Below are 230,686 nucleotides of genomic sequence, written 5' to 3' on the forward strand. Positions count from 1 at the left end.
AACAGGGCGGTCATTTGCGATTGCGATTTTAAATATTGTTCTTCTGAGTACAATTTCGGGCGGTTCGGATCCGCCAAAACATACGAGCCAGCAATACAAACGCGGGCTTCATGAGCATCAAAGTCATCTTGAGTTAAAAATCGAACGTCATTATGAGCAACGATTGGGATTTGATGGCGAGCGCCAAAATGAATCGCTGCGTGAATAAAAGCATCTTCGCCGGCGCGATTGGTTCGCTTAATTGCCAAATATAGCCGGTCGCCAAAAGCCTTTTGCCAATCAACAATCAACTCATCCGCTTTTTCAGGTGTTGCGCCAACAAGCGCTTGACCGATTTCTGATTTTTCGGTGAATAGCGCAATGACGCCCTCGCTATGCTCAAGCACCTGATCGCGCGTGACAATGGGTGTCCCACGATTGTCCGGATTAGCGCGACCGTGGGTGAAGCCAAAGGACACAATCCGCGTTAAATTTTGATAGCCGGTATTGTCCATCGCAAGCAGCATCAATCGCGAGTCTTCATGATCAAGGATGATTTCACTGCCGATAATGGGCTTAATTCCTGCCCCAAGGCAGGCGCGATAAAACTTCACCGTCGCATAAAGGTTGGATAAATCAGTCAATGCCAACGCGCGCTGATTGTCCGCTGCCGCCGCCTTTACCAGCGCCTTAATACGGATGATGGAGTCGGTGATGGAGTATTCGCTGTGAATGCCTAAATGAACAAATGCCATAAATCGCTCTTTTGCTAACTTGCGCTCGTATTAATAATAACTCAATATTATCAAGAAGATAAAGCTTATAAAAAACAAAAATAAGGTAAATTTCACCTTATTTATTGATCAAAAACCTGACCGACTATCATAGCATTTTTTCAAAAAATCCGCCACGTTATCGCCAAGCTAAAACAAAGAGAATCAGCCAAAAGAAGCTCATCAAATGGCTGAAGGTAGAATACCCTTAAGGCAAGGTCAGCCCTTAAATTAGCATAATGTAAAGCTAGGCTAGAATAAGGCAAGAAGTGATTGAACCTTTGTCTTAATTTGCTTAAATAAAATCGGGTTTGATGCTATTATTCACGCAGGATAATTGATGAGTGTGGTAAAACGATGAGCAACATTACCAAGCTACCAGCTTTTGGAGAGTTGTTGAATGCAGCGATTCAAACTATAAAAAACTTAAGCAGTAAAAACACCATTGGACGAACGGTTTTTTTTCGTGAATTTGAAAAATTAAGTGGTGTGGAAGCTGAACATAAAAAAATCCATTTTTTAAGTCGCTATGATATCCGTCATGAGTGTCACCAAGGCTCGCCTTGTTATGATGAGATCATCAATTTGATTTTGCTGTGCTTGTCGGCATTGGGAATTGTCAAAGAAAATACCTTTAGCTTGGTTCCTAATCTCAATCAAAATTTTGCCAATTTTATTGCCTTTGATGAAAAAGTTACGCCCAAAAATTTGAGCAAACTAGACCCGTTTGGCAAAGTATTTTTTTGGCTTGCAGGCAGCAATTTTAGCCAATACCTCAACGATGGCGTGCTAAATCACGATTATATTGCCAATCTTAAACGCTTTGATGATAAGGCGTTTGTCGATTTAAAAAGAGCCAATTTGGCAGCTTATGGCAAAAATGGCGACCCGCTGATTAACTTTTTAATTGAAGAGGTTCAGCGGCGAACGTCACTATTTATGAACAATTATGCCGATGCTGCTGTGGGAAGCGAGTTTGTGAAAGTAACGCCGGACTTGATCATGGCGCAGTTAGAGAGTTTATCCCCACTTCAGTTTGAGTGGTTTTGTTTAAAGCTTGTTGAGCGTTCGCTTGAAATTGAAAGCCCTGAAAGCAACTTAACCTCGCGCCATACCGGTCGCAGCAATGACAATGGCATTGATGGCTTAATCATCCAAGACTTCCCAAACGGGGATGTTCATAATTACTATTTACAAGCCAAATTGTACAGCGCAGGAAATAATATCTCAAACGGTGATCTAAGAAACTTTATTGGCGCTTTTCCACCTGAAAAAACCCATCACCATGGTTTGTTTATTACCACCACAAGCTTTACGAAACCTGCCCAAGACTTTGCCAATGCCATTGAATCACACAGTTTGATTTTAATTGATCAGCTCAACTTAATTGATTTAATGATGCAGCATAAAGTGGGGCTAAAAGAGGTGAATGCTCAGCCAAAGCTATTATTAGACAATGAGTTTTTTAGCAAAATTAAGTTGTATTAAAAGTAATTATTTATTTAATTTTGTATCCTAACCTTACTTAGAAATTGCCAAATTGTAACTAAACATGATATAACTAAGTTCTGATTTGTAGCAAGCGATTGTTTAGCAATCAAAAGTTCTATTATTGGCAACGACTAAGGATGGTTATGAGACGATTGAATCGAAAGCGCAAGCCGCGCACCAGCAACCTTTTGACGTTGCCACCGTATGTTGTGATAAGCAAGCCTTTGTTTGGCAAGTTGAGCCTTGCAGCTAGCATAAGCGCTATGCTTTTATTAACAGCAGGTTGTCAATCAATGCCAACTGCAACCAATCAGCAAAGCCGACCAACTATTGATTTTAGCCGCGCTGATAGTGCTACCATGAGCGCGCAAAGCCGCGCGTTTCAAGAAGCCCTTCCTGCAAATACTGCGGAGTATCAAGCCCTTTTTGCGCAATCCGGCGCAGTTAATAGCGAGCAGCAAGCCAAGCTTCAGCTGCTTGCCGCCATGAGCCAGCATCTCACAAGTCCACATTGGTCAAGCTCTCAAGTGCGTTATCATGGCGCGCCATTTGTTGATAAGGGCAGCATAGATCAAGGCGCAGACAGTATATTTAAAACCTTGTTTGACGTGTATCTCTATCAAGCTCGCCAAAGCTTAAGCTCAGAGGATGGCGATACAACAGATGATGCTGAGCAAGTGGTTAATGAGATTGCAGAAGCGCCTGCGCAACTTGGCGAGACTGATGAAGCTGCTGCTGACTATCCTTTAGAAGATGACTATGGCGATGATTATGAAAGCGTTGGCGACAATGACGTGGACGATAACCACAATATCTTTGGGATGACCAATTTAAATCCTTTTCAGATTTTGCAGGATTATGCCGAAATGCGTAATCAAGAAACAGTAGAGGATAGCGCTAATAGCATGGGCGTCCTTCCTAATTTCTTAAGTTTACTACAGCGCACTCCTGAACAAATCGCTGCTAAAAATGAATATCAAAATCAATATTTAACAGTCAACACCCTCAGCCGCTTTGATCCTCAACAAAAACAAATCCAAAGCATTTTAAGCTACGATTATCTTGCGCCAACGCTCAGCTCATCGATTCAGCTGCCGATTGCGATGGATTTTGCTCACAATCGCTTGCGTGTTGATCCGGCAGCTATGATGCCGCTTGTGGCATTAACTCGTCCTGATGAGACCATGTTGCCAAATGATTTGGCAGGAAAAACGATCGATTTTCATTTAACTGATAAAATGCGCGCCAATGTTCCAACTGGCGTCATTTATGATGCGGTGATTCAGGCATTTTTAGCCAGTTTGGGTGAGATTGAGGCGTCAAGTTTTACCCCGATTGACATTAGTGAAGATGACTTTGCCAAAGACATTCGCGCCGCCCGAGCGATCAAAATTGACTTTGATGCCAAACAAAGCGGCGCAACCCTCGGGCGGATGTTTAAGCATTTAACCAAATCGCTCAACGATTATGTCAAAGCAAATCCTCAAAATACGGATGAAAACCTTGCTCTGCAAGAAATCTTAGCCAAAATTCAATTTTATAATCAAGGCTATCAAAGTGCGGACGTTGGCTCATTGTTTCAGTTAATCGAAGCCATCGCGCCGGTCGATTTTAACAACAGCAACTATTACTATTTGGATGCGAGCAATCGGCTGATTGGTAAGCAGCAGCGCGTTGATGTGGCAAGCGGCTTGATAGAAGCACGCAATCAAATCGTCAGTCAGTCACGCTATGAGTCAGATTTAAGCCGTCATCCGCTGGCAGCAAAATTATCACAAACCTTTAATGCCTCAAGCTCTGGTATTGACGGCAATGCTTGGCTAAGCACGATCCGTCAAAATGAATACCGCAGTCAGCAAGCGGCGCAAATTCGCCAAGATTACGGTCTTGATGAGGAAAGCTTGGAAGAGGACGTGCTGATAGATGGTTATTCAAGCAATATCGTCATTGACGATGTGTCTGATGCCCATAACTAACGGACTACTAACGAAAATGGAAGTCAAGCTTAGGCTTGATAAGGATAATATCATGAAGCATCACCCCAGTTTTCGCGTACCGTTATTGGCAGTATCATTGACAGGCAGCGTGTTGCTAAGCGGCTGTCAGTCGCTGCCATCAAGCAATACGGCAACCAAAGCCGCTGTATCAAATGTCAACCCCAAAGCAATGGTGGTGCAAGCCCTAAAGTCGCAGCGGAAGCAGTCATTTAGTTATCATAGCAATATCGAAATTGCTGCTCCTATAGCCAGCAATCGCCCGCTTGCGGTTGCCTCAAGCGCTGATACGCATTGCCAAACCGTTCATGATAATGCTTATGTTAACCTGATCAAGCAAGCAGAAGCTACGAAAACTGACCTTTATGATGAGCGCTTTGAGGCGCGGCGCAGTCAGATTAAAGCCAATTATGTGACCTGTTTTGAAGCTTATCAAGCTTGGCTTAGACAGCAGGACGGCGAGCTGCAAGCGGCGGACAAAAAATACGCGTCATTAATCAAAATGTTTGATAACTATCCGCTCAAGCAAAGCCAAAGCGATCTTAAAAAGCGCCAACTGCTTAATGAATATGGGTTAAAGCCGCTGTCAATCAATGCTCAAGGCAACTATCAGCCGCTAGCTGGCAAGATGACTTTGCTTGCCTCTGTTCAATATCACGCCAAAAACCATCAAAGCCAAGTCAATCAGCCCATTTACATCGATTTAAAATCGGGGCAATTGTACCTTTGGGCGGATCATGCCGCTTACATCACCTCGCAATTGTTTGATGATAAGCTTGGAACGGCTTGGAAAAATAAATGGCTAAGAATCGATTTAGCCGATGGCAGTTTGCCCAAAGGCTTTGGTAAAGCTTTGATTCAAAATCATTTTGCGGCGCTTGATACGATGTTTGATGTGATGCCGGCAACAGAGTTTAGTTATATTGCACCCAACGAGTTGAGCAAGTTGAATTTTACCTTACCAAGCCATCAATTGTCAGTGATGCAATCGGGCGCTGTTATCGTGCGTCAGCAGCAAAGTGTGAACACCCAAATCCAAAATTATCAAACGTATATTAATACCTTTTATGACAAAATGAGTCAGCAGTTTCCAGAATTGGTTAGTGATGACAGCGATGGCATGACGCAGCAGCCAAGCCTTTCGGAGGCATCATTCGATAGCAAAATGCTGGCGAAACTTATGCTAAGCGGTATAAAAGCGATGGCATCAAGTGAAAATATTATTGCAAAGTCTGGTGATATTGAGGAGCGTTTTTACGGCTTTGACAATCGTAAGCGCTTGGTTTGGCAACAAGCCCACAGCTTTGGCGGAACGCAAACGTCAACTGTCGGTGATCAAGCGGACAATTTAATGGCAATTGATGTGTTCAGCCAGTTTCTACCGCTTAGCCGCGAGACAAACTTTGTGAATTTACCAAAAGACAGCCAAGTGCCAACGGCAGCAAACAGCATTGATGTCAAAGAATATAGCAAAGAGCTGCTTTCGCGTTATAAAGAAGGCGGCGGGGCAACCTTTGGCAAGATCATTTTTGGGACGGTAAGCGGTCGATTAGCGATGTTTTCTGATACCGCGCCATCAGACAGCGACAGTTTAGAAGAAGCGCCTTTAGAATAACTATCAGGCAAACCAAAAAAGCGCTCAATGATGGGCGCTTTTTTTACGTTTACGTTTGCTAATTAATACTGCGGCGCTGGTTTTGGGGCAAATCGTGGGTGGTCTTTACCAGAATTTTTTGCGCGATTTTGGAAATGGTCAGCGCGTTTGTTTTGGCGATCAGCTTTCATAGCTGCCAGTTTTTGGCGCTGCTCTGGGGTTAAGACTTGGGCGATCTCGCGCTCTGATTGGACGCGATTGATAAAGCGCTGGCGGGTTTTTTCTGCCTCAAGGTTGGCTAAACGGTTGAGCTCAGCGTTATTAAGCGTTGGGCTGTTGGCAAGGCTTTGAACTTGGCTTTGCATAGCTTGACGCTCGTTTTTCATCGCCTCAAAGTTTTGATTGCGACCGTCATGGTTTTTTTGCATGATGGCTTTGATTTTGGCTTCTTGGTCAGCGGTTAAATTCAGCTCAGCAAACGGTTTTTTATTAGGATTGCCGCGACCTACGCGGTCGTGATGACGGGCTTCGCCTTTTTGAACAACGGGCGCTTTGGCGTTTGGCTTGGTATCGGTGGCAGCGTTAACGCTTGAGCACGCGGTGACGCCCATAGCGCTTGAAACAATAAGAGCGGTGCCAATCAATAAATTTTTCATTATTCAACCTTAACAATGGATTTTAGATTTATCGCGACTCGATAGCCCTTATTATAAAAAAAGTAAGGGTTACAATCTTTTATGAAAGATTAAGAAAGGTAAAGATGGCGGCGAAAGGCAGGAGATAATTTAAAAAAAAGTTATAATAAACCGAAATTTTTAAGAAAAATAATAAGGGGGCATCAGTGCCAAATATTTTATTGGGTGATGACGATGAGGAGCTGATCCAACTGCTGCAAGAATATTTGCAAAATCATGACATTAGCTGCGACTGCGCTTTTGACGGCGCGGCGGTCATTGACAAGTTGAATGCCAATAATTATGACTTGTTGGTTCTTGATATCATGATGCCAAAGCTTGATGGCTTAAGCGTGTTGCGGCGTTTGCCAAGCATCAGCCAAGTTCCGGTGATTATGTTGACGGCAAAAGGCGAGGAGATTGACCGCATCATTGGTCTTGAGCTTGGGGCGGATGACTATATCACCAAGCCTTGCAATCCGCGTGAGCTGCTGGCGCGAATTAACGCGGTAATTAAGCGAACGCAAGCGCTGCCGCCAACGCCGGATGCGCTTCCTGAGAGCCGATTGAGCTTAGATCAGGTGACCCGCTGCTGCCAAGTGGATGGCACGCCGCTGCAAGTTACAGGGACAGAATTTGATTTGTTATGGGCGCTATTGATGCAAAAAGGCGAGGTGGTCAGCAAAGCTTGGCTGTCCGAGCATGTGCTTCAGCGCGAGCTTCAACCGTTTGATCGTAGCCTTGATGTTCATGTGTCACGCCTTCGCAAAAAAATGCAGCCTTTTCATGATGAACCGATTAAAGCCATTCGCGGTAAAGGCTATCAGTTGGTAATCTAAATGTCAGAACGATTTTCAATACAAAAATGGCTGATTAGTCCAAAGCTAAGTTTATTTTGGCGGCTGTTTTTAAGCTTGCTTTTAATAATTTTGTTGACCTCTATGCTGTCGGTGGCGGCAGAGCGCAAGCTCAATCAGCGCGCCCTTGCGGCAAAAATGGAAGAGCAAATTGATAAATTGGTCATTAAGCGCGAGGTATTAACCCAAGCTTTACTTGCGCAAAATGATGAGGAGCTTCGGCGGCTTTATCGCGATGATCGGCGTTTAATGAGTCAAATTCGCGTTTTTGATGACCAAGGTGAGATGCTGTTTCCGCGTTATCGCTTTCGTGAAGGCAGGCAAGAGGGGCGCTTAGAGCGTTTGGAGGGCAGACCGCCGCGCAGCGATGAGCGATCGCCTGAGCTGCGACCGCCGCCCATAGAGGATCATGCCTTTATGGAAAAGCCGTTTCAGCTTTCCGATATTTGGCAACCGCTACCGCCTTACAATGCCATCTCCAACATGGATCGCCGCCCTGAGCTTGCAGACAAAACGATCACCCTTCCGAACGGTCAAATACGCATCATTCAGCTGCGACCGCATTTATTATTTAAAGATGTGCTTGAGCTTCAGCGCGGCAATATGCCAATTCGACTGGTGATGGTGGTGTTTTTTGGCGGTTTGGTTTGCTTTTGGCTCAGCCAAACCATGACTCGCCGAATTCGCCGCGTTCAAAATAGTGTCCATCGCTTATTGGTCGGTGATTATGCAACCAATCCAAGCCTTGAAAAGCTGGGCGATGATGAATTGGGTCAGCTTGCAAAGGATGTCGCGCAATTGAGCACGCGGCTTAGTGAAAGCGAGCGCGCCCGCAAGCAGATGCTTAGCGACATCTCGCATGAGCTGCGATCGCCGCTTGCCCGACTTGAAGTTGCCACCGAGTTGACCCGCGACTTTGCACCAAATGCGGGGCGCTATTTGGATAGGATTGATAAAGAATCGGCGCGGATGAATGAGCTGATTGAGCAGATTATCCGTATTCAATCGCTACAAATGCAGCAATATAGCCTTGATGATAGCGAGCGCGAACCGGTTGATTTGGCGCAAATTATCAGCGATATCGGTCAAGACGTTTGCTTTGAGTTTCAGCATAAACAAATCGCTTGGCAGTGGCAACCGCCACCTTTTGAGTGCATCGTGATGGGCAACTTTGATCAACTGCGCAGCGCCCTTGAAAATATCATCCGTAATGCCTTTATGCACACGCCGCAAGCGCTGACAATCGCGGTTGATTTAACTAAAGTCACCCATGACAAAGGTCGATTGCAGTGGCAAATGACCGTGACTGACTCAGGATCGGGCATTGATGAGGCAGATTTGGCGCGGATTTTTCAGCCGTTTGTGCGTCTTGATTCAGCAAGGCATCGGCAAACTGGGGGTTATGGTTTAGGGCTTGCCATCACTCATGCCGTGGTGGTCGCGCATGGCGGTCACGTTCGCGTTTACAATCGGCAAGATGGTCAATCTGGACTTGTGGTTGAGGTGATGCTGCCAGCAAGTTAAAAATAATGATTGTTGATTTTTATTCTAAGATAGGATGACAACTTACGACCAAAGGATTATGAGTCCTTTAATAACGCAAAACGGCTTAGCGGTTATTAATATAAAATAAGCGTAACTCATAGCCGCAAGTTATGCTTGTCATTCGTAACTTTTGCCATTGTGATGCGCAAATAAACGTCTTATAATTTGCCATCTTGCTCATCTCGACCAAAGTTATGATAAGCCAACTGTTTCCAACCGCTCGCCGTGCGATTTTGCGACCTAAGATGATGTATTTTGGGATGCTGCTGGCGTGTTTTGCTTGGCTATTGCAGTTATCACCGCTGCTTGCGCCGTTATGGCTGAGCGACTTATCTGTAGGTCATGGCATTTGTATTGAGCTTGCCCCCGTAATTGCCGCGCAAGAGTATTCTAAACATCATCACCAAAGTCAACACCATCAAGATAAAGACCCTCATTTAAAAACCACAAATTTGGTTGCAAAAGCGCCATCTACAAGCGATTTATTACCGCAACATGCTCACCATATCGGCAATATGTCGAAAATATCACCAAAAGAGCCGAATTTAGCCATCCAAACGCAGTCTTCGGATACTAAAAAATCACCCACTCACAACCACGATTGCAGCATTTGCTTGGCAATGATGGCGTTTAGTTTGCCTACAAGCGGCGTTGATTTGATTGTGCTGTTGGTGTTAACATTTGCAATTTTAACCGCCGTTCTTTATCGCTCACTTTGCCTACGCCTGATTGTCTTTTTACGACCGCCAAGCCGAGCTTCCCCAACTCTGAACTATTGCCATAATTTTTAATCTTAGGGTTTTGCAATCGACTTTTTTGGTGAATCGCCAAAAAGGCAGTCGGTTGTCTATAAAAATTAGTAAATAGTGAAGGTTATGAAAAAACAAATGTCAAAATTTTACGCCTGCGTTTGGCGATGGCACTTTTACGCCGGAATTTTTGTCGCGCCATTTTTGGTGATTCTTGCAGTTACAGGGCTTGCCATGGTGCTACTTGCCAATACTACCGGTCGCGACCTTGATCAAACAAAAGTCACACCACAAGATACCACGACGGCAGTTTCCATTCAGGCTCAGCATGCATTAAGCACCATACCAAACGCCGAAGTGCTGCAATATATCGCCCCGCGTCGTCCCGATACTGTGGCGGTATTTCGGGTTAAATCCTTTAATGACCAAGCCCCTGCTGACAATATGGTGCTCGTTAATCCCTATACAGGAGAGGTGGTCGACAGCTTTGCCCGCGAAAGCAATTGGTATCATAAATTTGATCAATTTCATGGCGATTTAATGCTGGGTAAAACGGGTGATTATTTACAAGAAACGGCTGCCTCATTGACTATTTTATTGATTATCACCGGCATTTATTTATGGTGGCAAAAAAATCAGTCGCTAAAAACCATGCTCATTCCTAACGCGCAACAGCTCAGTCAAAAACGCTCAGCTTTTCGTACCATTCATGCCACACTTGGCAGTTGGGTGGCGATTGTGCTTTTATTTTTTTGTATTTCAGGGTTGGCGTGGTCAGGGATTTGGGGCGAGAAAATGGTTCAAGCTTGGAGTCAGTTTCCCGCTGGCAAATGGGGCGTTGAGCCAACCCCTAGTTCGGGATTGCCTTTAGGTGTTTCAGCTACTACTGCGCAACCTGCCAAACCACATGTTCATGGCGCAGATGCTATGCCTATTCCATCGCATGGGGATGTTCTCAATGATGGCAAAACCAAAGAAGTGCCGTGGATATTGGAGCAAACGCCCATGCCAATGAGCGGCACTAGTTTGGGTGCACAAGGTCTTGATCCAAAGATGACCCTCACGATCGATCGAGTGGATGACTTTGCAAGGCAGCTTGGCTTTATAGGGCGCTATCAGCTGAACTTACCGCAAGGCGATAACGGGGTTTGGACGCTTAGCCAAGACTCTATGAGCTATGATATGGCAAGCCCATTTGCAGATCGAACGGTTCATATTGACCGCTATTCAGGCAAGATATTGGCAGATATTCGCTTTAGCAATTATAACGCGTTTGGCAAATTTATGGCGGCAGGGCTTGCGCTACATATGGGAACGCTTGGGGTTTGGAGTATTTTAGCCAATGTATTGTTTTGCTTAGCGGTCATTGCGATTTGTTTGACTGGACTTGTGATGTGGTGGCAGCGCCGACCTGAAAAGTCATCGGGATTGCAGCCGCCTGCGTCAAAAAGGGAGCGTGATATCCCTTGGCCGTTTGCCCTAACTTTACTGGTCGTGGCTTATATTTTTCCTACCGCCCTCATTGCTATTGTGGTAATTGCGCTGTTGGATCTTTTGATTGTTCGCCATGTGCCGATGTTGAGAAAATGGTTGAAGTAGGTGGTATTGATTTTTTAAGAAAATGCTAACATTGGTATGATTGTTAATCATGTTGATGTTAGCTATAACTTATAAATTAAAGAAAAATAATTTCAAAATATATAATATTGTTTTCTTAGTTGAAAATAAAAGGCTTGTTTATGAAAATAGTAAGTTACATGGATTTTAGATTGGATGTTCTTGACGATTTTTATTTATGTCTTGTACAAAATAAAAATAGTCTGAGCTATGAAGAAGTGCTTTATCAGGTATCGTATAATTTTGAATCAGGGTTTTCTGATATTGAAGTGTTTTTGGTTGATTTTATTTTATACATACTTTGCAATGGTTTAAAAAGCACTCATAATTTTGCTGAAAAGCTTGAAAAAAATCTCTTTAAAACGGTTAATTCAGAATTTTTTGGGTCGTTGCTACGACAGATTATTGAAAAAGACAGAGAAAACTTATTGCACGACTTGTATCTTGCGAAGCTTATTACTAAAGAAAAATGGGATAATGTCTTAAAAAATTAATAGTGATGATATTTAGCCTGTATCAAGGCTTAGCAGAATTTTTCTTAGCCACTTTGGCAATCTTTACCGCCAATTGCAAAAACTCGTCATGACTCAACCCTTCTGAGCTGATTGAAAAAGCTCTCTTATTGATATTAAAATCTAAATCAAAAATATCTTTATCATCCGCACTTGTTAAATGCTGAAACGTCGCAGGATGACCGAGCAAATTAAAGTTTATGCTTTCAATATAAATACTTAGCCTGACGTTATTATCAGGGTTTAAATACATCTCGTTGATTTCAACTTTTTTACCGCTGCGGCTTTTATAAGATCTAAAAATGGAGTTGAATTTACCCTTATTAAATGCCCCTGAGTAATCCGCGCCAATCAGCTTAAAGTCCTCACCAAGCAGCGCGCCAATATCAATAGGCGTGAAATTTAACTTTGCTAAAATATGGTTTAAACCGCCATTTTTTAGCAGCGCCCATCTAAAATAAGTGGTTTGCGCAAACTCATGCGTCATCTTGCCGCCGCTATAGCTGCCAAGTCTTTTTAAATTGTCAAAATCGCGTTTTAAAGTGTTGATTTCATCTATAGGTAAGCCGCTGTTATCAATACTGATGTAGTCGGCGCCATTGTTTGGATTTTCGGTTTGGACTAAGTTTTTAGCTTCGGATGTGGTGATAGGGAAGGCATGTTCGGAAATATTTAACGGTGATTTGGCATCATGAGTTAAACTGCTCTCGATTGCTGTTGGCTCAGATTTTGGCAAGGTGTCATGATTTTTTAACCATAAAAGGATAGTAAGTACGATTATAAAAGTGCTTAAAATAACGATAAAAAAGAAATGGCGGCTCATTTTAAAATTTGTCATAACGCCTTTAACCTTTAAAACGGCACACTAAATTGAACATAAGGGATAATTAAATAATGCGTCGTCTCATTTCCCAAATAGCCCGCCCTCGCATACCAAGTCAAATCTTGCTGATAATATAGCATGGTGGTAAATCCGGTCATTGACAAGCGTGAATTACCTTGACCATTTGTAGCGTATTTTTGGGCAAAATTACCAGAAAATTGAGCAATCAGTTGACCTTTTTTTGAGTAAAAACCGTAATTTTTAACCTTATCTTTGCAGCGTTGAACCTGAAATACGCCTATTATATGAGTGCGGTTTTGCGCCCAATTATTGCTACAAAATACCTTTTCGACAAATGCTCTGCCGTCATCACTAACCAAGTCACGCGGCGTTAATATAAGTTCATCTAAATGCAAAAAGCGATGAAAGCTAAGAGTGTCCAGTTTGGGAACGGCAGGCAAGTCAATTTTCTCGCTATGATTGGTCGCAATTTTGGCGAGAACCGGATGATGGTTTTTATAATGCTGAAATAGCGTTAAGCTTTGCTTGGCGCGGGTCAGTGCCACATAAAGCGCTCGGGCGTGGCTATGATCATTTGGATCGTTTGGATTTTGCTCGTCAATGACATAAACATGGTCAAATTCCATGCCTTTGGCGCTGTGATAAGTGATTAAAATAACTTGGGTTTTGTCGTCATAAAGTAGGCTATCAAGAGTTTGCAGCAATTGCTCATACGTGGCGTCTTGCAAGGTTTGCGTCCGATGAAGTAGCGCCTCCCAAGCTTTGTCTAAATGGGTAAAGCCGTTTTCAATGCGCCAATTTTCCAAAAAGTCGCAAACCTTACCTTCAATAACCGTTAAGCGATTTTGGCTTAAATGTTTAAAAAGCGCCTGACCGATAAAGCTATTAATGGGGATAACTTGCTCGCTTTCATTAAAGCGCTGACTGCTGATGTTTTGGGCTTCCAAATAGTGCTGAATGGCATCAAACTGTGACCATTTTGGCGCAAGAATAGCGATGGTTTCTCCATCCTTAGCCGAATTTTCTAGCCGATTTTTAATATCTGAGGCAATAAACGCTGCCATATCGATGCCGTAAGCTTGCCGATAAATGCCGTAGCGGATGGCTTGGTTTGGGTGCGCTTGGGTGACCTTAATGCTATGATCAGCTTGCTTTAGGCGCTCGTGACTTGGCAGCGCCTGTGCAATAAAGTCATTGGCAATGCTGACAATATTATTTGCGCTCCTGTAATTATCAAGCAGATAATATTTTTGCTGAGAGTTGATGTGATAGTTGTTTTCAAATTGCTGAATATATTTGATACTTGCGCCGCGAAAGGCGTATAAATTTTGGTCATCGTCGCCCACGACCATCAAATAGCCGCGTTGATCAAAATTATCCGTATCTTTATCATTGATAGTCCGCTCAAAATTTTGCTCGTTAGCTTCTGTTTCCTCTTTTTGCAAATCGGCAAGTAGCCCAATCATTTCATATTGGTATTCATCAATGTCTTGAAATTCATCGACCATAATGTATTGAAAATGCTGCGGTCGCTCTTGTAATTGCACGATGGCTTCTTCAATCAGCCACTGATAGCGGGCATTGTCGCGGCGTTTTTGTGTGTTTTCTTCTTGGTTTAAATGCGGAATTCGCGCGGCAATCTCATCAAGGGCGGTATCTGTGGCATCTTTTTCGCTCATTCCGGTGATTTGCCGCGCAAGCCCGTGAAAGGTTTGAATGGTAACGCCAATGGCATGATGACCGATAAGGGCATGAAGCCTTGATTTTAGCTCGCTAACTGCTAAGCGGTTATATGCCAAAATGAGGATTTTTTCAGGTTTGATTTCCTCAATCATCAATAAATAAGCAACGCGGTGAACGACGACGGTAGTTTTGCCTGAACCGGGACCTGCAAGCACCATTGCCGCGCGACTGGTTTCTTTGACGATTTTTGTTTGAGTATCACTAAAAAATTCGGGCAAAATTTGTTTAGCGTAATCTTTAATATACGGCTTATTGACATCCAGATCTTTTGGAAGATAGCAGTCGATAACCTCGGCGAGCGGCTTGCTAAAATAATCCTCAATCAACGCCTTTTGGGTTGGGCTGTCGGCATGAAGCCAAAAGTTGAGCATATGAATTCGGGCGCAGCGGTCTTGATAATGCGCTTGCAAATACTGATATGCGGTTTCGTGATATTTTGAAATGGGCTTATGATGCCGACCGACAAAAAATATCGCATCTTGAGCATCATCTAAGCGGCTAAGCTCAATCAGCTCTAAGCGCTGCAAGGTTTCAAGCTGTGATAATAGCGTGTCAGGGTCGCGCTTTAGCTGATAAGACAGTTTTTCTAAATTAAAATCGCGGCTGTAGCCATCTTTTTGGTCGGGAAGGGCGGGCAGGAGCTCATTTTCAAATAACGGCGTTAACTCATCGACCATGATTTTGGCAAAATCAAGCCAGCTTTGCCAGTTATCCGTCCGGTTTTCATTAGTTTGCCACATTTGGACATTTTTAGTTGAGGAAACAAACACTTGGGTTTTGCTGTGGTTGCGGATTTTTAAAATACCAAGGGCGCGAAACATCGGCAAAATATGCTGACGGCAAGTTAAATTGTGGCGCTGCTGAGTGAGCCAATTATCTAGCGCTTTGGTGTTCAGCTGAACGGTTTGGCTGGTGCTGATATCGTCCGCCGAATTTAGCGTGCCGTAATTGCTTGCCAAACAGTCCTCAAGGGCGCTGATAATCCGGCGGCAACGGTTAAATTCGCTTTTTAAATAGCGGTGGGTGAATTTAAGCCGAACTCGAACGATAACTTGCCACTGGGCATAACCTTGATTGACCAATTCGCGAAGCAGGTTAAGCAGTTCTTTAACCGAATAACCAAGGGCAACAGCAAGCTCAGGCAAATGATAATGGGTCAGACCGTCGTTACTTTTTTTATTACAATTGCTATTATTAAAATCGTTATTAAAACTGTTATTAAAATCATCACCTTCTGCTATTGGGTTGTCAGAAAGCTGCTTGAGCTGAGCATAAGGCCTTGCAATTTTAGTTTGGCTACTGGCAGGCGCGGTGTTAGCAAGTTTAATGCTGACCCAAGCCGGTTGCTGCTCTTTTTCAGTCAGCAGCCCATAGCGCTCAAGCGCCAATAGCGCCACTCTAATTTGGGTATTTAACTGCTCGGTGTCGCTATCAGGTGCTAGGATTGAGGTTAAAGCGCTGCTTGGAAACCACTGATCTTGGGAAGGCTTGTTTAGCACCGGTCGGATTGCCGTCCAGCAGTCTTTTAGCGTATTGGTATTTGGAATCCGCGATTTGCGCTCATGCAAAAACAACTGAGCAATGTCAGCTTCTGACCACAGCAAATACGCGGCGCCCGTTTCAAAGTCTTTGCGAGCAGCACGCCCAATTTCTTGAATGTACGATTCAAGATTGTTAGGAGGACCGCTATGGATGACGGTATGAATGCCTTGTTTGTCGATTCCCATACCAAAAGCGTTGGTGCAAACCACCACGTCAAGCTCATCGTTTTTAAACTTTTCAAGGACGCTCTTTTTTTGCGAATCGCTCAATTTTGAATGATAAGACGCCGCCTTTAAGCCTTGTTTGGCAAAATCCTCGGCAAATTGGTCACAGCCATCGCGGTTACGAAGGTAAACGAGCGCCACGCCTTTTTCGGGGGTCTCAGGATATTCATTTTCAAACCAAGCTTTACGCTCAAGCAAAATTTGATAAATCACTGCTTCACGGTCATCTTTGGCAACTTCTTGAAAATGTGCCATGATGTCCTCACGCCAAATTTTGAGCTTATCAAGGGGCGTTCCGTATTGAGTTAAGGCTTTGTCATCGGTGAGCGCCGCAAGTTTGTCAACCAGCTCGCTTTCCAAATCCTGTTTGACGCGAGCGGAAGCGGTTGCCGTGACAAGGCTAATGGTTGGCGGGATAAAGTCAGGCGTTTTTTGAGTTGAATTATCGCCTAACATATTGAATTGGGCGTTATTTTGATTGCTTTTGCGGTTGTCTAATTGCTGTTGAAAATGCAATTTTAGCTCATCGCTATAGCATGCCATCATGTGGTCAGCAATCCGCAAAAAATCTGGTCGAAAATCGGTGCCCCATTGGCTCAGCGTGTGCGCCTCATCAAGCACCCAAAACGCCGGTGGTCGATTTTTCAGCAGCTGCCGGATGCCATGCGTTCTCAGGCGCTCAGGGCTTAAAAAAATAATATCAATATCGCCATGCCAAATGCCATCAAGAATATCCTTTTGCGCTTGCGGCGACTGCCCCGAGGTCAAATACGCCACGCGGCTTGCATAATTGGGGACGCTGGCGTGCAAATTGACCACTTGGTCTTCGATGAGCGCTTTAAGCGGTGAGATAACGACGGTCAATTTGCGCTGATATTTGCTTAAAATCAGCGCGGGCAATTGAAAGGTTAAACTTTTGCCGCCGCCCGTTGGCAGGATACCTAGCGGAATGTCTTCGTTAGCAAGAACGGCTTTAACAATCGACATCTGACCGCCGCGAAGCGCTTGAAAGCCAAAAAAGTAATCCGCTTGAGTATTAATCCAAGCTTCACTTGGCGAATCAAGTTGCCAAAAGGCGCTTTCTACCTTACCAAAATAGCCGCGATGATGGGGATGCTTACCAAGCCAAACGGGTCTGCGCGCTTGTGGCTTATCAAAATACCGAAGCCAATTGATAAACGCAGCCACCCCAAGATATTGCCAAAGCTGCGCCGGAAAATTGCTTTCTATTTTGCCATCATCAAAGGCTTGGTTTGTCGTTTGAGTTAGATAGTGGGTTAATAATTGATTTAGCGCTTGATTATTTCCTAAAGGCAATTCATCAAATATCGCATCAATATCAAAAATATTGTCTTTATCAATGGCAAAATAATCGTGATGGCTGCGCTCATTCAGCGCGGCTAACTGCGGCAGTAGTTTATGCAATAAAATTTGCAAATTGCTTGAAAGCTGCTGCCACGATAGCGCGCAAAGCTGAAAAACGCAGCGGCTTTCAATGCAATCAAGCACCGGATGGTTATAATCACTTTTGGCTTTATAAAGCTTGGCTAAAGCATGACTTGGCTGATGCGGAATCAAAAGGCAGCTTAACACTAGCGTGTCCCAAGCTTTAGCCTGCCAGTTGTTTAAGGTTTCAGGCAAGCTTAGCTTTTGGGTAAGTGTTTGTTGTTCATTGCCAAAATCGGTCAACGCTTGGCTTAAAAGGCGAATTAACTGTGGTAAATCAAACTCAAGAATATGATGACCGCCCAAATAGGTCGCTTTATCAAGCAAATGATAAATAATGACCGCTTGCTTGGAAAATTGCTTGGCATCAAATTGCCAGTAGCAATTATCTACTAAAAATGCGCCGTCAATTAAGGTTTGCGATTTTGGGTCAATTTCTAAATCCAGCCAAAGTGTTTTTTGGTCTTGGTTTAACAATGCTAATAGCTCAGACGGTTGATTGGCAGCGGTCAAGTGACTTAAATCTTGCAGCGCGTTGATGTGTAAGAATTCTGCCAAGCTGCTTGGCGTTTTTGAAGTGGTTGAGGTCAGGGCGGAAGCTTCAACATGGTTTGGAGCGGTGTCTTGGTGGAAATCATTAAGCGGTTGGATAAAAATTGGCAATGAGGTCATGCGTCTGCTTCCGGCTTTTATAGTAACTTCTAAATTAAAATCAAGCAAAATACTGCACTATTGTATATGACAAGGGTTTATTGCGGCAACATAATGAAATTTGGCTTTGTTATTATAAAAATAAACAGCCTTCACTCATGACAAGAGCTGTCCGCATAAACTGTAGCCACTCGATATACGCCGCGTTATAAAGCTGATAATTGCCCTCACTGTGAATCGTCATTGTCATTGGTAACAGGTGTTCTTTTTCATAATAGCCAATGGTTTCAACCGTTGTTTCGGTAAGCTTTGCTAGTTTTCCTATTTTAATTAACATGATGATGTCCTGTTGCGCCTTATTATTAACCATAAAGCTAGCTGTGATGCGCTTGGACTTATTGCCCTTCCTGATGAGCTGCGCGAGGACGCAAAACTTGGCATTGATGCGCTAGCGATTACCGCTGCTGACGTTGGCATTGCAATGGGCGGCAGCACAGACATTGCTGAAAAGCCAAATCAACGATGTCGCGCATTTGGTCATGCTCTCACAATCAACCATGAGCAACATTCATCAAAACGACGTCATCGCGCTTGGGTTAAAAGGCATTTTTTAATGACGACTATTTTAGGAATAACCGGACTTTGGATTGCTGTACTTGCCGACACGGGAGCCTCGGTACTGATCACGCTAAATGTTTTGAAGCTATTGCGATTTAAAGGTCATTGACTTAACAATCAATAAAAAGTGAGGCGCCTAGCCTCTTGCCAAAATGCCTATAATAAATCTATCTGTATAAATCTCTTTATAAGAATAAAAGGCTATCAATGAGTTATAGCCTTTTTTAATATTGCTTATAAAAATTTTAATTGTTAGCGAAAATTTTCTAAAATTCTCATAAGCTGCTTTTCCCGATTGTCATATCTAAAGCAGAAAGGAGTGCCGTCATAGGATTCAGACATTTTATAGGCATCAATATTTCCTGAAAAACAAAACCGATTGGAGCTTTTATTAAAATCATAATGCATAGTGTCGCCTTTCTTGTTTACGGCAACGTTTTTACTTCCGTCGGTAGCGTCTGACAAAGCATAGCCAAAAGGTGAAACGGTTTTTTTAGCAGGATCTATGACGACTAAGCGGTCAGGTCTTTTGCCCACGTAACCTGTCGCATTGGTCTGGAAAATATAGATAATTTTATTGCCATCGAAGTTTGCTTTACGATCTTTCATTGCTTTGGCGTAACTTTTTAAGCGGCTGTCTGTGCAAAATTTCTCGTCTTCATAGTCAAAATTGCATTCTGTCACGGTAACGCCGAACTTCGTTTTTGGTGCGGCGTTTGATACAGAACTCACCGCCAACCCTGAAACGGATAAGGTGAGTAGCAACGCGATTTTTTTTAGCATGATTGATTTCCTGTTCAGATTTTTATGATTTAGCGAACAATAGTATATAAGTTTTATTAGTTTTTTAAACCGAAAATAAAACGCTCATCTTCGTAAATCAACCACGCAGCCCTTAAGGTTATAAACTAAAAACAAATTTTCAGCGTTTATTAAAATAAGAAGCCAGCATTAGCTGACTTCTTATTTTATGGGTATATTTAATCTGTTATCGATAAAAAAGAGCATCTCTAACTTATCAAAATTATTAAGTCAACATCGAGTCTTTTATCAAGATAGGATCATTGACGACTTTTTTACCTTCAACAGCCGCAGTTAAGTTCACTAAGAATATCGCAATGGCAGCAATCAAACCTGGAACGGCGATAAATAAAAAGTTGGTTTGGTGCGGTAAATGAAGGGTCAGTAAAGCCCCCGTTAAGATAGGTCCTACAATCGCGCCGATTCGACCAACCCCTGATGCCCAGCCCATCGCCGTGGTGCGAACCGCCGTTGGGTAGTACTGAGCAACGAAGGTATAAAGTAAGATTTGCGCACCAATGGTGGTCGCGCCTGCCACAAAAATCAGCGAATAAAGCACCAACTGCGGGCTATTATAGCCAAGTAAAATTAAGGCAACCGCGCCAAGCGTAAACATGGTGGTCAAAACGGGCTTGATATGGAATTTATCCGCCAAAACGCCGCCACCAATGGCGCCGACCATACCGCCGATATTTAGCGCAAATAAAAACAGCATACTGGCGCCAAGCGAGTAGCCGGCTTGAATCATCAGCTTTGGCAGCCAGCTTGCGAGCGCATAAACCATCAATAAGCACATAAAAAACGCTGTCCAAAACATCACGGTGCTGATACCGCGATTTTTTTGAAATAAGGCTCTAATTGGCGCATCATCGCCTTTGGTTGGCTCATCAAGCACCAATTGCGTTTGGCTATCGATAGGCTGCTTTGGCGCAAGCTTTTGGACGATTCGATTGGCTTTGTGATGGTCTTGAGCTTTGACCAAAAACATTAACGATTCAGGAAGCATTTTCCAAATGATGGGCAGCAATAATGTTGGGATTCCAGCGATATAAAACATAATCTGCCAGCCAAAATCTGCCACCAGCCAAGCGCCAAGCAGTGCTGAGGTCATGCCACCGATCGCATAGCCACTAAACATAATCGCCACAAGCGTACTGCGAATCCGCTTTGGCGCGTACTCAGAGGTGAGTGCCACGCAAATAGGCATAACCCCGCCAATGCCAAGCCCTGCCACAAACCGCAGCAGCGCAAACTGGGTTGGGTTTTGGGCAAACGCGCCAAAAAAGGTAAAGCTGCTAAATAGCGCCACACAAATCATGATGGTTTTTTTGCGACCAAGCTTGTCAGATAACGTGCCAAAAACCATCGCGCCAATCATCATCCCAAATAGGGCAGCGCTTGCCAAAAATCCGGCTTGAACGGCAGTTAATGACCACTCTTGCATCAGTAGCGGCAAGGCGACGCCATAAATCACCAAGTCGTAGCCATCAAAAATGATGATGAGCAAACACCAAAATAATACCGTCCAATGGAATGAGGAAAATTTTGCCTCATCAATGATGTTATTGATATTTAAAGCGTTAGATTCCATCTGCTCTCTCCATGAGTCAAATTTTGATCAGTTATCCTCACGGTAGGGCTTTTTTAAGATCAAGTCAAAAACCAAGTTAGTATCACTTCATACCAAAAGGGTATCGTGTGAAATTATAAAAAAAGCGCAATTATCAAGACGATAGTTGCGCTTTAAGTTTTATGACAATAAACAACTTTGATGACAATAAAAATGAAAAAAGACACCTTTATATATTTTAGTAATAAAGGTGTCTTTTAACGGCAAAAACGGTCTTTTAGAACTAAGGTTGTAAAACCTTATGCTTTGAGAGATAAGTTATTTTTTCATCGCTAGATAGTCAAGGGTCAATTGGCTAAGCGCTTTCGTTCCGATTTTTAAAGAGGACTCATCGATCGAAAAGTAGGGGGAATGATTGTACGCGGCTTGATCAGGATCTTGTCCGACAGGCGTGCCGCCTAAGAATATAAACAATCCTGGTACTTCTTGAGCATAAAACGAGAAATCCTCAGCTGCCGTGACTTTTGGGACTTCAATCAGATTGGCTTTACCGACGATATTGCTTAAAGTTGGTAGCATCTGAGCGGTAAGGGCGGGGTTGTTAATCGTGACCGGATAGCCTTTATTGATTTTAACGTTAGATTTAGCGCCTGATGCCAGCGCGATTTGGGTCGCGGTGGTTTCTATTTTTTTAAATACTTGCTCGCGGATATCCATATCAAAGTTGCGAATCGTCCCAATCATATTGACACTGTCGGGGATGATATTGTCGCGAACGCCGCCCGATATTTTACCAAAGGAGACAATAGCAGGCTCTTTGGTGATGTTAATTTGACGGCTAACGATCTGATTCACGCCAGTCACGATTTGCGCGGCTGTTGCGATGGGATCCACGCCGTTCCAAGGCGCTGAACCATGCGTTTGTTTCCCGTTTACAGTGATGTCAAAGGTATCAGCGCTTGCCATAATAGGACCGCTGCGATAGCCGATTTGACCGCTATTTAAGCTTGACATGATGTGCAGTCCAAACGCGACATCGGGTTTGTATTTTTTAAAGATGCCTTGTTTTAGCATCAGCTCAGCGCCGCCTTCTTCGCCCTCAGGCGCGCCTTCTTCTGCAGGCTGAAACACGAACATAACGTTGCCTCGCAGCTGATTTTTTACACTAGCCAAAACTTCGGCGGTTCCCATGAGCATTGCCACATGGGTATCATGACCGCAAGCGTGCATCACCCCAACGTCTTCTCCCATATATTTGGTCACGATGGTGGATTTGAAGGGCAGGTTTGTTTTTTCGGTGACAGGAAGGGCATCCATATCTGCGCGTAACATCACCGTAGGACCAGGCTTGGCGCCTTTTAAAAACCCGACCACACCAGTATGGGCAATGTTGGTGTCAACCTGAATTCCTAAAGATTTTAAATGCTTGGCAACGAGCGCTGCGGTACGCGTTTCTCTATTACTCAGCTCGGGATGCTGGTGAATATCGCGGCGCCAATCGATCACTTTTTTCTCAACGCTTTTGACAGGCTTGTCAATATTAATGGTGCTTGGATTATTAGAAGCAAAGTTTATAGGAGTCGGCGCAGCGAAGGCACTACAGGCGGCAACGCTGATAGCTAAGGTTAAAAAAGATCGTTGAATACTTTGCTTTTTGCTCATGTCACATCCTTGTGTTGGCAGTTTTTTATAAAAAAATTACGGTAAGTTGTGGTTAACGTTCATGTTTAAATCAACTTTAAATGATTTTAACATTTTAAGTGCTGCAAAATAAATTGATTAAACGCCTCTGGCTGCTCAATGTTTGAAATATGCGAGGCATCGATGGTAACAAGCGTGCTATTGGTAATGCGATCGGTCATAAACTTGCCATCATCTACCGTAGTGACAGGGTCGGCACTTCCTGCCACCACTGTTAACGGAATGCTAATTTGGCTCAACTGCTCGCGCAAATCGGCGCTGGCGAGCGCTTCACAGCAGCTGGCATAACCTTCAGCGCTGCCTTTGGCTAAGGTATTGCTCAGCTTTTGAACCATATCAGGATGGGTAGCAATAAAGTCAGGCGTAAACCAGCGCTCGCTTGCGGTTTCGGCAATAGGCGCTAATCCGTCTTTTCGAACCAAATCAGCGCGGGATTGCCAAGCGTCCTTTTGACCGATTTTGGCGGCGGTATTGCAAAGCATCATATGATAAAAACGCTTGGGATGATGAATCGCAAGCCACTGACCCGTAAGACCGCCCATCGAGATGCCACAAAATAAGGCTTTTTTAATATGTAACGCATCTAAAATGGCAATCACATCGCCGCCAAGATCGGCAAGGGTATAAGCCCCGTTTGGCGCTGAGGACTGACCATGACCACGAGTGTCATAAGTGATAATAAAGTAGTCGTTTTGCAGCGCGTCAATCTGCGGTTGCCACATCTGATGGGTTGTGCCAAGCGAATTGGAAAAGATCAGCGCAGGGTTGTCTTGACTGCCAAAGGTTTGTACATAAAGCGAAACATCGTTATGTTGAAATTGCATGGTTGACTCCTTTTAAGCTTAAGCGTCTTTTTGGGCGGTATCAGTGGCGGTCGCTTTGTTATCAGAGCAGCGTTCAATAATCATGGCGATGCCTTGACCCACGCCAATGCACATCGAGCATAAGGCAAAGCGTTTTTGTGACTGCTCAAGCTGATTGAGCGCAGTGATCACAAGCCTTGCACCCGACGCGCCAAGCGGATGACCAAGGGCGATCGCGCCGCCATTGGGGTTGACGCGTGTGCTGTCATCCTCAAGTCCCAAATCACGAGTACAAGCCAGCGCTTGGGCGGCAAAGGCTTCATTAAGCTCGATCACATCCATATCATCAATTGACAGTCCAGTTTGTTTAAGCAGCTTTTTGATGGCAGGGGCAGGGGCAAAGCCCATGATTCGCGGCTCAACGCCGACCATGGTTGCGGCAATAATTCGCGCTCGTGGGGTTAATCCAAACTCTTTCACCGCTGATTCTGAGGCAACCAGTAGCGCTGCTGCACCATCGTTAATGCCTGAGGCGTTGCCTGCGGTGACCGTGCCGTCTGCTTTGACGATGGGTTTAAGCTTGCTCAGTTTGTCAAGGGTCGTATCCGCTCGCGGGTGCTCATCGGTATCAACGATAATGGCATCGCCTTTGCGCTGCGGGATGCTCACGGCGATAATTTCATGCTGAAAAAATTCAGCATCTTGAGCGGCTTTGGTTCGAGCTTGGCTGCGATAAGCAAAAGCATCTTGGTCTGCGCGGTTAACGCCAAAATCTTCAGCGACGTTTTCTGCCGTTTTTGGCATAGTTTCTGTGCCATACATCGCATCAAGCTTTGGGTTAATAAAGCGCCAACCCATCGTGGTGTCTTCGATTTTTTGAGAGCGATCAAAGGGTTTTTCGGCTTTTCCCATCACAAAGGGCGCGCGGCTCATGCTCTCAACGCCGCCTGCGATGATTAAATTCGCTTCACCGGATTTAATGGCACGCGCGGCAATGGCTAGAGCGTCCATGGCTGAACCGCAAAGGCGATTGACGGTGGTTGCCGGAACTTGATAGGGCAGCCCTGCAAGAAGCGCTGACATTCGACCAACGTTACGGTTGTCCTCACCGCTTTGATTGGCGCAGCCCATGATGACATCGTCAATGCGTTGCCAATCAATGCTTGGGTTTCGCGCCATTAATGCTTTGATGGGAACTGCGCCCAAATCGTCCGCGCGGATGGTCGATAAACCGCCGCCATAGCGCCCAAACGGTGTCCGAACTCCATCGATGATATAAGCGTTGGTCAAGTCGTTATTGTTATGTGGTTGCGTCATAACGTTATCCTTTTTTTATAAATTTGATTTTATTTCGTGGCGTCAATAAGTGGCGCTCCGGTTAAGCGTTGTAGCTCATCAAAGCTTAGTCCGGCTACTTTTTCAGTCACCTTTAAGCCATCTTTGGTCACATCAATCACGCACAAATCGGTATAAACGCGATCAACGCAGTGCTTTCCGGTAACCGGATAAGTCAGCGTATCAACGATTTTGGGTTCGCCCTCTTTGGTGGTGTGGTTGGTCATCACAAACACCTTTTTGGCACCAACGGCTAAGTCCATCGCACCGCCCACCGCCGGAATCGCATCAAGAGCGCCCGTACTCCAGTTTGCCAAATCGCCATTGGCTGCCACTTGAAATGCGCCCAACACGCAAATGTCCAAATGACCGCCGCGCATCATGGCAAAGGAGTCGCCGTGATGAAAAAAGCTGCCGCCATCCAACATGGTGACAAATTCTTTGCCCGCGTTAATCAGCTCAGGGTCTTCAAATCCTGCCTCAGGCGGCGCACCAAAGGCAAGCAGCCCGTTTTCAGAGTGCAAAAATACCTCTTTATCTTTTGGTAAATATTTAGCAATTTTGGTGGGAAGTCCAATACCAAGGTTGACATAAGCGCCATCGGGAATGTCTTTTGCGGCGCGTTTGGCAATCTCATCACGGGATAAGGGGGAATAACTCATAGCAATCTCCTAAGCTTGTGCCGACGATACAATGGCAGGAACCTGAACCACATGCTGAACAAAAATGCCGGGGGTGATGATGTGTTCAGGATCAAGACCACCAAGCGGCACAATGTCTGCCACTTGAGCGATTGTCACCTCAGCCGCCATTGCCATAATTGGACCAAAGTTTCGCGCCGATTTGCGGTAAATCAAGTTGCCCCAACGATCCGCCACCGCCGCTTTAATCAAAGCAAAATCTGCCTTTAACGGATACTCTAAAACGTAATCTTTGCCATCAATGTTTCGCGTTTCTTTGCCCTCAGCTAGCAGCGTTCCAAATCCAGTTGGGGTAAATACTGCCCCAAGCCCCATTCCAGCAGCTTGGATTCGGCAAGCCAAATTACCTTGAGGCACAAGTTCTAACTCAATTTTGCCCGCGCGGTACAATTCATCAAATACCCATGAGTCCGATTGTCTTGGAAATGAGCAAATGATTTTGCGAACCGCGCCGGATTTGAGCAATTTGGCTAAGCCAAAATCACCATTGCCGGCATTATTGTTAATGATCACCAAATCTTTTACTTTTAAATCAATCAAGCCATCGATCAGCTCAGCCGGTTGTCCTGCCGTTCCAAAGCCGCCGATCATAATGGTGGCGCCATCTTTGATTTGACTGAGCACCTCTTGCATGGATTTTTGAGTTTTATCAATCATTATCTTGTCCTTTTATCAGTAACATTCGTTATAAGATTAGCTTGTCAAAAAAGTTTAGGTAGCGTTTACCCGCGAAAATAGACGGGTTCGAGTCAATACAACATGCGCAATCATGCCAATCAAAATGCCCCAAAACACTGAGCTTAACCCTAAAAAGTGCATTCCTGATGCCGTTGCTAAAAACGTAATTAACGCCGAATCGCGAGCGCCATCCTCTTTCATTGCCATCGTAATATTGGCTGAAATGGCGCCAATTAACGCAAGCCCTGCTAAGGCTGCCACCAACTCTTTTGGTAATAAGCTAAATAGCATGACGATACTTCCGGCAAATAAACCGCCAATCAAATACACAATGCCATTGGCAACGCCTGCAATGTAGCGTTTTTCTGGCAATTCATGAGCGTCATGACCTGTGCATAACGCGGCGGTGATGGCAGCAAGAACAATGGTAATGCCGCCTGTAAAGGCAACGGCAAGGGAAGATAGGCTTGAGAGGGTTACAATCGGTTTGGCAGGCGTGTCATAACCGCTGATTTTTAAAATTGCCATTCCGGGTAAAAACTGTCCAGTTAAGCTCACCAAAATCAACGGCAGCGCAAGATTCATTGCCGCATTCAAAGAAAATTCCGGCGCGATAAATTTAGGAATGGTAAGCGCAAAGCTCATCGCAACCGGATTCATTTTGCCAAGAATAACGCTTAAAATAATGCCGCAAGCCAGCACCCAAATCATGGTATATCGCGGCGAGAAGCGCTTAGCAAGCAAGTAACACGCCAGCATACTAAAGACGATCAAAGGCATGGTGTCAGTGGCGCGAAACAAATCCACGCCAAACTGAAATAAAATCCCCGCCATCATTCCGGCAGCAATACCATCAGGGATCCATGTTAAAAACTTATCAAAATAACCGGTCGCGCCCACGATATAAATCACAATGGCGGCGATAACGTATCCGGCAACCGCCTCATTGATGCTCATTTGCGGAAATAAAGTGACGAGCAGCGCCGTTCCGGGGGCTGACCATGCGGTAATCACCGGCGCTTTATATTTAATCGATAAATAAATTCCTGGAATCGCTGCCCCAATGGAAACGCCCCAAATCCAAGACGCCATCATGCCATCGGAAACGTTTGCCGCTTGCGCCGCCTGAAAAAAGATAATCAAAGGTCCCGCGTACGAGATAAGAACCGCTAAAAATCCGGCAACGCTTGCTGACACCGACCAGTCTTGTTTTAGGGTTTGGATGACACTTGCCATATTGCCTCCTTGCAACTCGGCAAAACATAACAGCTTCGCACCGCTTATTGTCGCCACTTAATTTATTTGGCTTAACTATCATGATGATTAACGCCCGTTAACCAAAATAGCTTAAATGATTTAAACTAACCTTTATCGCCGCCGCCCACGGCAATCGTAGAGCCTGTGATATAAGACGCTTCGGGTGATGCCAAAAAGACAATGGCGTTGACCTGCTCCTCAATCGTGCCATAGCGCTTCATAAAGGTGCGATCGATGGTTTGCTGAACCACCTCATCCATCCACATTTTTTCGTTATCCGTCATTGGGGCGCTATTTCGCGGGATTTTGCGCGGCGGTGCTTCGGTGCCTCCGGTAGCCACGGCATTAACGCGGATATTTTGCTCGGCAAACTCAAACGCTAACGAGGCGGTCAGCGCGTTAATGCCGCCTTTTGCTGTGGAATAGGGGATTCGGTTAATTCCGCAAGTGGCGATGGAGGACACATTAACAATCGCGCCGCTTTGTTGTGCCACCATTTGCGGCAATACTGCTCGGCAGCACCAAAGCGAGGGGAATAAGGAGCGGCTAATTTCTTTGTCGATTTCCTCAGGGCTAAATTCGGTAAATGGCTTCATCCAAATCGCGCCGCCGACATTGTTGATAAGCACGTCAATCCGGTTAAATTCTTTGAGCGCTTTGTCCATCACTGATTTAGCGCCTGCAAACTCTTCAAGGTTGGCGTGAACACTGATGGCAGTCGCGCCCAAGTCTTGAACTTCAGCCAATACCTCATCAACCAATGGTGATAAATCTGCCAGCACCAACGCTGCGTCCTCACGAGCCAATCGTAGCGCCACCCCGCGACCAATGCCTTGTGCTGCGCCTGTCACCACGCAAACCTTGTCAACAAAGCGTTTTGCAATCGTGCTGTTGTCGTTGTTGCTCATTTTCCGCTCCTTGTTACCTTCTTTTGCCCTTACCACTTACTGCTCGCTTGGGGTAAATTTTTCATAATAAAAGTTGCTTGGCTGAATGTTGTTGCTCTCAAGCCAGTTTTGAACGGCATCCACCATAGCAAGCGGACCACAAAGATAAATGTCCACCTCACCATTATTGAGCCAATCGTCCTTAATATGGTGGGTCACATAGCCTTTTTTGTCATGGCTGCTGTCTTCACTTGCCACGCAAGAATGGTAGTTAAACCACGGATGGTTTTGTTTGACTTCATCAAGCTTTTGCGTTTCCACCAAATCAAAATCATGGGTGACGCCATAGACCATATTGATCGGGTGGTGCGCTCCTGACACCTCTAGGCTTTTGAGCATCGATAAAAACGGCGCAATCCCTGTTCCCCCTGCCAAAAATAGCGTGGGTCGAACCACAGGTCGCAAATAAAAGCTGCCAAAAGGTCCTTCAAATTCAATATCTTGACCAATGGTGGCGTTTTGAGATAAAAAGCTGCTCATTTTGCCATTTGGAATATTGCGAACGACAAATTCCGCTTGATGGGCACTTGGAATGGAGCTGAACGAATAAGAGCGCGTCTCGTCAGTATTTGGGATGGTGACATTGACGTATTGCCCCGGTAAAAACACCAAAGCGTCAGGGTTTTCAACATCAATGCCAAAATGGATGGTCGATTCAGACAACGTAGTTACCGCCGCCAGTTTACCTTTAAATGTAGCTTTGCCAACTTTGCAAGCCTCAGAGGAGCTAGGAACTTTAATGACGCAATCGCTCGTTGGCATCATCTGACAGGTCAGCACAAAGCCTTCTTCGGCTTCATCTTCGCTCAACGCGTCTTCAATATAAAGGTCAGCGTCCATGTCATAGCTGCCCGATTCGCAGTGGCAGCGGCAGGTTCCGCAAGCGCCATCTAAGCAGTCCACCGGAATGTTAAACTTTTGGCGGTAGGCGGCTTCAGCAACGGTTTCGCCGTCATCACATTTGATAAATCCGGTGACGCCATCTTCAAACTGTAAGGCGATATTGTATTCCATGAAAAGCTCCTTTTTTCAATAGCGGCTTGGGCTTATTAAAAAATGCTTTCAATAAGCCGATTTGACTAAATATGATAAATATCAATTAATTGGTGAACGTAGTCGTCTTTTAAGACCACGTATTTATCAATGATTTTTGGCGCATCACCGTTAAAGTTAATTTTGTATTGAGAATAGCCCCAATACGTGGTAGTTTTATGATAGCGGCAGGATTTATTAATCCAGTTAAAGCGCACGGTGACAATGCCCTCGCTGTCATCAAGCAGCTCAATATTGGATAGATTGTGCGTGGTTCTGGTATCAGGCAAAGTTGCCGATGAGCGCTCCGTTTCGATCCGAAACACCCGATCTTCAAGACCTCGGCGGTCGGGATAATAAATCAGTGAAATCTCAGTTTCAGGGTTGTCCACCAAGCTGCCATCGTCATCCCAGCTTGGCATCCAAAATGGGCAGTCTTCATCGTAGCAGGCAAGCCAGTCTTTCCAGTTTTTTTCATCCAAAAAGCGCGCTTCGCGGTACAAAAACTGGCGAATGGTCTCAATGTCGGTTTTTACAGTCGTGGTCATGATCAAATCCTTGTAGTGTGGTCAGCTCTTAGCGACATCCGTGCCGATTATTCTGACTCTTTAGCCAGCGCCTTTTTCATCTCATCGAGCCAATACTCATGCTGAACGGTGTATAAGCCTTCATCTTCGGTTTTCACGCCACTCATGATGGGCTTTAAGTTGATGGCTTCAGCGCCTGCGTCTGCGCCATTGATCCAATGCGTTGCCCCGCGGCACATGTCGTTCCATTCAAGCTTGATGCCACCAAAGCCTTCTTGACATGAGCGAAACTCTTCTAAATCGTCAGGCGTTGCCATGCCGCTTACGTTAAAAAAGTCTTCATACTGGCGGATTCGGCGGGCGCGAGATTCCGCGCTTTCATTTTTGGGCGCAATACACCAGATGCTTACCTCGGTTTTATCTACCGATAAGGGTCGTAGCATTCGGATTTGTGAGCCAAACTGATCCATTAAATAAACGTTTGGATACAAGCACAGGTTGCGCGAGCGCTCGATCATCCAGTTCGCCATGCCCTCGCCATAGTTGGCAATATAGTCCTCGCGGTAAGCGTAGTTTGGGCGATCTTGCGGGTTTTCCCACTGCGTCCAAAGCAGCATATGACCGTTTTCAAAAGCATAAAACCCGCCGCCTTGACGACCCCATTTGCCTGCGTTCATGGCTTTAATGTTGTCCTCTTTAACCGCCGCTTGCTCTTTTCGGCGACCAGTGGTTGCCGCATAGTTCCAGTGAACGGCAGAAACGTGATAGCCATCGGCGCCATTTTCTGCTTGCAATTTCCAGTTGCCATCAAAAGTATACGTCGATGAGCCGCGAAGCACTTCAAGACCGTCTTTGGACTGGTTGACGATCATGTCGATGATTTTGGTGGATTCGCCAAGCCACGCTTCAATCGGCTGAACGTCATCGTTTAAGCTGCCAAACAAAAAGCCTTTATAATTGGCAAATTTAACCTGAACCAAATCATGAGAGCCGTCTTTGTTAAAGCACTCAGGGTAGCCTGCGTCTTTTGGGTCTTTAACCTTTAATAGCTTTCCTGAATTGTTAAACGTCCAACCGTGAAAGGGGCAAGTGTAGCTTGATTTGTTGCCTTTTTTGCGACGGCAAAGTTGAGCGCCGCGGTGGGTGCAAGCATTGATCATGCAGTGCAGCTCGCCGTTTTTATTTCGAGCCAAAATCACCGGCTGGCGACCGATATAGGTGGTGTAATAATCGTTGTTATTAGGGATTTGGCTTTCATGAGCCAAATAAATCCAATTGTTTTCAAAGATGTATTTCATCTCAAGTTCAAACAATGCTTCATTGGTAAAGGCGCTGCGGTGGAGCCGAAAAATACCGTTGTCATGATTTTCTTCTAAAAAATCATCAATCGCAATGTCTGATCCTTCAGGCACTAATTTAATTCGATCGCTCATGGCTGTCTTCCTTGCAATTATAATTTTGGCAATTTGGCAATTTAGCGTAGTGGTTAGTCATGGCTAACATGATTGGGTTGAGCTTGATACCACAAGGGCTGTCGTATCAAGCTTAAAATAGCAATTAGCCTTGGGCGCGGCGGCGTTCAACATCACTGCCTTGAACCGGATTTGGCACGTCACCTAGCAACTGAAAGTCAAAGTCGATTGAGGCAAACGGCTCATCCAAGCCTTTTTCTTTTAACGCGGCTTCATCATCAATCATGGTGATTTCAGGAACCAATCCTTCGCGGCTGGCAAAGGCAAAGTCGTCCCAAAGGTACTCATCGCCATCGATGTTGATCTGAGTGGTCAATTTACGTTTGCCATCCGCGCTGACAAAAAAGTGAATGTGAGCGGGGCGGTTGCCATGGCGACCAAGCGCGTCAAGCAGTTTTTTGACCATACCATTTGGCGGAACCGAGTAGCCAAGCGGAACCACGCTTCTAAAGGCGTACTGACCGTTTTCATCGGTTAAAATGCTGCGGCGAAGGTTAAATTCTGATTGCGTGGTGTCAAAAAAGGAGTAGTTGCCAAGCGTGTTTGCTTGCCAAACTTCAACTTTTGCGTTCGGAATTGGTGTGCCATTTTCATCGCGAACCGTACCTTGCATAAATAACACCGTGCCTTTGCCATCTTCGCTGCCATCATCAAGACGGGCAAAGCCAGTTGATTCCGGAGCGCCTGCCACATAAAGTGGACCTTCGATGGTTCGCGGTGTTCCGCCTTCAAGACCTGCTTTTTTCATGTCCTCTTCGATTTTTAAATCGACAAAGTGATCAAAGCCAAGTCCGGGTGATAACAGTCCGGCTTCTTTGCCCAAATCTGAAATATACTCCACGCCTGCCCAATACTCGTCAGCGGTGATGTTCAGATCGTTGATGGTTTGCATCAGATCGGTGACAATGCGCAGGGTAATTTCTTGGATGCGTGGATTGACCGTTTCAGGATAGTCAATTTTGCCTGTGATAAACTGCTTGGCAAGGGCTTCAACTTGGGTACGTTCCATGATACTCTCCTTGGATTTGGGGCTTTGTTGGGTTCTGCTGTTCGGGTAGGTCAGCAGTGACCTAAAAATTAATCGTGTTTAAAATCAGACGACAATCATTAGCTGTCGTCATCGCGAATTGATGAAGGGTGACGCAATATTGGGGTTACCTCAACTTTCATATAAGGATAAAGCGGTAGTGACATCAAAAGCTCATGAAGCGCTTCATTACTCTCAACATCAAAGATGCTAAAGTTTGAATACTCACCCGCCAAGCGCCAAATATGTCGCCATTTGCCGTCCTCTTGAAGCTGTTGTGACAGCGCTTTTTCGGTAGCTTTAAGCTTGGCAGCTTTTTGCTCATCCATATCGGGTGGAAGCATGACATCCATTCGAACGTGATATAACATGATGATTTTCCTTTTTTTCTTTAAAATAAACGTTTGGCTTTAAGCCAATTTAAGCGTTTTTGTATCTACTAAATTAAGCGCCTTATTAGCGTAGTAATACACTTTTTCGCAATCCACCTCGATGCCAAGACCTGCTTTTGTAGGAACGATTAAGCCAAAATCTTGATAATTAAGCGGCGTTGCCAAAACATCGTCGGTCAGCAGCAAAGGTCCAAACAGTTCGGTATCAAAGGCAAGGCTTGGAAAAGTGGCAAATACGTGAGCCGAAGCTGCTGTTCCGATAGGACCTTCAAGCATTGTTCCGCCATAAAGCTCAATGCCGTTTAAATGTGCCAATTGACCGATTAATGCAGCGGCTTTTAGTCCGCCTGCTTGGTTAATCTTGACGGCAAATACGTCTGCGCTGTGGTCAGCGGCAAGACCAAAGGCATTTTGTGGATCTTGAACGATTTCATCCGCCATGATTGCCACATCAAAGCGCTGACTTAAGCGTTTAAGTCCGGCTTGGTTGCGCATGCTGATAGGCTGCTCAATTAAATCAATACCGCCGTTTTCTAGCGCTTTGATACCGCTCATTGCCTCAAGCTCAGACCACGCTTGGTTGACATCAACGGTAATTCGGCAATTCGGAAGCGCATCTTTAATCGCAAGCACGTGATCGACATCGTCTTTGATAGCGCGACCGCCGATTTTTAACTTAAAAATGCGGTGACGTTTTTGCTCAACCATCGCTTTGGCTTCAGCAATGTCCGTTTCGGTATTGCCGCTGGCAAGCGTCCAAGCCACTTCAAGGCGATCGCGAACGCGGCCGCCAATCAGCTCACTCACTGGAACGCCCAAGCGCTTTCCTTCAATGTCAAGTAGCGCAGTTTCAATCGCGCATTTGGCAAAGCGGTTGCCACTGATTTGGCGGTTAATCAGCTGCATGGCTTTCGCGCTTGAGGTGGGCTGATCTTGCAATAATAGTGGGGTAATATAAGTGTCAATATTGGTTTTGATACTGTGCGGGCTTTCTTCTGCGTAGCTCAAGCCGCCAATGGTCGTCGCTTCGCCCCAGCCTTCAAAGCCATCTTCAGTTTGGATATGAACCAAAACCAGCGTTTGCGCATTCATCACGGTGCAAGCCAACTTGTGAGCGCGAATGGTAGGAATGGGTACCAATAAGGTATTAATGGCGCGAATCATAATCATCCTTAAAGCGAATTGAGTGTTTCTTATGCTTAATAAGTACTATAATTTGCTAAATTCATGTTGTATAAGACCGAATAGAGCATAATTTAATACCTTTTGAGTATTTATAGATGTAATTCCAGTTGTGTTATATTTTTTAGGTATGGCAAGAAATGAAATGCTACGCGCAAAGATTGCATAAAGAGTACTTATTAGAGCTAAGCATTTTTTATGGCAAAAGATAGGGAATGTGATAATAAAAAAAGGATAAAAGATGGAGCTTAGGCATTTGCGCTACTTTATCGCGGTGGCTGAAGAAAAAAGCTTTAATAAAGCCGCTGAGCGCTTATTTATCTCCCAGCCGCCGCTGAGCCGTCAGATTAAACAGTTAGAAGATGAAGTGGGCGCCGTGTTGATTGATCGCGAGCATCGACCGTTAAAGTTGACAGAGGCAGGCGAGTTTTTTTATGAGCACGCCCTGCAAATTTTAACGAAATCTGACAACTTAAGATCGATGACGCAGCGAAAAGGCAGCTTAAACCGCTCGTTTTCTATCGGTTTTGTGCCGTCTATTTTGTACGGTATTTTGCCCAAGATTATCGCGCGCTTTCGTGAGGTTTATCCTAATATCCATATCAAGCTTTTGGAGCTGAACTCTTGGGAGCAGACGCAGGCGCTAACGAGCGGCAAGATTGATGTGGGGTTTGGGCGGTTGCAGTTTGAGGATGCCTCCGTTCGCAGGATTTTGCTGCGCCAAGAAAGTTTGGTGGTCGCTGCGCCTAAAAGTCATCCACTGGTTGCTAATCTGCCAAAATCAGTAGAGCTTGTAGATTTGGTTAATGAAAACTTGCTGCTTTATCCTAATAAGCCCAGACCCAGCTTTATTGATTATATTTTAGAGCTGTTTGAGTCACGAAATTTAAAGGCAAATTATTTCACGGAAGTTCGCGAGCTGCATATTGCGCTTGGGCTGGTGGCAGCAGGCGAGGGCTTAACCATCGTTCCAAAGACCCTTGAGCACCTGCGAAGTCAAGAAATCAGCTACGTGGCGCTTGAAGATGATTTTTTGACCTCGCCTGTGATTATGAACATTCGCCATTTTGATAAGTCTGAGGTGCTTAAGACCTTGCTTGATATCACTTATCAGTTTTATGAGTCGGAGGGTCTTGATTATGTCCGTGAGGAGATATAGCTTTGTGGTGATTAACTGAGAGCGACAGGTTTTAAAAAAGGATGCATAAATAGCGCATCCTAAAAAAATAAGCCCAATAAAAATGTTTTGCAATCATGTATAAAACGGTTTATCCCCATTAATGGTGGCGCGGTGCATGACCCGATGAGTTTGGCTACTATAGTCATTGGTCGCGTAATGCTGCGTGGCGCGGTTGTCCCAAAACGCAATATCGTTTGCTTGCCAATGCCATCTGACGGTAAATTCAGGCTGAGCAATGTGCGCAAATAAAAAGGCTAATACCGACTTGCTTTCTGTATCGCTTAGCTCATTAATCTTTGTGGTAAACCCTTCATTAACAAAAATAAGCTTTTTCTTTGTGACAGGATGTATTCTGATCACCGGATGAATGACGCTAGGATTATCAATCTGAGCTTGCTGCCATTGCTCAAAGGCTTTCGGAGTGTTACCAAAACGCTCTTTGGGAAAAGATTGGATCAAGTTATGCGTTGCCGTTAAGCCTTCAAGCAGCGTTTGAAATGAAGGCGATAGCGCCTCAAAAGCGGCATAACTGCTTGACCACAGCGTATCACCCCCAAAGTCTGGAACTTTTTTAGCGGCAAGTACGCTTCCTAACGGTGGCGATTCAACAAAAGTCACATCAGTATGCCAAATGGCGTTATCTCGAAGGTCGGTTTGCTGATTGTCAAGAATGACAATTTCTGGCTGATCGTCTGCCTGCGGAAAAATAGGGTGGATGTGCAACGAACCAAACTGCCGCGCAAACGCTGCTTGCTGCTGAGGATTGACCGCTTGATTGCGAAAAAACAGCACCTGATGCGTTAGCAACGCCGTTTCAAGCGCTTGTTTGGTATCGGGCGCTAAAGGCTGAGTGATGTCAATCCCATGAACGATGGCGCCGATATTGGGGGATAAAAGTGACAGCGTCAGTGAAGGTTTTGGTGACGATAAGGTAATAGATGAACTCATAACGACCTCTAAACTTATAAAATATGTTGAAAGTTGTTGGTTTTATAAAACGCTTAATATTTACCATACCAAGGCGCTAGATTTGCCTGAACGGCTCGCAGCAGCATTTCTAGCCCAAATCCAATGAAGGCAATGACAGCAATTCCTAAAATGACAATATCGGTCGCTAAAAACTGAGCAGCGGATTGAATCATAAATCCAAGCCCTTTGGTTGCAGCGATCAGCTCAGCGGCAACCAGCGTTGACCAACCAACGCCAAGACCGATCCGGATGCCGATTAAAATATGCGGCAAGGCGGACGGCAAAGTCACGTGCCAAAGCAGCTGAGAGCGGTTGGCGCCTAAAGAGAGCGCGGCAAATTGGCGGCGTTTGCTGACGGTTAACACCCCTTGCAAGGTTGAGATAACGACGGGGGCTAAAATCGACAAAAATATAAGGGTAATTTTGGTCAGCTCGCCAATCCCAAGCCAAATGACCAACAAAGGCAAATAAGCCAGTGGCGGGATAGGGCGGTAAAACTCTAATAATGGATCAAGCACGGCTTTTAAAACTCGATTTGACCCCATGAGTATTCCGACTGGTACGCCAATCAAAATAGCAGCAATCAGCGCAATCATAACGCGACCAAGGCTTGCAAGCGTATGCTGCCAAAGCGTTGCCGACATATAGCCTTCGCTTGCAACCTTTAAAAGCTGCTGCCAAACGCTGTCAGGCGTCGGCAAATATAAGCTTGGAATTGCGCCCAATGCCGTCACTGCCCACCAAATCAAGCCTAACGTCAAAATACTCAAAGTGCCCCAAATGAGGCTGTGATACTTGCTGATAAGGGGTTTTTTAATCATAGCTTTGGCAAAAGGCTTGGGCACTTTATTGCCTTTAGTCAAGCTTGGCGCCGTAGGAATCGTTCGACTGGTCATGTAATCGTCCTTTTTTTCGTATTTTTCTAATTTTTTTATCAAGTTGATGCGTTTTAATTGATGATTAATGAGTTTCAAGTTGGCAATCTACGATCTGGTGAAACAAGCGCTCACGCCACGAGATAAAGTTGCTGTCTGATTTGATCTCGCGCGTTGATCGACCTTGCTGCCAATCTTGGCTAAAAGTCGGCTGATAGTGATGCAAAATTTTGCCTTGTCCCATAACTATCAAATCAGTGGCTAAAAATAACGCTTCTTCAATATCATGGGAAATCAATAAAATTTGACTTGAGCTTTGCTGCCAAATCGATAACAGCAATTCTTGCATTGATTCACGCATAAACGCGTCAAGGGCGGCAAATGGCTCATCAAGCAGGAGCATTTTGGCATTGGCTGCTAAAACTCGAGCAATGCCAACGCGCTGCTGCATGCCGCCTGACAGCTCCCAAACAGCGTGATTGGCAACTTTATCAAGACCGACCCATTGCAAGATTTTTTGGGTATTTTCCTTGCAAACTTTTGGCTTTATTCCTGCCAGTTTTCCGGCAAAACTGACATTTTCAGCCACGTTAAGCCACGGAAATAGCGCGTGATCTTGAAACACCACCGCACGATCGGCGCTGGGTTTGGTGATAGGTTTACCATCAAAACTAATGCTGCCTGAAGTTGCCGGAATAAATCCTGCAATGGTGTTTAAAAGCGTACTTTTACCGCAGCCTGAGGCGCCAAGTACCACGCAAAAGCTGAGATCGGGCAGTGATAAGCTTAAATTATCAAGCGCTAAGGTGGCATTGACATACTGTACCGTTAAATTATGAATTGCTAATCCGCTCATGATGATGCCTTTGACTTATGATTTGTTGGTTTGATTTGGGTTTGGCGTCAAAAACTGATTGGTGACAAACGCTCCATAATCAGGAAGCACTTGCTCAACCGTACCTTGCGATTTTAAAAACTCAGCGGTTTGGCGAATGTTGTTGGCAAAGGGTCGCTGCAATAAGCGGACTTGCTCCTCAGGGGTCAAATAGCGGTTTCCTGCTAACAAATGAGCAATATCAACCGGCGTTGATCCGGTGATTTTAGCGATTTTTTGTAAGTTGCTTTGATTGCTAATAAAGGCTTTTGGGTCTTGGCTGTATTTTCCAGTAGCATCAGTGGTGATTTTGACAAACTGCTTTAAAAATTCAGGGTTTTTATCAGCAAAATCTTTACGAACGACCCAAAGATCATAGGTTGGGCTGCCCCAATCAGCGACCTGTTTTGAGCTGACCAAAACATGACCACTTGCTTTGGTTTTACTAAGGGCAGGCTCCCAAACGTAGGTAGCATCAAGATCGCCGCGCTCCCAAGCTGCTGTGATTTCAGGGGGTCGAAGGTTGATGATATCCACTTTGCTGCTGTCGATATTCCAATGTTTTAATGCAGCAAGTAAGCTAAAATGGGTGGTTGAAACAAAAGGCACGGCGATTTTTTTGCCGATTAAATCTTGCGGGGATTTGATGCCATTTTTGGCAACCAAGCTTTCAGCTTCACCGATTTCACTGGTGACTAAAAAGACCTCTAACGGGACTTGCTTGGTAGCTGCTGCCGCAAGCGGGCTTGAGCCAATGTTACCAATATCAATGCTTCCTGAACTGATTGCGGCTACAACATCAGCGCCGGTATCAAACTTGCGCCAGTTAATATCGCGGTTGGTGTCTTTTTCATAAGTGTTATCTGCTTGCGCGACTTTTGCAGGATCGACGCCTGTTTGATAAGCAATATTGACGGCAGGATTAGCGTTGTTGCCCGATCTATTATTGCCAGCGTCTGCTTTATCATGAGTTTTAGCAGAGCCTTGACTGGTTTGGGTATAAGCATAGCTGGTACCGATAGCAATGGCGCCCACCACCAATCCTGCGGTAAAAAGTTGATTTTTTTTATTCATGACTGCCTCTAATTGTTCAAGTAAAATTGCAATATTGATATCAATAACTCAATAGCAGGCAGTATGAGGAGTTTTATAAAGTAAATAAAATTAAGTTTACTTCTTTATAAATTCAATATTTGAATAAATGATTCCTTCATAATTCAAAAATAGACTATAAATAGTCGACTTTTAATCAAGGTTAGAGAATAACGCAGGTTAAACTAAGAATGAGATGCATAAAATAATTGCTGGAATCAAAAAAAAGCCAAGCTTAGATGATCTAAAACTTGGCTTTAAAAGGTGATTAAATGGGAAGTTTTAAAAGGTTTGATTTAAAATGAGCCATAAGTCCTATGTCGAAATTTAGCCCATAAATAAAGGCCCACAAAACGTTGCAAGCCTTTAAATCTTTTATTTTTAACGATCTATTATTGATTTTTTCGATCATCGCTGTATTTTATCCAAAAATCAGCGTTTTCTATACCGACTGTTCTTGGGTCAAAGATAGGATCAAGACCAAGTTTCTTTTGTCGGTCGTAATCTTTTAAAACTTTAAAGGCGGTTTTGCTCAATAGTAAAATGGCAATGAAGTTCAAATAGCACATGCTGCCAAACCCGATATCGCCTAATGCCCACATGACGCCCACAGATTGGATGCTGCCAATAAAGCAAATGATTAAAAATATGACTTTAAGCGCAGGTTTTAACACCGGATAGCGCAGTTTTCGATCCAAATAGACAAGCGTCGTCTCGGCGATATAGTAATAAGCAATCAAGCACGTAAAGGCAAATAAGAAAATCGCAAAAGAAACAAAGGCACTGCCGTACTGCGCAAAGACAGTGGATACCGCCGCCTGCGTGAAGGCGGTTCCAGCTTCAATGCCGGGCATGTTTTCAACCAAAACAATCCCTTCGCTAGGAATGACGTTATACATTCCTGTTGATAAGATCATAAGCGCCGTTGCCGTACAAACGACGACTGTATCAATATAAATCGAAAAGCTTTGCACTAAGCCTTGTTTGGCAGGGTGGGACACTTCAGCGGCAGCTGAGCTAAAGGTTGCTTCACCTGCGCCAGCGACGTTTGAAAACACCGCTCGGCGAACGCCCCAAGAAATTGCTGTACCCACAATGCCGCCAAAGACAGCATCCATACCAAAGGCGCTTTTAAAAATAAGGGCAAACATGGTTGGTAAATTTGAAGCGTTAAATACCAAAACGATAACCATCATTAAGATGTAGCCAATCGCCATGAACGGTACCACTTTTCCTGCAAAATTTGCGATACGTTTTACACCGCCAAAGATGATAAATGCCAAAAGCGCGACAATGATAACGCCAGTTACCGTAGGTGAGATATTAAATGCCGTCTTAAACGAGTCTGCAATAGTATTGGCTTGAACGCCCGGAACCAAAACGCCGTAAGATAAACAGGTCACCGCCGCAACTAAAATGGCAAAGGGTTTTAATTTAAGACCGCGCTCAATATAAAAAGGGGAGCCGCCGCGATATTGACCATCAACGGAATGCTTATAAACTTGCGCCAATGTGGATTCGATAAAAGCGCTTGCGCCGCCAAGCAGCCCCATAATGACCATCCAAAATACTGACCCAGGACCCCCTGCAGCAATAGCCGTGGCTACCCCTGCAATATTGCCAACCCCAATCCGACCCGACAGCGCCATACAAAAGGCTTGAAAAGAACTGATGCCTTGGTTTGAGGTCTGTTTGTCAAATAAAAGCTTAATCATTTCTTTAAAATAACGAAACTGAACCCCGCGAGTCATCACCGTAAAATATATGCCAACTCCCAAGGCTAAATAAACCAGCGCATCACTCCATATATAGCCAACAATAGTATTAATAATTGCTTCCATGAGCCTACTTCCTTGTAAGTGATTAAAATGATGGATGCTTGATGGTCGTTAAGCGCTAATTCACCAGCCAAATGGTTTTGGTTTGGGAATATTGCGATAAGGCTTCTAGACCATTATCACGACCGCCAAATCCTGATTGTTTATAACCGCCAAAAGGGGTAGTGATGTCGCCTTCTGAAAATCCATTGATCGATACGGTTCCGGCTTTAATTGCAGCAGCAACTCGGTAAGCGCGCTTGATGTTTTGAGTATAAAAAGAGGCTGCTAGACCATAATTGGTATCATTGGCTAATTGGATGGCTTCTTCTTCGGTCTCAAAGGTAGTCACAGCAAGCAGGGGTCCGAAAACTTCTTCTTTAAACAGCGTCATGTCAGCGCTGACATTATCAAAAATCGTCGGTTCGATGTACCAGCCACTGCCTAGGTCGTCATGGATTTTTCCACCGGCAATAATTATGGCGCCTTCTTGTTTTGCCGTTTCAAGATACTGGCTGACTTTATCAAAATGCGCTTTTTCAATCATGGGACCGATAGCGGTATCAGTATCGTATGGCGATCCCACTTTCCAGTGTTTAAGACCTTCTTTAAGCTTATTAATCAGCAGCTGCTTTTGGCTGCTATGAACCAATAAACGCGATCCACAGCTGCAGTTCTCACTCATATTCCAAAACGCGGCGGCGAGCATATCGTTAATGGCAGCCTCATTCAGCTCAGCATCGTCAAAGATAATTTGCGGGCTTTTGCCGCCACATTCTAAAACGATCTCTTTTAGGTTGCTTTGCGCTGAATACTGCAAAAATAAGCGTCCAACCTCTGTTGATCCAGTAAATGACACCATGTCAACATCGCTATGCTGACCTAAAGCGGCGCCAACGTTTTCACCAAGACCGCAAACCAGTTGTAGCGCCTCTTTTGGAACGCCCGCTTCATAAGCCAGCTCAGTTAAGCGATAAGCAGAAAGGGAGGTCAGCTCAGCTGGTTTGACAATGACGGAATTTCCCATAATTAAGGCAGGGGCGACTTTCCAAGCGTACATTTGCGCAGGGAAGTTCCAAGGTAAAACAGCGCCAACCACGCCGATAGGCTCTTGAACAATCAGCCCTAGCGCTGAGCTGCCCGTTGGCGCCACTTTGCCAAACACCTTATCAGCAGCTTCGGCATACCATTCAAAGGTTTCAATGGTCGCTGGCATGTCGGTGTTCAGGCACTCTGTGATAGGCTTGCCAGCATCAACGCAATCTAATGCGGCAAGCTCTTCAAGATGCTCTGTCATAAGCGCGCACCAGCGCTGCATGATGGCTTTGCGATCAGCAGGCGTCATTTGTCGCCAAGCGCCAGTTTCAAAGCCCTCTCGCGCCACTTTTACGGCAATATCGACATCGTGATGGGTTCCTGAGGCAATTTGTCCAATCACGCTATTGTCGATAGGGGTATAATTATCCAGTGTCGCCGTTGATAGCGGCTCCGCCGCGATTAAATGACCTGCCCATAGTTTTTTTTGTTTGGCAAGCTCAAATACTTGATCTTTGGTCATGCTCATCATTTTAGTCCTTATTTTTTGGCAGTGATGCCGTCAGTATCAATGGTCATCACCACCTTTTTTGCAGGTTTTAAAAGCTTGGTTGTGCTTTTTTTTATTGAGATAACAATGCTAAAAATTCTGCTTTTTCATCAGCTGGCATGTCCGTGAGCGGCACTCGAACCGATCCCACCTCAATGCTGCCTTTTAAGCAGCCAGCTTTGGCTTTTTGGTTATAATTTTCTGATTCCATAGAATGAATGGCGGGGTAAATGTCGCTCATAATTTGCTTGGCTTTGTCCCAATCACCTTGTTGAGTGGCATTAAATAAGGCAACTTGCTCTTCTGGAAACACGTTTGCTGCGCCCGCAATCCAGCTTTTTGCTCCCCAAAAAAAGAAATCCACAGGCTGATCGTCACAGCCGCAAACGACCTCAAAGTTATCAAAGTTGGCTTGAAGCAGTCGCAAAGCATGGCTAAAGTCGCCGCTACTTTCTTTGACGCCGATGATGTTTGGATGAGCTGACAAATGAGCGACGGTATCAAACTCAATGCTGACCCCAACGCGATTTGGGAAGTTATACATGATGATAGGCAGCTTGCTGGCATCCGCCACTTTTTCAAAATGAGCAATCACGCCGTCTTGTTCAGGAAGGCTATAAGGCGGCGCTGACAGCATTAAGCCTTCATAACCTAACTCATAAGCTTGATTGGCAAGTTCAATAGAATGATCGGTCGATAAGCTATTGATGCCTGCAATTAAAGTGATTTTGCCTTTCGCTGCTTGAGCAATGGTGGTCAATACCAGCTCGCGCTCAGCAGGCGAGAAAGTATAATACTCACCAGTAGTGCCGCAGGCGACGATTCCTGAGACGCCTTTGTCAATAAATTCATTTACTAACGTGGTCAGCTTTTGGGAGTCAACCTTGCCATGTTGGTCAAATGGAGTAACGATGGGGACTAAAATTCCGTGTAAGTTCATAAGAGCATCCTTATTAGTGGTGATTGATTCGCTAATGAATCAGGGGGTTAAATGGTTGCCATCACGATGGCTTTTTAAAACGGTTGATTTGATAAGGCGTTGGATCAATTGCTTGAGGATTGTTCAAGTAATAATTGCGAATCATTTGAGCGCTGATGACCGCTTGAGTAAGCCCTAAATGCTGATGACCAAAATTTAAAAACACTCGACCGACTTTATCGATCACGGGCAGCGAGTCGGCTGTTGAGGGTCGAAATCCCATCCAAGGCTGACGATCTGATGAATTTAATGGCGCCTTTAACATCGGCTGAGCTAGGTTCAATAACATCTGAGCGCGTTTCATATTGGCAGGGGCTTCAAGTCCTGCGTATTCCACCGTCCCTGCCAGCCGCAAGCCTTCGTCCATCGGCGTCATGATAAAACGCCGATCTAAGCTAGATACAGGCAGCGTTAGCCGGTGCTGCTCATGGGGCAGCATTAAGTGATAGCCGCGCTCGGTATCAAGAGGAACATTGATTCCGGTCAGTTTTTTTGCCAACACTTTAGAGTGAGCGCCAGCCGCCAACATCACGTTGAGCGCTTTTATACTGCCCTGTTGAGTGATCAGCTCAATGCCATCATCATTTACGCTTGCATCAAGGACTGGGCACTGCTCAATGACCACGCCGCCCAATTGCCGAAAAGTCAAATTTAGCTTTGTAATCATGGCGCTAAGGTTGGTTATATGCCCTGTGTTGGGAAAAAATAGCGCCGCCAATTGGTTGTTTTGTAAGGCAGGCTCTTGCTCTAACAAAGCCTTTTGGCTAAGTTTTTCATTAACGACACCAAGGTCATTTAAGCGCCGACTATGGGCGGACAAAGCATCAACGCTGCTTGGCTTTTCAACGGTTAATAATGAGCCGCGAACTTGCACCCAGTCATTTAATTGCCATTGATTTGAAAAATTTTGCCAAGCTTCGATACTGTTTTGATTTAGCTGCAATAGCGCTTGATGGCTTTGGTTAAAAGGCGCCGGTCGCATGTTCATGAGCAATTGAATCGCCCAAGGCATTAAGCGCAGCAAGTAGCGCCAATCGAGTCTGAGCGCACCGAGCGGGTTAAGCAGCATCGCTGGAATTTGGCGGATGATGCTCGCATCAGCAATAGGAAAAACTTGTTCTGCTGCCAAGTGACCGGCATTACCGATAGAAGCACCTTGACCGATGCGATGAGCGTCTATGATTGCGGCGTTGACCCCGCAAGATTGCAACATGACCGCTGCGGTCAGCCCAATGATGCCGCCACCGATGATATGTAGGTCAATGGGATTTGCGCTCATAATATTGTCCTCCACTTCACCGAAACTTAAGGCGCAATGCCCCATTTAAAAGGATCATCTTGTTGAATGATTAAGGTAGTTTTGGCACAAACAAAGGCATGACCGCAAATCGTAGGAATGATGGCATCTTTAGGATAGCCTGACATCGAATCATCATCGGCATCGATAAACTGATAGCTGCCTGTGAACACACTGCCAACGACACTTTTTTGATGCCAAAGCTGATCGGGAGTCAACTTTTGGTCAGCAGCTAGGCAGGCAAGTTTGGCACTGGTTCCCGTACCACAAGGCGAGCGATCATAAGCGGCACCAGGGCATAGCACAAAATTTTGGCTATTGATATTCGAAGCAGGATGGTCTTGAAACAGCTCAATATGATCAATCTCTTCGCCATTTTTGCCCGTGATATGGTTTTGGACTAAGGCATGTTTGATTTGCTGGCAAACTTGAGTTAAGTGAGCAACGTTTTGGGTTTGAATGTCTTGGCCATGATTGCTGACCAAAAAAAACCAATTGCCGCCCCAAGCAATATCGCCACAAATGATGCCAAGATTAGGAACCAAAACCTCAACTTGTTTTTTATAGCGATATGAGGGAACATTTTGAACACTACAGCTGCCATCTTGATGGAGCGTAGCTTTGACTAAACCGACGGGCGTTTCAAGCCAATGAACGCCCGCTTTGATTTTTTGTTGATAAGCTAAAGAGGCAATTACCCCAATTGTGCCGTGACCACACATCCCCAAATAACCGGTATTGTTAAAAAATATAACCCCAGCCGTTGCTTTAGGGTCAGTAGGGGGCAGCAATAAAGCACCGACCAAAACATCATTTCCTCGCGGTTCTAAAATGATGCTTTGGCGCAAATGATCGTAATCAGATTTGAAATGCTGAAGCTTTTCTTGGATGCTGGTTCCAACAAGTTCAGGGAAGCCATCAAACACCATCCGCGTAGGTTCGCCACCGGTATGCGAGTCGATAATGTCAAAATTAAATAGTGTAGAGTCCATGACCGCCATCCTAACTTCGTCCTTAAAATTGGTAGTTGCTGACCCAACTAAGCAAAGGTCTATATATAGAGTGGACTTTTTAAAAGTGATCGTCTTGTGATTTTTTTGGAAAAAAATGCGCATTTTGGCACAGTAGAATTTAGTAAACTGAGAAGTTAGGCATCTAAAAGTTGAGCGCTAGAATTATTCTAAAGAGCGTTTTTATTATCATTAAGCTATTGATTTGAATTAAATTTTATAAAAAATAGGTGAAAGCGATGGAGGAAATTCAAGATAGCCATATATTTATGTTAGCAAAGTCACTACAGCATGGGATGACCAATCATCCTTTTGTGACTCAAGAAACGTTCGTTGCAAGCGTGGCAATGTTATTGCCATTACTTGATAATTTGGCAAATGTGGTATTTTTTGTGAAAGATGATCAAGCTCGCTATCAGCTGGCGAATAAAACGTTATTAACGCGCTGTAATCTTTGCCATCCTAAAGAGATTATAGGATTTACCTCAGAGCAAATATTTTTAACTCGCCAAGGTCGCGACTACACCTTACAAGATGTGCGTGTATTGAAAGAAGGGAAGGTGATCAAGGATAATCTTGAGCTGCATAGTTACGCGTCCGGAAGGCTTGGTTGGTGCATTACCAATAAAATTCCCATTTATGGTATGGCAGGAAATGTGGTGGCGATGGCTGGAATTTCTGTTGATATTGATGAGGATAACGAGCGCATTTTGCGCCGTCATGCGCGATTGGCGGCAGTTGCTCAGTTCGTCCGCGACCATCTTGATCAGAAAATTAATATTATAGAATTGGCAGAGCTTGCAAATCTAAGCTTATCGCAGCTAGAGCGAACGTTTAAAGCGGTACTTCATATGTCGCCATTGCAATTTGTTCAAAAGCTACGTTTAGAGCATGCCATTATGCTGTTGGCAAATCCAAGTATGAGCATCACGAAAATATCATTAAGTTGCGGTTATAACGATCATAGTGCTTTTAGTCGCCAATTTAAGCAGTTTGCAGGAATGTCACCCTCCCAGTTTCGCCAAGTCCATTATAAACATAAATAGAAAGCTGAGCAGACTATGGAATGCGATGAACATTGTGGCTACTATAAGCTATAAAGCAAAACTCGTTATTTTAGCGGTTATGAATATTGCAGATAAAAACTTTAACTGATAGAAAAACTAGGCGCCAAACTGAACATAGCTCAGTAAAAGTCATTTAGTAATTGACAGCACAGTTGTTTTTTGTCACTATATTTGGGATCAGGGACTTTAAATCATCTATAACCATACCTTTTCGGTTTTCGTATCATTATTACCTAAATCTAGGTTTAAACCATTAAGATTTTCTAAATTTGACGACTAGCAATCATTATCTTGATTGACTCCTAAAGGATTGGGATCAACTACTTCGCTTTGCCAGTTATATCGCTGCATATTTTACCGTTGAGTCAAGCAACAGATGTCCTTTTTATATGTTGTTTTAGTTGCAAGATTTCATCCTATAAAAATATGCGTAATCCTTGAATAAAGTCGATCAGAGTTCTTGAGTAGCAGATAAACTAAATTTCTCAAATGGATGAATAATTATTGCACTATTTAGTAACATTTATTACCATATGGGTCGATTATCAGAAATGGACAGTTCTAGATGATTAGAGTAAAGTTCAGACATTATCTAGTCGCTTTATCTCAGTGAGCTCAAAAATTATTTAATTCAAAAAACCTGCTTGACAGACTTCTTTCTCGTCAGCATACCGGCAACTGATTAGACCATAAAAATTTAGCTCAATCATGGCAGCAGTTGTCGACAAAAAATGAAAACGATCCAAACTGCTGGGCTTTGTCTACCTATTTTGACGCAAGCCTAGCCTTTCAAGCTGCACCTAATTGAGTGTTTAAAGGCAAATCCCCGTCAAACGGGAATACTTCTGCTTTGCTCCATGAGTTCAGACACAACGTTATCGCGGCACAAACCCACGAAGGAACATGAACAATGTCAACAAAAAGTACTTATTACGCACCAACCGGCGGATTGCCTCCTCAAACACAACTCCTATCTGATCGCGCGATTTTCACTGAAGCGTATGCGATTATTCCTAAACGTGTACTAACCGACATTGTGATTAGCTATTTGCCTTTTTGGGAAGGCATGCGGATGTGGGTCATTGCCCGTCCATTGACTGGTTTTTCAGAGACTTTTTCTCAATACATCGTTGAAGTTGCGCCAAATGGCGGCTCTGACAAGCCTGAGCTTGATAAAAATGCTGAAGGCGTGTTGTTTGTCGTTGAAGGCGAAATGGACATTACCATTGAAGGTAAAGCTCACAATCTACAATCAGGTGGCTATGCTTTCTTACCACCAGGATGCAACTGGACGCTCAAAAACAACGGCGATAAGCACGTTAAATTCCATTGGATCCGTAAAGCTTACCAATTTGTTGATGGTATCGATGCTCCTGAAGCTTTTGTCACCAGCGATCATGAAATTGAAGCGATCGAAATGCCAGGAACCAATGGCGTTTGGAAAACCACACGTTTTACTGAGCAATCTGACATGCGTCATGACATGCATGTAAACATCGTTACGTTTCAACCAGGCGGCGTGATTCCATTTGATGAAACTCACGTGATGGAACACGGCTTATATGTGCTAGAAGGTAAAGCCGTTTATCACTTGAACGGTGAGTGGGTTGAAGTTGAAGCGGGTGACTTTATGTGGCTTCGCGCATTCTGCCCACAGTCTTGCTACGCTGGTGGTCCAGGTCCATTCAGATACTTGCTATACAAAGACGTAAACCGTCACATGCCATTTATTCGTCCAGTACGATAAACGATAAAATGGCATAGTTGTTAATCCAAATATGCCATGAGTGATCGTTTAAAACTGCGCTATCAATTGTATTGGTAGCGCAGTTTTTTTATAATTATGAATAGAAGACAGCTGCTAAAAATCGGTTTTATTGCCTTGATAAGCCAAAATCATTAACAATAGACTTCCAGTCACTAAAACGCTTTTGACTCAAGCTTTTGCCTTTGTTATTAAATTCATAGCGGATAATGGCGCTGCTTTCAGGATGAGTAGCGTTGACATAGTCATAAAAATAAAGCTTGCCATTGATATGGTAGCCAAAATGCAGTTCTGATAAAGTTTCATCATTATTAAGCTTCATCCATGATTCTTTATCGCCTAAATTAATAAAGGCTTCGTCAAATTGAGGTGTGATCACGTATTTGCCATTTTTATCGATCACACCCCATTTAAGTTTTTTGCCTTTTTTAACCGCAACAGCAGCAAGACCATTCTTAAAGCTGCGAACGTCAGCAAAATTAAAGTCAATGACGCGCTTACCATGAGTATCAATATAGCCCCATTTGCCAACCTCGTACTCTCCGATCATCACGGCGGCAAGCCCTTCAGAATAGCTTTTAATATCTGTGTACTTTGGAGCGACCACGTAGTTACCGTTTTTATCGATGACGCCCCATTTACCAGTGCCAAAGTTATCAAGACTTTCCAAGACAAAAGCTCGACCCTCAACAAAGCTTCGCGCCATAGCCCATCGACCTTTAATTTTAGATCGACCTTGAGTATCAAAATAGCCAATTTCATAGCTCTCATCATCAGTGATATAAAGGGCTAAGCCATCCTGATAGTCAAGGATGACGCGATAGGCGATAGGAACGATGAGCTTCCCTGACTTATTGATGACACCAAACAAGTCGTCTTCGCGCCTACTTTTTTCATGCTGACCGACAACCGCTAAGCCTTCATGAAAGTTATTGGCGATATCGTATTTATAAGGAATAACGAGATTTTGGTTTTTGTCGATATAGCCATAATAGCCGCCAAAATCGGCGTCAGGCTGTACTTGAAAAACAGTAGCTAGCCCTTCGTGAAAATTTCTAGGGTCCCAGCCTTTAAACCAGCTGCCACTTTCCCATTGAATCGGGTAGTTGAAAGGAATAACAAGCTTGCCTTGAGCGTTAAAAAAGCCTTGATAAAGGTTATCGCCGCGAGACATAACCGCATAGGCAAGCCCTTCTGACAGTTCGCCGCACATGATGTAGTTATCTGCAATGATTATTTTTCCGGCTTCATTTTTAAATCCGCAGTAGTACTCACCTTGATCGTCATAATTATAAAAAGGCTGAATAGCCGCACTTGCTGAGATGCTGGCTAACAATAGCACTACTATCGCCCAATAATTTTTCATGGCTTGACCTTAACTTGGCTATCAACCCATCTTAAATCATAAGCTCTTAGTAGGCAATTGTTTATATAGTATTATTTAGAAAATGAGATTTTTATTTATGGTATCCTTTGCTGTCGCGATTGTTGTACCGCATAAAATACCTTCAAAAATTTGGCGGATAAGATAGAAAAGCCCTTGTTAACTGCTGATGACCATAATATATAAAACAAAAACCCTTGCAGCGCGTGGCTTACAAGGGTTGATCGGCAACTATCGTATTACGTGCTGGCGCGCCCACAGGGACTTGAACCCCGATCGGTCACTTAGGAGGCAACTGCTCTATCCTGTTGAGCTATAGGCGCGAGTGGTTATTGTAAAAAAAAGCACAAAAAATTGCAATCTTAAGCTTATTATCTGCGATCTTCGAGCACCCCTTCTAAATCCAGCGCCGTATTACTTTTTGAGTTGATATTCATTTTGGGATTAAATAGATCATCTACTTGGTTTTTATAACCATCGATATCTTCAAAGCCTTGTTGGGTCAAGAGGTCTTGCCCTGAACTTGATAGCAAAAAGTTACGCAGCTGAAGGGCAACTGGGTTATCCGTGATAATAATAGCTTCAAGGGACTGCTGAGATTTAACAGCATAGCTAAACGGCATCAATAAAGATAAGTTTTTCTTTGCTACAGAAGGCTGAGTTTGTAAGTTTGCTAAATTATCTGCTTGCTTTTGTAGCGCGTTAAGTTGGCTTTGGGTCAAGCTTTGATTGGTAATAATTATATCAGGTTGACCGTCTGCTTGATGATGCAAATTAAAAACTTGATCGCGATTGACATAAGAGGTGATGATCTTGATTTTTGGATATCGATGGTTAAACTTAGAAAGAATTTCAGTCATCGCAGGTTTTAAGCTGTCATCAATCTGAATAACAAGGGCGGCATTTAAAGGCGCTTGATCTAGAGTTTCAAGCTGTAACTGCTGATCGTTTAAGACAATAGGTAACGGGTTGAGTTGCTGTTGATTATGATACCAAAGCCAACCAAAGGTACTGACCATCGCTAATGTCATCAGCGCAAGGACGGCTAAAAATATCGGGTAAACTTTCATTATCAACCGCTCAATGGTTATCATCAAATCCGTCATGATAATCCAATTGGTAGGAAATCAGCAAGCCAAGTCCTGTAATTTTGGAATGAGTTATGACTAAAGCGACTCGTGATGATACAAAACCTCGGCGGTTAAGTCAGCAAGCATTTCAGCAAAAATGTTATCAGTATTGGGCAAATTATTTGTAGTTTCAGCTTTCACTTTTTCTATCGCCCGTTCAGTAGGTTGATTGCGGTCTGTTAAAACGGCTCTTAGCTCATGATTATCGGCAGCTAAAGGCGATTCACCGCGCGTTAAATGATCCTGTAACCAAAAAAAACCATGAGCCTCCCACCAAGACTCGAACTTTGGCAGCGAGCTTCCGGCAATGGCTTGAGGAAGGTTAAGCGTTCGCAATGTTTTAGCAAGATTTAGATCAGTTGCGGCTTGTTTACGGCTTAAGTACAGCGCGCCCTTATCGCCTAAATACGGCTTTTTGCGTTGCCAAGCGGCGAAATTGAGCTTCAATCTTGGTAATTGCCAAAGCTCGCCCCGATAATAAATGACGTAAAATCGTCCTTCAGGATGAACAAAAACAGCGTCAATAGGTCGCAGCGGCTTTATCATTGTTGCTCTCGAATATTTTTTTAATGGTAGCTATATTTTATGACAGTTATTAATCATAAAATCAGCGCTAAAAATGGGATTGTCGCGACATTAGATGACGCATTATTTTCAAGCAGCTTGACTACTGCTAGAAAATAATCAAAAGCAGTGGCAAACTACTTCAAATTATTACGGTCTTACTTTTGCGATGAAATTATGCTGTGGTCATTGAGGATCATAACATTGATCAAAACAGCAGCCGATTGCAAAATACCAACTACCATGATTGATAAAATAAAAAATGGTATAATATCTGCTTTAATTTTTAATAAAACCAAACAATTGCATTATTTTAGCAAAGTTAACCGTTGCAATGGACATATCCATGATGAACGGTAAGTTCTTATAGTTTTAAACTATAAAATTATTGCAAACCCGCAACCGCAAAATAATGATGACGTCAAGCAGTTTTGTAAATTATTTGGCAAGATAAATTGCAACTTAGATGATGAGCTATGTTTACTATTATTCAATCACACCGAACCGAGTATTTGGTTGAGCAGTTATTAACCGCCTACCAAAGCAAAGACGTGCCGATTTTTGAAGAGTTTGTGGTGATTGTGCCCTCGATGGTGCTTGGTGATTGGTTAGACAAATCAATTGCCACTAAAGCCGGAATCAGCACGCTGGTGACGACCAAGTTTTGGGGTCAATATCAGTGGACATTGATGCAAAAGGTGCTTGCCAAGTACAATCAGCATCTTGAGCAGTCAGGTCTTGAGCATGAAATGATTAGCGTTCCTGAAGTGGCAGTATTGACGGGCGCGGTCATGCAATGGCGGCTGTTTGGTTATTTTACCTATTACCGATTTGATATTTTAGATAATCCCAAGCACGCGCTGCATCCGATTGTTGCGCCACTGCTAGATGCCAATTCAGACGACAGTCAAAAAGAAGCTCGGCTTTGGTCGCTTGCCACCGACTTTGCGCGGGTGTTTGGGCGCTACTTGACCCACCGCGAGGACTGGCTTGATGAGTGGTCAGTGGGGAAGGAGCTTGACGTTTCAGCTCTCATTACCGAAAAAGATGAGCTGAGCCTGCGCTTTGATAAAGACGCTCAGCCAACGCCGGATTGGCTTGTGGCGCATTATACTGATCTTGAGAAAGCTCAGCGCTATTTGTGGGAGCTACTTTTTGCACCGGTTTATCAGCACCGAGCAGCGATTGAGGCGCGGTTTTGGCAATTGGTTGAAGACAACTTGGCAGGGGATGCGCTTAATATTCGCGCGCTTTTGCCACGGCAGTTGCACATTTTTACCATCCAGCAATTGCCGCAAAATGAGCTTGATTTTTTGTACCGCTTATCAAATCATATTGACATCACTTTGCTGCATTATAATCCCTCAAGGTTATTTTGGGCGGATATCGTCGATAAACAGTGGCTTCAACGCCAAAAAATCATCAATCCTGAAAGCGTATTTTTAAGCGATTATGGTCATACGCTATTGTCCCGACTTGGCAAACAGTCGCGCGAAACCTTTGCTATGCTTGCCAATTTATCAGGGAATGAATATTACGATGATTTTAAACTCAATTGGCAAAACCGCTTTGATGTTGCTGACGCGGCAGGCGTTAAGCAGCCGCTAAGCTTACTGGCACAGTTGCAACAAGACGTTTTGATGCTTGATGAGCGCGCCACTCAGCAAGCAACCGTATCAAAGCTAAGCTCAGCGATTGGCGCTCAATTGGCGCTTGATTTGGCAGATGACGAACCATTAAAAAATAGCCTAAGTGGCAGTTTAATTAACAGTAACGGCGACAACGACGATGACAACCAACTGAGCGACGAATTTTTAAGCCAAAAATTTCACGCGCCAACTCGAAAATGGGCACTCTCTAAATTTGATAATAGCCTAAGTATTCACTCTTGCCACAGTTTGCAGCGTCAGCTTGAAGTGCTCCGAAGCATGATTGGGCGCTGGCTAAATGAAAAAAAACCAGATGGCAGTAAATATAAGCGCCATTTATCCGACATCGTGGTTTTGCTTCCGGACGTTGAGCGGCATTACGATTTAATCAGCTCGGTGTTTGTCAGCGGTCAAGGTCAAGATGGCTTAACCTTGCCGGCAAAAATCACCGGCGTGGTGGACAAAACGATTCGTCAGCTTTGGGAGGCAATTAGCGGCTTTTATCGGCTGCTTGGTAGTGATACCGCGCGCTTTGAGGCGGCAAGCGTTCTTGATTGGCTGATGCTTCCGCCGCTTTATGAAAGCTTGGGGCTGACTCATGAGCAAATGAGCCGCGGCTGTGATTTGCTTTTGCAGGCAGGATTTATCCGTGGTTTTGACGAGGCGCATTTACAGCAGTTTTTAAATAACAAGGATTACGATTACCGTTTTAGCTTTGCTTTTGCGCTTGACCAAATCGCGCTTGGGCTGGTCATGCCTGAGGCGGGAATGACCGGCTGCTTATATCCTGATCATTGGCGCGAAGATGCCCTTGCCGAAAAAACCTTGCCGATATCGTCTATCAGCCTGGATGATGCGCCCATTATCGAAGCGCTTTGCCGGATTCATTCAGGGCTCAATCACTGCCGAAACGAGTATCAAAAGCGTAAAAAAGCTGAAGATTGGCTTGCTAACATTGAAGAAGACATTATCCATCTGTATTTTGGCAAGTTTGACCAAACGCCTGCCATGCGAACCGTATTTAAAGCGATGAACGGTTTTAAAGGTAGCCTTCGCGCTAACGGTCAATACAAACGCTACAAAAGCCATTCGGCGCAGTCAGCAGCAACCGTTGAGGCGCAATTGTCCAAAGTCAGCACGTTGCCGCTTAAGCTAAGCTTTATTTTAGACAGCATTGAAGACGAGCTTGAAAGCCAGCAAGTAAGTGCCGAGCCGACAGGCGTGATTACCTTTGGTCGCTTTGGGGCGCTGCGAAATGTGCCGTTTGGGCTGGTGGTGATGCTCAATATGGATTTGGCGGAATTTCCGAACCGTGACCGCGACAACCGTTATGATTTGATGAAAGCGGGTCGTTCGCGCCGCGGCGATCGGCTAAGCGAGGATGATGACAACGGCGCGTTTTTGGATGCGCTATTGTGCGCTCGCAGTGCCTGTTGGATATTTTATAATGGTCAGCGCGTGACCGACGCTTATGAGCATCTGCCGGCAAACCCTGTCAGTGAATTGCTGCAATTTTTGCAAGGGGAGGTTGATTGGCAATGGTCGCAATTAGCAACCGATACCGTCATTGACGACGACGTTCAGCGGCAAATGAGCAAATTGATTGAAAAATGGTTTGTCACTCAGCATCCAGCGCTGCCGTTTGCCGATGAGGTGTTTTTAGCGCCAAATATTGACCCTCATAGCGATGGGCTTAGCACCGCGGCGATTTTAGACCGCGCCATGCAAAATGAAAAATTGGCTCAAAAACAAAGCACGGCTCCTGCAAAGGTTTGGCAAAATGTTTTTGAGCGGCTGCAAGTCAAGACTAATGGCGATAAAGCGCCGATTGTCACGCTACCGACGGCTTGCGAGTATCAAATTATTGCTCAGCAAATTTTAGGTCAAAATGAGCCCATCATTGACATCTCCCACGTTGATTTACAGTATTTGTTTTTGCAAGTTCGCCATCCGGCAAAGCATTTTTTACGCCAGCAAAACGTTCATATCGTTCTGCCAAGTGATGATATTGCCCATCAAGAGCCGCTAGCGCTTGATGGCTTAGGCGCTTACGCGATTAATGACACATTAATCAGCAACCTTTATCAAGGTGCAAATAAAACTGCGCCCGTTAATGACGCTCAAAAGTTGCTTTATCATCCGGTGATGCCGGCAGGAGTTGCTCGGCAATCGACGCTAACCTTGCAGCAGCTTGCCCTTAAAAAACGCTGCCAAGCGTTTTTGCAATCGCTAACTGCGCTTGGAATTAGCGCCTGTCATCCGATAAGCGAAATCACCATTGACGGCAGTTTAGTGCTCATCACGCCAACCGCTGAAACGATTACTAGCGTTCCAGCTATGGGACTAAATAGCTCAGAGACGTTGACGATAAAAGGCATTGCGCCGATAAATTTGGAAGCATCGCCAAGTCTTTGGCTCAATATCCTGCCCAATAGCGCCCGAGCGCCGCATTTATTAAAGTTTTGGCTGATGCATTTATTTTGGCAAGTGTCGCGAAAAACCACGCCTGAGCAAGTGGCGTTAAATGACGGTCAAAGTATTTGGAATTTTAAACCCTCAACCAATGGCACAATTTTTTCATTAGCGCCAATTGCTTATGAGGTCGCGCTTAGTGAGCTGCTAAAATGGATTCGCTTTAGTGAGCTTTCCGGTCAAATTCCGATGGCGATTTTGCCAGAATTTGCGCTAGAGTATTTAAAGCAGCTTGAAAAGACTGCGGATTATCAGCCGCAGCGCAAAGACTTTTTAGGCTGGTTTGCACCAAGTTTTGGTAGCGATACGATTTATGACAGCTGCTCAAAGCATGAGCTTTGGCAATATATTTTGCAATCGCAAGATGCCTTTTTGGCGCTTAAAAATGCCCTGCCGCCATTGTCACCGGTATTGTTTGGCGCGATGAACGCAAGCCTTGTTAAGCACGATTAGCGATTTTATTTTTTACCCAATTCCAAGCGATTTTTTATGTTTCACTCCGCTGTTAATGATGATTTAGCCGACCTTGACGACCCGACAATGACTGCCGCCAATGATGCGGACAATCTGGTAAACCGCCTAAATGGCGCGGTAAATACTCAAGACGCCGCGCCGCCTGCCGTTCGTGTGCCGCTGCAAGGTCAATATCTCATTGAAGCCTCCGCCGGAACGGGCAAAACATGGACGCTAACCGGAATTGTGCTTCGGCTATTGATTGAAGCTCGCCGCGCCCCTGAGCACATCATTGCCACCACCTTTACGCGGGCGGCGGCAGCGGAGATGCGCGAGCGGATTAACGCGCGGTTAAAAGACTTTTATCAATTGCTGCTTTGGCTTAATAAACTGCAAGACAATGAGGCAACGCACGATATCCTGTTTTTGCACATCGCTTATCCGATTGACGCGCAAAAGTTGTCCAAAACAAAAATTGCAACCTTTAAACAAAATCGCCAATCTTGGCTTGATGAGCAAGCCAAGCGCTCAGGGTTCGATTCGCTATTTGGTGACCCGATTAACGCGCATTTGATTGCCTTTTTGCTTGATAACGTGACCACTTATCCATTGATGGACGCCATTCGCCGCTGCCGCTTGGTGCTAACCACGCTTGATAAGCTGTTTGTGGGGACGCTTGATAGCCTTGCACAAAAATGGTTGTCAGAATTTAGCGCCGAAACGGGCTACCAGTCCGGCATCAAAATCAGCGAAAACGAGCAAATTGAGATTGATAACCTCATTCATGACCACGTTCGCGGTTATCAGTCGCACCTTTATAGCAATTTTCCTGAAATTTATAAATTGTTTGAGCATTCAGGAAAAATGATAGCGCCAAGCGATTATAAAGAGACGGCGGCGCGCGCATTGCAGTTTTTTTCAACGCCGATTGAGCCGGTTTACATTGATAATTCGCTTGATTTAAACGCATTTGCCGATTTGACAGCTAAATTTGCAAGCCTTGAGATGACTGATATTGCGCCTTACTTTGAGCAAGATTACCGAAAAGCAAAAGGCTTTAGTGCAAGAGGGAAGTTTTATACTAACTTTGACGCGGTTCAGCAAATTCAAGCTGCGGCAAAGCAATTTGGAATGACCTTTTTTTATCATTTAGACGATACGGCAACTGCGGTTTATCAAAAAATTCCTGAGGTTTTTGCAGGCAAGTTATTCAATAAACCTAATCAAAGCGAGCGCGAAGCCTTTTGCCAAATTGAATTTATTCAGGTTCTTAATCAGCTTGCCACAATGAGCGCTGACATTGAAACTTATCTTGAACAGCTTAAAGCCAAACTGAACTTTGACATTGCCCAACGCGTCCGCCAAAAGTTGCCCGCGATTTTAGAGGCGCGCCGCGAGACCACGTTTGCGCTACAAATGGTTCGGCTCAATCAAGCGCTGGCAGGGACTCACGGCAATCAGCTTTCGCGCTATATCCGCCATCATTATCCGGTGGCGCTGATTGATGAGTCACAAGACATCAACGGCGAGCAGGCGCAAATGATTGAGCGCATTTATCTGCAACAAGAAAAGGACAATAAAGGCGAGGATAAACTCAATAAAAAAGGCTTTTTATTGTTAGTTGGCGACCCAAAGCAGGCGATTTACGGCTTTCGCGGCGGCGATGTGGCAAACTACAATGCCATGAAGCGCCATTTTAGCCAAAATCAGCGAATGAGCTTGGATATCAATCGGCGCTCAAACGAGCGCTTGATTGCCGCGCTGAACCATTGGTTTGGGCGACCAACGCTTGAGAGGAAACTTGGCGATAGCGATTGCTTTGATGCGCTGGCAAGCTTGGGGCAAGAGATTTTTTATCATCATATCAGTGCGGCAAATAAGGACATCAGGCTGTCGTGGCAGCAAGCGCCAAGCGACATTACATTTAATCAGCAAAGCGTATCTACCCAAACGCTGTTGTCAAGTCATCCGGTAAGCATCATTCATCTGCCCAATCAGCCAGAAGCGCAAAACAGCACGATATTTTCAGAATTTGAATTAACCGCCATTCATATTGCTCAATTATTAGCAAGTGGACAAATGCTTGAAAATCGCCCAATTACGCCAAGTGATATCGGCGTTCTTGGTCGCACCAAAGACGACTTGCGTCAAGTTGAGCGAATGCTCAATAAGCTTGGTATCCCAACGTTTGAAACAAGCGAGGTCAACGTTTTTGATACGGTGATTGCCGCTGATTTGTTGGCGCTACTTGAGGCGATGCTCAGACCGCAAAAGCGCGATGTGGTCAACCGCGTGTTAACCAGCCATTTTTATCAGCTCAGCTTGCTTGATGTGCAAAATATGATGCAAAGTTTGGAGCAAAGCGAGGTCACCGAACAAGATAGCAGCGCCCTTGAGCTTAAAAAGCGCTATCAGCAGTTTCAGGATTATTTAAAAACCGCCGCCGCGCACTGGCAACACGGCGGTATTTTGTCGGCGCTGCATTTCGCGCTTGGTCAAAATCCGTTTGAGGATAAAGAAAAAGATAAGCGGCAAACGGCTGAAACTCTTGAACAAAGCGTTTGGGAAAATTTGGCAAAACTTCCTGATGGCGCGCGATACTTGATTGATTTGCGGCATTTATTGGATATTTTGGCTCAATTTGGCATGCATATTGGCGAATTTGAGCTGATCACGTGGTTTAAAAAACACATCAATATCAAAACGATTCCCGATTGGGCGCAGCAGCAGCCAATGCCAACGGATTCAGGCGTTCAGCTCATGACCATTCATAAGTCCAAAGGTCTTGAATTTCCTATCGTTTATGTCATCGGCATGGGCGCTGCCAGTAAAAAAGCCAGTAATAAAACAACGCTTTATTTGTTTGATGATGAAAATATCACTGACGAGCGTTTAAGTAAGCGGCGGCTATCAGCAAGCGCGGGCAAGTTTTCAAAGTCAGCTAAAGGCGATAAAGAGGATTTGAGCGACTATTACGCCCAATTTGAAACTCAAGAAAACTATGAGGAGCGGAGGCGGCTTGCTTACGTCGCTTTTACGCGGGCAAGCGAGCAGCTTTATATCGTCCTTCAAGATGCCAGCCGCAAGCAAGATATTGAACGAAAGCCGTTAAACGCTTGGCTTGATTGTGAGGACAAAGAGTTTAGCTTACCTGAACGTCTAGCGTCCGCGGTCGGTTGGGTCAATTATGACGTTATTGCCGAGCACGCCCAAGCGGTAATGTCGCGCCAAAAAGCCGATAGCAAACCGAAAAACGCGGCAAATCAAACGCCCGAGCCGGATTATTTTCGTATTGATTACAACGATGCTTATAGTCAAATTGAAGACTATTCTTTTAAAGGTTGGGCAAAGACCAGTTTTACCGCATTATCAAGACAATTAAGCGCTCAAAGCCAAGCGCTTGCCGTCGTTGATGATGCCATTGAAGATGAGCTTGATTTAACAAATAGCCTAAGTGAAATTCATGCCAATGCTAATTTTTCACTGGGTCAGAATCAAATTATGAGTGACGATATCCGCTTTCGCTTTGTTAAAGGAGCAAATGCCGGAACGTTTTTGCATAAGATTTTTGAAAAAATTGATTTTCAGCAACCACAAAACTGGTCAAAAATCATCGACCAAAATCTTCAGCAGCATCAACTGCCTGTTGTTTATACCAGCGGTGAAAATCAATGGCAGTTGTTAAAGTTAGAAAAGCTGCAGCAATTGGCAAAAAAACAAGCTGAGCAACCGCAAAACACGATGCTCATAGCTGAAGATATTGAGCCAACAGAAGAAGAGCTTGCCGCGTTAGGGGTCAATCATAACGCAATTATTCACTGGATAGATGACGTGCTAAAAGCGCCGCTGCTCGCGTCCGGTCAGCCGCTTTGCCAAATCGATAGCCGTCAGCGAATGGCAGAGATGGGTTTTAACATGGGATTGTCAGGAAATTTTACGCCCTCAGCCATCAGTGCATTATTTGAAAAACATTTGCCCGATGAGCCAGACAAGCACATTCAATTAACGCCGCAAAGCGCTGAGTACATTTATCGTTATTTGCGCGGCGAGATTGACTTAGTTTATGAGTTTGGCGGCAAATTTTTTGTGGTGGATTATAAAAGCAATTATTTGGGCGATAGCCTAGCACATTACGATGACACGCATCTTAAACTTGCGATGAACAAAGCCGGCTACTGGCTACAAGCGGCTATTTATCAAGTGGCGCTGCACCGATTTTTAAAATTACGACTCAAAGACTATTCGGGAAATGAAACAAAATATCTAGGCGCGGTTGAATACGTCTTTTTACGTGGAATTGCGCCAAGTGGGACAGAGGACGCGTCAAATTACGGTCGGATTCAATGGCAAATCCCGTTTGAATTGATTCGAGAGCTTGATGAGAAAGCGTTTGGCAAACCTACGCATTAGCTTTTAACGTATTGATAAGAGACAACAATAGCATGAGCAAACTTACCCATAGCGCGGCAACCGAAGTCGATCATTATGATACAAGCCGTTGGTCAACCACCATCAGCCGCTATTTGATTGAGCGTAAAAGCCAAACCCAAAGCGCTTATCAAAATCAACTGCAACCGCAATCAAATGACGTCAGTTCGGCGCAAAAACTACTATTTACTGCGCTATTTGAAGTTTTAGTTCAACGCCTTGAAGAAGGTCACACGGTTTTAGAATTGAATTCGACGATGCCAATAGTACCGCTCGATGACAATATCAATAATGAAAGTAATAGCGAACTATTTGCTTGGCAGCAACAATTATTGCAGCCGCTATTGCAATCGCTTTTAGGTTATCTTGAGGAGTCCGCGCCAAATGATGCGATGGATATTTTAAGGACGCCTGAGCTTTGGAATCATCTAATCAAACAAGCTCAATTATCGCGATACGATTTTGCCACCGCAAACTGCCGTTACCGAGCTTGTTTAAGTTTATATCGAACGCTGAAAAATGTATCAGTAAATAGCCATTCCATAGAAAATAGCCTAAGTAATTTTACCAATTTAATAAAAGAAATCCCTTTAATAAGCAATCACCACCTAACAAAAAATACCCCTATCATCTTCCATTCAGATAACCAAACAAACAACCAATTAAACCTAACCCTTTGGCTACACCGAACTTGGCAAGCAGAGCTGACCCTTGCCAAACACATTTTACAAATCAAAAATCAAACCGTTAAGCCGCTTAGCATTACCATGAATCCAATGCTGAATCACGAGCAGCAAAGCGCTATTCGTATGGCAAACGAGTCGGCATTTAGCATCATCACTGGCGGTCCTGGAACAGGAAAAACCTTTACCGTCGCTCAGCTGGTGATGGCGCTTTGGCAGGGTGACGGGGCAGGGGCAATGATTGATGGCTTTGGTCGCGCCCATCTTGCCTTAGCAGCGCCCACGGGGAAGGCTGCGCAAAGGATGCAAGAATCCTTGCAAGCCGCGATTGCAACGGCGGGAATCGATATGCAGCTACCAGAAGCTAAGACCATTCACCGCTTACTTGGGCTGAGCCAAGGCGGAAAGCCGCGCTATCACAGCACCAATCCCTTGAGCGAAGATATTATTATCGTTGATGAAGCTTCTATGCTTGGGGTTGAGCTTGCCAATTATTTGGTCAGCGCCATTAAACCGAATGCACGCTTGATTTTGCTTGGCGACGCCAATCAGCTTGCCGCAGTTGATGCAGGGGCAGTGCTTGCCGATTTGTGCCGTATACCAACCTTGCAAAACGTTCACCAACGCCTTGAAATTAGCCGCCGCTTTAGTAGCGATTCAGGAATTGGCAAACTAGCGCGATTAATCAATGAGCCTAATAGTCGAATGGCAGAGGTTTGGTCATTATTAAAATCTGATAATAGCTTGACGTTTTTTAATTTAAACAATAATAATCATAGTATTATTATAAATAATAGCCTAAGTAATTTAAAAATAAAAAAAGAAATCCAAAAAAATTACTTAGAATACTTCAAAAAAACACAAAATATTTTAACAAAAATCAAGAAAGCGAATCTCGTACCAACTAAAGACTATAATAATTATTTAAATGAGTTAATAAACGATTTAAACAATTTCAAAATTCTCACCGCAGGACATCACGGTCAATGCGGAGATATTGAAATTAACCATCATCTAAGTCAATACCACCGCCAACTGCTGAAATTACCATTATCAAAGTCACCTTGGTATCACGGCAGACCAATTATGATATTACAAAACAACTATGATCTTGGGCTATTTAATGGCGATATTGGCATCTGTATGGAAACTAAGGGTGATGGGCTGCAAGTATTTTTTGAAAACAAAACACAAGGCATCGCAATTAATCGATTAAGCGATGATATGGTTGCTACCGCTTACGCTATGACCATTCATAAATCGCAAGGTTCAGAGTTTGATCACGTTGCCATCTGCTTTGATGATCAAAATATAAGACTACTTAGCCAAGAGCTAATTTACACCGCCGTCACTCGCGCTAAAAAACAAGTTTCCATATTCAGTACGCCATCAGCATTAACTCAAGCGTTAAAAACGCCAACCGTTCGGCAAACAGGGCTAGCTTTACAATTTGAAAATTTAGAGAAGACAATTTATGCTCAAGAACAATAATAGATTGAAGCTTATTGATAACGTTATATATAAAGCAAATGGACTTATAATAAGTGAAATTAATGAAGAAAAGCAAAATGCTGAATATGATGGCTATACGTTTAAGCTGTCCAATAAAAACTCTAGCAAACACATTCGCTTTAGAGTGGCAAAAATAAAGCCAAATAAACTCGGTCAATTCGTAAGCTTTTGGGAAAAAGACAGTAATCATGTTAATCAACCTTTCACAATTGACAATACTCCTGATTTGCTGGTTATCTCTACTTTTAGTGAGACTGATAAATCTGGACAGTTTGTCTTTCCAAAAGATATTTTAATCAAAAAAAATATTATTAAATCGTCAGAAGCAAAAGGTAAAATGGGAATGAGGGTATATCCGGCTTGGGATAAACTAACCAGCAAAGCTGCGCTACAGTCGCAACATTAGCAATTAGATTACTTTTTTGAAGTTAGCGAGATTAGCTCATTGCTAAAAGACAGAATTTTAGCGTTATATTTTTAACAAAAAAAGCACCCAAATCGGATGCTTTTTTCTAAATGACAAATCGTAATTAAATTTTACCTTCTTTAATAGCGTAAATACCTGGAAGATGGCGTAAGTAGCCATGAAAATCCATACCGCAGCCATAAACATAACGGTCAGCAACATCAATTCCTACAAAATCGACATTAAAATCGTTAGTTTTGCGATCATGAACTTTGTTTAACAGCACGCAAGAGTTAATAGAGGCTGGATTTTCACGACCCAATTCTTCAACAATGGCTTTTAGGGTGATGCCTTCATCAAAAATATCATCAATTAATAAGACGTGCTCGCCTTCGATATTGACGTCCGGCTTAAACTTCCAATTTAGCTCATTGGTGCCTTCATTATCACGGTAGCGCGAGGCGTGAATGTAGTGCATGCGATGATAAAAGGTTAAATGGGTAAGCAGTTGACCGGCTGGAATCAAGCCGCCATTCATAACGACCATGACAATAGGATTAAGCCCTGCATAGTGCAAATTTAGCTGAGCTGCTAGGCGCTCGTAGGCAGCGGCAACTTCGATGCTGCTGATCAAACATTCAGAGTTGCGAAGGGTTTTTTCGATTTCTTGATTGCTAATTTGGGTCATGGGTTGCGCCTTTGAGAAAAAGTGCTGCTTATTTTAGCAAGTTTTAGTGAATTTTCCCAATAAGATATTAACGACTGCAAAGTTTTTCTATGTGATCTTGCCAGCTGTTTTATCAATGTGGATCAGATAGGGGCGATAAAAATTGGCTAGGCGGACAAGACCATCATCAGGAAGCTGCGGCAACAACTTGTTCAATGCCAGCGCCATACCTTTATCAATCGCCGCTTTGGCAACCGGAATCGATTTTCGTTTGACCATGCCAAGCTTTAAGGTTTCGGTAAATTTGGTAATAAAATGATTAAGCGCCGCTTCATTCATCGCCATTAATGCCGCTTTAAATACTGCTTTATCATCACTATCGAGGGGCAATTGATTGGTTGCCTCAAAGCCTTGTTGAATGGTTTGCGCCATATTTTCATCAAGCTGAAAGCCAATTCGGCGCATGCCTTCATTATCCAAAAACATGGCATCTTGCTTTAAAAAATAAAAGCTTGGCAGGATGTCCTCATTTTTATCTTTACCAAGAAGGATTCCTAAAAGCGTTTCGGTGGCGCGCTCAACGGTCGCAACGATCTTACGCATGGCTTCTTGGCGCTCGGCATTTGGAATGACTTCCACCAAATTGACCAAAAGATTGTCAATCAGCTCGCTGGCAATTTGCTTGGTGAGCGCATTTCGATAAGGATAATAATCCACTTCTTGCTGCTCGTTGATGATGGCGGTCGCTTCATCAATCATGCTATTAAGCTGAGTTGAGGGTAAAAATCCAAAATAGTCGGTCATGAGATTGCCTGTGGTTGAGCGATTTTATATATTTTAAGGATGGTATCGCTAAATAAAAAATGAGCAAAGTGTTAGTTCAAAAAAACGGATGCTGGTATAGTTACACATAAAAGTAAGTTGAGCAATATGTAAGCCTCAGTAAAGCTTAGGTTTAAGCATTAAGCTTTTGTGATAGCGACCACGCGGCATCTTGGCGAAGCAGTTTTGCTTGTTCTGCTTTTTTACTGCCAAGCGATGACCACTGCGGTTTGCTGCGTGCTTTTTTCAGCTCGCTTGGCAATTTTTGAGCACTAAATGGGGCTGAAGTCTCTTTTTGGCTATTATCAAGCGCTTCATCTTGATAAATCAATTGGGTAGCGCGATTGGCAGCATGACCGCGATGGCGAACTGCATTTAATAAGTCCAGTGCCCGAGCAGCAAGTAGGGTTAAGGTAGCAGGGTCAATATAAAGGCGCTTAACGCCAGAGATTTTATTGGCAATACTTCCGGTGTTGGACAACAAACCGCCTGCAATACCGCCAAGCGCCGCGCCAAGCCCAAGCGTCGTCCCAAGAGCGGCAGCATCAATGCCAAACCCTAAAAGCGCGCCTGCTGCTGCGCCCGAAGTCGTCCTTATCCCATAAAGTTTGAGCAGCTCAGGATCAAAGGGATCTTGCTGATAGGCATTTAACTCAAGGGGCGTGGTGGCAATGTCGTTATCATAAAATTTATAAAGGTTGAGTAAATTCTGCTGCATCACGCGCTCACTTTGGCGAACGGCTTCTTGCATCTGCTCTAAAACGGGTAAGGGGTCGTCATCTTCGCTAATTTCACGAACAAAAGCGGCAACATTAATCAAAAAGTCGGCAATGATTAACTGAGCGTCATCATAAAGCTGCGCCCAATCGCTGCGTCTACGCACCATCAACTGATCAAGCATGTCCGGATGGGTCAGCATGGTCGCAAGATTTTGCCAAAGCACCATTTCGTCTTCAAATTCAAAGGCAACTGAGTCAAAGCGCGCCATGATATGCAAGTTGCGCCGAGCCAGCATCGTTTGCCAAGCCTCAATTTGGGCATCAGAGCTGCTGGTAAAATTAAACACGGGCATGACCGGAATTGCCGCCCAAGATAAAATGGTCAACTCATCTTTATATTTGCCAAGCACCGGCTCACGAGCATCAATGACATAAATTGCCATATCGCTTGCCAGCAATTGGCGAATTACTTTGGCTTCTTGGCTAAAATCGTCGCGGTTAAATGGGTCAGAATACTCGTTTTGACTTGTTGCAACTTCCGCTGCCAAAAAATGCTGAAGCCGCTCAATCCCATCACGGCGGCTTGCGGTATGATCCTCAAGCCAATCCATTACCCCTGAGGCGTCCTCAAGCCCTGGTGTATCATAAAGTAAGACCAGCGTCTCGCCAGTAACGCTGTCCGTCAATGCTGCTCGTTCAACATGGCGCGTGGTCGCTGCTTCATTTTTGACCTCGCCGAAATACTCATCGCGAAGTAACGTCCGCAAAATTGAGGTTTTGCCCGTATTGGTATGACCAACCACAGCAAGCTTGAGCGGCTCACCAAATGCCGTGGTCGTTTTACTACGAACAGTTGGAGTGATATCCGTTTCGGGATATTTTGCCAAATCTACAGTCGTATTATCGTTAAGATCAACCGCTTCAAGTTGACCGTCAGACTGCTTTTTTTCAGCAAACTTTTTTTCAGCAAAAAATTGCGATAAAGTTCGATTTTTATCTTGCAAATTATTTTTATTTTGGTTGCTCATAATCGTATCTTATGTCGTAAATGTTATTCTAACAGGAGTTATTGTTCTATTATAAAGCATTTACCAGACCAATTTGCCGCTCGCTTAATGCTTGCTGCCATTGATCAAATCGTGGATTGGGCGCCGCGGTCAAATTAAGCAATTGCACAATCACGCCATTTGGGCTTGCCGCTGCAATTCGATCTAACTTTCGCAATAAGCCGCGATCAGGAAGGGCTTGCGCGTTAATGCCAACCACTACCTGAGCTGAGGCTGATTGCAGATACTCAATCAGTCGCGCCAAATCTTCACGATCATCTACCATACCAAAATTATCAATTCGTTCTGACGTTAACGCCTCCAACCACCATTCATCAGGCGTTGCTGTTGGGTATTCAAGCAGCACGGCTACCTTTTTACCAGAGCTTACCACGGCTTTTGGAGCAACGGGCGCAGCAACGTCACTAAAGTCATCATGATCAACAATTTTTGACTGCCAAAACTGCAAAATGTTTTGGTAATATGGCAAGCTCAGATTGAGCGTCATCGCGCGGCGATTAAACATGAGCGCACAAAATAAAAAGGCAAGCGCTCGCGGGACAATACCGTAAACAATCAAGCTGCCAATCAACAAACTTGCCCACTGCTGAGCCATGGCAATGGGCATCACGCCTTTAATCATCCGGCTTTCAATAATCACCGCATCACTTGGAATATCAAATCCCACCAAACTTGGTAAATATCCTAAAGTATGAGTCAATTGAATCAGCACGCCATCGGACAGCAACGTTGACTCCCAACTAAAGCTATACTGGCGAACGATCAATAAAAAAATGATGGCAAACAGCATCCCCGTTAGCGTGGCAAGCCAAAGCTGATGGCTAATTTTACCCAAATACCAGCGCATTCCGCTGTGATTGAGCTGATCTTCATAAACCAAAACCGCCGCTTGGCTGACATCGTCGCGGCTGTTGATCAAATAGCTTGGGCTAATTAAAGCAAGCCAAGATCGACCACTGCGATTCAGTAAACTCATGGCAATCCAAGCGATCAGCATCAAACTATGAAATCCTAACAAGCAGACGAGAACATAAAAAAAGTTCACAACATTGGACTGAAGTAAGGTAAATAATCCCAAAAACCCCGTCACGCACCAAATGATGCTTAAAATAAAGGTAACTGCCTTGATGCGAGCCTGAATTTTGGCTAAAACATTGGCAAGATGACCATTACTATCAATTCGGCGGGCGCGAAGGGCAAGCTTGTCTTTGGGCGCGCCCGCTTCGTTTTTGAGCTTTTCAGTCACCAAAAGTGGGTCGGCAGCAAAAATATGTTGTTTTGACTCTAAATGCCGAACCAGTTCAGTCAGCTGATCTTTTGAAGAAAGCATAAAATAAATTTCCAATCATCAGGTATCTTGCTACAGTTTTGCTAAAATATTACTTAATTTCATTATATCGCAAAGTTAATCAAGCAAATTTAGGCATTTTGTCAGTGAAAAAATACAAATTTTTTGCAAAAACTGACCAAATGGTCAAAAAAGCACTAGCGGGAATCAAAAATACACGCTATGCTAAATCTCAGTCACCGAAGCTAAGCAATATTTTAATAAGTAAAACACGCCAACATTGTTATTCACTTAAGTGCTAATCAAAGTAACAACGAGCTTCAATCTGGAGACCAAACCTACCAGTCAAGGTAAGCCAACATTTTTTGCAACACCTTTGGTAATGACTTTTTTATTTTAATGATGTATCAGCTAGGATACATGATCAAATAACACGCAGGGAGCACATCTATCTATGGACATGAACTCTACCTCTCAACCAGTGGCTTTGCGGCCTGAAGATGAAAATCTTGGTATCGGCGCGAACATTGCTTATGGTTTTCAGCACGTTTTAACCATGTACGGCGGAATCATTGCCGTTCCGCTTATTGTCGGTCAAGCCGCAGGACTTAACCCAGCTGAAATCGGGCTTTTGATTGCCGCATCACTGTTTATTGGTGGTATTGCCACTTTGCTACAAACGCTTGGTATTCCATTTTTTGGTTGTCAGTTGCCATTGGTTCAAGGCGTATCGTTTGCCAGTGTTGCAACCATCGTTGCCATCGTTACCTCAGGAGGTGGACTTCCTGCGGTCTTTGGCGCGGTCATTGCCGCCTCGATTCTAGGACTGATCATTACCCCCGTTTTCTCCATGATCATTCGCTTTTTCCCGCCATTGGTGACCGGCGCGGTAATTACCACCATTGGTCTTACCCTGATGCCAGTAACCGCACGTTGGGCGATGGGCGGCAATCCAAAAGCGGAAGACTTTGGTAGCATGACCAACATCGGTCTTGCCGCGTTCACGTTGGCTTTGGTATTGTTACTCAGTAAGCTTGGCAATGCTGCCATCAGCCGCTTATCCATCCTTCTTGCTATCGTAATTGCAACGATAGTGGCTTGGATAATGGGACTGGCTAGTTTTTCAGGTATTGGTACAGGACCAATCTTTGCCTTCCCAACCCCAATGCACTTTGGTGCGCCTGTGTTTGAGCTTGCCTCAATCATCTCAATGTTCATCGTTGTTTTGGTTATTTTGGTTGAAACGTCTGCGGATATCTTGGCAGTTGGCGACATCATCGATACTAAAATTGACTCAAAACGTCTAGGAAACGGTCTTCGTGCCGACATGATTTCAAGTGTGGTTGCGCCATTTTTTGGCTCATTCACGCAAAGTGCGTTCGCTCAAAACGTAGGCTTGGTTGCGGTAACTGGCGTGAAAAGCCGTTTTGTGGTTGCCTTTGCAGGGATCATCTTGTTAACCCTTGGCTTACTTCCTATCATGGGACGTGTGATTGCAGCAGTTCCCACTGCGATTCTTGGTGGTGCTGGACTGGTATTGTTCGGAACGGTTGCTGCTAGTGGTATCAGAACGCTTGCTCAAGTCAGCTACACCAACAACATGAACCTAATCATCGTTGCTACCTCTATCGGTTTTGGGATGTTACCGATTGCTGCTCCTGCATTCTATGACCAATTCCCTGACTGGTTTGCCACCATTTTCCACTCAGGAATCAGCTCAACGGCAATCATGGCAATCTTGTTGAACCTACTTTTCAACCACGTCAAAGTGGGCAACTCAGATCAACAATCGGTCTTTGCAGAAGGCACAGAACGCTCAGTTCGCTCAGCAGTCATTGATGACTTAAATGAAGGCGATTACTTTAAAGAAGGCAAATTGTACGATGCAGATCATAACGAGATCGTCATCGTTCCAGAAAAAAGTGCTGCACATTAATTCTCGTCATTGCTAAATAAAAAAGCTGCCTTAAGGGCGGCTTTTTTTATATATTGATAACAACAATAAAAATCAAAGGACAAAAATCATGACCTTTCAAAAAACGTGCTTGGTGATTGGTGGGACAGGCGGCATTGGGGCGGCAATCGTTAACGAATTGATCCATCGCGGTGATCTGGTGATTGCCACATATCATTACAAGCCGCCAATACTGAAATCTCAAAATTTGCACTGGGTTGCAATGGATGTCAGCGATGAGAATAGCATTCAAGACGCATTTATCGCCATAAATCAAATCTCCGAGCATTTAGACTGGGTCATTAACGCCGTGGGGCTATTGCACACAAATCATCAGCAACCTGAAAAAGCCCTATCACAAATTGATGCTAATTTTTTTATAAAAAATATGCAAATTAATGCGCTTGCCAGCCTGCTGATTGCCAAACAGTTAAAGCCGTTTTTTACAAAATCAGTTAAAAATGAGCAGCACCCGGCGATTTTTGCAACCATTTCGGCGCGCGTGGGCAGTATCAGTGACAATCAACTTGGGGGTTGGTACAGCTACCGGATGAGTAAGGCGGCGCTTAACATGGGAATGAAAAATTTAAGCTTAGAGTGGCAGCGAAGCTTAAAAAATGTTTGCGTGGTAGTGCTGCAACCGGGGACGGTGGACACTTCATTATCTAAACCATTTCAAGGCGGGGTCAGCGAAGATAAGCTATTTTCCGCAGAATTTAGCGCAAAGCAGCTGATTGCCGTGCTTGCCACCTTAAATGCTTCGCAATCAGGAAGCTTTTTGGACTGGTCGGGAAAATCGATCGCGTGGTAAGTTTAGCTAAATCATCAAATAAACCAATCCTGCAATAAAGGCAATGGCAAGCGCAAGCAGTAAGAACACCATGACTTGCGCGCCTGCACCACGATATTTTTGCACTTTTTTCGCTGGCATCAAAACCATGGTGATGTGCTCAATACCGTCCTCAGAATACGGCAGCCCTTGAGTGACAAAGCCAAGCGACTCATAAAAATGGGTCAAATACGATTGCGCGGAGATAATAATGGGCTTTTTACCGTATTTTTTATGGCAGTAATTAATGGCGTCCAACATGATTTGGCGGGCAAGCGTTTGACCGCGATAGGCAGGCAGCACCAAAACGCGACCGATTCCGGGGGATGCGCCAAGCTCTGGCAAAAGTTTGCTGGGCGCTGGCGGCAGAATTCGGCAGTAGCCCATCAGCGCTTCATTGCTGTGCGCCACCAAATGCAGGCAGTCAAAATCCTTATCATCCATATCTTGATAAACGCAGTGCTGCTCGACCACAAACACCTGCGACCTTGCTTTTAGGATTTGATAAACATCAATTGCCGTTAAATCATCAAAAGGCTTGATAGAAATATCGGGATGCATGAGTTGCTCCTGATTACTGATGTAAGGTTGAGTTGATTTTTGCCAAATTTAGACTGTCGGACATGGCACTGAAAATCTCAAAATATTTGCCGCGCTTGGCATATAAATCTTCATGGGTTCCGGTTTCGACCACGCGACCATTTTCAATGACCACCAAATCGTCCGCATCAATGATTTGCGCGATGTTATGCGAGACGATAATGACGGTTCGGTCTTGTTTGATTAAATCGAGGCTTTTTTTGATTTGCTGGCTGGCAATGGCATCAAGGCTTGCGGTCGGCTCATCCAAAAATACAATCGGCGGATTTTTTAAAAACATTCGCGCCAAGGCAATCCTTTGCTGCTGACCGCCTGATAAGCTATTTGCCGCGCTGTCATAACCATCAGGGAGCGCAATGATTTGCTCATGGATCGAGGCTTTTTTCGCCGCATTAATAATATCATCCATAGTCGCTGCCATATTGCCATAACGGATATTATCAACAATCGACCCTGAAAAAATATGGTTTTGCTGCAACACCAGCCCAATTTGACCCCGAAGCGCTTGGGTATCATAATCTTCCAAATCATGACCATCAAGTAAAATCTGACCCGAATCCGGTGCATAAAATTTGACCAACAAACTAATCAAGGTGCTTTTTCCGGCGCCGCTTAAACCCACCAAAGCGGTAATTTTATTGGGGCGGATGCTAAAGCTGACATCACTGAGCGCCTTGGTGCCATTTGGATAAGTAAAGCTGACATTTTTGACCTCAATGTCGCCTTTGATATGCTGGCAATCCAAGCCGCCTTTTGGCTCAATTTGCGGGTCATCCTCTAAAATATCAAAAAAGCCTTCGGCGTAGGTGAGGGCGGTGTTAATTTGGTCGTAAATGCGGTGCAATTGGCGGATGGGGGCAGCAACGTTTTGAAATAACAGCACATGAAACATCACCATTCCGATGGTCATTTGACCTTGAATGACAAAATAAGCGGTCAAAACGATGATGACCACCACGCCGATTTGCTCAATAAAGGTTTTCACGGCATCATAAATAAAGCCAATGCTGCGCGATTTAAGCTGATTGTCGGTCATCTCATCTTGAATGTTAAGATGCTTTTGGGCTTCAATCGGCTCGCGAACAAAGGATTTGACCACGCTGATTGAGCCGATCAAAGAGATCACTTGACCGCTTTTTGCCTCACGGTAACGGCGAAATTGCCGACGAAATCCTTGCAGCCGAACCGCTTGTTTTTGGCTGATCACAAAATAAACGGGGATTAAAATTAACCCCACAAGCCCAATCCAAACGTTGGTCATAAACATGATGACCAGCGCAACAATGGCATTGGCAAATAAGGGCAGCATGTCAATAAAGAAGTTTTGCACCAAACTTGTCAAACTGCTGACGCCCAAGTCAATCCGCGTTTGCAATTTACCGCTGGCGTTATCTTCACTGGTATAAAACGCCATTTTATAGGTTAAAATGCGCTCGATCACGGTTTGTGATAAATCGCGGGACAAATTGATGCGGATTTTTTCGCCAAAATATCGCTGACCAAACGACAGCGCTACGGAGACAACTTCTTTGGTAAGCAGCACGGCGCTGATCACCGCCAGCAACTTAGCGCCTTGTTGCCATGGGTCTGAAAGACCTACAATGCCCGTTAAGCCATCAACAGCATAGCGCAGCACAAAGGCGTTAACCTGAGCGGTAAAGGAGCCAAGAACGGTCAGTGCCAGTGTCAGAACGATTAACAATCGATAAGGCTTGGCAAACACCGCCAGTTTTTTTAAAATCTCCCAAAGCAGGGCTCGGCGCTCGCTTTTTTGTTGGGGCGGCTGAATATTTAAGGGAACCCGGCGCGGTTTTGAGGTCATAATGACAGCTTATTAAAACAAAGCTGCCATTTTAACGCGCTTTTTTACAAAAGCCAAAGCGCAATGATCAAAAGCGGCGATCAGATCGCTTTAATAACTTTGCGGAACAAACACTTGACCTGCCATAATCCGGCGCGCCGATCGACTCATGGTCACGCGATCTGCCTGCCAGCCGTTATCACTGTTATTAACGGTTGCGCCAACCAATAGCGTCCCTGATGGATGACCAAAGCGCACCTGAGCCAAATCTTTGCCACCTGCGGCAATGTTCACAAGCGTGCCTTTGACCGCGGCTGCCGCTGCAATCGCCACCGCCGCCGTTCCCATCATCGCATGATGCAGTTGCCCCATACTCATGGCGCGAACCAGCAAATCAATATCGGATGCCAAAAATTTTGCGCCACTTGAGGCGGTATAATCGGTAGGTGGCGCCACCCAAGCCAGCTTTGGGGTATGCAGGCGGACTTTGGCGTCATCAAGACTGGAAAATAATCCCATCGCAACGCCTGCATTCGCGCGGATGGTTTCAAGTTTATCAAGCATGTCAGGATTGCCGTTAATATCAGCTTGCAGCTCCGTTCCTGTGAATCCCAAGTCTTTAGCATTTAAAAACACAGTTGGGATTCCGGCATTAATAAAGGTGGCTTTAAACTGACCGATATCAGGGATGCTAAAGTCATCAACGACATTTCCTGTTGGAAACATCGCGCCATCAACCGGATCGATAAAATCAACTTTGATTTCAGCGGCAGGGAACGCCACGCCATCAAGGTAAAAATCGCCCATTTCTTGAACGCCGCCATTTTCAATGGGAACGTGAGCAATGATGGTTTTGCCGATGTTTTCTTGCCAAATTCGCACGGCGCAAATCCCGTTTTCAGGAACATTGGCAACTAAGCCCAAATGAATGGCGGCAGCGCCCACCGCAGCGCTTAAATTGCCGCAATTACCGCTCCAATCAATCATGGGTTTGGTGATATTCACTTGGGCAAATAAATAATTAACATCGTGGTCGGGCAGTTCCGATTTGGATAAAATCACCGCTTTAGAGGTGCTTGAGCTGCCATTGCCAAGACCATCGATTTGTTTGCCGTAAGGGTCAGGGCTGCCAATCACCCGAAGTAGCAAATTATCGCGATCGCATCCGGCAACTTGGCAAGATTTTGGCAAATCGGTCAGCTTAAAAAACACACCTTTTGAGGTACCGCCGCGCAGGTAAAGGGCAGGGATGGCGGTTTGCGGGGCAGAAACTTTATTATTTTGGGTCATTAATTTGTCCATCCTTGAAAAAAAGCGGCTCAAATCAGCCGCTTTTATAATATTACGCTTCTTGAGGGTTATTTCCCATAAACGCTTTGGCAAAGCGCTGAAGCATCCCGCCTGAGTGATACATATCGACTTCATCGGCAGTATCAAGTCGGCAAATAAGTGGCGCTTCTATCGTACTGCCATCGGTTTTATGGATGATCAGTGTCATCATCGCGCGTGGACTGATTTCCCCCTTGACATCAAAGACTTCGCTGCCATCAATGCCAAGCGTTTTTCGGTTCACGCCATCGGCAAATTGTAGCGGCAGCGCGCCCATCCCGACAAGGTTTTGCCGATGAATGCGCTCAAAGTCTTCAGCAACAACCGCTTCAACGCTAGCAAGCCGGACGCCTTTGGCTGCCCAATCGCGGCTTGAGCCTTGACCATAACCATCACCTGCAATGATGATGAGCGGTTGGCGGCGGCTCATGTAGGTTTCAATCGCCTCCCACATTCGCATCACTTTGCCGCCTGGCTCAACGCGGGCAAGCGAGCCTTGAATGATATTGCCGTTATCATCGCGCACCATCTCATTCAGAAGTTTTGGATTGGCAAAAGTGGCGCGCTGAGCGGTCAAGTGGTCGCCGCGGTGAGTCGCGTACGAGTTATAATCCTCAGTAGGCAGTCCCATGGTGTTTAAATACTCGCCTGCTGCCGACTCCGGCAAAATGGCATTTGATGGTGATAAGTGGTCGGTGGTGATGTTGTCGCCCAAAACGGCAAGCGGTCGCAATCCGGTCAGCTGATTTTGGCTTGCCATCGCGCCCTCCCAATACGGCGGGCGGCGGATATAGGTGCTTAAGTCTCGCCAGTTGTATAATGGCGATAGTGCCATTCCGGTGTCTTTTTTCGCCTCATCAAACATCGGGATATAAACGGCTTGAAACTGCTCAGGTTTGACTGCTGCTGCCACAATAGCGTCAACCTCATCATCATCAAACCAGATGTCTTTTAAATAAACAGGATTGCCGTTTTTGTCAACGCCAAGTGCCTCTTTTTCAATGTCAAAGCGGATGCTGCCCGCAATGGCATAAGCAATCACCAAAGGCGGCGATGCCAAAAATGCTTGCTTGGCATAGGGGTGAATTCGACCATCAAAATTTCGGTTGCCAGACAAAACGGCGGTGGTAAATAAGTCGCGGTCGATGATTTCTTGCTCGATATCCGGATCAAGCGCGCCGCTCATGCCATTACACGTAGTGCAAGCAAAGCCGACTACATCAAAGCCAAGCGCTTGTAGGTGCGGCATGAGACCGGCATCTTCTAAATACATTTTGACCGTTTTGGAGCCGGGGGCGAGGGAGGATTTGACCCAAGGCTTTCGGGTTAAACCTTTTTCATGGGCATTTCTTGCCACAAGCCCTGCGGCAATCATGTTGCGCGGGTTTGAGGTATTGGTGCAACTGGTAATAGCAGCAATAATGACCGCGCCGTCAGGCATAAGATCGTCATTTTCTGTAAACGCTGCTTGGGCAATGCCTTTAGTTACCAAATCGGTAGTCGAGACCCGCGCATGTGGCTTTGAAGGTCCTGCAATATTGCGAACCACTTTGGACAAATCAAACGTTAGCACGCGCGAATATTCAGCACCAGCCATGCCATCCGCCCAAAGTCCGGTTTGCTTGGCATACGTTTCAACCAACTTGACTTGCGACTCGCTGCGACCCGTTAAGCGCAGATAAGCAAGCGTTTGCTCATCGATATAAAACATCGCAGCGGTCGCGCCATATTCTGGCGTCATGTTGGAAATCGAAGCTCGGTCACCAACGGACAAATTGCGAGCGCCCTCCCCAAAAAATTCAAGATACGTGGACACCACGCCTGCGTCCCGTAAAAACTCGGTCATTGCCAATACCAAATCGGTACCAGTGACGCCTTTTTGCAGCGCTCCGATCAGATTGACCCCAACAAATTCCGGCAATCGCATAAAGGACGGATTTCCTAGCATCACGCTTTCAGCTTCGAGCCCGCCAACGCCGATGGAGATCACCCCAAGCGCATCAACCATGGGCGTGTGGCTGTCCGTTCCCACAAGCGTGTCGGCAAAGGCAACCTTTTCGCCTTGATCATTTGCCACCACTTGCACCACCGGCGACATTTTTTCTAAATTGATTTGATGCATGATGCCGTTACCCGGCGGCACGACGTTAACGTTGTCAAACGCGTATTGACACCAGTTGATAAAGTGAAATCGGTCATCGTTGCGCCGCTCTTCAATGGCGCGATTTTTGGCAAAGGCGTCATCTTCAAAGCCGGCGTGCTCAACGGCTAGTGAGTGATCCACAATCAATTGCGTTGGTACAATAGGATTCACCTTGGCAGGATCGCCGCCCTGAGCGGCAATAGCATCACGAAGCCCCGCTAAATCCACAAACGCCGTTTGACCTAAAATATCATGACAAACCACGCGCGCAGGATACCACGGAAAATCCAAATCTTGCCGGCGCTCGATATGTTGGCGCAGCGCATCCATTAAACCCTCGGGCAGACAACGGCGAACCAAGTTTTCACAAAACACTTTTGAGCAAAACGACAGCTTATCATAAGCGCCCGCCTCAATGCGATCAACCGCCGCGCGGGCATCAAAATAATAAAGCTCAGTGTCCGGCAAAGGGGTTTTAAACTTATCGTTCATCGGTTGAATTAAGATTTGGTCACTCATGGCGGGCGTTCCTAGGTTTTAAACGTAATATTTTTAAGCATTAATGGCTTTGGCAAGTTATTTACGGTCATAAAAAAGCCAAATCAATAAGCTAATCACTATCAACAGCAGCGGAAAAATAAGCCAAAGCACGCCCCAAGTCAAAAAAAGCCAAGCAAGAAGCGCCATCGGCAATAAAGTGAGCGGCAAAAACAGTATGTCGTTAAGGATGCTGCCGCCAAGCTCGCCGAGATCATCGCGCCATTGCCCAAATTTTTGGGGCTTGGCAGTTTTCGCTTTGCCGGCTTTGGTCATATTTTCCTTTATAAAATTAGCGCTCGCTCATCGAAGGCACGTCGCGCAGCGCCTCTCCGGTATATTCCGCGCTTGGGCGAATGATCCGGTTGTTTGCGCGCTGCTCAAACACATGCGCCGACCAGCCCGTTAACCGTGAGCAAACAAATATCGGCGTGAACAATTTGGTTGGGATATTCATAAAGTGATACGCGGAGGCGTGGAAAAAATCGGCATTACAAAACAGTTTTTTCTCGCGCCACATGACCTCCTCACAGCGAACCGATACCGGATACAGCAAATCATCGCCAACATCTTGGGCAAGCTTTTGCGCCCACCCTTTAATCACCACGTTTCGTGGGTCAGACTCACGGTAAATGGCGTGACCAAATCCCATGATTTTGTCTTTTCGCGCCAGCATGCCAAGCATTTGTGCTTCAGCATCGTCAGGGGAGCTAAACTTGGCAATCATATCCATGGCTGCCTCATTTGCGCCGCCATGCAAGTGACCGCGAAGCGAGCCGATCGCGCCGGTGATACACGAGTGAATATCAGACAAGGTCGAGGCGCAAACGCGAGCGGTAAAGGTTGAGGCGTTAAACTCGTGCTCAGCGTACAAAATCAGCGACACGTTCATCACCTGCTCATGAAGCGCGTTTGGTTTTTTGCCGGTTAATAAGTGCAAAAAGTGACCGCCGATGCTGTCGTCATCGGTTTCCACCTCGATGCGCTTACCATCGTGGCTGAATCGGTACCAGTAATTAATGATGGACGGAAAAACCGCAAGCATGCGATCGGCTTTGTCCTGCTGCTGATCAAAATCCGTTTCAGTTTCCAAATTGCCAAGCATAGAGCAGCCGGTTCTTAACACATCCATCGGGTGCGCGTCTTTTGGGATGCGCTCAAGCACTTCTTTTAGCGCTGTCGGTAATCCGCGAAGCCCTTTTAATTTGGCTTTATAGTCATCAAGCTGGCGTTGATTGGGCAAGTTGCCATAAAGCAGCAAATAAGCGACTTCTTCAAACTGGCACTTTTCGGCAAGACTTGCGACATCATAGCCGCGATAGGTGAGCCCTGACCCTGATTTACCGACCGTTGAAAGCGCGGTTTTTCCTGCGACTTGACCGCGAAGTCCTGCTCCTGAAAGTTCCTTATTCGTTGCTGTCATGATGGCATCCTTTTTATGATGATGTTGGCGGTAAAACGTCAATGAAAAAATAAAAAAACGGCGTCACGGCTACTTTTTATCAGCAAATAACCGGTCAAGTTTTTGTTCAAACTCGTGATAATTTAAAAAATCATAAAGCTCATTTCTTGATTGCATGGTGTCAACCACGTCCGCTTGCGTGCCATCCGTTAAAATATGCTGATACACGTTCAGCGCCGCTTGGTTCATCGCTCGAAATGCCGATAGCGGGTAGAGCACCATATCCACGCCAACGGTAAATAGTTGATCGGTGGTATAAAGCTCGGTCTGACCAAATTCGGTCATGTTGGCAAGCACCGGAATGCTTAAAACGTCGGTAAATTTTCGGTACATCTCAATATCGGTTAGCGCTTCAGCAAAAATCATATCCGCGCCTGCCGCCTCAAATGCAACGGCACGCTCAACGGCGGCGTCCAAACCCTCAACGGACAGCGCATCGGTTCGCGCCATCACCACAAAATTGTCATCGACCTTGGCATCAAGCGCCGCTTTTAGGCGATCAACCATCTCGTTGATGCTGACAATTTCTTTATTGGGGCGATGACCGCAGCGTTTTTGTGCCACTTGGTCTTCAATATGCACCGCCGCCACGCCCGCTTTTTGCATTTTTTTAACGGTTTGGGCGATGTTAAACGCGCCGCCAAATCCGGTATCGATATCTACAAGCAGCGGCGTGTCAACGGCATCGGTGATTCTTGAGGCGTCCTCTAACACATTATCAAGGCTGGTCATGCCAAGATCAGGTAAGCCAAACGACGCGTTTGCCACCCCGCCGCCGGACAAATAAAGCGCCTGATGACCGACTTGGGTTGCCATCATCGCGGTATAAGCGTTGATCGTACCGACGATTTGCAGTGGTTTATTGTCATTTTTGCTGTGGCTTAAGGCTTGGCGAAATCTTGCTCCGGAACTTGTTGTCATGAAATGTCCTGTTTTTTTATCGGCTTTGGTGGCGGGTTTTAATAAGCTTTGACTTACTATACGAAAAATTATCGCCGCTCACCATAGCCAAAAATCAGCTTTTATTTAATGATACTAATAGATAGTTAAATAATTATAAATATATTTAAAAAATGAATAGTACGTTCAGATTTTGCATAAAATCGTTCGGTTACCATACAAAAGCCAAATATTAAAAAATCGCCGTTTTTACAATTATAAAAATTGTTACAAATTAGCTTGAGGTCTTTTTTAATTCCCATAAAAAAACACCCTTAATCGATAGATTAAAGGCGTTTAAATTTTAGGCTTAATTAGCTTAAAGCTAGCCGGCAATTCCCGCTAAATTTAATAAAAACAGCACTGCAAATCCGGCTAAAAACAGCAACCCAGCAATGGATAAGGCGTTCATGGCAGGGGATAATTTTTGATGGTTTTTGACGAGTGAGTAGTTCAGCCAACCAAAAACAGGCGCAGAAACAAACGCAGAAATCATGGCAAATTTAAGCATGGCACCCAATTGACCGGTAAAAAAGGTAATGATAAGCAAACCGCCACCAATGGCATAAGTCATCCAAAAAGCCACTTGTTTTTTGCTGATCTCCGTCTGACCTTGAAGCAATCGCCAGCATTCGGCATTGGCGCGACCGTAGCCATCGGCGCAGGTGATCGTCGTGCCAAACATGCACATAAAGGCGACAAAGGCGACCAAAAGCTTTGACCACTCACCAATGGTGCTGGTGTACATATTGATGAGCTGGTTGATATAAGCGCCGCCGGCAATCTCAATTTCTTGACCCGAGCCGAACTGAACAAACACCCCAAGCGCTAAGAAAAACAGCGCCAAGATCGCCGAAATCAAATAGCCAACATTAAAATCGATCAAGCCTTGTTTATGGTTGGTGCCATCGGTTTTCATTTTTGCCGACGTCCACATTGAGGTAATCGCCGCAAATTCAAGCGGGGCAGGCATCCAGCCCATAAGCGCAACGATAAAGCCAAGCGTTGCCAAATTCCAAGGCGAGGCGGCAATAAAATCAGGCGCCATCACGGTAGGCTTTCCCGCAGCAATCACCACTGCAGCAATGGTCGCGGCAGTTAAGGAGATGATAATCCATTTGGTGAGCTTATCAAGCAGCCGAAAATGACCGCCAATCAAAAAGCCCCAAGAGACCGCCATGACGATAATGGATAAGCTTAGCGTCGATAAATTAATGCTGGCAGGAAGCATAAATCCTAAAATGACCGCTGCAATCAATGCCACCGCGCCGGTGCTAATGACCGCTGACAGCACCGATAAAATGAAGTAAATCCAAAGATAGGCTTTTGATTTGCGAGCGTAACCGGCAATGAGGCTCTCACCGGTGTCATAAACGTAATCGGTGCCAAAGCGAAAAAACGGATATTTAAACACGTTGGCAAGAATGATCATGACCGCCAATTGCCAGCCATAAAGCGCGCCGGCTTGGGTTGAGGAGATCAGGTGCGAGCCGCCAATTGCCGCTGATGCCATTAAAATCCCCGGACCGAAAATCCGAAAGTTAAAGCCCTTTTGCGCGCCAAGATGATCACTTTGCGCCGTCTCAATGTGCTGTGCCCTCATAATTGCCCTTTGCCATCAAAATACAAAAAGGCTAAGCGTACCATAAACGAGGGAGGATTTTTACTTTTTATAAGCTTGCAATCAGACTGAACCGTAGCTAGTCGTCAAATTTCTGTGGTCGGTAGGTGATGCCGTATTTTTCATAAACCTGATAAACCGCTTGCAACAATTGATTCACTGCCGGATGGCGAACGTCTTTTAAGGTGTGCAGATAAATGGGGGAAGTGATGTCTTCATGAGTGAGTTTTCGATAGCAAATTTGACCTTCACGCAAGCTTTGCAGCGCTTGCGGCACCAAAGTGATGCCTTCATTTGCCGCCACCAGCCCAAGCGCTACTTGCAAATCACTCACCTTGGTGGTGGCAATCGGGGTTAACCCATATTGCGCAAATACGTTTAGTAAAGGCTCGCTGACAAACTCGCTTGAAGTTAGGGTCGTTGGGGCAGGCAGGTGGGTTTGGTGGTATAAAATCAGCCGGTTGTTGGTTAACGCTTTAAGCGACAGTGGCGCAGTATCCTCTGCCAGCACATGATGTTTTGGCAGGGCGACCACATAACGCTCATGACGCAATAAAATCTGACAAATCCATGGGTCTTGATGCGAAAATCTGCCAAAACCGATGTCAATATCGCCGGATTTGAGCGCGGCAATTTGCTGATAGGAGCTGATGTCTTTTAAGCTGACTTCAAGATTGGGGCAAGCTTGTTTGAGCATAGCGATCACTTCAGGAAGCAAGCCATAAAGTACTGAGGGCACAAAGCCAATTTTTAAGGCGGCACTTGGGGCAACCATGCGCTTTGTCATGTGACCGATGGTGTCAATCTCAATCAACACCACGCTGATTTTGTCATAAAAAAATTGCCCTGCAGCGGTCAGCTTAAGCGGTCGGTGGTAGCGATCAATAAGCTCGGTGCCAAGGCTTGCCTCAAGCTGCTTTAATTTTCGGCTCAGGCTTGGCTGCGATAACTGCAGCGCGTTTGCCGCTTGGCTGAAGCTTTTAAGCTCGGCAATCTTTATGAATGCGTGAAGCTGATCAAATACCAGTTTTTGCATGAACATCACCTTTTTAAGCTTACACCAATCATTTTACCCTAAAATGACGCCTTTGATACAAATTGTGCTTGAAGCGATTGCCGCGGCGCCCTATATTGTCTTTATCCTCTCAAGACGCCTTTTTACTGATTGGTTTTTCATCATGACTGACTCCAAATCCCCCAAGCCAAGCTTTCGTGCCAGCCATGCCACCTTTACCAAAAAACAGCTCAGTACCAAAACCAGTGACATTTATGAGCGCTTTTTAAATCGAGTTCAGAAAATTGAAAACGATCCGGCAAAAGACAATAAAGACCATGGCGCTCTTGATTCTAATCAACCCTCAAGGGCGGAGGATGATGGTCTTGATTTTGATCTCGATTTTACCTTACCGGCGAATTTGACCAAAACAGCCGCTAACCCAAATACGGATAACGATGCTGGCTTCTCAAGCGTTATAGAGGATCTAACTGACGATGATGATCTTGGTTATGATCTTGATAATGCGCCATTAAAAGCGCCAACCGAGCCGAAAATTAAAGCCGCTGATCACGATGAAGCAGATGATGATCTTGAGCAAAAAAAAGCTTCAAGTGCTAAAGCGACCAAAACCTTAAAACAAAAAAAAGCCAACCTTGATGCTGCGCCATCAAGAGCAAAGACATTGGCGGTCGGTATCATTTGCGGTCTGGTGATCAGCGGCTCGGTGATCGCCATTTTAAATAGCCTTGGCATCATTGCGCTAACGCCTGAACCAGCGGCTAAAACTGCTGATACGTTACCAAATCATCCAAAACCTGCGGTTGAACCACAAAGCCAAAGCGGCGATCTTGAAAAGGGCAGTGCTGATCTAAAAAATACAGCTACCGATCCGATAACGCCGCCTACAGAACCAAAACCAAACGCCGCAACCACCAAACCTGCGCCGACAGATCAGCAAAACCGCCAGTTAAAAAATAGCAATTTAAGTTATCAAGATTTTGCTGAGGAAGCCGGAACCACGATTTATCGGGAAACCAATTAGCAATCATTTACAAAAAAGGAGTCGCCAATGAGCGCCACTTGTGCCGAACAGTTGGCTGAAAAACAGCTTACCGTTGCCTTTATTGAAAGCGCTACTGCTGGCTACTTGGCGCACCGTTTTTCATTAAGCCCATTTTCAGGCGATATTTTGCTTGGCGGGATAGTTTGTTATGACGGCAACATTAAAACGAAAACATTAGGAATTGATCAGGCGCTTATCGATGAGTTTACCGCCGAATCCATGCCTGTAACCGAAGCATTAGCTAAAAACGCGACTGCCTTATTTGACGCCGATATTATCGTGGCTTGCACGGGGCTTTTGACCAAAGGCGGCTCTGAAACGCCCGAAAAGCCCGTTGGGACGTTTTTTTACAGCATTTATTATCAACATCAGTGCCACAACTTTCAAAGCCTTTGCCGCGGTCATCCGAAAAAAAAGCTTAAAAGCATCAACAGCCGAATTGCCAAAAGCTTGATTGAGGTGATTGATAGCGCCAATAAGCCCTAGCGGATCACCGTATTATTCAGCGCCACCGCCCATTGCCGACAAGAATCCTCGCAGCGCGGGCAAAGCGCTTTTGGGGTGATGATTTTATCGACATGACCGCAAAACATACAAGCATAGCAGCACGATTTGTCAATTTGGGTGACCGCCTCATAAGCTCGCGGCCAAATCGGCAGCCCAAAGCGAACGTCCTCGCGTGGAAATAACAAGACGCTAAAGGTGCCGTTGGTTTCAAGAACGCCTTCGCGGACTTGACCCAAATGCTCAACGCCAAGCTCGCGCATTTCAGCAAAAAACTCGTCATGTGACATCTGACCTTTTCGCGATTTGTGAGTGGTCATCACCCCATCTTCAATGATATAAATCGGCTGACCTTCAAGCAAAGTTTCAAACGGCTCGTATTTCACCATCAGCCACGTAAACAGCCGATACAAAAAAATCACCGTACTCATGATAATAACTGCCTGAATCAGCGGCAAATCTTCGCTAAACATCGGGTCACCAGCAATAGAGCCTAGCGACAATAAAATGGTCAATTCAAAAATGGACAGCTGGCGAATGCCGCGATTCCCCGCCAGCCTTAAGAACAAAATAATCATACAAAACATGATGACCACGCGGATCAAAATCTGGCTGGCAAGCGCCCACGTTGTATCATAAATAAAAATATCAGACCACACTTCAACATCAACCTTATCATTTTTTTACGGATAGTTTTTACGGATAGAAAGTCACCATCATAATTGCCCCTGCTTGCCACTGACAGCTTGAATTTTGCAACGCTTCGTAACGGGATAAACGTTTTGATTGCCATAAAAAAATCCTGCTCTTGGCAGGATTTTTCAACACTTAAATTAAAATTACAACTGAGTGTGCAGTCCGCACTCACGGTGCTCTTCAACTTTGGTTGGGTCAAAGTAATCAAACTCGTTAGGCAGGTTATTATCCGCCAAATAAACGTCCAAATCAGCATCGGTTTTTTCAAATAACGGCGCTACTTTTAATACGCCATCTTTTGAAAGACTTAGCACATCAAGGTTTTGACGGAATTCGGTTTGGTCGCGGCGGATGGCGTTGAACCAAACATCAGGGTTCAATTCTGCCAACGCTCGGCGGAACGGCTCAAGCTTGACCTGTTCGGTGAACTCTTCATGAAGTGGATTGTCAATGCTTGGAATACCGTTCATGATGACGTCGCGGTGGGCGCGGGTTTGCTTTGGGATATAAGTGATGACGTTTAGGTTTAAATCGCGAATGACTTTGTCAGCAAACTGATAAGTCGCTTCGGTGTTATATCCTGAATCGACCCAAAGTACGGTGATGTCAGGGCGAGCTTTGGCAACCAAATGTAAAATCGCGGCTTCATAAGGGCGAAAGTTGGTGGTGATGATGGGGTTTTTTGCCTGCTGTAGCGCCCAATCAACAATCGCTTCAGGCGATTTGCCGTTAAGTTCTTGGTTGGCAGCATTGATATCAAGGTTTGGATGAAGTTGGCTCATAACAGATCCTTTTTTAGGTAACATAACGAATAGTGGTTTTAAAACTGATGTTTAATAAAAAAATAAGGTTCAATAAAACTGGCGTTTAATCACTCGTGATTAGCAAATAAAGGCAAACTTGCCGCGCTTTTTCCAGAATGGGCGCTGGCAAGGGCGCTAAACGCTTGGCTTAAATCCGTTTTGGCATCGTGCTCTTTAATCACAAAGCTGTCGGTGCCAACGCGCAACAAATAAGCAATTTGGTCGCGACCAAACGCGCCGGCAACGCGGATTTCCCCTTCAAAGCCAAGCTGTCTTAAGCTTTGAATGACGCTAAAATTGCGACCATCGGCAAAGGCGGGGACAACCACAACGATCAAATCTTGCGCCAGCAGCTGATCTTGAAGGTCGGTTAACTGGTCAATGTGAGCGGCAAGTTCGCTTGCATCCACCCAAACACCCAATCGGCTGGAATGCTGGCGGATTAAATTGACAACTTCGGTCAGTAAGCTTTCGTTATGATCGGTAGACTCAGCTGTCAACATATCAAATAGCGGCAGTAACACGTCATGCTTTTCTTGCTGATTGATCACTTCAATCAGGGTGATGTCATCGAGCGCCACACCCTCAGGAAGGCTTGCAACCTGAAGCGCAAGCCAGCTGTCAGATTCGCTGATGTCCTCACCATGAGCATTAAAAATATGATGATTAGCCATAGACCCGCTCCTTAAACGGCTTGATGCCAACGCGCGCAACCACCTCGCCAAAGCGCTCAACGTGATCGCTTTGATCGTTTTGAGCATCAACGCGAAGCTCCATATAAACATCCAAAATCGACTGCAAGGTGCTGGCAACCGCGTCAGCTGCGACCGCTTTTCCTAAAATGGACCCAAGCTTGGCATCATTGCTTGAGTTGCCGCCAAGGCTGATTTGATACCAATGCTCGCCTTTTTTATCGACGCCCAAAATCCCAATATCGCCGACGTGGTGATGGGCGCAAGCGTTCATGCAGCCGGACATGTTCAGGCGAATCTCGCCCAAATCATACAAATAATCCAAGTCATCGAACTGACGCTCGATTTGCTCAGCGATGTTGTGGGTGGTGGCGTTGGCAAGCGAGCAATAATCAAAGCCTGGGCAAACAATCATGTCGGTTAAGGTATTGATGTTAGGTCGCGCAAGATTAAGCTTGCTAAGCTGTTGCCAAAGGGTAAACAAGTCGCTGATTTTAACATCGGCTAACACCAAATTTTGCTGATAAGTGCCGCGAAGCTCACCAAAGCTATAGCTATCGCTAATATCTGCCAAAGCGTCCATTTGATCGGCAGTGACATCGCCTGACGGCACGTATTTGCCGTCTTGGATTCCCGCTTTTAAGGAAATCACCACCGCTCGGTAGCCAGGGATTTTATGAGCAACCGTATTTTGCGAATACCAATTGGCAAAGTCTTTATTGTTATCAAGCTGCGCTTTAAGATCGCTTTGGGCTTTTAAACCATCAATCGTGTCATAATTTGGCGCGGTAAAAAAGCTTTGCGCGCGTTCAAATTGAGCGTCATTGAGCGTTAATTCGCCGTCTTTACTATGGGCTTGCCATTCTTCATTGACCAAGCGGGCAAACTCACTTGCGCCCATGCTCTCAACCAAAATTTTAATTCGGGCTTTGTATTTGTTATCGCGGCGACCGTTTAAGTTATAAACACGCAAAATGGCGTCCAAATAGCTCAGCAAATGCTCGCGCGGTAAAAACTCATTGATGACTTTACCAATCACCGGCGTTCTGCCAAGACCGCCGCCAACCAGCACTTCAAAGCCAATCTCACCTTGGTCATTTTTTTTGATATGCAATCCCACGTCATGAACTTGGGTGGCAGCACGGTCATGATGGGTGCCGATCACGGCAATTTTAAATTTTCGCGGTAAAAAGGCAAACTCAGGGTGAAAGGTCGACCACTGCCGGATGATCTCGCAATAAGGTCTTGGGTCGGCGATTTCATCTTGATGGATTCCGGCATAAGGGTCGGTGGTGGTGTTGCGAATACAGTTGCCGGAGGTTTGAATGGCGTGCATTTGCACGGAGGCAAGCTTGGCTAAAATATCCGGAACGTCCTCAAGCTTTGGCCAGTTCAGCTGAATGTTGGTTCGAGTGGTGAAGTGACCATAGCCTTTATCATAATCGCGGGTGATGTCCGCAAGCGCTCGCAGCTGATAGCTTGCCAAAAGCCCATAAGGGATGGCAATTCGAAGCATGGGCGCATGGCGCTGAATGTAAAGCCCGTTTTGCAGGCGAAGGGGCAAATACTGCTCCTCAGATAAACTTCCTGCCAAAAAGCGCTCGGTTTGATCGCGAAACTGCGCGACCCGTTCGTCAACCAAAGCTTGGTCAGCGTAGTTATATTGATACATGACGTAATCTCAATTTCAAATTTATCAAGCAAAGAAAATGATTTGCGTAACTGGGTTTTGGAACCGCATCAAGGGCTAAAATTCCAATCGCTTCACATCATATAAGCATCAACATCAATTCATAAATTCAAATCGGTCATATCCATATCCAAAGACAGCATAAATTTTCATAACCAAAGTTCGCTAGTCTATGCCTATTCACAACGCCCATGAACTTGAGAATAAATTATGACCGAAGCTTTTGATCGATTGGTACCCCCGCACGGCAGTCCTGAATTAAAGCCTTTATTGTTAACAGGCGAGGCTAAAAAACAAGCGCTATTGCGTGCTAAATCCTTGCCAACCATCACCCTAAGCTCACGCGAGCGCGGCGATTTAATCATGCTTGGCATTGGCGGCTTCACCCCGCTAAACGGCTTTATGAATCAAGCGGACTGGCAAGGCGTCGTTGATAACATGCGCTTAGCCTCCGGCGACAATGCCGGACTGTTTTGGCCCATCCCAATTACCTTATCTGCCCCAAAACAAATCGCTGACACGTTAAATGCCGGCGATGAGGTAGCTTTGGTCGGTGCTGATGGCGAAATCATGGGGATTTTGACCGTTGAGGAAACTTACCGCATTGATAAACTTCATGAATGTCAGCAAGTTTTTACCACCACCGATCCTGATCACCCCGGTGTTCAGCAGGTGCTTGACCAAGACGACGTGAACGTTGCAGGCTTGGTTCAAGTCTTAAGCGAAGGCGAGTTTCCAACGCTGTATCCTGACATTTACAAAACCCCAAGTGAAACCCGCCAGATTTTTGCTGATAAAGGCTGGCAAAGCGTGGCGGCGTTTCAAACCCGAAACCCAATGCACCGATCACACGAATATCTTGCCAAAATCGCCATTGAAATTTGCGATGGCGTGTTGGTTCACTCCCTGCTTGGCGCGCTAAAACCCGGTGACATCCCTGCCGACGTTCGCCAAGAAGCCATCAAAACCTTGATTGACAACTATTTTAAACAAGACACGGTCATTCAAGCCGGTTATCCACTCGACATGCGCTACGCAGGTCCCCGTGAGGCGCTACTTCATGCGTTATTTCGTCAAAACTACGGCTGTAGCCATTTGATCGTTGGTCGCGATCACGCCGGCGTTGGCGATTATTACGGCGCGTTTGATGCGCAAACGATTTTTGATAAATTGGACAAAGACGATCTGATCACCCAACCGTTAAAAATCGATTGGACGTTTTGGTGTAATGCTTGCGGCGCGATGGCGTCAAGTAAAACTTGTCCGCATGACGCCGAGCACCATGTTAAAGTCTCAGGAACCAAGCTTCGCAAGGCTTTATCTGAAGATGAAAACGTTCCGGATAACTTTAGCCGACCTGAAGTCTTGCAAATTCTGCGTGAATATTATGCCGGAATCGAAAAAGAAAATCGCGCGACCATCAATTTAACTGGCGCTTCTGCCGTTTAATGATTGACCGCTAATAAAAAGCACTTAAGCCAAGGCTTGAGTGCTTTTTTGGCTTTATTGAATCCGGTAAAAAACGCAGCTTATTGCGGTCATGACTAAGCCTTTACCGATTTTGAATATTGAAGTTTTTCTAACATCACTCTTATGCCAAGTTAATGGGTTGATAAGCAAATTTGTCACTAACTGAATTGAACTTCTCCTGATAGCATAGTCTCAAGTTCCAAATAAAGACAAAGTTTTACTTTTTTATTTCTTGTTGAGACCATTATGAGCCAAAAATCCATTTCCGCTTTGTTATCTTATAAAACCGCTGTGATTGGCACCGCTTTAATTGGCGTGACCTTAAGCGCTTGTAGCCCCACCCAAGCTGACCCAAAAAAAGCCTCAGCAACGAAAGAAAGTAAAAATATCGACTTGATGAACGTCTCTTATGACGTCTCGCGCGATTTTTATAAAGATTACAACCCGCTGTTCACCGAAAGCTATGCCAAATCAAATCCTGAAGTGACAGTCAATATCAAACAATCGCATGGCGGCGCCAGCAAACAAGCGCTTGCCGTTGCCAATGGTTTACAAGCGGATGTGGTGACCTTAAACCAAGAAAGCGACATGAACATGCTTGTTGATAAAGGCTTGGTCGATCCCAATTGGCGCCAAGCCTTTCCGGACAATGCGGTGCCTTATACCACGACCATGATTTTGCTCGTTCGTAAAGACAACCCAAAAAACATCAAAGGCTGGGAAGACTTGGCGCGATCGGATGTTAAAGTCATCATGCCAAACCCCAAAACCAGTGGCACGGCGCGCTATGCCTTTTTGGGCGCTTATGGGGCAGGACTGCATAAATTTAACGAAACCAAAGACAATGCGGCAAAAACCGATGCTTATATGAAAAAGCTACTGAGCAACGTCGTCACCTATGACAATGGCGCTCGGGCAGCAACCACCAGCTTTACCCAGCGCGGCTTGGGCGATGTGCTCATTACCACTGAAAACGAGGCGCATTTGGTGGCAACTCAGCACGCTAAAGGGGCGGTTGATTTGGTTTATCCCAATTATTCCATCACTATTCATAACCCTGTTGCCATTGTCAAAACTGTCACCGATAAAAAAGGCTCAACCCAAGTGGCAACTGACTATCTCAAAGCGCTTTGGGACAAGCCTGCTCAAGAACTGATGGCAAAAATGTACTTACGACCCAGCAATAAAGAAGTGCTTGCTGCTCATGCCAACACCTTGCAAAACATCCAAAGCTTTGAAGCGACCACCGTGTTTGGCGATTGGGACAGCATCATGGCAAAATATTTTGCGGATGGCGCGCTTTTTGACAAACTTGCACAAAAAAATGGCAATCAATAAGCAAAATTAGGGGAAAATTTTAGGAAAATCAGGCGAGTTTATTATATATTCCAATTTGGAAATAATATAAATATATTCGTCATTAAACATAATAAGCTTGCGCTGATAGCATACCCCCATGTCCAAGCATTGTGAGGACGCCTAATTATTACTAACTTTGAGGTGGTTATGAGCGCAAGCGCCCCGTATTCTTCTTTTTTTTCGCAGCCGTCAACCAAAAAAGGCATTCAATTGACCGTTGCCATTGGGGTTGTTAGTGCCTTATTGACCGGTTGCCAAAAGCCTGCCGACACAACGACCGCAGGCGGTGAGGGGACTACCAACGCTGCCGTCAGCGAAGCAAAAGACATTGAGCTGTTAAACGTGTCTTATGACGTGGCTCGCGATTTTTATAAAGACTACAACCCCATGTTTGTTGAGCATTATAAAAAAGACCATCCAGATGCCAATATCAGCATCAAGCAATCGCATGGCGGCTCAAGCAAACAAGCGCTGTCGGTTGCCAATGGTTTGCAAGCCGACGTTGCCACCATGAACCAAGGCTCAGACATTGAATTGTTAGAAGAAAAAGGACTGGTTAGCAAAGATTGGGAGCAGCAATTTCCAGATAACGCTGTGCCGTTTACCAGCGCCATCGTGTTTTTGGTTCGTAAAGACAACCCAAAACAAATCAAAGATTGGCAGGATTTGACCAAATCGGGCGTTGAGATCGTCATGGCAAACCCAAAAGTCACCGGAAACGGTCGCTATGCGTTTTTGGGGGCTTATGGTTATGGGCTTCATGCCTTTAACAAAGACGACAATCAAGCCAAAAACTATGTCAAATCGATGCTTAAAAACGTGAAAGTTTATGAAAATGGCGGTCGTGCGGCAACCACCACCTTTGTTCAACGCGGCATTGGGGACGTTTTGATTACCTTTGAAAACGAAGCAAACTTAGCCGCTAAGCAGTTTGGCGCGGGCAAAGTGGACATCGTTTACCCAAGCTACACCGTCAAATCTGAAAGTCCAGTTGCCATTGTCAAAACCGTAACCGACAAAAAAGGCACGACGGAGGCCGCAAAAGCGTATTTGGAGTACTTATGGAGCGAGCCTGCCCAGCAATTGGCAGCCGATCTGTACTTGCGACCCAGCGTGAAAACCGTTCTTGATAAAAACGGTGATAAATTGCCACCGCTTGCAACTTTCCAGCCCAATGACGTTTTTGGCACTTGGGATGAGATCATGGACAACCTGTTCAGCGACAATGGCGTTTTTGATCAATTGGCGGTTAATGCGCCCAAATAAAACGCGCTAACTTAACCTGAGCAATAAGATAAAAATAAAAAAGGGTGGGACAATCCTGCCCTTATTTCATTTAAAAAAGCTTGTTTAAAAGAAACCTCATAGGACATCATCATGCCAGCCGCCCCAACTGTTACCGCCCAAAAACGATCGTGGTTTTCACGACTCAATAAGCGCCATGTGCTGCCAGGGTTTGGGCTGAGCATGGGAATTACGGTATTAAGCTTATCGCTGTTGGTGGTGCTGCCGTTTGCCATGATGGCGTTTACCACCGCGCAAATGGGCTGGTCAGGGTTTATTGAAACCATCACTCAGCCGCAAGTTTTTGCTGCGATTAAATTGAGCCTTTGGATGTCGTTTGCGGCAATGCTCACCAACATGGTCTTTGGAACGCTGGTTGCTTGGGTATTGGTTCGCTATGAGTTTTGGGGCAAGTCTTTAATCAACGCCTTGGTTGATTTGCCGTTTGCCTTGCCAACGGCGGTCACTGGCATTTCTCTTGCCACTCTTTATGCGCCGAACGGCTTAATCGGTCAGTGGTTTGACAAAATCGGCATTAAAGTGGCGTTTACCCCTTTAGGAATTTGGCTTGCACTCGTGGTGGTCAGTTTTCCATTTATCGTTCGCGCCGTTCAGCCGGTATTGGCTGAATTGTCCGTTGAATTTGAAGAAGCCGCGGCGGTACTGGGCGCAAACCGATTAAAGACGTTTAATAAAGTGATTTTACCCGAATTGCTTCCTGCGTTGTTGATGGGGGCTGGCATGATGTTTGCTCGCGCCACCGGCGAATATGGCTCGGTCATTTTTATTGCAGGGAACATCCCGATGCAATCAGAAATCCTGCCATTGATCATCATCAGTAAACTTGAGCAATTTGACATTCAAGGGGCATCCGCGGTGGCATTATTTATGCTCTTAATCTCCTTTGTGATTTTATTAACCATCAATATTGTGCAGTGGAAGCTGTCTCGCCGAGTAGGAGCACGCTAATGCAAATCTCTAACAGCTACGACTATCAAAGCAATGCAGCAACCAAAGATGCGCCGTGGGTCAAGCGCTTATTTGTCGGTGTTGCCGTACTATTTATGGTGGCAATGCTGGTCATTCCGTTGATGGCAGTATTTTATGAGGCGTTTAAAGGCGGCTGGCAGCTGTATTTAGCCGCGCTTGTTGAGCCTGAAGCGCTGCAAGCCATTAAATTGACCTTAATTACCGCCGCGATTGTATTGCCTATCAATATGATCATGGGACTTGCCATTGCTTGGCTGGTGACCCGATATCAATTTCGGGGCAAGCAATTAGTCACCACCTTACTTGATTTGCCGTTTTCGGTGTCGCCGGTGGTGGCAGGATTGATGTTTGTATTGCTCTTTGGCGTCAACTCTTTTGTTGGCGGCTGGCTTGAAAGTGTCGGCATTCAGGTGATTTTTGCGGTTCCAGGGATTGTGCTTGCAACGCTATTTGTGACCTTTCCCTTTATTGCTCGCGAGCTGATTCCGTTAATGCAATCGCAAGGCGACAGCGAGGAGCAAGCCGCGCTCACTTTGGGCGCAAACGGCTGGCAAACCTTTTGGCATGTGACCATCCCAAATATCAAATGGGCGCTGCTTTATGGCTTGATTTTGACTAATGCCCGAGCAATGGGCGAATTTGGCGCGGTAAGCGTGGTGTCAGGACATATTCGCGGTGAGACCAACACCATGCCGCTGCTCGTTGAGATTGCTTATAATGAGTATAACTTTACCGCCGCGTTTGCCTTATCCAGTATTTTGGCGGCATTGGCATTATTAACGCTATTGGTTCAGCAAGTGATGACCAAATTGCAAACCCGAAAATTTGCCAAAGCTACCCGCCTGCAGGCAGCACCAAAACTGCCCGTTAGCGCCAATGGTAAGCTTGATGACAACTCAGCAAACCTTGCAGCAAATACCAAAGCCCTGAATGAATCGGCGTAATTGATAATCGCTATTAAAAAATATAAAAAGAGACGGTCATGAGTATTGAAATTCAAAACATTAACAAGCGCTTTGGCGATTTTACCGCCCTTGATAACATTAATATCAGCGTGCCAACAGGAAAGCTGACCACGCTGTTAGGGCCGTCAGGTTGCGGTAAAACCACCTTGCTTCGCATCATTGCAGGGCTTGAATTTGCCGACTCAGGTCGCATTTTATTTGATGGCACCGATGTCACTGACACGCCGGTTCAAAAGCGCCGAATTGGTTTTATGTTTCAGCATTACGCGCTGTTTCGCCATAAAAACATCGCCGATAACGTGGCGTTTGGCTTAACGCTTTTACCAAAAAATGAGCGCCCAAGTAAGGCGGATATTCAAAAGCGGGTCAATGAATTGCTTGAGCTGGTTCAATTACCGCACGTTGCCAACGCCTATCCGCATCAACTGTCGGGCGGTCAACGTCAGCGAATTGCTTTAGCTCGGGCATTAGCGGTTAAACCAAAGCTGTTGCTGCTTGATGAGCCCTTTGGCGCGCTTGATGCCAAGGTTCGAAAAGAGCTTCGGACGTGGCTTAAAGACATTCACCATGAAATTGGCATTACCAGCATCATGGTCACCCACGACCAAGAAGAAGCCCGCGCGGTCTCCGACGAGATTGTCATCATGAATCACGGTCATGTTGAGCAAGTGGGCACCTCAGAAGAGCTGATTCACAATCCGGCAAGCGCCTTTGTTAGTGACTTTTTGGATATTGCGTAAGTAAATAGTTAAGATTTTTAAAATTAAGGCTCAAGGTGGTTATCTTGAGCTTTTTGCTTAAACTTTTTTTGATGGTTTAATCGGTTAATCGCTTTTACTGATACTTTTATAGTTACTTTCCTGCCAAATACGTCTGATAAATCACCAAAATCTCCTCGCAGGCTTCCATACTCACGTTTTCAGCAAAACTCTCATCAAACCAAAAGGTATAAACAGCTTTGATAAGCGTTTCAATTGCTTGGACTTCCATCAGCGATTGCTCAATGATTTGCACGGCAATGTCTTTAGCCTGAAAGTCCGACTCGCTATAAGGCGCACTCCCGCCAACTCGGTAACGATAAAGCACATCGTTAATGGCGACAACAAACAGCGCATCATTAGCACTGTATTTTGCAATCAACTCATCAAAAAGCACTTGACGCTCCCTAAACGCCTCTAAAACCTTGGCATCGGGCTCATTAACCCGTGCAAATAGCGGTAATCGGGTCACTTTGTCGTTGTCACATTTAAGTGTTGATTCGATCATTATTTTTCCTTATAAAATTAACTTTTTAAGTAATAAGTCATAGCGTTAGTCAGCTAAAATAAGCCCAAGTCCTAAGATTTTGGCTTAATTAAGAACGGTTTGATAAAAAGTACTTAATATCAAGATCGGCTTAATCTCTTAGTAGAATGAGGCGTTGCGCCTGATGAAGGAATTGCTAAGGCGTTGCTAGAGCTGTTATTTTGAACTATTAATTTCCAAACTATAGTACAAAAAACAACTCAAGAAAAGACGGCTTGCCCTTAAAGCGACCACAGCTGACGCTTAATTGATTTACAATTGTCATTTGCTATTTGGATCAAAGTCGGTCACTGTTAAGCGATTAAAGGTTTTTTGGTCGGACTTGGCATAGTAACAACAATAACAAAGGATATATTATGGCAAATGCGCGGACAGTACCATTTCCTATCAATCAGCGCGATCATGAGCCTGGCGCGCATATTATGATGAGGCTGACCTATATCAGCCGCTACAATCCGCAAAATCCGCCCATTGAGCTGGCGCGAATTTTAGAGCAGGCGCAAAATAACAATAAAGCTCGCGCCATCACGGGCGTTTTGATCATTAATGAAGATTTTTTTATTCAAAGTATTGAGGGCACAAGACCTGCGATCAACCGCTTGCTGCGCGCTTTGGTTAACGACAAGCGCCATTTTTCATTGCAAATTATCGATTGCATTGAAGTGGTTGAGCGGCGCTGGCAAAAATGGTCGATGAAATACCTAACCTTAAGCGAGCAAAATAAGGATGAGGTGTTCAAATTAACCGCAGGAACCAGCTTTAATCCGTATCTTATGAATAAAGCTCAGCTTTTAATGATGATTGATGCCCTATCCAAGCGCCAAGAGCAGCAAGAACAAGGCTATGTTGCAACCTAACTCACCAATTGAGGGAAAATCAATGGACAGAACTACCGCTGACGCTCATATTTTGGTGAGCTTGACCTATGTCAGCTGCGCCAATGCCATGAGCACCAAAGTGATCAATGAGCTGTTGCAGCACGCTCAAAAAAGCAATGTCAATGAGGCAATCACGGGCATGCTGATTTTTAATAACGATTATTTTTTGCAAACCATTGAAGGCTCAAGAACGGCGGTCAATCGCTTGCTTCATCTGATTTTAGCAGACACGCGCCACCATGACATTCAAGTGTTAGACCACCGCGAAATCAGCTGCCGCGAGTGGGGTCAGTGGTCAATGAATTACGCCACCGGCACCCAAGCTTGCGCCGCCATTTATTTAAAATACTCAACAACCGCCGCGTTTAATCCTTATTTATTAAGCGCAGAATCAACACGCCAGCTGATGGTGGAATTAAGCCAATCTCAAAAAGTTAGCGCCTAGCTCTGAAAAAAGAAATATTCTTGATTTTGATAAAAATTTGTCGATTTTAAGAAGCTTTTCCATGATAATGCTAAAAATAACCACAATAATGGCGGGCAAATAATGAAAAAATCAATCATCGTAGTTAGCAGCGCTTTATTGATCGCGGTTTCAATGAGTGCAAGCGCGGCAACCGACTGGACACCATATTTAAAGCCCATGCTGGCAGGCTGTGATTTTATTAATCCTACAAAAGATTTGCCAAGCCGCTATAAAGCCTCAATTAGCAGCAAAAAAATCAAAGGCAACCCAAAGATTGAAGGCGAGGAGGTCATCACCACCTATTATTTAAAAAATGCCAGCGCCTTTGGTCAGCCGCTAAGCAAGGTTGAATATCTGCAAGGTTACGAGTGGTATCATTTGCGGCTGTATTTTAAAGACAGCAAGTTTTTGGCGCTCAGACAAAAGTTTAAGCTGCCCGTTTTTGATAAAAACGTTGCGCCTTATGCTACCGTCACCAAAAATGATAAAACGGGCTATTCCGTTGAGGAAGGCGGTTATACGGATTTAGTTTTTGATGCCAAGCAAAAAAGCATTACGTGCTCAGGCGGCGTTTGATTTAATAAAAAAAGGCTTCAAGTTATGCTTTCAGCCTTTGTTCGATCAATGCGATTCATCCAAAATGGGCGTACCTTGGGTGCTAAATGCAAAGGCTTTATTGCTAAAATTGCCAATCATCACCGCTTCAATGACGGGTTTAACAGAGCTGTTCACGCCTTCAACTTCAATAATAAATTTTGCCCCTGAGCCGCCTTTATCCTCTTCTTTTTCAACAATATAATTGAGCGTTGCCATCGCTGGAAGCTCAATTGGGGCGGTTAAATAGGACTTTACCAGCTTGCCATTGGTGCTGTAGTAATCGATTTTATTGATATATAACGAGTTTTTAAACGTGGTATTGCGAACGCTCAGCGTTGCCGACAGCAACACCTGAAGGTTGTCTCTATCGGTATAAATATCGGAGTAAATCGGCACATAAAAGGTTTGTTTGTATCGAAAACGGCTGTGATCGACTTTTTTAGAGCGTTTTTCAAGCGCTTGAATCGGGTCTTGATGCTGTTCTGAAAACATGACATTGGGGTCTTGTTTGGACTTATCACAGCCGCCTAAAAAGACAAGGCTGGTAAGACAAAGCATCATCATGCGACATTTCATAAGGTTCCCCAAGCGATTAGTGGACTTTGACCCCAACACTGCGTAAAAAAGTATGGATATGTTTGTTGGCGCCATAAACCACCAAAACATCGTTTTCTTGCAATATTTGCTCAGGGGTTGCCAGACCTTGAATAATGGGTTTGCTCAGTTTGCGACCAAAGCTGTCTTCATAATACTCATAGCGCATGGTGCTTAACAGCTTAATATTAAATTTATTTTCAAGCTGTAAGGTGGCGATCGTTTTACCAATGAGCGGGGTGGGAATGCCAATCTCAACGATGCTAAAGTTGTCTGTCAATTCAAAAGAGTCCACAAAATAGCGGGTGGAAAGCCGTTTTGCCCAGCGCATCGCAGATTCTTGTTCAGGATGAAAAATGGCATCAATACCAATCGCTTGAAGCACTTTTTCATGTAATGGATTGATACTTCGGCTGATTAAGCGCTTGGCATTTAAGGTTTTAAACAGTGCCGTTGCCATGATGTTTGCCCCTTGATCTTCGCCAATGGCTACCACGATGATGTCAGTGTCGCGAATGGGCAAGCCGTTGACCGTATAGTCATCGGTGGCATCCATGCAAATCGTATGCGTGATGACTTCTTTATAAGCCTCAACTTTTTGCATATTTCGGTCGATGGCAATGACCTCGTGACCTTGACTGGTCAGCGCGGATGCCAGTGACGATCCAAAACTGCCTAGTCCTACAATAATGTATTTCATGATTTTCCTTATCATTTATAGCATGATTAAAGTTTGGGGATTAATTAATCGTAATCTCTTCGGTAGGATAGTGGTAGTTTCTTTGAAAGCGGTTTTTAAGAAGCGCCACAAAAATCGTCAGCATTCCCACGCGACCGACGAACATGATCACCGCGATCACAAGCTTATTAAAAGTGGAAAGCTCGGGGGTCAAATTTAAGCTTAGTCCCACCGTACTGTAAGCTGAAAAACACTCAAAAATGACTTTGATCAATTCAAGCTCAGGCTGGTTATAGCTGATCAAGCTGACGCCAATGGCAATCACAAGCAGCGACAGCCACATAATGGCAAAGGCGCGGCGAATAGAGATGTCGGCAATTTCGCGTTGAAACAATTCAACCTTGGTCTGACCGCGGGCAAGACTTAAGGTATTTAATAGGGCAATGGCAAGGGTGCTGGTTTTTATCCCGCCACCGGTAGAGTTTGGTGACGCGCCAACCCACATCAAAAAAATCGTCAGCATAATCGTTGGTAACGCCAGCATATCCATATCAGCAATGTTAAATCCTGCCGTTCTCGGCGTCGCCGCAGCAAATAGCGCGGTGACAAGCTTACCAAAAAAGCTTCGATGCTCCGCTAAAATCCCATGGTACTCAAAGATCATTACCCCAACTAGCCCTATCAACAATAACGCGCTTGAGGTAATCAAGGTAATTCGGCTATTGATGCTCAGTAACCACGGCTGATTGCCAAATCTTGGGTCATTTTGAAATAAAAGCCTTTGAGCCCGATGACGCAAATAGCGCAGCAAATTGACCACAATGATAAATCCCAAACCCCCAAACAAAAACGTCATACTGATAATCAGCTGCAAAGGATAGTTAAATCGCAGCGAGTCATCATAAAGATTGGCGCTGAATGTTGAAAATCCTGCGTTACAAAACGCAGAGATCGCATGAAATACCGAAAAAAATAGGCGCTCAGGAACACTCATCCCCGGCAAATTGTAAATGCTCAAATAAATCAATACCGCAGCCAGCGCCTCAATCCCAAAGGTCACATACAAAATGGACTTAAGGGTGGTGATCATATCGCCCACTCGCGGCGAAAAACTCATCTCAGTCATGCTCAGCCTCGTCTCATAACTGACGCCACCTTTAAAAAAGTAACTAAAATAAGTCACAAAGGTTAAAATCCCCAAGCCACCAATTTGGATCAGTCCAATGATGATCAGCTGACCAAAGGTTGTGAACCGCGTTGCCGTATCTACCACCACAAGACCGGTCACACAAACCGCACTGGTCGCCGTAAACAGCGCATCGATATAAGAGATGGGCTTGGTGGTTGCGTGCGGCATCATCAGTAGTAAAGACCCGATCAGCACCACAAACAAAAAGCTTAAAATAAAAAACTGACCCGGATTTAAAAAAGCGCGATTTAAATTAAAATTATTGTCCGATATTTCGCGGATAAAGGTGACAAACACCGCAATTTTAATGGCAATAAAATGATCAATGGGGATGGCAAGCCCAAAGCGGGCAAGCTCAAAAAAATGCGCCATCAATAAAATAAAAATAGCGCCGCTGGTCAGCAAATCAAAAATGGCAACTTTACTGATCGCCAGTGGTGATTTTTTGCCAATATAACGCCCAATCAGCGCAAAAAAGCCAAATAACACAATCAGTAAATAAAAAATATGAAAAATATGCTGAAGCCAAGGGGCAAGCGTAAAGCCGGTGTCGACCAGGGCAACACCAACCCCAATCAAGCTCATCACCACAATCACCTTATTGAGCAACCGATACGGTAAAGCAAGCTGCATAGCCAAATTCCATCAAAAAAAAGACAAGAGTGCTTAGCCGCTTTATTGTTATTAATCAAGCGGTCAGTAAGCACTAAGAAAAAAATCAGGTCACGACAAGCGCCGTTGGTGGTCAGTCATCACCACAACAAATGACCGCTTGGCAGTAAGATTAGGAAGAGTGGTAAATTACGCTGAGTCGTTTGCCTCAATAAAACCCGCTTGGCGATCTGTTTTTATCTTGCTTGGGTTTTGATTGGGAAACAATGGGATAGCAACATTGGAAACTTGATAAGCAACTGAGGCTAGGCAACTGCTAGCCTTTGCGCTCAAACGTGGATGATAGAGGCTTTTTTTCAGAAAATGATACGGATAATTGGTCATATCTTGCGCACGAATTCATTCAAAATCAATAGGATGCTAATCTCGTAATCGATATGAGCGGTTAACGGCGTTTAGTAAGCGTATTGATATGAGAGTAAAAGTAAAAAGGGGATATCACTTTGCTATTTTGAAGATAAATTATGCTCTGAAATCGAGAGTATCATAATCCTAACTAGGGCGATTTGATAGCAGATATTTATTTATTGCCATAAAAAAACTTGATAGAGAACATTAGCGTAAGTGATGATATTTAGAATAGTTTGATTGATAAAAACATTCTTGCATTTCGCTAGAATTATTAAATAGTTGACATTATCAACAACAATAAATATAGTTGCTTATATCAACTATATCAGATGATGAATTTCAAATGGCTCAACACTCATTAAACGAAACCTTGCATAAACTGATGCACACCTATACCGATCTGCTGCATGAAGGGATTAAACAGCAAAAAATAGCGCTGTCAGTGATCCAGATCAGAACGTTAAAAGGGGTTTTTTATGATCCTAACAGCACGGCAAAATCTATCTCAGCGTTTATGCGGCGTGATAAAGCTCAGATTACCCGCGCCTTAAATGATTTGTTAGCTGCTGATTTAATTGTAAAAAAAGACAATCCTAAAGATGGTCGCAGCCAGCTATTAGAGCTGACTACTCAAGGTAAAGCGGTGATCGCCAAGCTTGAGTCGGTAGAAGATTGGGCTAAAAAAGAGCTCACAAAACATATCAGTCAAGCGGATCTTGAGCAGTTTCTTCAAGTTAGTCGTCTTATGATAACTAATGTCAAAAACGACCGTGATCTTGGTTAAAAAGTTAAAGCGCTAAATAAAACCACAATACACAATGGCAGAATCCTATGAATGATCCCACCCAGCAACCCGTCAGAGAGGTAATGACCGTTACAGCTAAGCAAATGGTGACGCCGCATTACCTTCGTATTTATCTTACAGGTCAGCGCGATACCATGGCTAATATTGCAACGATGACCGTCGGCGTTAACAATAAAATCGCCATTCCGATTGATAAGCGCAAACCGCTTAATCTCAACGATCCGTCAAGTTTTGTGATAAGGACATATACCCACCGTGGCGTTGATGTCGAAAATCAGCAACTTTGGATTGATTTTGTGGCTCATGGTGATGACGCACCCGCCTCAGGGTGGGCGACTCATGCCCAAGTGGGTGATGAGCTTGGGGTTATGATGAGACCTAAAAGCAGCGCCTTGTATCCTAAAGCCGATCACCTGTTGTTGGTGGGGGATGCCACAGCGATTCCTGTCCTTGGCGCAATCCTTGAAAGCCTACCAAGTACGGCTAAAGCTCAATGTATCATCGAAGTTCATGGCAAAGAAGATGAGCAGCATCTGTCAACCCAAGCGGACGTGAATATGACTTGGCTTCACAATCCTCATCCGATGCAAGGCAGTCAATTAGCCACTGTCATTAAATCGCTTACTCTACCAAACGCCGATCAGCGCCGATTTGCTTATATCGCCAGTGAGTTTTCATCAGTCAAAGCCATTCGTCACTATCTAAGAGCTGAGCTTAACTGGTCAAAAAATGAGATTTACGCCTTTTCTTATTGGAAATCAGGCGCCGCTGAAGATCAGTCCGCCAGTGATCGGCGGGCAGAAAAAGACGCGGACGAATAACTGTGATAGTCGTAAAAAAGCCATCTGTAAAAAGATGGCTTTTTTGTTATGGCGAATCAATTAGCTTTTAAAAGCCAATCAAGATTTTAAATGCTCAGCTAAAGTAGCAAAGGGCTCAACCGAGCGCTCAAAGTCAAGACTGGCTTCTAGATGACTTAAATGACTGTCAATAAGGTGAATCAGCTGATCTTCATCTCGATCTTCAATGGCTTGAACAATACGAGAATGCTCATCTTCAGCACAGTCTGATGAGCCAGACTTGTTGTATAAGCCAATGATTAACGTTGTTCGCAGGGTCAGCTCACTCAAAAACTTCTCTAATACCTGATTGTCCGCGATTACCGCCAAATCCATATGAAATTTTCGTGATAAACGTAACTCAGCCGGTTTATCCCCTTGTGATCGAGCCTGAGCTTCAGCCGTTATGGTTTCTCGCAAATCCGCGATGTCTTTTGAGTCCACATTTTTAATGACATTTGCTGCAAGGATTTTTTCAATCGTTCGGCGAGCTTCAAACACATCATTTGCTTCTTTGGGCGAGGGCGTTGAAATAAAGGCGCCTTTATTCGGTCGCAATTGGACAACATGCATGGTGGCAAGCGTAGATAATGCTCGTCTGACATTGGCGCGATTGCAATGGAAAATCTCACTGAGCATTTGCTCGCCAAGCTTGGTTCCTGCAGGCAATCGCTGTTCTGACACCGCCGATACAATTGAATCGATAATCAACTGTTCTGGTATTCCCTCAGTTTCAGAAACTACTTTTTTCACGTTAATCGGTCTACTTTATTCATTAGGTTAATAATGGCGATTATAGTGTTCTGAGGCACGCTTCACAACAAATAATAAAAATATCTATTGCATTGTTAACAATTTTAGTTAACAATCTTTGTTAACAGGAAGTTTATTATAAACAAACTCAAGGGTGATAAATGATGAATATCTTAGTGATAAATCCTAACTCGACGATCTCAATGACCGAAAAGATTGTCGAAAGTGCCCGCAAAAAAAAGAGCGCTGGCACCAATATTATTGGCGCTTCGGGGGTCAATGCTCCGGCGTCTATTCAAGGTCATCATGATGAGGCGATGTCCGTTCCAGGGCTACTTGCCCGCTTAAAGCAAGCAGAAGCTGAAGATATTGATGGCGTGGTGGTGGCTTGTTTTGATGATCCGGGACTTGGGGCTTGCCGTGAAGTTTTTTCAGGACCTGTTCTTGGGATTTGCGAGGCGGCGGTTAAAGCAGCCAGCATGATTTCGACGTCCTTTAGCGTGGTGACCACGTTACCGCGATCTGTTCCGGTCATCGAAGAGCTGATTCATGGTTATGGGTTGTCCCATCGCTGTCGCCGTGTTCGTTCTGCGGCAATTCCCGTACTTGCGCTTGAAGATCCTAGCTCTGGCGCTCGTGAAAAAGTCCGTGACGAGATTTTGCGGGCGGTTCATGAAGATCACTGTGAAGCTGTTGTTTTGGGCTGTGCTGGCATGGCAGACCTAACGGATTGGCTGACAGCAGAAACGGGCGTTCCTGTCATTGACGGCGTCACGGTCGCCACGCGCATGGTTGAGGCTTTGGTAGGCTGCGGGCTAAAAACAAGTAAAATTGGCGCTTATGCCGTGCCGATTTAATACCAATTCACTGATAACTTATTAAAAATTATTCCAAGGAAGGAGAGTGTCATGGATCTTACCAAAGGTATCCCAGCGAGCGCTGACGTCAAAATGATAGATGCCGAAACTACAAGTGATGAGAGTCTAAAACCCAATGGCGCAGAAGATCGAACGTTAGGCGCGCTTGGTTACATGTCGCTTTGGGTTGGCGACGGTGTCAACATGGGAAATATGACGCTTGGCGCCAGTATTGTCGTTGCAGGAATGGCAATCTTAAATATTTGGCAGACCCTTACCGCCGCCTTAATTGCCATCGCCATTGTTTCTGCCTTTTTTACGTTAAATGACAGAGCCGGCTATAAATACGGCATTCCCTATGTGGCTCACTTGCGAGCGTCATTTGGTAAAAAAGGAACGCTACTTTCCTCACTACTTCGAGCTGTTCCTGCGGTAATCTGGTATGGGGTTCAAAGTTGGATCGGCGGTACGGCACTAAATGAAGTCGTTAAAATCTTATCAAGTGGCGCGATTGATAATGTGTTTATCAGCTTTATCCTATTGTTAGTGGCACAAATACTGCTTTCAATGAAAGGCTTTCATAGCATTAAAGTAGTCGAATCGGTGGCATCCGTGGTGCTGATGGGTATTGTTGTTACCGTTTTTTTTATTCTGGTAAAAGACCACAGTGCCGCAATTTCAACCTCTTGGATTAATGCTAAAGGTACTTGGGGACTGCCGTTTTTTGCCTATATTATGGTATTTCTTGGCAACTACGCGGCTATATTTTTAAGTGCAGCAGATTATTCACGTGAATTGAAAGAAGGCTATTCGGATAAAAAAAGAGGGCTTTTTTACTTCTTGCCGATTATCGTCTCTTATGGCTCGGTCATCGTGGTGGGCGCTATGCTTGCAAGCGCGACAGGATATACCAATCCCGCGCTAGGGCTACCTGCATTATTCGATAATGTCTATATGCAGTTATTTATCTCTGTATTTATTGTATTTGGTGCAGTCGCCACCAACATGGTCGCCAATATCGTTACGCCAGCTTATGTGATTCAGCTGTTTACCAAATTGAACTACAAAGCGTCAGTGACCATTACCGGACTGCTTGCAATGGGATCATTTCCATGGCTGTTGGTTCAAGACGATAATGCAAAAGGGCTCGATACGTTTGTCCACGTTTACTCCGCTTTTCTTGGACCTTTAATTGCAATTCTTCTTGTTGAATTTTACATCATGAGAAAACAGCGTATTGATATCAGTGAATTATACAAAAAAGACGGTAATTTTGATGGCGTGAACTATGCCGCGCTATTGGCACTGGGAATCGGAACCGCAGCAGCTTTCGTGTTTGTCGATTTGGCTTGGCTGATCGGATTGATCGTGGCTGGGGTTGCCTATCCCATCATCTCAAAAACCCTATTTAAAGGCTCTAAATTCAAAAAAGGTACGATTTTTGAAGAAGCAATATAGATTTATAAAAGCAGCGGTAAAAAAAGAGCAGAAAATCAGGTGATTTCTGCTTTTTTTATGGCGTTATCGCCAACCATTTTAACGACTATCGGTTTTAATTTATCAGCCCAGATAATGACGGGTAGGGTACTTATTAAATAGCTGAAAAAACCTTTTTGGCTCCGATAACAATGCCAAAAACGTCTTTGGCTATCGCGATGGTATCAGTAACCCAGAGATCAAAGGTAGTGGTATTCAGACGCCGCCGAGCAATACTGATGGCGCCATTGCGGCAGGCGAGTTTGTATTGGGGTATCAAGGCGAAGCCGGAACGATACCGCCCATGCCGCAGCCGGATATTTTGGGTAAAAATGGCTCATTTATGGTATTAAGAGCATATCGAAGTCACGTTGCCGCTTTTAATAAATTTTTAAAAGATAATAGCTCAAGCGATGAAGAAGCCGAACTGCTGGGCGCTAAAATGTGGGGGCGCTGGCGTTCCGGAGCGCCTTTAGCATTATCACCTAACAATAATGATCCAATTAGACGCTAAGACCGCTTTGTTTAGATTTGCTTTCGCTTTGGTTGGTAGTGACATCAAGAGCGCTGTCGATGTTGATTTGCTTGGCTCGGATGATGGTGTTGCTGCGATTGGGGTCACTCATCACGTTATCGCTGTCAGCGCCCATTCCCGCAATTAGGTTGCTGAGCTAAAAACCCAGACTATGCTTGTTACGACCCAGAATTTAACTTATTTTAAAAAAGTCTGATTAATCTCGTCTCCAGTAATAACTTCATCAGTTTCTTCATAACCTTCAGGTTTATCGTAATCGTATTTTATTTCAAATTTACCATCAGGATACAGAGTGAACGTTAATCCCCATATTCGATTACCTGTCAGTTTTAAAAAATGATCTCTTAGGTAAAATACGGCTTCCATTCGAAGCTTTGATAAATCTATAGGTATATCCCTATACTCATCTATAATACCTTCTTTTTGAATCAAGCTTTCAAAACACCTAATCATCCTTGAGTATATTTCTATGCTCATATTTGCTTTAATCCATTCATCATCGCTAGCATAGATAGATATACATTCAGCAAGGACGATATAAGCGTGATTTTCATCTTTTATCATTAAGTGCTTCTTACTATTGTTCAAATTCAAATAGTCTAGTGGATTTACCATTAATTGTAGCAAGCGTAGGGTGGGTTAGCGACAACGTAACTCAACAAATTTAGATCCATTACAACGTCATCAAACATGGTTACGTGAATAGTCCTATGCTTGAGCTTGTATACGTTCTCATCAATAGAGTAATAGGCACCCAGAAGAATCATTGCTTTTACTTTGAGTTGATTGTCACTTAGGAGCGAACACCTCTGTACTAGCTTAGTTCAAGCAAATTCGCATCTATGAAAAAGTCGTCCAAGCTAACAACAATTGATTGATGAATGATTTGGCTATTAGGTAAATTAGGTAGTGATTAGGAATGACGAGCAGAACAAGTTCATTGAACAGATTAACTTTTTGAGATTCTAAGTCAGCCTAGCTAATAATTGAGTCTAACTAATGATTTAATATTCAGCTATGCTATTATGAAGTTAATGTCAGGTAGCTCTAGTTTAACATAATATACATTATACGAAGTAACTAAAACATAAGAAAAGTGGCGATTTTGCCACTTAAAGCTTACTTACAGTTTTTAATCAGATGCGCTTTTAAAGACCCAACGCCATCCAAAGTCACATCTGAGATTTTGCAAGTATTGCCGCTGCAATCAACATCAAAATAAACATCGCTGCCTTGATTTAAATGTGCTTTAACTTTACCATTTTCCGCACTGAGTTTTGGCATCACATAGTCAGGATCTTGCGAGTCCCAAATCACATCAATATCAGCACCACAAACTTCTTGGTTTTTATCAAAATAATCTTGCTCAAGCTTTAATGCCGCCGTTAATTTTGGGTTAGCAAATTTAGCTAAGATTGGCGCGGCTCTGCCTTCATTTTTTATGTCTTGCTCATACATGGTTTTAATTAAGGCAGCTTTAGCAGTATCTTGAGGATTACTGGCGGCAGCCATAGTTGGCAAATTCATAACAAAAATGGCGGCAAGAAAAAGACGGATAAGGTTTTGATATTGCATGATATTTCCAATCGCGATAATAAACTTCCAATTGTGTAAAATTATTACAGCATAATTTACACCTTGATTTGTTGTGCGATCGTTGATATCCGGTTTAATTATAAGTACTTGAAAGATTAAAATTTTTTATTAAAAAATCGCTGCTAAGCCTTTATTTAGCGCAGTTTTGGCAAATAGTTAATATTTGTATAGGTAAATTTAGCCCTTATTAAATTTAAAAACGTTACAATGGCTTAATATAACTTTGGCTATGATAAAGCCTAATCCTGTCAATAATAAGGGTTAGTTATGATCAAAACGACTAAAAAAACTCGGCGCTCTGTCTTGATGACACTTATCAGTAGCGCTATTTTGATGACGGGCTGTCAGTCAGAATTGGCTTATGCTGCAAAGCCTGCAAGCGCCCCTAAAATTTCTGCAAGTAGTAAAAATCAGCAAAGCTTGATCAATCAAGCAAAGCAAATCCAAACGTCGCTGGCTCGCGGTCAATTTGCTAATATTATCAATGACATTCACCCCACTCGCGGCGTTCGCTTTTCGATGTATGGCTATGTTCAACCAAAATCGGATAAGGTCTTTAGCCGCGCCCAATTTGCGCAGTATTTAAAAGAATCAAAAATTCGCTTTACTTGGGGAGCGCTTGATGGCGTTGGTGATCCGCTGATTATTCCCTTGCCGAAATATCTAAACGATTGGGTAAATGCCAAAATTTTTAATCACGCAACCATTTCTGTGAATGAATTTAAAGCCAGTGGCAACAGCATTAATAATATAAAAAAAGTTTATCCTAATGCCGATGTCGTTGAGTTTTATTTTTCAGGAACCCAAAAGTATGATGGTATTGACTGGCGAGCCATGCGACTAGTCTTTGAAACGTATCAAGGTCGGCGCTATTTGGTCGCGATCGTCAACGATCAGTGGACGGTTTAAAACAGTAGCTATGCCCTGCTCTTTTTGCTCAGCTTTTAACCGACAACCAGCCGCATCAATTGCGTGCTGATATAACCGCCAACCGTGCCAAGCGCATAGCCCAAAATCCCTAAAAATACGCCAACAGGTGCAAGCGACGGATGAAAGGCGGTGGCGACAATGGGCGCTGACGAGGCGCCGCCAGTATTGGCGTTGGAGCCGACGCATAAAAAGAAAAACGGCGCGCGGATCAGCTTTGCAACTATAAAAACGATAACAATATGAATGCTCATCCAAACAAAACCGATGAGCAGCAATCGCCACTGCGAAACGATGCCAGATAAATTAATCTGCATTCCTATGGCAGCAATTAAGATAAAAATAAAAGCAGTGCCAATTTTGGAGGCGCCAACGTGGTCAAGACGGCGAATTTTGGTAAAGGAAAAGCCAACGCCCAGCAAAGTGATGATGACCACCATCCAAAAAAAGCTACTGGCAAGGCTGTATTGAACCGCCCAGCGATACGGCTCAAAAAATGCGGCAATACGCTCGCCTAAAAAATGCGCCAGTCCCACCATCGCAAAGCAAAGCCCAAACATCACCATCATATCATTTAAGGTGGCAGCTCTAGCATGATCCTGCTCGTAACGCTCAACGGCGCGGATAACTTTATCAATGCTGCTGGTATCGGCTCGCAGCCAGCGATCGATTTTTTGGTGATGTTTGGCAAGGATTAAAATTAGCAGCAGCCACCATGAGGCGTTGGTGGTATCAACCAAAATCATCATGCCAAATAAATCATCACCAACGCCAAACAGCTCCTTCATCGCGGCTTGGTTGGCAGCGCCGCCAATCCAGCTCCCCGCCACCGCCGAAAAGCCGCGCCAAAGTGTGTCATCCACAAACATCTCAGGAGCAACCCATTTGGCAAGCCCCAAACTTATAGGACCACTGATAATAATGGCAACCGTTGCCGCTAAAAACATGGCAATGGCGCGCCAGCCTAATCCTAAAATCTTGGGAACGTCCATTGATAAGGTCATCAAAAGCAAGCTTGCCGGAAGCAAATAAGTTGCGGTAAAGCCATAAATTTGCGCGCCAACACCATCAGCAAAAACGCCTAAACTGTTAAGGGTGGCGGGAATAAAGCAGCAAAGCACGATCCCTGGCATCACCGCATAAAACTTGCGCCAAAATGCCCCGTTTAGCCCTTGGGTATAAAACACCAAACCAATAATTGCCATGATAATGCCAAACGCGGCGGGCAAGCTTTCAATGTTCGTTATTAACAAGCTGGCATTAGCAAAGGTGGAATCGGCGCTCATAAGGCTCTCAAACAGCTAAAAACCGCCAGTATAATCAAGGCAAAACCTGCCTGCAACAAAAAAGCCAAACCCGAAATCGGATTTGGCTTGTGATCAGCACGAGCTTTTAAGTGCTAATTCATAAGCATGAATTAAGAGGTGCTTTTACTGCGGTACATTCCTGCAGGTTTTGGCGCGCGGCGGCTTTGACGGTTTGGTGCACCCGAGCCGTCACGGCGGTTGTCGCTGCTTCCGCGATTTGGGCGATCAGCGCGGTCACGATGACTTGCGGCGCGCTCACCGCGTGGTTTATCAGAGCGTCCAAAGCCGCCCTCAGACTTGCCTTGACCGCCTTGATAAGGCTTTTTGCCAAAACGATTTGGTTTTTTTGCGCCATCAAAAGGTCTGTTGGCGCCATCATTGTCACCAAAGCGCTCGCGGCGGTTTTGGCTGCGATCTTGACGGTCTTGATTGCCCTCAGATTTGCCTTCAAAACGACGACCTTGGTTTGATCGGCTTCGATTTTGACCAAAGCCGCCGCCATTGGCGCGACCACGACCGCGGTTTTTACCGCGACCTTTGTTGTCGTTTGGAATGTACGTCTTTTTCGGCTCCATGCCTTCAATGACGGACTCTTCCATTTTGCGATCAAGATAACGGTTGATGGCAATCAATTGTGGGCGGTCATCAAGGCTACAAAGGTTGACTGCAACGCCAGTACGACCTGCTCGACCACAGCGACCAATACGGTGAACGTAATCTTCAGTTTGACGCGGCAAATCATAGTTGATCACGTGTGACAGCGCCGGAATATCAAGACCGCGAGCGGCAACGTCGGTTGCTACCAAAACTTTACATTTGCCACTGCGAACGTCTTTAACGATGCGGTTACGCTTACCTTGCGGCAAATCGCCATGTAAAAAGTTGGCTTTATGACCATCGTCAATCAGCGACTGAGCAAGCTTTTCGGTGCTGCGTTTGGTTGCCGCAAAAATAATGACTTGGTCGATATCAGGCTGGCAGATCACTTTATCCAAGATTTTGTTTTTGTGGTCAAAGTCATCACAGTAATATACCGACTCATCAATGTGTGCCGATTCAACTTTGATCGAAACGCGCTCAGGATTTTTGGTAAAGCTTGCCGCAATTTTGCCAACCGGACCATCCCAAGTGGCAGAACACATAATGGTTTGACGCGCATCTGGTGCCGCTTTTAAAATATCGTTAATGTCATCAGCAAAACCCATGTCAAGCATTCGGTCAGCTTCATCAAGCACAAGAATTTCAAGCCCTGACAAATCCACGCGACCGGCTTTGATATGGTCAAGAAGTCGCCCTGGGGTTGCGACAATCACCTGAACGCCTTTACGAAGGGCGGTGATCTGACCATTATAAGGCGCGCCGCCCACCAAGGGCACACAAAATAGCCCGCGCATGTCTTTTGAATACGTGCGAACGCTGTCATGAACCTGCTGAGCAAGCTCGCGCGTTGGCGTCAAAATTAGCGCTTTGGTAACTTTATTAAAAGTGGTTGATCGGCTCAATTTATCAAGCGTTGGGATCACAAACGCCGCGGTCTTTCCGCTACCGGTTTGGGCAGACAAAAGTAAGTCGCGACCGGCTAGCGCAAACGGAATGGCTTGTTCTTGAATGGGGGTTGGGTTTTGATAGCCTACGCGCTCAAGGGCGGTAAGAATAGGCTTGGCAATGTTTAAATCAGCAAAGGTAGTTTTGAATGGTTCTTGGTTTTGATTGAGGGTATCGGTCATGTCAGTCATGAAGTTCCTTAAGATCACAGGTAAAGTGTTAGGCGATTGCCGCCAGCTGCTTACCACTGATAACCGAACCTCACCACAGCCTTTAACCCTGTTTAGGTTTTAGGCTGATCATCGCGCTGTCGTATTTTGGTGGTATGCCGAGCTCTTATCCATGATTTGCGCTGCCAATATCCTCACTTAATCCAAAGCAGGTTTCAGCAAAAAGCCAATCAATTATGCTAATTTAGCAAGATAAGCTATGAGTCAAACGCTTAACTTAAGCGATTGATCACAAAATCATCGGCAACAATTACTCATGGTCATCCTAGACCCAAAATCGCAGGCGATGTTATCAATCTCATAATCCGCGTCATATCGATTGATAATTTTAATCAATATGAATCGCGGGGGACGAATTATAACAAAAATTTTTAATCAATGCCAGCTATTGTTTTAATTCATTCAAACTATGGCTCAGTTGACCTTAACTTCAGAAACAAACCTTGGCAGCTGCCAAGCGCCGCCCGCCTCAATCAATCGGCAAAGTCCTGTGGTGCTGTCAAGACTTTTAGCAAATCGCTTTCCTGTCCAAACCCACTCTTCTTGATTAAGACAATCGCCAATGCCGCGACCTTTTTGAACCGATTTGAGTTTTCCATTGTTGTAATCCGTGGCGTCTGTCGTCACAAGTACCGGCTGATAAGGCTTTTTATCATTGATGACCCAAGCGCCCGTTCCTGAATTATAAGCCCCAACCCAGCAGCTGTGTTGAACCAACAACTGAGCGCCATTGAGCCTACTCACCCGCCACGGGGTATCATCGGTAAGATTGGGGCAATTCTTCTCCCAGTCGTTGGTGCTGGCTTGAATCACAGATTTTAGCTGCGATGATTTTATAGTAAATTTTTTCTGGCGAACGGCTCTTGAGGGTGCAACCCAGCGCAGCTGCGGCGCGGCACTAGGGGGCAACACGCTGCTGGCAGGACGACTTGTACCGCCATCAATAAAAGCGCTTGGCGTTCCAAGGCGACCTTGAGCTTCATCCGCTTTCACCATCACAGCCGTCGCCCCTTTATCAGACAACTGCCAGCGGGTATTTCGAAACACAACCTCAATTTTGCTGGTGCTTTTTAAAGCATTAATCAATGCCGTCACTTGCGATGGCGTAAGCTCAGCATCCCCTGAGCTGCTTGAAAAGGGTTTGGTTTCTCCCAAATCCTCGCCATTAATCACCAGCGATATTTTATGACGGCTGCCAAGTTGCATGAGCGCTTTAGATGAGTTTTGCTTACCGCCGCCAAGCTTTACCTTTCCCGTCACGCCAGCATTTGCGCCCGCTTTTCGGATCAACAGCACCGACACCGGAAAATCACTGTTATTTTCTGACTGATATCCGGCAAGGCGGCACGTTCGGACATTATCGCAAACCACCTGCCAATCTTGATGAGAAAACTCCACCGAGTCGGCAGCAAGACTTTGGCTTGAGATCAGCAGTGCAGAAAACGAGACCCAAAGTGAGGTTAGTAGGCGAGATTTATTGTTATTATTCATGGTCTTTGTCATAGAAAATCTAATCATAAAAGTGATGGTCATTAACGAGGATAAGAAAATAAAAAGTTAAGCCAACGCTGAATCAGGTCATAATATGAAAAATTGGCAACTTAGAATCTTTAGATAATATTAATAACCGTTTTAATACCACGATTATCTTAGCGAATGATTCTATCGCAGCCTTGTGGCGAGGTAATATTATGTTAAAAATATCGCGAAAATATTAAGTGATTGTGAAAATAGGCGCATTAGCAGGCAGATTCAGCGAATCAAGCAAGTGCTTAATCCGCTTTTTTTAAATAAAACCATAATAAAGTCATCACATTACTTAAAATGACTCCATTATTTCTTATTTTAGCAGCAGATTACAAGATAATAGCGGCTTTGTTAGTTATTTTAGCAAGACCCTACTCAATCGGCAATAGTTCTAAATTAATCCCGCGAATAACGGCTGGTCGCTCAGCGATTTTTTGCGCCCAGCGTCTTACTTCTTTATAGCTATCGACTTGTAAAAACTCCCCTGCATCATAAAGTTTGCCAAGAACCAATTGACCATACCATGACCAAATAATGATATCAGCAATCGTATAACTGCTCTCGCCGTTTCCGCACATATATTCATTATTTTTTAAGTGATGATCAAGAACATCGAGTTGGCGTTTGACTTCCATCGCATAACGGTTGATCGGATATTCAAGTTTTTCTGGCGCATAAGCATAAAAATGACCAAAACCGCCACCTAAAAAAGGCGCCGCGCCCATCTGCCACATCACCCAAGATAAGCATTTGGCGCGGTCTTGACCTTGCTCTACGGGAACAAACTTACCAAATTTTTCTGCCAAGTATAATAAAATAGCGCCGGACTCAAAGATTTTTACAGGGTGCTTGGGGTCTGAATAATCAACCAACGCGGGAATTTTAGAGTTTGGGTTAATTTCAACAAACCCTGAGCCAAACTGATCGCCTTTTGAGATGTCAATTTTAAAAGCGTCAAAATCAGCGCCTTGAACGCCCGCTTCTTTTAATTCTTCCAATAAAATATTGACCTTGACGCCATTTGGGGTGTTAAGCGAATACAATTGAAACGGCGCATCCCCTTTAGGGAGGGTTTGCTCATGGCGAGCGCCCGCCGTTGGTCGATTGGTGCTTGAAAATTTGCCACCGTTTTCTTTATCGTTGACCCAAACTTTGGGCGGCTGATAATCATTGGTTGTCATGATTTGCTCCTTTTATTAGGGTTAATAAAACTTTAAGGATTTAACGATGGTATCGTTAATCATTTTTACTATACGCTAAAGCTTAGCCGTTTTTTGTAGTAATTTTTCACCTTAATTTAATTTTACTTAACCATTTTTCAATGAAAAGTGCTGAATTATCAAGGATAATAGCAATATTAACGCCAAGTTACGGAGCATGACTACCATTTATTGCCAACACTTTTTATAATGCCCGAACTCAAAGCCTCCTTTTAACACTCAAGCCTGCGATTGTAATATGACCTCTTTAAGCCGCGCTCAGCAAAAATACCTGCCTTACGTTTTAGCCGTGGCGCTGTTTATGCAAATCCTTGATGCCACGATTTTAAACACCGCGCTGCCTAAAATGGCAGAAGCGCTTGGCGAGTCCCCGTTAAAAATGCAGTGGGCAGTGATCAGTTATGCGTTAACCTTAGCGATTTTACTTATTGATAGCCGCTCGTATTATTCAAGCCGTGGGCGGCGCGATGATGACGCCCGTTGCTCGGCTGATTTTGGTTAAATCCTACCCGCGAAATAAGCTGTTAACGGTGATGAACTTTGCGGTTATTCCTGCGCTGATTGCCCCACTTGTGGGACCTTTGATTGGCGGTTACTTGGTGGAGCTTGCCAGCTGGCATTGGATTTTTTTAATCAACCTGCCGATGGGGTTTTTGGGGCTAATGCTGGGGTTCAAATTGGTTCCTGATTTACGTGAGGTTACCCAAAAGCTCGATTGGCAAGGATTTTTATTGTTTGCGCTAGCCGCTTGCGGTCTTACTTTAGCCGTTGAATTTAGCTCTCAAGAAGGTCGCGGGATGCTTGGTATTATCCTTGGCGCGGCATCTATTATGCTGCTTTTGGGCTATGTCCGCTATGCCAAAAATAAGACAGCGCCGCTGTTTCCCTTAAGTCTTTTTGGCATTCGCACCTTTGCCATTGGTATCACAGGAAACTTATTAACCAGACTTGGCATTAGCGCTGTACCGTTTTTATTGCCCCTGCTACTGCAAGTGGTGTTTGGCTACTCACCCTCAAAAGCCGGCTGGCTGCTTGCTCCTATTGCCGCAGGCGCCATGGGGATTAAGCCTTTGGTCAGTAAAATCATTCAACGCTTTAGCTATCGCAAAGTTTTGGTTTATAACACGTGGCTGCTTGGGATATTGATTATCATTTTGGCGCAGTTTAACAATCCTGATCACTGGCCGTGGTTTGTGCCGATTTTAGTCTTGATGGGCGCTTGTAATTCCATGCAGTTTAGCGCTATGAACACCATCACTATTGGCGATTTAAAAGGCGCTCAGACCAGCAGCGGCAACAGTTTGATGGCGGTCAATCAGCAACTGGCGATCAGCTTTGGCATTGCCTTTGGGGCGGCGGTGCTAAACCTACTTCGTGAGCGGTTAATGATGGATACGCTAATCGCCTTTCAAACCACCTATTGGGTGCTTGGCGGCATCACCATTTTATCGGGAATCTATTTTTTAAAGCTTAAACCTGAAGACGGCCGCGGATTATATTAAAAAAAGCCGTTACTTTTTAAGCTGAGATGGCTTAAAAAATAACGGCTGAACCACAACCTTATGAGGTTGATCCTTCGTCAATTTGCGATTGGATATAGTTTTGGATACCGATCTCATCGATTAAATACAGCTGAGTTTCTGTCCAATCTTCGTACTCTTCATTGCCATCTTTAAGCGTGACCAACAGCTGTCGTGACACGTAATCTTGGTGAGCTTCACAAACAGCAATGGCATCGGTAATAATGCCAAGCTTTTGCCGCTCAAGGCGCAAGTTACAATCTAGCACCTCTGGAACATCCTCGCCGATATACAGCTTTCCCAAATCCTGCAAATTGGGCAAACCTTCAAGCAAGAGCACCCGCTCAATCAAATCATCCGACCATTTCATCTCTTTGATCGACTGATGGTAAAAATTGTCATTGAGCACTTTAAGTCCCCAATGCCGCGCCATTCTGGCATGTAAAAAATACTGATTGATGGCAATCAAGGATTGCCCAAGCACTTTATTAAGCGCGATAATAACGGCTTTATCACCTTTCATGATCATCTCCTTTAAGTCAAAGCGTGATGGGCTTGGCATTAATAGGCAATATCTGCCGGAACTTCTTTAATTTGGCTTTGAAGATAGTTTTTGATGCCAACCATATCAATCAATCGCAGCTGCTGCTCAAGCCAATGCGCATGATCTTCTTCGGTGTCGCGAAGCTGCATCACCAGCATCTCACGGGTCACGTAATCGTGCTCTTCTTCACAAATGGCAATGCCTTTTTTAAGATGCGCTTGCACCGCGTACTCAAGGTCTAAATCAAGCTTTAACATTTCAGGGACAGTTTTGCCAATATGAATCTCATCGACTTTCATATTTGGCGTGCCACCCAGCATCAAAATGCGGCGGATAATTTTTTGAGCATGAATGGTTTCATCGTGCATTTCGTGATGAATGCGCTCATAAAGCTTGCCAAACTCCCATTCGGCGTACATTTCAGAGTGAATAAAATATTGGTCGCGGGCGGCAAGCTCACCGCCAAGTAAAAAGTTGAGGTAATCAATGACCTTTTGGCTGCCAATCATGGTAACTACTCCTTATTTTGAGTTAACGCTTCCTTTTTGGGGCGGTTTTTAGCTAAAAAGCGCTCGCCAAAAAGCCCTATGGAAACAGTTTACCATAGAGCAAGAAAAGGTCTTGTAATATTAAGAACTAAGAATAAGATGCCAATTGAGAATTATAATTAGCTCGTGATGAGTCAAGCAAACTGTTTGCTAATAAATGAACGGCGAGTTAAACGGCGTAAGCCAAATCTTCAAGCTTGGCGTGATGCTCGGTCAAATAGTCATTGACCATAGGCTCACAGCAGCCGCAGCAGGTGGCGACATTGAGCGTGTCTTTTAGCCCATCCATGGTATCAATCCCTGAGGCAATCGCGGCTTTGATTTGCTTTTCTTTCACATCATGACAGATACAAACGTACATGGACGCTCCTTTTTACTCAACTGATCTTTAAACTAACAATGACTTTTTGCTATCTTGGTGCATTGATTATTATCATAACGATAATTATTATTATTTACAATAGCTTTAGAAAATTTATTTTAAAAATAATCAGTTAGCTTGAGAAACTGGTCAGGTAGTAATCATCCCTTACGATGCAACTAAAAAATGCTAAAATATCGCCAGTGACAGGCGTAAGGACGGTCTTTTTACTTTGACTAAAGCACGCTTGCCTGAGGTGATTGTTTAGTTTTGGAAGTGTGATATGTCAGATAATGTTGTGATGATGCAGCCTCTTGAGCTGTTTAAGGTGCTCTCCGACCCCACCCGATTAAAGCTGTTTCAAATTTTATTTCAAAAAGAGGCGCGCTGCGTTTGCGAGCTGGTAGAAATGCTCGATCAGCCTCAGCCGACGGTGTCGCGCCACCTAAATCACTTAAAAAAATTGGGAATTTTAAGCTGCGTTCGTGATGGGACTTGGATGTGGTATCAAGTGGCGGATGATTTGCCATCATGGTGCCAAGATATTTTAACCACCACCTATCAAACGCTCATCCAACAAAACGCAATCAAAGCGAGCTGAGCTGTTATTTGCTAACCTTTGCTATTCCTAATTTTGGTAAATATCGATTTTTTTATTGGATTTAGGAATATGTTAATGCCAATTTGTTAGGTGAGCGCGCTGTGCTGCTGCCGCATAATGAGCGTCACTATGTGACTCATCGGACAGTACGCTCATGAACACCTTTCCGCTTTTTTTTAAATTTGCAAACCAGTCAGTCGTGATTGTCGGCGGCGGTGATGTGGCGCTGCGAAAAGCTGATTTGCTCAGCCGATCAGGCGCTGCCATCACTATTGTCGCCCCTGCCATTTGTGATGAGCTTTTTGAACTACTAAGTCATCAAAAGCATCGCTTGATTGCCGCGCCTTATCATGCTGATCATTTAACCGGAGCGCGGATTGTCATTGCCGCAACCGATGATAGCGCGCTCAATGAGCAAATTTATCACGATGCCCAAGCTCGGCGGCTCCCGATCAATGTGGTGGACACGCCGCACCTTTGTGATTTTATTTTCCCCGCCATCGTTGATCGCAGCCCCATTGTGATTGGTATTTCCTCCAATGGTCAAGCGCCGGTGCTTGCTCGGCTGCTGCGAGCGCGCTTAGAGACGTTAATTCCGCAAGGCTATGGCAAGCTTGCCGCGCTTGCTGGCGAGTTTCGCGATGAGGTGAAAGCCAAAATCCCAACGCTTACTGGCAGGCGCAAGTTTTGGGAGCGCGCCTTTGAAGGCAAAGTTAGCGAGCTTGTATTTTCAGGCGATGAAAAAAAAGCCGCCCAAGTGCTAAAAGCGGCGCTTGATAATCCCGACCAAAAAGAAAACCCCAAAACGAGCGGCGAAGTTTATATCGTTGGCGCAGGTCCCGGCGATCCAGAATTATTGACCTTTAAAGCGCTGCGGCTGATGCAGCAAGCCGATGTGGTGTTTTATGACGCGCTGGTCTCCCCTGAGGTGCTCGATTTGTGCCGCCGTGATGCCGATAAGGTTTATGTGGGTAAAAAACGCAGCAATCATGCGGTAGCGCAATTAGGAATTAATGAGCTTTTGGTTCAACATGCTAAAAAAGGTCGGCGCGTGGTTCGGCTCAAAGGCGGTGATCCGTTTATTTTTGGTCGCGGCGGTGAGGAAATCGAAGCCTTGCGTCAGCACAACATCCCCTATCAAGTCGTCCCTGGAATCACCGCTGCAAACGCCGCCGCAAGCTACGCGGGGATTCCGCTCACCCATCGCGATCATGCGCAATCGGTGCGCTTTGTGACCGGCTACCTTAAAGCTGGCTCGCCCAACGGCAATTTTGAGAGTCTGTTAAATACCGATGAAACCGTCGTTTTTTATATGGGACTGCACTCACTTGAGCGCTTAACACAAGGCTTGATTGATGCCGGTCGCGAAGCCAATACGCCAATCGCAATTGTCTCAAACGCCAGCCAGCCCAATCAGCAAGTGCTCACAGGAACGCTTGAAACTATTACCCAAAAACAAGCCGAAGCTTGCCTGCCAACGCCTGCGCTCCTGATTATGGGAGATGTTGTTGCGCTGCATCATGATTTGGCGTGGTACAACCAAAGCGGCGCAGCTGATGATAGCGGCAACTGGCTTCGCGGTGGTCGCAATAGCACCCCACGCAAAAACGACGGTCAAGCGCATGCTTTGGCAATGATTGCCAAGTTGTCTGAGCAAGAAGATGCCGAATCGCTGGTCATTGGTTAAAACTTATAAAGGGTAATGATTAATTTAACAATTGTTTAAAATTTGGCATATAATGACTTATGGTGCTTTCATAAGGATGATCATATGACCAAATCAATATTTATTGCCCCCGCTTTGTTTTTGGCAACGCTTGTCTCAGCTCAAGCCCAAGTTTGCAAAGTCACCGACCCGACGACGACCAAACTAAACGTCCGCGACAGCCCCTCAGGCAAAATCATCGGCAAGCTTGCCAACGGTCGCGTCGTTTATATCGCCGATACCGATTACGACTATAAAGGTAAGCCTTGGGTGCTGGTTTTTGATGCCAAAACCGACCGCTATTTGGGCTGGGTCTTTCGCGAGTTTGTCAGCTGCTATCAGTGAAGATCAATTTAAAGGCTGATCATAATGAAAATACTTCCTTATGTGCTAATTAGCTTATTAGGAGGTGCAATTGTTCCATTACAGCTTGCGATTGTAAATGCGTTTCGGGAAAGTACTCAGGCGTCACAAATACAATCGACCTTTTATCTGTATCTTGGCGGAACATTAGCGTCTTTACTGCTGTCGTATTTTATTAGCGGCGGAATCAAACCGCCTGCTGTTGGCAATGCGACTTGGTGGATGTGGTCACCAGGGTTTTTAGGAAGCTTTTACATTCTTTTTATGTTTATTGCCGCTCCTAAAATAGGGGCAGGCAATACCCTACTTTGGGTATTTCTTGGACAAATGTACTTTGCGCTACTGCTGAGTCAATTAGGATGGTTTGGATTAGAAGTAACCGCAATAGACAAATATAAAGTATCAGGACTGGCTTTAGTTACTATTGGCGGATTACTCTTGATCTATGGCGAAACTAGCAAATAGAAACTATCAATCTTTTAGCCCAAAAGGATGGTATGCCGAAAAATCCACCTGAATAAGATGGTTTTTTATTAAGCAAAGCAACTTATTAATCATCTATTTAGATAAAACGAGCAAATTAAACACCGCCAAAGCTGACATCAGTAAACGGCGCGCAAATCTCAAAGCTTTTATCTAGCGTTTGCATACAGCTTAAGACGCCCTTTGGCGTTGTGGTCTCAAACTTTTTGGTTTGCTGATCAGGAACGACCTTTAGACCATTGCTATAACGATAAAGCGTTTTGGCTTTTTTATTATTTAAGCTAATGGCATTGGGCAGCATTATAGGCGAGCCACTTTTATTTAAGATAGGTTCGCCTTGTTTGTCAGTTTTAAAAACCAATTCGTTTGATGCTTGAATACTTTTGTAGCCTTTCATGCTAAAGCTGTATTGGGTAAAGCCATAAGTAGAAGCTGATCCCATCGTAACCTCATAATTACAGCTGCCTTTTTGAGAAAGCTTGTTGTTCTTTAAAATATAACAGGTGGTTTTTCCCTCATCATGACCAACGCCTGCCACTGCCAAGCTTGAACTTAATATCGCAAATGTCGTCATTGCTGCTACGATAAACCCTTTCATCATTCATCCTTTTAATACTTTGTTAATTTAACGGCAAATTATAAACCATAATTAACTTTTGTAGCCACTTTTGTTTATTTAAAATATTCAACGAAATAAAGTAGCGGACTTCGCTTAAGCTTATGAATTTTGCTAAAATGAGATGACTTTCTTGTTTTTTGCTGATAAGCCAAACTTATGTCCAACACTGTTGCCAGTTTTACTCATCCTTTAAAAGTGCTTCATACCTCCGATTGGCATTTGGGGCGCAGGCTTTATGGTCGCGCGCGCTATGAGGAATTTGCCGCATTTTTAGCATGGCTTCTTGAAACGATTGAAAAGCAAGCGATTGATGTTTTGATTGTGGCAGGCGATATTTTTGACACCATGACCCCAAGCAATCAGGCGCAAACGCTATATTTTGAGTTTTTAGGACAGGTGAGCAAATCGTGCTGTCAGCATGTGGTCATTGTCGCAGGAAACCACGATTCGCCGTCGTTTTTGGATGCGTCCAAGCAAGTGCTTAAGTTTTTGGACGTTCATGTGATTGGGACGGCTTGCACGAATGCTGGCGATGAGGTGATCACCCTTTGGGCAAACGATGGCGCGCCTCAAGCGATCATTGCGGCAGTGCCCTATCTTCGTGACCGTGATGTCCGCCAAAACCGCGCGGGGCAAAGCTTTGATGAAAAAGACGCCAGCGTCATAGCGGGTATTTGCCAGCATTATGATTCGGTTGCTGCTGAGGCAAAACGTCAGCAATCGGCGCTACATCAGCAGTTTTCAGCGCATGTTCCGATTATTGCTACAGGGCATTTATTTGCCGCAGGCGGCAGCACGACAGAAGATGACGGCGTTCGTAACCTTTATGTGGGAAATCTTGGTAAAATTTCAGCCGATATGTTTGATGATTGCTTTGATTATGTGGCGCTTGGTCATTTGCATGTGCCGCAAACCGTTGGCGGTCGCGACCATATTCGCTACAGCGGCTCGCCTATTGCCATGGGATTTGGCGAGGCGCGCCAGCAAAAGCAGCTGATTTTAATTGAATTTTCTGCAAACGGCCTAGCCATTCAGCCCATTTTTGTCCCTTGTTTTCAAAAAATTGCCCAAATCAGCGGCGATTTGACGCAACTTCTTGCCGAAATCTCAAAGCTTGCCAAGCAAAATGACGCCGTTTGGCTTGAGGTGATTTATACAGGCGACGAGCTGGTCAGTGACTTGCGAGAGCAAATTGCCTCAATGACGCAAGGCACAAAACTTGACGTCCTTAAAACCAAAAATCCTAAATCCTACCATCACGCGCTAAAACAAGAGTTTGAGTTTGAAAGCTTGCAAGATTTGGATGAAAGCGAGGTGTTTGAGCGCTGTCTTGAAGCTCATGATATTTTGGATCGCCAAAAAATCGAGCTTCGCGGCGCTTATGACCACATCATTGCTGCTATGAGTGAGCAAGACCATTTTGCCGACTAATTTTACCTTAACGCAAGGACAACCGAATGCGATTGATTGAGCTGCGCCTCACCAACTTAAACTCACTCAAAGGCAACTGGCGCATCGATTTTACCCATGAGGCGTTTGTCAACGAGGGCATTTTTGCGATTACGGGGCAAACGGGCGCGGGCAAAACCACCATTTTGGATGCCATTTGCTTGGCGCTTTATAGCCAAACGCCGCGATTGGGCAAAATCACAGGCACCGCAAACGACATCATGACCCAAGGCACGGGGGAGTGCGCCGCCGAAGTGGTGATTGAGCTTGGCGGCAAACAGTACTGCTGCTCATGGTATCAGCACCGAGCGTATAAAAAAGCGGGCGGTAAACTTGCTGCAATTAGACACCAAATTAACGAGCTGCCTTCAGGCAACATTTTAGAAGATTCAGCTTCAAAAACAGCGCCATTTATCCAAAACTTGCTTGGGATGGACTTTGACCAATTTACCCGATCCATCATGCTGGCTCAAGGCAGTTTTGCCGCGTTTTTAAAATCCGACATTGCTAACCGCGCCGCCTTGCTCGAAAAAATCACCGGAACCGCGATTTATGCCAAGATTTCTAAGCAAGTTTTTGAAAAATTTCGCGATGAAAAAAATCATTTAGCGCAGCTTGAGTCAAACATTGCTCATCTTCCCGTCTTAAGCTTGGAGGATGAACAAGCGTTTAAAGAGTCGCTCAGCCAGTTGAGCGACAAGCAATCACAGCGCCGAGACCAGTTGCAAACGCTCACCGAGCAGTTGCGCTGGCTTGAACAAATTAGCAAGTTAACTCAGCAATTAACCCAACATCAAAATGCCTTAGATGACGCTCAGTGGCAACACGAGGCGTTTGCACCGGACAATCTGCGCTTGATTGCTGCCAATCGCGCTTTGGAAATTGACAGCGTTTACCAAACGCTAAGCCTCAATCGGCGGCAATGTGACACCCTTTTGCAAGAAAAAACCGCGCTTGATGAGCGTGCGCCAGTGCTTTTTGACGCAAAAACTATGGTAAAGCAGACGCTTGCGCAATGCGTTGATCAAGAAAAAATCGCGCTTGATGACTTGCAAAACAAGCAACCGCTCTTAAAAAAAGTTCGGCAACTGGACAGCCAAATTTTGCAAGTATCAAACGCCATTGATGAGGAAAAAACCAGACAGTCGGCGTTAACGATGCGGTTATCAACGCTGAATTTACAAATCGATCAGCAGCAACATGCGGTTAAAGAGAATAATCAGCATTTGATTGAGGTTCAAAATTACTTAAATGAGCATTCGCATCATCTTGAATTAACCGCTGATATGCCAATATTTCAAGAAAATGCCGCTCAGCTTTCAAGCTATCTTGAGGACAAGATAAAAACGGTTCAAAAAAAAGCCCAATTAGAAATCCAAGCGCGCGAGGGTCAAGCAAAACTTACCGCGCTTGGGCGCAATCGCGATGCCATTAGCGCACAACTCCAACACAATCAGCAGCAAGTCGATAAGCTGACGCAAGCGCTTGGCAATCAAAACAAAGAGCAGCTGCAACATCAGCGCTATTTATTAGAAAATCATCTTGAAAAATTGGGAGTTATTGAGCATAACTTGCAGCGCTTGCGGGCGCAAAGCACGCAAATTAATGACTTAAATCAAAATCAGGCGCAGTTATCCCAACAGATTCAGCAGTCAGATGCAGAAATGAGCCAGCAGCAAGATACGATAAAAGCGGCGATGCAGAGGCGTCAGGATAAGCAAGCTCAATGGCAACTGTTGCAAAAAGTCGCCAAGCTCGAAGATTATATTGCTGATTTGGAAGCAGGCGCGCCCTGCCCGCTTTGCGGCGCCACCGAGCACCCCTACCAAAACGCGCATCCGTTATTAAGAGCTGCAACCCATAGTTCAGACAATAAAGAATTGCAAGTGGCGATTTTAACGTTGGATGACACCATCACGTGCCAGCAGCAGCAATTATCTGCTTTGCAAATTCAACATGCAAAAATGACGGCAAGCTTTGAGCATCACAACCGTTTAAAGCCAGCGTTTTATCAAGAAAGCTTGCGCTTGGTTCAAGACGCTCAAGTGGCGTTAATGGCGATTGCTCAAAGTAACGCAGAATCAAAAGCCGCTCAGACAATATCAAGCGAAATCGCGACGCCGCTAAAAGCGCTGAAACGCTCTTTTGAGCCTATTTTAAATTCTCTCAATGACAACCAACCCGCAACGGATAATCACCAATCGACTTTGGATTTAGCAGCAATTGAGCAAAGTTTAGAATATCTGAATGAGTTAAGCCGCGTGATCACCGCCCAAAAAACGCAAACGGTCGCGGATCAGCAAACTTTAGCGCAGCATAATGCCGCCATGGATCAAATGCTACAGATCATTGCTAACAACCAAAAGCAATTGGCGCAAATCGATCAAGATCAGCTGCAATTGACCGCTGAGTTAACCCTCAACCAAAACAATCTTGATCATCGTCATCAGCAAATCGCGAACCAACATCACCAAATTTTGGCGATCATGACTAAGCTGATCACCCTTTCACAAAAATATTTAAATGCAGTACCGATTCACTCTTGGCAAAACTTAAAGCAAAAAATTGCCAATCAAGACCCAATTACTGATCAAGAGTGCTGGCAAGTTATTGAGGATTGCCAGCCGTTCAATCAGCAGTTATTACACTGGCAATCGCAATTTTTGGCAAAAAAAGAGGCGCAATCGACGTTATCGCAGCAGCAAAGCCAACTGCAAGCAAACATCAACGCACAGACGGCTCAGCGGCAGCATGATATAGAAGCGTTGGATGCGATGGCGCGCGCGCTCAATGATAAGGTGCAGCAGCAGCATTCATGGCAGTCGGAACGCGAGCGGTTATTTGGTAGCAGCAATCCTGATGAGGAATTGGCGCGATTACAACAAGTCAGTGATGACGCCAAAGCAAACTTAGCGATTGCTCACCGCAAACTTGATGCCACCATTCAGCAGCTACAATTATTAAGCGATCAGCAAGCAAAACTTGATGCTACCATCATCAGTGCCAAAGCTGTTTTAGCTCAACAAGAAGTGAAGTTTAAGCAAGCATTAATTGAGGCGCAATTTAGCGATGAAGCTGCCTTTTGCCAAGCATTGTTGCCCAAAACTGAGCGAGATGTACTCAATCAGCAAAAGCTTGCGCTTGACCATACCCTAAGCCAAGCCAAATCGCAGTTAGCTCGCACCAAAACCGAACTTGAGTTAACGCAATCAAAAGCGCTCACCAAGCAAAACTTGCCTGAGATTGCCCTTCAACAAGAAGCGCTACAAGCAGACTTTGATCGCGCCTTAAGTGAGATTGGCGCTATTAACCAAAAGCTTTTGGACAATGATCAGCAAAAAGCCGCGCAATCGGTGCAGCTGCTTAACATTCAGCAGCAAAAAGAGCATTTGCGGGTTTGGCAGCAGCTTTATGACTTAATTGGCTCCGCCGATGGTAAAAAATACCGAACCTTTGCGCAATCACTTACCTTTGAGGTGATGATTAACCATGCCAATCAGCAATTGCAAAAAATGAGTGATCGTTATTTGCTCATCCATGATAGCGAGCAGCCGCTTGAGCTTAGCGTCATTGACAACTATCAAGGCGGTGAAATCCGCAGCACCAAAAACTTATCCGGCGGTGAGGGTTTTATTATTAGCTTGGCGCTTGCCCTTGGACTGTCGCAAATGGCAAGCCAAAATATCCGCGTTGATTCGCTATTTTTGGATGAAGGCTTTGGAACACTTGATGAAGAATCGCTTGATATCGCCCTTGATACCTTAACCGGACTTCAGCAAGAAGGCAAATTGATCGGCGTCATCTCTCACGTTAGCGCCCTAAAAGCGCGAATTTTAACGCAAATTCAGGTAAACAAACGCGCGGGTGGCATTAGTGTTTTGACAGGTCACGGCTGCCAAGCGCTTGCTGCAACTTGAGATCAAGTCTTGAAATCAAATGACGCAACTTCTAAGCGCGCCGATCACCAAGCTTTTGTATCATCAACTTTATCAATTTACTCAAAATAAAAAAATTGGCGTTATCAATTCACGAGGTAACATCGTATTAAAACCGCAATTTGATCGCCTTGAGGACAGCGGCGACCGCGTTTGGGTCATAAAAAACGGTAAAAAACTGCCACTAAGTGACTTTATCAACCTTAAAAGTTATTAAATTGAAAAAACCGCCCAAATTTAGGCGGTTTTTTGTTGTTTTAACAGCTTATTTTAAAATGGCTAACTTTTTAAAATTGCAAATTAATGATTGAGCGCGGCAATTTCATTCATAATCACAAGCAGCATGGCAATCGTGATTTGTGAGTCCGCCAACTCATCAATTTGCGTTTGAATGGCATCAAGCGCCGATTTTTTCGACGCTTGCCATTGCAAAAAGGCATGCTTTGGATCGTCTTTTGCCAAAAGGTGCTGCATTAGCGCTTGCACCTGACGCGATAAGCCCTCGCTTAACGCTTGCGCGGCTCGTCGCTCCCAAAGGTTGTCTTGAGGCAAGCTTGCAATTTTTGCCATCATCCAATCAAGCTTTAATTGCTGATAAACCTCAAAATATAAAGGCGCAATCACGGCATTGTCTTGCTTGAATTTTTCTGCCAATAGCGTGACATCCAGCGCATCGGCGCGGTATGGCATCATGGCAAACACTTTTGCCGCTTCACTGGGAACGCCTTGATCGATGAGCGCTTGGGTATCTTGGCTAAGCTCGGTTGCAAAATGCTGCTCAATAAAGCCGCTTGGCTTAACCAAATCGCTTGCACTATCGCCAAAGCGGACAATCATGTCGCTGACCTTTAAGTCCTCATTAAAGTTGCTCACAAACCACAAAATCGCCCGCGCTTGGAAGCTGCGCAGTTTGATTTCAAGTTGCAGCAAAGCGTTGGCAGCCACCGCGTTATCCAGCGTTTCAAGTGTTTGCCAAGCTTGGCTGATGGCAAAAATATCGCGGGTGATGGCGTAAGCACGAACAATGCTGGCAAGACTTTGAGCGCTTTGCTCAACGATTTCAAACACCGTTTCAATGCCTAAGCGGTTCACGATGCTGTTGGTCAAATATGTACTGATAATCTCGCGGTGCAAGGGATGCTGCTGCATTTGCTCAAAGTAGCGAGTGACCAATTCTTCAGGAAAATATTTTTTTAATTCCTTGCTAAAATAAGGATCATCCGGCACATTTGATGCCAAAATATGGTCATAAACCCACATTTTGCCATATGCCATCACTACGGCGATTTCAGGGTTGGTTAAGCCCTCGCCCGATTTTTGGCGGCGCTTGATTTGTTCATGGCTAGGTAAGTTTTCAATAGCGCGATCAAGACGGTTTTCCGCTTCTAACTGCTCAATGATGCGCTGATGGGTTGCCAAATTGGCAGTGGCATTTTGCGCGGTAAGCTCAATAGCTTGCGGCTGCAAATAGTTTTGACGAAGTACCAACTTTGCAACGCTATCGGTCATGGCAGCAAGTAACTTATTACGGTCATTTTCGCTTAATTGACCTTTTTCCATGATATCGCCAAGCAAAATTTTGATATTGACTTCATGGTCTGAGCAGTTAACCCCTGCTGAGTTGTCAATGGCGTCGGTATAAATGCGACCGCCCGATTGTGCAAACTCAATGCGACCTTGTTGGGTAAAGCCCAAGTTGCCGCCTTCACCAACGATAAGCGCGTTTAACTCCTTACCGTTGGCCCGAACGGCATCATTGGCGCGGTCGCCAACATCATTATTGGTCTCATCTGCACTTTTGACATATGTGCCAATGCCGCCATTCCAAAGTAAATCGACTGGCGCACAAAGCAGCGCGTGGATAAGCTCGTTGGGCGTTAATTGATCCGCATCAATGGCAAACGCCGATTTCATCTCATCGGTAATAGAAATGGCTTTGTCCGCCCGCGAAAACACGCCGCCGCCTTGACTGATTAATTGTTTATCATAGTCCTCCCAAGTTGATCGCGGCAATTCAAACAAGCGTTTGCGCTCTTGGTAAGACGCCTCGCAATCAGGGTTGGGATCAATAAAAATATGCAAATGGTTAAAGGCGGCTAAAAGTTTGGTATGTTTAGATTGCAGCATGCCGTTGCCGAACACATCACCGCTCATATCGCCAATGCCAACCACGGTAAAGTTATCGCGATTTTGAATGTCTCGACCAATCATCCGAAAATGGCGCTTCACCGACTCCCAAGCGCCGCGAGCGGTGATCCCCATCGCTTTGTGGTCATAGCCGACCGAGCCGCCGGAAGCAAACGCATCTCCTAGCCAAAAGCCATATTCAGCGGACAGCGCGTTGGCAATGTCGGAGAATTTTGCCGTACCTTTGTCAGCCGCAACGACCAAATATGGATCGTCTTCGTCGTGGCGAACGACGTCTTTTGGTGGCACGATGTTACCATCAATAATATTGTCGGTGATATCAAGCATGCCGCGTAAAAATGCTTGATAGCACGCCACGCCCTCAGCTAAAAAGGCGTCGCGATCACTGGCATTTACGTTTGATTTGACAATAAAACCGCCTTTTGAGCCGACCGGAACGATAACCGCGTTTTTGACCATTTGCGCTTTAACCAATCCCAGAACTTCGGTTCGAAAGTCCTCGCTTCTGTCCGACCAACGCAAGCCACCGCGAGCGACTTTGCCGCCGCGAAGGTGAACCGCTTCCACTTTTGGCGAATACACAAAAATTTCAAACATTGGCTTAGGTTTGGGTAGATTTGGAATGTCACTTGCCAAAAATTTAAAGGACAATCGATCTTTGCGCTCACCATTTTCGGTTTGATAAAAATTGGTGCGAACCATCGCATGGATTAAGTCCAAATACCAGCGCAAGATTTGCTCTTCATCCAAGCGCTCAACATTGGTAAGCTGATCATCAAGTTGAGCATTTAACTTTTTCACCGTGCTGTCACGATTGTCCACAGTGGGCGTCATTTTTGCGGCAAATAAATCAAACAGTATCACGCTAATGTCGCTATGCTTAATCAGCGTTTGCATGATATAAGCGTTTGAAAACGGCGCTTTGGCTTGACGCATATACCGCGCAAGCGCTCGCAGCACCACCACATCATAAGTATCAAGCCTTGTGGTCAAAATCAGCTCGTTAAAGGCATCATTTTCAACCCGACCTGACCAAATCTCTTGCAACCCGCCTTCAAACTGCGGCTTAACCACCGCCATATCGACCGTTTCGACATGATCGAGAACCAACTCATAATCTTGAAGCCAAATGGCGCCAAATTCATAGGTTTGCGCGGCAATGACCGAGACGCCAAAGTTTTCTAAAATCGGTAAGATTTTAGACAGCATCAACGGTACCTCGCGACCAAACAGTTGCAAATGTAATCGATTGCAAGCTTCGTCGTTGCTTTGGTACAAATGCCAAATGAGCGGAGACGCTTCACTAAGGGCAGCTAGTTTTTGTAAATCTTGCGCGGCTTGATCTACCGAAAACTTTTCATAATACGCCGCAGGAATGGCAAGAACGAGATCTTTTTGACGGGCGTCAGAGCTGTCATTAAGTTGGTCTAAAAGCTGTTTTTGATAGCGGTTTAAGGAATTTAATGGGTCGGGTTGATGGCTTTGGTCAGTTGCAGTTGGCATATCCTGAATCCTTCATTGTTTATTGTTATAAAAAAATAAACGACCAAAATAATCAGGCAGGGATATCACCAAAATTGCCGCTTAAATTGATCGTTATTATTAGTTTAACGCAAGTGTCACTTTGATGGTTGTTTTTAACATCATTTCATGAATGACCACTTTGCTGATAACCTTTACTAATAAGACAGATTATCATTTCAGCGCGTGAATCTTATGCCCCTTTTGAGGGAATTTTGTTAGAATAAATGCCAATAACATTTCGGCTTGAGTTGGCAGCATTTCTGCCAAAGCCATTTACCATCAACAAAGGGCAAATCATCATGAATATTTTGGTCATCGGATCAGGCGGTCGCGAGCATGCGCTGGCATGGCAGTGCGCAAAAGACGAGGCGGTTGAGCGCGTGTTTGTCGCCCCAGGAAACGCCGGAACCGCGTTTGAACCCAAATGCCAAAATGTCCAGATTGATCATAGCACTGACCCAAACAATCATGAGGCGGTGATTGGGTTTTGCCAAAACAATGCCGTTGATTTGGTGATTGTAGGACCAGAAGCGCCGCTCGTTCACGGCATTATCGATGCTTGCCGCCAAGCTAATATTCAAGCTTGGGGACCTACGGCTTATTGCGCTCAGCTTGAAGGCTCCAAAACCTTTGCCAAGGATTTTATGTTAAAAAATGGCATTCCAACGGCGGCTTATGAGGGTTTTACTGATGCGATAGAGGCTAAAGCTTACGTGGATAGCCAAGGCGCGCCCATTGTCATTAAAGCGGATGGCTTAGCTGCCGGAAAAGGCGTGATTGTTGCTGAAACGCTTGCGGAGGCTCATGCTACTATTGATGATATGCTGGCTGGCAATAAGTTTGGCGATGCAGGCAGCCGCGTGGTCATTGAGCAGTTTTTAACCGGTGAGGAAGCCAGTTTTATTTGCATGATTGATGGCGACAATATTTTGCCGATGGCAACCAGTCAAGATCACAAGCGTGCTTTAGAAGGTGATTTGGGTGCAAATACGGGTGGTATGGGGGCTTACTCGCCTGCGCCTGTGGTTACTCAAGACGTTCATGATAAAGTGATGAGCCAAGTTATTGAACCGGTCGTTGCTGCTATGAAAGCTGACGGTCACCCTTACACCGGATTTTTATACGCCGGATTGATGATTGATGATAATGGCAACCCGTTTGTCATTGAATTTAACTGCCGCTTTGGCGATCCTGAAACGCAGCCTATTTTGATGCGCCTTAAGTCCTCTATGGTGCAATTGGTTAAAGCCGGACTTGACGGTCAATTGCCCAAAAGCGCGGATTGGGAGTCACAAGTTGCGCTAGGAATTGTGTTGGCATCAAAAGGCTACCCTGAATCGTCTTCAAAAGGCGATGTGATTACCGGATTGCCAAGTTTATCGACTGACAATGATACGGTTAAAGTCTTTCACGCCGGCACCAAAGCCCTTGAAGACGGCAGCATCGTCACCGACGGCGGTCGCGTACTTTGCGTAACTGCCCTTGCAGATAGTATTGAATCAGCGCAGCAAGCGGCTTTGAGCACCATTGGCGCGATCAGCTTTGATGGCATTCAATACCGCCGCGATATCGGTCATCACGCCATTCGCCGTGAGCAGCAGCGCTAATTTTTCATAAAATTTTATAAAAAGCCCACGATCGATTTGGGCTTTTTTAGCGCTTTGGTGATAATCGGTAACCGGTCACACCAAGGCGAGATTTGTGTGCTACAATTTTGTAATTCAACTTGTATTGTTGGGCGACAGCCTACAAATCACTTACCATCTGCCCTTATTTGATGACTGATTATATTTATGGCACACAATCCGACCAACCCGCCCCATGACAAACAATCGATTGATAATCTAAAAACCTCAGGGTTTGAGCGCCGATTGTCCATTGCCAAAACGTCATTGAATATTGGCAGGCGCTGGGCGGGAAACAGTGTGTCAAATCTATTTTTGGATAAAGATGCCAAAGCGCGCCGCAACCAAGAATTTATGGAATCCCAAGCGCATTATTTGGCAGAAGAATTGGGTAAATTAAAAGGCTCGGTCGTCAAAATCGGGCAAATGCTGGCGCTTTATGGTGAGCATATTTTGCCCCCTGAAATTACCCGCGCTTTGCAAACGCTTAATGACGATACCGCAACGCTGCGTTGGGAGCGCATTGAGCAAAATTTGCGCCGGATTTTAGGCGACAAACTTAACGATTTAGACATTGACCCAAATCCTATTGGCACCGCCTCCCTTGCCCAAGTTCACCGTGCCACCATTCGCGAAACTGGCGAACAAATTGTCTTAAAAGTTCAATACCCGGGCGTTGCTGACGCCATTGATTCGGACTTGGCATTGTTTAAGCGCTTATTAAAGGTCAGTAATATCGTCCCGCAAACGCGAGCGCTTGATGCTTGGTTTGAGGAAATTCGCGACCTTCTGCATCACGAAGTTGATTACGAGGCGGAAGCGGCAACGACTGAGCGCTTTTATGAGCGCCTAAAAAATGACCCACGATATGTCGTCCCGAAAATTAATCGCCATTACTCAAGTCCAAGATTGCTTTGTATGACGTTTGAGTCCGGCGTTCCGGTAACGTCAAAAGAGGTTCAAGAGCTGTCTCATGAACGCCGAAACCAAGTCGGTCAAGCGGCTATTGAAATCATGATGCAAGAAATCTTTGTTTGGGGTGAAATGCAAACTGACCCAAACTTTGGTAATTATTTGGTGCGTTTAGGTCAAAATGGCGAAATGGATCAGCTCGTTTTACTTGATTTTGGCGCGATTCGAACCTTTGATGCTGCCCTTTTAACGATTGCCCGAAATTTGCTGACCGCAGGCTACTATCATGATCACACCACGATGATGGCAGCAATGTCGGGCTATGACTTTTTTGATACCATGAGCCCAAAAGTAAAGTCTGATGTGGCATCACTATTTTTGCTAGCCACAGAGCCATTTAGTGATCCTGAAAAAAATAAGGACATTCCAGCAGACTGTTTGGATGATCAACAGCGTTATGTTTGGGCAAATAGCCAGCTGCATTCGCGGATTTCGGCGGCGGCGACCAAAGCAATGCAGTCGTTTGAGTTTAATTTACCGCCAAAAGAGTTTATGTTTATCAGCCGTAAATTCATTGGTGCTTATACTTTTTTAACAGTTATTGATGCGTATACTGATTCGCAAAAATTGGTGAAAATTTTTATTTAGTTAGAAGTTTTTCTTGTAATTCTCTATAAAAATTTCTATTTTTTCTTTAGTTACTTTTTTAATATTTTATTTTTTGCTTAGGCTATTTTTATTAAATTATTTTGTTCTATATTTTTATATTAAAAGTTCTAATTTTCTTTAGGCAACCAATCATCAAAGCGCGTTTTATAACCGATTGGTTTGGTCATCATAAGCTCCCAACACGGCTCGCCGCGAGCAAGATATTTCACTTCAAAATGGGTTCGCTGACTATCGCTTGGAACGCTTGAGCGCTCAACTTGTAATTGCCAAACCTCACGAGCTTGCGCCTCGCCATTGTCAATATACGCCTCGATATTGCTTGCTAAGATAATCTCCCCGCCCGCCTGTAACCGCGATAATAAAAACTCAAAAAATGGCATGTTGAGCCATTGCTGATTGGGGTTTTTCTGCTCAGGGTTTGGATACAAGATAAATATTTTGCTTAATCGCTTAGGCGGTAGCGCAAACACCGTCCAAGCAATCGCATCGGCATGAATAGCAGTTAAGTTGGGAAAAGACGACTGCAACGCGAGTTTTTCAAACGCCATAAATTTATTTTTGGTTCGTTCAATGGCGATTAAGTGGCAATCAGGATGGGCTTTGGCAAAGCTTAGCGCGTGTTTGCCGCGACCTGCTCCAATTTCTAAGGCAAGCGGCGTTTTTGTTGCCATCACTTCAGGAACAAAAAAATCGCGCGGCAAAAGCAGCTTTTCAGGTAAAAAGGCGCGGTTATGGCGATGGCTTAGCGTTGTCATATCAGGCTCTTAAATTGGCTTTTGGCGTGTTGTCTTTTCATCATGTCGTGCTATTATTATAACGGCTATTGCTTGCGGAAAACACCGCCGAAACTTGACTCATTGCTCAAATTATTTGCCTTCTTATGACTGATAAAAATTCTGATACCGATCTTAGCGCCCCTACAAAGCAATTTCCTTGCCCGCAGTGCGGTACAAAAACGCGCTGGCAGGGCAATGCCTTTAAGCCCTTTTGTAGTGAGCGCTGCAAATTGATTGATTTGGGCGCTTGGGCAAGTGAAGATTACCGCTTGCCTGCCGATACCGCGCCATTTTCGGATGAACTTTAAGCCCCCATTTTAGTTTTTATTCACGCCAATTTTACCACTTTGCAACTGTTGATTTTTCCATTGCCAAATTAAGGACAAGTTATGCCAGCTACTTATTTGATGCCAACTTATAGCCGCCAACCCATCAGCTTTTCGCGCGGTACTGGCAGCTGGCTTTATACCAAAGATGATACGGCTTATCTTGACGCGCTCACCGGAATTGCGGTTTGCGGTTTGGGGCATTGTCATCCAAAAGTGACCGAAGCCATTTGCGATCAAGCAAAAACGTTGGTTCATACGAGCAATTTATTTGGGATCGACTGGCAAGAGCGCGCAGGCGAAGCGCTTTGCACGGCTGCAAACATGGACAGCGTATTTTTTGCCAATAGCGGCGCGGAAGCCAATGAAGCGGCGCTGAAACTGGCGCGACTTTTTGCTCACAATCAAGGCTTTAGCCGCCCAAAAGTCATTGTGATGGAAAAATCCTTTCACGGTCGCACCCTTTTGTCGTTATCCGCAACGGCAAATCCTAAGGCGCGTGAAGGCTTTTTTACTCTTGATGACGACTTTATCCGCGTACCCTTTGGCGATATTGACGCCATTAAACAAGCGGCTTGTAATAACAGTGAGATTTGCGCCATTTTGGTTGAGCCGATTCAAGGTGAAGGCGGCTTAAATACGGCGGCTAATGGCTTTGGCTATTTAGAAGACTTGCAAGCTGAGTGTGACGCCAACAACTGGCTATTTATGATTGATGAAGTTCAAACCGGCAATGGTCGAACGGGTAAATACTTTGCCTATCAACACAGCAACGCAAAGCCTGATGTATTAACCACAGCTAAAGGCTTAGGCAATGGCTTCCCTGTTGGCGCTTGTATGGTTCGTGGCCGTGCCGCTGACTTGTTTGGCGCAGGAAGTCACGGCTCAACTTATGGCGGAACGCCGCTTGCCAGCCGCGTGGTTCATGCCGTTTATGAGGTGCTAAAAGACGGCGATATCATGCAAAATGCGGTGACTGAGGGCAACTTTATTGCTCAAACGATTAAAGATGAGCTTAAAGGCTTTGATATCGGCTCACGCGGCGCAGGAATGATGATCGGTATTGTGCTTCCTGAAGCTACTGATTGCAGTGAGCTCGTTGACCGCGCTCGCGATGAAGAGCAATTGATTATCAACGTGACAGGCGGTCATGTGGTGCGCTTATTGCCGCCTTTAAACATGACGCGCAATGAAAGTGAGCAAGTGGTTGAACGTCTAACGCGACTGATCAAGTCGACACTTAATAATTAATTTCCAAGACTTTTATTTTAAACATGAAAAAACCCCAAGTTAATTTTGGGGTTTTTGTTTAATAAAACTTTTTAAAAGGCTAATTAGCTGGCATGAAAGTATTTTTTTAATACTTCCAAACAGCGAGTAATTTTGGCAGGTTGCTGCTCGCGGTTTAACGTAACGGCATAAAGCACAAAGCTTGGCAATTGATAACCGGTTAACACTTCGACCAATTCGCCATTTTCAAGCTCTTTTTTGATGTCCATTTCTACCATTCGCACCAAGCCATGACCTTCTTTGGCAAGGGTCGTTGCCATAAATACGTTGTTGGTATGGATTCTTGAGGCAAGCTTGGTTCGGGATTTTTTGCCCGTTTCGGTTTGGGTCAGCTCAATTTGGTTGGCATCTTTCATCAAATCAATGCAAATCAGCTGATGCGCCGCCAAGTCTTTTGGTGATTCAATCTTACTATGACCGCGCAAATATTGCGGTGAGGCAACCAGCAATTGCCGGACGTCGGTGAGCGGATGGCAGCTTAAGCTTGAGTCGTTAATGCTTGGGCTCATGCGGATAGCAATGTCAATGCGCTCATCAATCATGTCGATATAATGATTGTCCGCCAAATAAGTGATGCTCAAGTCATCGTGAGCTGCCATCCAAGTGGACAGCGCTGGTAAAATATGGTTAACACCAAGCTCAGGAGTCGTCGAAATCCGCAGGCTTCCGGCAAGCTCATCGCGAAGCTGATTGACTTTGATTCGACCTTGTTCAGCGGCGCTCACCACATCTTTTGCCGCTTCATAAAAGCTCTCGCCAGCTTCTGTTAAGCTCAGCTTTCGGGTGGAGCGGTGCAGTAATACCACGCCAAGCTCATTTTCCAAGGAGCGGATCTGTTGGCTTACCGCGCTTGTTGTGATGCCAAGCTCGCGGGCGGAGCCACTAAACGAGCCGTGGCTGACCACACTTGCAAATACTGCCATACCGCGAAGATTATCTAACATACGCTCACCTAAGCTAATTTTACAGTTGTTAATTTATCTTAACCATTATAGCTTAGTTTAAGTATTATTTCACCTATTGTCATTGTGCTGGTTTATTAAGTTAAATGATAACTTCATAATTATCAAAGCAATAATGATTATAAAAATTTCATTTGGCTCAATTAAACGTAATCATAACTTTTAAGTATAATTTTTCAACCCAAACTTTAGCTTTAAACTCTTTAGTAAAGGTTAAGGGTCATTGAGCTCAATTTGGGTAAGCTCCCCTTCTCTTTGATTGGCTAAATATTGCATGATTGGCGATTGTAATATCATCGCTTCAGCGGCTGTTTGCGCTTGAATAAATCGCTGCTGCTGACGCTCGTGTGGCGTGTCATTGTCCGACTGCATTAAACTGCCATCGACCATCAGCTCAATTTTTGCCCCTGAAAACTGAGCTTGAATCTTGCTTGCCAACTGCTCAAAGGTGGATTGCATGTGCCGACTGTTAAAAGCGGTGATAAAGGTTGCCGCACCGTGACACTCGCCGACCATCACCCCTTGACGGGCAAGCGCCAGCTCATCAGCGGCAAGCAGCCCCTCAGCGCGTGCCGATTGCAGCCAATAATCCCATTTGTCCGGCGACCATTGACCGCTTAATTCTTGCGGCGGACAGTGAAGCAGCTCACGCGGGTCATTCGTTGTTAATTGAGAATCATTTCGCGCTGGCTCAAGGTTTGGCTCAAGGTTTGGCTCAAGGTTTGGCTCAAGGTTTGGCTCAAGGTTTGGCTCAAGGTTTGGCTCAAGGTTTGGCTCAAGGTTTGGCTCAAGGTTTGGCTCAAGGTTTGGCTCAAGGTTTGGCTCAAGGTTTGGCTCAAGGTTTGGCTCAAGGTTTGGGGAAACTGTTTGATTCGGATTTTGATAACTTTGCGATTCAAAATTTCTTTCATTATGGATTTGGTTTTCAGCAAAATTATTTAACCCTAAATTTGCTTCAGGGTCATTAACATCACTTTCGCTAAAGTCATCCAAACTTATCGCGCCATCCTCACTGCCATAAGAAATAGTTTCAAAACTTTGATTATCCCAATTATTATCAGATAAAGTTTCATTTTGATTATGAACGTTCAAACTACTTTCATTAGCAAAATTTGCTGAAGCTAACGGCTCTACATTGGTAGTTATCGCTAAATTATTATCCGTATGATTTTTCTCAATAACGCCTAATTCTTTGCTTTGATTTTGCGATGAATGATTTGCTTGCGGTGCACTAGGAGCAACCTCAATCATTTCATCATGACCAAGCGGTCGAAATGCCAAAAGCCGCAAAATGCACATTTCAAGCGCTTGCATCGGCGTACTGGCAAGCTTCATCGACTCACGAGCTCGAACGACGATTTCATAATACAATTGCAGCACTTCAGGCGACATTATTTGAGCAAGCTTAGTGATTTGCGCGGCTTGAGCTTCATTAACGTTCAAGGCAACTTGGGGTAAAAGCTGGGTGAGCGCCAATTGATGCAAAAGCTCCGCTAAGCCATCAAACATACTTGCTGCATCGACCATTTGCATGCGGATCTGCTCAATATGCCTCGCCACCGCTACTTTATCATTGTGATAAATATCAGCAATCAGGTGCACCAAATCCGCCGAGTCAATCAGCCCAAGCATAGCGTTGACCGTATCATCATCCAAATGACCTTGGCCAAAGGCAATGGCTTGGTCAGTCAAAGATAAGGCATCACGAACTGAGCCTTTTGCTGCGTTCGCAAGTTGCCAAAGCGCCGGCTGGGTGAACGAAATCTGCTCTTGGGTCAAAATATTGCCCAAATGCTCACTGAGCAGCGCTTGCGGCAGCGGTCTGAGCACAAACTGCAAGCAGCGCGAAATGATGGTAATCGGCAGCTTTTGCGGGTCAGTGGTGGCAAGCAAAAACTTAACATGCGACGGCGGCTCTTCAAGCGTTTTGAGTAGCGCGTTAAAGCTGTGCGTTGAGAGCATGTGAACCTCATCAATGAGGTACACTTTATAGCGCCCTTGACTTGGTGCATACGGCACATTGTCAAGCAGCTCGCGGGTGTCCTCAACCTTGGTTCGGGACGCGGCGTCAATCTCGATTAAGTCAATAAAGCGACCTTGGTCAATCGCCACGCAGTGCTCGCAAACGCCGCAAGGGGTACTGGTCACTCCCGTATCGCAGTTCAGACATTTTGCCAAAATCCGCGCGATCGTTGTTTTGCCCACACCGCGAGTTCCAGTGAACAAATACGCATGATGCAGCCGATTATAATCGATGGCATTAATGAGCGCTTTTGAAACGTGTGACTGCCCAATCAGCTCATGAAAGTTTTTGGGGCGATATTTTCGGGCAAGAACTTGATATTGCGGCGTCATAGTCATCCAATTTGGCGGCGATTTTGGCGTTAAATTCACGCTTTTTTAAAACCATTATTATAGCAAAAAGCCAGCTTTCATGACTGGCTTTTTGGCAGGTTTAAGCTTATTTTAAAAGGCTAAATAATTGCTTTTATTGTGATTATTTCTCAAATTTTCGGCGCATATGCGGAAATAAAATCACATCGCGAATGCTTGCAGAATCGGTAAATAGCATCACTAAGCGATCAATACCAATGCCCTCGCCGGCTGTTGGTGGCAACCCATAAGATAAGGCTTCAATATAGTCTTCATCAAAGTGCATGGCTTCATCGTCGCCGGCGTCTTTTTCAGCGACCTGACCGTGGAAGCGCTCGGCTTGGTCAGCAGGGTCGTTCAGTTCACTAAAGCCGTTGGCAAGCTCGCGACCACCAACGAACAGCTCAAAGCGGTCAGTAATTTCCGGATTGTCATCACTTCGGCGCGCAAGTGGTGAGGTTTCCGCAGGATATTCGGTGATAAACGTCGGCTGACGTAATTGATGCTCTGCCGTTTCTTCAAAAATGATGGTTTGCAATTTGCCCACGCCAAACACGTCTTTGATCTGCTGCTTTAACACATTTTGCGCGTAATCTGCCAAATAATCGCGGTTGTTCACTTGGCTCATGTCAAAGTTTTCAGCATATTTCGCAATGGCATCAACCATCGATAAGCGCTCAAATGGTGCTTTTAGGCTAATCGCTTCGCCTTGATAGGTGATTTCGGTCGTTCCCAAAATGTCATTGGCAAGCTCATTAAATAAGCGCTCGGTCAAATCCATCAAGTCATGATAATCAGCATAAGCTTGATAAAATTCAATCATGGTAAATTCAGGATTGTGCCGAGTGGATACGCCTTCATTACGAAAGCTTCTATTGATTTCAAACACTTTTTCAAAGCCGCCAACGACCAAACGCTTTAAATAAAGCTCGGGCGCAATTCGCAAATACAGCGGCATATCAAGGGCATTATGATGGGTAATAAACGGTCTTGCCACCGCGCCGCCTGGGATCGGGTGCATCATCGGCGTTTCAACTTCCATAAAACGCTCATTGAGCATAAATTTGCGAATGCCGCTAATCACCTGACTTCGAATAATAAAGGTATTTCGGCTGGCCTCATTGGTCATCAAGTCCAAATGCCGGCTGCGGTAGCGCGCTTCGATATCCGCTAGACCATGAAACTTGTTTGGCATGGGGCGAAGTGATTTGGTTAACAGCTCTAGGCTTTCAATATGAACGTACAAATCGCCCTTTCCTGAGCGACCGATATAGCCTGAAACACCAACGATATCGCCCAAATCAAGTGATTTAATTAAGGCAAGCGTATCTTCATCAAGCTCTTTTCGGGCAACGTATAACTGGATGCGACCGCTCATGTCTTGGATCACGATAAACGCGCCGCGGTTCAGCATCACGCGACCGGCAACTCGAACCTGAACCTTCTCGCCTGCCGCTGCCTTTGCCTCAATGTCTTCTTTGCTAACGCCGTCAAACTGAGCTTGCAGATCTGCTGCAAAATCGGTGCGTTTAAACTGGTTGGGGTACGGCTGCTTTCCTGAGGCTTTGATGTCATCAAGCTTTGATTGCAATTGCGCGATCAGCTCATTGGTGTCTTCAAGCGTGGGTTGGGCGGTTTGGTCTTGGTTGCTTTGCTTTGCCATAGTTATCTCAAGTTAATAGGTTATCTCAAACTTAAAAGTTCGGGGTCAATAAATCGTTATCATTACAAAAGGCGCTTATATGAAGCGTTAAAACATAAAACCGCTTAAGCCTCACCGCCAATACTTGCCATCAAGTCGGCTTGGTGCTCACGAAGCAGCGCGTCAAGCAATTCGTCCAAGTCGCCTTCCATGATAGAATCAAGCTTATAAAGCGTTAAGTTAATCCGGTGGTCGGTCATTCGACCTTGCGGAAAGTTATAAGTTCGGATGCGCTCGCTACGATCGCCGCTTCCCACCAAATCACGGCGGATAGAGTCGGCAACATCAACTTGAGCTTGAACTTTGGCTTGCTGAATTTTTGAAATCAGCATTTTCATGGCTTTGTCGCGGTTTTTATGTTGGCTGCGCTCTTGCTGACATTCCACCACCGTTCCGGTTGGAATGTGGGTTAAGCGAACCGCCGAATCGGTGGTGTTCACGTGCTGACCGCCCGCGCCACTTGAGCGAAAGGTATCCATTTTAATGTCCGCAGGGTTTAAATCAACGGTGTCATCAATCTCAACTTCCGGCATGACTGCAACCGTACAAGCTGACGTATGAACGCGACCTTGGCTTTCAGTTTCAGGGACGCGCTGAACGCGGTGAGCGCCAGATTCAAACTTTAAGCGACCATAAACGCTGTTGCCAGAAACTCGGGTAATGATTTCTTTATAGCCGCCGTGCTCGCCTTCGTTTGCCGACAACACTTCCACCGTCCAACCTTGGGTCTGAGCGTATTTTTGATACATCCGAAACAAGTCGCCTGAAAAAATCGCCGCCTCATCACCGCCCGTTCCGGCACGGATTTCTAAAAACGCCGGAACTTTATCGTTGGGATCTTTGGGCAACATCATAACGTTGAGCGTTTCTTCCATCTGCGCGATGCTGTCTTTTGCCTGCTCGATTTCCTCTTGCAGCATTTGCTTCATGTCGCTGTCCGTGGTATCGCTTAGCATCTCATTAGCGTCAACAATATCGCTTTCAGCGCGGTTGTAATTCTGCCAAAGCGCGGTGATGTCCATCAAATCGCTGTGCTCAACCGACAAGGCGCGAAACTGCTGATTGTCGCTGATGACCTCAGGGTCAGATAATAGCGCGGTGACCTCTTCAAAGCGATCGCTCATTTGGTCAAGGCGCAGGCGTAAGGATTCTTTCATAAACTCAGTTCATTATGGTTTAAATCAAAAGGCATTTAAAAATAGCTATTTAAAAACGAAAGCGCAATTATAGCAAATTTTTAAGCTAAAATTAACTTTGATTGCAAGCTTAAGCTTTAAGTCAATAAAACTTATGTCCTTTTAAAAAACTGCAAAAAAAATAGCCAAGAATCTTTATCCTTAGCTATCTTTTAAGTTAAAAGCTCGTCGTTAACAAGCCATCAAATTAACTTAAGCTTTACGAACCAACACCGAACCAATCGAATAGCCTGCGCCAAATGAGCAAATCACGCCCAAGTCGCCTGATTTTAGCGAATCTTTATAGCGGTGGAATACAATCATTGGGCTTGCTGAACTAGTATTAGCAAACTCATCAATGACCATAGGCGCAAGCGCTTTGTCGGCATCTTTACCAACAACGGAGCGCAAGATTAAATCAATCATGTTACAGTTGGCTTGATGAAGCCAAAGCATTTTAATGTCTTGAGGGTCAACATGATTTTCTTGCAATTGCTCAGTGATGATTTCGGACACTTTTGGACAAACTTCACGGAATACTTTGCGACCATTTTGCAAAAATAACTTATGAGTCACCGGCTCTTTAATGTCAGGGTACATTTCAGTCCCTGCCGCTAAAAATTCTGAGCGGTCCATAAAGCCGTATTCATTTTTGATATTAGTTGAAAATTGCGTGAACAGCTTGGCGTTTAAGACTTCATAGCCTTTTGGCGTGTCTAAATCTTCGATAATACAAGCGGTTGCCACATCACCAAAGATAAAATGGCTGTCACGATTGCGCCAGTTTAGATGCGCTGAGCTGATTTCAACGTTCACCATTGCCACGCGTTTGGCAAGTCCGGTTTTAATATTGCCTTGAGCCTGAGCGATACCAAAAGTTGCCGCGCTACAAGCGACGTTCATATCAAACGCAAAGCCGCCAGTCATGCCAATGGCGTTTTGAATTTCGATGGACAGCGCCGGATAAGTTCGCGGAAAGTTTGAGCAGGCAAGGATAATGCCATCCAAGTCGTTGGCTTCAAGACCTGCATCTTTGAGCGCATCTTTGAGCGCTGCTGTTCCCATTTCGGCGGCAACCGACAGCTCTTTTTCCATATCGCGGCGCGGAATGACGGGCGCCATAATTTCAGGGTTTAAAATCCCTTCTTTTTCAACCACGTAACGCGATTTGATACCAGAAACTTTTTCGATAAATTCAGCGGATGAATGTTGAAGTGCGGTACGCTCGCCAGCTTCGATTTCGCTTGCGTGCTCGTTATTATAATTATCAACGTAGGTATTAAACGAGGTTACGAGCTCGTCGTTGCTGATGCTAAATGGGGGAATATAAAGACCGGTGCCAGTGATACAAGTGGTCATGGTTTGCTTCCTTGTCGACAATTTGCAAGTTGCAAATGCTTTGATGCTTTTGTTAAAAGGTTATGGTAAAACAACGGCGCCACGTTCGTCGCTATGACAATCAATAGCAGCTTAGTGAATACGTGTAAACTAAAAGGCAATACCCTTTATTATGCCTGAATATTATAATTTATCTAATAGTTTGTTACAAATAATGTGATTTGATTGAAGTTAATTGAGCTGTCAGCAATGAAGCGCAGCTGCGATCTCATTCAACGCATTTTTAAAAGCAATGTTAAAGGCAGTATTATGAGGAAATGGCAACATGATTGAGCTATTATTCGGGCAATATGCCGATTATCCGGTAGCGTTTATTATCCTTGAACTGATTGCAGTCAGCTTTGGCGTGGCAAGCGTGATGCTGGCGTCACGGCTGAGCATTTTAGTTTTTCCGGTTGGCATCATTAGCACCGCCATTTTTGTGTATTTGCTTTGGGAATGGCAGCTGTTTGGCGATATGTTGATTAACGCTTATTATACCGCCATGAGCCTTTACGGCTGGCTGAACTGGTCAAAAAACCAAACTGCGACCGATGAGCCGCAAGTTGAGCATATTCAAAAGCGCGATTTGCCTTTGCTCGCTCTTTTAGGCAGTGTGACAGCAGCCTTTGTGGCGCTCGTTTATTATTTCCGCCCTGTCATTAACAATCACTTTAGTTTTGAGGGCGCAGTTCTTGGGCTTCATTTATTCACTTGGGTTGATTTGACCGACATGCTCACCACCGCGCTATTTTTGATCGCCATGTGGCTGATGGCGCGGCGCAAGATTGAGCATTGGCTCGTTTGGATTGTAGCCGATACCATTTCTGTGCCGCTTTATTTGTACAAAGGCTTAACCTTTACTGCGTTACAATATGTGGTGTTCACCTTAATTGCGATAAAAGCCTATTATGACTGGAAGCAAAGCTTTGCCCGACAATCTCAAGCAAATTACGCCTAATTCGGTCAAAACGGTTGCCATTATCGGCGCAGAATCCACCGGAAAAACAACCCTTTGCCAAGATTTAGCGGCGGTATTTGACAGCCCATTCGTTTTGGAATTTATGCGCGAGTATCTGCAAAAAAAATGGGATGAGCTGCAATTAACCTGCACTTGGGAGGACTTACTCCCCATTGCTCAAGGTCAAATTAACCGTGAAAATCAACAAGCAAAAATCGCCGCAAATTCGGGCAGCTATCTGTTTTGTGATACGTGCTTGTTTGAATTGATGGTATATTCTTATTGGTATTATGGTAACTGCCCAAAAGCGCTTGAAGCAGCTGCGCTTGTCCATCATTACGATTTGGTATTGCTCACTTGCGTTGATATTCCTTGGATTGCTGATGATCTGCGTGACAGCCCAAACGAGCGTCATGCCATTAGCGATTTTTTTGAAATGATGCTCAATCGCCATCAAATCGCGTTTAAAAAAGTTGGCGGCAGTCGCGACGAGCGTGTTGAATTTGTGGCAAATCTACTTTCTGAGCGTTAACTCAATCCTACAGAAAGTAACGTAAAAATCATCAATAATAAGCCAAGTCTGTCCGCTTTTTAAAAAAGCTGTCTTTAAAAAAACGCTAAAGGACGAGGAAATCTGATGACAATAACAAAATCAACTTTAAGCCAAGCGCTGCTTTTGGGCGTCGCAGCATTAGGATTAAGCGCTTGCCAATCGCCGAGCAATACGGTTAAACCGCCACCAAGTTCCGGCAATTCAAATACCATCCCAACATCGCCAACGACCAGCCTGCCTGCCAAGCCTATTGCTTCATGGTCAAAGCCTGCCATTAACAGCAGCCAAACGGACGCCGTTTATCGTCAAGAATGGGTAAAGTCGCCCACAAAAACTACTTGCCCAATTCTTGCGTTACCCAAAAATAGCAATGCTCATATTTCAGGTCACAGCGCCCGCCGAGCCAATTTTTCAGGCGGTTGGGGGGTTGCTTATGACTTGCCAAGTGAGCGCAGTGCTTATGGGGTGGCTAACGCGGGCGTGTTGCAGGCGGGTGATCAAGTTTATGACGGCTGGGCTTATCATATCGTTTACCAAGATGGCAGTACCGTAGGCTACGGTCATGAAGGTGGCGACCCGTCAGCAAAGTGGCTTGCTTATCTCGTGATTCCGCAAAATCGCTGTTTTTATAATGTTTGGAGCGCTCAAGGTCAGTTTCATTTAGAACAGATGCTATCAGAATTAAGGCAAGTCAATCCTTAAGTTAACGCTAAAAGTAAGCCGCTACTTGCTTTTGGCGTCGTGGCTTGTTAATGGCAGTTTAAATATTTTTAACTGACTTTACAGCTAATGGTTTTGCCTTTGCTATTTTTATTCCAGCCGTAATCGTTGACAAATTGACCCAGTTTGGCTTTATCTGGCGTGATGATCGACATGGTATAAGCTTGGGTTTGATAGGTTGAAGTGATGACATAAGTTTCCACTTGTGAGCTTGCCATATATAGATTATTTTTAGCGTTTGACAGCGAGCTTATATGTTTTGGTAACAGATAAGCTTGCTGAAACTCTAGCGTCGCTCCGGTCTCAACATCATTATCATTGTCACTGAGGGATACCTTTTTAAAGTTACAATTACTGGTTAAAGGCGTCACGCCTTTGAGCTTATCAAGCCTAACAAACGATGAATTTTGAGTATTTGCTGCACCCCAAGATCGCGTCTCAATGATAGCAGCTTCAGGGCGCTCTTTAGTACCATAAAAGGTAATGGTCGTTTCTGGATTATCAGACCGTATGGTCTGAGTCATCATATAACGATTTTTATAATTACCATCTCGCTCTAGTTTTCCTATCTTTGGCAGCTTTGAAAAGTTTGACCACGTCCAAGCTTCATTTCGCAATTTTTCTACCGTAGGCAATACAGGCTTTGAGTTAAAATCGTTCGGAATATTGGCAGCTATGCTAAAAGTCGGCGTTAAACAAAGTGCAGCTAAGATGAGTTTATTCATATTTTCAATCTCAAATATAAAAACAAACTCTACTTTAGCCTACTAATTAAACAGGGTAAAGACAAAAGTTCGCAAAATAGTTAAAAGTGGTATTTAAGTTTATAAAAATAAGCTGATTAACTGTTTTAAGCTAACCTCGCCAATAAACCTTCATAATCAAATCTTGGCGTGGCAATTGAAGGGTGGCTTTTAATTCTTGACGTAGCCCTTTGGCAGCTTTGGCGTCAAGCGCGCCCCAGACTTTTTCGATTCGAATAGGATTTGCTTGGATAATGTTTAATATCTCTTGTTGAATATCAGTTTTTGACGTTTTGGTGATATGCTGAATGCTATTAAAAAAACCCTCGTGATTTGCTAAAGTTTTTGAAAGCGTGCAATCGGTCAAATAGCTTAAATCTTTGGGGTCATTTGTGACCAAAATTACCATTGGCGCGATGGGATTTTGCCACTGCTCAAGCAAATTGGCGACCGTTGGCATCGAGGTTTCATCACAAATTAGTAAGCACTGACCTTGCGCCAAATGAGCAATTTTTTCAGGATAATCGCGGACACTGGTCAGCACATCATCCGCCCTCATTGCCTGCGCCCAGTTGCCGCCTGCCGTGTCGCCGTGAACAAAGACATCAATCCAAGCCAGCGTTTGCTCGCCTTCGCTACCCTTCTCATGCCAAGCTTTTCGTAAGGTGTAATAACGCTGCAATTTTGGCGAATCATCCTCTTCACTTAACATATTAAATAAATAGGCAAATCCGGCATGATTCAATGGCGTATCTTTTGGCGCACGAACCTTTAAGCGCAGCATATTGGCACTGGCAAAATCGCGATCGATCACGGTAAATCGGCGCTGCTGAAGTTTAATCGACAATTTACCAAGTTTTTTGGCGGCAGATTGTAGTAAGTGGATGTATTGCGACTTGATGGTCGTTGACTCATCGATAGGGTCTTTAAAAGCAATAAAATGCGGCAAGCTGTCATCATCTGCGCTGATCAATAAGCCATCGGCAAAGACCTCTTGAACCAAAACCGTATCGTTATCGCCAACACGGGCTTCAGTGAACGCTTCGATAAACATCACAAGCTCATCTTGATGTTCTTCATTGACATGATTCATAAATTTGCCTTTAACCGCCATTGGTAGTGGCGTTTTTTTTGACAACTCAAAAGCTTGGGTAGTGGCAGTCATAACTCATATCTCAAATCATTGCAAACATCAAACGAAAAACCAAAAAGCTGCGGCGACATTCACCCCAGCTTTTTTAAAACCTCAATCGTGATTAAAACCCACGAGCGTTGTCTTCGGCAACACTATAAAAGTTGTGGAAGGCACTGTTGGCGCCGGTGCGAACCAATTTGCCATCCACCAACGCGCTGGCATCAAAATCAACGCCGCCGCCTGCGCTCTCACCGCTTGCTGAATTTGGCAAGGTTAATGAGCGGATGGTGACTTTTTGATTGGTGACCGGAACGCCTTGTTTGGTCATTTTATTGCCACGCGGCTTGAACGTTTCGCCCTGAGCTAGCATTTTGCTTGGATCATCATAAATAATGTCAAAGTTTAACACTTGAGCTTGCGCCAAATTGGCTTGACCGTTGATAACTGGGATGCCAACGAGCACTTTGCTACCACGATGGATCATTCGGTTGTCAATGATCGTCCCGTTGTCCATTTTGCGACCTTCAGCGGCAATCGAGCTGGTTCGGTTAATCAGCATAACTTTGTAACCAGCAACGGCTTTGGCAGCTTTACCATCAAAAATATCGGCAACCAATTGTGGCGCTAAGGTTTGTTTATCAAAAACGATTCGCGCCGATGTTTCAGAAACAGGCTGATTTTGACCATTAATGGTTAAAAATCGCGAGTCATGATAGCTGGTTTGAGTGGTTGTGATTTTAGCGGTTACAGGCGCGCTAGGTTTGCTCAAAGCCGTGGTGTTCTGACAACCTGATAATGCCGCGCTGACACAAATTGCGGTCAAAGCCGCCGTTTTCGTTAGATTTTTGCCAGTCATGGTGGATACGGACAACATAAAATAACCTCAAAAATAAAGTTAACTTCCAAAAAAAATGCCATTACTGGCAATGATGATAGTGCTTATAAAGGCTGATTAAATCGTGACAAAATGCTGATAAATAACATTATTGATAAGCATTATCATATATATTATTATTACGGCATTGTAATCGCTTGTCAATCAGATTTAACAGGATTAGCCCGCAACTGCCATTATTTTGCAAAGCCAAGAAAACCAAGGTTTTTATTAAAAAAACATCTGAAAAGGAATCAAACGTGATACCGCGACTTGCTTTAACCATGCTGACGGTTACTGGAATTTTAGGAACCAACATGCTGCCAAGCTTTGCTCAGCCAAATTTAACCCAGCCGGTAGATTTTAGCGTCATTCATCAAAAAGCTTCCGGATTTGAGGTGATTCAAAAAACTTTTGATCAAGATGCGCCCATTCAAACAGATGGCAGCGCGTTTCCTACAGATTTGGCAAATGTTGCTAAGCCGCGCCATTATCAAGTTTGGCTTGCGATGCCCAATCCTCAAGAAATTCAGCGTTTGACTCAACATAGCACCAAGCCGACCTATCGTATTTTATATTTGCTTGATGGCAACGCTGCTATTGACGATATCGACCAAACGCGTTTACAAGCTAAATTGAAAGCCACGCCCGCAGGTCAAATCCCGATTTTGGTATTTATCGGTTATCAAACGCCTTACCGCTTTGAGGTGACCTCGCGAGCTTATGATTTCACCCCGCCGCTATTGAGCGCCACCAACGATCAAATCGCCAATGCGTTTGTTGAAGAAGGTCGCGGCAGATTAAATGGAGGTAGTGAAAACTTTTATCAGTTGATTGAAAGTGACATTAAGCCTTGGGTGGCAAGTCAATTGCAAGATCATCCCAAAGTTGAGACGCTTTGGGGGCATTCTTATGGCGGCTTGTTCGTACTTTATAACCTATTTTTGCATCCACAATCTTTCGATCATTTTGTGAGCGCTGACCCGTCGCTTTGGTGGCAAAATGGCGAAATGCTCAAATACTGGCGGCAACATCAAACGTTGTCTAAATTTGCTATCACCAAACCGCTGCGGCTTGATTTTAGCCAATCGGCAACCCAAGAGGATAAAACTCCTGACGCCGATAGCCGCCAAAAGCGCCAGTTTGCCAACGAAATTTGCAATTATTATCAAGATTGCCAAGCCAATTTTTATCAGCAGTCGCATGGTGAGGTGTTTACCTCGTCACTACTAAAAACGATTGCGCAGTTTTAATCCCTAAAGCCTTTTCAGTACCTAATTTACTACACCAAGCTACTAAAAGGCTTGGTGTATTTTTTTGCATAATTTTTGAGAAATTTAAAACCTGCAAGACTTAAAAATGCCAATTTCATCTTGTATTTTAAAATAAACGCTATAAGACACATTTTAAATGAATGTTATAGCTGTTAATCACTCAACAACCTGCAATCTCAATCATGGAAACCTCATGGCATCCCCACAAACCCTCGCTATCGTCAAATCAACCGTTCCTGTGTTAGAAGAGCACGGCGGCGCTATCACCAGTGTGTTTTACCAAAATATGTTTGCTGAGCACCTTGAGCTATTGAACGTTTTTAACGAAACCAATCAAAAACTGGGTCGTCAGCAAACCGCGCTTGCCACTACGGTTCTTGCTGCTGCCAAGCATCTTGAGCATTTGGCGGTCTTGATGCCACAAGTCACTGAAATCGGTCACAAGCACCGCGCGCTACAGATTTTGCCAGAGCATTATCCAATCGTTGGTAAGCATTTACTTGGCGCGATTAAGCAAGTACTGGGCGATGCTGCTAATGATGACATTATCGAAGCTTGGCGCGAAGCTTATGATGAGATTGCTGAGGTGTTTATCAGCGTTGAACAAAAAATGTACGACGAGGCGATGTGGCAAGGCTTTGCAGCATTTAAAGTGACTGACAAAACCCTCGTGTCAGAAGATATTGCCGCGTTTAGCGTTGTTCCTATTGATGACACGATTAAGTTAGATAAATTAAACTTAAGCGCAGGGCAATACATTACGGTAAAAACCGACCCAAAAAACAGCTCTCATTTAGCGCTTCGTCACTATTCGCTTTGCTCGACCAAAATAGACAATGGCATTTATCTTGCGGTTCGCCGTGACAACCGTAACGACCATCAAGGCTTGGTATCGAACTATTTGCATGATAAGGTGGAAGTTGGCGATACGATTTTATTGTCCGCGCCTGCCGGTGACTTCGCGCTTGAAAAAGCGTTGATTGACCAAAATGAGGTGCCGCTTGTGCTTATCAGCGCAGGAGTTGGGGTCACGCCGGTACTAGCTATGCTTGAAACGCAAGTTGCCCAAAACCCAAATCGTCCGATTGTTTGGGCGTATGCTTGCCAAAATGCAGAAAATCATGCCTTTAAAGCGCGCATTAATAAGCTGCTAGACACCGCCAATTCGGTTGAGCGGCATATTTTTTACTTTGAAAGCAAGAATATTTTGGATGAAGCTTTGCTTGCAAAACTGCCAAACCCTACAGATATTTATGTTTGTGGTTCAATGCCGTTTATGGAAAGCATGATTGATGGCTTGATGACCCTTGAGCATGGCGCAGATTTTGTTCATTATGAGCCGTTTGGTCCAAAAATGAGCTTGCAAGTCTCGTAAGCTGGTTTTAAAACGACAAATTGAGCTGAATATTTTTAACTTGACTTAAAAATATTCAGCTTTTTTTTGACTAAAAAAATAAAATCAACGACCCTCAGAAAAACGTTTAACGTTATCGTCACTGGCGTCATAAATGGCGTTTAACTGCGCCTCTGTTAAGTGCTTTTCCGCAAGCGGAAATAATTCGCGTTTCTTAAAGCGGATATGGTCATACAATAACGTGGCAAGTTTGCGAACCTGCTCCGCTTGAATTGGCTTACCTTGGCGCTCAGCCGCTTGCATCAAAGTGAGCAGCGTTTCAAGTTCCCTGTGGTGCTGATTTAAGGTCACCAGCGCCGCCTTGATTTCAGGAATGTCCTTTTCATATGGCGATAATAACTTGGCTAACACGTTATCTTCGAGCGCAAAATGCGCGGTCATGGTTGTCAGGTAAATTTCAAGCGCTTGCCAATGCTGCAAAATGTCGTCAGGGTTATCAGAGCAGTTTTTGGCGTGATTGGATAGATTGAGTCCTAAGTGGTGTTCTCGCGATAAGGGCTGCAATTGATGGGCGCGTTTCATTACACTTTCCTTTTTAGAGCATTATTATCAGCATAACAAAATCATAAGCTTTATCTTCGCCTTATTGCAGACAACCTTTCACAGGCATGACCGGCGGCGGTAAATTCGACTCGTTCAATGCTTCTAGCAAGTTGATTTCAATGGTTCGTGACAGTGCCTCAAGCGGCAGATGGTTTGCCTCAAAGCCAAACGGGTCAACAAGCTCCTCACTTAACGCATCAAGACCAAAAAAGGTATAGGCAACTAAGGCGCAAATCAGCGGCGTTGCCCAACCTAACGATGATGCCAATCCAAACGGCAGCATAAAGCAATAAAGATAGGTCGTCCGGTGAACCAGCAGCATATAAGCAAACGGCAGTGGCGTGTTTTGGATACGCTCGCAAGCAGCAAGAACGATGGTGATTGAGGACAGCTGTTGGTCAATATTTTGCATCATAAGCTCAGTGACCAAGCGCTTTTTACGGCTGTTGCTTAGCTTTTTGCCAAGCAGACGCATGATAAAATCGGGCAGATTTTTGCTCTCGCGCATTTGCTGATGGTATTTTTCCTCGACAAACTTATCCACATCCTCCCAAGGCTCACTGTCACGAAGCCGATGCCGAAGCGCATGAACAAAGGCAATATTTAAATAAACCATCTCTTTTTGCGCTTGCCTGCCTTCTTCACTTCTGTCATCAATAAAGGACATAATTTGACGGGTAAAACTGCGTGAATCAAACACCAGTTGACCCCAAAGTCCGCGCGCCTCCCACCAACGCTGATAACTGGCGTTATTGCGAAATCCTAGAAACAAGGAGAGCGCAATCCCAAGCAGGGTAAAAGGCGCGGTGCTAAAGCCTGAAAACGAGCTTGGAAACTCATGCTGAATCCAAGTGACCAACGCACTGATAGCGGTGATTAAAATAATTTGCGGGTAAGTATTGGGGAGCACTGAACCGCGAAGGGCAAAAAATAACGTAAAGGCACTTAGCTTTTGCCGGACAATCATGACCACTTCCTAACGGCAAGAATTAAATAAGACCTCAAAAAATTTGAGACCGTCAATTTTACGTCGCCAATTATAACAAAGCTTATACTGAATCAAAGATTAGTTATGTGAATTTAGCCTTTAACTTCAAACTGCCGCTGCTACTTACGCTTTCACTCTGTTAACGATTATTTTCAAGACAAATTTTCATTAAGAGTAGAAAACCTTATAAAATTCAAGTAAAATTATATGAACTTATGTATAACAATAGATAAACAATTATAAATTAATAGCGTTAATATTGAAAATTACCAATTAAAATCTAATTAAAAGTTTGTTATTTATTATATTTTCGACTTGATAACGTATTTTTAGCGTTATAAACCAAGCACTTAAGCTTAGAAAAAACCACTTTCGTAATGAGATGTTCATGAAAAATTCAATGGTAAAAACCGTTGCTATTGCAGGAATTATTAGCGCGCTGATCGGCGCCTTGATGATTTTAGAGATGAATGAATTGGCGCCAGCTTTTAAACAAACGGGTCAACTGACGACCTATGTTGCCATTACGTTTTTTGCTATTTTTATCAGCGTGGTCATCGGCGCCATGATGTTTCATCGAAATCGCAAAAACCCGCGAATGATCGTTAAGCGTGCCCGTCTGATTTATTCAGGATATACCGCCATTATCGCGTTGATTATCTTTGCCCTTCCCAATTTTTTATTTAATAAATCTGCAGCATCTTGTATCAAACCTAATATTTATGCCGTGGTCTCAGATCCTTTAAATATTAAGGTTTGTATGAACATCAAATCTATTTTATTTGCAAAGTTTTTGCCATTCACTACGCCACTGTTTTTAAGCAGCTTGGTTGTCAGTACCATTGTCATCATGATCATTAGTGTGTTGATTTACTTTTTGGTGACCGCGAAATTTTTATATGCTAAACACCGCTAATATTGAATTATGGAATTTATCTGTTAGCAGTCACGGCTGAAATTATTTAAAAAAGACAGAAATTTAAAGTCTTGTAGGAGCTTGTTGTGTCAAATGTGGTCATTGGGGTTGGTGGGTCAGGACAGCATATCGTTCATGCGTATTTGCGGGTGCTTGCCTTAGGAAATGCAAAAGCTGTCGATGTGCCGCACGTTTATATCATCGATGCGGATGCTCAGTCGCAGCAAATCGCCAACCGCCGCAGTCAGCTTGTCCCTGATATCCAAAACTTGCATGAGTATCTGCGCAATCGCGGTATCAACAGCAAAACCAAAGAAGCCAATTTTGATATCATTCGCCCCTACAGTCAGCAGCTGTCAACCAACAGTGATTTGACCGTTAAAAACGTGTTATTGGCGCAAAAAAGCAACACCACCGAAGAAATCAATGCCTTTTTTTATGACCAAGATTTAAACATTAAGGTTTCTGAAGGTATGCACGCCAATCCAAAAGTTGGCTCGACCATTTTTGGTGAAAAACTAGGCCGCGTTCTTGATAGCAGCGGTAAAATCGACACGAGCAACAAGCAACTGCTACAAAAAGAGTTTTTATCACTGTTTGATGATGACGTGACCGGAATCAATACCACCGATTGCAATATTGTGATTGTCGGCTCAGTATTTGGCGGCACCGGAAGCGGAATCATTCCAACGCTTGCGCGAACTTTTAACGAGATTATCAACAATTCAAGCTCAGGGCGAACCATTAATTTGGCAACGGTGGCCACCCTACCTTGGTTCCAATTAAAACCCGGTGATGATGGCGCTACCGGAAGCGCGTTTGATGTGGCAAAATTAAAACGCAACACGGCTTTTGCGCTGCGAAATTTTCAGTATGAATTGCAGTCCAATAACAATAATGCGGTAAGCTCGATTTTTATCCAATCAGGAAGTCAGTGGCAGGACATTCAGCGCCCAAGTGCGGGAGATTTTGATCAGCCAGAGCACACTCATGTCATTAATTTATTAGCGGCAAACGCCGTTCAGCATAGCTTATCACGGCACTTTGATGCCAATGAGCTGTATATGCCGATGAGCCAATTGCCAAAAGAGATTCAGCAAGGTCATTTTCACCCGCACACCTCCCCGTCCCTACATTTTAAGGACTTTTCATTAGACAATACAGCGGTCAGCCTTTGGATGCTGCTGGTTAAAAATGCACTGACCATTTTGGTCATTCAAGCGTTTATTGAAACGCTTGAGGGCTACTTTGAAGGCGGCATCAATCACGCTATTCTTGGCGACTCGGCGGCGCAGTATGATAGCGTTAAGCAGTTATTAAATGAAATCAGCGCCAAATTTGGGGTTAGCCTTGAAAGTAAGAAAGCATGGTTTGGGCTAAAATCAGTCAGCTTTGTGCCAAAAGTGGTCGCGACCAGCTTAAAAGACGCGCTTGCCTTTGAGCAAAAGCAATATCAAGATACGCTGAAATGGATTTGTAGCCACGACTACGACAACCAAAACGCCTCAGGAATCATTCCTGAATTTCGACCGTACTTTAACATCAGTCAAGCCGGAAACGCCAACGCGCTTTGGTCAAAATTGGTCGGCGCTAATGATCAGACAGGTTTTGAGGCCAACGAGCTTTGGCAGTCTTGCGCGTTAAAAGTTCTTGAGAACATTTTGGTTACCGACCAAAATGGCATGAACACCACCTTGCAAGCCAAAATCAATACCATTGCTGAAAAAATCGACTCAGATGCAGATAAATATGCTGCTCTTGCCAGTGATATTGGCAGCGCTATTTTTAAAAATCTTAATAAGTACGTCAAATCGTCCGAAGAGTTTGGCGAGACCTTTTTTGAATTTAAAGATAAAGTGGATAACGCCCAGTCTATTAGCCAAGTTCAGTTACAAATGCAGCCGCAAAAAGGCCGGATTGCCCACTTTGGAACCATGGATTGGAACTTACAACTGGCAGGCGACGTTGCTACCCTTGATATTATGGACATCGAGCATCCAAAAACGCTGTATTGGCTTGATGCGCTGTACCCAACCTCAACGACGGCCAATTTAATCAACACCGTTCGCTTAGATGAGCGCATTGCCCAAGGCGTTCCGAACATTCTGGCAGCGTTTTTATTACAAAAATGGCGGCTTCAAAATCAAAACCATATTACCGTAGGTCAGCTACTAGAAAACGGTCACACCAAATACTACAACATTCAAGCTAATAAATTCCAAAGTACCGAAATGGGGCTATACTTGTACGCTCAGCGCGTCATTGAAGCCGCGTTTTGGTTACTGATGAGCGGATCAACTGAGATCACTTTCACCACCATCTCCTTAAATGATAGCAACGCTTATCACCGCTGGCTTAAGCGCGAGCTTCTCACCCAAAACTGGAATGATGACGAGCTTGGCATGATCGTGACCAACGACGCCAATCGGACGCCGCTATTTTTATGGAATGGCTATTTTTGGTGTTTAGCAGCTAACAGCGAGGCGCAAGACTATTTTGCTAAAATGTTGCAATCCATGCAGCTTCCGACCCTGCGCCACCGCTATGCCGATTTATTTTCAAGAAAAACGGTGGGCGATAAAGGCAGTACCACCTCGCTTGATACGTTTTTTGCCTCGCAGCTTAATCAATTAAAAAATCGGTTAAGAAACAGCCCAAGCATTGACAATAACAGCAATGAAACTATTTTGCTGACGGCGCTAACTGGCATTTTAACTGATCTGCCAAGCCCTGCCAGCAGCACGGCAGTCTCACCGATTGAGCCGCCGCTAACCTTAGGCTGCCGCCATACGGTGGTCCTTGATGAAATTGGTACTTCAAGATCGGTGGTCAACACCAGCAACTACCTTATCAAATCACCAAAAGTCGTGATGCTTGACAAATTGCCCAATGATAACGGCAACGTCGTCACCATCACCCAGTTTTTACCGGTTAAAAAAGAGTATTGGCTTGATCCTAAAGTCATTAACAATCTCAATAAAGATCCCAACGAATTTGTTCATACCAAAGTCAGATTTGCAGGCGAGAGCAACAACGACTGCACGATCCAATATACCAAGCTTTATGTTCCTGAGCTTGGTTGGATGGAATTTCAACAATCAGCGACCAATCAGCCAACGATTGCCATTACCGCTTATGACTTGGCATTTGGGGTTGGCGTTTGGCCAAACTTTAAAGCTGAAGGCTGGAATTATTATTTTGTCTCGGTGGATATTGAAAAACGTAACGTCTATCAAGATCTTGCCAGCAAGCTTTTAACCACGCTTGGCTCAGATAGCATGAGCATCACGATTTACTCGCAAGATCTTCAAAGCTTTGAAACGTTTGGCTTTGATGCCATTCCTGTGAGAATTGATTTTGTTCCGGCGATCATTGAGCTTTCTTGCGGCGATACCGTGATTGCCACTCAGCCCATCATTTTAAATGACGAGCTAAAATCAGGAAAAAGCCACATCAAGAGCCTCGGTATTGATTTTGGAACGTCTAACACCTGTATGGCCATTACTTATAACGATCAAGGTCAGCTTACCCGCGAGAATATCAATCTTGCCAATACCTTTGATGAGCCAAAAATGGAATGGCTTATTTATTCAGAATTGGATGAGGATCAAGGCTATCAAAACTGGCTTAAAAACCGCAGCGTTTATTACTTGCAGCGGCAAGCCAATGTTGATGAACTAAGCAGCTATACCATCCCAAGCGAGATTATCTTGGGGCTTAGCAACCGATCAAGCGTCAGCGGTGACAGCCAAGCAGATTTGCAGATTAAAACGATGAAAAATCAGGTCGATCGCAGCCAAGTCATTCATAACCATATCAATTTGACCGCGCCAATATTTACGCCGCTTTGTAGTGACGTTTACGGCTTTACCAAATCTGACAAAGACCGAATCGATTATTTTCATACGTTATTAAATGGCACCAATGACGTTCAGCGAATCTATGGCAACATCAAGTGGCCACAAGACATTGGCGGCACAGATTATCAGCTGTCAAATAAATTGCGAACGCTTTATATCGAGCAAATTTTAATTGGGGTGCTCGCACGATTGAAGTTTTCAGGCGTGACCGACATCAGCTACGTTTATGTGACCCGACCTGACGCGTTTATGTTTCATAACACCACCTTTGCCAATACCTACTCTCGCGATGTTGGCAACATTTTGCAAAAACTCAGCTCTGAAACCGGAATTAATATTCACAAAAATGAAATCATCGAGGTATCAGAAACCGAAGCGGCGCTGCAAATGTCTATGATCAACCCTAATGAATCTTATATCATCATCGATATGGGTGGTGGTACGACCGATATTGACATTGAGCTGTCTTGTTCGGACTTAAAAGATGGCACGACCCATTTAAAATACTCAAGTAGTATTGAATGGGCAGGAAATGACTTGTTAAACGCACTTCTAAAGCCGGTCAATAGCCCAATTCGAACGGCATTAACGCATAAAGTCAAAGTTGATTCGGCAAAAGAATCGCCAAAATATTACGATACGCTATTAAGCTCAGCCCTGAAATTGCAAATCCGAAATAATATCCGCATTATTGATGAAATCCCTAAAGGCTCAGATGCCGTTGCCAAAGTGGCGCAAATGTTTTTTGAAAGCCTTTATGAATACATTTTTATCAAGATTAAGCTTTTGCTTCAAGAAGCTGGCATAAGCTCACTTGATGTTTTAAAAAATCATAAGCTGAACATCGTGCTTCAAGGTAACGGCTTTAAGCTTGGACCTTATTTTAGTCACGATACGCACCCGCATCCCTCATTTAGCGCCGGTCACTTTGCGCCAAGCGTTTGGCAGACGGTTTTTGCCGATGTTCCTCACAGTGAGGATATTACGCTGAACGTTAAATACAACGAAAACAGCAAAGAGCATATGATTCGTGATGGCGCAGGAAGCATTGCTGATGCGATGTTCCAAAATAATGACAGCACGCCATTAAACCATCCAAAGATTCTCTATCCGGCCAATATGTTTGATAAAAATGCTTCGGATACCGCGGCTTTGGCTGAATACCATAAAGCAGACAGCAGCCCACGCTTAAATGAGACGCTTCTTGACGCTGAGCACTTGATTCCGGTTTTAAACGGCTTATTTCCATTTACTAAAAAGTACTGGGAAAATACCGATGAGGTGGCGTATTTATTTACTAACAATAAATACGGTAATGCTCGGTTTTACGATGTCAACGCCATGTATTTAACCGGATCAGGAAGCGGTACTGATCATTGGAACTTTTATCAAGCGCTCCTGCAGCAGCTTCAGGACTATAAAGGCTAATAAGAATGAAAACTACCCCTTATCGTCGTAGCGATTTGACCCCAAAAGCGCCTTTAGCCTTGTCGTTAGCGCTCACTATGTTGCTACCGTTATCTGCAGCAGCGATCGATAGCGATACGAAAAATAATGCTACAACGACAGCGACTGCAGCATCACAAGACAGCAAAAAAACGGCGCCTCAAACCAAAAACGAGCCTGCTGTTACTGAAAATAACGCCGATAAGCTTGACAACTTAAAAGCTGATACAGCGGCTAAACCGTTAATCTCTGACACTTCTGAGCCGCTTGCAAATAATTCGCAAATTACTAACCGCGATTTAAGCTCAAGCACCAACCTTCAGGAAACAGCCACTAATTCAGCCCCAAGCACTGACGCCATAGCAACGCCTCAAGCTACTCCGGCAGCGGCTCAAGCACCAAAAAAGACCATTTTTGGACTGTCTTTAGATTATATGTTGGCAGGAATTATAGCGCTGTTGGTACTAGGATTAGGGTTTTTATTGAGCCAGCTTCGTGCTTTAGCCGATGAAAATAAGGAGTTAACTCAAAATCTTAGCAAATTGACCGCTCAAGTGAATAGCAACAATAAAAGTCTTAAACAGTTAAAAGAGGAAAATTTAAAAATAAGGCAAGAGCTTCATCAGATTTCTATTGCTCAATCCTCAAAATCGTATGAGCCGAATCAATTAAATAATAACGCCGTGTTGCCTTTACCTATAGATGACAAGCCCGTAATTTCTGATCTTGATTTGGCAGATCGAAAGCAATTGGCGGATATCTTCAACAAATGGCTCACCACAAATCGCGGCAAAAACAAAATTGAAGAGGTGATTCCAGCTAAAATTCAACAAAAGCTTAATCATTGGCACTATAGCATCCAGTTTTGGGCGCAAGGCGATGGCGTTGATGATGTGAAGCCCACCAAAAACCAGATGTATGTTTCGGTCATTAGTCTCACGAGGCCTGATCAACAAGGGATTGCTTATTGTTATAACAAACCCAATTCGCTGTCAACGCTTTGGAAAAATCAATCGTGGTATGAAGTTCAATGTATTGGGCAAACGCTTAATGTTTCAGGAACACCGCTGGAGACTGTTTAATGCAACATCGTTATAAGCTTGGCGCGCTTTTATTATTGAGCGCTTTGGTCGCTTGTAGCGAGACGCCAGAGCCGCCATCTGAACCTAAAAAAGACGCTGCGATTGATATTGCACCTGATCCCATGCCGCCTTTAAATTTAAGCATCATTCCAGATACCAACCTAAATACGAACAATGCCCCTGCTGCTATCGATTATATTATCGATGGTTCAGCAAGTATGTGCGGCTACTTTGATGCAAAGCTCGGTACAACCGAAAAAGCGCTTCCCATCACCAAGCTTGTCCAAGCCATCCAAGCGGTCATGCGAAGCAACGATCGGCTGCTGATTTTTATGCAGGACAAGTCGCCTGATAGCGCAACTTATTTGCCATTTGAGCAATTTGAAAATGCCTTGATGCAAGGCCACTGCAATTTAAACGGTCAATATACGCAGCTTGGGCTTATTTTAAAGGACTACCGAGAAGACCCCGAGCTGCAATCACGATCGGTTGCAATCATCTCCGACATGCATTTACTGCCTGCTGAGCGAACTCAATTTGAAACGCAATACGATCAGCTCCTGTCCAACTACGTTTCGCCGAATAACGCAAGTATTGCGCTATCAAATGGCATTTTATCCCTGCGATCGCCCTTCGTTGGTCGATATTATACGGTAAATAACGACGTTAAAATGCTCGATCAGCTGCAAAAGCACGTTCACTTTTTTTGGTTTACCAAACAAAAAGCGGATGCCAAGCAAATTGAAGCGCTACAATTGCAGCTAAAAAATGCACAAAATCAGTTTCCAGACAGCGTTGTCGCCCAAAGCGAATTTTTACCGCAAGTTAAGCTGTTGACCAATGAGGCAAAAAGTTATGACAGCTTTAGCTCGCCTGCGCCAATTATCAGCCCTAAAAATTTAATCGATTTGTCAGATCCTGATAAAAAACCTTTTATCAGCAGTTTTGAGTCAGGAGCGACGCTGAGCGAGGAACAAAAATACTGCTACAATTTAAGTTGGAATAATAAAGAAGACATCACTTTTTTTCCCTATCCCAATCCTAAAACCAATCGCGATAAAATCTGCCCTGACGGCGCACTATTTCGCTCAAAAACTGGCAGCACGCTTCGGTTAAATCTGCCGCTAGCATCAGGATATGACATTTCAGCAAAAAGCCCTAATACCGCTGATGTCCAAGACGGCTTTTTGTCTGTTCCCATCGTCGGTGCTCAAAACGCCTGTATTGGCGTCAGCTCCGGAATGGGTGACTCACAAAAAAATGCTCAAGGAGTCACGCTACAATACGCGGCGGCAAGCAAGCCCATCAATACCAATTATTATTTAAGCTATGCCATTGAGCGCGATGGCTGCACCTCGGATTCGGATTGCTCAAACTTAAACGATAAGACTTTTCAGTTTGATCAGCTCATTGCCAGTCTTGCCAATCGCTCAAAACAGCAAATCGAAATGCTTTATCCTCGCAGCATCGACATTAACTTAGTTTGTGATCCAAAGCTGTAAGGAGAGTATCATGGAAATATTCTTTCAGCTAACCGTGAACCAACCAGCTTTTGAAGCATTTCAAAACAACTGTTTCCTTATTTTAGAAAAAGGTAGATCAGCTGATTTTGATAAGATTCCGCTGAACCTTAATGACAGCTCAACAAGTGATTTTGGTCTTCAGCTCACAAGTTCTGAAACGCCTTCACCTGCCATTAGCGGCAGCCTTGATATTGACAAACTGTTAGAAAATGACGCAACCATTAGTGTTGTTTATTTATGGTCATCATCAATTGAGCAAGAAAAGAGCTTTTTGCAAAAACTTTATATTAAAAGCAATCAGCCAATCTTGTTAAGATCTGATTTAACTTTCGAGCCTTTTGAAGGCTTGGCTCAAATTTATCCAAAGGCGCGCGCCCCTAACTTTTCTTGTATTAAAAAGATGTTAGAAAATGCAGGTAACTTACCTACCGACATCATACCGCCCCAAGATTATGATTCAAATAAAGCAATCAAATATAAATACCAAGCGCTACCTGAAAATCTTTCAAATTTAGAAAGCACAAAAACAGAAAGCTTTAAATCAGAGAGTTCACGAATAAAAGATACGCAAACAAAAAGCCTCCAAAAAGAATATGAGCTAGAGCTTATCGACGATGAAGAAATTATCCCAACGGCTAAAGATTCAGTTTGGCAGGTATTTTCTATAAGGGATGTTGACAGTCTTTTAGAAGGCTTTCAAGAGTGGCTTAAGTCAGCAGGTCGAGGCAGCTTGGAGGACAGGCTTCCTGCAGACTTTATGGACAAAATGACGGATGATTATAAAATCGCCTTTTGGACAAGCGGTCAGGGCGTCAGCACGATGGTGCCTGACCTAAGCCCGCCGCGGCATACTTTTGTCTTAGGTATTTTACATTTAACAGAACATACGGGATTGGCTTATTGTATTCAAAAGCCAACCAGCTTAGATAAAATTTGGGCACATCAGCAATGGCACTATATCAAGGTCGTTGATAATAAAATCACTGAAGTTCGCCCTGTAGACAGATTCTGACCTACAATGAAAACAAAGCAGCTGAGCGGAAACAAGCGATAATGAGATTTAATTTACTTTTATATGTGGCAACTTTGGTCGATACGCTTGATGTCGATTATGGCATTTTTATTCAGCATCATTTGATGGATGATCCGAACATCAATCTTGATTATTTTGATTTTAGCAAAATCAATCCTGAAACTTATGCGTTAGATATTGTCGAAAAAAATCCCGTCACCCCACAAGTTCGGCGCAACTGTTTAGTAGAAGGATTTACGCTAAATAGCTACCTAACTTTAGATTTAGATCGCGACTTTAACCGCAACATTCATGCTGATGACGTCCGGCAAATTTTTATTTGTTTTAAAAATCGCAGCACAGATCCCATCGATGCGTTTATTCGCTTAACAAAAGACCACGATATCACCGATTATCAAATTCATAATAACTTGATTTTTTTTAGACTTTGGGTTGCCCCAGAGTTGACCATCAATAACGATACTGAATTCAATATTGCTAAAATCAACTATTCAAATTTCGAATATTTTTGCGAAACGATAAAATCACAGCTCAATCAGCAGTGGCATGCTGTTTTAAATGAGAAACGCCATCTTAGCAAAGCTAAGTTAACACCCGATCAAAAAGTCAATCAGGTCACGATCAACGACACGCCACCTGAAACTGAGACACAAAATCCTGTTAAACTTACAGACATCTACTCTCAGTATCAAGCATCCGAATCACCCGTCTCTGTCATTCCTATTGCTGATGTCTATAAAGAAAAAAATACCGCTGAGCCTACTGACGATTGGTTAGAATCGCAAAGAGAGGGCGCACAAAACAGCTTAGCAGTTAAAAGCAGATCAAACTTAGCCACTAAGCCAAAAAAGAATGCGCGATTTTGGCCGCTTATGGGATATTTATTATTATTTCTCGTTTTATCCTCATTTTTTGAAGGCTTATTTAGTTAGCTATTTTAAGTGTGTTTTGGCCAGTTCTGCCATTTAAGCTTAATTTAGACGATCGCTGCCAGTGCCTCATGCTTAAGCCCTATTGCGCAAGGTACGCCGTTTTTATCGACTTCCTTAACCACTAACGACCACTCCTCATTAACAACGATTTTATCGCCAGCAACTGGAGACGTTGCCACATTTGCCATCACAAATTCAGCCACCGTTTGCTGCCAAATACTTGGTGCTTTGGGGTTGCCAAGCTGTTTGGCTTCAGCTTTTTTTAAGTCCGCAAAAAACGGCAAATCGCCCAATTTAACGTTGGGTGACAGCAGCCAATCGCCGTAAAAATCCTCAATGGCGTGCTTATCAAGCTTGGTATCATTAAAAATCTGCGCAATTTGCCGAGCATAATCACCGCGCATGGCATACCAAACAATATCACCAAATTGCAGTAGCGTATCCGCCTCAACTTTTACCAATCGACCGCTGCGAGCTAAGGCAAATACCGCAATTTCATCAGAGCTAATCCGCTTTGAAATCGCTCTTGGATGCCGCCCCATAGCAAACGCGCCAGCTTTAACTTCAAACTCATAAAGGGTAATGCTTGCGGTATCCGACATCCAAACTTCGTGCTCCTCTTTGGGGTCATTGTTGGTTAGAATGCGAACTTTGAACCAACTGTGTTGATTTTGCGTTTAACAACGAATTTGATAATGTTAAAAACAGCATCCACTTCAACCCACAGATCAAATACAACATCCAGCCAGTGATTGGTATTGATAATCGCCTAGAAGTAGGTGTTGAATACGACTATTGGAAAAACAAATTTGATATTAATGATGTGGATCAAAACGCGGTTGCTGCGTTGATTAAATATCATTTCTAATTTTGAAAATACTTTGCAAAAAGTATTGACACCTTTAGAAAAGCGCGTGTAATACGCCTTCATCATCTGACGATGACTTAAGCGGGATTAGCTCAGTTGGTAGAGCACGACCTTGCCAAGGTCGGGGTTTTGAAGTCTGGCATCTTAGCTTGAGTTGGCGCGTTGGATTTTGACTTGATGGTTTTAGTAGGAAAATTACTAAAGCTTGGTATAGTTGTTAATAGCAAGCTTGGCGCAAATTTGAATTTACCACTGCCTGCGCAATTGTCATTCCAATACTGCACGCGCTGCGCTTTGGTTTGACTAAGTGCATGGTTTGCCTGCGCGATCCAAGCCTCTAAAGTACGACCGGCGGCAAATAGCTTAATTACTTCATTATCTGACAGGTTATTGGCAATTCTAGGCGTATCCAAATGCTCAGCTTCTGCAACAACATCGGTCAGTCCAAACATTCGACCAAGAATGGCGCACTCGTGGTCGTCACGATAATATGTCAAATAGTCACTATCGTTTTTAGCAAGGTTCGCGTAGCCAAGACGATTGGCTTCTGCAAGATAAAAGGCGGCACGTTTTCTACTGCCGGAATTACCGTCTCCCACGACTCAGCATGAGCCGCGCTTAAAAATACGCCAATTATCATAAGGGAAAAATAGACGGATTTCATAAGAGCACTCCTTGCGCTTAGTCATGGTGGCTGCCTTATTTGACTAGCACCGCTTAATCCAGTCGATTTTTAGTATGCCCTTAACATATCTTAAAGTCATCACCATTACTTTAGTGAAACCGATAACTTTTGTAGCCCTAAAGTCTTTAGCCATGCTTTAATAGGATGACAATCGAACTATCTGACTTGATCCCAAAGTTTGCTAAGCCGCTTTTGCGATACCGCGCCGCGCGTTTTCATAGGCTGGGCAAACAGCTGAATCCGAAACTCCTCAACCATCCAGCGGTAATCGCTGATCGCCTCAAGACTTGCCCGCCCCGCCAAGCGCTCCATGTGCTCATCGAGCTGATAAACGCCTTCCAAATCGGCATCCAAATTGTGCTCCAAGCGCTCAAGGCGAATCTCAAGCGCCTCCAAATAGCGCGGATATTGCTGCCAGTGGCTATAATCCATCCGGTAAACAAAGTCGGCTAAGTGCAAATCCTCAAGCTGATCTTCAATATCATCAATCGACTCACCAAAAATCTCGCGATCCAGCATAAGTAGCCCTTGGCGGATGCGCTGCCAACGGGTGTAAACGGTTTTGAGCGTTTTAATCACTTGCTGACCGACCAATAAAAACTGGCTTAATACGGCGTCACAAGTTTTAGTAAATTCCGCTGGCGTTAACGGCAACTCTTCTGCCAAATTAACTGCTATTTTATCCGCACTTTCCGGCAAATCGCTGCTGTGGTCAAATAAAATATAATGCTCCTCTAAAGTGGCATCAAGAGCGGCATCAATCACCACGGTTTTAAGCGCTTCCATATCGCCAAGCGGCGCAAACGCAAGCTTAAAAGCTTTGTCGATTTGACTGGTCAGCTGTTTTTTTCGAGCCCCAAGTTTCAGTTTAATCAGTGTGAGTACGCCAATTCGGTGCGCTTGCAAGGCGGCGGTGACATCGGTAAATTGATGAATACTGACCGCACTACCTTCGCTGTCGGCAACGAGCGCGGCAAATTCTTTCACCACCACGCCAGCATGATGGCGGTTTTTACTAAAGGCAAAATGCTCAGGGAAGCTAGTGTGCGCCCCTTGCTGCTCATTGACCGCTTGCCGAGTCTCACTGGCATGACGGATTTGCAGCGTAGGCAAGTCGCGACCTTTTTCAATCAAGCGGTTTTTTTCATCAACGACGCAGATTTGCGGCTGTAAATACCGATCAATCGTTGACGGATTAAAGCTTTCAGGCGTTACCGCCATCACGCCACGGCGATGCAGCGCTTGCGTTAACTGCTTTAACAGCCCTTGCGAGGCGTTCGGATCAAGCTCATCAAACAGGCTGTCGGCGGTATCTGGAATCGGCACAATTTGACGGCGAATGTCTTTGGGCAACGATTTTAACAATTGCAACACCAATTCAAAGCGCCATCCCGGAACACCCCAAAGCAGCTCAACGGCATCCAATTGCGGCAAGGCAACAAGTGGCACGCGAATGCTCACACCATCATCATCGCTTGCTGGGTCAAATACGTAGCTCAGCGGCAATTTTAAATCGCCCAATTGCCAAACTTCGGGAAAATCGCCCGTCGTTGGCGCTTGGCTGTTCATCACATCATCATCGGTGAAAAACAGATAATAGCTGTCGGTTTTTTCAACTTCCGCGCGCCAATCCTCAAAGGCTTTTCGGCTAGCAATATTTTCAGGGATTTTTTTATCGTAAAACTGGTACAGCGCCTCTTCATCAACCAATAAATCTCGGCGGCGAAGCTTATCTTCAATGCGCTCAACGTGGGCAATTTTGTCCAAATTGTGCTGTAAAAATGGCGCTTGCCGACCAAAGTTTCCAGTTACTAAGCCATCACGGATAAAAATTTCGCGGGCTTCCGTTAAATTAACCTGCTCATAATTGGTCAATTGCTTACTGATAATAATCAAGCCAAACAAGCTGATTTGCGCGTAAGCTTTAACGCGACCGGTTTTTTTCGACCAATGCGGCTCAAAATAGTGGTATTTAAGCAAATCACTAGCCGCTGAAATAATCCATTCCGGCTCAATTTTGGCAACCGTTCGCATAAACACTTGCGAGGTTTCGACCATTTCAAACGCCATCACCCAAGATGGAACTTGTTTAAAGACAGTACTTGCCGGAAAAATTTTAGCTTTTTGCTGACGCGCTGCTAGATATTCACCGCGATTTTCGGTTTTATGGGCAATAATAGACAGCAAGCCCGTCAATAATGCTCGATGCAAGTTGGCATATTTGACCGCCTTCATCGCCTCCTCGTCCATGGCATCGGTTACTTTTGCCGCTTTATTATTTTTATCAATGAGCTGCAATTCGCTCATCATTTGCTCAAGCTGGCGGTGCGTTTGTTGCCATTCGCGAAGCCTTGGGAAGCTTAAATAATGCTTTTTAGCAAATTGTTTGCGCTGATTTCCGGACAGTTTATTGCCGTCCTCATCTTTTTCAAACAGCGCTTTCCAAAGGTTTAAATAAAATAAAAAGTCCGAATCTTCACCGCGAAACAGCGCGTGTTTTTGGTCGGCTTGGGTTCGCTTATTTGCCGGTCGCTCGCGCGGGTCTTGAACGGCTAATGCGGCGACCACAATGAGCATTTCACGGATGCAATCAAAGTCATATCCGGCAACGAGCATTCGCGCAAGGCGTGGGTCAATGGGCATCCGCGCCATTTGCTGACCGATTTTGGTAAGCTGAACGCTACTTTTATTTGAGCGCGCAGCAGGCTTATCACCAAGAGCACCAAGCTCGTTAAGCAGCTTTTGACCGTCGCTAACCAATCGCGTGTCCGGCGGCTCGATAAAATCAAAGTCATCAACTTGACCCAATCGCAAGTTTGCCATTTGTAAAATGACCGACGCCAAATTGGTTCGTAAAATCTCAGGCTCGGTAAATTCAGGACGACCGGAAAAGTCCTCCTCGCTATAAAGACGAATACAAACACCGGGCGCAACCCGACCACAGCGACCTTTGCGCTGATTTGCTGCCGCTTGCGAAATCGCTTCAATCGGCAAGCGCTGAACCCGCGAGCGGTAAGAGTAGCGCGAAATCCGCGCAAATCCTAAATCAATGACGTAGCGAATCCCCGGAACGGTCAGCGCCGTTTCGGCAACGTTGGTGGCAATGACAATGCGTCTGCCGCGACCAGAGGGCTGAAAAATGCGCTGCTGTTCGGCAAAACTTTGCCGCGCAAATAATGGCAATACTTCAGTATGCTTAGGACCATGACGCTCAAGCACCTCTTGCAGCTCGCGAATTTCAGCTTCGGTTGCCGCAAAAATCAAAATATCGGCTTGGTCAGGGTGACCTTTGCTGTGCGCGTCGTTAAAGCACTCCTCAACGGCAGCAACTACCGCTCGCGGCAGATTTTCTTCAAAGTCATCAAAGCTGTCATCGTCCGAGCTTGCTACCGGCTCATCGGTCAGCGGTCGATAGCGAACCTCAACCGGATAGCTGCGACCCTCGACATTAAAAATTGGCGCCGGAATTTGCCGCTTGAGCTTTGGATCATAATGGCTAAAATACTCGCTAAAGCGCGCCGTATCGAGCGTCGCTGAGGTGATAATCACCTTTAAATCAGGGCGTTTTGGCAAAATTTGCTTTAAATAGCCCATGATAAAGTCAATGTTTAAGCTGCGCTCGTGTGCCTCATCGATGATAATAGTGTCATATTTAGATAAAAAGCGGTCATGACCAAGCTCGGCAAGCAAAATCCCATCGGTCATGAGTTTTACAATCGAGTCACTTGAGCCTTGCTCGTTAAAGCGAACCTTAAAGCTGACCGTTTGCCCAAGCGGCTCGCCAAGCTCTTCGGCAATTCGGTTGGCAACGCTTCTTGCCGCAAGTCGCCTTGGCTGAGTATGACCAATTTGTCCTGTCACGCCGCGACCTGCCAGCATGGCAAGTTTGGGCAACTGAGTGGTTTTCCCAGAACCGGTTTCCCCTGCTACGATAATCACCTGATGGTCAATAATGGCTTGAACCAAATCATCGGCACGCAAACTTACCGGCAAATCCATGTTCAGCTTTGCCGCAAGATTTTCAGGAATGCTATCGATTCGTGCTTGAACTGCGGTTTGCGAGCGCGTCTGAATTTTGGCAAATTGTGATTGCTTTTTTTCAAGCTCGTCCGCTAGCTTTTTGCTGTTGCTTGGATTTTTGCGAATTTGCTGATTGAGCTTACTAATATCGCGCTCAAGTCTTGAAAGATAATGTTTGTCTTTGGCAAGGACGAGCATGTTCACAAGGTCGTTAGTCGTCTCATCTTGTTGGTTTGTATGCTGTTGATAAGCCGTTAAAGTATCGTTTTGGTTTGGTGTTGGGCTAGAAATATTGGTCATATTTGCTTAGGCTATTTTTATTAAAGAATGTTTAAATTATGGGGGTAAAAGACCATAGATTCAAGCAAAAGCCATCATTGACCACCAAGCTTTTAAGCCAATCGTTGAGTTATTTTTTGACTATAATGCTTATAAATTGTATGGTCATCTCTCCAAGAACAATTACAAAACCATTCGTTTAACTTATTTTATCTTCTTTCCTTTTAAAAGGCTTTTCTTAATGATGTCGTTTGTGCAAGAAAATCAGCAACTGTTTGCCCTAGGACTTCTGCTTTTTCTGATACTTGCGGTGCTGCTTTTTTTTCAATTCTTAGCGCTTTGTTATGGTCAACCGCTTGCCGTTCAAATCATCCGCAGTTGGGTAATGGCTAAACGCTACTTGAGCCAAAACCAAGTCATGATGTCGTTTAAAAGTCGCCACCCAAAGCTTTTTGCTACTCTCTCGCGGCGCTTTGATTTGCGACATTTCAGCGGCTTGCCCTTGACAATTTTGTCGCTCATGATGGTTTATATTTTGGCGCTTTTTATCGGGCTTGTCGAAGATGTTGCCACGCTTAAGCCCATCGTCGAGACCGATTATTTTGTCTCGGCGCAGATGAGCCTACTTCGCGACTCGCTGATTATTGGCTTTTTTATTCCTATTACCAGCTTTGCCTCAACGCCGATGACCGCGCTTGTGATGCTATTTACCGCTGTGATTTGTTGGGTAATTCGGCAGTATTATGTTTTGGTTGGGCTGTTGGTGGCGACCGTTGGCAGCGCGGCGTTTACGTTTTTAAGTAAAATGTTGTTTCAGCGTGAGCGCCCCGCCGATATTTTACTTTTTGAACACACCCATTCGTTCCCAAGCGGTCATGCGACGATTACTCTTGCGTTATATGGATTTATCACTTATCTTTTGATTCGCTTTAGCCAAAATTATGTTCATAAAATCCGCATTTTTGTGATGGCGTCGTTTTTTATGGTGCTGATTGGGCTGAGCCGAATTGTCCTTAACGAGCATTATTTAAGCGATGTTTTGGGCGGCTATTTGGTTGGCGGGCTTTGGCTCACCTTTGCCATCAGCGTAACTGAGTGGCTAAGCGCGAAAGGTAAAATTGATTGGCAGGTTAAGTGGTCAGCCAATCATATTTATTTGGTTTGGCTTAGCGGCGTTGGGATATTTATTAGCACCATAATTTATGCCAAATTGTTTCAGTTTCCGTTGTTGTTGTAAAAACTAATATTATGAAAAGCATAACAAACTTTCATAACAGACAATTAAATCAATAATCGATTATATCTCCTAAAACTATCTTCCGATAAAAGTTATAACCTTTATCAGAGCGTGCGAAAGAGATTAGCGGCTGTGTTTTCGATAGATAGTTAGGCTTTTGCTCCTGATCCATTAATCCTAAATTAAATAATGCTATATCAACTGACCCTACTCTTGAACAACTATTTTCACCATAAACTGATTCTATACCAGACAAAAGATAATCGTCTAAAATTTTAATTACATATATATTATAATCAAAGATCTTCTTAGCATTTTCTTCTTGAGATTGATCATAAATATATAGTTTTACAGCTCTAGCAAGCATTTTAGCTTGAATATTTTTATCAATTTTATCAATAACATTTAGGATTACTTCACCTAGCTCCTCATCTTCTTTTTTATCAATAAAATCCTTAAACCTTTGAAGTTCTTCTGTATCATCAAATTCCAAAAGAAAATTTTTAAATTTTTTCTCAAAACTTTTTGCTTTGAAATTATTATAGATATTTGATATTCCCAATATCGTACCTAAAACTGGTAAGTCTTTCATCAAACCATCACTTAGGGTTTGGTTATCAATGATCACTTCAACTATTTGACCCAATAATTCAGATGCTTGAAGTGCAGTTGATCTATTTATATTTGCCATAAATAAAACTCTAAAGATAAACAAGGCAATTGTAATAATAATTACCTTGTCTAAGAAAAATAAGTGAAATTCTTTTTTGTAGAACAATACTTTTCAAGATTCTCAACCAATCAAAAATCCTAATCACCCCACCTTCTTATACTGACTTTTCCCTGCAACAATCGTCTCGCTCACCACACGGTCATCGCCCATCGTCATAAGGACAAACAGCTGCTCATCCAAAATGTCCGATTGCGCCATTCTGCGCTCAAGAAGTGGCGTAGCGGCTAGGTCAAGCACCACAAAATCCGCCTCTTTTTTGGGAACAAAGTTGCCGATTTTGTCATCAAGTACCAAAGATTGCGCGTTGCCAAGGGTGATTTGGTACAAGCCTTGATGCGCCGATAACGGATTGTTTTGCAGCTGCTGAACTTTGTAAGCCTCGCTAAGCGTTGCCAGCATCGAGAGGCTCGTTCCTGCGCCAACGTCAGTGGCGATACTCACGCCAGTGTAGCCAAGCGTTTTTTTCAAATCAAACAAGCCGCTTCCCAAAAATAAGTTGGACGTTGGGCAATGGGCAATTTGCGTTTCAGTATCGCGAAGGCGCTCGTACTCGAAATGTTCAAGATAAATGCCGTGGGCAAGCGTGGTGTAGCGCCCCAAAAGCCCCATCGATTCATAAACATCCAGATAGCCTTTGTGATGAGGATACAGCTTTTTGACAAAGGCTATCTCGTCGCGATTTTCTGCCACGTGAGTTTGCATGTAAACGCGGTCGGTTGCCGCATAAAGCTCGCCTGCCAGTTGTAGTTGCTTTGGCGTTGAGGTGATGGCAAATCGCGGGGTGATGGCAACGTGCTGACGCCCCTTTTCATGCCATTTGGCAATGATGTCTTGGGTGTCTCGGATGCCCTGCTCGGTTGGTACGCAAAGATTTTCCGGAGCGTTTTGGTCCATGAGGACGTTTCCGGTAATCATTCGGGTGTTGAGCCGCAAGCTTTCTTCAAAAAACGCCTCGACTGACTGCGGATGACTGGTCGAAAATACCAACGCCGAGGTCGTTCCGTGAGCCAAGAGCTGATTTAAGAAAAATTTGGACGTGTCATGAGCAACTTTTGGGTCGCCAAAGCCCGCTTCGGTAATAAAGGTGTAGTTGTTGAGCCAGTCAAGCAGCTGCTCGCCAAACGCTGCCATCATGTCAATCTGTGGATAATGAACGTGGGTATCAATAAACCCTGGCATGATAAGCTTATCTTGATAATCGTGAATGACGGCAGGCGCTTTGCCCTCAATATCGCCATCAACAGCGGCAAAATTTTTCATCATATCATCGCGGTGACCATATTCAACCACCAAGCCGCTATCATCGTCAACGACAAGCGCGCCATCCTCGATATATTCAGGGAAAATTCTTACGCCTTTGACCACGGGTATCAGCTCAATGTTACGATTGATACTGCTTGGGGCACCAACACGAGAAGCTAAGTCATTTTCCGTTAAATAATGCAAAAGCTTGGCTTGATAAATGTGTAAGGTCATTTTCTGGCTCCTTTAATTTTTTTTATTACCATTAACATTACACTTGGTGGTATTGCTTCAACACTTGGGCGGCAATCGATACCGCCACCGCCATTGGCTCTTTACCGCCAATAGCAATGCCAATTGGCATGGTTAGCGCATTGATGCTATCTTCACTGTAGCCACGTGCTAAGAGCCGGTCGTAAAAGCGCTTGGACTTGGTTGCCGAACCAATGCAACCAATATAAGGGGCAGCTTTGTCAGGATTGTCACCAATCTCGTCAATTGCCGCGCGAATCAGCTCAAAGTCAAGGCTATGGTCATGGGTCATCACCAAAATAAACTGCTGACGGCTTGGCGATTTATTTTTTACCAAATCACTTTTTGCCAAAGCATTTTGGATAAACGGCTTAATAAAATCGACCGGCTCATCTGCCACATGCGCTCGAATGTGGTCAGGCAAGTTGTAGCTTGGCGCATCATTATCTGCACTAATAGCAAATGGCGCAAACATCTCCGCTCGGCTATCGACCCAATCGACTTTACACGGCAGCTCCGCCAAAATCTTCATCAATGCCGTTGCTACATGCCCTGCCCCAAATACCAAAAGCGATAACGGCGGAGTGAGGTTAAAGCACTCAAACATCACCGTGACACTACCGCCGCAGCACTGAGCAAGCTTTGCCCCAAGCGGATAGTGTTTGGTAACAACCGAGTCGCGGCGAGCAGCTTGCGCTTTTTGGGAGCGCAGTTTTGGTGCAGGCGTGTCATCGATTGTCTTACCTGCCAACAGCTTTCGCGCGGTTGCCATCACATCATGCTCAAGGCCGCCGCCACCTAAGGTGTCAAAGGCGGCGTCCTTAGTGATGACCATTTTAGCTTGTAGCGCTCGCGGCGCTGACCCCGTTACACTAACAACCGTTGCCAAAACGTGCGGCGCTCCCGACTTTTGGCATCGCGCCAGCGCCTCAATCCAGCTTTCAGGGGCGCGATTAATCGACTTCACTGTGAGCCGGCCCCCGAGCTCCGGCGACGTTTGGATGTTTTGCTTCCTCAGGCTCATCATCAAACAGACGTCCTTCAACCTCAGGCGGCATCTCATCGGTCGCATGATCAACGTCTTGCGGCACGACCTTGTCGTTATTGACCTCATCATTAATGGCTTTGTCGCCATCTTGCTCACTTTTTAAGCTTTCAATCGCGGCTTTATTTTCCGGCTGATTAATATCCCAAGTCTCATTTTGCAAGCGCATGACCGCTTTTAGTACCGCTTCAGGCGTTGCCGGCATGGTCAAATCTGGGTTTTGTTTGTAATCAACCAAACTTGCTAAAGCATTATTAATCGCGCACCAAACGCTCGCGGCAAGCATAAACGGCGGCTCGCCAACGGCTTTTGAATTGTAAATGGTCTGCTCTTCGTTTTTACGGTCAAACAGTTTGACTTGCCATTGTTTTGGTAAATCATGCGCCGTTGGGATTTTGTAGTTGGCAGGGCTGTTTGATGCCAAGTTGCCTTTGGTATCCCAAGTCAGCTCCTCGGTGGTCAGCCAGCCCATCCCTTGAACAAACGCGCCTTCAATCTGACCGATGTCAATGGCAGGGTTAATCGATTGACCGACGTCATGAAGCACATCAGCGCGAACGACTTTGTACTCGCCAGTTAAGGTGTCAATCTCAACTTCCGAGCACGCCGCGCCAAGGGCAAAGTAAAAAAACGGTCGCCCCCAAGCTTTTGAGCGGTCATAAAAAATCTTTGGCGTTTTATAATAGCCGGTTGAGGATAAGCTGACGCGATGCTCATACGCCATTCGGATAAATTCAGCAAAAGTCAGCCCTTTTTTATTGTCAATGATGACGTGGTTGTTTTTAAATTCAATGGCGTCCTCGCTGACTTCAAAATGTTTGGCAGCAAATTCAACAAGACGTGATTTAATGGTCAAACAGGCATTTTGCGCGGCTTTGCCGTTAATATCCGTTCCTGAGGACGCGGCGGTTGGCGAGGTATTCGGCACTTTATCGGTTCGGGTAGCAGAAACTTTCACCGTATCCAAATCAACATCGAACTCATTGGCAACGACTTGAGCAATTTTAATAAATAGCCCTTGCCCCATTTCAGTGCCGCCGTGGTTTAAATGAATACTGCCATCGGTATAAATATGAACGAGCGCGCCGGCTTGGTTGAGCGTTTGAATGGTGAACGAGATGCCAAATTTTACCGGCGTCAGCGCAATACCGCGGCGCTTGTCCGTGCCGTCTTTTTCAGCCTTCTTATTAAAGGCAATGATGTCATCACGGCGTTTTTCGTAGTCACAATCTTTTGCCAAATTGTGCATTAAAACGGCCAAGTCAAAGTGCTCAATCGGCTGACCGTAATGGGTCGATTGACCATTTTGATACAAGTTATCAAGGCGAACTTGCAGCGGGTCTTTGCCAAGCGTATAGGCAATATGGTCCATCATATATTCGGCGGTGAGCAAGCCTTGAGGACCCCCAAAGCCGCGATAGGCGGTATTGGATACCGTATGCGTTTTGCAGCGATGCCCTGCAATGTGCGCATCAGGATAATAATAAGCGTTGTCGCAGTGGAACATCGCGCGGTCAACAATGGCATCGGACAAGTCAGGCGAATAACCGCAAAACCCTGCCAGCTGCATATCAACGCCAACGATTTTACCGTTATTATCAACGCCAACGTCATAACGGTTTAAAAACTCGTGGCGCTTTCCGGTGACGACCATGTCATCTTGACGGTCAAGGCGCATGCTAACCGGCAAGTTATGACGCTTGGCAACGACGCCGCAAAGACACGCCCAAGCTGCCGCTTGCGTCTCTTTTCCACCAAAGCCGCCGCCCATGCGCCGAACGATGGCATTAACCGCATGAAAGGGCAAATCGACGACTTCAGCAACAAGCTGCTGAACTTCGCTTGGGTGCTGCGATGAGGTGTAAACTTCCAAGCCACCATCATCACAAGGCACGACATACGCCACTTGACCTTCAAGGTAAAAGTGCTCTTGACCCAACATATGAATATGACCTTTGATGCGCTTGTCTGCCTTTTCAAGCGCCGCTTCGGCATCGCCGCGCTTCATAAAGTGGCTTGGTCGCACAAATAGCGACTGCGCAAGCGCGTCCTCAACGGTCAATACCGCAGGAAGCGGCTCATAGTCGACTTGAGCTTTAAGCACCGCTTTTTTGGCGGCGCGATGGGAAGTTGCAACGACTAAAAATAGCGTTTGTCCAACGTATTCGGTAATGTCATCAACCATTAATAGGTCGCCGTCAAACACAGGACCAATATCAGTTTTGGCAGGCAAATCTTTAAAAGTTAACACGTCAATGACGCCGTCAGCCGCGCGAACCGAATCAAGGTTCATCTTCGTGACGCGAGCATGAGCATGGCTACTTTTACCAACCGCTAAATGCAAGGTGCTTTCCGGCTTTAGCATATCATCCACATAGGTTGCTGTTCCCATTACATGGCTGATGGCGCTGTCATGTTTGACCGAAGTGCCGATTTTGTGTTTTGGCGGTCGCACTCGGCGGATGCTATAACTGTCAAAAAGGCTAGAATGATGGCTCATAATGATTCTCTTTTTAGAATGGGTTTAAATCATATAGGTTAAAAGTTAAATCTAGGTCGCGCTCTTGCCGTGAAAAGCGCCCTTTTTTAAGCCGAAACGGGTTGATTTTTTGCCAAAAGCTCTTTGCCGCATTTGATTAATAATCGCTTGGTCACGTTTAGGCGGTACTCGCGGCTGGCGCGAACGTCGGTCATTGGCGTGACATCATTAAATAACGCGTCAGCGGCGGCTTGGAAGCTATCAAGAGTAAGCGGTTGACCTTTAAGCGCATTTTGACTTTTTTTAGCAAGCAAAGGAATTGCCGCCATACCGCCAAGACCGATAGTTGCCGTTTCAATGGTGTCGCCGTCCTCTGACATCCCAAGTTTTACCGCCAACAAACACGCCGAAATGTCATCTTCATAGCGCTTGCTGATTTTATGAATGAATAAATGCTCGCGGTCACGCATTAAGGGGATTTGAACGCCAACCACGTAAGCACCGGCGCAAAGCTTGGTCTTTTTATAGTCTAAGAAAAATTCCGATAACGGCATGGTTTCATCACGGACGCCGCCATCGTTATTATTTTTATCATTAACGCTATCGCAATAACGAAGCTGAATTTGAGCATCAAGCGCAAGCAAAACGGGCGGCAAATCGCCAATGGGCGAAGCGTTAGCAATGTTGCCGCCAAGTGTTCCCATATTGCGGATTTGCGGGGAGGCAATTCGCTCAAACAGCGCGGCAAACTCAGGAAAATGCGGCTGCAATACCGGAAGCATGGCGTTATAGCTCATGCCAGCGCCAAGGTTAAGCGTTTTTTTACCTTCTTTTTCATCAATTGACCATGATTTTAGCACGTCGATTCCGGCAAGCTGAACGATAACCTCATGGTCAACCAAACGCTGAGTGATGGTCAATCCCAAATCCGTACCGCCCGCCCAAATGGTGGCTTGCGGATAACGGCTTAAGATTTGATTGAGTTCAGCAATCGAGATTGGCGCAAAGAGCTTTTTTGAGCCTTGAGTAAGCTTTGGTTTTGGCTCATTGTTTGCATTTTGGTTGTTTTCTTGGCTATTTTCTTGATTTTTCTCTTGGCAGCGGTTGCTTGCCGCCATCGCATCAATGGCAAGTCCAAGCGCCTTTATGCCTTGTTGCGACGCGCTTTGAGCCTTACCAATCTCAGTCATGGCAAGCCCTGCATCAATAATCGGTCGATAGCCAGTGCAGCGGCAAAGATTTCCTGAAATGGCAGCGACAATATCGTCGTAGCTTAAATCGCCGCTCGCATTGTTACGATGATTTTCATAAACGCTGGCAAGCGACATCACAAACCCCGGCGTACAAAAGCCGCACTGCGAGCCGTGACACTCCACCATCGCTTGCTGCGCCGGATGCAACTGGGCGCGGTCGGGATGGTGATGAGGGTTGTCCGCCAAATACGAGGCGGTCATGATATGATAACCATCAAGCAAAGACAGCAGCGTAATGCACGAGTTAAAGGTAAAAAATGGCGCGCTTTCATCATCGCCCAAGCGCTCAGCCATCACGGTACAAGCGCCGCAGTCGCCGCTACCGCAGCCTTCTTTGGTGTCGGTTTGGCGAGCGTGCAATCGCAAGTACTCAAGCACCGTGGTGTTTGGATTGATCGTCGTTTCCTCAACGTATTTTCCGTTTAAATAAAATTGAATCATGGCAAATCTCGGCTCATATTAATGATGTTATTTTAAAACGCAAAAGCCCCTGAGCGGCTTATAATAAGCACTCATCGAGGATCTTAAAAAAGTTATTAGGGGTATGATGCTGCGGCATTCGCGCCAGCATTGTGTCTATCAATGGCATCGTCTCATCCTTGTTGTTAGCAGCCAATCATCCTTGATTCGCTTTGATATATCGAATTTACTTTTTGCTTTTATTGTTCACTGCGCTGATTTTTCAACCCATTGCCGCATCCTGCCGCCGTTAATTGACTCAATTCTACTGTACTAAAATCAAAAGCATAGCGTCCTAATAATAGCTGACTCCTTAGTCAAATCCAAAGTCAAGTCAAAGTAAATAAACGCCGTGATTATTCTTATAAAAAATATGCCCTTTAAAAATTCGAGCGTTCAAATCAAGGCGAAAGTGTTGCCAATTCAAGCAAGCTCGCATTGCCACCGATTGCTGTGGTATTCACCGTTTTTACGCGCTCAGTGACAAAGCGATAAAGATAATCCGGCGCAAGCATCGCTATCAAATCATTACCATTGGTCGCCGCGATCACTTGAACCAACGCCTCGTCCAATTTTGCCAAGTTAGCACTTATCGCTAACACTTCTTGAATATCAGCACTAACAGCAACTTGCATAAAATTTTGCGATAATAAATCATCAATTTGACTATTATTATCAAAAATTAATACCGCGTCTGGAACGCCTGCCGAATGCAATTCAGCAACAATCTTAGCACTGAACTCATCAAAATCTACGCCATTTATCACCGGACAATGAAGAATGACCTCATTTCCCGTAATCAGCGCAGAGATAAGCTGACCTAAAACGGCTAAAAAGTCCGCGTTTTTGCCCGCCATCACCAGCGTTTTGCCGCGAGCGCTGACGTACCACTCATTGCTTTCGCCGGTTGCGCCAGTTAACCGTTGAGCGTCATCAAGGCTTTTGGCATTGATCATCATTTGATCCAATAAGCGCTTAGCTTTTGGGGCGTCTTGCGATAGCTTGGCATTTTTCTGAATACTTAGAACGATATCATCAATGGCAGGTTGGATCATGGCAATGCGCTTAGCAGCGCTCATTAATCGCCACGCCTCGATCGTGTTATTTTGAATTTTTCGGATCATGGTAAATTCTCCTCAGCACCATCTATCACAACATCCGTCATTGAAACGGGCGTAAAGTTCAGCGTCATAAGCCGCGCCACGTAAAGAGGTCCGCCAGCTTTTGGTCCTGTTCCTGATAAACCAAAACCACCAAAGGGCTGCTCGCCAACCACCGCGCCGATTTGGTTTCGGTTGATATAGGTATTGCCTACGCGGGCGCGGCGCTCGATATGTTCAGCGGTGCGTTCAATCCGGCTATGAATCCCAAGGGTCAGCCCAAATCCGGTGGCGTTAATCTTATCAATCAAGTTATCAAGCTTATCAGCGTGGTAGCGGAGGACGTGCAAAATCGCTCCAAAATGCTCGCCGCCGATAGTTTTTATATCATCAACTTCGATCAGTGTTGGTGCAACAAACGTCCCTTTTGCTGTGTTTTGTTGATTCAGTGGCGTTTGATATAAGACTTTGGCAAGGGGCTCGTTTTGCAAGCGCTCAATATGCGCCTCAAGTTTTTGTTTTGCCGTTTTGTCAATCACGGGACCGACATCCGTAGCAACAAGTTCAGGATTACCTACCGACAGCTGCGCCATATAGCCGCTAATAAGCGCAATCAAGTTATCAGCGACGTCCTCTTGAACACAAAGTATCCGGCACGCTGAGCAGCGCTGACCTGCCGAGCCAAACGCCGACAGTGCCACATCTTTTGCCACTTGCTCAAGCAACGCCGTTGAGTCCACAATCATGGCATTTTGACCGCCCGTTTCAGCGATCAGCAGCGGCAAATTTTGGCGCTGAGCTTGGTTTAAGCTTTGATTAATGCGCTGTGCCGTTGGTACAGAGCCGGTAAAAATCGCGCCAGCAATTGCGTTTGAGCTTGTTAGTGCATCACCAACAACGCCGCCGCCCGTGACCAATTGCAGCGCATCCAAATTCACGCCAGCTTGATGCATAAGTTTAATAGCAAAATGGGCAATCAAGCTGGTTTGTTCGGCGGGCTTAGCAACCACTGTATTTCCAGCAACTAAGGCGGCGACAATTTGACCGGTAAAAATGGCTAACGGAAAGTTCCAAGGACTAATACAAACAAGCGTTCCGCGCGGCTCATAGCAACTGCGCTGCAACTTTTCATCCAAATCAATAACCGCAATGGACTCATTTTGCAACCGCTCGGCTTCATTGGCATAATAACGGCAAAAATCGACCGCTTCTTTAATTTCATCAATGCTGTCTTGAATGGTTTTTCCGGCCTCTCTTTGGCAAAGCGCCATAAATTCGGCAAAATTAGCTTCGTATAAATCGGCAATATTGCGCAGGATTTCAGCCCGAGTATTGACCATCATCGCTTGCCAAGCCGTTTGCGCGCTAACAGCATTGTCAATGGCTTGATCGGCAAGACTTGCATCACCATCAATAACTTCACCAACCTTTACTTCACGATTCCAAGGTGCAAAAACTTCCCTTTTCTTTAAAGTAGAATTAAGTGGTGATTTGCCATTAGTTGATTTGCCATTAATAATTGGCGCCGCTTGCCAGTACTTTTTAACCTGACTCATCGCGTCATTTAACGGCTGCCATTGCGATTCCACAAAAATATTCACGCCAAAACTTGCCGTTCGGTCGCCATAAATATCAAGCGGTAGCGGAATATTGGGATTATCAAGAGTTGCAAAGGCTAGCAGCTCATCAACAGGATGGGCAGCAAGCTTATCAATCGGATAGGACGTATCAAGAATTTGGTGAACAAAAGAGCTGTTGGCGCCATTTTCAAGCAATCTGCGCACCAAATACGGCAGCAAATCTTTATGAGCGCCAACAGGGGCATAAATGCGAACCGGAATCTGAACGTCTTTTAAAATGTGATCGTAAAGTGCATCGCCCATGCCGTGCAAGCGCTGAAATTCAAACCCTGAATGCGTTGCCATCGCCAAAATCGCGGCTATCGTGTGCGCATTATGAGTGGCAAATTGCGACCAAAGTAAGCCTTGGTTTTGCGGACTTAACAAATAGCGAGCACAAGCTAAATAAGCGGTATCCGTGCCCTCTTTTCGCGTCCAAACTGGATATCCTGCCAGCCCTTTTTGCTGAGCCAATTTAATTTCAAAATCCCAATAAGCGCCTTTAACCAATCGCACCGGAATCCTATCGCCAACTTCTTTAGCCAATGCCGCAAGCCAAGCTAAAACGGCGATGGCGCGCTTGGAATATGCCTGAACCACAATGCCTAATCCATCCCAACCTTGGGTCATCGGATCGCGGTAAAGCGCCTCAAACAGCTTCAGTGAAATCTCAAGGCGGTCGGCTTCTTCAGCATCAATGCTGATATCCACATCAAGACCAAGCGCCGCTTCAATGAGCAGTAAACAGCGCTGACGAAGCGCGCCCATAACCTGCGCCTCTTGCGTTGCTTCATAACGCGGGTGCAGCGCTGACAGTTTTATCGACACGGACGGCTTTGGAATTCCTGCTTTGACCGTGATTTGCGCGGCTTGCTTGATGGCATTTAAATAATCATTAAAATATTTTTCAGCGTCCTTGTCAGTAATTGCCGCCTCGCCTAACATATCAAACGAGTAGGTATAGCCTTTATCGCGGTAGCTTTGACTGTTTGATAGCGCCTCGACCATATTTTCTGCCAAAACAAATTGCTGACCCATAATTTGCATTGCCGCTTGCATGGCGCGGCGAATGACTGGCTCGCCCATTTTTTTAGTCATTTTATCTAAAAATCGGCTTGGCGTGGTTGGGTCAAGACGAACCACGCGCCCCGTTAGCATCATTCCCCAAGTCGAAACGTTAACGATAAACTGATTGTCATTTTTTAAATGCTGTTTCCAATCGGCAACGCTCATTTTATCGGCGATTAATTTGTCCGCCGTTGCCTTATCGGGAACGCGAATGAGCGCTTCAGCAAGGCTCATCAACAAAATGCCCTCTTGGGTATCAAGGCTATATTCAAGCAGTAGCGCATCGACCATTTTGATGGCTTTGGTGTCGCCTCGAACGTGATTGACCAGCGTTTTGGTTTGACTGGCAGCTTGGCGGCGCTCATTATCACTCGGCTTGGCAAGTGGTAATAAGGCTTTCAGCCAGCGCGACTCATCGGCGCAGTAAAGTGGCGAGATAAATTGCTTTCGGGTAGCGGATGAAATACTTAGGCTATTTGCCTCAAGCAAGGTGATAGGGTCAAATAAAATTGGCTCAGCAGGCGTAAAAGGTAGAGGTCTTGACATATCAGCTCCGTCATCATGAACAGCCGCAAATCTAAATAAAGCATGACTCCGGCTATAACTTAAAACTTTTATCAAGCAGCATTAGCGCCTTCTTCTTAATAATCTTACAGTCAAATTAAGAAAAACCTCTACGGCGTTGCTTGAGGTGATGCGCCTGATGACTTGATGGTAGCATAAGCTCATGCCGATTGGGCATAAGTCTAATAACTGACGCATTATCAAAACAAAAAAGCTATGGACTTATGTTTTAAATTTCAAACTAATTTTTGAGCCAAAAAAAAGCCCTTTAATAAGGGCTTTTTGATAAACTTTAATTTAAATTATAGCAAGACAATTTTTGCCAGCAGTACCAACGTCAATACCCAAACTGGAATGCTAATTTCTTCAAAACGTCCGGTCAAAACTTTTACCGCCGTATAAGTGACAAAGCCAAGCGCGATACCATCCGCCACCGAATACGTCAGCGGCATGAAAAGCAGCGTCACAGCAACCGGAGCACCTTCGGTTAAATCCTGCCAATCGATGTCCTTGAGCGTACCTAGCATCAGCACTGCCACATAAAAAATCGCCCCTGCGGTTGCATAAGACGGAATCATTCCGGCAAGTGGCGCAAAAAACGTACTTAGTAAAAATAAAACGCCCACCACCACGGCAACAAGTCCTGTGCGACCACCCGTCACGATTCCTGAAACACTTTCAATATAGCTGGTCGTTGATGACGTTCCAAGCAGCGTTCCTGCCACCGTTGCTGTTGAGTCCGCTAACAGCGCTTGCTTCATGTTAGGAATATTGCCGTCTTTATCGATCAATCCTGCTTGGCTTGTGGTTGCAATCAAAGTTCCTGCGGTATCAAACAAGTCCACAAATAAGAACGCAAAAATCACGCTGATCATCGCCACATCAAACGCGCCAGCAATGTCAAGCTGCATAAAGGTTGGCGCAATCGGCGGCGGCGCTGACATAATGCCATTAAACTGCGTATGCCCCGTTAATAAACTAACAAGCGCCACCAATAAAATCCCAATCGTCACCGCCCCTGGAACTCGTCGATACGACAACGCAATAATGATGATGAACCCAATCGCTGCCATCGCCGGTGAAAACGCCGTCATATCGCCAAGACCAACGAGCGTGGCATCATGATTGACGATCACCCCTGAGCTTTGTAGCGCAATAAACGCCAAAAATGCGCCAATCCCTGCAACCACCCCTTGCTTAATACATAAAGGAATGGCGTTGATCACCCACTCGCGGATTTTAAATAGGCTCAATCCCACAAAAATACAGCCCGATAAAAATACCGCACCAAGCGCCACCTGCCAACTGTAGCCCATCCCAAGGACAACGCCATAGGTAAAAAACGCGCTCAGCCCCATCCCCGGTGCAAGCGCGACCGGCAAACGCGCGTAAAATCCCATAATAAAACAGCCAATCGCTGAGGCAAGACAGGTGGCGACAAATACTGCCCCCTTATCCATTCCCGCCTCAGATAAGACGTTGGGGTTTACAAAAATGATATAAGCCATCGTTAAAAACGTGGTCAGACCGGCAAGCAGCTCGGTTTTGATCGTGGTGTTTTCGCCATTAATCCCAAAATAGCGCTCAATTGCATTCATAGGCTGGTATCCTCACTGTGGTTTTTGACATCGCATCCAAGTTGCGGCTTTAATTATCACATCCAGCCGATAAATAAAAGCATTATTGCAATTAAATTAAAAATTACCCCAGTTGGCGGCAGAAAAATCGCGGCAATAAGACTGAATATCTTAAAATTACCCTGAGCATTGTTCAACGTCCGTCATTGACTTCAGAGTTTTTATCTTTGCTATTTTAAAGATAAGTTACGGCTGATAAGAATCACCAAACGACTTTGCTTAAAAATAAGTAAAATTTTGCTCATTTTTATGACCTTTAACACATTAATCAATGACCTTTTTTAAAATTCAAAGTAAACTAGCGGGTTTAAAATTGTCTTAGCTTTTATTTTATTCAAACTGTAACTTATTGATCTTTGCGCCCATGCGTTGCCGATCAAGCGGCAAAGCTTGGCGCTTAATTTTGCCACTGAGAGCGCGTCATGCCTGAATCGTTAAATATTATTGACCTGATTTCCCAAGCCAGTTTATTGGTTCAAATCGTCATGTTGCTGCTGCTTTTGGCGTCCGTTTTCAGTTGGGTGATGATTTTTCGTTTAAGCTCGCGAATCAGTACTGCCAAAAGCTTTGACTCACAATTTGAAACATGGTTTTGGTCGGGCGAGGATTTGGCAAAGTTGTATCAAGGCATTCAAGGCTCACCTGACCGTCAAGGTCTTGAGCAGATTTTTTATGTGGGGTTTTCTGAATACCTGCGCATGCATAAAAAACGCCAACCTAAAGATGACATCATCGATGGCGTTGAGCGCAAGCTTCGGGTTGGTCTTGGTCGTCAGCAGCAGCTTTTAGAGTCCGGAATTGCAGCGCTTGCCAGTATCGGCTCGGTGGCGCCTTACGTGGGATTGTTTGGTACGGTTTGGGGCATTATGAATGCGTTTTTGGGACTGTCGCAAACTGAGCAAGCTACCCTTGCCGCCGTGGCTCCAGGGATTGCCGAGGCACTGATTGCCACCGCGATGGGGCTTTTTGCAGCGATCCCGGCTGTTCTTGCTTACAACCATTTTTCTGCAAAGCTTGCCCGCCTTTATGACTCACGAGCGCTATTTTGCGATGAGATGACCGGAATGCTTCAGCGCGAAACTAGCATTGATAATACCTCAGCGGTTGCCGCTGGCATCCGGCAAACCAGTCAGGTGAGCGGACTATGAAGCCAAGCCCCTATCAGCGCAAAAAGGCGGATTTAAACGCGCAAATCAACGTCGTGCCCTATATCGATGTGATGCTGGTGCTGCTGGTGATTTTTATGGTGACCGCGCCCATGCTCACGACCGGCGTCGATGTGGATTTGCCGAAAGAAAAAACCAATACGCTCAAACAAAGCCAATTGCCCATTATCGTCACGCTGACCGGCTCAGGCGAGATTTTCGTCAGTTATGAAAATAATATTGATCTGCCCATCAGTGAGCCTGAATTAATCGATACCCTTGCCAATTTGCAATCGCAAAGTGATGAGGCGGGTGAAGCGCTGCAAGTAATGATCAATGCCGACCAAAACAACCAATATGGCGCGGTCATGGGGCTGATGGCAAGCTTACAACAAGCGGGCGTCCAAAAAGTGGGGCTGTTGACCGGAGCGCCATTAGCGGCGCCTAAGTAACCTAAGCCACAGCTTTTTAGGTTTAATGTCAAAACCCTTTGATTTATAATTATTTCTTATCATAATTTTGCTGATAATGCTTTAACGACGCCAATTGACTGCTGAATAAAACTCATGAATAACGCTCCTGTCGTCTATGTTCCAACTACCCCTGAAGGCGACGGTCTGACTTTACCGACCGTCTTGAGCATTTTGGCGCATGCTATTGTGATTGGCATTTTGATTTATCATTACCATCACCTTCCTGAGCCTGAGAGCAGCATTGAGACGACCATGGTCACCCCAGAAGAGCTTGCCGAGATTCAAGGTCAAATCTTAGCCAATCGCGCCGCTGCCTCCATGGCAAGTGGGGAAGATAACTTGGCAAGCGGTGCGGTAAGCCCATCGCCGCCAAGTCCAAATTCGGCAACAAATCAAGCGACCACAAGCCAGCGCGTTCCCATTTTTACCCCATCCAATGATGCTGCAAACTTTGATTATGACGCGCCCATCTTGATGAGCCAAGAGCAAAATGAGCGCTTGCTTGAACAATCGCAATCTTATGAAGAGTCGATAAGCGATTGGAACGCTCAGCAAGATGGCATGGCAATTGAGCGCTTAGAGCAAGTTGAAAAAAGCAAAAGAGAAGAGCAATTAGAGGATCGTGAACGCCTCAAAGCTTACCGCGAGCAGCAAAATAGCCCACCAAAGGTTGAGCGACCAAATGCTACTCAGCGCAATATCGAAATCACATCAGGCGGCTCGGGCGCAGGTGGCAAAAGCTACAACTTATCGGACGGTCAATCCACCTTTTCAGGCGACAGCAGCACCAGCAGCCCAAATACGGGTCGCAGCAAAAGCGCAGGCGGCAGCCGTGGCGCTAGCAATAGCGAGATTATCAACCTCATCCGCCGAAACTACAATCCGCCAACCGCGGCTAAAGGCTCTACTCAGCGCGCAACTTTGAGCATCACGGTCAATGCCAGCGGCGATATCGTAAACGTAAGTGTCAGCGGAAGTGACAGCGCGGTTAATGAAGCCGCCCGCCAAGCAGTTTTAAACACCCGCAATCTACCCATTGACCCCGATGATCCTAAATTCCCAACTTTCACCATTCAATTTAATGGCAAAAATTGATCGATAAAAAAGCTTTTGACCCCAGTTGCGCAAAATTACTTTAAGCCACTTGCCAAACCTGATCGAATCGCTTACCGTTATCGCCAACGTTTGTGCCATCATGGCTAAGATGTAGGAGCACCATTGCCTCATGACTTATAAAAATATGCCTTTGACTACTTTTTTTACCCCGATATTTACAAGCCTAGCGCTAGCAACTTCAAGTTTGATGCTAAGCCAAAGTGCAGCTGCGGCGCCAGTAGAGTTGCAGCTTGACTATGACATTCCGATTCAGAAAAATCAGGTGGCGTTTGTCTCATTTGCAGGCGATTCCGTCATATCCCCAATCGTTTTTAACGATTTAAATAAGACCGAGCTTACAGCCACCAACAAAAATTTGCCGCAGCAACCAAAAAGCAGCAGCGAGCTTGCCGGAACTTTACCCGCTTGGCAACAGCTTGGCATCCCTTATTTGGTGATGGGAAACACACGAACGGATCGCGGCAAAGTTGTGACCGATTATGAAGTGGTCAACGTGCAAACAGGGCAAGTGCTAGGCGGCAAACAAACCTTGTCTGCAGATAAAGATGCCTCAAGCATGCGCTACGCCGCTCACGTCATCGCTGATAAAGTTTATGAGCTGATCACTGGAATCCCAGGCGATTTTTCAGGGCGAATAGCTTATATTGAAGAGTCCGGTCGCGGTAAAGATAAAATATCGCGCCTAAAAGTGATGGACGCAGACGGTGAAAACGCGCGAACCATTACCGAAGTCAAAGGCTCCATCTTCTCGCCGGCATGGTCACCAGATGCTAACCGCATCGCTTACGCCGTTCAGCGTGAAAAATCGTATCCGGTGATTTACGTTCAAAACGTCAGCGGTGGCGGCGCATCCGTATTAACGCCATTTCCGGGAAGCAATTTAAGCCCGTCGTTTTCACCTGATGGCAGCAAAATTTTATTTTCAAGCAGCTTTGAGGGCAGCTCGCACATTTATGAAATCAGCGCCAGCGGCGGTCAACCGCGCCGTCTCACTAACTGGTCAAAAAGCAGTGAAGTTCAACCAAGCTACGCCCCTGATGGCAAATCGTTTGTATTTGTGTCGGACAAAGCCGGATTTAACAAGCCTGCCATTTACCGCTATAACTTTGGCTCAGGTCAAATCAGCCAAGTGTCACGTAGCGGCTATGCCACAAGCCCACAGGTCAGCCATGACGGCAGCCAAATTGCTTATTTAAGCGGACGTTCGGCAGCAATTATGAACAGCAATGGCGGCGTGGTGGCAAACCTTGGCAGTACCGGAATTGATGAAGCGCCAAGCTTTTCGCCAAATGGCAAGCGTGTGGTGTTCGCTTCAACCCAAGGCGGCAAAGGGGTGTTGACCATCAAATCATTAAATGGCGGTCAATCGTTTGGCAAATCCGGTCAAGGCATTATCCGCTCGCCGGTGTGGTCAAATAAGCCGCAGTAAGTTATTTTTTTAAATGTTAGGTTCGGGCGGCTGATTGGTCGCCTGAACTATTTTTAATACATTAAAGCATTTCTTCGATTCAAACGCTCGTATCCAAATATGCTAAAACCGAAGCCCAAGATTGCTTTAACCGACATTATCCTGCTAATACAAATAATGAACTATTCGGGCACTCTGGAATATAAACCTTTTCTTGTGCTCTGAAAATTTTCTCATTTACCCCGCCTCCAGTCAGCGATATTGGGTCACCGTCTTTATAACGTTTAGAGTCGTAAGTTAAAGTGTTTGTAGCCTCATCCCAACTGACGCTATAGGAGGGAAATACGGGTTGTTCGATATTGCCGCCTTCTGCAATCACAACGATACAATTTTCTCTAAACTCTAAATGACCAACTAAGCTGGCAACCATTCCAGAGGGATGATCTGGTTTTTCTTTTTCTACAATAGCTATTTTACTCATATTTTTAAGACGGTCAGAAGGGTTATTCCTGTTGTTTGTCGATATCTCTACCTCGGTATTTTGAGCGTCTAATACGGGACGTTCGTTTTTACTTTGCACCGTTTGATTGCAACCGCCAAGAAGTATTGCAGTTATTGATACCCAAATAAATTTATAATTCAAAGATAAATACTCCTATACTGATTAAATAGATAGTTTTAGTATGGTTAAAACAAATAATTGTTCAATAAATTATCTTTGATATTTGTACCATTAATAAATAAAAATGTCATTATCCAGTCAAGAAATATATCCCATCAAAAAAGCGCCTAATCTTAAGCGCTTTTTTTACTAAACCTTATTTTCTTAAAAAGCTTACTCACTCGGGTCAGAACCGGGCGGATTGCTGTGACGAAGCTGCGCCACATCCTCAGCGGTTACTTTATCTTTATAAGGGTTAAGCGTGCTATGAACGTACTGAGTCACCGCCGCCATTTGTTCATCGTCCATCATCATGTGAAACGACGGCATCCCGCGAAAGCCATTGATTAAAATATCGATGATATAGTATTTGGATTCCATTTTGCTGTTACTGGCAAGCGGTGGGTAATAGCCTGCGCCAATTGCGCCCTCGCCTTTATGCATATGACAGCCCGCGCAAGAGTCATGAAACAGCTTTTCGCCATTGGTGGTGACAAAAGCATTTTTACCTTCAAATTTGGCTTCCCATTTTTTAAGACTTGGGTCATTTTTCATGTCAGGCAATTGACTGTCATCAACAATATTACGATTTTTATCGCGAAGCTCGTCTCGGCTCATATAAACTGCGCCCCAAGCGCCATTGTTGCGGCTGGTTTCATTGCTCACCGTTTCTGGGGCGTCGTGATAAGCAGCAATCGTCGGCTGGTCTTTGTCGGAGGCGCTGCAACCTGAAAATAGCGCAGCGCTGACTATCAGCGGGGTTAAAAGGGCTTTGGGCGTCATAATGGTCATGATTACCTCGATATTGTAATACTTATTACTGAGTATAATTTATGCCTGCAATTTTACTTTTTGGTGCAAGCGCTTGGCGGCGTCCATTCCGGATAATATCGCCCCTTCCTGCCATGCCGGAATATGTGAGCAGTGCTCCCCTGCCAAAATAATCCGGTTATCAATACTGCAAAGTGTGTCGTAATACTGCTCACGGCTTGACTCGCTCCAAATGCCATAGCAGCCAAGCGTCCACGGAATTCGGTGCCAAACGACCGACGTTCCTGCGCGAAACTCTTTTGGGTACTGCGGGTGGATATATTTACCGTAAGCCAATGCCACATTGATACGCTCTTGCGGCGTTAACGTGTTAAATTTATAAGAGGTTGCCCCAAACCCGTAAGCGCCAAGGAGCACACCGCTACCGCTGCTAAAAAAGTTCTCTGACGGGTAAGAAATCTGAGTGATCGGCATATCGGTGTAAGTCACGCCGCCATAAATCCACTCGTCTTCCTCCCAAAATCGGCGCTTAAACTCAAGTCCCACTTTAAAAGAGGTATCATAAGGCACAGCCGCCATCGCTTGCTTCATGGATTTTGACACGTTGATATCAAGCTGAGTCAAGACGGTCAGCGGAATATTGCAAACGCACCAATCGGCGCGGATACGCTTTGGCACGCCATTTGGGTCGTTGCTATCGACATAATCGACGGTCACGCCGCTGTCATCTTGATGGATTTTGGTGACTTTGGCATTAAATTCAATAAGATCTTGGCATTCACGGGTAAAGGCGTCGCCAATTTTGCCCATGCCGCCAACAGGTTGAAACATCGTTGGCAAATGCTCATGAAGGTGATAGTTCTCATAAAGGTCAGCCCACATTCCGGAGTTTAATATCTCCTCGGGCGGCAACGGCTGAGACGGTCTTGGGTCCGGCATCAAGCCGCCGCCAGGATAGACGCTATAGCCGCGATATTTACTTAACGCATGGCTTTTGACATAGCGGTAATCCTTATCAAGCGTACCCCAACCTTTTAAGCCCTCAAGCAGCTTTTCTTTGTCCTCGCTATTGACGGAGCGATCAAGGCTGCCAACATTCACGGCTTTGGACAAAAGCTCAGCAACATAGCCTTGCATATCAGCTTTGACATCACCTAAACGCTGAGGGACACCGCCAAAATAGTTAGAGCGGTGTAAATAAGCGCGGTCATTGGTTTGGATGAAGGGCTGAAGTTCAACGCCAAATTTTTTGCAATAATGAAACACGGCGTAATGATGGCTTGGCAGCCGCCAAGGCCCCCCGTTTAAATAGTTGCCTTCTTCAAAGTTGCAAGTGACGCGACCGCCACCAAGTTCGGTATAGTCGCCACCGCTGTTAATCGTCCAACTACGACCACCGCCGCGATTTTGAAACTCAAGCACTTTCACGTTGTAGCCGGCTTTGCGAAGCTCATAAGCTGCCGTTAAGCCGCCAAGCCCTGCCCCCAAAATAATGATACTTGCGCCTTCTGGCGCGCCTGTTAAATTGAGCTCTTGATTAAAGGTCGATTCGGACGCAAATCCAAGCGTGGTCATCGCCTGATACATGGCAGTCGCGCCTGCCGTTTTGCCAATCATCGAGAGCAGTTGCCGGCGGGTGGGCGATTGAAGCGTGTCTTTCATAATGGTGTCCTTATTTAGCAATCAGCGGTTTGATGGCACATTAAACGCGGCGTGATCGCAAAAGCCGCCAAATAATAAATCCAATAATCAAAATAACAGCAATAATGCCAAGTGCCGCTAAAATCCCTGCATATTTAATCAAAAAAGGCTGATCAGGCTTAGCGGTTAGCACTCGCTCAACCTCTGCTGCGCTCACCTTACTGTCTTGAATACCACCAAAATTGACCCGAACGTAATTGGTAATCCCTGCAATTTGCGCCGCATTTAGATCTTTTGCAAACCCTGGCATACTTGGGCTGGTATTACTTGCGCCATCGATGCCGTGGGCAATGATATTAATGAGCATATCAGGGCGGTCACGGCGGATGCTGGTAAGTCCCACGATTGGCGCATATTTGGCATCTGGTTGAGCGTAGCCATTAACCCCATGACAGCTGCCACAAGCGGCTAAATAAAGCGCTTTTGGTGAGTCACTGCTGCCCGCGCTTTCTTTGGCACGTTGAAGCACGTCTTTTTGAGCAATCAAATCATGAGTGATAGAAGCGTTAAGCGGCTTAACAAAGTTATGATCAGCAACTTGACGGACTTTATCGTCAGTTTTAATGGTGGGAACAGATTTTAAATAGTTAGCAATAGCGCCCAAGTCCTTATCGGTTAAGTAGCGCGTGCTGTGAGCCACCGCCTCGCCCATCGGACCTCCGGCGTAAGCACGACCATCAAGCTCGCCAGTTCGTAAAAAGGTGACAATGTCTGACTCGCTCCAAGTACCAATACCGCTGTCTTTATCCGGCGTGATATTGGGCGCAAACCAATTACCAAGTGGCGCGCCAGCAAGATATTTTTGGGTATCCGCGCCCATCGTGCTGTTTCTTGGGGTATGACACGTGCCGCAATGCTCTAAGTGATCGACCAAATATTGACCGCGTTTTTGCGTGGCGGTTAGGTTTTTAGGCGGCATGGTTTCTTTTAAATTGATGACGTTCCAACCGATCATCAAACTTCTAATATTAAAAGGAAATGGCAATTTAGTTTTGTATTCAGGCGGCGCGTCAACCGGCTCAACCGTTTGCAGATAAGCAAATAACGCATCGATATCTTCATCGGTCATACCTTGATAATCTGAATAAGGCATTGCCGGATATAACCAATGCGTTGGCGCACGACCTTCTTTTAATACCTTTTCAAGATCGCGTTTGGTATAATTGCCGATGCCATAACGCTTTGATGGCGTAATGTTGGTGGCGTAGATATCACCCATCGGCGTGGCAATTGGCGATCCGCCTTTATAATCTTCGCCGTGACATGCCATACAGTCAGCAGCGCGCGCGATATAAGCGCCTTTGTTGACCAAATCGCTGTTCGCGGGGCTGACATTGGGAAGGCTAATCCCTTCAGCCATTGAAGCTCCTGAGGTTCCGATCGCAATCGCGGTCAACATCACGGAAAGTGGCTTTAAAGTTGGCTTCATAATATCCTCATGTAGCTGTCATGAATCAAGGATTCCATCCTAATGGCGTTTAATTAGAATAAAACTATTTCGCAACTCTTGCTTGATTGCTAACTTTTCTCTCTCAATTATTTACAAAAGTAAATACTCTTACTCAAAAACTTATAACTTGTTTAAATATCAATATATTTAATAAAATAATGTTTTTTTAGAGAAAAAATTAAACCAAATCAATCATTAAAATTTTGAAAAACTATCAGTCCCTTGATTTGAGTGGCACAAGCGCTAATTGGTTCGGTTTGAGGCAGTTACACAGTTATTACATTAAGCACTTTATTTTAATTTCCACTATTTGAAAGAAAAGCTTACTTTTAGCGTTGTTTACTTGGATTTGACGCAATAATTTTAGAGGTTAGGTTATGAAAAACGCCATGCTAGCGCTGAGCTTGATAGCGACTTTAACAGTATCAGGATGCCAATCGATCCAATTTGTAGACAGCCCCATTCCGGTAACCGCCGATTTCAATCAGCACTTAATCAAAGACTAAAAAAAAGCAGCCTGACGATTGGCTGCTTTTAAAGGCTCAAATTTTAAATCAATTTGGCGATTTTGGCTGATGTTTAAGGATCGTTTTTGCCAGATGATCACCAAACCAAATCGCGGTATTGATATCGCCTTTATTGGGTGACTCCTCGGGCGGCGCGTCAAGCGATTGCGTCATGAGTCCTAAAAAGCTCGACAATCGGTTTAAATCCTCGTCCCCGTGACCGGTTGGCATCAACGGCATGCCAATCCAGTTCATGCCATGCTGCATGGCGTAAAGGCAAATTTGCTGAAGTACGGCAAGTTTATCACCGCTCAATCCGCCTGAGTTGGCAAATCCTGCCGCCCACTTGCCCTCCCACTGGCGGTGATACCAGCGCTTGGACGTTTCATCCATAAAGGTTTTAAATTCTGCCGTGACGCTTCCCATATAAACGGCGCTACCAAACACGAGCAAATCAGCGGCATCCAAAAATTCCCAATCAACCTTGTGAACATCCACGGCTTTGACGCAATCTTTGGCAAGCTGATTTTGCGCGCCCATCACCACCGCTTCTGCCACGCGCTTGGTATGACCATAATTGCTGTGGTAAATGACGGCAATGCGCAAATCAGAGGGCAAGTTATCGTTTGGTGTCATGGTCAAGACTCAAATTAAGGTTAAAAACTATAGGTTAACTATCATGAGGATTAAAAAAGTTATTTTCAATCGTGGCGAACAATCACCAGCGCCATTCGTCCGGTTGCGCTTTGATGTTGATGCGACTGCCTACGGTAAGAATAAAATTTCGCATCGCCATAACTACAAGCGTTTGCCATTGATTGAACGCGAATACCTTGCGCCGTTAGTTGGTCAAAGGCAAGCTTTGGCAGATTAATAAATACTTTATCGGTTCTAGATTTTTTAGCATAACGATCATCAAAATCTGCTAAATTAGGCTGCGCTACCAACTGCTCATTTTGGCAAGCTAACTTTAATTGGGCTAAAACCTCACTGCCAACTTCATAATTGTCTTGGCTAATAGCCACCCCAATCCAAGCGATAATTGGCGTATCGCTCAATTGCTTCACCGTCTCTTTGATGACGCCGCAAGCCAAACCTTGCCAGCCAGCATGGATTGCCGCAATTTTGTTTGATTCCGGCTGATAAAGCACAATGGGAACGCAATCGGCAGTCATAATAGCAAGACCGGTGCCCGCCTCATCACTGATTTGAGCGTCCGCATTTGGCGGTATCATGCCAAGATGAGATGTTTTCACTTGAAACACCTGATTGCCGTGAACTTGATTGAGCCAAAATAGCTGATTAATCAAAGGCTGGTTATTTTTATTAAGCGTTTGGTTTATGGCGGCAAGCAATTGCATTCGGTTAGCAAGCACCGAGGTTGGGTCATCATTGACATGAAGACCTAAATTAAAATCGCCGTAACTTGTGCTTGATTCAGTATCAACATCGGCATTTTTAAACGATACCTCGGTAAAGGCAGCCGTTTGGAAAACACTGACCTTATCCAGCTTTTCAATCAAAGTTATGGGAAGTTTGGACTGCTCAAATACGGTTGATGCCATAATTTTGCCTTATTTTTTATTTAATTTTTATTATGGTTTTTATTTAGCCATTTATTCCCCAATATCGCCCTTTAATACGTCAATAAGCTGCTGCATATCGTCCGGCAATGGCGCTTGAACTTCAATGTCCTCGCCGGTGAGCGGATGAACAAAGCCAAGCTCATAAGCATGAAGCGCTTGCCTTGGAAATTTTTCGATAAAACTGCGCTGAAATGGGCTAAGCCCTGCTCGCAATTGCCGGCGGCTGCCATAAACGCGGTCGCCGACCAGCGGATGACCCAAATGGCTTAAATGAACACGGATTTGATGCGTTCGCCCTGTTTCAAGTGCCACGTCAAGCAAGCAATAATTGTCGTTTAATGCGCTAATGCCAATTAAATGGGTGACCGCATCGCGACCTTGACTGGTCACTGCCATTTTGGTGCGCTGATTGCGGTTGCGACCGATGGGCCCATCAATCGTTCGATGCCGCTGCAAACTTTGAGCGTCCCCTGCCACCACGCATTGATAATGGCGATAAACCGCTTTGTCTTTTAGCTGATCGGTCAAGTCCATTTGCGCGGCTTTGGTTTTGGCAACGATAAGCAGCCCTGAGGTGTCTTTGTCAATTCGATGAACCAGCCCTGCTCGCGGCAGATGCTTTTGGTTTGGAAAATGAAACAGCAGCGCGTTAACGAGTGTTCCGGTCATGTTTCCAGCGCCGGGGTGAACGACCATGCCAACGGGTTTGTTAATCACAATCACCGCGTCATCTTCAAAGACAATATCAAGGGCGATGTCTTCAGGCAAATCCGTGCCGTGCTGCTCAAGGGTGGCAACAAGGGTGAGCTCATCGCCTGATTTGCAGCGGTATTTGGGCTTTTGCGGCGCGCCATTACAGCAAAGCTTGCCATCATTAATAAAATCTTGAAGCTGCGCTCGGGAAAAATCAGCAAATGCAATTGCGGCAACTTTATCAAGTCGAAGCCCTGCCTCGGCATCAGTTACCGTATGCGATAAGTCAATATCTTGATTAAAGTTATCATTGTCGCGCTCAACTGCAAAAACGCCGTCATCGTCAAAGGCGCCCTCATCAAACGCATCATTATCAACCTCTTCATCACATCCCAAATCATCGCTGATCAAATTTTCAAAGTCAGCATTTACAGCAGATGGTTGAGCAGGAGCAGATAAAGAAGTCATGGCGGTATCATCAAATAATAAGTCAAGCGCTAGTTTAGCATGACCGTCATCAAAGCCCTAGTCCCTGTGGTGCGCCGTTATCTTTTTGATTGCTATTGAGCTACTTTTTTAGTTTTCATTGTTTAACCAGTTGCCTTTTTATTTTTTAACTTAATTATTGCGCGTCGGTTGCTTCGTGTATATTTGTTCCCAAATTGCGATTTTGCTACCCCAAACAGGCATAGGTCATGCTAAACTGTCACGGCTAATTTTACCCCAATTCAATTCTAACTGATTATTTCTCAAAAGTGATCTAAAACCGATTTGTTGCTAAGTGATGGCGACAAGGCTTCGGTCTGTTTTTCGGAGAAGACGTTATGCGCGCTGGCACCTCGATGTTAAAACTATCCTCAATTACCCTGATTGCGTTGAGTGTCAGCTTAACCGGCTGTCAGACGTTTAAAAATTTGACCAATAAAAAAGAAGATGCCGTCGAAAAAGCTGAAAAATCAGAAGAAGCCTACTACCGTGATGCCATAGCTCAAATTGATAAAGGCAGATTTACCCAAGCGGTTGAAGATTTAACCAACTTGCGCACCTTTTATCCCACGGGCGAATTTGCTGAGCAAGCGCTTTTGGACATGATGTTCGCGCAATACCAAAGCGGCAAATATGAGATGGCAGCGGCAAGCGCGGAGCAATTTATCCGCCTTTATCCCTCAAACCCGCAAGTCAGCTACGCTTATTACGTTCGCGGCGTTGCCAATATGCAAGGCGGCGCTGAAGGCATTAAGCTGTTTAAAGTCAACCAAGCTGAGCGCGATACCGCCTATTACCGCTTAGCCTTTGCCAATTTCCAAGAATTAATTAACAAATACCCAAACAGCCCTTACGCCCCAGATGCCGCGCAAAGAATGACGTTTATTTACAATCAATTTGCTGAAAGTGAGCTTGCTGCTGCCAATTGGTATATCAAACGCGATGCTTATGTTGCTGCGGTTAACCGTGCTAAATGGGTATTTCAATACTATCCATTAAGTGAGTCGGTTCCTGAAGCGATTGCCATTTTGGCGTATAGCCATGAAAAGCTTGGGCTTAATGACTTGGCAAATGATTATAAAAAGCTGCTACAAATCAACTATCCAAACTGGCTCACCAATGATGGTCGAGTGAAACTTGCCACCAAAGCCGACCGCTCTTGGGTTAATAAACTCACCTTTGGTCAGCTTGGTCGCGCCAGCATGAAAGATGACTCCGTGGCAAGCGGTCAATTTACCGGTGCGACCAAAACGCAAATGATCCGAACTGCCGCTCAGCTCAGCTTGCCAAATAGCGGTGCGAGTGCTCAAGGTAGCTTGCCGTTTTCAGCTCAGCCGCGCGGCGGGGTGAATATCGGTCTTGGACTTCCTGAAAGTGCCGCTGAACAAATCACCGGTCAAGGTAGCGCCAGTGACGCCGCTTTTGATGCCGAAGTTGATCCTGAAGTCACCAACCCCACACGCCGAACCACGCTTCCTGGCAGTAGCCAACTTCAAATTAACCCAAATTCGCCAGCGCCTCGTAGCGAATAAATCAGGCGACTGAGGTAAATTACAACTGAAAAAATTTCAGCGTTTGGCTTTTTATCGTTAAGGTCAAGCGCGGCATAAGCTTTGCTGCCTTGACTTATTTTTTACGATTGCGGCTAATATTTAAGCTAAAAAAATTCTTAATAACTGTGCTAGAATAGCAACAACAAGGTCAACCCAAGCAGTTGACCTTTTATTTTCTCTGTTAAAACCAGTGACCCTCTAAAAGCGACTTTTTTGATTGCATGAGTATTCCAAACCACATCCTTGAGCAATTAAACAGCCAAGCTGATTTGGTCAGCATCATTGGTCGCCACACCACACTTAAACGATCAGGAAATGAATTTCGCGGCTGCTGCCCCTTTCATGGGGAAAAATCGCCGTCATTTTTTGTCAATCCGCAAAAAAATATGTATCACTGCTTTGGTTGCCAAGCAGGCGGCAATGCGCTTGGGTTTTTGCGCGATTATGAAAACCTCACCTTTATGGAAGCCGTTGAAGAGCTGTCGCGGCAAACCGGAATTGAAGTCCCTAAAGAAGATCGGCAAAATATCCGCTATAAAAAACAAGCGGCACCAAAAAAAGCGGTTTCAGCGGCGCATCATCATGCCGCAGAGACCCCCGCGGTAAGTCATGATCGCGAAAATCATCCTCAGCCTAATGACAATTATGGTTATGGTGCAATCTCAACCACCAGTCCGGCAGGCTATGAATTTGCTGATCGCGATTTTTATCAAGATTTGGCAGCGCCTTCTTTTTCAGAAGAGCATTTTTCTCAAAATGACTTTTCGCAACGTTTTTATGACTCGCCGCCTGATTATTTACAGTCGATAAGCGCCGAAAATCCGGTAAATGATGCCAATGCTAATAGCGACGGCAATTTATACGAGCTTCTTGAGCAAATTTGCAAATTTTATCAAGACAATTTGTCAACGCATGCTCATGCCAAGCACTATTTTACCGCGCGCGGCATCAGTGATGAAAGCATCAAAACCTTTGCTTTAGGCTACGCACCGTTTGGTTGGCAGCATTTAGAGCAAGCTTTTCCTGAGGATATCGAAGGGCTAAAACTGCTCGGCTTAGTTCGCAAATCCGACTCAGGTCGCGATTATGACTTGCTTCGTGATCGGGTCATTTTTCCTATCAAAGACAACCAAGGTCGCATCATTGGCTTTGCCGGTCGCGCGCTTGATGATGAGGTTAAGCCCAAATATATCAACTCTTCAGACTCGCCCGTATTTCATAAGCAGCATGTACTTTATGGCTATTATGAGTCGCGTCAACAGCGCGCTAATGATTGGCTGGTGGTTGAAGGCTACATGGACGTCATCGCGCTTTATCAAGCCGGAATTTATGGCGCGGTGGCGTCTATGGGAACGGCGGTCAATGAGCAACAAATTGCGCGGCTATTGCAGCTCAACCCAACGTTAACGTTAAGCTTTGATGGCGACAGCGCCGGTCAAAAAGCCGCTTGGCGAACGCTTGAAATTAGCCTTCCCATATTAAGTGATGATAAAGAGCTGCGCTTTTTAACCCTACCGAACAATCATGATCCCGACACCTTTATCAAAGCTTATGGGGCGGATGCGATGCGCGAGCACATTGCTTCTGCCATGCCCTTATCGCAATACATTTTTGCTTATTTGAGCACTCAGCATGATTTGGGCTTGGCTGAAGGTAAAGCCAAATTGATGGCGCAAGTTCGCAAGCTTGGGGCGCTATTGCCTAAAGGCAGCAGCTTTCGCTATTTGCTCAACAATGACATTTATCAAAAGCTTGGCGGCAAGCGCAATCAAAACCGTGATGCTAAAGATGCATTATTAAACTTTAATGGCGGCATGACCACAAGCCAGCATTTGCAGCTGTGCTTTTTATTTCAGCCGCAAGCTTTGGTGGATGACCCGATCCAAACCATTTGGCAACAAGCCGGCATTGATAAGCTCAATTTGCCGGAGCATATTAAAACCAAAGCGCCAAGTGATGCCAGTCGAACGCTGGCTTGGGCGGATCTTCAAGACGCTGAGCTTTTGGATGTGGTCAGCACCATTCAACGCTGCCAAAATGTGCTCCCAAATGATATCAACGCCGCCGCGCATTTTATTTTATCGAATCTTAACCCAAGCACAAGGCAGCAGTTAAGCGCTTATTGGGTTGACTTTTATCAAGCGTTAATTTTTAGAAATATTTTAGAAATCGATGGTTTAATTGAAGAGCTAGTCAGCGGTCTGCTTGAGCGGCATATGAAAAATAAACATAAACAGCTGATTAAAAATCCTGATATCATCACCATGACCATTGTTCGCAGCCAAGCTCAGTTATTAAAAACTTGGCTTCGCGCTTATCACGCTGAGCAGTCCGCGCAAATGATGAGCATTTAGCTTTGATCGCTATGCCTAACCCCTCCCCTTTAAATATAAGCCATCGCCCCCATGAATTATCATTATGCGGTCTTGTAGTCTGTGATAAACTACGCACCAATTATCCTTAGCCTCCTTACCACTCATATTACAGTCATCAGTCATGACATCTGCCAATCGGCAATATCGTGAGCTTTTAGGGTAGTTGTGCTGACGCAATCTTGAGGTTATTGTTAGCCGATTTGAATCATTTTGCTGTTTTAGCCTTCCGTATCCATGCAATTTTGAAAGTGAGTTTTTATGAACGATAAGTCAGTTTCTACGTCCACCTCGCAGCTTGCCACCTTAATTCAGATGGGAAAAGAGCAAGGATATTTGACCTATGCTGAGGTCAACGATCAGCTGCCAGAGTCCATCACCGAAAGCGATCAGATCGAAGATATTGTCCAAATGCTCACCGATGTGGGCATCAAAATCTTTGAGTCTGCGCCCGATGACGATGACATCTTGATGAGCGATGACGCAAGCGATGACGATATGGCAGCTGACGAGGCAGCAGCAGTATTGGCGTCGGTTGAAACTGAGCCGGGTCGCACCACGGATCCGGTTCGGATGTATATGCGCGAGATGGGAACGGTCGATTTGCTGACCCGCGAGGGCGAGATTGCCATTGCCAAACGTATTGAAGAAGGCATCCGCGATGTTCAGTTTGCCATGGCATATTGGCCAGGAACGGTTCAGTTTGTGCTTGATGAGTATCAGCGCGTTTTGGAAGGCGAAAAAAAGCTGTCCGACGTCATCACCGGATTTTTAGACCCTGAAACCGATGAGATTGCGCCCACCGATGACGATGACAATATTCCGGTCATCAAAGCCAAAGGCAGCAGCAAAGATGTCAATTTAGATGACGATGAAGACGAAGAAGATCTCGATGCGGTCGATGATGAAGATGCTGAAGAAGAATCAAGCGGCATTGACCCTGAAGAAGTTCGCATTCGCTTAGAGGAAATCGAAGCGCTATTTACCATTGCTAAAGCGGCGCTTAATGAGCATGGTCGCGGTAGCCGTGAAGCCGAAGCCGCTTACGCTAAGCTTGCTGAGCGCTTTATGATGCTCAAACTCAACAATCGCCTGTCCGATCAAGTTATGGCGATTATGCATGATGTTTATGACGATGTTCGTAAGCTTGAGCGCCAAATCATGCGCTTGGTCATCCGCCGTGGTCGCATGCCGCGAAATGAGTTTCGAAAAACCTTCCCAAGTAATGAAGCCAACGTTGATTGGCTCACTGAGCGCTTAAAAGGCAAACCGGGCTTTGCCGAAACGCTTGAAAAAGTCATTGATGATGTCATTTTACTTCAGCGCAAAATTCGCGACTACGAGCAAAAGCTTGACATGGAAATCCATGACATGAAGGACGTGGCTCGCCGAATGGCAATCGGGGAAGCCAAAGCCCGCCGCGCCAAAAAAGAGATGGTTGAAGCCAACTTACGACTTGTGATTTCAATTGCCAAAAAATACACCAACCGCGGCTTGCAGTTCTTGGACTTGATCCAAGAAGGTAACATTGGCTTGATGAAAGCGGTCGATAAATTTGAATATCGCCGTGGTTATAAATTTTCAACGTATGCGACATGGTGGATTCGCCAAGCGATTACCCGCTCGATTGCCGATCAGGCGCGAACCATCCGAATTCCGGTACATATGATTGAAACGATTAACAAAATCAACCGCGTTTCCCGCCAGCTCTTGCAGGAAATGGGTCGCGAGCCAACGCCTGAGGAATTAGGCGAACGCTTGGAAATGGACGAAGTTAAAGTCCGAAAAGTACTTAAAATCGCCAAAGAGCCTATTTCTATGGAAACGCCGATTGGTGATGATGAAGACTCGCACTTAGGCGACTTTATTGAAGATCAAACCATCTCAAGCCCTGTTGATGATGCAACGTCTGCCGGACTTCGTGAAGCTACTCGTGATGTGCTCAGCAACTTAACCGAACGTGAAGCTCGCGTTTTAAAGATGCGCTTTGGGATCGACATGCCAACCGACCACACGCTTGAGGAAGTCGGCAAGCAGTTTGACGTGACCCGCGAGCGCATCCGCCAAATCGAAGCCAAAGCACTGCGTAAACTGCGTCATCCATCGCGATCCGAGCACTTGCGGTCTTTCCTTGAAAACGATTGATTCTTGAAATTGCGCCGTTAAGCCTTATAAAGATTGTAAGCTATTTAAAAGCTGAGCCTGACTCAGCTTTTTTGTGACCAAAATATTTTTAAATCACGATCACCTCATTGTGCCTCGCACTAAGGATTTCTCATGAGCGACCATAAAAACGACCCAAAAAAAGACCATAATCAGCAAAATGCTTCCCCAAAAACTGAAAATAAAGCGGTAACCCTCTCTGACGTTACCCCCGAGCGCGCCATCAAAGGCAAAAAAACTGACATTCAAAACCCTGAGCTTTGGGAATTTCCGATGGATTACCCCATGAGCATCATCGGTCATGAAGGCGAGCATGAGACGCTACTCAACGAAATCAAGCTGATTTTAGGCAGTCAATTCCCTGAGTTTGATTTGGCATCGATCGAAGTAAAACCTTCCAAAACCGGTCGCTTTCACTCCGCTCGCGTCAACTTATACTTAACTCACGCCGAGCAGGTCAACGAGCTTTACGCCGCCCTTGATAATGCTAAAACCGTTCGGATGGTGCTGTAATTTTAAGTAGCTTTATTAAGTGACCTTCTTGAATGGATCGCTACTTTAATTTGTTATAAACTTAGCTCGCAATCGTCACCCTTTAGGCTGGCGATTTTTGCAAATTTTAGGTACAATCAGCGCCCAAATTAGAGGGCAACGATTGCCTTAAGCCTCGCTTTTTAACATAGGCAGTTAAAAAATCAATCTTCCAAAAAAGCAAGCCCTAGAGCATTTTTTATTTTAACTTGCTTTTACAATTTCTTTTTAAAGAGCCCAATTCTCCCCTAACCCTTATCCTATCGAACCTTGCTTAAAATTTGATTATTGATCGAGCTTGGGCGCATAAATCGCCGTTAAAATCAAGATAGCATTTTCAGATTTTTCCCGCTATATTGTGGCTACCAACTTCCACTGGCGCTATATCTTGTGTTTACTGCTCAATTTTTGACAGTAGCTTGCGGACTGTTATTGTCTAAAAAAGTAGACAAAATTGCGCTGGATTGGTAAAACGATTATAAGTAAATTTTTGACAAACTAAGCGTTATCGATGAGGGCAGCATGACACATATTGACAAACTTCAAGTAACCAAACGTGATGGGCGACTCGAGCTGATCAATTTGGACAAAATCCACAAGGTGATCACGTGGGCAGCTGAGGGCTTGGACAATGTGTCGGTATCGCAAGTTGAGCTTAAATCGCACATCCAGTTTTATGAAGGCATCAAAACGCGCGACATTCACGAAACGATCATTAAAGCGGCAGCAGACTTAATCTCCGAAAACACGCCCGATTATCAATATCTGGCGGCGCGATTGGCAATTTTTCACTTGCGTAAAATCGCTTATGGTCAATTTAACCCGCCATCGCTTTTCAATCAGGTCAAAACTTTAACCGATAACGGCAAATACGATACTCACATCTTAGAAGACTATAGCCGCGAAGAATTTGACGAGCTGAACGACTACCTCGACCACAACCGCGATTTGAACTTAGCTTATGCTGCTGTTGAGCAAATGGCAGGAAAATATCTCGTTCAAGACCGCGTGACCAAGACCGTATTTGAAAGCCCGCAGTTTTTATATATGCTCGTTGGCATGTGCTTGTTTGCCAATTATGACAAAGTGGAACGCTTAGATTTTGTTAAACGCTTTTATGATGCGACTTCGCAATTTAAAATCTCCTTGCCAACGCCCATCATGTCCGGCGTTCGAACGCCATCGCGCCAGTTCAGCTCTTGCGTATTGATTGAATGCGGTGACAGCTTAGATTCGATTAATGCCACCACCAGCGCGATCGTTCGCTACGTGTCGCAGCGCGCCGGAATCGGCATTAACGCCGGTCGTATCCGCGCGCTTGGTAGCCCGATTCGCGGCGGTGAGGCTCAGCATACCGGCTGTATTCCATTTTATAAACTCTTTCAAACGGCGGTCAAATGCTGCTCGCAAGGCGGCGTTCGCGGCGGGGCGGCGACCTTGTTTTACCCGCTTTGGCATTTAGAAGTGGAATCGCTTTTGGTGCTAAAAAACAACCGCGGCGTTGAGGACAACCGCGTCCGCCATATGGATTACGGCGTTCAGATTAACAAAACGCTGTATTCGCGCTTGATTAAAGGTCAAGATATTAGCTTATTTTCGCCAAGCGACGTTCCGGGGCTTTACGATGCGTTTTTTGAAGACCAAGACAAGTTTGAAGCGCTTTACACTCAGTATGAAAATGATAAGAGCATCCGCAGCCGCCAAATTCCGGCAGCCGACCTCTTTAGCCTGATGATGCAAGAGCGCGCCAGCACCGGTCGCATTTATATCCAAAACGTTGACCACTGCAACACCCATAGCCCGTTTGATGCAAGCGTTGCGCCGATTCGTCAGTCTAACCTTTGTATGGAAATTGCGCTACCAACCAGTCCGCTTGATAACATCAATGACGAAACCGGCGAGATTGCCCTTTGTACGCTATCAGCGGTCAACCTTGGCAAAGTAAACAACATCACCGACATCGAAGAGCCTGCCGAGCTGATCGTTCGCGCTTTAGATGCCCTTCTCGACTATCAAGATTATCCGGTAAAAGCTGCTGAAAATGGTAGTATGCGCCGCCGGACATTGGGCGTTGGGGTGATTAACTACGCTTATTATTTGGCAAAAAATGGCACGCGCTACTCCGACGACAGCGCGCTAGGTCTTACGCATCAAACCTTTGAGGCGCTGCAATACTATCTGCTTAAAGCCTCAAACAAGCTTGCCCGCGAGCAAGGCGCTTGCCCTGCTTTTAAAGAGACCACTTATTCAAAAGGCATCTTGCCGATTGACACTTATAAAAAGGACTTGGACAGCGTTTGCCAAGAGCCGCTGGTGTTTGATTGGGAAGCACTTCGCAGCGATATCAAAGCGCATGGTCTTCGCAACTCGACCTTGACCGCGCTGATGCCGTCTGAAACCTCAAGCCAAATCGCCAACGCCACCAACGGCATCGAGCCGCCGCGTGGTTTGGTGTCCATCAAGGCGTCAAAAGATGGCATCTTAAAGCAAGTCGTCCCTGATATTGACACGCTCAAGCACCAGTACGAGCTGCTTTGGCAAATGCCAAACAACGACGGCTATTTAAAACTGGTCGCCATCATGCAAAAGTTCGTTGACCAAAGCATCTCGACCAACACCAACTACGACCCGACCCGCTTTGAGGGTCAGCGCGTTCCGATGAAGGTGCTGCTCAAAGACTTGCTGACGGCGTATAAGCTTGGGGTGAAAACGCTGTATTATCACAACACGCGGGACGGCGCGAACGATGCTCAGGCGGATATGGAAGATGATTGCGCAGGCGGGGCTTGTAAGATTTAAAGGTTATTAACTCTCGAGTTTTAATGTCTGCTTTTAATTATCAGGCATTAAAAATGGCATAGAAGACCTAATCTACTATGCCATTGGGGATAGAAAGTACTGGAATATTTTCTGTCCGAGAGTTAAGACTATTGACTTTCACAAGTGATATGTGCTAGTCAAGTCCTTCACAACCTGTGAGGTGTATCTTATTAGAAAACTTATCTCTTGTCCAAAGAAAATCGTGAAGTAGTAGTCACCGAAAATCGTGATTTAATAATCACCATTTTATGAGGGCAACATTATGAGCTTTATAACAAAGTTCAGTATTGAGCTTTTACTCATCTTAGTCGATTATCTTCTAAACTCAGAAGTGACTCCGATGTGCTTAAGGTTCCTTAGCTTTTTACTTTAATTAGCTAAGATATTTTTATAAGTATGATTTTCGACGAAGACTGCCAAAAGGTGGTCTTCGTCTACTTGTCTCAAGCATCATCCTAATTGGATTGTTGTTAACTATGAAATTAATAAGGGTTGACTATGAAATCTAAGAACTTAAACTTAGGAAATTCAATTTTCAAAGGTTTTAATGACCAAGATGGATTGATGATTTGTGGCTATGAATGGGGAATGAGTAAACAAGACCAAAAAGATTCCCAAGATAATAACCTTGTTGAGCCTGAAATAGATATTGAACATACCTTTGCAAATAAAGCGCGTTACTGGGGCGAGCGCGCAAACACTTGGCGTTATGATAATAATATTAAGCAGTGGTTTGAGCTTTGGGGATTCCCGTTAGATAGCAATGAGCTTGGCGGCAATTTCGAAAAATCACTTGTGCAAACCAATTGGGCAGACACACAAGGTCATTCAATTCATGACAGCGATGCCGATAAATACATCATGCCAGAGCACGTTGACAATTTTATTTATCACGTTAACGCCCTGCGTCCAAAAGTTATATTGTTAATGGGAAGCAAATTGATAGATTATCTGCAAAATCCAGCAGTTTTGCCCAAGTTTATTGAAGTTATGGGCGATATTACCGAGCGCAGAACCGTCATTCAAAAGCCGTCTTCTGGTACAAAATTTAGAGTTCACTTTCAATCTTTCGAGCATTGTAAAGTTGTAGGATTGCCACATCCTAGCGGTAGTTTTGGGATTTCTTATGATTATATTGCCTCGTTCAAACCTGAACTTTCAGCAATATTAACTGAATATAAAAACCTCCGTAACTTTTAATTTTATCCATTAATCAAAGACAACTTTCAAAGGCAATCCCATGACCTACTCAATTTTCTCCCAAACACCAAACAACGCCCTGACCGAACCCATGTTTTTTGGTCAACCGGTCAACGTCGCGCGATACGACCAACAAAAGCACCCCATCTTTGAGCAGCTTATCGAAAAGCAGCTGAGCTTTTTTTGGCGACCCGAAGAAGTCGACGTGTCAAAAGACCGAATGGACTTTGGCAACTTATCCTCGCACGAGCAGCACATTTTTTTAAGTAACCTCAAGTACCAAACCTTGCTCGACTCCATCCAAGGTCGCAGCCCAAACGTGGTGCTGCTGCCGCTGGTGTCCATCCCCGAGCTTGAAACGTGGATTGAAACGTGGTCGTTTAGCGAGACCATCCACTCACGCAGCTACACCCACATCATCCGCAACATCGTCAACGACCCAAGCGTGGTATTTGACGACATTATGGAAAACGAGCACATTTTAGAGCGCGCCGCCGACATCGCCCGTTATTACGATGAGCTGTACCAAAGCGCCCAACTGTATACCATCTTTGGCGCAGGAACGCACAACGTCAACGGCAAGAGCATCACCGTTGATTTAACCTCGCTCAAAAAGCAGCTGTATTTGTGCTTGATGGCGGTTAACGTGTTAGAAGCCATCCGCTTTTACGTGTCGTTTGCCTGCTCGTTTGCCTTTGCCGAGCGCAAATTGATGGAAGGCAACGCCAAAATCATCAAGCTCATTGCCCGTGATGAGGCGCTGCATTTAACCGGAACTCAGCACATGCTGAACCTCATGCGAAATGGTAAAGACGACCCTGAGATGGTCGCCATCGCTGACAGCTGCTATGAAGAAAGCATCGAGATTTTCAAAACTGCCGCCGAACAAGAAAAAGCTTGGGCGGGCTATTTGTTCAAAGACGGCTCAATGATTGGGCTAAATAAAGACATTTTATGCCAATATATCGAGTACATCACCAACTTGCGAATGGAAGCGATTGGGCTGCCGTCAGCGTTCCCCAATTCAAAATCAAACCCGATTCCGTGGATTAACACGTGGCTATCGTCCGACAACGTCCAAGTCGCCCCGCAAGAAACCGAAATTAGCTCGTATTTGGTCGGTCAGATCGACTCGGACTTGTCCAACAATGACTTTGATGACTTCGAGCTGTAATAAAACCTAGGTAAAATAAAAACTGGACGGTTAAACGTTAAAAAAACGCGTTGCAACAACGTACCAAAAGCGCCTCAATGTTAAAGCTTAAAAACAATAGGATTGGTGATGACTTGGGTAATAACCACAAAGATGCGGTTTTATTTGCACGAAGAAGAAACGCTGCTTGATGGGCTGCTGCGAACAGGTCACGATATCAGCTATCAATGCCGCGAGGGCTATTGCGGCAGTTGCCGAGTTCAATGCGTTTCCGTTTCCGTGCCTATTGAATATGTCATTCAGCCGATTGCGATGATCGATGACGATGAAATCTTGCCGTGCTGCTGCCGCGTTCAGGGCGTGATTCATCTTAATCACGAGTTGATAAAGGATTGATTAAGCATAAATCAAAGATAGATTTTGAATTACAAAAAAGCGCGTTTTGATGACGCGCTTTTTTTATGGCTTAAGCTTTACAATTATTGTTGCTGTTGACGGCGAATGGCATCTTGTTCGATCATCTCTAAAAGCTCTTCACGAAGTCGGTTGCGCTCCGCTTCACTCAATTCAGGAGCGATTTGAGCTTGGTTTTGCGCATCTTGACCGCCAAGATTTTCATCAAAAATAATGGTCGGATCCGGCTCTTCTTGTGCTGGTCGCTCCATTAGCATGATTTTGATTTGTTTATTTTTACCGCCGCGCAAGACTTGGGCATTTAGCTCAATATTGGGCGGTTTTCTTGCCACATATTGAACTAAAGTGTTGGCATCGGTCATCTCAACGCCGTCAATGGTCAAGATGACATCACCAACTTTAAGACCGCTTTTTGCCGCAGGACCTTGGGGAACGACGCTCATAACTTCAACGCCGGTGGAGCTTTCAAGCTGAGTTGGGTCACGAAGCTGCGATTGAATCTCGATACCCAGCCAGCCGCGACTGACTTTACCGTCTTTGATAATGGCGTTCATCACCTGCTCAACCAGCGCCGTTGGAATGGCAAAACCAATCCCCAATGAGCCGCCTGATCGTGAAAAGATCACCGTGTTAATCCCAACCAGCTCACCATTGGCATCAACGAGCGCGCCGCCTGAGTTGCCCGGATTGATCGCAGCATCCGTTTGGATAAAGTCCTCAAACTTATTGACGCCAAGTCCAGTGCGACCCGTTGCTGAGATAATACCTTGGGTGACCGTTTGACCCACCCCAAACGGATTACCAATTGCCAAGGCCAAATCACCAACGCGAATCGGCGTTTCGCGGAAGATCAACGGCGTCAAGCCTTGCATATCAACTTTAATCACCGCCAAGTCGCTGTCAGGATCAGTGCCGATCACTTTGGCTCGGCTTTTGCGACCATCACTTAACGCAACCGTGATTTCATCGGCTTTTTCGACCACATGAGCATTGGTCACGATATAGCCGTCTTTTGACACGATCACCCCTGAGCCTAAGTTGGTTGCACCCTGATCGGGATCGCCGCCGCCATGAAACTCAAAAAACCGCCGCAGCACCGGATCGTCACTATAAGGGTGCTCGCTGACCGCTTGGGTCGTGTAGATATTGACCACCGATTGTGACGCCCTTGCGACCGCATCATGATAAGAGGCAATCGCATTAACGGGCTTGTCCGAAGTTGCCGGAACGTTTGCCGGTGCTTCTGTTGTCGATCTTGGCGGCTCCCATTTTGCCTCTGATGCCGTTTTCATTTGCATAAACAGCCAAACTGACAGCATCACAAAGATGAGCAGCAACAACCACGGTAACCACTGCCAAACCTTTGACTTATCATTGGCATTTGGGGATGACGACATACAACCAACCTCGGATTATCAGCGTAAAATTAAAAGTTGAGCGTTAAGAAAATCTAACAAAGCTAGGGCAAAAAGCATGGAAATGTCTAAATTATAGCCGCCTACAAGCAAAAAAGGTAACCCATCGTGTAGCCTTTCAGTTATTGGGATTGTCTGCGCTTTTGCTGATAGCACTTTATCTAATTTTTGCTTAAATTTTAGCGCTAAAACGCTCCTGTATTAATATGCTAAAATGAAACTTATTGACCTTTATTTTGCCCATTAAAAAGATAAGCTTATGAAAAAAGATTCTGCCCTTTTTGCTCAAGACATTACCAAATTTTGTGATGACTATTTATCCGCGGCAAGCTTTCAAGACTATTGCCCAAATGGCTTGCAAGTCGATGGCGGCGCGGCGATCAATCACATCGTCACCGGAGTCACAGCGTCCGAAGCGCTCATTGATGCGGCGATTAAAATAGATGCAGATGCCATTTTGGTTCATCATGGCTATTTTTGGAAAGGTGAGCCTGCGCCCATTACTGGCATGAAAGGCAAGCGAATCCGTAAGCTTATGCAACACGGGATATCCTTAATTGCTTATCACTTGCCGCTTGATGCCCATCCGGAGATTGGCAACAATGCCATTCTAGCGCGCAATCTTGGCTTGACCATTACCGGAGCGCTATATCCTACTGAAGCAAGACCGGTTGGCAATATTGCCACTTGCCCGCCGCAAGATAGCGATGAGCTTTGCCAAACCATTGAAAAGGTCTTAGGTCGAAAGCCACTTTTCATTTCAGGAAATCGCGACGCTCAAATTTCGAGTATTGGCATTTGTTCAGGCGGCGCTCAAGATATGATCGATCAAGCAGCAATGATGGGCTGTGAGGCTTATATTTCAGGGGAAATCTCAGAGCGAACTACCCATAGCGCTCGCGAGCTTGGCATTGATTATTTTGCTTGTGGTCATCATGCCACCGAGCTCGGCGGTATTGAAGCGCTTGGCAAAGTAGTTTCTGAGCAGTTTAATATTCCCGTTACCTTTATTGGCATCGATAATCCGGCGTAAGTTTTAAAGCTTTGGAGTTTTAAACTGAACTATAAAAAAAGGCTGAATATCCATCAGCCTTTTTTATAGTTCAAAGTTTAGCGATTAGGAACGGTTAATTTTTGACCCATTTGCAGCATGGTATCGGTTGGGATGTTGTTCATGTCCGCAAGCTCTTTGGTTGATACGCCATATTTGCGAGCAAGACCAATCAGGCTGTCCCCTGAGCCGACTGTATAGGTGGTGGTGACTTTAGGAACTTTGATAGTTTGACCAAGTTGAAGCTGAGCTGTGGTCGCGATGTTGTTGGTCGCTGCCAAATCTTCAACTGAAACACCAAAACGGCGCGCAAGGGCAATCAAGCCATCCCCCGATTGCACTTTATAGCTTTCGGTGTTGCCAAGTTTTTTACCTGAGCTACTATTTGCTTGAGCAGGCGCTGAGGTTGCTGCTTGCGAAGGAGCAGTTGCCGATTGAGCAGGACGGCTTCCGGCAGCCGGAATCGTGATGGTTTTTCCCAAAATCAAATTAGAGGATGCCGTCAGATCATTGGCAGCAGCAAGCTCACTAATGCCAATATTATAGCGCTTGGCAACGCCCGTTAACGTATCGCCCGATTGCACTTTATAACTGACCGATTGGTTATTTAACTGACGATCGACTTGTGATTTGCTGACCGGAACTTTAATCGTTTGACCGCGCTGCAATCGCGTATTGGTATCAACGTTGCTGTTCACCGCCGCGATTTGCTCGGCGCTCAACCCTAAGCTTCCTGCAATACCGATAAGCGTTTCACCAGATTTTACCGTGTAATTGCTCGTTGCTGCTAAGCTGGTATTGGTAGGGGCGCTCGGTCTAGCAGGGGCAGAAGCGGGAGTCGTCATTGCTGAAAAATCAACGCTTGCTGGAACTTTTAAGCTTTGACCTACAAATAAAGAGTCGGTTGCGCCCATTCCATTTAAATCGGCTAAGGCTTGCGTGCTCATGTTAAATTGGCGGGCAAGCGCAATCAAGCCATCGCCTGATTTAACCTTATAAATTTTGGTATTTGAGCTTGATACAGGCTTAGAAGGCGATTTTGAGGGCGCAGCAGGCGTGCTTACCGGCGCTTTGACCTTTCCTGGAATGAGCCATAACTTTTGACCACGAAGCAAATCGGCGCGGCTGCTGATATTATTGTAGCTGGCAAGCTCAGTGACGGACAAACCAAAGCGATTAGCCGTCCCAATCAGCGTATCGCCTGCCTGAACGGTATAGCTGTCAGGGGTGCTTGGCGCCGAGCTTTGCGCTAATGGCTCAATCGGGCGGGCATTGTATAAATAAAGCGTACTTCCTGAAAGCAAATTGGCATTGGCATCAATTTGGTTCCATTCAGCAATATCGCGCCAGCTGACGCCTGCTCGCGAGGCAATATTGGACAACGTATCACCGCGCTTCACCGTATACGTGGTTCGCACGCCTTGCGGTTTTGGTTTGGCGGTTGCTGTAGGATTTGCAAAGCTTAATTTTTTATCTTTGCCACTGGCTTCTAAAATCGACTGCTGAGTTTGAATGGCGGACAATTTAATATTGCCATCAATGCTGCTGATGACGTTGGTTTCAGCGGTTTGAGCTTGAATTTGACGGGCAATAAAGTCGCGCTCTTCACGGGATAATGCTGGTTCTTGAATGACGGTATTGTTTTTGGTGATTTGCGCGGAAGTGGTCGGCAAGTTATTGCTATTTTTCAATTCAGCGTTGATTTTTTGAGTTTCACTACTGGTGATTGGCGGCTCATTAAAGACCGCCGCTTGATTGCTATAAACGGAGCTGCTGGTGGTTTTCACTGTCGGCGGAATATAGCTGGTCGTTTGCTGAGGTACGCTTGCACTTGCCGCATAATCCGCTAAGCCGCGACCAGTACTTGGAAGCTTTGAGGTGTCATAAGGCTTGGTGTTATAGCTTGAGTTTCCGGTATTGGCAGTAGAGTAGCTTGGCGAGCTTGGAGTACTAGACGAATAGCTTGGAGTACTAACAACGCTTGGCTCGCGGCTTTGAGATTGCGACGCTGCCCAAACGTCACTGGTGCCATTGCCATAAAGCTTGATAAGTTTGGCATCGATATTCACATCGACGTCGTTTGGAATGACCACCCGCTGTGGTCCTGAGGCATCCACTTTGGCAGAGGTCAGCGCTGGATTAAGCTTTTGTAGCTCATCGTAGCTTACACCCGTCATTTGGGAAACTTCAGCAAGACTTACCCCATAGTTGACCGGAACACTGCGAAAATGCTGACGGTTAGCAATGGCAGGCAAATAAACGCCATGCTGACTTGGGTTTGCCACGATTTCTGCGACCGCTAAAAATCGCGGTACGTAGTTCATGGTTTCAGTGGGTAACCTAAGTGACCAATAATCGGTTGGCAGCCCTTGAGCAGCATTGGCATCGATTGCTTTTTGAACCCGACCAGGACCTGCGTTGTAGGCGGCAAGCGCCAGCTCCCAACTGCCAAATTGGTTGTGAAGCGCGGTCAAAAAGTCATAAGCGGCGCGCGTTGATTCAATCACATCGCGCCTGCCATCATAAGTGCTGCTTTGGTTTAACCCATAAATCCGACCGGTACTTGGAATAAACTGCCAAAGCCCTGCCGCCGCTGCGGTACTGGTTCCTGTGGGATCATAAGAGCTTTCAATCACAGGCAACAGCGCAAGCTCCGTTGGAATATTGCGACGCTCAGCCTCACGGACGGTATGGTATAAATAGCGACTGGCACGAGCGGTCAAGCGATTTAAATAATCTTGGCGGCTGGCAAACCAGCTTTTTTGACCTTCAATTCGCTGATTGTAAATGGGGCGACCATTGTTCATGCGGTAGCCTGCCCGCAAGCGATTCCACAAATCGCCGTATTGCTGGATGATCAGCTTATTGTCCTCAACCATCGTCATGTCGGTGGCTTCTAACAAATCTGCCAACTCTTCTAAGCTTTCAGCATCTAAAAACGCAGTTGAGTAGTCACTTTGAGCAGCAGGCTTGGTTACCGGTTTTCCTGATACTTGCCCACTTGGGCGCTTCACCACCACCGGAGTTGTCGCCGTTCCCGTCGATTTAACTGCTGAAGTATTGCTACAGCCGCTCACCAATAAGGTGGTCACAGCAAGCGATAAAGGCAGCGCAATAAACGCGCGAGAAGTCGATGACACAGTAGACATGATAATAAACGTATCCTAACAGCAAAATAAATAAAAAAGGGGCAAAAGGATAATCCCTCATCCCTTGCAAAATGATAAAGTCATGATTTTATAAAAAAACTTACCGCAATTACAATACTAAAGTTTTAACAGCTGCCATTAAAAACTACCCAGCTGTTTGATCGTCGTTAAAAATAATAGCATTTATACTCATCGTTAATTTTAATAAGACAGCTGCTTATTAATCGATTTATTAATCGATAGTCACTTGCGAGACGGCTCGTAACAGCACCGCATTTCCTGTAGATAAGGCTAAAGTGACGCGCGAGGTGGTCACAAACGACACTTTTTTGCCATCTTTGACCCAGCTTTCCACCGTATTGACATTGGCTTTAGCTTGGCTTCCGGTAATCACGATGTTATCAATGCTGATATCATAATGATAGTTTGAAGTTTGGCTCCAACTACTTTGTAACAATTTTAAATAAGCGTCTTTATCAAGGCTGGTCGATTTGCCCTTTCGTGACATCGAAATTAGCGCATCCTCCGACACCAGCTTTGCAACTTGACCAATATTTTGACTGTTTGCCGCCGATTTCATAGCAGCAGCATAGCTTTGAACCAAGCTTTCAGTCATCACTGCGGCTTGAGCAGAAATACAAATACCAGTTGCGATCGCGCCAACACCTAAAATCGGCAGACTTTTTAACAGCACGGTTAAAATCCGAGCTTTATTTAAAGGTTTCATGAAATAATCTCAATCAATAATGAACTTTATCCGTAATCTTAATAGCCTATCACTAAAATTTTACGGTTATGTAACGTCCTGTGGGATTATTGCTGACACAAACTTCGTTACTATTAAGGTTAAAGGGAATCAGCTTTATCCAAATTGTCCTCGACCTCGTCATTAAGCTTCATTCCCAAGCGCTTGACGCGGCGATCCATCATTTGCCGAGCCAGCGCTTGCATGTCCTCAACGCGATCAATTTCATCGACAATTTCAAGCCCAAGCAAAGTTTCAAGAACGTCCTCAAGCGTGACCAAACCTTTTACCTCACCATATTCGCCAACGGTTACGGCGATATGAATGCGATTTTTTAGCATCAAATCAAGCAAATCAAACAGCTTCATTTTGGAAAATACAAAGCTGATGTCACGCTGAAACTCATGAAGTGATTTGTGGACATTGTGGTTGACCTTTGCCAGCAGCAGATCCGTTTTTAAAACAAAGCCGGTGATGTTATCAAGGTCGCCATCATAAATGGGCAGCCGTGAAAAGGTGAGCTTTGGGCGATCAACCAGTACTTCAGCGATCGTTTTGTGTTGATCAAAGGCAAGCATCACTGATCGCGGGGTCATGATGTCCTCAACCTTAATTGCGCCAAATGCTAATAAATTGCGGATAATTCGCGACTCAAGCGGGTCAATTTGACCTGCTTCTTCACCAATGCTGGCAAGCGCGGCAAATTCGCGGCGGCTAAAAACATCTGTTTCTTTACCGCGAACCAACAGCTTGGTTAAGCGCTCAGAAAGCCAAATAACGGGATAAAGCAGCATAATAATGCCGCGAACAAAATGAGCAACAAAGCCGCCAAGCTCGCGCCAGTATACTGTTCCTAATGTTTTGGGGATAATTTCAGAAAAGATTAAGATCGCTAGCGTCATCAACGCTGAAAACACGCCAAACCAAGCGTTACCAAACACAATGGTGGCTTGCGCCCCTGCCCCGATCGATCCTAACGTATGGGCGGTGGTGTTTAATGTTAAAATAGCCGCAAGCGATTGGTCAATGTTATCAACCTTAAGCCGCTTTAACATCTCCGCTTTTTTAGGATTGCTGTCTTGAATATCGGCGATGTATGAGGGCGTCATGGTCAATAGTGCCGACTCAGCCAACGAGGATAAAAAGGACGTGCCGATTGCAATTGCCACAAAGATAATCAATAAAACCACGTTGGTGGTCGTAGGCTCGCTTGGTAGCTCAGCAGCAAAAGCGCTTATGGGAATCAGCAGTAAAAGGGGCAAATAAAATTGTTTTAATCGCCTCATCGGGGGAGGTTCAGCAGACGCCGACTTCTGGCAAGAGGGCGACCTTCGGCGACGTGATTTTGATATTGATGACACAGTCAAGTATTAACCTATTTATAATTAAAAAAAGAAAGCGTTGCTCTATTTGGCGCAGTTCAGCCAATTAAAATATGCGCTTAAAAATATTTGATGACTTAAAAATATATGATTAAAGCTATCAAAGTTGAACCTAAAATGAGCAAATTTGATAGTAGCATTGATAAGGCGATTTCACAATAAACCAAGCTTGCAATCACGACGCTAATCAGCATTTGGTAATTAAAATGATCGACGATCATATGGTTTAAATGATCGTTTAAATGTCGGTCAATCGCTAGCAATGGCTTACTTTAAGCCTTAGCTACATTAAAATTAATCGGCTTTTAGGATTAACAGTTACCAAGTCTTAGAATTTTTGTTACTATGCGTCTAATTTTTTCTAATTATCTTCATTTTTAATTTGATTATACTGAGAGTATTATGAGCTTTTTTATTCAAGCAGCACACGCGGCTCCCGAAGCGGCAACCGGAGCGTCTTTTTTAGGGCAAATTTTACTTCCTGTTGCTTTTTTTGCGATTTTCTACTTTTTGGTGATCCGACCACAGTCGAAACGCGCTAAAGAGCACCGCGCCATGGTTAACGCTCTAAGCGTTGGCAGTGAGGTCATTTTTGCAGGCGGTCTTATGGGACGCATCAAAAAGCTTGAAGGTGACTATGCCGTCATTAGCTTAAATAACACCAACGACATCAAAGTTCAGCGCGCCTCGGTCATCTCAGTCTTGCCTGCTGGCACCATTGAGAGCGTATAATACGTTGCCAAATCTAAGCCCACCGCTTTAAAGATGGGTAGTTTACTTCAGATTTAGCAAGAAGCTGGCAAGATTTTGTCAGCGCCGCTTGGCTTGCTTGTCATTTATTAACTGAAAGAAGCGATTATGCAATATCCTGCTTGGAAATATGTTCTGATTGCCATTGTGCTTGTCATCTCAGGGCTTTATGCTGCGCCCAATTTATATCCCGATGAGCCAGCGGTTCAAATCACCAGTGCCACCGCCGGTACTCAGTTGACTGAAGGTATTTTATCTCAGTCGCAAAGCCTGCTTAAAGATGCCGGAATCAATTATCATAACGGCACTTTTGAGGGTAACAGCGCGTTGGTGCGCTTAGATAATCCAGTCGCTCAGCTAAAAGCGCAGGAAGTTCTGCGCCAAAACTTGGGCGATGATTATGTGGTGGCGCTCAACCTTGCGCAAACGACCCCCAAATGGCTTCGCGATATTGGTGCCAAACCCATGAAGCTTGGGCTTGACCTTCGCGGCGGGGTGCGCTTTGTTCTTGAAGTGGATATGGACAAAGCCCTTGAGCAGCGTTTAAGCAATGCCAGCCGTGATGTTCGCCGTGATCTTCGTGCTAAAAAAATTGCGGTCAAAGGCATCAAAACGCAAGAAAAAGGTTTGGTTCTGCATTTTGCCAATACCCAAGCTCGAGATCGGGCGCAAAATATCCTTCAAAGCGCGATGGGATCGACGTTTAATTTGCAATCTGCAATCGATCAGCAGGGCGCGGCATTAATCTTGACTTACAATGATGCCACGCTTGATGAAATCAACAGCTACGCGGTCAGCCAAAACTTAACCACCCTTCGCAACCGAATCAGCGAGCTTGGGGTAACTGAAGCGTTGGTACAATCGCAAGGCGCTAACCGCATTGTCGTTGAGCTGCCCGGCGTTCAAGATACCGCCGAAGCTAAGCGGGTATTGGGTCGAACTGCCAATCTTGAATTTCGAATGGTTGCTAAAGAAAGTGACAATTTCACAGGTGGCATTGCCCCTGCAGGCACCGAAGCCTTTCCATTTAAATCACTTGATGGTCCACCGGTATTGCTAAATCGTCAAGCGATCGTCACCGGCGATAAAGTGACAAATGCGCAAACCAGCATGGATGAAAATGGTCGCCCTGAAGTTAATATCACGCTGGACAGCGCTGGCGGCAAGCTCATGCAAAACGCCACGCGAACGGCAGTTGGCGAGCAAATGGCGGTCTTGTTTATTGAAAATAAACAAAAAGTCAGCTATGCAAAAGACCCTCAAACAGGTGAGACGGTTGAAACGCGCACGCCTTACGCAGAAGCTAAAGTCATCAACCGCGCCAACATTCAAGCTGTTCTTGGTTCTTCCTTTAGAATCACAGGTCTTGATAGCAACGCGGAAGCGGCTGAGCTTGCGCTATTGCTGCGATCAGGCGCGCTTGCTGCTCCCATGTACTTTGTGGAAGAGCGCACCATTGGACCCTCACTCGGTCAAGACAATATTGACAAAGGCTTATTTTCAACGCAAGTGGGCTACCTACTCGTCTTTGCCTTTATGATTATTTTTTATCGCCTGTTTGGAATCATTGCCAACATAGCCCTAGCTGTCAACGTCATCATTATCGTGGCAGTGATGTCTATTTTAGGGTCATCGCTCACCTTGCCTGGGATTGCAGGTATCGTTCTTACCATCGGGATGGCGGTTGATGCCAACGTGCTGATTTTTGAGCGTATTCGAGAAGAGCTTGCCAATGGCGTTCGACCAAAATCGGCGATCACCGCAGGATTTGATCGCGCCTTTAGCAGTATTTTTGATGCCAACATCACAACCCTTTTGGTGGCGTTCATTCTGTTTGCCATTGGCACAGGACCGATTAAAGGCTTTGCCATCACCCTTGCTATCGGGATTATCAGCTCGCTATTTACCGCCATTTTGGTGACCCGAGCGCTGATTCAGATTGCTTATGGCAAACGTAAATCCATCAAACGCTTGAGCATTGGCTAGGAGATTATCATGGCGATTGAACAAAAAAATCCTAATGAGGCGCCAAGCTTGCCAACCGTGTCAGGTGGTGATGGCAATGGTAGAGACAACCGCCGCCGCAGAAACAATCCGCGCCGAAATGGTAAAGGCAGCAATAACCCTGCGCCAACAAAAACGGCGCTGGATACCAATACGTTAGCCACCCTTCCTGATTTGGATGCGGATGCGGCGGCGCAAGCTGAAGGCGGCGTTAAAGCCATCAGCGATCAGCGCATTATTCCATTTATGAATATTGAAAAGCCAATGGCAATTTTATCATTGCTATTGGTGATTGGCAGTATCATTGCCATTGCGGTTAATGGTTTAAACTTTGGTCTTGATTTTACCGGTGGCGTGTCGGCAGACGTTCGTTACGAGCAGCCTGCTGAACAAAGCGATGTGATCAAAGCACTTGCTGATAATGGCTTTGATGATGCCATCGTTCAATATTTAGGAACGCGCAAAGAGCTACTGGTGCGACTGCCGCCACAATCTGACAACGTTGAGGGGTTAAATACCTCACTAAGTCAAGCGCTTGAGCTGCCAAACAACCCTGCAAAGATTAACAACGTTAATATCATCGGTAGCCAAGTTGGCAATGAGATTTATCTCAATTCTGTGATGGCGATTGCCTTAGCGCTGACTTGTATGTTTGGTTACGTGGCGCTTAGATTCCAGTTTAAATTTGCCTTGGGCGCGGTGATCTCACTATTTCATGATGCGATCGTGGTTGTTGGTGCGTTTGCCTTATTCGGCTTTCCATTTGACTTGACGGTTTTAGCAGCGGTACTGGCGCTGATCGGTTATTCACTTAACGATACCATTGTTGTTTATGACCGGATTCGAGAAAACTTTCGCCGCGTTCGTGGTATTAGCCCGCGCCAAATTGTCGATTTATCACTGACTGAAACGCTGCGCCGAACCATCATGACCATCTCAACCGTCCTTTTGGTGGTACTTGCTATGCTGTTTTTGGGCGGCGAAGGGCTATTTTGGTTTTCAGTGGCGCTCTTTATCGGTTTGATTGCGGGGACGTACTCATCAACGTATATTTCAAGCTCCATTCCGCTTGCAATGGGACTGTCGCGCGATGACTTTGTGGTTAAAGTTAAGCCTGAGTTTGAAGAAGAAATCGTAAGCTTTAACGATCCAAAAATGTTTGAAGAAAATTAACCGTATTGCTCCTTGATAAAAGCACCTAGTTTTAGGTGCTTTTGTTTTTATTTACCTGACAAATCGGTGGGATATGAGCGCTCAAGCTGAAGAAAATGCGATCGATATTCGCTATTTACGAATTATTGCCATTGCCGTTCCGGTAATTTTGGCAAATTTAGCGATGCCCTTTCAAAGCTTAATTGATACCGCGATTGTCGGTCATTTAAATGATGCCGCTTATTTAGCTGGAATGGGACTGGCAATTCAGTTATTATCGCTCGTTTTGGTCAGTTTTAACTTTTTACAATACGCGTCATCTGGACTTGCCGCCCAAGCGCTTGGCAAAATGACTTACAACTTACAAAGTAGCCCTGACAAAGCGCCGCTCCTTGCCATTTTGCAGCGGGCTTTATTGCTGGCATTTATGATTGGTTTGGTGCTGCTGCTGATCAAGCCTTTTCTGATTCACTTTGGGTTACAACTGCTTGCAGCAAATCCTGACAGCTCAGCGGCGGCAAGTACCTATCTTAACGTTCGCTTTTGGGGCGTGATTGCAGAATTGATGAACTTTGCGTTTATCGGCTGGTTTGCCGGTCAAGGTAAAACGCGATATATGCTGTATCAGCAAGGCTTAATTGCTATCATCAACGTCATTTTGACGCTGTTTTTTGTGTTTGGTCTTGATTTAGGGATTACCGGCGTTGCGCTTGGGACGACGCTTGCATTTTGGTCGGGCGTTATTATCGCGCTTTGGCTTGTGACGTTGCACTTGCAAATTTCATGGCAAAATTTGGTAACGATCGACAAAGCTTCGGTGACTAAAAACAGTATGCTTCGGCTATTTTCGCTTAATAAAGATATTTTTATTCGAACGTTGATATTAACGCTCAGCTTCACTTGGGTAACGCGCCTGTCCGCACAAAGTGGCGATTTGGTGCTGGCAACCAATGCCATATTGCTACAAGTTTTGAGCATTTCAGCATTTGCCCTTGATGGCGTTGCCGTTTCGGCAGAAACCCTGAGCGGTCAAGCAGCAGGTCGCCGTGATTGGTCAAGATTTACCCTGATTGTTAAGCGCACCGGAATCGTCAGCTATGGCTTAGCTGCCGTTTTAACGTTAATTTGGTGGTCGATCATGCCACTTTATTTGCCCATGATGACCAATATTGATGACGTCTTGGCATTGGCAATGGATTATCGATGGTTTGCGATTTTACTGCCGCTGATTGGCGTTGGCGCTTATTGGATCGATGGCATATTTTTTGGCTTAACGGCAGGAAAAACCATCCGCAATGCTGCTATTATTTGGGCGATACTTTTTTTCCCATTAAGCTTTGTGTTATATCAGCAGTTTGCTATGCTTGGGATTTGGCTGAGCGTTTGGAGTATTTTATTGCTTCGGCTGTTGGTTCTTGGGATATTTTTAGCCAAAGCCACCCTATCGCAAAATTTTGCCGCCTTGCAATCCTCATAAATTGACATTGGGATAAATTTTGAGCGTTAACACCGTAGCATTAAAGCAAGCTAAATTTGATTGGTCAGCTGGGTTTAAAAAAAGCCTTCCGGTTGCCATGGGCTATTTACCCGCAGGGATTGCCTTTGGCGTTTTGGCGCAAGTGGCAGGCGTTCCTATTTGGGCGGCGCTTTTGCTCAGCGTGGTGCTGTATGCCGGAGCGGCGCAATATGCCTGTTTGCCCATGCTAAGCTCAGGGTTGCCCATTGGCACGATCGCGACCAATATCGCAGCGATCAATCTTCGCCATGTGTTTTATGCCACGCCGCTGCTACAGTCCATGCCAAAGCAAAAATGGGCAAAAACGTATTGTCTATTTGCGCTCACCGATGAGACATTTTCGGTCATGACCAGCTTGCCAAGCGATGAGCGCCCTGCACTCATTTTGCCAATTAGCCTTTTTAACCAAAGCTGGTGGGTGATTGCCACTGCTCTTGGCGGGCTGATTGGTAGCGCGCTGAATGACTTGGTGCCCCATTTGGACTTTGCGTTAGTTTGCTTATTTGCCATCTTAGCTTATGAGCAATTTGCCGCCATCAAGCGCTATTTCCCAATAGTTATCGCCATGATCGCGCTGATTTTGGCATCCCTTATGACCCAAAACTGGTTACTGTTGGTGGCTATTGCCATCTGCATGGGGCTGATTTTATTGCGTAGCGCTTTGATTGCGAAGGTGGATGCTCATGACCAGTAGTTATTTAATTGCCGCCACCATTGCGATGGCGTTTGTCACGTTTTTAACGCGAGCAACGCCGGCGCTGATTCCAAAACGGTTTCTTGATACGCCTTGGCTACACCGACTCAATGAAAGCTTGCCGCTATCGGTATTAACCCTTCTAATTTTAACCAGCTTATCTTATCAAGGCTTAACGCCATCTTTAACCAACCCAAACTTACAACTGTTAGCCGCTCAAGTCACTGCCTTAATGTTAGTCTTGTTGGTTTATCATTTAAGCCGCCAGCTTTTGGTAAGCATGGTGGTGGGCATTGCTACGCTTAATGGGATGCTTTGGTTATTTTCTTTGATTTAAATCCTCATAAAAAAAGCTGAGACATCACATCTCAGCTTTTTTATTGCGCAAAAACTCTTAATCGTATTCGGCAACGCCCATCATGTCCACGGGCGTATCTGCAACGATTTGAACGCCTTTTTTGCCAATTTTGGCGGTCTCGCAGCGCAGCTCTTGCAAATGCTCAAGATAAGCTTCGTTAATTTGACCAGTAATATAACAGCCGTTAAATACTGAGCAATCAAAGCCTTCTACGCGGCTGTGTTTGGTGTCTTTTACTGCCTCCACCAAGTCGTCCAAATCTTGGAAAATCAGGCGATCAGCGCCAATGATCTCGCGGACTTCCTCAACGCTGTTGCCGGATGCAATCAGTTCGCTTCGAACTGGCATATCAATGCCATAAACGTTTGGATATTCAACTGGTGGCGCGGCGCTTGCAAAAAAGACCTTTCTTGCACCCGCATCGCGCGCCATTTGAATGATTTCATGGCAAGTGGTTCCGCGAACGATCGAGTCATCCACCAACAAGACGTTTTTGCCTTTAAACTCTAGCGGAACGGCGCTTAGTTTTTGGCGGACGGATTTTTTACGTTGCTGCTGACCTGGCATAATAAAGGTGCGACCAATATAGCGATTTTTCATAAAACCTTCGCGATATTTGACGTTCATCTTCATCGCAAGCTCCATCGCAGAGGTTCGCGAGGTGTCAGGAATTGGGATGACGACATCAATGTCATGATCTTCGCCCCACTCGCGAAGGATTTTTTGTGCCAGTTTTTCGCCCATTCGCAGCCGCGCTTTATAGACCGAAATGTTATCCATAATCGAGTCAGGACGAGCAAAATAAACATATTCAAACATGCAAGGCGTATATTCTTTAGGCTCAACGCATTGTTTGGTATGCAGCTTGTGATCAAGATCAATAAAAATAGCTTCACCAGGGCGAACATCACGAACGATAGTGAATCCTGAACTGGTCAGCGCGACTGATTCTGACGCGACCATATATTCGGTGCCGCCATTTTCTGCCATGCGTTTGCCAAAAATCAGCGGTCGGATACCATTGGGATCACGAAACGCCAACAAGCCATGACCTGTAATTAGCGCGACCACCGCATAAGCGCCCTCACAGCGACCATAAACGGCTTTAACCGCTTCTAAAATATCTTCAGGCGTTGGGTCTGTTTTGCCCAAATTTTGCATCTCATGCGCCAACACATTCAGCAAAACTTCGGAATCTGAGTCGGTATTTAAATGGCGGCGGTCATCAAGATAAAGCGATTTGGCAAGCGTTTCAGCATTGGTCAAGTTGCCATTATGGGCAAGCGTAATCCCATAAGGCGAGTTCACATAAAATGGCTGAGCCTCAGCGCTGCTTGACGTTCCGGCTGTTGGATAACGCACGTGACCGATACCAAATTTGCCCACCAAGCGCACCATGTGGCGGTTCATAAACACATCGCGAACCATGCCGTTTTCTTTGCGCAAATACAGTCTGCCATCTTGCAAGGTTACGATCCCTGCCGCATCTTGACCACGATGCTGCAACATGGTTAAGGCATCATAAAGGATTTGGTTGACCGGCTCATGAGCTGCAACTCCAACGACTCCACACATAGCTATGTCCTATTTTTGATTTGGCAACAATGCCGCGGCATTCAATTCAAGGATTGAATCAAGATGATCAATTAATAATGATAATGGGTTACGATTTAAAGGGGTAACGTCATTTTTATTGACGATTTGGCTTAAAAAGTGAAAATTTTTGAGGAGCATTATAGGGTAAATTGGTCGCAAAATAAAACGCTCGCGGCAATTTTTTAAGCTAAGATTGATTGACTTGATCCCAAGCAACCCCTAAAACATCCGCCGCTAATGCTTTAGCAACGGGCGCATAAGGAAGCAGTTCAGGAGCGAGCACTGAAGATTGCCAAATCGGCATTTGCACCAAAAGCGGCGCGGTAACGCTTAAGCCAACAAGCACCACCAGAACATTTTTGGCAGCGCCTAAAATACCGCCCGCTATTTTATCAATAGCGCCAAGCCGAAGCGATTTTAGCGCCTTTGAAAAAATAAACGCTACTGCATTCATCACTGCAAGAACAATTAGTACCACAAGCAAAAATGCCAGCGCAATTTGCAGCACAGGGTTTTGAACGACTCCAGCAAGTGAGGGCGCAATCGAACTTGCCAGCCGAGAGGCGGCAATAAGCGCAATAAACCAGCCAACCATGCCAACCGCAGTTTTAGCAAGCCCCAACTGAAAGCCGCGCCAAAGCCCAATCAATACCAATGCCGAAATGACAATATCAAGACCACTCACAACATCGCCTCGCCTGCTTTATCAACAAAAATTATGCTATCAGTCATCAAGCGCATCATAGTAACCGCCAATGGATTGAATGCAAGATTGCACAAGACCAGGACCTTTATAAATAAGTCCTGTGTAAAGCTGAACCAAATCTGCGCCAGCTTTGACTTTTTTTACAGCTTTTTCGCCGCTATCAATACCGCCCACACCAATCAGCGCCACTTTATCCTCTAAAATATCAGCAAATTGCTGCAAAATTTGGGTGCTCATGTGGCTGACTGGTCGCCCTGATAAGCCGCCGGCTTGGTCGCCATCGGGCAAATCTTCTACCCCAATTCGGCTCAATGTGGTATTGGTCGCAATTAAACCGTCGATTTCAAAATCAAGCAGCTGCTGGGCAATATAATCGACTTGATCCATTTCCAAATCCGGAGCCACTTTGAGCACCAAAGGCACATAAAAGCCGTATTCCGTTGCCAGTTGTGAATGGCGATTTTTAATGGTATCAAGAAGCGCGGTGAGCGCATCGCCCGATTGCAAGTCACGCAAGTTTTTGGTATTTGGTGATGAGATATTCACCGTGATATAAGAGGCGTGGGGATAAGCGCGCTCTAAACAATAAACATAATCATCCGCTGCATTTTCAACGGGCGTTGCCGCATTTTTACCAATATTAATGCCAATATTGCCTTTATATTTGCAGCGTTTAACATTTTCAACCAAATAATCGATACCTTGGTTGTTAAATCCCATCCGGTTGATGATGGCATCCGCTTGCTTTAAGCGAAATAATCGCGGCTTATCATTTCCTGATTGCGGCTTTGGCGTTACCGTGCCAACTTCAATAAAGCCAAAGCCAAGTTCGGCCAAGGCGTCAATATAATCGGCATTTTTATCAAGCCCAGCGGCAAGCCCCACAGGATTACTAAATTGCAGTCCCATGCAATCGGTTGGCTGCATCGGTTGACCATAAACCAAGCCCAGCGCCCGCGCCCGATGCGCTTTTTCCAATAACGATAACGTCATTTCATGGGCGTGCTCGGGATCCATCTGGAATAAAAACGGGCGAAGTAAGGCATAGGACATAAAACGTAAACTCTGAACCAATAATAAATCTAAAAAAACACCGAAATCTTAAAGCAATCACTCAAAATATCGCGGCAATTATAACAGGTTGTGGCGCGATGCCTAGTCTATCAACCAGTTGCGCGCTTAAAATTAGCAAATCAGCAATCTTGCGGCGACAATTAGGGCACCGGTCGCTGGGAGGTAAGCGCAATCCAGCCGCGAACAATGCGGTATAAATGCCAAATCACGGTGATACCAATGATCGCCACCCCCAAAAAGGCAAATATTAACGACCCAGCTGCCATATGATTGCTGTCCATGATCGCGCTAAAACCAAAGCCACCAATAGCGATGGCAATCATAATCATGCCAATAATAAAGAAAAAAATGCTGTACCAAAAGGTCTTAATTTGCCAATCAAAATGGGTCGCAAGCCAAGTGCCATCTGCTTCATGACGACGAACGTAATTCATCACAATCGGAACGATCCAAAGCAGCCCTGCGGTAAAGTAGCTCACCACGTTTAATAAATAAGTGACATTGTTATACGTTATAAGCGAGCGTTCTTGGTCATTGGTCATCACTCCCCCTTAGCTTTAAAATTCAAATTATCGTCACATTGCTCTTAAGCATGATGCTTAATCGTTTTGTTTTCAATACCTATTAAGCTTTGTTGACAAATTTAGCACGATATTATGAAAAACTTAGCGTCGCTTGAACACTCAGCGCTTTTGAGGTGGCATCTTGCTGGATGATGAGCTTTGATAACTGAGCGCCTTGCTGCTCAAGTTGACTTAAGGTATTGGCAACGACGGCTTGGCTTGGGTGAGAAAAGCTAAGCTGAATGTCATCTCCCATTGCTACCACTTGAGCGCCCATAATTCCCATAGCACTTAAGACGGAATTTACCTGATTGGCAGGGGGTTGGCTGGTTTCTTGACGGGTTTTGTTGGTATCAATATTCGCCGCTTGAGCCCGCAGCCAAAAATAATCTGCCACCTGGTTTTGATAATCAAGCTTACTTTTTTGCGCCGCCATGTGCATACTGTAGCCGCCATAACCGCCAACAATCATGATAAAAAACAGCATCAAGACACTTAGCGCTAATTTGTCACGCGGTGCTAAATGTTGCCAAAAATCTTGTGATCTATCCGACCAAACCGTTACGTAGCTGTGAAGTTTTCCCGTCGTTTTTAACGGAGCAGCTTGTGGATTATTTGATGGTGCAGCAAGATTTGGACGTTTGATTCGATTTGAGATAAATTTCATAACGGCAGTCATACCTTGTGGTCACGCCACTTTTTTATTTAATATCGCAATGTTTTAAGCAAAACTATAACGCGCTCGCTGACACATTATTTGAATCGCTACTGATTCGGATATTTCCCGTGATGCCGCCTTGGTCAGTATTATTAACGGCTTCTAAATTTGCTGTCAGTCCTTGGGCGCTTAAACTGGCAACCAAACGATCAAGACTGGCTTTATCAGGCGCAATCAAGGTCATTTTAAGGGCATCGGGCTCAAAAATTAACGCTTGGGCGCTGATTGACGCAGCTTTAATTAGCGGCGAAACTTGCGATAATAGCGTTAGGGCAACGCTTGACTCTGAATGGTCTTGACGAAGTTTTGGCGCAAGCTGAGTTTGCAGCTGTGTTCTGGCATTTAGCGGCTCGTTAGGAAACCACGATTGATACTGCGCCGCCGTTGCGCTTTGGGTCGCCGCCGCCGCCTCATGATAGCGATACCATTGAATGCCGTTGGTGGCAAACTGCAACACCCAAGCAGCAAGCGCCACCATAAGCGCCGTTTTTAGATAGGGCGACAATACCGCTTTATTGGCTTTGGTAAAAAAGTTTAAGGCATGGCGCTCAGGATAGGGCACAGGCTCTGGATAACTGAGCAACTCACTTAATTGTAAATTGTGCTGGTCAAATAACGCTTTGGTGCTGGGCGCAATAAAAAGTGGGTCAAAAATAGAATCATTGCCAATATCTTCAAGAGGAGAGCTGATCGGCGGCAATACGCAAATTTCGCTTAATTCAGGAAATTTTGCAAGCATCAGCGGCAAATAGCTGACTGCTAACGCTTGATTGTCAGCCTGCCGAAGTAAAATGGTCGCCTCATCTTGATAAAAAACAGCTTGCTCGCCGCTCATTATATTTGGCATTGGCAGCAATAAAAAATCTGGAAGCATGGCGGCAATGCTAAGCCCCACCAATGCCGCGCTTTGTTGCCACGATTCAATATCACTTGTTGAAAGCGCAAACACACGTTGGGCATCATTTGTACTAAAGCTTCGCGTTGCAAGCGTTTCCACCGACCCCAAAAACAGCTCTTCAAACAAATACTGCTGACCGGAAACCCCAAGCTGTTTGATTTGCGAGCTGGTAAGCGGGGTGTCAACTTGCAATAAATGGCGGGTTGGAAAATATAGACTGATGGCTTTTGTGCCATGAATGCCATAAATATCGTAAAGCTGCTGCCAATTGTCCACCAAGTGCCAGCGCCGCTCGTCCAAATGCCAAACTGCAAGCGGACTTTGCTGCCCGCGAAACCAAACGTGTAACACCCACGATATCCTTAAATTGTGGCGCCAATTAGCGCTGAGCGGTTTGAAACGCTAACGTTGCTGCTAAATTATGGCTGATCGGGAACAAAGCGGTCAATTTCTTTTGCCATTCCTGTCATTAAAAATTCCAATTCAAACACACGCGCTTCAGCCAGCGAAAATCCCTCAAAGCTGTCACCCGTCAGCAAACTTGCAAGCTTTGCCACAATCGACATATGACAAACGACAAGCAAACATTCCGCGTCAATATCTGCAAGCTTATCAAACGCCGCTTTTGGGTCATCCGATGGCGTGATGTTATCTTGCGTTATTACTTTAAGGTCAGAATAATGCTTGGCAAGCTGTGCCATCGTTTGCTGAGCTCGCTTGAACGGACTGACCACAAGCGCATCCGGCTGATAGTGAGTGGCAATATAGTCCGCCGTTTGCTGCGCCTGCTTGCTGCCAAAATCGGTCAGTGGTCTTGCACTGTCAGGAACTACCCCTTCTTCAGCTTCACCATGACGCATTAAAATGACTTTCATGTTGCCACCTTTATTCATTATTATTTACTAACGATTACTCACATGGTTGCTTACTTTGTTAATCATCGACGCTTGGTGATTGATGATCGCTCATTTGCTGAGCAGCTTGCATTTGCGCGGAAAGTACGGCATTACTGTGGTCATGCGGCATAACAAATTCCACATCACTTCGAAATCCAGCTTCCATCAAATGTAGCGCAACGCCAAGCGCTGCTTTATCCTCAAAAATTACTGCATAAAGGGCATGGGTAATGGGCATATAAATGCCTTCGCGAGTAGCTTTTTCATGAACTTGCTGAATGGTATTGACGCCCTCGGCAGTTTGACCCAGCTTTTTCACGGCAGCTTGGATACTCATGCCGCGACCAAGCATGTTACCAATGCGATAGTTTCGGCTCAGCTCCGAGCTGCAAGTGGCGTACAAATCGCCCACGCCAGCAAGCCCTAAAAAGGTCAACGGATTGGCGCCCGTTTCCACCCCAAAGCGGCTCATTTCAGCCAAAGCACGCGTAAGCAGCATGGCTTTGGTGTTTTCGCCAACCTCATAAGCGGCTGCCATTCCCATCGCAATGGCGTAAATGTTTTTAAGCGCGCCGCCAAGCTCAACGCCGCGAACGTCATCACTAGCAAATACTCGAAAAAACGCACTGTGAAGCGCCGATTGCACCGCATGGCGCAAAGGCTCAGAATCACTGGCAATCACGGTCGCTGATGGCATATTTTTCATGATTTCAATGGCAAGATTAGGCCCCGACATCACCCCAAAATTCACCTCAGGAAGCTCATCTTTGATAATGTCGCTCATTAAGGCAAAGGTGTCTTTTTCCATGCCTTTGGTTAACGACACGATGGCTTGACCGGTGATAAAAGGCGCAATATTTTTGAGCATTTCGCGAAAGCCAATACTTGGTACGGCAACAAAAATAATATCGGTATCACTGATTGCCGATTTTAAGTCATGGCTAAATTTTAAATCGTCATCAAGCTTGAACCCCGCCAAATATTTTTTATTCATCCGGTGCTTGCTAAGGGATTTTACCGTGCGCTTATTGCGAACCCAAAGCGTGGTATCGCAGCCATTTTTTGCCGCAAGATTTGCCATGGCGGTTCCAAAACTGCCACCGCCCAAAAATGCCAATCGCAACTGGCTTGGGTTGGTCATGGCAGGGGTCATATTTTTGGCGACATCTTCAGCGATGATGCTTGGATCCAGCTTTTTGCGACCAAGCCCCGATTTGGCAGCGCGCTCGATGATTCCAGCAAGCAGTCCTGATTGCTTTTCAGTTTCAAGCGTTGAGGGTAACGGCTCATTTTCCAACGCTTTTTTCGCTTTTTTTCCTGCAGCTTTGGTTTCTTTTTTAGCGTCAGAATTTTCCGTGGTCATCGAAGTTTTAGCCTTGGCGTTAGAACCGGCACCATCGGGAATTGAATTTTTGGATAAGTCATTATCTTTATTGTCGTTATTAAGGTCAGCATCTTGAGAAGTCGATGAGCGCGTCATATTACATTTCCATATTGAGCAAGGCAGCTTTTGAGCAAATTAACATTGTTCGATCAAAAGATAAAGCAAGATATAGTAATTAATGCCCAAGTTCTGCCTAAGCTACGCCTCAAATCGGGTTAACGGCTCTATATCGGCAGGCTTTCGCGCGGATTTGTCGCAAGGGCTGGTTCCGGTATAAATAAATCCGGTGACATAATCCTCAGCGCCAACATTAAAATAGTCTTTGACAGCCGGATCGTTGCAAAGCAGTCCGGTGCGCCAAATGGTGCTAAAGCCTTGCGCTTTTAACGCCAAAATTAAGTTTTGAACGGCAGCGCCTGCGCTTAATAGCTGCTCAAATGGCGGCACCTTTTTATGGGCTTCCATTTTGGTGACGACCGTGATAATGACCGGAGCACGTAGCGGCATATTCGCCGTTTTTTTCTGCTCTTTTTCGGACAAGGTGTCACCATCGCGCGCTGCAATCCCTTCAGCTGCTGCAAGTAGCGCTCGACCAAACGCATGACGGGCATTACCTTCAGTAACAATAAAGCGCCAAGGTTTTAATTGCTTGTGGTCAGGAGCAGTTGCCGCACAGCCAATTGCCATGCGAATCTCGTCGTGATTGGGGGCGGGAATGGTTAAATTGCTCACGCTTCGGCGCGAATTAATCCAATTAATCAGCTGCTCAGCGGTGACTTGAGCGTTGGGGCGGTTTTCTTG

General features: G+C 45.0%; 188 protein-coding genes and 1 tRNA gene (2 of these 189 only partly in view). 80 read left to right on the forward strand and 109 right to left on the reverse strand.

Going from position 1 to position 230,686, the window contains the following annotated elements; translation table 11 throughout:
- Positions 1-734: the start of a DNA polymerase III subunit alpha gene (gene dnaE, locus HF322_RS01515; RefSeq protein WP_169391623.1), read on the reverse strand. It extends 2,947 nt beyond the left edge of the window; 734 of the gene's 3,681 nt are visible here — the first part of the coding sequence; the start codon lies at positions 732-734; its stop codon lies off the left edge, out of view.
- A 375-nt stretch (positions 735-1,109) separates the two neighbouring features.
- Between dnaE and HF322_RS01520 the strand changes: the two genes are divergently transcribed.
- The 3 genes from HF322_RS01520 (at position 1,110) to HF322_RS01530 (ending at position 5,852) form a co-directional block, all read left to right on the forward strand.
- Entirely contained in the window at positions 1,110-2,240 is a 1,131-nt protein-coding gene (locus tag HF322_RS01520; RefSeq protein ID WP_169391624.1) for a restriction endonuclease, read from the forward strand.
- A 296-nt stretch (positions 2,241-2,536) separates the two neighbouring features.
- A complete protein-coding gene (locus tag HF322_RS01525) occupies positions 2,537-4,219 on the forward strand; it encodes a hypothetical protein (protein WP_169391625.1) in 1,683 nt (560 codons plus the stop codon).
- A 52-nt stretch (positions 4,220-4,271) separates the two neighbouring features.
- Entirely contained in the window at positions 4,272-5,852 is a 1,581-nt protein-coding gene (locus HF322_RS01530) for a hypothetical protein (RefSeq protein WP_169391626.1), read from the forward strand.
- A 62-nt stretch (positions 5,853-5,914) separates the two neighbouring features.
- Here HF322_RS01530 and HF322_RS01535 read toward each other — a convergent pair whose 3' ends face one another.
- Positions 5,915-6,487, reverse strand: a complete 573-nt coding sequence (locus HF322_RS01535) for a Spy/CpxP family protein refolding chaperone (protein ID WP_169391627.1) — start codon at positions 6,485-6,487, stop codon at positions 5,915-5,917.
- A gap of 185 nt (positions 6,488-6,672) precedes the next feature.
- On the opposite strand from HF322_RS01535, the gene HF322_RS01540 reads away from it, so the two are divergent.
- The 5 genes from HF322_RS01540 to HF322_RS01560 all read left to right on the forward strand — a co-directional run bounded on the left by HF322_RS01540 (position 6,673) and on the right by HF322_RS01560 (position 11,767).
- Positions 6,673-7,344: a response regulator transcription factor gene (locus HF322_RS01540; protein ID WP_169391628.1), complete on the forward strand. Its 672-nt coding sequence runs from the start codon at positions 6,673-6,675 to the stop codon at positions 7,342-7,344.
- On the forward strand, positions 7,345-8,886 hold the full coding sequence (locus tag HF322_RS01545) for a cell wall metabolism sensor histidine kinase WalK (protein ID WP_169391629.1): 1,542 nt from the start codon (positions 7,345-7,347) through the stop codon (positions 8,884-8,886).
- 215 nt (positions 8,887-9,101) lie between these two features.
- On the forward strand, positions 9,102-9,698 hold the full coding sequence (locus tag HF322_RS01550; protein WP_169391630.1) for a hypothetical protein: 597 nt from the start codon (positions 9,102-9,104) through the stop codon (positions 9,696-9,698).
- A gap of 96 nt (positions 9,699-9,794) precedes the next feature.
- Positions 9,795-11,255 carry a PepSY domain-containing protein gene (locus HF322_RS01555; protein ID WP_223193120.1) on the forward strand — a complete coding sequence of 487 codons (1,461 nt, stop codon included), beginning with the start codon at positions 9,795-9,797 and terminating at the stop codon, positions 11,253-11,255.
- Positions 11,256-11,395: 140 nt separating this feature from the next.
- The gene (locus HF322_RS01560; protein ID WP_169391632.1) at positions 11,396-11,767 is read left to right on the forward strand and encodes a hypothetical protein; all 372 of its coding nucleotides are present in this window, start codon (positions 11,396-11,398) and stop codon (positions 11,765-11,767) included.
- A 22-nt stretch (positions 11,768-11,789) separates the two neighbouring features.
- Here the strand turns inward: HF322_RS01560 and HF322_RS01565 are convergent, their stop codons facing one another.
- The 3 genes from HF322_RS01565 to HF322_RS01575 form a co-directional block, all read right to left on the reverse strand.
- Positions 11,790-12,623, reverse strand: coding sequence for a hypothetical protein (locus HF322_RS01565; RefSeq protein ID WP_169391633.1), 834 nt, complete (start codon positions 12,621-12,623; stop codon positions 11,790-11,792).
- Between the two features lie 14 nt (positions 12,624-12,637).
- Positions 12,638-18,256 carry a UvrD-helicase domain-containing protein gene (locus HF322_RS01570; protein WP_169391634.1) on the reverse strand — a complete coding sequence of 1,873 codons (5,619 nt, stop codon included), beginning with the start codon at positions 18,254-18,256 and terminating at the stop codon, positions 12,638-12,640.
- A 112-nt stretch (positions 18,257-18,368) separates the two neighbouring features.
- Positions 18,369-18,572 carry a MerR family transcriptional regulator gene (locus HF322_RS01575; RefSeq protein ID WP_169391635.1) on the reverse strand — a complete coding sequence of 68 codons (204 nt, stop codon included), beginning with the start codon at positions 18,570-18,572 and terminating at the stop codon, positions 18,369-18,371.
- Between the two features lie 12 nt (positions 18,573-18,584).
- Here HF322_RS01575 and HF322_RS01580 point away from each other — a divergent pair, with 12 nt between their 5' ends.
- On the forward strand, positions 18,585-18,962 hold the full coding sequence (locus HF322_RS01580) for a hypothetical protein (protein WP_219848138.1): 378 nt from the start codon (positions 18,585-18,587) through the stop codon (positions 18,960-18,962).
- A gap of 143 nt (positions 18,963-19,105) precedes the next feature.
- Here the strand turns inward: HF322_RS01580 and HF322_RS01585 are convergent, their stop codons facing one another.
- The 15 genes from HF322_RS01585 to HF322_RS01655 form a co-directional block, all read right to left on the reverse strand.
- Positions 19,106-19,636, reverse strand: coding sequence for a hypothetical protein (locus HF322_RS01585; protein WP_169391636.1), 531 nt, complete (start codon positions 19,634-19,636; stop codon positions 19,106-19,108).
- A 244-nt stretch (positions 19,637-19,880) separates the two neighbouring features.
- Positions 19,881-21,245, reverse strand: coding sequence for an MFS transporter (locus HF322_RS01590; protein ID WP_169391637.1), 1,365 nt, complete (start codon positions 21,243-21,245; stop codon positions 19,881-19,883).
- 297 nt (positions 21,246-21,542) lie between these two features.
- Positions 21,543-22,886 carry a M20 family metallopeptidase gene (locus HF322_RS01595; protein ID WP_219848139.1) on the reverse strand — a complete coding sequence of 448 codons (1,344 nt, stop codon included), beginning with the start codon at positions 22,884-22,886 and terminating at the stop codon, positions 21,543-21,545.
- Between the two features lie 86 nt (positions 22,887-22,972).
- Complete coding sequence (gene pcaD / locus HF322_RS01600) at positions 22,973-23,749, reverse strand: 3-oxoadipate enol-lactonase (RefSeq protein ID WP_169391638.1); 777 nt, start codon at positions 23,747-23,749, stop codon at positions 22,973-22,975.
- A gap of 18 nt (positions 23,750-23,767) precedes the next feature.
- Positions 23,768-25,045, reverse strand: a complete 1,278-nt coding sequence (pcaF, locus tag HF322_RS01605; RefSeq protein WP_169391639.1) for a 3-oxoadipyl-CoA thiolase — start codon at positions 25,043-25,045, stop codon at positions 23,768-23,770.
- A gap of 29 nt (positions 25,046-25,074) precedes the next feature.
- On the reverse strand, positions 25,075-25,725 hold the full coding sequence (locus HF322_RS01610; RefSeq protein ID WP_169391640.1) for a 3-oxoacid CoA-transferase subunit B: 651 nt from the start codon (positions 25,723-25,725) through the stop codon (positions 25,075-25,077).
- Positions 25,726-25,734: 9 nt separating this feature from the next.
- Positions 25,735-26,421: a 3-oxoacid CoA-transferase subunit A gene (locus HF322_RS01615; protein ID WP_169391641.1), complete on the reverse strand. Its 687-nt coding sequence runs from the start codon at positions 26,419-26,421 to the stop codon at positions 25,735-25,737.
- A gap of 54 nt (positions 26,422-26,475) precedes the next feature.
- The gene (gene benE, locus HF322_RS01620) at positions 26,476-27,678 is read right to left on the reverse strand and encodes a benzoate/H(+) symporter BenE (protein ID WP_169391642.1); all 1,203 of its coding nucleotides are present in this window, start codon (positions 27,676-27,678) and stop codon (positions 26,476-26,478) included.
- A gap of 125 nt (positions 27,679-27,803) precedes the next feature.
- Entirely contained in the window at positions 27,804-28,607 is an 804-nt protein-coding gene (locus HF322_RS01625; RefSeq protein ID WP_169391643.1) for a 1,6-dihydroxycyclohexa-2,4-diene-1-carboxylate dehydrogenase, read from the reverse strand.
- Between the two features lie 36 nt (positions 28,608-28,643).
- Entirely contained in the window at positions 28,644-29,660 is a 1,017-nt protein-coding gene (gene benC, locus HF322_RS01630) for a benzoate 1,2-dioxygenase electron transfer component BenC (RefSeq protein WP_169391644.1), read from the reverse strand.
- Between the two features lie 65 nt (positions 29,661-29,725).
- Complete coding sequence (gene benB / locus HF322_RS01635) at positions 29,726-30,226, reverse strand: benzoate 1,2-dioxygenase small subunit (protein ID WP_169391645.1); 501 nt, start codon at positions 30,224-30,226, stop codon at positions 29,726-29,728.
- Between the two features lie 47 nt (positions 30,227-30,273).
- Positions 30,274-31,638, reverse strand: a complete 1,365-nt coding sequence (gene benA, locus HF322_RS01640; RefSeq protein ID WP_169391646.1) for a benzoate 1,2-dioxygenase large subunit — start codon at positions 31,636-31,638, stop codon at positions 30,274-30,276.
- 124 nt (positions 31,639-31,762) lie between these two features.
- Positions 31,763-32,686: a catechol 1,2-dioxygenase gene (gene catA / locus HF322_RS01645; protein WP_169391647.1), complete on the reverse strand. Its 924-nt coding sequence runs from the start codon at positions 32,684-32,686 to the stop codon at positions 31,763-31,765.
- 98 nt (positions 32,687-32,784) lie between these two features.
- On the reverse strand, positions 32,785-33,075 hold the full coding sequence (catC, locus tag HF322_RS01650; protein ID WP_169391648.1) for a muconolactone Delta-isomerase: 291 nt from the start codon (positions 33,073-33,075) through the stop codon (positions 32,785-32,787).
- 39 nt (positions 33,076-33,114) lie between these two features.
- Positions 33,115-34,260, reverse strand: a complete 1,146-nt coding sequence (locus HF322_RS01655) for a muconate/chloromuconate family cycloisomerase (RefSeq protein WP_169391649.1) — start codon at positions 34,258-34,260, stop codon at positions 33,115-33,117.
- Between the two features lie 259 nt (positions 34,261-34,519).
- Between HF322_RS01655 and HF322_RS01660 the strand changes: the two genes are divergently transcribed.
- Entirely contained in the window at positions 34,520-35,437 is a 918-nt protein-coding gene (locus tag HF322_RS01660) for a LysR substrate-binding domain-containing protein (protein ID WP_169391650.1), read from the forward strand.
- A gap of 93 nt (positions 35,438-35,530) precedes the next feature.
- Here HF322_RS01660 and tauD read toward each other — a convergent pair whose 3' ends face one another.
- The 9 genes from tauD to HF322_RS01705 form a co-directional block, all read right to left on the reverse strand.
- Positions 35,531-36,406, reverse strand: a complete 876-nt coding sequence (gene tauD, locus HF322_RS01665; protein ID WP_169391651.1) for a taurine dioxygenase — start codon at positions 36,404-36,406, stop codon at positions 35,531-35,533.
- A 53-nt stretch (positions 36,407-36,459) separates the two neighbouring features.
- On the reverse strand, positions 36,460-37,323 hold the full coding sequence (gene tauC / locus HF322_RS01670; RefSeq protein ID WP_169391652.1) for a taurine ABC transporter permease TauC: 864 nt from the start codon (positions 37,321-37,323) through the stop codon (positions 36,460-36,462).
- A gap of 64 nt (positions 37,324-37,387) precedes the next feature.
- On the reverse strand, positions 37,388-38,158 hold the full coding sequence (locus HF322_RS01675; RefSeq protein WP_169391653.1) for a taurine ABC transporter ATP-binding protein: 771 nt from the start codon (positions 38,156-38,158) through the stop codon (positions 37,388-37,390).
- A gap of 15 nt (positions 38,159-38,173) precedes the next feature.
- On the reverse strand, positions 38,174-39,250 hold the full coding sequence (gene tauA, locus HF322_RS01680) for a taurine ABC transporter substrate-binding protein (RefSeq protein ID WP_169391654.1): 1,077 nt from the start codon (positions 39,248-39,250) through the stop codon (positions 38,174-38,176).
- Positions 39,251-39,660: 410 nt separating this feature from the next.
- The gene (locus HF322_RS01685) at positions 39,661-41,109 is read right to left on the reverse strand and encodes a sodium:alanine symporter family protein (protein ID WP_169391655.1); all 1,449 of its coding nucleotides are present in this window, start codon (positions 41,107-41,109) and stop codon (positions 39,661-39,663) included.
- A gap of 55 nt (positions 41,110-41,164) precedes the next feature.
- Complete coding sequence (locus HF322_RS01690; protein WP_188211204.1) at positions 41,165-42,649, reverse strand: aldehyde dehydrogenase; 1,485 nt, start codon at positions 42,647-42,649, stop codon at positions 41,165-41,167.
- A 94-nt stretch (positions 42,650-42,743) separates the two neighbouring features.
- Positions 42,744-43,610, reverse strand: a complete 867-nt coding sequence (gene dapA / locus HF322_RS01695; protein WP_169391656.1) for a 4-hydroxy-tetrahydrodipicolinate synthase — start codon at positions 43,608-43,610, stop codon at positions 42,744-42,746.
- Positions 43,611-43,671: 61 nt separating this feature from the next.
- Positions 43,672-44,928, reverse strand: a complete 1,257-nt coding sequence (locus tag HF322_RS01700; RefSeq protein ID WP_169391657.1) for an FAD-binding oxidoreductase — start codon at positions 44,926-44,928, stop codon at positions 43,672-43,674.
- A gap of 26 nt (positions 44,929-44,954) precedes the next feature.
- Positions 44,955-45,938, reverse strand: a complete 984-nt coding sequence (locus tag HF322_RS01705; RefSeq protein ID WP_169391658.1) for a proline racemase family protein — start codon at positions 45,936-45,938, stop codon at positions 44,955-44,957.
- Between the two features lie 257 nt (positions 45,939-46,195).
- Here HF322_RS01705 and HF322_RS01710 point away from each other — a divergent pair, with 257 nt between their 5' ends.
- The gene (locus HF322_RS01710; protein WP_169391659.1) at positions 46,196-47,002 is read left to right on the forward strand and encodes an AraC family transcriptional regulator; all 807 of its coding nucleotides are present in this window, start codon (positions 46,196-46,198) and stop codon (positions 47,000-47,002) included.
- Between the two features lie 931 nt (positions 47,003-47,933).
- Positions 47,934-48,770: a bifunctional allantoicase/(S)-ureidoglycine aminohydrolase gene (locus HF322_RS01715; protein WP_169391660.1), complete on the forward strand. Its 837-nt coding sequence runs from the start codon at positions 47,934-47,936 to the stop codon at positions 48,768-48,770.
- A 127-nt stretch (positions 48,771-48,897) separates the two neighbouring features.
- Here the strand turns inward: HF322_RS01715 and HF322_RS01720 are convergent, their stop codons facing one another.
- The 4 genes from HF322_RS01720 to HF322_RS01735 all read right to left on the reverse strand — a co-directional run bounded on the left by HF322_RS01720 (position 48,898) and on the right by HF322_RS01735 (position 51,848).
- Complete coding sequence (locus HF322_RS01720; RefSeq protein ID WP_169391661.1) at positions 48,898-50,154, reverse strand: WG repeat-containing protein; 1,257 nt, start codon at positions 50,152-50,154, stop codon at positions 48,898-48,900.
- Between the two features lie 265 nt (positions 50,155-50,419).
- Positions 50,420-50,495, reverse strand: a tRNA-Arg gene (locus HF322_RS01725).
- 48 nt (positions 50,496-50,543) lie between these two features.
- On the reverse strand, positions 50,544-51,278 hold the full coding sequence (locus tag HF322_RS01730) for a hypothetical protein (protein WP_169391662.1): 735 nt from the start codon (positions 51,276-51,278) through the stop codon (positions 50,544-50,546).
- A gap of 60 nt (positions 51,279-51,338) precedes the next feature.
- The gene (locus HF322_RS01735) at positions 51,339-51,848 is read right to left on the reverse strand and encodes a hypothetical protein (protein WP_169391663.1); all 510 of its coding nucleotides are present in this window, start codon (positions 51,846-51,848) and stop codon (positions 51,339-51,341) included.
- 494 nt (positions 51,849-52,342) lie between these two features.
- Here HF322_RS01735 and HF322_RS01740 point away from each other — a divergent pair, with 494 nt between their 5' ends.
- The 4 genes from HF322_RS01740 to HF322_RS01755 are packed head-to-tail and all read left to right on the forward strand — an operon-like array spanning position 52,343 to position 63,469.
- Complete coding sequence (locus HF322_RS01740; RefSeq protein ID WP_169391664.1) at positions 52,343-56,440, forward strand: exodeoxyribonuclease V subunit gamma; 4,098 nt, start codon at positions 52,343-52,345, stop codon at positions 56,438-56,440.
- Between the two features lie 36 nt (positions 56,441-56,476).
- The gene (locus tag HF322_RS01745) at positions 56,477-60,850 is read left to right on the forward strand and encodes a UvrD-helicase domain-containing protein (protein ID WP_223193121.1); all 4,374 of its coding nucleotides are present in this window, start codon (positions 56,477-56,479) and stop codon (positions 60,848-60,850) included.
- 32 nt (positions 60,851-60,882) lie between these two features.
- A complete protein-coding gene (recD, locus tag HF322_RS01750; RefSeq protein ID WP_169391665.1) occupies positions 60,883-63,042 on the forward strand; it encodes an exodeoxyribonuclease V subunit alpha in 2,160 nt (719 codons plus the stop codon).
- Positions 63,026-63,469 (forward strand): MepB family protein, encoded by a 444-nt coding sequence (locus HF322_RS01755; RefSeq protein WP_219848140.1) that lies wholly within the window; start codon positions 63,026-63,028, stop codon positions 63,467-63,469. The genes recD and HF322_RS01755 overlap by 17 nt, the downstream gene beginning before the upstream one ends.
- Positions 63,470-63,593: 124 nt before the next feature.
- On the opposite strand, the gene HF322_RS01760 is transcribed toward HF322_RS01755, so the two are convergent.
- From HF322_RS01760 to HF322_RS01775, 4 genes are all read right to left on the reverse strand, one after another.
- Positions 63,594-64,157 (reverse strand): hypoxanthine-guanine phosphoribosyltransferase, encoded by a 564-nt coding sequence (locus tag HF322_RS01760; protein WP_169391666.1) that lies wholly within the window; start codon positions 64,155-64,157, stop codon positions 63,594-63,596.
- An 87-nt stretch (positions 64,158-64,244) separates the two neighbouring features.
- Positions 64,245-64,940 (reverse strand): hypothetical protein, encoded by a 696-nt coding sequence (locus HF322_RS01765; RefSeq protein ID WP_169391667.1) that lies wholly within the window; start codon positions 64,938-64,940, stop codon positions 64,245-64,247.
- Between the two features lie 151 nt (positions 64,941-65,091).
- Positions 65,092-66,705 (reverse strand): DUF3482 domain-containing protein, encoded by a 1,614-nt coding sequence (locus tag HF322_RS01770; RefSeq protein ID WP_223193122.1) that lies wholly within the window; start codon positions 66,703-66,705, stop codon positions 65,092-65,094.
- Between the two features lie 49 nt (positions 66,706-66,754).
- Positions 66,755-68,074 (reverse strand): DUF2868 domain-containing protein, encoded by a 1,320-nt coding sequence (locus HF322_RS01775; RefSeq protein WP_169391668.1) that lies wholly within the window; start codon positions 68,072-68,074, stop codon positions 66,755-66,757.
- Positions 68,075-68,486: 412 nt separating this feature from the next.
- Between HF322_RS01775 and HF322_RS01780 the strand changes: the two genes are divergently transcribed.
- Both HF322_RS01780 and HF322_RS01785 read left to right on the forward strand, forming a co-directional pair.
- Positions 68,487-69,968 (forward strand): nucleobase:cation symporter-2 family protein, encoded by a 1,482-nt coding sequence (locus tag HF322_RS01780; RefSeq protein WP_169391669.1) that lies wholly within the window; start codon positions 68,487-68,489, stop codon positions 69,966-69,968.
- An 88-nt stretch (positions 69,969-70,056) separates the two neighbouring features.
- Positions 70,057-70,797: an SDR family NAD(P)-dependent oxidoreductase gene (locus HF322_RS01785; RefSeq protein WP_169391670.1), complete on the forward strand. Its 741-nt coding sequence runs from the start codon at positions 70,057-70,059 to the stop codon at positions 70,795-70,797.
- A gap of 6 nt (positions 70,798-70,803) precedes the next feature.
- Here HF322_RS01785 and HF322_RS01790 read toward each other — a convergent pair whose 3' ends face one another.
- The 9 genes from HF322_RS01790 to HF322_RS01830 form a co-directional block, all read right to left on the reverse strand.
- On the reverse strand, positions 70,804-71,376 hold the full coding sequence (locus HF322_RS01790; protein ID WP_169391671.1) for a GNAT family N-acetyltransferase: 573 nt from the start codon (positions 71,374-71,376) through the stop codon (positions 70,804-70,806).
- A gap of 13 nt (positions 71,377-71,389) precedes the next feature.
- Complete coding sequence (locus HF322_RS01795; protein ID WP_169391672.1) at positions 71,390-73,237, reverse strand: ABC transporter ATP-binding protein; 1,848 nt, start codon at positions 73,235-73,237, stop codon at positions 71,390-71,392.
- Positions 73,238-73,327: 90 nt separating this feature from the next.
- Positions 73,328-74,506, reverse strand: a complete 1,179-nt coding sequence (prpF, locus tag HF322_RS01800) for a 2-methylaconitate cis-trans isomerase PrpF (protein WP_169391673.1) — start codon at positions 74,504-74,506, stop codon at positions 73,328-73,330.
- Positions 74,507-74,558: 52 nt separating this feature from the next.
- On the reverse strand, positions 74,559-77,180 hold the full coding sequence (gene acnD / locus HF322_RS01805; RefSeq protein ID WP_169391957.1) for a Fe/S-dependent 2-methylisocitrate dehydratase AcnD: 2,622 nt from the start codon (positions 77,178-77,180) through the stop codon (positions 74,559-74,561).
- Between the two features lie 84 nt (positions 77,181-77,264).
- Positions 77,265-77,501 (reverse strand): hypothetical protein, encoded by a 237-nt coding sequence (locus HF322_RS01810; protein ID WP_169391674.1) that lies wholly within the window; start codon positions 77,499-77,501, stop codon positions 77,265-77,267.
- A gap of 16 nt (positions 77,502-77,517) precedes the next feature.
- Positions 77,518-78,648 (reverse strand): 2-methylcitrate synthase, encoded by a 1,131-nt coding sequence (prpC, locus tag HF322_RS01815; RefSeq protein WP_169391675.1) that lies wholly within the window; start codon positions 78,646-78,648, stop codon positions 77,518-77,520.
- 69 nt (positions 78,649-78,717) lie between these two features.
- Positions 78,718-79,608, reverse strand: coding sequence for a methylisocitrate lyase (prpB, locus tag HF322_RS01820; protein ID WP_169391676.1), 891 nt, complete (start codon positions 79,606-79,608; stop codon positions 78,718-78,720).
- A gap of 343 nt (positions 79,609-79,951) precedes the next feature.
- The gene (locus tag HF322_RS01825; RefSeq protein ID WP_169391677.1) at positions 79,952-81,229 is read right to left on the reverse strand and encodes an NRAMP family divalent metal transporter; all 1,278 of its coding nucleotides are present in this window, start codon (positions 81,227-81,229) and stop codon (positions 79,952-79,954) included.
- 97 nt (positions 81,230-81,326) lie between these two features.
- Positions 81,327-82,283, reverse strand: a complete 957-nt coding sequence (locus HF322_RS01830) for a LysR family transcriptional regulator (protein WP_308811468.1) — start codon at positions 82,281-82,283, stop codon at positions 81,327-81,329.
- 142 nt (positions 82,284-82,425) lie between these two features.
- Between HF322_RS01830 and HF322_RS01835 the strand changes: the two genes are divergently transcribed.
- Together HF322_RS01835 and HF322_RS01840 are read left to right on the forward strand one after the other, a co-directional pair.
- Positions 82,426-83,286 carry a hypothetical protein gene (locus HF322_RS01835; protein WP_169391678.1) on the forward strand — a complete coding sequence of 287 codons (861 nt, stop codon included), beginning with the start codon at positions 82,426-82,428 and terminating at the stop codon, positions 83,284-83,286.
- Positions 83,287-83,313: 27 nt separating this feature from the next.
- Positions 83,314-83,793, forward strand: coding sequence for a CinA family protein (locus HF322_RS01840; RefSeq protein WP_169391679.1), 480 nt, complete (start codon positions 83,314-83,316; stop codon positions 83,791-83,793).
- On the opposite strand, the gene HF322_RS01845 is transcribed toward HF322_RS01840, so the two are convergent.
- The 4 genes from HF322_RS01845 to HF322_RS01860 form a co-directional block, all read right to left on the reverse strand.
- On the reverse strand, positions 83,790-84,470 hold the full coding sequence (locus tag HF322_RS01845) for a YetF domain-containing protein (protein WP_308811469.1): 681 nt from the start codon (positions 84,468-84,470) through the stop codon (positions 83,790-83,792). The genes HF322_RS01840 and HF322_RS01845 overlap by 4 nt on opposite strands.
- A gap of 180 nt (positions 84,471-84,650) precedes the next feature.
- Complete coding sequence (locus tag HF322_RS01850) at positions 84,651-85,289, reverse strand: phosphoadenosine phosphosulfate reductase family protein (RefSeq protein ID WP_169391680.1); 639 nt, start codon at positions 85,287-85,289, stop codon at positions 84,651-84,653.
- An 89-nt stretch (positions 85,290-85,378) separates the two neighbouring features.
- On the reverse strand, positions 85,379-85,984 hold the full coding sequence (locus HF322_RS01855) for a DUF934 domain-containing protein (RefSeq protein ID WP_169391681.1): 606 nt from the start codon (positions 85,982-85,984) through the stop codon (positions 85,379-85,381).
- A complete protein-coding gene (locus tag HF322_RS01860; RefSeq protein WP_169391682.1) occupies positions 85,977-87,674 on the reverse strand; it encodes a nitrite/sulfite reductase in 1,698 nt (565 codons plus the stop codon). The genes HF322_RS01855 and HF322_RS01860 overlap by 8 nt, the downstream gene beginning before the upstream one ends.
- Positions 87,675-87,902: 228 nt before the next feature.
- Here HF322_RS01860 and sat point away from each other — a divergent pair, with 228 nt between their 5' ends.
- From sat to HF322_RS01890, 6 genes are all read left to right on the forward strand, one after another.
- Complete coding sequence (gene sat, locus HF322_RS01865; protein ID WP_169391683.1) at positions 87,903-89,141, forward strand: sulfate adenylyltransferase; 1,239 nt, start codon at positions 87,903-87,905, stop codon at positions 89,139-89,141.
- A gap of 267 nt (positions 89,142-89,408) precedes the next feature.
- Positions 89,409-90,500 (forward strand): sulfate ABC transporter substrate-binding protein, encoded by a 1,092-nt coding sequence (locus HF322_RS01870; protein WP_169391684.1) that lies wholly within the window; start codon positions 89,409-89,411, stop codon positions 90,498-90,500.
- Between the two features lie 168 nt (positions 90,501-90,668).
- Positions 90,669-91,787: a sulfate ABC transporter substrate-binding protein gene (locus tag HF322_RS01875; RefSeq protein WP_169391685.1), complete on the forward strand. Its 1,119-nt coding sequence runs from the start codon at positions 90,669-90,671 to the stop codon at positions 91,785-91,787.
- A 111-nt stretch (positions 91,788-91,898) separates the two neighbouring features.
- Positions 91,899-92,774: a sulfate ABC transporter permease subunit CysT gene (gene cysT / locus HF322_RS01880; RefSeq protein ID WP_169391686.1), complete on the forward strand. Its 876-nt coding sequence runs from the start codon at positions 91,899-91,901 to the stop codon at positions 92,772-92,774.
- The gene (cysW, locus tag HF322_RS01885) at positions 92,774-93,739 is read left to right on the forward strand and encodes a sulfate ABC transporter permease subunit CysW (RefSeq protein ID WP_169391687.1); all 966 of its coding nucleotides are present in this window, start codon (positions 92,774-92,776) and stop codon (positions 93,737-93,739) included. Before cysT ends, cysW begins: the two co-directional genes overlap by 1 nt.
- A gap of 38 nt (positions 93,740-93,777) precedes the next feature.
- Positions 93,778-94,500 (forward strand): sulfate/molybdate ABC transporter ATP-binding protein, encoded by a 723-nt coding sequence (locus HF322_RS01890; RefSeq protein ID WP_169391688.1) that lies wholly within the window; start codon positions 93,778-93,780, stop codon positions 94,498-94,500.
- A gap of 112 nt (positions 94,501-94,612) precedes the next feature.
- Here the strand turns inward: HF322_RS01890 and HF322_RS01895 are convergent, their stop codons facing one another.
- Entirely contained in the window at positions 94,613-95,026 is a 414-nt protein-coding gene (locus HF322_RS01895) for a hypothetical protein (RefSeq protein WP_169391689.1), read from the reverse strand.
- 395 nt (positions 95,027-95,421) lie between these two features.
- On the opposite strand from HF322_RS01895, the gene HF322_RS01900 reads away from it, so the two are divergent.
- The 3 genes from HF322_RS01900 to HF322_RS01910 all read left to right on the forward strand — a co-directional run bounded on the left by HF322_RS01900 (position 95,422) and on the right by HF322_RS01910 (position 96,985).
- Positions 95,422-95,922: a BLUF domain-containing protein gene (locus HF322_RS01900; protein WP_169391690.1), complete on the forward strand. Its 501-nt coding sequence runs from the start codon at positions 95,422-95,424 to the stop codon at positions 95,920-95,922.
- A 22-nt stretch (positions 95,923-95,944) separates the two neighbouring features.
- On the forward strand, positions 95,945-96,388 hold the full coding sequence (locus HF322_RS01905) for a BLUF domain-containing protein (RefSeq protein ID WP_169391691.1): 444 nt from the start codon (positions 95,945-95,947) through the stop codon (positions 96,386-96,388).
- Between the two features lie 102 nt (positions 96,389-96,490).
- Positions 96,491-96,985: a hypothetical protein gene (locus tag HF322_RS01910; protein WP_169391692.1), complete on the forward strand. Its 495-nt coding sequence runs from the start codon at positions 96,491-96,493 to the stop codon at positions 96,983-96,985.
- 45 nt (positions 96,986-97,030) lie between these two features.
- Here HF322_RS01910 and HF322_RS01915 read toward each other — a convergent pair whose 3' ends face one another.
- From HF322_RS01915 to HF322_RS01925, 3 genes are read right to left on the reverse strand one after another with little or no spacing between them, the layout of a single operon-like run.
- Positions 97,031-97,570: a DUF3124 domain-containing protein gene (locus tag HF322_RS01915; RefSeq protein ID WP_223193123.1), complete on the reverse strand. Its 540-nt coding sequence runs from the start codon at positions 97,568-97,570 to the stop codon at positions 97,031-97,033.
- Between the two features lie 28 nt (positions 97,571-97,598).
- Positions 97,599-98,300: a TrkA family potassium uptake protein gene (locus HF322_RS01920; protein WP_169391693.1), complete on the reverse strand. Its 702-nt coding sequence runs from the start codon at positions 98,298-98,300 to the stop codon at positions 97,599-97,601.
- A 40-nt stretch (positions 98,301-98,340) separates the two neighbouring features.
- Entirely contained in the window at positions 98,341-100,101 is a 1,761-nt protein-coding gene (locus tag HF322_RS01925; protein WP_169391694.1) for a TrkH family potassium uptake protein, read from the reverse strand.
- Positions 100,102-100,834: 733 nt separating this feature from the next.
- Here HF322_RS01925 and HF322_RS01930 point away from each other — a divergent pair.
- Together HF322_RS01930 and HF322_RS01935 are read left to right on the forward strand one after the other, a co-directional pair.
- Complete coding sequence (locus HF322_RS01930) at positions 100,835-101,275, forward strand: MarR family winged helix-turn-helix transcriptional regulator (RefSeq protein WP_219848141.1); 441 nt, start codon at positions 100,835-100,837, stop codon at positions 101,273-101,275.
- Between the two features lie 47 nt (positions 101,276-101,322).
- Positions 101,323-102,117 (forward strand): siderophore-interacting protein, encoded by a 795-nt coding sequence (locus tag HF322_RS01935; protein WP_169391695.1) that lies wholly within the window; start codon positions 101,323-101,325, stop codon positions 102,115-102,117.
- A 78-nt stretch (positions 102,118-102,195) separates the two neighbouring features.
- On the opposite strand, the gene HF322_RS01940 is transcribed toward HF322_RS01935, so the two are convergent.
- A complete protein-coding gene (locus tag HF322_RS01940; protein WP_223193124.1) occupies positions 102,196-102,846 on the reverse strand; it encodes a GntR family transcriptional regulator in 651 nt (216 codons plus the stop codon).
- A 203-nt stretch (positions 102,847-103,049) separates the two neighbouring features.
- Between HF322_RS01940 and HF322_RS01945 the strand changes: the two genes are divergently transcribed.
- From HF322_RS01945 to HF322_RS11555, 3 genes are all read left to right on the forward strand, one after another.
- Positions 103,050-103,745: an aspartate/glutamate racemase family protein gene (locus HF322_RS01945; RefSeq protein WP_223193125.1), complete on the forward strand. Its 696-nt coding sequence runs from the start codon at positions 103,050-103,052 to the stop codon at positions 103,743-103,745.
- A 51-nt stretch (positions 103,746-103,796) separates the two neighbouring features.
- Positions 103,797-105,203, forward strand: coding sequence for an NCS1 family transporter (locus HF322_RS01950; protein WP_169391696.1), 1,407 nt, complete (start codon positions 103,797-103,799; stop codon positions 105,201-105,203).
- 286 nt (positions 105,204-105,489) lie between these two features.
- On the forward strand, positions 105,490-105,735 hold the full coding sequence (locus HF322_RS11555; RefSeq protein ID WP_188211205.1) for a hypothetical protein: 246 nt from the start codon (positions 105,490-105,492) through the stop codon (positions 105,733-105,735).
- Here the strand turns inward: HF322_RS11555 and HF322_RS11605 are convergent.
- From HF322_RS11605 to HF322_RS01965, 3 genes are all read right to left on the reverse strand, one after another.
- Positions 105,725-105,847 carry a hypothetical protein gene (locus HF322_RS11605; RefSeq protein WP_258192772.1) on the reverse strand — a complete coding sequence of 41 codons (123 nt, stop codon included), beginning with the start codon at positions 105,845-105,847 and terminating at the stop codon, positions 105,725-105,727. The two genes, HF322_RS11555 and HF322_RS11605, sit on opposite strands and share 11 nt — an antisense overlap.
- An 86-nt stretch (positions 105,848-105,933) precedes the next feature.
- The gene (locus tag HF322_RS01960; RefSeq protein WP_169391697.1) at positions 105,934-106,320 is read right to left on the reverse strand and encodes a hypothetical protein; all 387 of its coding nucleotides are present in this window, start codon (positions 106,318-106,320) and stop codon (positions 105,934-105,936) included.
- A 555-nt stretch (positions 106,321-106,875) separates the two neighbouring features.
- The gene (locus HF322_RS01965; RefSeq protein ID WP_169391698.1) at positions 106,876-107,331 is read right to left on the reverse strand and encodes a hypothetical protein; all 456 of its coding nucleotides are present in this window, start codon (positions 107,329-107,331) and stop codon (positions 106,876-106,878) included.
- A gap of 288 nt (positions 107,332-107,619) precedes the next feature.
- On the opposite strand from HF322_RS01965, the gene HF322_RS01970 reads away from it, so the two are divergent.
- Positions 107,620-108,261, forward strand: coding sequence for a hypothetical protein (locus tag HF322_RS01970; protein WP_223193126.1), 642 nt, complete (start codon positions 107,620-107,622; stop codon positions 108,259-108,261).
- Between the two features lie 35 nt (positions 108,262-108,296).
- Here the strand turns inward: HF322_RS01970 and HF322_RS01975 are convergent, their stop codons facing one another.
- The 4 genes from HF322_RS01975 to yghU form a co-directional block, all read right to left on the reverse strand.
- Entirely contained in the window at positions 108,297-109,565 is a 1,269-nt protein-coding gene (locus HF322_RS01975; RefSeq protein ID WP_169391699.1) for a DUF819 domain-containing protein, read from the reverse strand.
- A gap of 131 nt (positions 109,566-109,696) precedes the next feature.
- Positions 109,697-111,322, reverse strand: a complete 1,626-nt coding sequence (locus HF322_RS01980; protein ID WP_169391700.1) for a DEAD/DEAH box helicase — start codon at positions 111,320-111,322, stop codon at positions 109,697-109,699.
- 453 nt (positions 111,323-111,775) lie between these two features.
- Complete coding sequence (locus tag HF322_RS01985; protein ID WP_223193127.1) at positions 111,776-112,852, reverse strand: DUF1176 domain-containing protein; 1,077 nt, start codon at positions 112,850-112,852, stop codon at positions 111,776-111,778.
- A gap of 407 nt (positions 112,853-113,259) precedes the next feature.
- A complete protein-coding gene (yghU, locus tag HF322_RS01990) occupies positions 113,260-114,069 on the reverse strand; it encodes a glutathione-dependent disulfide-bond oxidoreductase (protein ID WP_169391702.1) in 810 nt (269 codons plus the stop codon).
- A 277-nt stretch (positions 114,070-114,346) separates the two neighbouring features.
- On the opposite strand from yghU, the gene HF322_RS11610 reads away from it, so the two are divergent.
- On the forward strand, positions 114,347-114,610 hold the full coding sequence (locus HF322_RS11610) for a hypothetical protein (RefSeq protein ID WP_223193128.1): 264 nt from the start codon (positions 114,347-114,349) through the stop codon (positions 114,608-114,610).
- Entirely contained in the window at positions 114,576-115,610 is a 1,035-nt protein-coding gene (locus tag HF322_RS01995; protein WP_258192773.1) for an MFS transporter, read from the forward strand. Before HF322_RS11610 ends, HF322_RS01995 begins: the two co-directional genes overlap by 35 nt.
- A gap of 58 nt (positions 115,611-115,668) precedes the next feature.
- Here HF322_RS01995 and bfr (HF322_RS02000) read toward each other — a convergent pair whose 3' ends face one another.
- The 3 genes from bfr (HF322_RS02000) to HF322_RS02010 all read right to left on the reverse strand — a co-directional run bounded on the left by bfr (HF322_RS02000) (position 115,669) and on the right by HF322_RS02010 (position 117,081).
- The gene (bfr, locus tag HF322_RS02000; RefSeq protein ID WP_169391703.1) at positions 115,669-116,151 is read right to left on the reverse strand and encodes a bacterioferritin; all 483 of its coding nucleotides are present in this window, start codon (positions 116,149-116,151) and stop codon (positions 115,669-115,671) included.
- A 38-nt stretch (positions 116,152-116,189) separates the two neighbouring features.
- Positions 116,190-116,681 carry a bacterioferritin gene (bfr, locus tag HF322_RS02005; RefSeq protein ID WP_169391704.1) on the reverse strand — a complete coding sequence of 164 codons (492 nt, stop codon included), beginning with the start codon at positions 116,679-116,681 and terminating at the stop codon, positions 116,190-116,192.
- A 208-nt stretch (positions 116,682-116,889) separates the two neighbouring features.
- Positions 116,890-117,081 (reverse strand): bacterioferritin-associated ferredoxin, encoded by a 192-nt coding sequence (locus tag HF322_RS02010; protein ID WP_169391705.1) that lies wholly within the window; start codon positions 117,079-117,081, stop codon positions 116,890-116,892.
- A gap of 283 nt (positions 117,082-117,364) precedes the next feature.
- Between HF322_RS02010 and HF322_RS02015 the strand changes: the two genes are divergently transcribed.
- The 4 genes from HF322_RS02015 to HF322_RS02030 all read left to right on the forward strand — a co-directional run bounded on the left by HF322_RS02015 (position 117,365) and on the right by HF322_RS02030 (position 120,215).
- On the forward strand, positions 117,365-117,682 hold the full coding sequence (locus tag HF322_RS02015; protein WP_169391706.1) for a helix-turn-helix transcriptional regulator: 318 nt from the start codon (positions 117,365-117,367) through the stop codon (positions 117,680-117,682).
- A gap of 154 nt (positions 117,683-117,836) precedes the next feature.
- Entirely contained in the window at positions 117,837-119,369 is a 1,533-nt protein-coding gene (gene cysG, locus HF322_RS02020) for a siroheme synthase CysG (protein ID WP_169391707.1), read from the forward strand.
- An 84-nt stretch (positions 119,370-119,453) separates the two neighbouring features.
- Positions 119,454-119,732, forward strand: a complete 279-nt coding sequence (locus HF322_RS02025; protein ID WP_169391708.1) for an SH3 domain-containing protein — start codon at positions 119,454-119,456, stop codon at positions 119,730-119,732.
- Between the two features lie 24 nt (positions 119,733-119,756).
- Positions 119,757-120,215, forward strand: a complete 459-nt coding sequence (locus tag HF322_RS02030) for a DMT family transporter (protein WP_169391709.1) — start codon at positions 119,757-119,759, stop codon at positions 120,213-120,215.
- Positions 120,216-120,330: 115 nt separating this feature from the next.
- Here HF322_RS02030 and HF322_RS02035 read toward each other — a convergent pair whose 3' ends face one another.
- On the reverse strand, positions 120,331-120,831 hold the full coding sequence (locus HF322_RS02035; RefSeq protein WP_169391710.1) for a hypothetical protein: 501 nt from the start codon (positions 120,829-120,831) through the stop codon (positions 120,331-120,333).
- A 177-nt stretch (positions 120,832-121,008) separates the two neighbouring features.
- Here HF322_RS02035 and HF322_RS02040 point away from each other — a divergent pair, with 177 nt between their 5' ends.
- Genes HF322_RS02040 through HF322_RS02050 form a run of 3 tightly spaced genes read left to right on the forward strand, consistent with a single transcriptional unit; the run spans position 121,009 to position 126,453 of the window.
- On the forward strand, positions 121,009-122,283 hold the full coding sequence (locus HF322_RS02040; protein ID WP_169391711.1) for an exonuclease SbcCD subunit D C-terminal domain-containing protein: 1,275 nt from the start codon (positions 121,009-121,011) through the stop codon (positions 122,281-122,283).
- A 26-nt stretch (positions 122,284-122,309) separates the two neighbouring features.
- Positions 122,310-126,218 carry an AAA family ATPase gene (locus tag HF322_RS02045; protein ID WP_169391712.1) on the forward strand — a complete coding sequence of 1,303 codons (3,909 nt, stop codon included), beginning with the start codon at positions 122,310-122,312 and terminating at the stop codon, positions 126,216-126,218.
- 19 nt (positions 126,219-126,237) lie between these two features.
- The gene (locus HF322_RS02050; RefSeq protein WP_169391713.1) at positions 126,238-126,453 is read left to right on the forward strand and encodes a WG repeat-containing protein; all 216 of its coding nucleotides are present in this window, start codon (positions 126,238-126,240) and stop codon (positions 126,451-126,453) included.
- An 83-nt stretch (positions 126,454-126,536) separates the two neighbouring features.
- On the opposite strand, the gene HF322_RS02055 is transcribed toward HF322_RS02050, so the two are convergent.
- Positions 126,537-129,887, reverse strand: a complete 3,351-nt coding sequence (locus HF322_RS02055; protein WP_169391714.1) for an NAD-glutamate dehydrogenase domain-containing protein — start codon at positions 129,885-129,887, stop codon at positions 126,537-126,539.
- Positions 129,888-130,207: 320 nt separating this feature from the next.
- Between HF322_RS02055 and purD the strand changes: the two genes are divergently transcribed.
- Both purD and HF322_RS02065 read left to right on the forward strand, forming a co-directional pair.
- Positions 130,208-131,515, forward strand: coding sequence for a phosphoribosylamine--glycine ligase (gene purD / locus HF322_RS02060; RefSeq protein ID WP_169391964.1), 1,308 nt, complete (start codon positions 130,208-130,210; stop codon positions 131,513-131,515).
- Positions 131,516-131,701: 186 nt separating this feature from the next.
- On the forward strand, positions 131,702-133,093 hold the full coding sequence (locus tag HF322_RS02065; RefSeq protein ID WP_169391715.1) for an AarF/ABC1/UbiB kinase family protein: 1,392 nt from the start codon (positions 131,702-131,704) through the stop codon (positions 133,091-133,093).
- Between the two features lie 128 nt (positions 133,094-133,221).
- On the opposite strand, the gene HF322_RS02070 is transcribed toward HF322_RS02065, so the two are convergent.
- On the reverse strand, positions 133,222-133,869 hold the full coding sequence (locus tag HF322_RS02070; protein WP_169391716.1) for an SAM-dependent methyltransferase: 648 nt from the start codon (positions 133,867-133,869) through the stop codon (positions 133,222-133,224).
- Between the two features lie 125 nt (positions 133,870-133,994).
- Between HF322_RS02070 and HF322_RS02075 the strand changes: the two genes are divergently transcribed.
- Positions 133,995-134,198, forward strand: a complete 204-nt coding sequence (locus HF322_RS02075; protein WP_169391717.1) for a DNA gyrase inhibitor YacG — start codon at positions 133,995-133,997, stop codon at positions 134,196-134,198.
- Positions 134,199-134,279: 81 nt separating this feature from the next.
- A complete protein-coding gene (locus HF322_RS02080; RefSeq protein WP_169391718.1) occupies positions 134,280-135,467 on the forward strand; it encodes an aspartate aminotransferase family protein in 1,188 nt (395 codons plus the stop codon).
- An 83-nt stretch (positions 135,468-135,550) separates the two neighbouring features.
- Here the strand turns inward: HF322_RS02080 and HF322_RS02085 are convergent, their stop codons facing one another.
- The 5 genes from HF322_RS02085 to HF322_RS02105 form a co-directional block, all read right to left on the reverse strand.
- A complete protein-coding gene (locus HF322_RS02085) occupies positions 135,551-136,450 on the reverse strand; it encodes a LysR family transcriptional regulator (protein WP_169391719.1) in 900 nt (299 codons plus the stop codon).
- 231 nt (positions 136,451-136,681) lie between these two features.
- Entirely contained in the window at positions 136,682-138,823 is a 2,142-nt protein-coding gene (dnaX, locus tag HF322_RS02090) for a DNA polymerase III subunit gamma/tau (protein WP_169391720.1), read from the reverse strand.
- Positions 138,824-138,965: 142 nt separating this feature from the next.
- Positions 138,966-140,504, reverse strand: a complete 1,539-nt coding sequence (lysS, locus tag HF322_RS02095; RefSeq protein WP_169391721.1) for a lysine--tRNA ligase — start codon at positions 140,502-140,504, stop codon at positions 138,966-138,968.
- Between the two features lie 104 nt (positions 140,505-140,608).
- Positions 140,609-141,700 carry a peptide chain release factor 1 gene (gene prfA, locus HF322_RS02100; protein WP_169391722.1) on the reverse strand — a complete coding sequence of 364 codons (1,092 nt, stop codon included), beginning with the start codon at positions 141,698-141,700 and terminating at the stop codon, positions 140,609-140,611.
- A gap of 231 nt (positions 141,701-141,931) precedes the next feature.
- Positions 141,932-143,077 (reverse strand): beta-ketoacyl-ACP synthase III, encoded by a 1,146-nt coding sequence (locus HF322_RS02105; RefSeq protein WP_169391723.1) that lies wholly within the window; start codon positions 143,075-143,077, stop codon positions 141,932-141,934.
- Positions 143,078-143,381: 304 nt separating this feature from the next.
- On the opposite strand from HF322_RS02105, the gene pnuC reads away from it, so the two are divergent.
- The 3 genes from pnuC (at position 143,382) to HF322_RS02120 (ending at position 145,311) form a co-directional block, all read left to right on the forward strand.
- A complete protein-coding gene (gene pnuC / locus HF322_RS02110; protein WP_169391724.1) occupies positions 143,382-144,056 on the forward strand; it encodes a nicotinamide riboside transporter PnuC in 675 nt (224 codons plus the stop codon).
- A complete protein-coding gene (locus HF322_RS02115; RefSeq protein WP_169391725.1) occupies positions 144,007-144,588 on the forward strand; it encodes an AAA family ATPase in 582 nt (193 codons plus the stop codon). Before pnuC ends, HF322_RS02115 begins: the two co-directional genes overlap by 50 nt.
- Positions 144,589-144,693: 105 nt before the next feature.
- Positions 144,694-145,311 carry a hypothetical protein gene (locus HF322_RS02120; RefSeq protein WP_169391726.1) on the forward strand — a complete coding sequence of 206 codons (618 nt, stop codon included), beginning with the start codon at positions 144,694-144,696 and terminating at the stop codon, positions 145,309-145,311.
- Positions 145,312-145,379: 68 nt separating this feature from the next.
- On the opposite strand, the gene HF322_RS02125 is transcribed toward HF322_RS02120, so the two are convergent.
- From HF322_RS02125 to HF322_RS02135, 3 genes are all read right to left on the reverse strand, one after another.
- Positions 145,380-146,054: a hypothetical protein gene (locus HF322_RS02125; protein WP_169391727.1), complete on the reverse strand. Its 675-nt coding sequence runs from the start codon at positions 146,052-146,054 to the stop codon at positions 145,380-145,382.
- Between the two features lie 130 nt (positions 146,055-146,184).
- Positions 146,185-147,237, reverse strand: a complete 1,053-nt coding sequence (locus HF322_RS02130) for an SIP domain-containing protein (RefSeq protein WP_169391728.1) — start codon at positions 147,235-147,237, stop codon at positions 146,185-146,187.
- Between the two features lie 91 nt (positions 147,238-147,328).
- Positions 147,329-148,081, reverse strand: a complete 753-nt coding sequence (locus HF322_RS02135) for a hypothetical protein (RefSeq protein WP_169391729.1) — start codon at positions 148,079-148,081, stop codon at positions 147,329-147,331.
- Between the two features lie 260 nt (positions 148,082-148,341).
- Between HF322_RS02135 and HF322_RS02140 the strand changes: the two genes are divergently transcribed.
- Complete coding sequence (locus HF322_RS02140) at positions 148,342-149,334, forward strand: alpha/beta hydrolase (protein ID WP_169391730.1); 993 nt, start codon at positions 148,342-148,344, stop codon at positions 149,332-149,334.
- A gap of 214 nt (positions 149,335-149,548) precedes the next feature.
- Positions 149,549-150,730, forward strand: coding sequence for a globin domain-containing protein (locus HF322_RS02145; RefSeq protein ID WP_169391731.1), 1,182 nt, complete (start codon positions 149,549-149,551; stop codon positions 150,728-150,730).
- 84 nt (positions 150,731-150,814) lie between these two features.
- Here HF322_RS02145 and HF322_RS02150 read toward each other — a convergent pair whose 3' ends face one another.
- A complete protein-coding gene (locus tag HF322_RS02150) occupies positions 150,815-151,291 on the reverse strand; it encodes a hemerythrin domain-containing protein (protein WP_169391732.1) in 477 nt (158 codons plus the stop codon).
- A 61-nt stretch (positions 151,292-151,352) separates the two neighbouring features.
- Positions 151,353-152,279, reverse strand: a complete 927-nt coding sequence (locus HF322_RS02155; RefSeq protein WP_169391733.1) for a bestrophin family protein — start codon at positions 152,277-152,279, stop codon at positions 151,353-151,355.
- 409 nt (positions 152,280-152,688) lie between these two features.
- On the opposite strand from HF322_RS02155, the gene HF322_RS02160 reads away from it, so the two are divergent.
- The 6 genes from HF322_RS02160 (at position 152,689) to HF322_RS02185 (ending at position 163,092) form a co-directional block, all read left to right on the forward strand.
- Positions 152,689-153,216, forward strand: a complete 528-nt coding sequence (locus HF322_RS02160; protein WP_169391734.1) for a hypothetical protein — start codon at positions 152,689-152,691, stop codon at positions 153,214-153,216.
- An 86-nt stretch (positions 153,217-153,302) separates the two neighbouring features.
- Complete coding sequence (locus HF322_RS02165; protein ID WP_169391735.1) at positions 153,303-158,504, forward strand: tubulin-like doman-containing protein; 5,202 nt, start codon at positions 153,303-153,305, stop codon at positions 158,502-158,504.
- Between the two features lie 5 nt (positions 158,505-158,509).
- A complete protein-coding gene (locus tag HF322_RS02170) occupies positions 158,510-159,604 on the forward strand; it encodes a hypothetical protein (protein ID WP_169391736.1) in 1,095 nt (364 codons plus the stop codon).
- A complete protein-coding gene (locus tag HF322_RS02175; protein WP_169391737.1) occupies positions 159,604-161,106 on the forward strand; it encodes a hypothetical protein in 1,503 nt (500 codons plus the stop codon). Before HF322_RS02170 ends, HF322_RS02175 begins: the two co-directional genes overlap by 1 nt.
- A gap of 10 nt (positions 161,107-161,116) precedes the next feature.
- Complete coding sequence (locus tag HF322_RS02180; protein ID WP_169391738.1) at positions 161,117-162,139, forward strand: hypothetical protein; 1,023 nt, start codon at positions 161,117-161,119, stop codon at positions 162,137-162,139.
- A gap of 41 nt (positions 162,140-162,180) precedes the next feature.
- Positions 162,181-163,092, forward strand: a complete 912-nt coding sequence (locus HF322_RS02185) for a hypothetical protein (protein ID WP_169391739.1) — start codon at positions 162,181-162,183, stop codon at positions 163,090-163,092.
- A 44-nt stretch (positions 163,093-163,136) separates the two neighbouring features.
- Here HF322_RS02185 and HF322_RS02190 read toward each other — a convergent pair whose 3' ends face one another.
- The 3 genes from HF322_RS02190 to hrpA all read right to left on the reverse strand — a co-directional run bounded on the left by HF322_RS02190 (position 163,137) and on the right by hrpA (position 168,863).
- Positions 163,137-163,694, reverse strand: a complete 558-nt coding sequence (locus HF322_RS02190; protein WP_169391740.1) for a hypothetical protein — start codon at positions 163,692-163,694, stop codon at positions 163,137-163,139.
- Between the two features lie 358 nt (positions 163,695-164,052).
- The gene (locus HF322_RS02195; protein WP_169391741.1) at positions 164,053-164,559 is read right to left on the reverse strand and encodes a hypothetical protein; all 507 of its coding nucleotides are present in this window, start codon (positions 164,557-164,559) and stop codon (positions 164,053-164,055) included.
- 242 nt (positions 164,560-164,801) lie between these two features.
- Positions 164,802-168,863 carry an ATP-dependent RNA helicase HrpA gene (gene hrpA, locus HF322_RS02200; RefSeq protein WP_169391965.1) on the reverse strand — a complete coding sequence of 1,354 codons (4,062 nt, stop codon included), beginning with the start codon at positions 168,861-168,863 and terminating at the stop codon, positions 164,802-164,804.
- 322 nt (positions 168,864-169,185) lie between these two features.
- On the opposite strand from hrpA, the gene HF322_RS02205 reads away from it, so the two are divergent.
- Positions 169,186-170,181, forward strand: coding sequence for a phosphatase PAP2 family protein (locus HF322_RS02205; RefSeq protein ID WP_169391742.1), 996 nt, complete (start codon positions 169,186-169,188; stop codon positions 170,179-170,181).
- 49 nt (positions 170,182-170,230) lie between these two features.
- Here the strand turns inward: HF322_RS02205 and HF322_RS02210 are convergent, their stop codons facing one another.
- The 8 genes from HF322_RS02210 to HF322_RS02245 all read right to left on the reverse strand — a co-directional run bounded on the left by HF322_RS02210 (position 170,231) and on the right by HF322_RS02245 (position 183,593).
- Positions 170,231-170,872, reverse strand: coding sequence for a hypothetical protein (locus HF322_RS02210; protein ID WP_169391743.1), 642 nt, complete (start codon positions 170,870-170,872; stop codon positions 170,231-170,233).
- Between the two features lie 123 nt (positions 170,873-170,995).
- Positions 170,996-172,390: a guanine deaminase gene (guaD, locus tag HF322_RS02215; protein WP_169391744.1), complete on the reverse strand. Its 1,395-nt coding sequence runs from the start codon at positions 172,388-172,390 to the stop codon at positions 170,996-170,998.
- Positions 172,391-172,427: 37 nt separating this feature from the next.
- On the reverse strand, positions 172,428-173,375 hold the full coding sequence (gene xdhC / locus HF322_RS02220; RefSeq protein ID WP_308811470.1) for a xanthine dehydrogenase accessory protein XdhC: 948 nt from the start codon (positions 173,373-173,375) through the stop codon (positions 172,428-172,430).
- A complete protein-coding gene (gene xdhB, locus HF322_RS02225; protein WP_169391746.1) occupies positions 173,362-175,953 on the reverse strand; it encodes a xanthine dehydrogenase molybdopterin binding subunit in 2,592 nt (863 codons plus the stop codon). Before xdhB ends, xdhC begins: the two co-directional genes overlap by 14 nt.
- Before the next feature lie 86 nt (positions 175,954-176,039).
- A complete protein-coding gene (gene xdhA / locus HF322_RS02230) occupies positions 176,040-177,626 on the reverse strand; it encodes a xanthine dehydrogenase small subunit (protein ID WP_169391747.1) in 1,587 nt (528 codons plus the stop codon).
- A gap of 419 nt (positions 177,627-178,045) precedes the next feature.
- Positions 178,046-178,768, reverse strand: a complete 723-nt coding sequence (locus HF322_RS02235; RefSeq protein WP_169391748.1) for a 1-pyrroline-5-carboxylate dehydrogenase — start codon at positions 178,766-178,768, stop codon at positions 178,046-178,048.
- Positions 178,765-181,977: a bifunctional proline dehydrogenase/L-glutamate gamma-semialdehyde dehydrogenase PutA gene (gene putA / locus HF322_RS02240; RefSeq protein WP_169391749.1), complete on the reverse strand. Its 3,213-nt coding sequence runs from the start codon at positions 181,975-181,977 to the stop codon at positions 178,765-178,767. Before putA ends, HF322_RS02235 begins: the two co-directional genes overlap by 4 nt.
- A gap of 320 nt (positions 181,978-182,297) precedes the next feature.
- Complete coding sequence (locus HF322_RS02245) at positions 182,298-183,593, reverse strand: NCS2 family permease (RefSeq protein ID WP_169391750.1); 1,296 nt, start codon at positions 183,591-183,593, stop codon at positions 182,298-182,300.
- Positions 183,594-184,054: 461 nt separating this feature from the next.
- Here HF322_RS02245 and tolQ point away from each other — a divergent pair, with 461 nt between their 5' ends.
- The 4 genes from tolQ to HF322_RS02265 all read left to right on the forward strand — a co-directional run bounded on the left by tolQ (position 184,055) and on the right by HF322_RS02265 (position 187,795).
- Positions 184,055-184,780, forward strand: coding sequence for a protein TolQ (gene tolQ / locus HF322_RS02250; protein WP_169391751.1), 726 nt, complete (start codon positions 184,055-184,057; stop codon positions 184,778-184,780).
- The gene (gene tolR, locus HF322_RS02255; protein ID WP_169391752.1) at positions 184,777-185,229 is read left to right on the forward strand and encodes a protein TolR; all 453 of its coding nucleotides are present in this window, start codon (positions 184,777-184,779) and stop codon (positions 185,227-185,229) included. Before tolQ ends, tolR begins: the two co-directional genes overlap by 4 nt.
- A gap of 114 nt (positions 185,230-185,343) precedes the next feature.
- The gene (locus tag HF322_RS02260) at positions 185,344-186,345 is read left to right on the forward strand and encodes a TonB family protein (protein WP_169391753.1); all 1,002 of its coding nucleotides are present in this window, start codon (positions 185,344-185,346) and stop codon (positions 186,343-186,345) included.
- A gap of 130 nt (positions 186,346-186,475) precedes the next feature.
- Entirely contained in the window at positions 186,476-187,795 is a 1,320-nt protein-coding gene (locus HF322_RS02265) for a translocation protein TolB (protein ID WP_223193130.1), read from the forward strand.
- 136 nt (positions 187,796-187,931) lie between these two features.
- On the opposite strand, the gene HF322_RS02270 is transcribed toward HF322_RS02265, so the two are convergent.
- The 4 genes from HF322_RS02270 to HF322_RS02285 form a co-directional block, all read right to left on the reverse strand.
- Entirely contained in the window at positions 187,932-188,417 is a 486-nt protein-coding gene (locus HF322_RS02270) for a hypothetical protein (protein WP_169391754.1), read from the reverse strand.
- A gap of 192 nt (positions 188,418-188,609) precedes the next feature.
- Positions 188,610-189,227, reverse strand: a complete 618-nt coding sequence (locus HF322_RS02275) for a cytochrome c (protein ID WP_169391755.1) — start codon at positions 189,225-189,227, stop codon at positions 188,610-188,612.
- A gap of 39 nt (positions 189,228-189,266) precedes the next feature.
- Positions 189,267-190,868, reverse strand: coding sequence for a flavin monoamine oxidase family protein (locus HF322_RS02280; RefSeq protein WP_169391756.1), 1,602 nt, complete (start codon positions 190,866-190,868; stop codon positions 189,267-189,269).
- Positions 190,869-190,908: 40 nt separating this feature from the next.
- On the reverse strand, positions 190,909-192,336 hold the full coding sequence (locus tag HF322_RS02285; protein ID WP_169391757.1) for a cytochrome c: 1,428 nt from the start codon (positions 192,334-192,336) through the stop codon (positions 190,909-190,911).
- 398 nt (positions 192,337-192,734) lie between these two features.
- On the opposite strand from HF322_RS02285, the gene HF322_RS11615 reads away from it, so the two are divergent.
- Positions 192,735-192,863: a hypothetical protein gene (locus HF322_RS11615; protein WP_258192774.1), complete on the forward strand. Its 129-nt coding sequence runs from the start codon at positions 192,735-192,737 to the stop codon at positions 192,861-192,863.
- Between the two features lie 48 nt (positions 192,864-192,911).
- Here HF322_RS11615 and HF322_RS02290 read toward each other — a convergent pair whose 3' ends face one another.
- From HF322_RS02290 to HF322_RS02300, 3 genes are all read right to left on the reverse strand, one after another.
- On the reverse strand, positions 192,912-193,499 hold the full coding sequence (locus HF322_RS02290) for a flavodoxin family protein (protein WP_169391758.1): 588 nt from the start codon (positions 193,497-193,499) through the stop codon (positions 192,912-192,914).
- A 65-nt stretch (positions 193,500-193,564) separates the two neighbouring features.
- Positions 193,565-194,428: a peptidoglycan editing factor PgeF gene (gene pgeF / locus HF322_RS02295; RefSeq protein WP_169391759.1), complete on the reverse strand. Its 864-nt coding sequence runs from the start codon at positions 194,426-194,428 to the stop codon at positions 193,565-193,567.
- Positions 194,429-194,479: 51 nt separating this feature from the next.
- Complete coding sequence (locus HF322_RS02300) at positions 194,480-195,610, reverse strand: RluA family pseudouridine synthase (protein ID WP_169391760.1); 1,131 nt, start codon at positions 195,608-195,610, stop codon at positions 194,480-194,482.
- A 356-nt stretch (positions 195,611-195,966) separates the two neighbouring features.
- Between HF322_RS02300 and HF322_RS02305 the strand changes: the two genes are divergently transcribed.
- From HF322_RS02305 to yfaE, 8 genes are all read left to right on the forward strand, one after another.
- A complete protein-coding gene (locus HF322_RS02305; RefSeq protein WP_169391761.1) occupies positions 195,967-197,160 on the forward strand; it encodes an outer membrane protein assembly factor BamD in 1,194 nt (397 codons plus the stop codon).
- A 242-nt stretch (positions 197,161-197,402) separates the two neighbouring features.
- Positions 197,403-199,535 carry a DNA primase gene (locus tag HF322_RS02310; RefSeq protein WP_169391762.1) on the forward strand — a complete coding sequence of 711 codons (2,133 nt, stop codon included), beginning with the start codon at positions 197,403-197,405 and terminating at the stop codon, positions 199,533-199,535.
- A gap of 279 nt (positions 199,536-199,814) precedes the next feature.
- Positions 199,815-201,698 carry an RNA polymerase sigma factor RpoD gene (gene rpoD / locus HF322_RS02315; protein WP_169391763.1) on the forward strand — a complete coding sequence of 628 codons (1,884 nt, stop codon included), beginning with the start codon at positions 199,815-199,817 and terminating at the stop codon, positions 201,696-201,698.
- A gap of 132 nt (positions 201,699-201,830) precedes the next feature.
- Entirely contained in the window at positions 201,831-202,229 is a 399-nt protein-coding gene (locus tag HF322_RS02320) for a DUF493 domain-containing protein (protein ID WP_169391764.1), read from the forward strand.
- Positions 202,230-202,769: 540 nt separating this feature from the next.
- Positions 202,770-205,046, forward strand: coding sequence for a class 1a ribonucleoside-diphosphate reductase subunit alpha (gene nrdA / locus HF322_RS02325; protein ID WP_169391765.1), 2,277 nt, complete (start codon positions 202,770-202,772; stop codon positions 205,044-205,046).
- Positions 205,047-205,565: 519 nt separating this feature from the next.
- Positions 205,566-206,267: a hypothetical protein gene (locus HF322_RS02330; protein WP_169391766.1), complete on the forward strand. Its 702-nt coding sequence runs from the start codon at positions 205,566-205,568 to the stop codon at positions 206,265-206,267.
- A gap of 40 nt (positions 206,268-206,307) precedes the next feature.
- On the forward strand, positions 206,308-207,441 hold the full coding sequence (gene nrdB / locus HF322_RS02335; protein ID WP_169391767.1) for a class Ia ribonucleoside-diphosphate reductase subunit beta: 1,134 nt from the start codon (positions 206,308-206,310) through the stop codon (positions 207,439-207,441).
- Between the two features lie 108 nt (positions 207,442-207,549).
- Entirely contained in the window at positions 207,550-207,816 is a 267-nt protein-coding gene (gene yfaE, locus HF322_RS02340) for a class I ribonucleotide reductase maintenance protein YfaE (RefSeq protein WP_169391768.1), read from the forward strand.
- 83 nt (positions 207,817-207,899) lie between these two features.
- On the opposite strand, the gene HF322_RS02345 is transcribed toward yfaE, so the two are convergent.
- Complete coding sequence (locus HF322_RS02345; protein WP_169391769.1) at positions 207,900-209,231, reverse strand: S1C family serine protease; 1,332 nt, start codon at positions 209,229-209,231, stop codon at positions 207,900-207,902.
- 277 nt (positions 209,232-209,508) lie between these two features.
- Between HF322_RS02345 and HF322_RS02350 the strand changes: the two genes are divergently transcribed.
- Entirely contained in the window at positions 209,509-210,282 is a 774-nt protein-coding gene (locus tag HF322_RS02350) for a Nif3-like dinuclear metal center hexameric protein (protein WP_169391770.1), read from the forward strand.
- 77 nt (positions 210,283-210,359) lie between these two features.
- On the opposite strand, the gene HF322_RS02355 is transcribed toward HF322_RS02350, so the two are convergent.
- The 3 genes from HF322_RS02355 to HF322_RS02365 all read right to left on the reverse strand — a co-directional run bounded on the left by HF322_RS02355 (position 210,360) and on the right by HF322_RS02365 (position 215,480).
- Positions 210,360-213,449, reverse strand: coding sequence for a LysM peptidoglycan-binding domain-containing protein (locus HF322_RS02355; RefSeq protein ID WP_169391771.1), 3,090 nt, complete (start codon positions 213,447-213,449; stop codon positions 210,360-210,362).
- Positions 213,450-213,681: 232 nt separating this feature from the next.
- The gene (locus HF322_RS02360) at positions 213,682-214,176 is read right to left on the reverse strand and encodes a hypothetical protein (protein ID WP_169391772.1); all 495 of its coding nucleotides are present in this window, start codon (positions 214,174-214,176) and stop codon (positions 213,682-213,684) included.
- A 119-nt stretch (positions 214,177-214,295) separates the two neighbouring features.
- Positions 214,296-215,480: a CNNM domain-containing protein gene (locus HF322_RS02365; protein WP_169391773.1), complete on the reverse strand. Its 1,185-nt coding sequence runs from the start codon at positions 215,478-215,480 to the stop codon at positions 214,296-214,298.
- Between the two features lie 498 nt (positions 215,481-215,978).
- Here HF322_RS02365 and yajC point away from each other — a divergent pair, with 498 nt between their 5' ends.
- The 6 genes from yajC to HF322_RS02395 all read left to right on the forward strand — a co-directional run bounded on the left by yajC (position 215,979) and on the right by HF322_RS02395 (position 222,029).
- Positions 215,979-216,308, forward strand: coding sequence for a preprotein translocase subunit YajC (gene yajC / locus HF322_RS02370; RefSeq protein ID WP_169391774.1), 330 nt, complete (start codon positions 215,979-215,981; stop codon positions 216,306-216,308).
- A gap of 126 nt (positions 216,309-216,434) precedes the next feature.
- Entirely contained in the window at positions 216,435-218,312 is a 1,878-nt protein-coding gene (gene secD / locus HF322_RS02375) for a protein translocase subunit SecD (RefSeq protein ID WP_169391775.1), read from the forward strand.
- A 9-nt stretch (positions 218,313-218,321) separates the two neighbouring features.
- Positions 218,322-219,503: a protein translocase subunit SecF gene (secF, locus tag HF322_RS02380; protein WP_169391776.1), complete on the forward strand. Its 1,182-nt coding sequence runs from the start codon at positions 218,322-218,324 to the stop codon at positions 219,501-219,503.
- Between the two features lie 73 nt (positions 219,504-219,576).
- Positions 219,577-220,959 (forward strand): MATE family efflux transporter, encoded by a 1,383-nt coding sequence (locus HF322_RS02385; protein WP_169391777.1) that lies wholly within the window; start codon positions 219,577-219,579, stop codon positions 220,957-220,959.
- A 97-nt stretch (positions 220,960-221,056) separates the two neighbouring features.
- A complete protein-coding gene (locus HF322_RS02390) occupies positions 221,057-221,692 on the forward strand; it encodes an AzlC family ABC transporter permease (RefSeq protein WP_169391967.1) in 636 nt (211 codons plus the stop codon).
- A complete protein-coding gene (locus tag HF322_RS02395) occupies positions 221,682-222,029 on the forward strand; it encodes an AzlD domain-containing protein (protein WP_169391778.1) in 348 nt (115 codons plus the stop codon). Before HF322_RS02390 ends, HF322_RS02395 begins: the two co-directional genes overlap by 11 nt.
- Positions 222,030-222,086: 57 nt before the next feature.
- Here the strand turns inward: HF322_RS02395 and purF are convergent, their stop codons facing one another.
- The 9 genes from purF to HF322_RS02440 form a co-directional block, all read right to left on the reverse strand.
- On the reverse strand, positions 222,087-223,625 hold the full coding sequence (purF, locus tag HF322_RS02400; protein ID WP_169391779.1) for an amidophosphoribosyltransferase: 1,539 nt from the start codon (positions 223,623-223,625) through the stop codon (positions 222,087-222,089).
- Between the two features lie 208 nt (positions 223,626-223,833).
- Positions 223,834-224,331 carry a CvpA family protein gene (locus HF322_RS02405; protein ID WP_169391780.1) on the reverse strand — a complete coding sequence of 166 codons (498 nt, stop codon included), beginning with the start codon at positions 224,329-224,331 and terminating at the stop codon, positions 223,834-223,836.
- 39 nt (positions 224,332-224,370) lie between these two features.
- Entirely contained in the window at positions 224,371-225,405 is a 1,035-nt protein-coding gene (locus HF322_RS02410; RefSeq protein ID WP_169391781.1) for a quinone-dependent dihydroorotate dehydrogenase, read from the reverse strand.
- A 161-nt stretch (positions 225,406-225,566) separates the two neighbouring features.
- Positions 225,567-225,968: a hypothetical protein gene (locus tag HF322_RS02415; protein WP_169391782.1), complete on the reverse strand. Its 402-nt coding sequence runs from the start codon at positions 225,966-225,968 to the stop codon at positions 225,567-225,569.
- 112 nt (positions 225,969-226,080) lie between these two features.
- Positions 226,081-226,656 carry a type II secretion system protein GspM gene (gene gspM / locus HF322_RS02420; protein ID WP_169391783.1) on the reverse strand — a complete coding sequence of 192 codons (576 nt, stop codon included), beginning with the start codon at positions 226,654-226,656 and terminating at the stop codon, positions 226,081-226,083.
- A gap of 64 nt (positions 226,657-226,720) precedes the next feature.
- Complete coding sequence (gene gspL / locus HF322_RS02425) at positions 226,721-227,956, reverse strand: type II secretion system protein GspL (RefSeq protein ID WP_169391784.1); 1,236 nt, start codon at positions 227,954-227,956, stop codon at positions 226,721-226,723.
- Between the two features lie 68 nt (positions 227,957-228,024).
- A complete protein-coding gene (gene sixA / locus HF322_RS02430; protein ID WP_169391785.1) occupies positions 228,025-228,480 on the reverse strand; it encodes a phosphohistidine phosphatase SixA in 456 nt (151 codons plus the stop codon).
- A 58-nt stretch (positions 228,481-228,538) separates the two neighbouring features.
- On the reverse strand, positions 228,539-229,864 hold the full coding sequence (locus tag HF322_RS02435; RefSeq protein WP_169391968.1) for an NAD(P)H-dependent glycerol-3-phosphate dehydrogenase: 1,326 nt from the start codon (positions 229,862-229,864) through the stop codon (positions 228,539-228,541).
- Between the two features lie 219 nt (positions 229,865-230,083).
- Positions 230,084-230,686, reverse strand: the 3' portion of a protein-coding gene (locus HF322_RS02440) for a nitroreductase family protein (RefSeq protein ID WP_223193131.1). Its footprint extends 69 nt past the window's final position; the window shows 603 of its 672 coding nt (coding positions 70-672); its start codon lies beyond the right edge, outside the window — the gene reads right to left on this strand; the stop codon is at positions 230,084-230,086.

Origin of the sequence: Psychrobacter sp. MF31, from assembly GCF_012847335.1 — a bacterium.
In the GTDB taxonomy this organism is placed as follows: domain Bacteria; phylum Pseudomonadota; class Gammaproteobacteria; order Pseudomonadales; family Moraxellaceae; genus Psychrobacter.

Coding starts and splice junctions, on each gene's coding strand:
- HF322_RS01520 (WP_169391624.1), top strand. CDS start 1,110: ATGAGCAACATTACCAAGCTACCAGCTTTTGGAGAGTTGTTGAATGCA.
- HF322_RS01525 (WP_169391625.1), top strand. CDS start 2,537: ATGCCAACTGCAACCAATCAGCAAAGCCGACCAACTATTGATTTTAGC.
- HF322_RS01530 (WP_169391626.1), top strand. CDS start 4,272: ATGAAGCATCACCCCAGTTTTCGCGTACCGTTATTGGCAGTATCATTG.
- HF322_RS01535 (WP_169391627.1), bottom strand. CDS start 6,487: ATGAAAAATTTATTGATTGGCACCGCTCTTATTGTTTCAAGCGCTATG.
- HF322_RS01545 (WP_169391629.1), top strand. CDS start 7,345: ATGTCAGAACGATTTTCAATACAAAAATGGCTGATTAGTCCAAAGCTA.
- HF322_RS01550 (WP_169391630.1), top strand. CDS start 9,102: ATGATAAGCCAACTGTTTCCAACCGCTCGCCGTGCGATTTTGCGACCT.
- HF322_RS01555 (WP_223193120.1), top strand. CDS start 9,795: ATGTCAAAATTTTACGCCTGCGTTTGGCGATGGCACTTTTACGCCGGA.
- HF322_RS01560 (WP_169391632.1), top strand. CDS start 11,396: ATGAAAATAGTAAGTTACATGGATTTTAGATTGGATGTTCTTGACGAT.
- HF322_RS01565 (WP_169391633.1), bottom strand. CDS start 12,623: ATGACAAATTTTAAAATGAGCCGCCATTTCTTTTTTATCGTTATTTTA.
- HF322_RS01570 (WP_169391634.1), bottom strand. CDS start 18,256: ATGACCTCATTGCCAATTTTTATCCAACCGCTTAATGATTTCCACCAA.
- HF322_RS01575 (WP_169391635.1), bottom strand. CDS start 18,572: ATGTTAATTAAAATAGGAAAACTAGCAAAGCTTACCGAAACAACGGTT.
- HF322_RS01585 (WP_169391636.1), bottom strand. CDS start 19,636: ATGCTAAAAAAAATCGCGTTGCTACTCACCTTATCCGTTTCAGGGTTG.
- HF322_RS01590 (WP_169391637.1), bottom strand. CDS start 21,245: ATGGAATCTAACGCTTTAAATATCAATAACATCATTGATGAGGCAAAA.
- HF322_RS01595 (WP_219848139.1), bottom strand. CDS start 22,886: ATGAGCAAAAAGCAAAGTATTCAACGATCTTTTTTAACCTTAGCTATC.
- pcaD (WP_169391638.1), bottom strand. CDS start 23,749: ATGCAATTTCAACATAACGATGTTTCGCTTTATGTACAAACCTTTGGC.
- pcaF (WP_169391639.1), bottom strand. CDS start 25,045: ATGACGCAACCACATAACAATAACGACTTGACCAACGCTTATATCATC.
- HF322_RS01610 (WP_169391640.1), bottom strand. CDS start 25,725: ATGAGTTATTCCCCCTTATCCCGTGATGAGATTGCCAAACGCGCCGCA.
- HF322_RS01615 (WP_169391641.1), bottom strand. CDS start 26,421: ATGATTGATAAAACTCAAAAATCCATGCAAGAGGTGCTCAGTCAAATC.
- benE (WP_169391642.1), bottom strand. CDS start 27,678: ATGGCAAGTGTCATCCAAACCCTAAAACAAGACTGGTCGGTGTCAGCA.
- HF322_RS01625 (WP_169391643.1), bottom strand. CDS start 28,607: ATGAGCAACAACGACAACAGCACGATTGCAAAACGCTTTGTTGACAAG.
- benC (WP_169391644.1), bottom strand. CDS start 29,660: ATGGAATACAATATCGCCTTACAGTTTGAAGATGGCGTCACCGGATTT.
- benB (WP_169391645.1), bottom strand. CDS start 30,226: ATGACCACGACTGTAAAAACCGACATTGAGACCATTCGCCAGTTTTTG.
- benA (WP_169391646.1), bottom strand. CDS start 31,638: ATGAGCGATCGAATTAAATTAGTGCCTGAAGGATCAGACATTGCGATT.
- catA (WP_169391647.1), bottom strand. CDS start 32,686: ATGGAACGTACCCAAGTTGAAGCCCTTGCCAAGCAGTTTATCACAGGC.
- catC (WP_169391648.1), bottom strand. CDS start 33,075: ATGTTATATCACGTTCGAATGGATGTCATGCTTCCACCCGATATGGAT.
- HF322_RS01655 (WP_169391649.1), bottom strand. CDS start 34,260: ATGATTCGCGCCATTAATACCTTATTGGTACCCATTCCTACCATTCGC.
- HF322_RS01660 (WP_169391650.1), top strand. CDS start 34,520: ATGGAGCTTAGGCATTTGCGCTACTTTATCGCGGTGGCTGAAGAAAAA.
- tauD (WP_169391651.1), bottom strand. CDS start 36,406: ATGAGTTCATCTATTACCTTATCGTCACCAAAACCTTCACTGACGCTG.
- tauC (WP_169391652.1), bottom strand. CDS start 37,323: ATGACCAGTCGAACGATTCCTACGGCGCCAAGCTTGACTAAAGGCAAT.
- HF322_RS01675 (WP_169391653.1), bottom strand. CDS start 38,158: ATGAGCGGATTAGCAATTCATAATTTAACGGTACAGTATGTCAATGCC.
- tauA (WP_169391654.1), bottom strand. CDS start 39,250: ATGAATAAAAAAAATCAACTTTTTACCGCAGGATTGGTGGTGGGCGCC.
- HF322_RS01685 (WP_169391655.1), bottom strand. CDS start 41,109: ATGGAAGCAATTATTAATACTATTGTTGGCTATATATGGAGTGATGCG.
- HF322_RS01690 (WP_188211204.1), bottom strand. CDS start 42,649: ATGAGCATGACCAAAGATCAAGTATTTGAGCTTGCCAAACAAAAAAAA.
- dapA (WP_169391656.1), bottom strand. CDS start 43,610: ATGAACTTACACGGAATTTTAGTCCCCATCGTTACTCCATTTGACCAA.
- HF322_RS01700 (WP_169391657.1), bottom strand. CDS start 44,928: ATGAGCGCAAATCCCATTGACCTACATATCATCGGTGGCGGCATCATT.
- HF322_RS01705 (WP_169391658.1), bottom strand. CDS start 45,938: ATGGACTCTACACTATTTAATTTTGACATTATCGACTCGCATACCGGT.
- HF322_RS01710 (WP_169391659.1), top strand. CDS start 46,196: ATGGAGGAAATTCAAGATAGCCATATATTTATGTTAGCAAAGTCACTA.
- HF322_RS01715 (WP_169391660.1), top strand. CDS start 47,934: ATGTCAACAAAAAGTACTTATTACGCACCAACCGGCGGATTGCCTCCT.
- HF322_RS01720 (WP_169391661.1), bottom strand. CDS start 50,154: ATGAAAAATTATTGGGCGATAGTAGTGCTATTGTTAGCCAGCATCTCA.
- HF322_RS01730 (WP_169391662.1), bottom strand. CDS start 51,278: ATGACGGATTTGATGATAACCATTGAGCGGTTGATAATGAAAGTTTAC.
- HF322_RS01735 (WP_169391663.1), bottom strand. CDS start 51,848: ATGATAAAGCCGCTGCGACCTATTGACGCTGTTTTTGTTCATCCTGAA.
- HF322_RS01740 (WP_169391664.1), top strand. CDS start 52,343: ATGTTTACTATTATTCAATCACACCGAACCGAGTATTTGGTTGAGCAG.
- HF322_RS01745 (WP_223193121.1), top strand. CDS start 56,477: ATGTTTCACTCCGCTGTTAATGATGATTTAGCCGACCTTGACGACCCG.
- recD (WP_169391665.1), top strand. CDS start 60,883: ATGAGCAAACTTACCCATAGCGCGGCAACCGAAGTCGATCATTATGAT.
- HF322_RS01755 (WP_219848140.1), top strand. CDS start 63,026: ATGCTCAAGAACAATAATAGATTGAAGCTTATTGATAACGTTATATAT.
- HF322_RS01760 (WP_169391666.1), bottom strand. CDS start 64,157: ATGACCCAAATTAGCAATCAAGAAATCGAAAAAACCCTTCGCAACTCT.
- HF322_RS01765 (WP_169391667.1), bottom strand. CDS start 64,940: ATGACCGACTATTTTGGATTTTTACCCTCAACTCAGCTTAATAGCATG.
- HF322_RS01770 (WP_223193122.1), bottom strand. CDS start 66,705: ATGAGCAACCAAAATAAAAATAATTTGCAAGATAAAAATCGAACTTTA.
- HF322_RS01775 (WP_169391668.1), bottom strand. CDS start 68,074: ATGCTTTCTTCAAAAGATCAGCTGACTGAACTGGTTCGGCATTTAGAG.
- HF322_RS01780 (WP_169391669.1), top strand. CDS start 68,487: ATGGACATGAACTCTACCTCTCAACCAGTGGCTTTGCGGCCTGAAGAT.
- HF322_RS01785 (WP_169391670.1), top strand. CDS start 70,057: ATGACCTTTCAAAAAACGTGCTTGGTGATTGGTGGGACAGGCGGCATT.
- HF322_RS01790 (WP_169391671.1), bottom strand. CDS start 71,376: ATGCATCCCGATATTTCTATCAAGCCTTTTGATGATTTAACGGCAATT.
- HF322_RS01795 (WP_169391672.1), bottom strand. CDS start 73,237: ATGACCTCAAAACCGCGCCGGGTTCCCTTAAATATTCAGCCGCCCCAA.
- prpF (WP_169391673.1), bottom strand. CDS start 74,506: ATGACCCAAAATAATAAAGTTTCTGCCCCGCAAACCGCCATCCCTGCC.
- acnD (WP_169391957.1), bottom strand. CDS start 77,180: ATGAACGATAAGTTTAAAACCCCTTTGCCGGACACTGAGCTTTATTAT.
- HF322_RS01810 (WP_169391674.1), bottom strand. CDS start 77,501: ATGACCAAAGCCGGCAAAGCGAAAACTGCCAAGCCCCAAAAATTTGGG.
- prpC (WP_169391675.1), bottom strand. CDS start 78,648: ATGACAGCAACGAATAAGGAACTTTCAGGAGCAGGACTTCGCGGTCAA.
- prpB (WP_169391676.1), bottom strand. CDS start 79,608: ATGACAACAAGTTCCGGAGCAAGATTTCGCCAAGCCTTAAGCCACAGC.
- HF322_RS01825 (WP_169391677.1), bottom strand. CDS start 81,229: ATGAGGGCACAGCACATTGAGACGGCGCAAAGTGATCATCTTGGCGCG.
- HF322_RS01830 (WP_308811468.1), bottom strand. CDS start 82,283: ATGCAAAAACTGGTATTTGATCAGCTTCACGCATTCATAAAGATTGCC.
- HF322_RS01835 (WP_169391678.1), top strand. CDS start 82,426: ATGACTGACTCCAAATCCCCCAAGCCAAGCTTTCGTGCCAGCCATGCC.
- HF322_RS01840 (WP_169391679.1), top strand. CDS start 83,314: ATGAGCGCCACTTGTGCCGAACAGTTGGCTGAAAAACAGCTTACCGTT.
- HF322_RS01850 (WP_169391680.1), bottom strand. CDS start 85,289: ATGAGCCAACTTCATCCAAACCTTGATATCAATGCTGCCAACCAAGAA.
- HF322_RS01855 (WP_169391681.1), bottom strand. CDS start 85,984: ATGGCTAATCATCATATTTTTAATGCTCATGGTGAGGACATCAGCGAA.
- HF322_RS01860 (WP_169391682.1), bottom strand. CDS start 87,674: ATGTATCAATATAACTACGCTGACCAAGCTTTGGTTGACGAACGGGTC.
- sat (WP_169391683.1), top strand. CDS start 87,903: ATGACCGAAGCTTTTGATCGATTGGTACCCCCGCACGGCAGTCCTGAA.
- HF322_RS01870 (WP_169391684.1), top strand. CDS start 89,409: ATGAGCCAAAAATCCATTTCCGCTTTGTTATCTTATAAAACCGCTGTG.
- HF322_RS01875 (WP_169391685.1), top strand. CDS start 90,669: ATGAGCGCAAGCGCCCCGTATTCTTCTTTTTTTTCGCAGCCGTCAACC.
- cysT (WP_169391686.1), top strand. CDS start 91,899: ATGCCAGCCGCCCCAACTGTTACCGCCCAAAAACGATCGTGGTTTTCA.
- cysW (WP_169391687.1), top strand. CDS start 92,774: ATGCAAATCTCTAACAGCTACGACTATCAAAGCAATGCAGCAACCAAA.
- HF322_RS01890 (WP_169391688.1), top strand. CDS start 93,778: ATGAGTATTGAAATTCAAAACATTAACAAGCGCTTTGGCGATTTTACC.
- HF322_RS01895 (WP_169391689.1), bottom strand. CDS start 95,026: ATGATCGAATCAACACTTAAATGTGACAACGACAAAGTGACCCGATTA.
- HF322_RS01900 (WP_169391690.1), top strand. CDS start 95,422: ATGGCAAATGCGCGGACAGTACCATTTCCTATCAATCAGCGCGATCAT.
- HF322_RS01905 (WP_169391691.1), top strand. CDS start 95,945: ATGGACAGAACTACCGCTGACGCTCATATTTTGGTGAGCTTGACCTAT.
- HF322_RS01910 (WP_169391692.1), top strand. CDS start 96,491: ATGAAAAAATCAATCATCGTAGTTAGCAGCGCTTTATTGATCGCGGTT.
- HF322_RS01915 (WP_223193123.1), bottom strand. CDS start 97,570: ATGATGATGCTTTGTCTTACCAGCCTTGTCTTTTTAGGCGGCTGTGAT.
- HF322_RS01920 (WP_169391693.1), bottom strand. CDS start 98,300: ATGAAATACATTATTGTAGGACTAGGCAGTTTTGGATCGTCACTGGCA.
- HF322_RS01925 (WP_169391694.1), bottom strand. CDS start 100,101: ATGCAGCTTGCTTTACCGTATCGGTTGCTCAATAAGGTGATTGTGGTG.
- HF322_RS01930 (WP_219848141.1), top strand. CDS start 100,835: ATGGCTCAACACTCATTAAACGAAACCTTGCATAAACTGATGCACACC.
- HF322_RS01935 (WP_169391695.1), top strand. CDS start 101,323: ATGAATGATCCCACCCAGCAACCCGTCAGAGAGGTAATGACCGTTACA.
- HF322_RS01945 (WP_223193125.1), top strand. CDS start 103,050: ATGATGAATATCTTAGTGATAAATCCTAACTCGACGATCTCAATGACC.
- HF322_RS01950 (WP_169391696.1), top strand. CDS start 103,797: ATGGATCTTACCAAAGGTATCCCAGCGAGCGCTGACGTCAAAATGATA.
- HF322_RS11605 (WP_258192772.1), bottom strand. CDS start 105,847: ATGAGTGACCCCAATCGCAGCAACACCATCATCCGAGCCAAGCAAATC.
- HF322_RS01960 (WP_169391697.1), bottom strand. CDS start 106,320: ATGATAAAAGATGAAAATCACGCTTATATCGTCCTTGCTGAATGTATA.
- HF322_RS01965 (WP_169391698.1), bottom strand. CDS start 107,331: ATGCAATATCAAAACCTTATCCGTCTTTTTCTTGCCGCCATTTTTGTT.
- HF322_RS01970 (WP_223193126.1), top strand. CDS start 107,620: ATGATCAAAACGACTAAAAAAACTCGGCGCTCTGTCTTGATGACACTT.
- HF322_RS01975 (WP_169391699.1), bottom strand. CDS start 109,565: ATGAGCGCCGATTCCACCTTTGCTAATGCCAGCTTGTTAATAACGAAC.
- HF322_RS01980 (WP_169391700.1), bottom strand. CDS start 111,322: ATGACTGACATGACCGATACCCTCAATCAAAACCAAGAACCATTCAAA.
- HF322_RS01985 (WP_223193127.1), bottom strand. CDS start 112,852: ATGAATAATAACAATAAATCTCGCCTACTAACCTCACTTTGGGTCTCG.
- yghU (WP_169391702.1), bottom strand. CDS start 114,069: ATGACAACCAATGATTATCAGCCGCCCAAAGTTTGGGTCAACGATAAA.
- HF322_RS11610 (WP_223193128.1), top strand. CDS start 114,347: ATGACCTCTTTAAGCCGCGCTCAGCAAAAATACCTGCCTTACGTTTTA.
- HF322_RS01995 (WP_258192773.1), top strand. CDS start 114,576: ATGATGACGCCCGTTGCTCGGCTGATTTTGGTTAAATCCTACCCGCGA.
- bfr (WP_169391703.1), bottom strand. CDS start 116,151: ATGAAAGGTGATAAAGCCGTTATTATCGCGCTTAATAAAGTGCTTGGG.
- bfr (WP_169391704.1), bottom strand. CDS start 116,681: ATGATTGGCAGCCAAAAGGTCATTGATTACCTCAACTTTTTACTTGGC.
- HF322_RS02010 (WP_169391705.1), bottom strand. CDS start 117,081: ATGTACGTTTGTATCTGTCATGATGTGAAAGAAAAGCAAATCAAAGCC.
- HF322_RS02015 (WP_169391706.1), top strand. CDS start 117,365: ATGTCAGATAATGTTGTGATGATGCAGCCTCTTGAGCTGTTTAAGGTG.
- cysG (WP_169391707.1), top strand. CDS start 117,837: ATGAACACCTTTCCGCTTTTTTTTAAATTTGCAAACCAGTCAGTCGTG.
- HF322_RS02025 (WP_169391708.1), top strand. CDS start 119,454: ATGACCAAATCAATATTTATTGCCCCCGCTTTGTTTTTGGCAACGCTT.
- HF322_RS02030 (WP_169391709.1), top strand. CDS start 119,757: ATGAAAATACTTCCTTATGTGCTAATTAGCTTATTAGGAGGTGCAATT.
- HF322_RS02035 (WP_169391710.1), bottom strand. CDS start 120,831: ATGAAAGGGTTTATCGTAGCAGCAATGACGACATTTGCGATATTAAGT.
- HF322_RS02040 (WP_169391711.1), top strand. CDS start 121,009: ATGTCCAACACTGTTGCCAGTTTTACTCATCCTTTAAAAGTGCTTCAT.
- HF322_RS02045 (WP_169391712.1), top strand. CDS start 122,310: ATGCGATTGATTGAGCTGCGCCTCACCAACTTAAACTCACTCAAAGGC.
- HF322_RS02050 (WP_169391713.1), top strand. CDS start 126,238: ATGACGCAACTTCTAAGCGCGCCGATCACCAAGCTTTTGTATCATCAA.
- HF322_RS02055 (WP_169391714.1), bottom strand. CDS start 129,887: ATGCCAACTGCAACTGACCAAAGCCATCAACCCGACCCATTAAATTCC.
- purD (WP_169391964.1), top strand. CDS start 130,208: ATGAATATTTTGGTCATCGGATCAGGCGGTCGCGAGCATGCGCTGGCA.
- HF322_RS02065 (WP_169391715.1), top strand. CDS start 131,702: ATGGCACACAATCCGACCAACCCGCCCCATGACAAACAATCGATTGAT.
- HF322_RS02070 (WP_169391716.1), bottom strand. CDS start 133,869: ATGACAACGCTAAGCCATCGCCATAACCGCGCCTTTTTACCTGAAAAG.
- HF322_RS02075 (WP_169391717.1), top strand. CDS start 133,995: ATGACTGATAAAAATTCTGATACCGATCTTAGCGCCCCTACAAAGCAA.
- HF322_RS02080 (WP_169391718.1), top strand. CDS start 134,280: ATGCCAGCTACTTATTTGATGCCAACTTATAGCCGCCAACCCATCAGC.
- HF322_RS02085 (WP_169391719.1), bottom strand. CDS start 136,450: ATGTTAGATAATCTTCGCGGTATGGCAGTATTTGCAAGTGTGGTCAGC.
- dnaX (WP_169391720.1), bottom strand. CDS start 138,823: ATGACGCCGCAATATCAAGTTCTTGCCCGAAAATATCGCCCCAAAAAC.
- lysS (WP_169391721.1), bottom strand. CDS start 140,504: ATGGCAAAGCAAAGCAACCAAGACCAAACCGCCCAACCCACGCTTGAA.
- prfA (WP_169391722.1), bottom strand. CDS start 141,700: ATGAAAGAATCCTTACGCCTGCGCCTTGACCAAATGAGCGATCGCTTT.
- HF322_RS02105 (WP_169391723.1), bottom strand. CDS start 143,077: ATGACCACTTGTATCACTGGCACCGGTCTTTATATTCCCCCATTTAGC.
- pnuC (WP_169391724.1), top strand. CDS start 143,382: ATGATTGAGCTATTATTCGGGCAATATGCCGATTATCCGGTAGCGTTT.
- HF322_RS02115 (WP_169391725.1), top strand. CDS start 144,007: ATGACTGGAAGCAAAGCTTTGCCCGACAATCTCAAGCAAATTACGCCT.
- HF322_RS02120 (WP_169391726.1), top strand. CDS start 144,694: ATGACAATAACAAAATCAACTTTAAGCCAAGCGCTGCTTTTGGGCGTC.
- HF322_RS02125 (WP_169391727.1), bottom strand. CDS start 146,054: ATGAATAAACTCATCTTAGCTGCACTTTGTTTAACGCCGACTTTTAGC.
- HF322_RS02130 (WP_169391728.1), bottom strand. CDS start 147,237: ATGACTGCCACTACCCAAGCTTTTGAGTTGTCAAAAAAAACGCCACTA.
- HF322_RS02135 (WP_169391729.1), bottom strand. CDS start 148,081: ATGTTGTCCGTATCCACCATGACTGGCAAAAATCTAACGAAAACGGCG.
- HF322_RS02145 (WP_169391731.1), top strand. CDS start 149,549: ATGGCATCCCCACAAACCCTCGCTATCGTCAAATCAACCGTTCCTGTG.
- HF322_RS02150 (WP_169391732.1), bottom strand. CDS start 151,291: ATGAAACGCGCCCATCAATTGCAGCCCTTATCGCGAGAACACCACTTA.
- HF322_RS02155 (WP_169391733.1), bottom strand. CDS start 152,279: ATGATTGTCCGGCAAAAGCTAAGTGCCTTTACGTTATTTTTTGCCCTT.
- HF322_RS02160 (WP_169391734.1), top strand. CDS start 152,689: ATGAAAAATTCAATGGTAAAAACCGTTGCTATTGCAGGAATTATTAGC.
- HF322_RS02170 (WP_169391736.1), top strand. CDS start 158,510: ATGAAAACTACCCCTTATCGTCGTAGCGATTTGACCCCAAAAGCGCCT.
- HF322_RS02175 (WP_169391737.1), top strand. CDS start 159,604: ATGCAACATCGTTATAAGCTTGGCGCGCTTTTATTATTGAGCGCTTTG.
- HF322_RS02180 (WP_169391738.1), top strand. CDS start 161,117: ATGGAAATATTCTTTCAGCTAACCGTGAACCAACCAGCTTTTGAAGCA.
- HF322_RS02185 (WP_169391739.1), top strand. CDS start 162,181: ATGAGATTTAATTTACTTTTATATGTGGCAACTTTGGTCGATACGCTT.
- HF322_RS02190 (WP_169391740.1), bottom strand. CDS start 163,694: ATGTCGGATACCGCAAGCATTACCCTTTATGAGTTTGAAGTTAAAGCT.
- hrpA (WP_169391965.1), bottom strand. CDS start 168,863: ATGCTCGTCCTTGCCAAAGACAAACATTATCTTTCAAGACTTGAGCGC.
- HF322_RS02205 (WP_169391742.1), top strand. CDS start 169,186: ATGATGTCGTTTGTGCAAGAAAATCAGCAACTGTTTGCCCTAGGACTT.
- HF322_RS02210 (WP_169391743.1), bottom strand. CDS start 170,872: ATGGCAAATATAAATAGATCAACTGCACTTCAAGCATCTGAATTATTG.
- guaD (WP_169391744.1), bottom strand. CDS start 172,390: ATGACCTTACACATTTATCAAGCCAAGCTTTTGCATTATTTAACGGAA.
- xdhB (WP_169391746.1), bottom strand. CDS start 175,953: ATGAGCCATCATTCTAGCCTTTTTGACAGTTATAGCATCCGCCGAGTG.
- xdhA (WP_169391747.1), bottom strand. CDS start 177,626: ATGATTCAATTTTATTTAAACGGAAAATACGTTGAGGAAACGACGATC.
- HF322_RS02235 (WP_169391748.1), bottom strand. CDS start 178,768: ATGATCCGAAAAATTCAAAATAACACGATCGAGGCGTGGCGATTAATG.
- putA (WP_169391749.1), bottom strand. CDS start 181,977: ATGTCAAGACCTCTACCTTTTACGCCTGCTGAGCCAATTTTATTTGAC.
- HF322_RS02245 (WP_169391750.1), bottom strand. CDS start 183,593: ATGAATGCAATTGAGCGCTATTTTGGGATTAATGGCGAAAACACCACG.
- tolQ (WP_169391751.1), top strand. CDS start 184,055: ATGCCTGAATCGTTAAATATTATTGACCTGATTTCCCAAGCCAGTTTA.
- tolR (WP_169391752.1), top strand. CDS start 184,777: ATGAAGCCAAGCCCCTATCAGCGCAAAAAGGCGGATTTAAACGCGCAA.
- HF322_RS02260 (WP_169391753.1), top strand. CDS start 185,344: ATGAATAACGCTCCTGTCGTCTATGTTCCAACTACCCCTGAAGGCGAC.
- HF322_RS02265 (WP_223193130.1), top strand. CDS start 186,476: ATGACTTATAAAAATATGCCTTTGACTACTTTTTTTACCCCGATATTT.
- HF322_RS02275 (WP_169391755.1), bottom strand. CDS start 189,227: ATGACCATTATGACGCCCAAAGCCCTTTTAACCCCGCTGATAGTCAGC.
- HF322_RS02280 (WP_169391756.1), bottom strand. CDS start 190,868: ATGAAAGACACGCTTCAATCGCCCACCCGCCGGCAACTGCTCTCGATG.
- HF322_RS02285 (WP_169391757.1), bottom strand. CDS start 192,336: ATGAAGCCAACTTTAAAGCCACTTTCCGTGATGTTGACCGCGATTGCG.
- HF322_RS11615 (WP_258192774.1), top strand. CDS start 192,735: ATGAAAAACGCCATGCTAGCGCTGAGCTTGATAGCGACTTTAACAGTA.
- HF322_RS02290 (WP_169391758.1), bottom strand. CDS start 193,499: ATGACACCAAACGATAACTTGCCCTCTGATTTGCGCATTGCCGTCATT.
- pgeF (WP_169391759.1), bottom strand. CDS start 194,428: ATGGCATCAACCGTATTTGAGCAGTCCAAACTTCCCATAACTTTGATT.
- HF322_RS02300 (WP_169391760.1), bottom strand. CDS start 195,610: ATGACTTCTTTATCTGCTCCTGCTCAACCATCTGCTGTAAATGCTGAC.
- HF322_RS02305 (WP_169391761.1), top strand. CDS start 195,967: ATGCGCGCTGGCACCTCGATGTTAAAACTATCCTCAATTACCCTGATT.
- HF322_RS02310 (WP_169391762.1), top strand. CDS start 197,403: ATGAGTATTCCAAACCACATCCTTGAGCAATTAAACAGCCAAGCTGAT.
- rpoD (WP_169391763.1), top strand. CDS start 199,815: ATGAACGATAAGTCAGTTTCTACGTCCACCTCGCAGCTTGCCACCTTA.
- HF322_RS02320 (WP_169391764.1), top strand. CDS start 201,831: ATGAGCGACCATAAAAACGACCCAAAAAAAGACCATAATCAGCAAAAT.
- nrdA (WP_169391765.1), top strand. CDS start 202,770: ATGACACATATTGACAAACTTCAAGTAACCAAACGTGATGGGCGACTC.
- HF322_RS02330 (WP_169391766.1), top strand. CDS start 205,566: ATGAAATCTAAGAACTTAAACTTAGGAAATTCAATTTTCAAAGGTTTT.
- nrdB (WP_169391767.1), top strand. CDS start 206,308: ATGACCTACTCAATTTTCTCCCAAACACCAAACAACGCCCTGACCGAA.
- yfaE (WP_169391768.1), top strand. CDS start 207,550: ATGACTTGGGTAATAACCACAAAGATGCGGTTTTATTTGCACGAAGAA.
- HF322_RS02345 (WP_169391769.1), bottom strand. CDS start 209,231: ATGTCGTCATCCCCAAATGCCAATGATAAGTCAAAGGTTTGGCAGTGG.
- HF322_RS02350 (WP_169391770.1), top strand. CDS start 209,509: ATGAAAAAAGATTCTGCCCTTTTTGCTCAAGACATTACCAAATTTTGT.
- HF322_RS02355 (WP_169391771.1), bottom strand. CDS start 213,449: ATGTCTACTGTGTCATCGACTTCTCGCGCGTTTATTGCGCTGCCTTTA.
- HF322_RS02360 (WP_169391772.1), bottom strand. CDS start 214,176: ATGAAACCTTTAAATAAAGCTCGGATTTTAACCGTGCTGTTAAAAAGT.
- HF322_RS02365 (WP_169391773.1), bottom strand. CDS start 215,480: ATGAGGCGATTAAAACAATTTTATTTGCCCCTTTTACTGCTGATTCCC.
- yajC (WP_169391774.1), top strand. CDS start 215,979: ATGAGCTTTTTTATTCAAGCAGCACACGCGGCTCCCGAAGCGGCAACC.
- secD (WP_169391775.1), top strand. CDS start 216,435: ATGCAATATCCTGCTTGGAAATATGTTCTGATTGCCATTGTGCTTGTC.
- secF (WP_169391776.1), top strand. CDS start 218,322: ATGGCGATTGAACAAAAAAATCCTAATGAGGCGCCAAGCTTGCCAACC.
- HF322_RS02385 (WP_169391777.1), top strand. CDS start 219,577: ATGAGCGCTCAAGCTGAAGAAAATGCGATCGATATTCGCTATTTACGA.
- HF322_RS02390 (WP_169391967.1), top strand. CDS start 221,057: ATGGGCTATTTACCCGCAGGGATTGCCTTTGGCGTTTTGGCGCAAGTG.
- HF322_RS02395 (WP_169391778.1), top strand. CDS start 221,682: ATGACCAGTAGTTATTTAATTGCCGCCACCATTGCGATGGCGTTTGTC.
- purF (WP_169391779.1), bottom strand. CDS start 223,625: ATGTGTGGAGTCGTTGGAGTTGCAGCTCATGAGCCGGTCAACCAAATC.
- HF322_RS02410 (WP_169391781.1), bottom strand. CDS start 225,405: ATGTCCTATGCCTTACTTCGCCCGTTTTTATTCCAGATGGATCCCGAG.
- HF322_RS02415 (WP_169391782.1), bottom strand. CDS start 225,968: ATGACCAATGACCAAGAACGCTCGCTTATAACGTATAACAATGTCACT.
- gspM (WP_169391783.1), bottom strand. CDS start 226,656: ATGAAATTTATCTCAAATCGAATCAAACGTCCAAATCTTGCTGCACCA.
- sixA (WP_169391785.1), bottom strand. CDS start 228,480: ATGAAAGTCATTTTAATGCGTCATGGTGAAGCTGAAGAAGGGGTAGTT.
- HF322_RS02435 (WP_169391968.1), bottom strand. CDS start 229,864: ATGACCACGGAAAATTCTGACGCTAAAAAAGAAACCAAAGCTGCAGGA.